This window comes from Acidovorax sp. Leaf73 (assembly GCF_916855635.1).
Taxonomy (GTDB): domain Bacteria; phylum Pseudomonadota; class Gammaproteobacteria; order Burkholderiales; family Burkholderiaceae_C; genus Acidovorax; species Acidovorax facilis.
This window is the reverse complement of sequence record NZ_CAKASI010000003.1, coordinates 114,803-340,619: the sequence shown is the minus strand read 5'-3', so window position 1 is coordinate 340,619 and position 225,817 is coordinate 114,803. Positions and strand designations below refer to the sequence as shown.

204 protein-coding genes, 2 pseudogenes and 1 riboswitch (1 of these 207 only partly in view) are annotated in these 225,817 nt (G+C 65.8%); of the genes and pseudogenes, 107 read left to right on the top strand and 99 right to left on the bottom strand.

Features of this window, described 5'->3' with window-relative positions:
• Positions 1-494, top strand: partial view of a 3-deoxy-7-phosphoheptulonate synthase gene (locus tag LPA35_RS11360; RefSeq protein ID WP_228897058.1) — the final stretch only. Its footprint begins 607 nt before the window's first position; only the last 494 of its 1,101 coding nucleotides appear in the window; its start codon lies off the left edge, out of view; it ends in the stop codon at positions 492-494.
• Between the two features lie 29 nt (positions 495-523).
• On the opposite strand, the gene LPA35_RS11355 is transcribed toward LPA35_RS11360, so the two are convergent.
• Both LPA35_RS11355 and LPA35_RS11350 read right to left on the bottom strand, forming a co-directional pair.
• A complete protein-coding gene (locus LPA35_RS11355) occupies positions 524-982 on the bottom strand; it encodes a PaaI family thioesterase (RefSeq protein WP_176887660.1) in 459 nt (152 codons plus the stop codon).
• A complete protein-coding gene (locus tag LPA35_RS11350) occupies positions 979-1,422 on the bottom strand; it encodes a MerR family DNA-binding transcriptional regulator (protein WP_121421742.1) in 444 nt (147 codons plus the stop codon). Before LPA35_RS11350 ends, LPA35_RS11355 begins: the two co-directional genes overlap by 4 nt.
• Before the next feature lie 333 nt (positions 1,423-1,755).
• Here LPA35_RS11350 and LPA35_RS11345 point away from each other — a divergent pair, with 333 nt between their 5' ends.
• Positions 1,756-6,642: an EAL domain-containing protein gene (locus tag LPA35_RS11345; protein WP_228897057.1), complete on the top strand. Its 4,887-nt coding sequence runs from the start codon at positions 1,756-1,758 to the stop codon at positions 6,640-6,642.
• A 1,011-nt stretch (positions 6,643-7,653) separates the two neighbouring features.
• Here the strand turns inward: LPA35_RS11345 and LPA35_RS11340 are convergent.
• Positions 7,654-8,250 (bottom strand): Spy/CpxP family protein refolding chaperone, encoded by a 597-nt coding sequence (locus LPA35_RS11340; RefSeq protein WP_228897056.1) that lies wholly within the window; start codon positions 8,248-8,250, stop codon positions 7,654-7,656.
• A 416-nt stretch (positions 8,251-8,666) separates the two neighbouring features.
• Between LPA35_RS11340 and LPA35_RS11335 the strand changes: the two genes are divergently transcribed.
• The 3 genes from LPA35_RS11335 (at position 8,667) to LPA35_RS11325 (ending at position 12,829) form a co-directional block, all read left to right on the top strand.
• Positions 8,667-9,731, top strand: coding sequence for a recombination-associated protein RdgC (locus LPA35_RS11335; protein ID WP_228897055.1), 1,065 nt, complete (start codon positions 8,667-8,669; stop codon positions 9,729-9,731).
• 159 nt (positions 9,732-9,890) lie between these two features.
• The gene (locus LPA35_RS11330) at positions 9,891-10,880 is read left to right on the top strand and encodes an acyltransferase (protein WP_228897054.1); all 990 of its coding nucleotides are present in this window, start codon (positions 9,891-9,893) and stop codon (positions 10,878-10,880) included.
• A gap of 17 nt (positions 10,881-10,897) precedes the next feature.
• A complete protein-coding gene (locus LPA35_RS11325; protein ID WP_228897053.1) occupies positions 10,898-12,829 on the top strand; it encodes an acyltransferase family protein in 1,932 nt (643 codons plus the stop codon).
• A 43-nt stretch (positions 12,830-12,872) separates the two neighbouring features.
• On the opposite strand, the gene LPA35_RS11320 is transcribed toward LPA35_RS11325, so the two are convergent.
• The 9 genes from LPA35_RS11320 to LPA35_RS11280 all read right to left on the bottom strand — a co-directional run bounded on the left by LPA35_RS11320 (position 12,873) and on the right by LPA35_RS11280 (position 23,337).
• On the bottom strand, positions 12,873-14,735 hold the full coding sequence (locus LPA35_RS11320) for a beta-galactosidase (protein WP_228897052.1): 1,863 nt from the start codon (positions 14,733-14,735) through the stop codon (positions 12,873-12,875).
• A gap of 200 nt (positions 14,736-14,935) precedes the next feature.
• On the bottom strand, positions 14,936-15,670 hold the full coding sequence (locus LPA35_RS11315; RefSeq protein WP_228897051.1) for a gamma-glutamylcyclotransferase: 735 nt from the start codon (positions 15,668-15,670) through the stop codon (positions 14,936-14,938).
• A gap of 174 nt (positions 15,671-15,844) precedes the next feature.
• On the bottom strand, positions 15,845-16,642 hold the full coding sequence (locus LPA35_RS11310) for an enoyl-CoA hydratase/isomerase family protein (RefSeq protein ID WP_228897050.1): 798 nt from the start codon (positions 16,640-16,642) through the stop codon (positions 15,845-15,847).
• Positions 16,643-16,728: 86 nt separating this feature from the next.
• Positions 16,729-18,531, bottom strand: coding sequence for a long-chain fatty acid--CoA ligase (locus LPA35_RS11305; protein WP_228897049.1), 1,803 nt, complete (start codon positions 18,529-18,531; stop codon positions 16,729-16,731).
• Positions 18,528-19,346, bottom strand: a complete 819-nt coding sequence (locus tag LPA35_RS11300) for an ABC transporter ATP-binding protein (protein WP_228897048.1) — start codon at positions 19,344-19,346, stop codon at positions 18,528-18,530. The genes LPA35_RS11305 and LPA35_RS11300 overlap by 4 nt, the downstream gene beginning before the upstream one ends.
• 13 nt (positions 19,347-19,359) lie before the next feature.
• On the bottom strand, positions 19,360-20,541 hold the full coding sequence (locus tag LPA35_RS11295) for an ABC transporter substrate-binding protein (protein ID WP_228897047.1): 1,182 nt from the start codon (positions 20,539-20,541) through the stop codon (positions 19,360-19,362).
• Positions 20,542-20,558: 17 nt separating this feature from the next.
• Positions 20,559-21,596: a branched-chain amino acid ABC transporter permease gene (locus LPA35_RS11290; protein ID WP_228897046.1), complete on the bottom strand. Its 1,038-nt coding sequence runs from the start codon at positions 21,594-21,596 to the stop codon at positions 20,559-20,561.
• Positions 21,596-22,477: a branched-chain amino acid ABC transporter permease gene (locus tag LPA35_RS11285; protein ID WP_228897045.1), complete on the bottom strand. Its 882-nt coding sequence runs from the start codon at positions 22,475-22,477 to the stop codon at positions 21,596-21,598. The genes LPA35_RS11290 and LPA35_RS11285 overlap by 1 nt, the downstream gene beginning before the upstream one ends.
• Positions 22,474-23,337: an ABC transporter ATP-binding protein gene (locus LPA35_RS11280; protein ID WP_228897044.1), complete on the bottom strand. Its 864-nt coding sequence runs from the start codon at positions 23,335-23,337 to the stop codon at positions 22,474-22,476. Before LPA35_RS11280 ends, LPA35_RS11285 begins: the two co-directional genes overlap by 4 nt.
• 156 nt (positions 23,338-23,493) lie before the next feature.
• Between LPA35_RS11280 and LPA35_RS11275 the strand changes: the two genes are divergently transcribed.
• A complete protein-coding gene (locus LPA35_RS11275; protein WP_228897043.1) occupies positions 23,494-24,333 on the top strand; it encodes a TetR/AcrR family transcriptional regulator in 840 nt (279 codons plus the stop codon).
• Positions 24,334-24,399: 66 nt separating this feature from the next.
• On the opposite strand, the gene cueR is transcribed toward LPA35_RS11275, so the two are convergent.
• Together cueR and LPA35_RS11265 are read right to left on the bottom strand one after the other, a co-directional pair.
• Positions 24,400-24,918, bottom strand: coding sequence for a Cu(I)-responsive transcriptional regulator (cueR, locus tag LPA35_RS11270; RefSeq protein ID WP_228897042.1), 519 nt, complete (start codon positions 24,916-24,918; stop codon positions 24,400-24,402).
• 36 nt (positions 24,919-24,954) lie between these two features.
• A complete protein-coding gene (locus LPA35_RS11265; RefSeq protein ID WP_228897041.1) occupies positions 24,955-25,158 on the bottom strand; it encodes a heavy-metal-associated domain-containing protein in 204 nt (67 codons plus the stop codon).
• Between the two features lie 167 nt (positions 25,159-25,325).
• Between LPA35_RS11265 and LPA35_RS11260 the strand changes: the two genes are divergently transcribed.
• From LPA35_RS11260 to LPA35_RS11245, 4 genes and pseudogenes are all read left to right on the top strand, one after another.
• Positions 25,326-27,587: a cation-translocating P-type ATPase gene (locus LPA35_RS11260; RefSeq protein WP_228897040.1), complete on the top strand. Its 2,262-nt coding sequence runs from the start codon at positions 25,326-25,328 to the stop codon at positions 27,585-27,587.
• A gap of 120 nt (positions 27,588-27,707) precedes the next feature.
• Positions 27,708-29,270, top strand: a pseudogene (locus tag LPA35_RS11255) (methyl-accepting chemotaxis protein); the annotation flags it as partial.
• Between the two features lie 54 nt (positions 29,271-29,324).
• Positions 29,325-29,702 carry a CZB domain-containing protein gene (locus tag LPA35_RS11250; RefSeq protein ID WP_228897296.1) on the top strand — a complete coding sequence of 126 codons (378 nt, stop codon included), beginning with the start codon at positions 29,325-29,327 and terminating at the stop codon, positions 29,700-29,702.
• A 170-nt stretch (positions 29,703-29,872) separates the two neighbouring features.
• Entirely contained in the window at positions 29,873-30,460 is a 588-nt protein-coding gene (locus LPA35_RS11245) for a hemerythrin domain-containing protein (RefSeq protein WP_121421759.1), read from the top strand.
• Between the two features lie 135 nt (positions 30,461-30,595).
• Here LPA35_RS11245 and LPA35_RS11240 read toward each other — a convergent pair whose 3' ends face one another.
• Entirely contained in the window at positions 30,596-31,702 is a 1,107-nt protein-coding gene (locus LPA35_RS11240) for an alkene reductase (RefSeq protein WP_228897039.1), read from the bottom strand.
• A gap of 170 nt (positions 31,703-31,872) precedes the next feature.
• On the opposite strand from LPA35_RS11240, the gene LPA35_RS11235 reads away from it, so the two are divergent.
• On the top strand, positions 31,873-33,099 hold the full coding sequence (locus LPA35_RS11235; RefSeq protein WP_228897038.1) for a YbfB/YjiJ family MFS transporter: 1,227 nt from the start codon (positions 31,873-31,875) through the stop codon (positions 33,097-33,099).
• Positions 33,100-33,263: 164 nt separating this feature from the next.
• Here the strand turns inward: LPA35_RS11235 and gstA are convergent, their stop codons facing one another.
• On the bottom strand, positions 33,264-33,872 hold the full coding sequence (gene gstA, locus LPA35_RS11230; protein WP_121421762.1) for a glutathione transferase GstA: 609 nt from the start codon (positions 33,870-33,872) through the stop codon (positions 33,264-33,266).
• Between the two features lie 355 nt (positions 33,873-34,227).
• Here gstA and LPA35_RS11225 point away from each other — a divergent pair, with 355 nt between their 5' ends.
• Both LPA35_RS11225 and LPA35_RS11220 read left to right on the top strand, forming a co-directional pair.
• Positions 34,228-37,125 (top strand): hypothetical protein, encoded by a 2,898-nt coding sequence (locus LPA35_RS11225; protein WP_228897037.1) that lies wholly within the window; start codon positions 34,228-34,230, stop codon positions 37,123-37,125.
• Positions 37,126-37,129: 4 nt separating this feature from the next.
• Entirely contained in the window at positions 37,130-37,558 is a 429-nt protein-coding gene (locus LPA35_RS11220; RefSeq protein WP_147433278.1) for a hypothetical protein, read from the top strand.
• 422 nt (positions 37,559-37,980) lie between these two features.
• Here the strand turns inward: LPA35_RS11220 and LPA35_RS11215 are convergent, their stop codons facing one another.
• The 6 genes from LPA35_RS11215 to LPA35_RS11190 form a co-directional block, all read right to left on the bottom strand.
• Positions 37,981-38,754 carry a class II aldolase/adducin family protein gene (locus LPA35_RS11215; protein WP_228897036.1) on the bottom strand — a complete coding sequence of 258 codons (774 nt, stop codon included), beginning with the start codon at positions 38,752-38,754 and terminating at the stop codon, positions 37,981-37,983.
• A gap of 189 nt (positions 38,755-38,943) precedes the next feature.
• Positions 38,944-39,669 carry an Ig domain-containing protein gene (locus LPA35_RS11210; RefSeq protein WP_228897035.1) on the bottom strand — a complete coding sequence of 242 codons (726 nt, stop codon included), beginning with the start codon at positions 39,667-39,669 and terminating at the stop codon, positions 38,944-38,946.
• Positions 39,666-41,366 (bottom strand): tail fiber domain-containing protein, encoded by a 1,701-nt coding sequence (locus LPA35_RS11205; protein WP_228897034.1) that lies wholly within the window; start codon positions 41,364-41,366, stop codon positions 39,666-39,668. The genes LPA35_RS11210 and LPA35_RS11205 overlap by 4 nt, the downstream gene beginning before the upstream one ends.
• Before the next feature lie 29 nt (positions 41,367-41,395).
• Complete coding sequence (locus tag LPA35_RS11200) at positions 41,396-43,015, bottom strand: tail fiber domain-containing protein (RefSeq protein WP_228897033.1); 1,620 nt, start codon at positions 43,013-43,015, stop codon at positions 41,396-41,398.
• Between the two features lie 181 nt (positions 43,016-43,196).
• The gene (locus LPA35_RS11195; protein WP_228897032.1) at positions 43,197-43,661 is read right to left on the bottom strand and encodes a carboxymuconolactone decarboxylase family protein; all 465 of its coding nucleotides are present in this window, start codon (positions 43,659-43,661) and stop codon (positions 43,197-43,199) included.
• A gap of 147 nt (positions 43,662-43,808) precedes the next feature.
• Positions 43,809-44,735, bottom strand: a complete 927-nt coding sequence (locus LPA35_RS11190) for an RNA polymerase sigma-70 factor (protein WP_228897031.1) — start codon at positions 44,733-44,735, stop codon at positions 43,809-43,811.
• 155 nt (positions 44,736-44,890) lie between these two features.
• Here LPA35_RS11190 and LPA35_RS11185 point away from each other — a divergent pair, with 155 nt between their 5' ends.
• Positions 44,891-45,349, top strand: coding sequence for a DUF4087 domain-containing protein (locus tag LPA35_RS11185; protein WP_228897030.1), 459 nt, complete (start codon positions 44,891-44,893; stop codon positions 45,347-45,349).
• A 106-nt stretch (positions 45,350-45,455) separates the two neighbouring features.
• Entirely contained in the window at positions 45,456-45,824 is a 369-nt protein-coding gene (locus tag LPA35_RS11180) for a VOC family protein (RefSeq protein WP_228897029.1), read from the top strand.
• 31 nt (positions 45,825-45,855) lie between these two features.
• On the opposite strand, the gene LPA35_RS11175 is transcribed toward LPA35_RS11180, so the two are convergent.
• The 4 genes from LPA35_RS11175 to LPA35_RS11160 all read right to left on the bottom strand — a co-directional run bounded on the left by LPA35_RS11175 (position 45,856) and on the right by LPA35_RS11160 (position 48,116).
• On the bottom strand, positions 45,856-46,134 hold the full coding sequence (locus LPA35_RS11175) for a YkgJ family cysteine cluster protein (RefSeq protein WP_121421772.1): 279 nt from the start codon (positions 46,132-46,134) through the stop codon (positions 45,856-45,858).
• Positions 46,135-46,213: 79 nt separating this feature from the next.
• On the bottom strand, positions 46,214-46,825 hold the full coding sequence (locus LPA35_RS11170) for an NADPH-dependent FMN reductase (RefSeq protein WP_228897028.1): 612 nt from the start codon (positions 46,823-46,825) through the stop codon (positions 46,214-46,216).
• Between the two features lie 110 nt (positions 46,826-46,935).
• Entirely contained in the window at positions 46,936-47,463 is a 528-nt protein-coding gene (locus LPA35_RS11165; protein ID WP_228897027.1) for a DUF1772 domain-containing protein, read from the bottom strand.
• Between the two features lie 53 nt (positions 47,464-47,516).
• Positions 47,517-48,116 (bottom strand): Crp/Fnr family transcriptional regulator, encoded by a 600-nt coding sequence (locus tag LPA35_RS11160; protein ID WP_228897026.1) that lies wholly within the window; start codon positions 48,114-48,116, stop codon positions 47,517-47,519.
• A 150-nt stretch (positions 48,117-48,266) separates the two neighbouring features.
• Here LPA35_RS11160 and mnmG point away from each other — a divergent pair, with 150 nt between their 5' ends.
• The 14 genes from mnmG (at position 48,267) to LPA35_RS11090 (ending at position 61,989) form a co-directional block, all read left to right on the top strand.
• Positions 48,267-50,246, top strand: coding sequence for a tRNA uridine-5-carboxymethylaminomethyl(34) synthesis enzyme MnmG (gene mnmG / locus LPA35_RS11155; RefSeq protein ID WP_228897025.1), 1,980 nt, complete (start codon positions 48,267-48,269; stop codon positions 50,244-50,246).
• Entirely contained in the window at positions 50,243-50,920 is a 678-nt protein-coding gene (rsmG, locus tag LPA35_RS11150) for a 16S rRNA (guanine(527)-N(7))-methyltransferase RsmG (RefSeq protein ID WP_228897024.1), read from the top strand. Before mnmG ends, rsmG begins: the two co-directional genes overlap by 4 nt.
• 108 nt (positions 50,921-51,028) lie before the next feature.
• Entirely contained in the window at positions 51,029-51,643 is a 615-nt protein-coding gene (locus LPA35_RS11145; protein ID WP_228897023.1) for a LysE family transporter, read from the top strand.
• Between the two features lie 36 nt (positions 51,644-51,679).
• Positions 51,680-52,492 carry a ParA family protein gene (locus LPA35_RS11140; protein ID WP_121421778.1) on the top strand — a complete coding sequence of 271 codons (813 nt, stop codon included), beginning with the start codon at positions 51,680-51,682 and terminating at the stop codon, positions 52,490-52,492.
• Between the two features lie 34 nt (positions 52,493-52,526).
• Positions 52,527-53,069 carry an alpha/beta hydrolase gene (locus tag LPA35_RS11135; RefSeq protein ID WP_228897022.1) on the top strand — a complete coding sequence of 181 codons (543 nt, stop codon included), beginning with the start codon at positions 52,527-52,529 and terminating at the stop codon, positions 53,067-53,069.
• Between the two features lie 70 nt (positions 53,070-53,139).
• Positions 53,140-53,436 carry a cupin domain-containing protein gene (locus LPA35_RS11130; RefSeq protein WP_228897021.1) on the top strand — a complete coding sequence of 99 codons (297 nt, stop codon included), beginning with the start codon at positions 53,140-53,142 and terminating at the stop codon, positions 53,434-53,436.
• Between the two features lie 39 nt (positions 53,437-53,475).
• Positions 53,476-54,393, top strand: a complete 918-nt coding sequence (locus LPA35_RS11125; RefSeq protein ID WP_055402181.1) for a ParB/RepB/Spo0J family partition protein — start codon at positions 53,476-53,478, stop codon at positions 54,391-54,393.
• A 237-nt stretch (positions 54,394-54,630) separates the two neighbouring features.
• Entirely contained in the window at positions 54,631-55,986 is a 1,356-nt protein-coding gene (locus LPA35_RS11120) for a hypothetical protein (protein ID WP_228897020.1), read from the top strand.
• 6 nt (positions 55,987-55,992) lie between these two features.
• On the top strand, positions 55,993-56,736 hold the full coding sequence (locus LPA35_RS11115; protein ID WP_055395759.1) for a hypothetical protein: 744 nt from the start codon (positions 55,993-55,995) through the stop codon (positions 56,734-56,736).
• A gap of 327 nt (positions 56,737-57,063) precedes the next feature.
• Positions 57,064-58,590 carry a COG3014 family protein gene (locus LPA35_RS11110; protein ID WP_228897019.1) on the top strand — a complete coding sequence of 509 codons (1,527 nt, stop codon included), beginning with the start codon at positions 57,064-57,066 and terminating at the stop codon, positions 58,588-58,590.
• A 35-nt stretch (positions 58,591-58,625) separates the two neighbouring features.
• A complete protein-coding gene (locus LPA35_RS11105; protein ID WP_055395763.1) occupies positions 58,626-59,039 on the top strand; it encodes a YcfL family protein in 414 nt (137 codons plus the stop codon).
• A gap of 42 nt (positions 59,040-59,081) precedes the next feature.
• Positions 59,082-59,699, top strand: a complete 618-nt coding sequence (gene lpoB, locus LPA35_RS11100) for a penicillin-binding protein activator LpoB (RefSeq protein WP_218135467.1) — start codon at positions 59,082-59,084, stop codon at positions 59,697-59,699.
• Positions 59,700-59,719: 20 nt separating this feature from the next.
• Positions 59,720-60,682, top strand: a complete 963-nt coding sequence (locus LPA35_RS11095) for a hypothetical protein (RefSeq protein WP_228897018.1) — start codon at positions 59,720-59,722, stop codon at positions 60,680-60,682.
• Positions 60,683-60,864: 182 nt separating this feature from the next.
• A complete protein-coding gene (locus LPA35_RS11090) occupies positions 60,865-61,989 on the top strand; it encodes an alpha/beta hydrolase (protein ID WP_228897017.1) in 1,125 nt (374 codons plus the stop codon).
• A 56-nt stretch (positions 61,990-62,045) separates the two neighbouring features.
• Here LPA35_RS11090 and LPA35_RS11085 read toward each other — a convergent pair whose 3' ends face one another.
• Positions 62,046-62,987, bottom strand: coding sequence for a LysR substrate-binding domain-containing protein (locus tag LPA35_RS11085; protein ID WP_228897016.1), 942 nt, complete (start codon positions 62,985-62,987; stop codon positions 62,046-62,048).
• Between the two features lie 167 nt (positions 62,988-63,154).
• On the opposite strand from LPA35_RS11085, the gene LPA35_RS11080 reads away from it, so the two are divergent.
• Complete coding sequence (locus LPA35_RS11080) at positions 63,155-63,559, top strand: tautomerase family protein (RefSeq protein WP_228897015.1); 405 nt, start codon at positions 63,155-63,157, stop codon at positions 63,557-63,559.
• Between the two features lie 13 nt (positions 63,560-63,572).
• Here LPA35_RS11080 and LPA35_RS11075 read toward each other — a convergent pair whose 3' ends face one another.
• From LPA35_RS11075 to LPA35_RS11065, 3 genes are all read right to left on the bottom strand, one after another.
• Positions 63,573-64,211: a flavin reductase family protein gene (locus tag LPA35_RS11075; RefSeq protein ID WP_228897014.1), complete on the bottom strand. Its 639-nt coding sequence runs from the start codon at positions 64,209-64,211 to the stop codon at positions 63,573-63,575.
• A gap of 368 nt (positions 64,212-64,579) precedes the next feature.
• Entirely contained in the window at positions 64,580-65,899 is a 1,320-nt protein-coding gene (locus LPA35_RS11070; RefSeq protein ID WP_228897013.1) for a hypothetical protein, read from the bottom strand.
• A 171-nt stretch (positions 65,900-66,070) separates the two neighbouring features.
• Positions 66,071-67,060 (bottom strand): helix-turn-helix domain-containing protein, encoded by a 990-nt coding sequence (locus LPA35_RS11065; protein ID WP_228897012.1) that lies wholly within the window; start codon positions 67,058-67,060, stop codon positions 66,071-66,073.
• Between the two features lie 65 nt (positions 67,061-67,125).
• Here LPA35_RS11065 and LPA35_RS11060 point away from each other — a divergent pair, with 65 nt between their 5' ends.
• The 4 genes from LPA35_RS11060 (at position 67,126) to LPA35_RS11045 (ending at position 69,947) form a co-directional block, all read left to right on the top strand.
• Positions 67,126-68,394, top strand: a complete 1,269-nt coding sequence (locus tag LPA35_RS11060; protein ID WP_228897011.1) for an MFS transporter — start codon at positions 67,126-67,128, stop codon at positions 68,392-68,394.
• A gap of 183 nt (positions 68,395-68,577) precedes the next feature.
• Complete coding sequence (locus tag LPA35_RS11055; RefSeq protein WP_228897010.1) at positions 68,578-69,021, top strand: hypothetical protein; 444 nt, start codon at positions 68,578-68,580, stop codon at positions 69,019-69,021.
• A 72-nt stretch (positions 69,022-69,093) separates the two neighbouring features.
• A complete protein-coding gene (locus LPA35_RS11050; RefSeq protein WP_055395781.1) occupies positions 69,094-69,333 on the top strand; it encodes a hypothetical protein in 240 nt (79 codons plus the stop codon).
• Positions 69,334-69,434: 101 nt separating this feature from the next.
• The gene (locus LPA35_RS11045) at positions 69,435-69,947 is read left to right on the top strand and encodes a DUF1993 family protein (RefSeq protein WP_055395783.1); all 513 of its coding nucleotides are present in this window, start codon (positions 69,435-69,437) and stop codon (positions 69,945-69,947) included.
• A 36-nt stretch (positions 69,948-69,983) separates the two neighbouring features.
• Here LPA35_RS11045 and LPA35_RS11040 read toward each other — a convergent pair whose 3' ends face one another.
• Positions 69,984-70,445: an Lrp/AsnC family transcriptional regulator gene (locus LPA35_RS11040; RefSeq protein ID WP_055395804.1), complete on the bottom strand. Its 462-nt coding sequence runs from the start codon at positions 70,443-70,445 to the stop codon at positions 69,984-69,986.
• A 235-nt stretch (positions 70,446-70,680) separates the two neighbouring features.
• Between LPA35_RS11040 and ggt the strand changes: the two genes are divergently transcribed.
• Entirely contained in the window at positions 70,681-72,558 is a 1,878-nt protein-coding gene (ggt, locus tag LPA35_RS11035) for a gamma-glutamyltransferase (protein WP_228897009.1), read from the top strand.
• 71 nt (positions 72,559-72,629) lie between these two features.
• On the opposite strand, the gene LPA35_RS11030 is transcribed toward ggt, so the two are convergent.
• The gene (locus LPA35_RS11030) at positions 72,630-73,589 is read right to left on the bottom strand and encodes a LysR family transcriptional regulator (RefSeq protein ID WP_228897008.1); all 960 of its coding nucleotides are present in this window, start codon (positions 73,587-73,589) and stop codon (positions 72,630-72,632) included.
• Positions 73,590-73,743: 154 nt separating this feature from the next.
• Here LPA35_RS11030 and LPA35_RS11025 point away from each other — a divergent pair, with 154 nt between their 5' ends.
• A complete protein-coding gene (locus tag LPA35_RS11025) occupies positions 73,744-75,138 on the top strand; it encodes a hypothetical protein (RefSeq protein ID WP_370641410.1) in 1,395 nt (464 codons plus the stop codon).
• 192 nt (positions 75,139-75,330) lie between these two features.
• On the opposite strand, the gene LPA35_RS11020 is transcribed toward LPA35_RS11025, so the two are convergent.
• From LPA35_RS11020 to LPA35_RS11000, 5 genes are all read right to left on the bottom strand, one after another.
• Positions 75,331-77,565, bottom strand: a complete 2,235-nt coding sequence (locus tag LPA35_RS11020; protein ID WP_228897007.1) for an NADP-dependent isocitrate dehydrogenase — start codon at positions 77,563-77,565, stop codon at positions 75,331-75,333.
• A gap of 241 nt (positions 77,566-77,806) precedes the next feature.
• Positions 77,807-78,514, bottom strand: a complete 708-nt coding sequence (gene pdeM / locus LPA35_RS11015; RefSeq protein ID WP_228897006.1) for a ligase-associated DNA damage response endonuclease PdeM — start codon at positions 78,512-78,514, stop codon at positions 77,807-77,809.
• A gap of 5 nt (positions 78,515-78,519) precedes the next feature.
• Positions 78,520-81,243: a ligase-associated DNA damage response DEXH box helicase gene (locus LPA35_RS11010; RefSeq protein WP_228897005.1), complete on the bottom strand. Its 2,724-nt coding sequence runs from the start codon at positions 81,241-81,243 to the stop codon at positions 78,520-78,522.
• Entirely contained in the window at positions 81,240-82,937 is a 1,698-nt protein-coding gene (locus tag LPA35_RS11005) for an ATP-dependent DNA ligase (protein WP_228897004.1), read from the bottom strand. Before LPA35_RS11005 ends, LPA35_RS11010 begins: the two co-directional genes overlap by 4 nt.
• A complete protein-coding gene (locus tag LPA35_RS11000; protein WP_228897003.1) occupies positions 82,934-83,998 on the bottom strand; it encodes a ligase-associated DNA damage response exonuclease in 1,065 nt (354 codons plus the stop codon). The genes LPA35_RS11005 and LPA35_RS11000 overlap by 4 nt, the downstream gene beginning before the upstream one ends.
• Positions 83,999-84,234: 236 nt before the next feature.
• Between LPA35_RS11000 and LPA35_RS10995 the strand changes: the two genes are divergently transcribed.
• From LPA35_RS10995 to LPA35_RS10985, 3 genes are all read left to right on the top strand, one after another.
• Positions 84,235-84,717 carry a GNAT family N-acetyltransferase gene (locus LPA35_RS10995; protein WP_176887722.1) on the top strand — a complete coding sequence of 161 codons (483 nt, stop codon included), beginning with the start codon at positions 84,235-84,237 and terminating at the stop codon, positions 84,715-84,717.
• 34 nt (positions 84,718-84,751) lie between these two features.
• Positions 84,752-85,282 (top strand): BON domain-containing protein, encoded by a 531-nt coding sequence (locus LPA35_RS10990; protein WP_370641409.1) that lies wholly within the window; start codon positions 84,752-84,754, stop codon positions 85,280-85,282.
• A gap of 168 nt (positions 85,283-85,450) precedes the next feature.
• Positions 85,451-87,037 (top strand): ABC transporter substrate-binding protein, encoded by a 1,587-nt coding sequence (locus tag LPA35_RS10985; protein ID WP_228897002.1) that lies wholly within the window; start codon positions 85,451-85,453, stop codon positions 87,035-87,037.
• 52 nt (positions 87,038-87,089) lie between these two features.
• Here LPA35_RS10985 and LPA35_RS10980 read toward each other — a convergent pair whose 3' ends face one another.
• From LPA35_RS10980 to LPA35_RS10970, 3 genes are all read right to left on the bottom strand, one after another.
• Complete coding sequence (locus LPA35_RS10980) at positions 87,090-88,973, bottom strand: hypothetical protein (protein ID WP_228897001.1); 1,884 nt, start codon at positions 88,971-88,973, stop codon at positions 87,090-87,092.
• Positions 88,974-89,333: 360 nt separating this feature from the next.
• Positions 89,334-89,657 carry a YnfA family protein gene (locus tag LPA35_RS10975; RefSeq protein ID WP_228897000.1) on the bottom strand — a complete coding sequence of 108 codons (324 nt, stop codon included), beginning with the start codon at positions 89,655-89,657 and terminating at the stop codon, positions 89,334-89,336.
• Complete coding sequence (locus tag LPA35_RS10970; protein WP_228896999.1) at positions 89,657-90,382, bottom strand: helix-turn-helix transcriptional regulator; 726 nt, start codon at positions 90,380-90,382, stop codon at positions 89,657-89,659. Before LPA35_RS10970 ends, LPA35_RS10975 begins: the two co-directional genes overlap by 1 nt.
• Before the next feature lie 78 nt (positions 90,383-90,460).
• On the opposite strand from LPA35_RS10970, the gene LPA35_RS10965 reads away from it, so the two are divergent.
• Entirely contained in the window at positions 90,461-90,805 is a 345-nt protein-coding gene (locus tag LPA35_RS10965; protein WP_228896998.1) for an NIPSNAP family protein, read from the top strand.
• A complete protein-coding gene (locus LPA35_RS10960; RefSeq protein WP_055396150.1) occupies positions 90,802-91,146 on the top strand; it encodes an antibiotic biosynthesis monooxygenase in 345 nt (114 codons plus the stop codon). The genes LPA35_RS10965 and LPA35_RS10960 overlap by 4 nt, the downstream gene beginning before the upstream one ends.
• Before the next feature lie 185 nt (positions 91,147-91,331).
• Here the strand turns inward: LPA35_RS10960 and LPA35_RS10955 are convergent, their stop codons facing one another.
• From LPA35_RS10955 to LPA35_RS10940, 4 genes are all read right to left on the bottom strand, one after another.
• Positions 91,332-92,081 (bottom strand): hypothetical protein, encoded by a 750-nt coding sequence (locus tag LPA35_RS10955; RefSeq protein ID WP_228896997.1) that lies wholly within the window; start codon positions 92,079-92,081, stop codon positions 91,332-91,334.
• 28 nt (positions 92,082-92,109) lie between these two features.
• A complete protein-coding gene (locus tag LPA35_RS10950; protein WP_228896996.1) occupies positions 92,110-92,667 on the bottom strand; it encodes a GNAT family N-acetyltransferase in 558 nt (185 codons plus the stop codon).
• Positions 92,668-92,851: 184 nt separating this feature from the next.
• On the bottom strand, positions 92,852-93,511 hold the full coding sequence (locus tag LPA35_RS10945; RefSeq protein WP_228896995.1) for a class I SAM-dependent methyltransferase: 660 nt from the start codon (positions 93,509-93,511) through the stop codon (positions 92,852-92,854).
• Positions 93,512-94,253: 742 nt separating this feature from the next.
• The gene (locus LPA35_RS10940) at positions 94,254-95,678 is read right to left on the bottom strand and encodes an FAD-binding oxidoreductase (RefSeq protein WP_228896994.1); all 1,425 of its coding nucleotides are present in this window, start codon (positions 95,676-95,678) and stop codon (positions 94,254-94,256) included.
• A gap of 170 nt (positions 95,679-95,848) precedes the next feature.
• Between LPA35_RS10940 and LPA35_RS10935 the strand changes: the two genes are divergently transcribed.
• From LPA35_RS10935 to LPA35_RS10890, 10 genes are all read left to right on the top strand, one after another.
• On the top strand, positions 95,849-96,535 hold the full coding sequence (locus tag LPA35_RS10935) for a TetR/AcrR family transcriptional regulator (protein WP_228896993.1): 687 nt from the start codon (positions 95,849-95,851) through the stop codon (positions 96,533-96,535).
• 67 nt (positions 96,536-96,602) lie between these two features.
• The gene (locus tag LPA35_RS10930; RefSeq protein ID WP_228896992.1) at positions 96,603-97,601 is read left to right on the top strand and encodes a tripartite tricarboxylate transporter substrate binding protein; all 999 of its coding nucleotides are present in this window, start codon (positions 96,603-96,605) and stop codon (positions 97,599-97,601) included.
• Positions 97,598-99,127 carry a carboxylesterase/lipase family protein gene (locus LPA35_RS10925; RefSeq protein ID WP_228896991.1) on the top strand — a complete coding sequence of 510 codons (1,530 nt, stop codon included), beginning with the start codon at positions 97,598-97,600 and terminating at the stop codon, positions 99,125-99,127. Before LPA35_RS10930 ends, LPA35_RS10925 begins: the two co-directional genes overlap by 4 nt.
• A 100-nt stretch (positions 99,128-99,227) precedes the next feature.
• Entirely contained in the window at positions 99,228-99,800 is a 573-nt protein-coding gene (locus tag LPA35_RS10920; RefSeq protein ID WP_228896990.1) for a hypothetical protein, read from the top strand.
• 22 nt (positions 99,801-99,822) lie between these two features.
• Positions 99,823-100,236: a DUF2752 domain-containing protein gene (locus tag LPA35_RS10915; protein ID WP_228896989.1), complete on the top strand. Its 414-nt coding sequence runs from the start codon at positions 99,823-99,825 to the stop codon at positions 100,234-100,236.
• Between the two features lie 215 nt (positions 100,237-100,451).
• On the top strand, positions 100,452-101,249 hold the full coding sequence (locus LPA35_RS10910; protein WP_228896988.1) for a GntR family transcriptional regulator: 798 nt from the start codon (positions 100,452-100,454) through the stop codon (positions 101,247-101,249).
• Positions 101,246-102,067 carry a transporter substrate-binding domain-containing protein gene (locus tag LPA35_RS10905; protein WP_055396171.1) on the top strand — a complete coding sequence of 274 codons (822 nt, stop codon included), beginning with the start codon at positions 101,246-101,248 and terminating at the stop codon, positions 102,065-102,067. The genes LPA35_RS10910 and LPA35_RS10905 overlap by 4 nt, the downstream gene beginning before the upstream one ends.
• 72 nt (positions 102,068-102,139) lie before the next feature.
• Complete coding sequence (locus LPA35_RS10900) at positions 102,140-102,814, top strand: amino acid ABC transporter permease (protein WP_228896987.1); 675 nt, start codon at positions 102,140-102,142, stop codon at positions 102,812-102,814.
• A gap of 3 nt (positions 102,815-102,817) precedes the next feature.
• Positions 102,818-103,471 (top strand): amino acid ABC transporter permease, encoded by a 654-nt coding sequence (locus LPA35_RS10895; RefSeq protein WP_228896986.1) that lies wholly within the window; start codon positions 102,818-102,820, stop codon positions 103,469-103,471.
• A complete protein-coding gene (locus tag LPA35_RS10890; RefSeq protein WP_055396176.1) occupies positions 103,455-104,258 on the top strand; it encodes an amino acid ABC transporter ATP-binding protein in 804 nt (267 codons plus the stop codon). Before LPA35_RS10895 ends, LPA35_RS10890 begins: the two co-directional genes overlap by 17 nt.
• A gap of 133 nt (positions 104,259-104,391) precedes the next feature.
• On the opposite strand, the gene LPA35_RS10885 is transcribed toward LPA35_RS10890, so the two are convergent.
• Positions 104,392-104,754, bottom strand: coding sequence for a calcium-binding protein (locus tag LPA35_RS10885; protein ID WP_055396178.1), 363 nt, complete (start codon positions 104,752-104,754; stop codon positions 104,392-104,394).
• A gap of 347 nt (positions 104,755-105,101) precedes the next feature.
• Between LPA35_RS10885 and LPA35_RS10880 the strand changes: the two genes are divergently transcribed.
• Complete coding sequence (locus LPA35_RS10880) at positions 105,102-105,542, top strand: hypothetical protein (RefSeq protein ID WP_121421820.1); 441 nt, start codon at positions 105,102-105,104, stop codon at positions 105,540-105,542.
• Positions 105,543-105,780: 238 nt separating this feature from the next.
• Positions 105,781-106,350 (top strand): cob(I)yrinic acid a,c-diamide adenosyltransferase, encoded by a 570-nt coding sequence (locus LPA35_RS10875; RefSeq protein WP_121421821.1) that lies wholly within the window; start codon positions 105,781-105,783, stop codon positions 106,348-106,350.
• Positions 106,351-106,547: 197 nt separating this feature from the next.
• Here the strand turns inward: LPA35_RS10875 and LPA35_RS10870 are convergent, their stop codons facing one another.
• From LPA35_RS10870 to LPA35_RS10850, 5 genes are all read right to left on the bottom strand, one after another.
• Complete coding sequence (locus LPA35_RS10870) at positions 106,548-106,970, bottom strand: hotdog fold thioesterase (protein ID WP_218301357.1); 423 nt, start codon at positions 106,968-106,970, stop codon at positions 106,548-106,550.
• A gap of 139 nt (positions 106,971-107,109) precedes the next feature.
• On the bottom strand, positions 107,110-108,018 hold the full coding sequence (locus tag LPA35_RS10865) for a hypothetical protein (protein WP_228896985.1): 909 nt from the start codon (positions 108,016-108,018) through the stop codon (positions 107,110-107,112).
• Between the two features lie 102 nt (positions 108,019-108,120).
• Positions 108,121-109,272 (bottom strand): ABC transporter substrate-binding protein, encoded by a 1,152-nt coding sequence (locus tag LPA35_RS10860; RefSeq protein ID WP_228896984.1) that lies wholly within the window; start codon positions 109,270-109,272, stop codon positions 108,121-108,123.
• A gap of 158 nt (positions 109,273-109,430) precedes the next feature.
• Positions 109,431-110,972 (bottom strand): acetyl-CoA hydrolase/transferase family protein, encoded by a 1,542-nt coding sequence (locus tag LPA35_RS10855; protein ID WP_228896983.1) that lies wholly within the window; start codon positions 110,970-110,972, stop codon positions 109,431-109,433.
• Positions 110,973-111,114: 142 nt separating this feature from the next.
• On the bottom strand, positions 111,115-112,404 hold the full coding sequence (locus tag LPA35_RS10850; protein ID WP_228896982.1) for a solute carrier family 23 protein: 1,290 nt from the start codon (positions 112,402-112,404) through the stop codon (positions 111,115-111,117).
• Positions 112,405-112,550: 146 nt separating this feature from the next.
• On the opposite strand from LPA35_RS10850, the gene LPA35_RS10845 reads away from it, so the two are divergent.
• Positions 112,551-113,306 (top strand): zf-TFIIB domain-containing protein, encoded by a 756-nt coding sequence (locus tag LPA35_RS10845; RefSeq protein WP_255669610.1) that lies wholly within the window; start codon positions 112,551-112,553, stop codon positions 113,304-113,306.
• Here LPA35_RS10845 and LPA35_RS10840 read toward each other — a convergent pair.
• On the bottom strand, positions 113,300-113,635 hold the full coding sequence (locus tag LPA35_RS10840) for a multidrug efflux SMR transporter (RefSeq protein WP_228896981.1): 336 nt from the start codon (positions 113,633-113,635) through the stop codon (positions 113,300-113,302). The genes LPA35_RS10845 and LPA35_RS10840 overlap by 7 nt on opposite strands.
• 346 nt (positions 113,636-113,981) lie before the next feature.
• On the opposite strand from LPA35_RS10840, the gene LPA35_RS10835 reads away from it, so the two are divergent.
• Positions 113,982-114,947 (top strand): class I SAM-dependent methyltransferase, encoded by a 966-nt coding sequence (locus tag LPA35_RS10835; RefSeq protein WP_228896980.1) that lies wholly within the window; start codon positions 113,982-113,984, stop codon positions 114,945-114,947.
• A gap of 48 nt (positions 114,948-114,995) precedes the next feature.
• Here the strand turns inward: LPA35_RS10835 and ubiM are convergent, their stop codons facing one another.
• The 3 genes from ubiM to LPA35_RS10820 form a co-directional block, all read right to left on the bottom strand.
• Positions 114,996-116,279 carry a 5-demethoxyubiquinol-8 5-hydroxylase UbiM gene (gene ubiM, locus LPA35_RS10830; protein WP_228896979.1) on the bottom strand — a complete coding sequence of 428 codons (1,284 nt, stop codon included), beginning with the start codon at positions 116,277-116,279 and terminating at the stop codon, positions 114,996-114,998.
• A gap of 192 nt (positions 116,280-116,471) precedes the next feature.
• Positions 116,472-116,888 carry a hypothetical protein gene (locus tag LPA35_RS10825; RefSeq protein ID WP_082437353.1) on the bottom strand — a complete coding sequence of 139 codons (417 nt, stop codon included), beginning with the start codon at positions 116,886-116,888 and terminating at the stop codon, positions 116,472-116,474.
• Positions 116,889-117,022: 134 nt separating this feature from the next.
• Complete coding sequence (locus LPA35_RS10820) at positions 117,023-117,826, bottom strand: helix-turn-helix transcriptional regulator (RefSeq protein WP_228896978.1); 804 nt, start codon at positions 117,824-117,826, stop codon at positions 117,023-117,025.
• Positions 117,827-117,886: 60 nt separating this feature from the next.
• Between LPA35_RS10820 and metC the strand changes: the two genes are divergently transcribed.
• The gene (gene metC / locus LPA35_RS10815) at positions 117,887-119,041 is read left to right on the top strand and encodes a cystathionine beta-lyase (RefSeq protein ID WP_228896977.1); all 1,155 of its coding nucleotides are present in this window, start codon (positions 117,887-117,889) and stop codon (positions 119,039-119,041) included.
• Positions 119,042-119,210: 169 nt separating this feature from the next.
• Here the strand turns inward: metC and LPA35_RS10810 are convergent, their stop codons facing one another.
• The 3 genes from LPA35_RS10810 to LPA35_RS10800 all read right to left on the bottom strand — a co-directional run bounded on the left by LPA35_RS10810 (position 119,211) and on the right by LPA35_RS10800 (position 123,481).
• Positions 119,211-120,110, bottom strand: a complete 900-nt coding sequence (locus LPA35_RS10810; protein WP_228896976.1) for an alpha/beta fold hydrolase — start codon at positions 120,108-120,110, stop codon at positions 119,211-119,213.
• A gap of 236 nt (positions 120,111-120,346) precedes the next feature.
• Positions 120,347-120,958: a TetR/AcrR family transcriptional regulator gene (locus LPA35_RS10805; protein WP_228896975.1), complete on the bottom strand. Its 612-nt coding sequence runs from the start codon at positions 120,956-120,958 to the stop codon at positions 120,347-120,349.
• Between the two features lie 111 nt (positions 120,959-121,069).
• Positions 121,070-123,481: a LamG-like jellyroll fold domain-containing protein gene (locus tag LPA35_RS10800; RefSeq protein WP_228896974.1), complete on the bottom strand. Its 2,412-nt coding sequence runs from the start codon at positions 123,479-123,481 to the stop codon at positions 121,070-121,072.
• Between the two features lie 314 nt (positions 123,482-123,795).
• On the opposite strand from LPA35_RS10800, the gene LPA35_RS10795 reads away from it, so the two are divergent.
• Positions 123,796-125,871 carry an acetoacetate--CoA ligase gene (locus LPA35_RS10795; protein ID WP_228896973.1) on the top strand — a complete coding sequence of 692 codons (2,076 nt, stop codon included), beginning with the start codon at positions 123,796-123,798 and terminating at the stop codon, positions 125,869-125,871.
• 212 nt (positions 125,872-126,083) lie between these two features.
• On the opposite strand, the gene LPA35_RS10790 is transcribed toward LPA35_RS10795, so the two are convergent.
• Both LPA35_RS10790 and LPA35_RS10785 read right to left on the bottom strand, forming a co-directional pair.
• Complete coding sequence (locus LPA35_RS10790) at positions 126,084-127,079, bottom strand: tripartite tricarboxylate transporter substrate binding protein (RefSeq protein WP_108498225.1); 996 nt, start codon at positions 127,077-127,079, stop codon at positions 126,084-126,086.
• Between the two features lie 90 nt (positions 127,080-127,169).
• Entirely contained in the window at positions 127,170-129,125 is a 1,956-nt protein-coding gene (locus LPA35_RS10785; RefSeq protein ID WP_228896972.1) for an acyl-CoA synthetase, read from the bottom strand.
• A 256-nt stretch (positions 129,126-129,381) separates the two neighbouring features.
• Here LPA35_RS10785 and pssA point away from each other — a divergent pair, with 256 nt between their 5' ends.
• Both pssA and LPA35_RS10775 read left to right on the top strand, forming a co-directional pair.
• On the top strand, positions 129,382-130,008 hold the full coding sequence (gene pssA / locus LPA35_RS10780; protein WP_218301346.1) for a CDP-diacylglycerol--serine O-phosphatidyltransferase: 627 nt from the start codon (positions 129,382-129,384) through the stop codon (positions 130,006-130,008).
• 57 nt (positions 130,009-130,065) lie between these two features.
• A complete protein-coding gene (locus LPA35_RS10775; RefSeq protein ID WP_228896971.1) occupies positions 130,066-130,908 on the top strand; it encodes a PhzF family phenazine biosynthesis protein in 843 nt (280 codons plus the stop codon).
• Positions 130,909-130,956: 48 nt separating this feature from the next.
• On the opposite strand, the gene LPA35_RS10770 is transcribed toward LPA35_RS10775, so the two are convergent.
• The gene (locus LPA35_RS10770) at positions 130,957-131,904 is read right to left on the bottom strand and encodes a LysR substrate-binding domain-containing protein (RefSeq protein ID WP_228897291.1); all 948 of its coding nucleotides are present in this window, start codon (positions 131,902-131,904) and stop codon (positions 130,957-130,959) included.
• Between the two features lie 66 nt (positions 131,905-131,970).
• On the opposite strand from LPA35_RS10770, the gene LPA35_RS10765 reads away from it, so the two are divergent.
• Entirely contained in the window at positions 131,971-133,116 is a 1,146-nt protein-coding gene (locus tag LPA35_RS10765) for an MFS transporter (RefSeq protein ID WP_370641408.1), read from the top strand.
• A 55-nt stretch (positions 133,117-133,171) separates the two neighbouring features.
• Positions 133,172-133,684, top strand: a complete 513-nt coding sequence (locus LPA35_RS10760; RefSeq protein WP_228896969.1) for a hypothetical protein — start codon at positions 133,172-133,174, stop codon at positions 133,682-133,684.
• Positions 133,685-133,784: 100 nt separating this feature from the next.
• Here LPA35_RS10760 and LPA35_RS10755 read toward each other — a convergent pair whose 3' ends face one another.
• The 3 genes and pseudogenes from LPA35_RS10755 to LPA35_RS10745 all read right to left on the bottom strand — a co-directional run.
• The gene (locus LPA35_RS10755; protein ID WP_228896968.1) at positions 133,785-134,708 is read right to left on the bottom strand and encodes a DMT family transporter; all 924 of its coding nucleotides are present in this window, start codon (positions 134,706-134,708) and stop codon (positions 133,785-133,787) included.
• A gap of 26 nt (positions 134,709-134,734) precedes the next feature.
• Positions 134,735-136,213 (bottom strand): hypothetical protein, encoded by a 1,479-nt coding sequence (locus LPA35_RS10750; RefSeq protein WP_228896967.1) that lies wholly within the window; start codon positions 136,211-136,213, stop codon positions 134,735-134,737.
• Positions 136,214-136,514: 301 nt separating this feature from the next.
• Positions 136,515-136,688, bottom strand: a pseudogene (locus LPA35_RS10745) (EamA/RhaT family transporter); the annotation flags it as partial.
• A 242-nt stretch (positions 136,689-136,930) separates the two neighbouring features.
• On the opposite strand from LPA35_RS10745, the gene LPA35_RS10740 reads away from it, so the two are divergent.
• From LPA35_RS10740 to minE, 5 genes are all read left to right on the top strand, one after another.
• A complete protein-coding gene (locus tag LPA35_RS10740) occupies positions 136,931-137,764 on the top strand; it encodes a hypothetical protein (protein WP_228896966.1) in 834 nt (277 codons plus the stop codon).
• Between the two features lie 207 nt (positions 137,765-137,971).
• The gene (locus LPA35_RS10735) at positions 137,972-138,274 is read left to right on the top strand and encodes a hypothetical protein (protein WP_055397269.1); all 303 of its coding nucleotides are present in this window, start codon (positions 137,972-137,974) and stop codon (positions 138,272-138,274) included.
• Between the two features lie 164 nt (positions 138,275-138,438).
• Positions 138,439-139,200 (top strand): septum site-determining protein MinC, encoded by a 762-nt coding sequence (gene minC, locus LPA35_RS10730; RefSeq protein WP_121421839.1) that lies wholly within the window; start codon positions 138,439-138,441, stop codon positions 139,198-139,200.
• A gap of 44 nt (positions 139,201-139,244) precedes the next feature.
• Positions 139,245-140,063: a septum site-determining protein MinD gene (gene minD, locus LPA35_RS10725; RefSeq protein WP_055397265.1), complete on the top strand. Its 819-nt coding sequence runs from the start codon at positions 139,245-139,247 to the stop codon at positions 140,061-140,063.
• Between the two features lie 3 nt (positions 140,064-140,066).
• Positions 140,067-140,333, top strand: a complete 267-nt coding sequence (minE, locus tag LPA35_RS10720) for a cell division topological specificity factor MinE (RefSeq protein ID WP_010465263.1) — start codon at positions 140,067-140,069, stop codon at positions 140,331-140,333.
• An 87-nt stretch (positions 140,334-140,420) separates the two neighbouring features.
• Here minE and LPA35_RS10715 read toward each other — a convergent pair whose 3' ends face one another.
• Together LPA35_RS10715 and LPA35_RS10710 are read right to left on the bottom strand one after the other, a co-directional pair.
• Positions 140,421-141,011 (bottom strand): MOSC domain-containing protein, encoded by a 591-nt coding sequence (locus LPA35_RS10715; protein WP_055397263.1) that lies wholly within the window; start codon positions 141,009-141,011, stop codon positions 140,421-140,423.
• Positions 141,008-141,529 carry a flavin reductase family protein gene (locus tag LPA35_RS10710; protein WP_055397294.1) on the bottom strand — a complete coding sequence of 174 codons (522 nt, stop codon included), beginning with the start codon at positions 141,527-141,529 and terminating at the stop codon, positions 141,008-141,010. The genes LPA35_RS10715 and LPA35_RS10710 overlap by 4 nt, the downstream gene beginning before the upstream one ends.
• A 95-nt stretch (positions 141,530-141,624) precedes the next feature.
• Here LPA35_RS10710 and LPA35_RS10705 point away from each other — a divergent pair, with 95 nt between their 5' ends.
• Together LPA35_RS10705 and LPA35_RS10700 are read left to right on the top strand one after the other, a co-directional pair.
• Positions 141,625-142,413, top strand: a complete 789-nt coding sequence (locus LPA35_RS10705) for an alpha/beta fold hydrolase (protein WP_228896965.1) — start codon at positions 141,625-141,627, stop codon at positions 142,411-142,413.
• Positions 142,414-142,472: 59 nt separating this feature from the next.
• On the top strand, positions 142,473-143,285 hold the full coding sequence (locus LPA35_RS10700; protein WP_228896964.1) for a YdcF family protein: 813 nt from the start codon (positions 142,473-142,475) through the stop codon (positions 143,283-143,285).
• 1 nt (position 143,286) lies between these two features.
• Here the strand turns inward: LPA35_RS10700 and LPA35_RS10695 are convergent, their stop codons facing one another.
• A complete protein-coding gene (locus LPA35_RS10695; RefSeq protein ID WP_228896963.1) occupies positions 143,287-143,862 on the bottom strand; it encodes a flavodoxin family protein in 576 nt (191 codons plus the stop codon).
• A complete protein-coding gene (locus LPA35_RS10690; RefSeq protein WP_228896962.1) occupies positions 143,859-144,518 on the bottom strand; it encodes a TetR/AcrR family transcriptional regulator in 660 nt (219 codons plus the stop codon). Before LPA35_RS10690 ends, LPA35_RS10695 begins: the two co-directional genes overlap by 4 nt.
• 88 nt (positions 144,519-144,606) lie before the next feature.
• Between LPA35_RS10690 and LPA35_RS10685 the strand changes: the two genes are divergently transcribed.
• Both LPA35_RS10685 and LPA35_RS10680 read left to right on the top strand, forming a co-directional pair.
• A complete protein-coding gene (locus LPA35_RS10685; RefSeq protein ID WP_228896961.1) occupies positions 144,607-144,789 on the top strand; it encodes a hypothetical protein in 183 nt (60 codons plus the stop codon).
• A gap of 3 nt (positions 144,790-144,792) precedes the next feature.
• Complete coding sequence (locus LPA35_RS10680) at positions 144,793-145,299, top strand: hypothetical protein (RefSeq protein ID WP_228896960.1); 507 nt, start codon at positions 144,793-144,795, stop codon at positions 145,297-145,299.
• Positions 145,300-145,339: 40 nt separating this feature from the next.
• Here the strand turns inward: LPA35_RS10680 and LPA35_RS10675 are convergent, their stop codons facing one another.
• The gene (locus tag LPA35_RS10675; protein WP_228896959.1) at positions 145,340-146,239 is read right to left on the bottom strand and encodes a LysR substrate-binding domain-containing protein; all 900 of its coding nucleotides are present in this window, start codon (positions 146,237-146,239) and stop codon (positions 145,340-145,342) included.
• Positions 146,240-146,352: 113 nt separating this feature from the next.
• On the opposite strand from LPA35_RS10675, the gene LPA35_RS10670 reads away from it, so the two are divergent.
• Positions 146,353-147,057 (top strand): SDR family oxidoreductase, encoded by a 705-nt coding sequence (locus LPA35_RS10670; RefSeq protein ID WP_228896958.1) that lies wholly within the window; start codon positions 146,353-146,355, stop codon positions 147,055-147,057.
• A 66-nt stretch (positions 147,058-147,123) separates the two neighbouring features.
• Here LPA35_RS10670 and LPA35_RS10665 read toward each other — a convergent pair whose 3' ends face one another.
• Positions 147,124-148,467 (bottom strand): D-amino acid dehydrogenase, encoded by a 1,344-nt coding sequence (locus LPA35_RS10665; protein ID WP_228896957.1) that lies wholly within the window; start codon positions 148,465-148,467, stop codon positions 147,124-147,126.
• 176 nt (positions 148,468-148,643) lie between these two features.
• Here LPA35_RS10665 and LPA35_RS10660 point away from each other — a divergent pair, with 176 nt between their 5' ends.
• Together LPA35_RS10660 and LPA35_RS10655 are read left to right on the top strand one after the other, a co-directional pair.
• Positions 148,644-149,564 carry a LysR family transcriptional regulator ArgP gene (locus tag LPA35_RS10660; RefSeq protein WP_055397292.1) on the top strand — a complete coding sequence of 307 codons (921 nt, stop codon included), beginning with the start codon at positions 148,644-148,646 and terminating at the stop codon, positions 149,562-149,564.
• Between the two features lie 84 nt (positions 149,565-149,648).
• Entirely contained in the window at positions 149,649-150,263 is a 615-nt protein-coding gene (locus LPA35_RS10655) for a TetR/AcrR family transcriptional regulator (protein WP_055397245.1), read from the top strand.
• A gap of 97 nt (positions 150,264-150,360) precedes the next feature.
• Here the strand turns inward: LPA35_RS10655 and LPA35_RS10650 are convergent, their stop codons facing one another.
• From LPA35_RS10650 to LPA35_RS10630, 5 genes are all read right to left on the bottom strand, one after another.
• Positions 150,361-151,299 (bottom strand): fasciclin domain-containing protein, encoded by a 939-nt coding sequence (locus tag LPA35_RS10650; protein ID WP_228896956.1) that lies wholly within the window; start codon positions 151,297-151,299, stop codon positions 150,361-150,363.
• 57 nt (positions 151,300-151,356) lie between these two features.
• Positions 151,357-151,812: a fasciclin domain-containing protein gene (locus tag LPA35_RS10645; protein ID WP_121421847.1), complete on the bottom strand. Its 456-nt coding sequence runs from the start codon at positions 151,810-151,812 to the stop codon at positions 151,357-151,359.
• Positions 151,813-151,991: 179 nt separating this feature from the next.
• Positions 151,992-152,414 (bottom strand): universal stress protein, encoded by a 423-nt coding sequence (locus LPA35_RS10640; RefSeq protein WP_055397239.1) that lies wholly within the window; start codon positions 152,412-152,414, stop codon positions 151,992-151,994.
• Between the two features lie 111 nt (positions 152,415-152,525).
• Positions 152,526-153,371: a metallophosphoesterase gene (locus tag LPA35_RS10635; RefSeq protein WP_121507952.1), complete on the bottom strand. Its 846-nt coding sequence runs from the start codon at positions 153,369-153,371 to the stop codon at positions 152,526-152,528.
• A gap of 34 nt (positions 153,372-153,405) precedes the next feature.
• Positions 153,406-154,365 carry a LysR family transcriptional regulator gene (locus LPA35_RS10630; RefSeq protein ID WP_228896955.1) on the bottom strand — a complete coding sequence of 320 codons (960 nt, stop codon included), beginning with the start codon at positions 154,363-154,365 and terminating at the stop codon, positions 153,406-153,408.
• A 126-nt stretch (positions 154,366-154,491) separates the two neighbouring features.
• On the opposite strand from LPA35_RS10630, the gene LPA35_RS10625 reads away from it, so the two are divergent.
• The gene (locus LPA35_RS10625; protein WP_228896954.1) at positions 154,492-154,932 is read left to right on the top strand and encodes a hypothetical protein; all 441 of its coding nucleotides are present in this window, start codon (positions 154,492-154,494) and stop codon (positions 154,930-154,932) included.
• A 183-nt stretch (positions 154,933-155,115) separates the two neighbouring features.
• Here LPA35_RS10625 and LPA35_RS10620 read toward each other — a convergent pair whose 3' ends face one another.
• The 5 genes from LPA35_RS10620 to norR all read right to left on the bottom strand — a co-directional run bounded on the left by LPA35_RS10620 (position 155,116) and on the right by norR (position 161,299).
• Entirely contained in the window at positions 155,116-156,987 is a 1,872-nt protein-coding gene (locus LPA35_RS10620; RefSeq protein WP_228896953.1) for a phosphoenolpyruvate carboxykinase (GTP), read from the bottom strand.
• A gap of 293 nt (positions 156,988-157,280) precedes the next feature.
• Positions 157,281-157,991, bottom strand: coding sequence for a 7-cyano-7-deazaguanine synthase QueC (gene queC / locus LPA35_RS10615; protein WP_228896952.1), 711 nt, complete (start codon positions 157,989-157,991; stop codon positions 157,281-157,283).
• Positions 157,992-158,082: 91 nt separating this feature from the next.
• A complete protein-coding gene (locus LPA35_RS10610; RefSeq protein WP_199727054.1) occupies positions 158,083-158,229 on the bottom strand; it encodes a hypothetical protein in 147 nt (48 codons plus the stop codon).
• A gap of 76 nt (positions 158,230-158,305) precedes the next feature.
• A complete protein-coding gene (locus LPA35_RS10605; protein ID WP_228896951.1) occupies positions 158,306-159,505 on the bottom strand; it encodes a threonine ammonia-lyase in 1,200 nt (399 codons plus the stop codon).
• 228 nt (positions 159,506-159,733) lie between these two features.
• Positions 159,734-161,299 (bottom strand): nitric oxide reductase transcriptional regulator NorR, encoded by a 1,566-nt coding sequence (gene norR / locus LPA35_RS10600; RefSeq protein WP_228896950.1) that lies wholly within the window; start codon positions 161,297-161,299, stop codon positions 159,734-159,736.
• Between the two features lie 238 nt (positions 161,300-161,537).
• On the opposite strand from norR, the gene LPA35_RS10595 reads away from it, so the two are divergent.
• The 6 genes from LPA35_RS10595 to ipdC all read left to right on the top strand — a co-directional run bounded on the left by LPA35_RS10595 (position 161,538) and on the right by ipdC (position 169,383).
• The gene (locus tag LPA35_RS10595; RefSeq protein ID WP_228896949.1) at positions 161,538-163,820 is read left to right on the top strand and encodes a nitric-oxide reductase large subunit; all 2,283 of its coding nucleotides are present in this window, start codon (positions 161,538-161,540) and stop codon (positions 163,818-163,820) included.
• Between the two features lie 71 nt (positions 163,821-163,891).
• Positions 163,892-164,320 carry a hemerythrin domain-containing protein gene (locus tag LPA35_RS10590; protein ID WP_055402463.1) on the top strand — a complete coding sequence of 143 codons (429 nt, stop codon included), beginning with the start codon at positions 163,892-163,894 and terminating at the stop codon, positions 164,318-164,320.
• Positions 164,321-164,538: 218 nt separating this feature from the next.
• Positions 164,539-166,557: a ribonucleoside triphosphate reductase gene (locus tag LPA35_RS10585; RefSeq protein WP_228896948.1), complete on the top strand. Its 2,019-nt coding sequence runs from the start codon at positions 164,539-164,541 to the stop codon at positions 166,555-166,557.
• 99 nt (positions 166,558-166,656) lie between these two features.
• Positions 166,657-166,866: an anaerobic ribonucleoside-triphosphate reductase gene (nrdD, locus tag LPA35_RS10580; protein WP_218301327.1), complete on the top strand. Its 210-nt coding sequence runs from the start codon at positions 166,657-166,659 to the stop codon at positions 166,864-166,866.
• Between the two features lie 34 nt (positions 166,867-166,900).
• On the top strand, positions 166,901-167,548 hold the full coding sequence (locus LPA35_RS10575) for an anaerobic ribonucleoside-triphosphate reductase activating protein (RefSeq protein ID WP_228897290.1): 648 nt from the start codon (positions 166,901-166,903) through the stop codon (positions 167,546-167,548).
• A 188-nt stretch (positions 167,549-167,736) separates the two neighbouring features.
• Positions 167,737-169,383, top strand: coding sequence for an indolepyruvate/phenylpyruvate decarboxylase (ipdC, locus tag LPA35_RS10570; protein ID WP_228896947.1), 1,647 nt, complete (start codon positions 167,737-167,739; stop codon positions 169,381-169,383).
• Between the two features lie 68 nt (positions 169,384-169,451).
• Here ipdC and recQ read toward each other — a convergent pair whose 3' ends face one another.
• Both recQ and LPA35_RS10560 read right to left on the bottom strand, forming a co-directional pair.
• Positions 169,452-171,323: a DNA helicase RecQ gene (recQ, locus tag LPA35_RS10565; RefSeq protein WP_228897289.1), complete on the bottom strand. Its 1,872-nt coding sequence runs from the start codon at positions 171,321-171,323 to the stop codon at positions 169,452-169,454.
• 173 nt (positions 171,324-171,496) lie between these two features.
• Positions 171,497-172,927: a PLP-dependent aminotransferase family protein gene (locus LPA35_RS10560; protein WP_228896946.1), complete on the bottom strand. Its 1,431-nt coding sequence runs from the start codon at positions 172,925-172,927 to the stop codon at positions 171,497-171,499.
• Between the two features lie 108 nt (positions 172,928-173,035).
• Here LPA35_RS10560 and LPA35_RS10555 point away from each other — a divergent pair, with 108 nt between their 5' ends.
• From LPA35_RS10555 to yegQ, 5 genes are all read left to right on the top strand, one after another.
• Positions 173,036-173,509 (top strand): rhodanese-like domain-containing protein, encoded by a 474-nt coding sequence (locus LPA35_RS10555; RefSeq protein ID WP_121421860.1) that lies wholly within the window; start codon positions 173,036-173,038, stop codon positions 173,507-173,509.
• The gene (locus LPA35_RS10550) at positions 173,503-173,973 is read left to right on the top strand and encodes a GNAT family N-acetyltransferase (RefSeq protein WP_228896945.1); all 471 of its coding nucleotides are present in this window, start codon (positions 173,503-173,505) and stop codon (positions 173,971-173,973) included. The genes LPA35_RS10555 and LPA35_RS10550 overlap by 7 nt, the downstream gene beginning before the upstream one ends.
• Before the next feature lie 50 nt (positions 173,974-174,023).
• On the top strand, positions 174,024-175,088 hold the full coding sequence (locus LPA35_RS10545) for a homocysteine S-methyltransferase family protein (RefSeq protein WP_228896944.1): 1,065 nt from the start codon (positions 174,024-174,026) through the stop codon (positions 175,086-175,088).
• A 213-nt stretch (positions 175,089-175,301) separates the two neighbouring features.
• A complete protein-coding gene (ttcA, locus tag LPA35_RS10540) occupies positions 175,302-176,213 on the top strand; it encodes a tRNA 2-thiocytidine(32) synthetase TtcA (protein WP_228897288.1) in 912 nt (303 codons plus the stop codon).
• Positions 176,214-176,249: 36 nt separating this feature from the next.
• Entirely contained in the window at positions 176,250-177,689 is a 1,440-nt protein-coding gene (gene yegQ / locus LPA35_RS10535) for a tRNA 5-hydroxyuridine modification protein YegQ (RefSeq protein WP_228896943.1), read from the top strand.
• 65 nt (positions 177,690-177,754) lie between these two features.
• Here yegQ and LPA35_RS10530 read toward each other — a convergent pair whose 3' ends face one another.
• The gene (locus LPA35_RS10530) at positions 177,755-178,066 is read right to left on the bottom strand and encodes a hypothetical protein (RefSeq protein WP_147433285.1); all 312 of its coding nucleotides are present in this window, start codon (positions 178,064-178,066) and stop codon (positions 177,755-177,757) included.
• Between the two features lie 138 nt (positions 178,067-178,204).
• Positions 178,205-179,197 (bottom strand): LysR family transcriptional regulator, encoded by a 993-nt coding sequence (locus tag LPA35_RS10525; RefSeq protein ID WP_228896942.1) that lies wholly within the window; start codon positions 179,195-179,197, stop codon positions 178,205-178,207.
• A gap of 174 nt (positions 179,198-179,371) precedes the next feature.
• Between LPA35_RS10525 and LPA35_RS10520 the strand changes: the two genes are divergently transcribed.
• Positions 179,372-181,009 carry an argininosuccinate lyase gene (locus LPA35_RS10520; protein ID WP_228896941.1) on the top strand — a complete coding sequence of 546 codons (1,638 nt, stop codon included), beginning with the start codon at positions 179,372-179,374 and terminating at the stop codon, positions 181,007-181,009.
• 105 nt (positions 181,010-181,114) lie between these two features.
• The gene (locus LPA35_RS10515; RefSeq protein ID WP_228896940.1) at positions 181,115-182,509 is read left to right on the top strand and encodes an SH3 domain-containing protein; all 1,395 of its coding nucleotides are present in this window, start codon (positions 181,115-181,117) and stop codon (positions 182,507-182,509) included.
• Between the two features lie 30 nt (positions 182,510-182,539).
• Here the strand turns inward: LPA35_RS10515 and LPA35_RS10510 are convergent, their stop codons facing one another.
• A complete protein-coding gene (locus LPA35_RS10510) occupies positions 182,540-183,109 on the bottom strand; it encodes a hypothetical protein (RefSeq protein ID WP_228896939.1) in 570 nt (189 codons plus the stop codon).
• 11 nt (positions 183,110-183,120) lie between these two features.
• The gene (locus LPA35_RS10505) at positions 183,121-183,798 is read right to left on the bottom strand and encodes a hypothetical protein (protein WP_228896938.1); all 678 of its coding nucleotides are present in this window, start codon (positions 183,796-183,798) and stop codon (positions 183,121-183,123) included.
• Positions 183,799-184,006: 208 nt separating this feature from the next.
• Between LPA35_RS10505 and LPA35_RS10500 the strand changes: the two genes are divergently transcribed.
• Both LPA35_RS10500 and LPA35_RS10495 read left to right on the top strand, forming a co-directional pair.
• Positions 184,007-185,149, top strand: a complete 1,143-nt coding sequence (locus tag LPA35_RS10500; RefSeq protein WP_228896937.1) for a hypothetical protein — start codon at positions 184,007-184,009, stop codon at positions 185,147-185,149.
• Positions 185,150-185,267: 118 nt separating this feature from the next.
• Positions 185,268-186,092, top strand: a complete 825-nt coding sequence (locus tag LPA35_RS10495) for an EAL domain-containing protein (RefSeq protein WP_228896936.1) — start codon at positions 185,268-185,270, stop codon at positions 186,090-186,092.
• Positions 186,093-186,107: 15 nt separating this feature from the next.
• Here the strand turns inward: LPA35_RS10495 and LPA35_RS10490 are convergent, their stop codons facing one another.
• A complete protein-coding gene (locus tag LPA35_RS10490; protein ID WP_228896935.1) occupies positions 186,108-187,196 on the bottom strand; it encodes a sensor domain-containing diguanylate cyclase in 1,089 nt (362 codons plus the stop codon).
• A gap of 223 nt (positions 187,197-187,419) precedes the next feature.
• On the opposite strand from LPA35_RS10490, the gene LPA35_RS10485 reads away from it, so the two are divergent.
• Entirely contained in the window at positions 187,420-187,839 is a 420-nt protein-coding gene (locus LPA35_RS10485) for a BLUF domain-containing protein (protein ID WP_055398776.1), read from the top strand.
• Positions 187,840-187,893: 54 nt separating this feature from the next.
• Here the strand turns inward: LPA35_RS10485 and LPA35_RS10480 are convergent, their stop codons facing one another.
• From LPA35_RS10480 to LPA35_RS10455, 6 genes are all read right to left on the bottom strand, one after another.
• Positions 187,894-189,270 carry an MFS transporter gene (locus LPA35_RS10480; RefSeq protein ID WP_228896934.1) on the bottom strand — a complete coding sequence of 459 codons (1,377 nt, stop codon included), beginning with the start codon at positions 189,268-189,270 and terminating at the stop codon, positions 187,894-187,896.
• Positions 189,267-190,922 carry a class I adenylate-forming enzyme family protein gene (locus LPA35_RS10475; protein WP_228896933.1) on the bottom strand — a complete coding sequence of 552 codons (1,656 nt, stop codon included), beginning with the start codon at positions 190,920-190,922 and terminating at the stop codon, positions 189,267-189,269. Before LPA35_RS10475 ends, LPA35_RS10480 begins: the two co-directional genes overlap by 4 nt.
• A 377-nt stretch (positions 190,923-191,299) precedes the next feature.
• Positions 191,300-192,607: a Glu/Leu/Phe/Val dehydrogenase gene (locus LPA35_RS10470; protein ID WP_055398770.1), complete on the bottom strand. Its 1,308-nt coding sequence runs from the start codon at positions 192,605-192,607 to the stop codon at positions 191,300-191,302.
• 194 nt (positions 192,608-192,801) lie between these two features.
• Positions 192,802-193,689, bottom strand: coding sequence for a PPK2 family polyphosphate kinase (locus LPA35_RS10465; RefSeq protein WP_228896932.1), 888 nt, complete (start codon positions 193,687-193,689; stop codon positions 192,802-192,804).
• 53 nt (positions 193,690-193,742) lie between these two features.
• A complete protein-coding gene (locus LPA35_RS10460) occupies positions 193,743-194,147 on the bottom strand; it encodes a GFA family protein (protein WP_228896931.1) in 405 nt (134 codons plus the stop codon).
• A gap of 127 nt (positions 194,148-194,274) precedes the next feature.
• A complete protein-coding gene (locus LPA35_RS10455; protein WP_228896930.1) occupies positions 194,275-195,264 on the bottom strand; it encodes a GlxA family transcriptional regulator in 990 nt (329 codons plus the stop codon).
• 114 nt (positions 195,265-195,378) lie between these two features.
• Here LPA35_RS10455 and LPA35_RS10450 point away from each other — a divergent pair, with 114 nt between their 5' ends.
• The gene (locus LPA35_RS10450; protein ID WP_228896929.1) at positions 195,379-196,191 is read left to right on the top strand and encodes an MBL fold metallo-hydrolase; all 813 of its coding nucleotides are present in this window, start codon (positions 195,379-195,381) and stop codon (positions 196,189-196,191) included.
• Positions 196,192-196,240: 49 nt separating this feature from the next.
• Here LPA35_RS10450 and LPA35_RS10445 read toward each other — a convergent pair whose 3' ends face one another.
• On the bottom strand, positions 196,241-198,403 hold the full coding sequence (locus LPA35_RS10445; RefSeq protein ID WP_228896928.1) for a TonB-dependent siderophore receptor: 2,163 nt from the start codon (positions 198,401-198,403) through the stop codon (positions 196,241-196,243).
• A gap of 219 nt (positions 198,404-198,622) precedes the next feature.
• On the bottom strand, positions 198,623-199,558 hold the full coding sequence (locus LPA35_RS10440; protein WP_228896927.1) for a LysR family transcriptional regulator: 936 nt from the start codon (positions 199,556-199,558) through the stop codon (positions 198,623-198,625).
• A gap of 72 nt (positions 199,559-199,630) precedes the next feature.
• Here LPA35_RS10440 and LPA35_RS10435 point away from each other — a divergent pair, with 72 nt between their 5' ends.
• Entirely contained in the window at positions 199,631-200,092 is a 462-nt protein-coding gene (locus tag LPA35_RS10435) for a PACE efflux transporter (protein ID WP_199727052.1), read from the top strand.
• 209 nt (positions 200,093-200,301) lie between these two features.
• Here the strand turns inward: LPA35_RS10435 and LPA35_RS10430 are convergent, their stop codons facing one another.
• Both LPA35_RS10430 and LPA35_RS10425 read right to left on the bottom strand, forming a co-directional pair.
• The gene (locus LPA35_RS10430; protein ID WP_228896926.1) at positions 200,302-201,213 is read right to left on the bottom strand and encodes a response regulator; all 912 of its coding nucleotides are present in this window, start codon (positions 201,211-201,213) and stop codon (positions 200,302-200,304) included.
• Positions 201,210-204,650, bottom strand: a complete 3,441-nt coding sequence (locus LPA35_RS10425) for an ATP-binding protein (RefSeq protein WP_228896925.1) — start codon at positions 204,648-204,650, stop codon at positions 201,210-201,212. Before LPA35_RS10425 ends, LPA35_RS10430 begins: the two co-directional genes overlap by 4 nt.
• Positions 204,651-204,894: 244 nt before the next feature.
• On the opposite strand from LPA35_RS10425, the gene urtA reads away from it, so the two are divergent.
• The 13 genes from urtA to LPA35_RS10360 all read left to right on the top strand — a co-directional run bounded on the left by urtA (position 204,895) and on the right by LPA35_RS10360 (position 220,480).
• Positions 204,895-206,160 (top strand): urea ABC transporter substrate-binding protein, encoded by a 1,266-nt coding sequence (gene urtA, locus LPA35_RS10420; RefSeq protein WP_228896924.1) that lies wholly within the window; start codon positions 204,895-204,897, stop codon positions 206,158-206,160.
• Between the two features lie 159 nt (positions 206,161-206,319).
• Positions 206,320-207,234, top strand: a complete 915-nt coding sequence (gene urtB / locus LPA35_RS10415) for an urea ABC transporter permease subunit UrtB (RefSeq protein ID WP_121421886.1) — start codon at positions 206,320-206,322, stop codon at positions 207,232-207,234.
• Between the two features lie 46 nt (positions 207,235-207,280).
• Positions 207,281-208,492 carry an urea ABC transporter permease subunit UrtC gene (gene urtC, locus LPA35_RS10410; RefSeq protein WP_218301303.1) on the top strand — a complete coding sequence of 404 codons (1,212 nt, stop codon included), beginning with the start codon at positions 207,281-207,283 and terminating at the stop codon, positions 208,490-208,492.
• Between the two features lie 19 nt (positions 208,493-208,511).
• Positions 208,512-209,255 carry an urea ABC transporter ATP-binding protein UrtD gene (gene urtD / locus LPA35_RS10405; protein ID WP_228896923.1) on the top strand — a complete coding sequence of 248 codons (744 nt, stop codon included), beginning with the start codon at positions 208,512-208,514 and terminating at the stop codon, positions 209,253-209,255.
• Positions 209,256-209,283: 28 nt separating this feature from the next.
• On the top strand, positions 209,284-209,973 hold the full coding sequence (urtE, locus tag LPA35_RS10400; RefSeq protein ID WP_057228091.1) for an urea ABC transporter ATP-binding subunit UrtE: 690 nt from the start codon (positions 209,284-209,286) through the stop codon (positions 209,971-209,973).
• 183 nt (positions 209,974-210,156) lie between these two features.
• A complete protein-coding gene (fmdA, locus tag LPA35_RS10395) occupies positions 210,157-211,383 on the top strand; it encodes a formamidase (protein WP_228896922.1) in 1,227 nt (408 codons plus the stop codon).
• Positions 211,384-211,416: 33 nt separating this feature from the next.
• Positions 211,417-211,761, top strand: a complete 345-nt coding sequence (locus LPA35_RS10390) for a zinc ribbon domain-containing protein (protein WP_057228095.1) — start codon at positions 211,417-211,419, stop codon at positions 211,759-211,761.
• Positions 211,762-211,776: 15 nt separating this feature from the next.
• The gene (locus LPA35_RS10385) at positions 211,777-212,817 is read left to right on the top strand and encodes an aliphatic amidase (RefSeq protein ID WP_228896921.1); all 1,041 of its coding nucleotides are present in this window, start codon (positions 211,777-211,779) and stop codon (positions 212,815-212,817) included.
• Between the two features lie 89 nt (positions 212,818-212,906).
• Positions 212,907-213,650: a hypothetical protein gene (locus LPA35_RS10380; RefSeq protein WP_228896920.1), complete on the top strand. Its 744-nt coding sequence runs from the start codon at positions 212,907-212,909 to the stop codon at positions 213,648-213,650.
• 123 nt (positions 213,651-213,773) lie between these two features.
• Positions 213,774-215,480 (top strand): IPTL-CTERM sorting domain-containing protein, encoded by a 1,707-nt coding sequence (locus LPA35_RS10375; RefSeq protein ID WP_228896919.1) that lies wholly within the window; start codon positions 213,774-213,776, stop codon positions 215,478-215,480.
• Between the two features lie 29 nt (positions 215,481-215,509).
• Positions 215,510-215,618: riboswitch (S-adenosyl-L-homocysteine riboswitch) on the top strand.
• Positions 215,619-215,651: 33 nt separating this feature from the next.
• A complete protein-coding gene (metH, locus tag LPA35_RS10370) occupies positions 215,652-218,390 on the top strand; it encodes a methionine synthase (RefSeq protein ID WP_228896918.1) in 2,739 nt (912 codons plus the stop codon).
• Positions 218,391-218,894: 504 nt separating this feature from the next.
• Positions 218,895-219,962, top strand: a complete 1,068-nt coding sequence (locus tag LPA35_RS10365) for a hypothetical protein (RefSeq protein ID WP_228896917.1) — start codon at positions 218,895-218,897, stop codon at positions 219,960-219,962.
• 17 nt (positions 219,963-219,979) lie between these two features.
• Positions 219,980-220,480 (top strand): hypothetical protein, encoded by a 501-nt coding sequence (locus LPA35_RS10360; protein ID WP_228896916.1) that lies wholly within the window; start codon positions 219,980-219,982, stop codon positions 220,478-220,480.
• A 91-nt stretch (positions 220,481-220,571) separates the two neighbouring features.
• Here LPA35_RS10360 and LPA35_RS10355 read toward each other — a convergent pair whose 3' ends face one another.
• Together LPA35_RS10355 and LPA35_RS10350 are read right to left on the bottom strand one after the other, a co-directional pair.
• The gene (locus tag LPA35_RS10355) at positions 220,572-221,168 is read right to left on the bottom strand and encodes a shikimate kinase (protein WP_121507910.1); all 597 of its coding nucleotides are present in this window, start codon (positions 221,166-221,168) and stop codon (positions 220,572-220,574) included.
• 167 nt (positions 221,169-221,335) lie between these two features.
• Complete coding sequence (locus LPA35_RS10350; protein WP_218301294.1) at positions 221,336-222,481, bottom strand: serine hydrolase; 1,146 nt, start codon at positions 222,479-222,481, stop codon at positions 221,336-221,338.
• 191 nt (positions 222,482-222,672) lie between these two features.
• Between LPA35_RS10350 and LPA35_RS10345 the strand changes: the two genes are divergently transcribed.
• On the top strand, positions 222,673-223,599 hold the full coding sequence (locus tag LPA35_RS10345) for a YihY/virulence factor BrkB family protein (protein ID WP_121421897.1): 927 nt from the start codon (positions 222,673-222,675) through the stop codon (positions 223,597-223,599).
• Positions 223,600-223,716: 117 nt separating this feature from the next.
• On the top strand, positions 223,717-224,529 hold the full coding sequence (locus LPA35_RS10340) for a glycine zipper 2TM domain-containing protein (protein ID WP_228896915.1): 813 nt from the start codon (positions 223,717-223,719) through the stop codon (positions 224,527-224,529).
• Between the two features lie 65 nt (positions 224,530-224,594).
• Here the strand turns inward: LPA35_RS10340 and LPA35_RS10335 are convergent, their stop codons facing one another.
• A complete protein-coding gene (locus LPA35_RS10335) occupies positions 224,595-225,782 on the bottom strand; it encodes an amidohydrolase family protein (protein WP_228896914.1) in 1,188 nt (395 codons plus the stop codon).
• Between the last annotated feature and the right edge of the window lie 35 nt (positions 225,783-225,817).

The window sequence follows — 225,817 nt, the reverse complement described above, 5'->3', positions numbered from 1 at the left end:
CGGATGGCGGCGTGAAGGTGGCCAGCGACGCCATCCAGGCCGCGCAGGCATCGCACGCGTTCATGGGCATGACCAAGATGGGCCAGGCCGCCATTTTTGAGACGCGCGGCAACCAGGACTGCCATGTGATCCTGCGCGGCGGCAAGCAGCCTAACTACAGCGCTGCCGATGTGGATGCTGCCTGCGCCATGCTCAAGGCGGCGGGCCTGCGCGAGCAGGTGATGATCGACGTGAGCCATGCCAACAGCAGCAAGCAGCACCAGCGTCAGATCACGGTGGCGGCAGAAGTGGCCGAGCAGATTGCAACCGGTGATGCGCGCATCACCGGCCTGATGATCGAAAGCCATCTGAACGAAGGCCGACAGGACATCGTGCCCGGCCAGCCGCTGCAACACGGCGTGTCGGTGACTGACGCCTGCATCAGCCTGGCGCAAACCGTGCCGGTGCTTGAAGGGTTGGCGGCCGCCGTGCGGGCGCGGCGCTCGCGGGCGTAATCCCACCGCAGAACGGGACGGCCCGCCACCTACCGCGCAGCGGCGGGATCGATATTGCGCGCCGTGGCCAGAAGCGTGGCGCACAGGGTTTCCTGGCCGTTCCCGTCCACCGCAAAAACGTCGGACGCGCAGACGGTGAGTAACCGCCCCGCATCCACCACACGCCCGCGCGCACGCAGGCAAACGCCCCGGGCAGGCGCCACGAGTTTCACGGTCGCATCCACCGTGGCATTGGTCCACCCCGGCGGCAACACGCTGCCTGCTGCCGCCACCGCCGCAAAGTCGGCCACGGCAAACACAGCCGTGGCCTGCAACTGGCCGGGGCGAAAACTGAAGGCCTCACTCACCGGAATCTCCATCTCAACCCGGCCCGGTTCGGCGTGGACGAAGCGCAGCCCGAGCGTGCGGGCCATGGGCATGGCCAGCACAAAGGCCTGCAATGCGGCGATGGAGGCCGTGGGCAAAGGGGATGGCGAAGACAAAGTCATGGCGTTTTCCTGGAGGTTGGGGTTTGGGAGGGGGACTTGGTGGATGTGCTGGGCCGCACGCGCGGCCAGGCGCGGGGTGTCTCTCGCTTGCGTGTCTGTTGCGCCTGCAGCCACGCCTGGTGGTCGAGCACCACCTGCTTTTGGGCCTGCAACTGGCCGATCTGCTGCTCCAGCATGGCCACGCGTTCCTGCAGGGCCAGCACCATGTCGTCGATACCCAGCGTACCGGCGCGGTAGTCGTCAAGCCGCCGGGCAATCTGCGGCAGCGCAAAGCCCAGCTGGCGGGACATGGCGATGAACACCACCTCGCGCTTGATGCTGGCGGGATAGTCCCGGTATCCGTTGGCCCGGCGGTGCGGGCGAATCAGCCCCAGCCGTTCATAGTGGCGCAGGGCGTGGACGGACACCGAGGCCTGGCGGGCAAGTTCGGAGATCTGCATGGCACACAGGCTAGCAAGCCTGATGCTGCGCGAAGGTTGCCTTGGCGACTGTTTCCGCGCTGCCCGTGGTCGCTGGGCCGGTTTCCCCTTTGGGGCAAACCCGCATGCTGCGGTGCGTCAACATGGGTCTGTGCGGTGTAGCATTGCTGCTTTATTACAAGTTGTGGCCCCGGCGTTTGCGACTTCCTGCAGCGGCTGGGCCGTCCGGCATGTGCCGCCTTACCGCTCCACTTCCTTGTTGACGCAACTCCGGCCCTCCTACAACCCTCCCCAGGCAGCAAGGCGCCTGGAGGTCGGATGCGTGCCCCTGGGCCTGGCCCCAGCGTAACCACCATGCCGCCTGCGCACGCACCCCAAGAGGCCGCGCGGCTCCACGCACTGCAGTCCTACGCCATCCTGGATACCCCCCCGGAAGACGCGTTTGACCAGTTGGCCACACTGGCCGCGCGCGTCTGCGGCTGCCCCATGGCCGTGGTCAACTTTGTAGACAGCGAGCGCCAGTGGTTCAAGGCAGCTGTGGGCGTGCCTTTCGCGCAGACCGACCGTGCCATTGCCTTTTGCGTCCATGCGCTGGATGGCAACCGCGATGCCGTGGTGGTGCCGGACGCCCGCCAGCACCCCGCATTTGCGAGCAATCCGCTGGTGGTGGGCGAACCCCGTGTTCGTTTTTACGCCTGCGTGCCCCTTGTTACGCCGGAGGGCTTTGCACTGGGAACGCTGGCGGTGCTGGACACCGTGCCCCGCACGCTGGGGGACGAGCAGCTCGACGGTCTGAAGATCCTGGCAGGCCAGGCCATGGTGCAGCTGGAGCTGCGCCGCCAGAAGCGCCTGCTGGCCCAGCTGGTGCAAGAGCGCGACCAGATGCATGCGGAGATGCTGGCCCAGAGCGATGCGCTGCGTGTGGCAGGACAGATTGCGCGCATAGGAGGATGGACGGTAGAGCTCCCCAGCCTCCAACTAACTTGGTCACAGGAGATCGCTGCCGCCTACGGGCTCACCCACCGCGTAGGCAGCCTGGCCCAGGTGCTGCAGCTGTACACCCCGCCCTACCGGGTGCACCTGCAAAAGGCCTTTGATGAATGCATGCACCATGGCACCCCCTTCGACGTCGAGGCTGAGGTGGCCATGCCTGGTGGCGGGCGATTCTGGGTGCGCACAGCAGGACAGGCGGCGCGCGATGCCCATGGCCAGATCATCCGCATCCAGGGCGCCTTCCAGGACATCTCGGTCCAGCACCAGGCGCGGCAGGCACGCCGCGAGAGCGAAGAACGCTTTCACCTGGTCTCGCGTGCCACGGCCGATGCTGTGTGGGACTGGAACCTGCACACCGATGCCATGTGGTGGAACGAGGGCATGCAGAACCTGTTCGGCGTACCGCTGGACGAGCTGCCCCCCGACAGCACTTCCTGGACCCTGCGGCTGCACCCCGACGACAGCCAGGAAATCCTCCACAGCATCCACGCAGCCATTGATGGCACCGACAACCACTGGTCGGCCGAGTACCGCTTTCTTCGGAAGGACGGCACGTATGCCTGGGTGCTGGACCGGGGCTTCCTGATCCGCGACTCCTCCGGCAAGGCCGTGCGCATGGTGGGCGGCATGACCGACATCAGCGTACAGAAGCTGACCGAGCTCGACGCGCAGCGTGATGCGCAGAACCATGCCGAGCTGCTGCATGTGCAGCAGCGCATCTCGTCGCTGGACATGCCCCTGCCCGACGTGCTGCAACTGGTGGCCGACACGGTGCTGCGCCAGACGCTGGCCCGGGGCGCGCTGGTGGAGCTGTTGCAGGGCCACCAGCTGGTGGCGCAGGCCTCGGCAGGCGACCATGTGCGGCCCGTGGGGCACCTGCTGGCCGTGGACCAGAGCCTGCTCTGGCCCGCACTGCGCGAAGGGCGCACCGTGGTGTGCAACGACACCGAGGCCGAGGGCTGGGACATGGCTTCGCTGCCCCACCGCCATGGCGTGCGCTCCGTGATGGCGGTGCCGCTGCGCACGGCGCAGGGGGTGGTGGGCTCGCTCAAGGTGACGTCTGACAAGCCCAACGCGTTCTCGCGGCGCGACGTGGCGCACCTGGAGATCCTTACCGAATCCCTGGGAGCCATGGTGCAGCTGCGGCATGTGGCCGGGCAGCTCCGGGCGTCGGAGCAGCAGTACCGCATGCTGTTCAACGAGCATCCCCATCCCATGTGGGTGTACGACAAGGAAACGCTGCGCCTGCAGGCTGTGAACCAGTCGATGGAAACCCACTACGGCTACACCGAGGCCGAGCTGCTGGCCATGAACATGACCGACCTGTGGCCCGCCGAGCGGCACGCAACCATCCGGGAGGCCCTGCATGCGATTGCGATCGACCAGCGCAACAAGCCAGTGATCAGCCGCCACGTCAAGAAGGACGGCAGCTTCATGGATGTGGAGATCACGGCTGGCAGCATCAGCTTCAATGGCCGCCCGGCACGCCAGGTGCTGGCCACCGACGTGACCGAACGCCTGCGCACCGAGCGCGAACTGGCCCGCATGGGCCGTGCGCAGCGCCTTCTGAGCGCCTGCAACGAAACCCTGGTGCGCGCCACCTCCGAAACCGCGCTGCTGCAGGCCATCTGCCAGATTGCCGTGGACATTGGCGGTTACCGCATGGGCTGGGTGGGGTTTGCGCTGGACGACGAACGCAAGTCCATCCAGCCTGTAGCCCACGCGGGCTACAACCAGAACTACCTCGAAAACCTGCAGCTTTCCTGGTCGGCCGATGACCCCTACGGCCGGGGGCCGGCGGGCATGGCGGTGCGTTCGGGCAAGCCCGTGATCGTGCAGGACATCCGCACCGAAGGCGACTTTGCCGACTGGACCGAGCGCATGCTGGACCACGGCTTCCACGGTGTGATCTGCCTGCCTTTGCAAGACCGTGATCGCAACCGCGACCGTACCTTTGGCCTGCTGTACCTCTACGCGCCGGACATTCTGCAGATCAGCCCTGAAGAGGCAGCCCTGCTGCAGGAACTCTCCAACGACCTGGCCTTTGGCATCACCAGCCTGCGCGCGCACAAGGCGCAGCAGCGGTTGCAGGCCTCGGTGCTCAAGGTGGCGGCGGCCGTGTCGGCCAGCACCGGCACCGAGTTTTTTGTGCAGCTGGTGCGCAACATGGCCGATGCCCTGGGGGCCCAGGGCGGCTGCGTGGTGCGGTTGCTGCCCCAAGCGCAAGGGCAACCACCCCGGGTGGTCACGCTGGCGGCGGTGCTGGACGGCCAGATGCTGCCCAACGACGAATACAGCCTGGAGGGCACGCCCAGCCTCATGCTGCTGACGCAGCGCGAGTACGTGGTGACCGACAAGGTGCAGCAGCGCTACCCGGATGCGCCCGTGCTCCGTTACGTGGGCGCGCAGGCCTACGCAGGACAACAGCTGTGCAATGCCGACGGCGAAGTGGTGGGCATTGTGTTCGTGCTGTTCCGCCAGGCCATTGCTGAGACGGATTTCATCGCCTCCACGCTGCAGATCTTTGCCGCGCGCGCTTCGTCCGAGATCGACCGACAACTGGCCGACGCCCGCATCCGCCACCAGGCCTCGCTGCTGGACAAGGCGCAGGATGCCATCCTGGTGCGCGACCTGGAACACCGCATCATCTTCTGGAACAAAAGCGCCGAGCGCCTGTACGGCTGGTCGCAGCTGCAGGCGCTGGGCCAGTCCATCGAGACCCTGCTTTACGACGACCCCGCCCACTTTCGCCATGCCACCCAGTCGGTGCTGGAGCAAGGCGAGTGGACTGGTGAGATCGTGCAGCGCCACCGCGATGGCAGCACCATCGAGGTCGAGGGCCGCTGGACCCTGGTGCGCGGTGATGACGGCCAGCCGCAATCCATCCTCGCCATCAACACCGACATCCGCCAGCGCAAGGCCAGCGAGCGTGAAATCCAGCGCCTGGCGTTCTACGACGCGCTCACCGGCCTGCCCAACCGCATGCTGCTCATGGACCGCATGGCCCATGCGCTGGCCAATGCCCAGCGGCGCCAGCAGGGCGGGGCGCTGCTGTTCATCGACCTCGACAACTTCAAGACCCTGAACGACACCCTGGGCCACGACCAGGGTGACCTGCTGCTGCAGCAGGTGGCGCAGCGCCTGAACACCTGCGTGCGCAGCGTGGACACGGTGGCCCGGCTGGGCGGCGACGAGTTTGTGGTGATGCTGGAAGAGCTGAGCCCCAAATCCCACGAACTGGCCCTGCACGCGCGGGGGGTGGGCGAGAAGATCCTGGCCATGCTGGCCGTGCCCTATGCGCTGGCAGGCTACCAGTACCGCAGCACACCGAGCATCGGCATCGCGCCCTTCACCGGCGAGTTGACCAGCGTGGGCGAGCTGCTCAAGCAGGCCGACCTGGCCATGTACCAGGCCAAGACGGCAGGGCGCAACACCCTGCGCTTTTTCGACCCCGACATGCAGGCCGTGGTGACGGCCCGCGCCGGGCTGGAAACCGACCTGCGTGCCGCACTGGCGCAGGAGGAATTTTTGCTGCACTTCCAGCCGCAGATGCACCAGTCGGGCCGCTGTGTGGGCGTAGAGGCCCTGGTGCGCTGGGCCCACCCGCAGCGCGGCATGGTGCCCCCTGCCGTATTCATACCGCTGGCCGAGGAAACCGGGCTCATCCTGCCACTGGGCCGCTGGGTGCTGCACACGGCGTGCAAGCTCCTGGCCACCTGGCAGGCCGACCCGCAGCTGGCCCACCTGACCATGGCGGTGAACGTGAGTTCGCGCCAGTTCCGCCACGCCAGTTTTGTGGACGACGTGGCCCGGGTGCTGGCCATCACCGGGGCACCGGCCCACCTGCTCAAGCTGGAGCTGACCGAAAGCCTGCTGGTGGAAGACATGGAGACCACCATCGCCACCATGGCCGCGCTGCGTTCGCACGGCGTGGGCTTCTCGCTGGACGACTTCGGCACCGGGTACTCGTCGCTGAGCTACTTGAAGCGCATGCCGCTCGATCAGCTCAAGATCGACCAGAGCTTTGTGCGCGACCTGCTGACCGACCCCAACGACGCCGCCATTGTGGACACCATCATTGGCCTGTCGCGCAGCCTGGGCCTGGAAGTCATCGCCGAAGGCGTGGAAACCCCCGAGCAACGCGAGCTGCTGGCCCGCGCGGGCTGCCAGCTCTACCAGGGCTACCTCTTCAGCCGCCCCCTGTCTGCGGACCTCCTGGGGGCCTTCCTGCGCCCTGCGGCTGCGTAGACGGCCTGCACAGCCCCGCGTTTTCCCCGATCGCCTTGCCACAACCGGCCCCGTGCACGGTGGTCGGCTGCGGTTTTCTCCCTGGGGTTGTGTCCCGTGCGCCCCCAAACATCGCCCCGTCCAGATGACAACCCCTGCCCTCGGGTGTGCCCCAAGTTGTCCCTCTGTCTTCTTCTTATGTTGTCTATAAATACATAGTCATAGTAGTAGAAGGCGGCACGGAATGTGGACAACCGCTTTTTTCCCAACCGCAGCGCGCACTTGCAGGTGCGCCAACCCTGTGCACCGATCCCTCTTGCCGTTGTCACGGGAACGGGGACAAAACACAGCGCCTGTCTTTTTCTGTGGATAACCACGTGGTTGTGCCAGAACTATCCCCAGTCTTGCGCACCGGCCCTGGTTCGTCATGAATTTGTGCGAAAAATTGGCTCTATCGCTTACTGCATAAGCGATATTAGCTACTTTATTGATAGCAAACAGGAATTGCAGGAGCCGTGCAGCAAGTGCCGCTCCATCTCCACCTCAACAAAGCGGTGCCCAAAAACAGAGGTCCGCATCCAGGTCTTGTTCATGCCCCCCTTTCTGGGGCAGCCCACCAGAACGCGTGTGCGCTGCGGAATGGTGTTTCGAGGGGTTCTGGTTATTCTTCTATAGTTCTATATATAAATAGCAGTAGTAGTAGAGCAAGCCACTTTCTGTGGACAAGGCCAATTTGTTCAATGCTGGCGCGGGGTTGCGCAGCTGCAAAGTCTGTGTGGCGGTCTGCACAAAGAGCGGGGCTCGCAGACAACAACTTCGCGCCATCGCCGTTTTGTGTGGATAACTGTCCAGTTGTGCCAGAACTGTTCCCAGTGTTATCCACAACGGGTGCCCGTCGGCAACCTTTTCCATCCCACAAAGCACAAAGCCCGGGGTCCGTGGAGGACTCCGGGCTTTGTCAGGCAAGAAGAGAGGGAACCGCCGCCCACCTCTGAGCCGCCCCCTGCGTCAGGGCGGTCCCAGGAGGGGGATTTACTTCGCGGGTGCTGCCTGCGGTTGCTGATGGCGGCCTTCGCCACCCCGCATGCCGTGGTGCCCGTGTCGGCCTTCGCCGTCGCCCTTCATGCCTGCCATGCCTCCCATACGGTGGCCGTGGTGGGCCTGGGCGTCAAAGGTTTTTTGCTGCTCGGGCGTCAGTGCCACGTAGAAGGCCTTGGTGGCCTCGCCACGGCGGTCGGCCTCGGCGGCGTGCTGGGCGCGCATGGCCCGCATGCGGTCGATGCGCTCGGGGGTGGTCAGTTTGTCCATGTTCTGGCGGTCCAGACGGGCAGGGCGTTCGCCCGGTTGCATGGCCGCAGTGAACGTTGTCCACGCGGGTTCTTGCGCGGCGGTCAGCTTGAGTTGGCCCTTGAGGGCGGCCAGGCGTTTGGCATGGTGTTCGGCACGTTTTTCTGCACGGTCGCCATGGTGGCGTTCGTGCCGTTCCCCGGCCTTGTAGCGCGGGGCGGCTTCGGTTGTGGAGGCGCCAGCAGCGGGTGGGGTGGCCGGGGCAGGCTGGGCCAGAACAGGCAGGGCCAGCGCGGCCAGAACAGCGGTGGCGGCAAGGCGGTGTTGGAAGCGGAAAGCCATGGTGTGGGTCCTTTTACGGGGGTGGCTCGCTGGAACGACCGTTCCGGCGATTGAGAGTCAGTGTCCGCCCCACATGTATCGCGGCCGTGCGCGTTGGATGACGCTGTGTAAAGTTGTGCCAAGAAGCTGCAGGCCTGCGCGATCAAGGTTTTGATAAAAAATGGCCGCTAGCGCTTATCCATAAAGCGCTAGCAGCTATTATATTTATAGCTAATTCAGGCGACCATCGTTGCTTGTGCACTCCGGCCGAAGGCTGCGTGCCGACGACCACCGACAATGGCATGTTCCGTGTCGGGCGGGCTGTTTTGCTCACGGGTTCGATCGCTCGATCATCCGTTGGCAACAGCTTCACCGATAGAGAAAGTGCTCTCGCTGAAAGCGCTTCACCACCAACGCTCCCGAACAAAAGGTTATCTGTGTTCAAGAACATGATCGTGTACCGCATTGCCCCGCAATGGCAGGTTGAATTGACGCAAGTAGAAGAAGCCCTGGCCAAGGCGCCCTTCATGGAATGTGGTGCCACCCAGGAAAAGTCCCTGGGCTGGGTGCCCCCGCGCGGTGATGCACACGGCCCGCTGGCCGAGTCGGTCGGGGGCCAGTGGATCCTGCGCTTCATGGTCGAATCCAAAGTGCTGCCCGGCAGCGTGCTGGCCCGCCGCGTGAAAGAAAAGGCCGAGCGCATCGAGCAGGAAACCGGCCGCAAGCCCGGCAAGAAGGAAAGCAAGGAGCTGAAAGACGAGGCCAAGCTCGACCTGCTGCCCATGGCCTTCACCAAGCAGGGCTCGATGTGGGTGTGGATCGACACCACCTCGCGCCTGCTGGTGCTGGACACCTCCAGCCAGGGCCGCGCGGACGAAGTGGTCACCCTGCTGGTCGAGGCGCTGCCCGGCCTGTCGGTGTCGCTGCTGAACACCCAGACCAGCCCGCAGGCCGCCATGGCCCACTGGCTCAAGGAACAGGAGCCGCCCGTGGGCTTCACGGTGGACCGCGAGTGCGAACTCAAAAGCGCCAACGAGGAAAAAGCCGTGGTGCGCTACGCCCGCCACCCGCTGGATATCGAGGAGGTGCAGGCCCACATCGACGCCGGCAAGCTGCCCACCAAGCTGGCACTGACCTGGGACGACCGCGTGAGCTTCATGCTGACCGAAGGCCTGCAGATCAAAAAAGTGTCGTTCCTGGACACCGTGTTCGAGGGCACCAAGGCCGATGACGGTGGTTTTGATACCGATGTGGCGATTGCCACCGGCGAGCTGGTCAAGCTGATCCCGGACTTGATCGAGGCGCTGGGCGGAGAGGCGGAGAGTGGCGTGGCCAGTGCGGCAGCTGCGGTGGCTTCAGAGGGGGCCAGCATGCCAGCTCCTTCTGTGGAATCACGCGCCCCCACGAATTCAGCGCCTGCGCGAAAGAGTGGCGCTGGTGGCGTGGTGACGGGCCCTGCGCAAGTCCCGGTGGATACGGATCCGGAGTCGGCGCCGTTTTGAGCGGAGAGTGTGAGAGAGCTGAGAAGGTGCTTTCTCCTGAATGCCGAGGTGTCTGGCCTAACAGATGCCGGTTGTTTTGCCCGTGGTTTGGCCGGCATGCGACACCTACCTACCAATTCTGGTAGTTAATATTTAATTGTCTCGCTATAAAATATTTGGATGAGTATTATTTCTTCAAAAAATCACTCCATTGAAACCTTGAGAGCACTGGCCGTGCTCCTTGTTTTTGCGAATCATCTCCATACCTTGAAGGTTGTTTCTATTCCATATTTTGGAATTGTAGGGGGATGGATTGGGGTACAGATTTTTTTTGTTATCAGCGGATATTTGATTATTCAAAGCGCAATTAGATACTCTGCGATTGAATATATTAAACATCGATTTTTTAGAATATATCCGGCATACCTGTTCTGGTTTGTTTTATTTTCTCTGGTTTTTGGTCATTTTCAATTGGAATCAATGGACTTTGGAAGTCTATTGATTCATTTGTTTTTTCTTCAGCATTTTTTTCCAGAAGCTTATTTAAAATATAATGCCTTGAGCGTGAGCTGGACATTGACCATCGAAGTGGTATGGTATGTGATTGCATTTCTCATCGCCGCCAAGTTTTTTAAAAGCCCAACCAAAATTACAGCGATTTTTGTAGTCGCTGCATGCGTTTGGGTGTTTGGTGGTACCAAATGGCATCCGTTGGTAAAAAGCATGGAAGGAATATATGTGTATTTCTTTATTCAAAATAATGCGATTTCCCAGATGCCATTTTTTCTTTTTGGTGCGTGGATTGCGGTCAAAAATCCAAGGTATGACAAAGCAGCATTGTTAGCCGTATTTGTATCGACCGTGGTTCTTTTTAAATCATGGGAGCCAATATTTCCGTCACCGATATTCCTCACAGGTCTTGGAGTGGCGGCATTATTTCTTATTTTGAAAAATTCTGAGTATGAAAATCCGAAATCGGTGAAATTGATGTCGGATATTTCTTATTCATTCTATTTGATTCACTATCCAGTCATTGTTTTGACAACTTCTGTTGTTCAAAACAAGTACCATCAAATGTTTTTGTCTTTCTTTGCAACGGTTGCAATTTCTTATTTGAGCTATAAGCTGATTGAAAAGCCGTTCATGAACATGGCTAGACAAAAATCATAATTAATTTTGGCGGCTCAGTGAATACAGATAAAAAAATTGAATATCGTCCTGATATCGATGGATTGCGCGCCATTGCCGTATTGATGGTCCTTGCGGTTCACGCATCGCCTGCCAGCCTTCCCAATGGGTATGTTGGAGTGGACCTATTTTTTGTGATTTCGGGTTACCTCATTACATCCATTCTGTGCAGAGAGTTGGCTCAGGGGGATTTTTCCATTCGGGATTTTTACGTTCGCCGGATCAACCGTATCTTCCCCGCTCTGATCCTGGTGCTTCTGGGCTGCCTGCTTCTGGGCCCTGCGCTGATGTATCCAGGCGAATATGCCCAAATGGGCAAGTCGGCGCTGTTCAGTGCATTGTTTTCAGCCAATATTCATTTTTATCTGGAGTCTGGCTACTGGGATGTGGCCAGCAAGCTAAAACCGTTGCTGCATCTTTGGTCGCTTGGGGTGGAAGAGCAGTTTTACCTGTTGTGGCCATTGATTCTGTTATGGGCGCATCGTACGAAGCGTTCCATGGTGACGGTCTCTCTTGCCGTGGTTTTTGGCTCGATGGCGGTGAATCTGATCCTCACCAACAAAAGCCAGGCTGCGGGTTTCTACCTGCCGTTCGGGCGTCTTTGGGAGTTGGCCTGCGGCGGAGTGATGGCCTGTATTCAATGGCAAGCTGGAAGCAGGGTGTCCGCAAGTGCTTCTAGTGAAAAGCTGCGGCAGGATGTCTTGAATGTTGCAGGATGGTCCGGCATTGCTTTACTGGTCACTACCCAGGTTGTATTCATGGATGCCAACGCGTTTCCAGGCTTCTACACCCTGGCAGTGGTAATGGCCACCGCAATGCTGGTGCAAGCTGGGCCTGGCGCCTGGTTCAATCGCAAGGTGCTTTCGCACCCCGCATTGGTCTATGTGGGCAAACTGAGCTACCCGCTGTACCTGTGGCATTGGCCGCTGTTGGTTTTTGTACGCCTGCTGGGGGATGGGCGTTGGTCGTCATCCCATCGAAATCTGGCGGTTCTGGCTTCGATCCTTCTGGCCGTGCTTACCTACCACGGCATTGAAAGACCGTTGGCCAGACATGTGAAAAACAAGAGGCTTCTTGCGGTCCTGCTCTTGGCACTGATGGTGGTGGCAGGGGGGATCGCTTGGCTTGGGCTTGCAGGCAAGGTTCCGTTGACAGGCGTGCCCTACCCCAATGCGGCACTGACTGCCTACGACAAGCCAGAGATAAAAAGCCAGGGGAAGATAGCCTTGGTGGGTGACAGCAATGCAGGGCACTTGTTCTACGGCCTTTCGCTGCTGTATGGGAATCGGCTGGAGGTCGCGTCCACGCCGGGTTGGCCTTATCTTGATGGTGTCAGATACCGGCCGGGCTATATGCCGCATCCAGAACATGTGGGTACCCCGGAGATGACGGAACAGGTATTGCGCCGCCTGGAGTCAGATTCAGACGTCCGCTTGGTTGTCCTGTCCAATGTGTACTTGATTTACTTCACGGGCAATAGCCTGCGCAGTATCCGGGGTGCTGGGCCCGACGAGACATCGACCCAGGCGTATGAGCGCGGCCTGCGGCGCACCCTGGAGCGGCTGGTGGCCAAACAGAAGAAAGTGGTGTTGGTGAAGTCCATTCCTATTCATTCGGTGTTGCTGAATGTGACAGGCTGCGCTGGTGATGTCCGGCCCGCCTTGCGCCGCGAGCCCGCTGAATGTTTGCGGGCCAGGGATGCTGTCGATGCGGAAAGACGGGAATACGACGCCATGGTGGAACGGGTGATTGGCGGGCTGCAAGGCGTGCATGTGTTGAACACGCTGGATGAGCTTTGCGATGCTCAGTACTGCTATATCAACCACAAGGGGGTACAGATGTACATCGACCCAGGCCATTTCACTACGGCTGGGAGCCAGCTCATGGCGGCCGCTCTTGCTCGGAAGATTGAAGACGCGCTGGCGCCATGAAGCCTGTGGTCCCAGGGCCTCCGGGCCCTAGTCTGGCGGGTTTTCAGTTTTGCAATGCAGGCCGTTTGGTGGCCACTTTTGCAATCTCGCGCACAAACAGTTTCTTCCACGCATCCTGGGTTGAATCGGCGACCAGTTGCGGCATGAACCCGAATGCCAAAGTGCGTTCGCCTTTCACCAAGATGCCTTGTTCCCGTTGAAGCAGTTCTGTGGCCAGCACCTGGTACCCGGTGCGGGGCGTGATCGACGCGTAGCCCGCGTACAAGTGTTTTGAAGGCTTGAGCCGGTAGACCTTGCCGTCGATCAGGAAGATGCCGCCATTCTTCTTCCACTCGACATTGGCTATGCCGAATACCTCGTGCATCCAGTCAAAGGTGGGTTTGCCGTTTTCGTCGAATTCACCCAGGCGCATGTCTTGAATGAGCGCGCCGCCGTTTTTCCAGTAGGCGGTCAACTTGGTCTTGATGCCTTGCGGCATGGCCACTTGGTGGGGCACCAGGATGGCATCCAGCTGCCCGATGATGGGGTCGTCCGCGAGAAGGTTCTTTTCGCCGATGACGTGGACCTGCATGCCGGGCTCGCTGCTCAGGATCTTGTAAGACGCGAACAGCGCATCGCGGTGGGTGTTTCTGCCCGCGCTTTTCTCACCGTGCCACACGTGGAAGTTGGTGGTGGAGCCCAGGATGCCAATTCTGACCCTGCGTTCCGTGCCCGCTGTGACGGCGGGGCCCGGCTTGGCAATGCGGGCGTGAAGCTTGTTCAGCTGCAGGCCAGCCAGCGGCCCCCCACCTGCCTGGTGGTGGAAGCCTCCGATCTCGTAGCCCATCACATGGGGCTGGGCCAGCGACTGGGCCACCGCCTGCTGGATGACGGGGATCAGCTCTGGCGTCTTCTTGGCTGCTTCCCACCGCTCACCATATGCGCCCACCATGACTTTCTTGTAGCCCAGTGAACCCATGTAGTTGGCCAGCGTGGGCAACACATCGGGGTCTGCCACCAGCCCATAGCCATCGTAGAAATTGAAGTCGATGACTGCGATGTCAATGCACGGGGCCAGCTTTTCGACGACACCCGTGGCGTAGATGGCGTCGTGGGAGGTAAAGGTTTCTGCAAAGTAGCCAATCGCCTCTGCCCCCTTGCTCCGGATCACATTGGCGTAGGCACAGGTGGCTTCCTGGAGCCGGGTTTCCCGGAATTCCTTGTGGGCGTGCAGCAGGGGCTCTGCTTTAGGAACACCTGCTGCGATGTGGTTGTTGTAGTTGATGATGGGCTGTTTGGCGTTGTACTTTTTGGCAAACGCATCCTGGGTGGACTCCTTGTAGTCCCGCCACTGGTAGCCCATCTGCCCGTACTTGATTTCGTGCTCTTCCTGCAGGCCAATGGCGTAGCCCAGGACCTTGCCGGGGTAGCGCTTGGAGAAGTGATCGACCGTCTGTGCAATGAATGGGTCTGCATACTTCCTGATCGACGCATCGGTGAAGTCGGGCTGCCAGCTGGGGTCGCCCGAGAAATTGCGCATCGCCATGTCTGGATGCGCCGTGGTGATCCATTGCGGCACGGTGGACATGTTGGGCACGAGCTGGCCCGTCTCGTCCTTGTAGGGGCGTCCACCCATGTCAATGACCAGCAGCAGCGACAGGCCGCCGTTGACGATGGCATCCAGATGGCGGTGGTACTGGGCAAATTCGTACTGGCCCTTGCGACTTTCGATATCGGACCAGTTGAGATAGACGGTGGCGTGGCTGAAGCCCTGGGCCTTGAGTTCGCGGGGCAGGTTCTGGTTCTGATTCAGATCCCAGGGCATGACGATGATGCTGGAGACGGGAGCGGGTGGAGGTGGGGCTGCTTGGCTGGCCAGCGCAACCAGCGAAACAAGAACGGCGGCAATGCGGAGTATTTTTTTCATGAAAGCGCTGGAAGAAAGATTCCGTAGGAGGCGTTGGGCGGCCTGGATTCACAAAATGCGCCCCTCGCTGGGCGGTCAAAGCGCTGGCAACAAGAGGGATTTCCATTCCATTGTTCCATGAACAACAGGGGTACCTTGATCATGTGCTGCGCTACACCGGCACGGGTAGGTATTGCGCCACCACCCGCTCGGAAGCCCGTTCAGCAGGCCGTCTGCACCATCTCCGCCAGCGCATGCACATACGGGTCTTTGATGCCCAGCACGCCGAATTGCGCGACCAGCTGATCGAGGTATTCGCGGTTGCTGCCGATGCGGCCACAGGCGCTGGCTATGGTGGCGGCGGTGGCCTGCATGGACAGGTCGCCCCGGTAGTGTGGATGGGCTGTATTGGCCGTCAGCACCAGCGCCTGGTTGACAGCACCCTGTGGCGTCTGCAATGGCAGCAGGGCGGGGCAGTAGGCGCCGGTGATCATCTCGCGGCGCCAGAGCAGGCGCGACTCCTCTTCAACCGCACAGGCCGGAATGCGGAACACCAGCCCGTCGCAAGACTGCGCTGCGTCGCGCTGCAGCGTGAGCACAAGGCCGGGGCAATCCGGTGTGCCCCGGCCGATGGTGGTGCTCAGCGCAAAGCGCCGGGCGAATCCCGGCAGGTGCGCCCTGCGGACTTCGGCAAACTCCAGGCCGGGGTTCCACATCAGCGATCCATACGCAAACACCCACAGGTCGTCCCGGCGTTCGGACACGCCCGCCAGCACCTGGCGGCGCGAGCGTTCGACGTCGCCGTCGGGCAGGCGCCAATCGATGGGCAGGCCCTGGCTGCGCGCCTGCGCGTCCCATTCCGCCAGGACCTCGTCGGTCAACCGCAGTCCGCAGGCGTGGGCGGGGATGAGCCGTCCTTGAAGTTCGGGAAGGTGCACAAAGGCAGGGGGCGTCATGTGCTGGGACTGCAGGAGATCGTGGGGCAAGCTCTACTGTAGTGGTCCGAGAACGGTTGGATCAATGGGCCGACTGACAACTCAGTGTTCCAGCCATGGTGTTGATGGCGGCGCGCGGTGACGTGTTACGGCAGAGGCCATGAAAGAAGGGGGCGCCGCCGTAGCGATGGCCCGTCAGCGGCCCACAAATTGCGCGCTTTGGCGTTGGTGAAAGGCCTCCACCCCCGCACGGAAGTCCTCGGTGCCCGCGCAGTGCACAAAGGCGTCTTTTTCGGCCGCCAGTTGTTCGGGCAGAGTGCGGTCCATCGATGCGCGCATGAGGCGCTTCATCGCGCCGTAGGCCACGGTAGGTCCGGCGGCCAGGCGCTGGGCCAGGGTGGTGGTGGCACTGTCCAGTTCGGCGGCAGGCACGATGCGGTTAATGAGGCCCAGGCGCAGCGCGTCGTCGGCGGTGAAGGCTTCGCCCAGCAGCGCGATCTCCAGCGCCTTGCGCAGGCCCACAATGCGTGGGAGCGCCCACGAGGCGCCCACGTCGCAGCTGGTGCCCAGGTTGATGTAGGCCAGGTTCAGGCGTGTGCCTTCGGCGGCGATCACGTAGTCGGCCATGAGCAGCAGGCTCAGGCCCGCGCCGGCGGCCACACCGTGCACTTGCGCAATGACGGGCGCGTTCATCTGCGCCAGCAGGAGCAGTGCTGCGTTGAGCGGCGTGAGAATGTCGATGGCACCCTGCACCGGGTCGGCGCGCAGCGTGGCCAGGTCGCCACCGGCCATGAAACCCCGGCCGTTGCCACACAGCACCACGGCGCGCACGCCAGGGTCGGCGGCAATGGTCTGCACGGCGGCGAGGACGGCGTTGGCCATGGGCACGTCGATGGCGTTGAGCGCATCGGGCCGGTTGAAACGCAGCGTGGCGATGGCGCCGTTTCGTTCCAGCAGCAGGGGGGCGGTCGGGTCGGCGGCGGCGGTTTTCATGTCAAATTGGCCTCTAGCGCTTGATGGATAAGCGCTGAAAGCTCCTGTTTTGATAGTAATTTAGGCAGCAAGCGGTGAGCCCCGGGCTAGTGGTACAGCGCCTCGATCTCGGCCGCGTAGGTCTTGTAGATGCTTGCGCGGCGCACCTTCATCGTTGCGGTCACTTCGCCATCGTCGTGGTCCAGTTCCTTGGTGAACAGGTGGAACTTGCGGATCTGCGAGACCTGCGCCAAGCGCTGGTTGCCCCGGTTGATTTCGGCATCGATGAGGCCGCGCACCTCCGGGTGTTCCACCAGCGAGCGGTAGTGCGTGAACGGAATGCGCCGCGCCTCGGCCCACTTGCCCACGGTCTCGTAGTCGATCATCACCAGCGCGCCGACGAACTTGCGCGCCTCGGCCACGATGATGCATTCCTTGATGAAGGGGCTGCCCTTCATCGTGTTCTCGATCTCGGACGGCGTGAGGTTCTTGCCGCCGGCCGTGATCATGATGTCCTTGAGGCGGTCCACGATCTTGATCTGGCCTTGCTCTTCGCGCACCACATCGCCGGTGTGCAGCCAGCCGTCGATGATGCTGCTGGCCGTGGCCTCGGGGTTCTTGTAGTAGCCCGCAAACACCATCTCGCCTTTGAGCTGCAATTCGCCGTTGTCGGCAATGCGGTGTTCCACACCCAGAGTGGGCACGCCCACGGTGCCCACCACCACACGGTCCAACCGGTGGCCCGTGACCATGCCGGTGGATTCGGTCAGGCCATACACCTCGATGAGCGGCACGCCGAGCACGCGGAAGAAACGCACCACATCGGGCGGAATGGGCGCGGCGCCCGTGAGCGCCACATGGGCATTGCGCAGGCCGATGAAGTTCTGCAGCGCGCGGAACACCAACCAGTAGCTGGCGGCAAAGGTCAGCTTGTCGGCAGCGCTCCAGGCACTGCGCGGCTTCTCGGCCAGCGGTTTGCAGGCGTTGTAGGCCTTGTGGAACAGCGCGCGGCGCAGGCCACCCGTTTCCTGCAGCTTGATGTGGATGGCCGCGTGCAGCTTCTCCCAGATGCGGGGCACGCCCAGGAACATGGTGGGAGCGACCTCGCGCAGGTCTTCCTGCACGGTGCGGATGGACTCGCCAAAGTTCACCTGCGAGCCGATGTACACGGGCACAAAGCTGGTCAGCATCTGCTCGGCCACATGGCACAGCGGCAGGTACGACAGGTGGGTGGTCTCGCGCGACAGCTCCAGCCGGTCCACGATGCCGGGCACCACGCCCCGGATGTTGCGGTACGAAATCATCGCGCCCTTGGGCTTGCCGGTGGAGCCCGAGGTGTAGATCATCAGGCCCACATCCTCGAGCCGCTGGCGTGCGAGGGCTTCGTCGATGATGGCTTGTTGGCCCGACGCTGCGCCCAGCTGTTCCACCTCGTCAAACGTGGTGATGAACTGCCGCACCTCGGGCGCAAAGCTGCGCAGGCCCTTGGTCTCCATGACCACGATCTTTTTCAGGCGCGGCAGCTCGGGCAGTGCAGCCAGCAGCTTGTCGGTCTGCTCCTGGTCTTCGCAGACCATGATCTCGATGTCGGCATGGCCCACCACATAGGCCACCTCGTTGGTGGGGCTGGTGGGGTACACACCCACGGTCACGGCACCCACCAGGCCCGCGCCCATCTGGGCCAGCACCCATTCGATGCGGTTCTCGGAGATCACGCCCACATGCCCGCCCGGAGGCAGGCCAAGAGCGCGCAGCCCCAGGCCGAAGTGGCTGGCACGCTGGTGGTACTGCGCCCAGGTGAAGGGCTTCCAGATACCGAAGTCCTTTTGCCGGATGGCGATGCGCTGCGCGTCGGTGCGTGCGCGCTCGCGCAGCATCTGGGGCAGAGTGAGGTCGGGGAGTGTGCTCATGACAGCCAGCGTTTGCGACGCTTGTAGTGCTTGATGTCCTTGAAGCTTTTCGCCTCGCCACCACCGCCCATGCCAAGGTAGAACTCGCGCACGTCCGGGTCGTTGGCCAGGCGCTCGGCCGTGCCGTCGATCACGATCTTGCCGTTCTCCATGATGTAGCCCCGGTGTGCCACGGCCAGGGCCACGGTGGCGTTCTGCTCCACCAGCAGCATGCTGGTGCCCCGCTCGGCGTTGATGCGCGCGATGATGGTGAAGATGTCCTCCACCAGCTTCGGGGATAGGCCCAGCGAGGGCTCGTCGAGCAGGATGAGCTGGGGCTGCGCAATCAGCGCGCGGCCAATGGCCAGCATCTGCTGCTCGCCACCCGACAGATAACCGGCCAGGCCCTTGCGCCGCTCATGCAGACGTGGAAAGTAGCTGTAGACCAGGTCGAAATCCGGTGTTGCGCCTTTCCTCCCCGTGAGCGCATAGGTCGCGGCCACCAGGTTTTCTTCGACCGTGAGGTCTTCAAACACGCGGCGGCCTTCCATCACATGGCTCAGGCCGTTGCGCACCAGCTGCTGCGGGGCCACGGCGGCCGTGGGCTGGCCATTGAAGTGGATGCTGCCGCTTTCGACCACACCATCCTCCAGCGCCAGCAGGCCCGAGATGGCCTTGAGCGTGGTGCTTTTGCCCGCGCCGTTGCTGCCCAGCAGCGCCACGATCTGCCCGCGCGGCACAGCCAGCGACAGGCCGCGCAGGGCCTGCACCACCTTGTTGTAGATGACCTCGATGTTGTTGACTTCGAGGACGTGGGCCGGGGTTGGCTGGGTCATGGCGCAGGCAGTGTCAGAGTTTGATCCAGTCCGATGCTGCGACCATTTTTTGCGCCTTCATATCGGCGCGGTACACACGGCCCACGGGGATCGAATTGCCGCTGATGGTGATCGGCACGCCGATCAGCCCGCCGGTGTCGAAGTCCTTGATGGAGTTGAGCGCGGCCTTCAGGTTGGGGCCTGTGAGGGGCTTGCCAGCGTCCAGCGTGCGCTTTGCTGCCTCGGTGAACAGCATCGCGGCCAGAAAACCCTGGATGTAGGCCGTGCTCTGGTACTCGGGCCGCAGCGCGCGGATCTTCTCCAGCATCGGCGCCTTCTCGGTGTCGTAGTAGTAGCGGTAGGGCATCACACCCATGAAGCCGTCGGCGGCGTCGCCCATCTTCATGACGGTGGAGCTGTCCATGGTCCAGAAGGTGCCCATCCACTTGCTGGTCATGCCCTGCTGCTTGCCCTGGGTGATGAACTCGGGGATGGGCGCGAGGATGTAGCCGTGAAAGATGGTGTAGTCGGGAGCCGCGCGGCGCAGTTTGATGACTTCGGTGGACACATCCACGCTGCCGGCGGGCGTCATGATCTTGATGGGCACCGACAGGCCCAGCTGCTTAGCCATGGCTTCGCTGGACTCGATGGGGTCGCGGCCGAATTCCGAATCGGAGTACACGAAGGCCACCTTTGCACCAGGCTTTTCCTTGGCGATGTGCTTGAGCAGGATGCCGAACATCTCGGTGTAGTCGGGGCCCACGAGGAACTGGTTGGGGTACTTCTTGGGGTCGTTGAGTTCGGTGGCAAACGACGCGCCGGCCATCAGGATGTTGCCGTTGCGGTCCAGCTCGGGGTTGATGGTTTTGGAGAAGCCCGTGGAGTCGCCGTAGTACAGGTTGACCTTGTTCTGGCTGGTGATCTTCTTGAACGCAGCCACTGACACATCGACTTTGTAGCCCGTGTCCTCGGGCACATACTTGACCTTGCGGCCCTTGATGCCGCCCGCGTCGTTGAGCATCTTCACGTAGTCGCCAATGCCGGCGTTGATGCCCACACCAGCAAACGCGAACACACCCGTGAGCGGGATAGAGCCGCCAATCACGATGTCTTCGTTCGACTGCGCCAGCACCGACAGCGGGCTGGTGAGCGCGGCGGCGCCAGCGGCACCGAGCAGCAGGTGGCGGCGCTGGAGGGAAGTGTGTGGTGTGTCCATGTTGTCTCCTGAATGGTTTAGTTGCGGAAAGGCCAGAGATGGAAAAAACGGCGGATGCGCCGCCACACTTCGGCCAGGCCATGGGGCTCGAAGACGAGAAAACCAATGATGAGCAGGCCAAAGATGACCGTGCGGACGGGCGAGAGGAACACGGTGAGTTCGCTGCCGCCGGGCAGCAGGCCCACCACGAGCTTGAGCAGCTCGGGCACCATGGTCATGAACACCGCGCCCAGGATGCCGCCCAGGATGGAGCCCATGCCGCCGACGATGATGGCCGCGAGGAAGAAGATAGACATGAGCAGCGGAAAACTCTCGGGCGTGACCACGCGAAAGAAATACGCCCACAGCCCGCCTGCCACGCCCGCATAGAACGACGAGAGCCCGAACGACAGTAGCTTGTAGCGCAGCAGCGGTATGCCCAGCACCTCGGCCGAGATGTCGCGGTCGCGAATCGCGATGAACGCACGGCCCACGCGCGTGCGAAACAGGTTGGCCGCGCCCAGCAGCATGAGGAGGGTGACCGGCACGATGAGCCAGTACAGCCGGAACGAGGTGTCGAGCGCCATGCCAAACAGCTTGGCGGGCGGCACGCTCAAGCCACCTGTGCCGCCAGTGAACTTCCAGTTGGCAAAGATGAAGTGCGCAATGAACGATGCGGCAATGGTGGCAATCGCCAGGTACAGCCCTTTGACGCGCAGCGATGGGATGCCCACCACGATGCCACCCAGCATCGCCACAAAGCCGCCTGCCAGCAGGTTCAGGATGAACGGCGTGCCCACCTTGGTTTCCAGCACGGCCACGGTGTAGGCGCCCAGGCCCATGAAGGCCGCCTGCCCCAGGCTGACCAGCCCTGTATAGCCCGTGAGGATGTTGAGGCCCGTGGCGCTGGCCACATTGATGCTGACCAGGCAGGCCAGGTACAGCCAGTAGTCGCTGGCCATGAACGGGAACAGCACCAGCAGCGCGGCGCCCACGGCAAGCCACACTTTTTGCGTGCGCGAGTCGAACAGCGCCGCGTCGGCGATGTAGGTTTCCTTGAGGGTCCCGATGCGCATCAGAGTCTCTCTATCTCGTGGGTGCCGAACAGGCCATAGGGCCGCACCAGCAACACGGCGACCAGCACGATGAAGGTGGCCAGCAGCTTGTATTCGCCGCCCAGGTAGGCGCCGGCCAGCGCTTCGATCAAACCGATGAGCACGCCACCAATGAGCGCACCCAGCACGCTGTCGAGCCCGCCCACGATGACGACCACCAGCACCGACAGGCCGAACACGCCCATGCTGGACGAGATGCCACCAATCGAGCCGACGATGATCCCGGAGATGGCGGCGAGCATGGCCGACGCGACCCAGGCCAGGGAGAACACGCGCGGCACATTGATACCTACCGAGTACGCAGCCGCCTGGTCACTCGCCGTGGCGCGCAGGGCCACGCCACCGCGCCAGAAGCGGAACACCACCAGCACCGCCGCGATGAACACGATGGCAATCACCGCGCCCCAGAACACCTTGGGTGCGAGGAACGCGTCGCCGACCATGATGGGCTGGCTGGGCATGAACTCGGGCAGGCGGCGCTGGTCGGCCGTCCAGATCATCTCGACCAGGCCGACCAGCACGGAAGCCAGGCCCACGGTGACCATGAACACCGAGATGGGAGGTTCGCCCAGCAGCGGGCGGATCATGGTGCGCTCGATCACCGCGCCTAGCAGGCCTGTGCCCAGCACGGCAGCCGGAATGGCAAGCCACAGCGGCAGCGCAAACGTGGCGGCGAAGGTGAAGAACAGGTAGGCGCCGACCATGAGCAACTCGCCAATGGCGATGTTCACTACGCGCGTGGCCTTGTAAACCATCACGAAGGCCAGCGCGGCCAGCGCGTAGAGACCGCCGCCCGCAATGCCCGTGAGGCTGATTTCAAACAGGTAGGCCCAGTCCATCATGTGGCTCCCTGCAGGGTGGGGGACCGGCTGCTGGCCTGCAGTTTGGCGCGCAGGTCGCCCACATCGCCCGCGCCCAGGTAGGCTCGGATGACCTCAGGGTTGGCCTGCACGGTGGCAGGTGTGCCCTGGGCGATGACCTGGCCGAAGTTGAGCACCACCACGTGGTCGGACAGGTCCATCACCATGCCCATGTCGTGCTCCACCATCAGCACCGTCACGCCCCACTCTTCGCGCACGTCGAGGATGAAGCGCGCCATGTCTTCGGTCTCTTCGCGGTTCATGCCGGCCACGGGCTCGTCCAGCATCAGGATCTGCGGCTGCATGGCGAGGGCCCGTGCCATTTCCACGCGCTTTTGCAGGCCGTAGGGAAGGGCCGACACGGGCGCGTGGCGGATGTGGTCGATTTCGAGGAAGTCGATGATGCGCTCCTCGATGTCGCGGCGCAGCTCGGCCTCTTCGCGGCGCGCGCGGCCCAGGTAGAACAGCGCTTGGAGCACGTTGGTTTTGAGATGCGCGTGGCGGCCCAGCTTGATGTTGTCGAGCACCGTCATGCCGCGAAACAGCGCAATGTTCTGAAAGCTGCGGCCCAGGCCCAGCTTGGCGCGCTGCGGTGCGGGCACGCGGGTGATGTCCTGCCCCTGAAAGCGGATGGACCCCTGGCTGGGCCGGTAGAAGCCCGAGATGGTGTTGAACAGGGAGGTTTTGCCCGCACCGTTGGGGCCGATGACGGCGGTGATGGAGCCGGGCAACACATCGAACCCTACGCCGGTCAGCGCCTTCACGCCACCAAACGCCAGGGTCACCCCCTGCACCTGGAGCAGGGGCGTAGCAGCAGCGGGGCCGGAAGGGGTTGTCTCCATTGGCTTTCTAATACGGGTTGTTCGCAGCTTCTGAACAGAAATTTCTTGCAGACCCTGCAGAAATTTCCTACTTGTGCGTAAACTGTTTACTCGTGAGTAGATTCTGGAAGCCGCCACCCCATTCAGCATCCGTACTTTCCCGAGGAATCGCCCCCCATGCCCCAGGCCAAAGCGGCATCGACCCGACGCAGCAGCAAAAGCAGCACGAGCAGCGGCAGCAGCCCCCAGCGCGCGGCCCCCAAGCCCTCATCCGCAGCCCCGGCCCCCGGGCCCGAAGACGCGCCCGACGCCGCTTCGCCCTGGGCTCCTGTCTCGCACCGCGAACGACAGCGTGAGGCCAAGCGCAACGCCGTGCTGCAGGCGGCGGCCCAGCTGTTCAATGAACGCGGCTTTCACGCCACCTCGCTCGACGACATCGCCGCGCGCCTGAACGTGACCAAGCCCACGCTGTACTACTACGTGAAGAACAAGGACGAGATCCTGTTGCAGTGCGTGGGCAAGGGGCTGGCGATGATGCTCGAAGGCATCGACGCATCCCGCGCCGCAGGCGGCAAGGCCATCGACCAGCTCATGACCTGCATGCAGGTGTATGCGCGCATCGTCACCATGGACTTCGGCATGTGCCTGATCCGCGTGGGCGACGAGCAGGTGCCCCCCGAAAGCCGCAAGGAGCTGCGCCGCCTCAAGTCCGCCATCGACCAGGAGTTCCGCCGCCTAGTGGCTGAGGGCGTGGCCGAGGGCTCGATCCAGCCCTGCGACCCCAAGATCACGGCCTTTGTGATTGCAGGTGCGCTCAGCTGGATCGGCCGCTGGTACCAGCCCGGCGGCGAGTACACGGCCGAGCAGGTGGCACAGCAGTGCATTGCGACGCTGTGTGACGGGGTGTTGCGGCGGCCAGCTGACAGCACTGCGCTGAACACCGCCGCCGTGCCCACCCCCAAACGCAGGGCGGCGAGCAGCAAAGCCAATACCGCTGTTCGGCCCAGCGGGGGCTGATGTGCCTCGGTGGGTCGGATTTTAAGCAAAACTGGCCTCTAGCGCTTTATGGATAAGCGCTAAATGCTATTGATTTGGTAGCGTTTTGCGCTGTGCCCTGGGGGGGTTGTGTTCCGCCTGCCCTGCCGCCAGGTCATCCAATATTGGACAGTCCGGCCGGTCGTTGCCCTTGCAGCACGACACCAGCGTTTGCAGGCTACGCTGCATGGCCTGCATCTGGGCGATGCGTTCGCTCAGGTCGTCGATGTGTTGCTGGGCGATGCGCTTGACCTGGCTGCTGGCGCGGCTGCGGTCGTGCCACAGGCCCAGCAGCTCGGCGATTTCTTCCATCGAAAAGCCGAGGTCGCGGCTGCGGCGGATGAAGTGCAGGGCGTGCACGTCGGCCTCGGTGTACTGGCGGTAGCCGCTGTCGGTGCGCGCGACGCCGTTGATGAGGCCCAGCGATTCGTAGTGCCGCACCATGCGCGCCGAGATGCCTGCGCGCTTGGCAGCGACGCCGATGGGCACGGGCCAGGCGATGGGGCGGGGCGCTGTGGCCCGGGTGCGCGGGGCCTGTGCTGTATCAGGGGAATGGGGCGTGGTCATGGTGTGGCCCTCGCTGGGTGCGTGGTGGCGCGGCGCTCAGGCCGCGACGGTGTAGCCTTCTTCGGCAATGGCGGCGGCCAGGGCTTCGCGTGGGGCGCTGCTGTCCACGTCCACCTTGCCGCTGGCGCGGTCGATGCGGACCTGGGCGTCGGGGTCTACCTGCTGCACGGCCTGGGTGACGGCGCGTTCGCAGTGGCCACAGGTCATGCCTTGAACTTGGAAAGTAGTGGTGGTTGTCATGGGGTGTCCTCGGGTTGGTTTTCAAGAGGGCCGTTGAAGCGACCCAAGTGAATGTTGAAGCTTGACATCGTGGCAGAGTCAAACACCGCTCAAGACACTCATGGTGTGAGGGTTGATCAAGATCAATGCTTGACCTTGCCATCACGTCAAGGATCAGCATCCCGGCCATGAACACCATCACCACCCCCCCCAACACCGCGCCCGGGTCTGTGCACTCGCTGGACCTGGGCATTTCTGGCATGACCTGCGCAAGCTGCGTGGGCCGTGTGGAGCGTGCACTGCGCAAGGTGCCGGGCGTGCAGGAGGCCTCGGTCAACCTGGCGACCGAGTCTGCGCGCATTGCCTTTGTCACGCAGGTGGGCGCCGACGCCGCTGCCATGGAGGCGGTCCTGCGCCGCGCGGTGCGCAATGCGGGCTACGAGCCGCGTGCGGCGGGGCAGGAGGATGCTCCGGAGGACTTGTCGCCCTGGGCCGGCTTTTTACCCGTGGGCATTGGCCTGCTGCTGTCGGCGCCGCTGGTGCTGCCCATGATCGGTGACCTGTTCGGCCAGCACTGGATGCTGCCCGCCTGGGTGCAGTTTGTGCTGGCCACGCCGGTGCAGTTCATCCTGGGGGCGCGGTTTTACAAGGCGGGCTGGCATGCGGCCAAGGCGCTCAGCGGCAACATGGATTTGCTGGTGGCGCTGGGCACCAGCGCGGGCTGGGGCCTGTCGATGTGGCTGTGGCTCACGGCCCCCACGGACCACCCGGGGCATGTGCCGCATCTGTACTTCGAGGCCTCGGCCGTGGTGGTCACGCTGGTGCTGCTGGGCAAGTGGCTGGAGGCGCGCGCCAAGCGCCAGACCACGGCGGCCATCCGTGCGCTGCATGCGTTGCGGCCGGATGTAGTGCATTTGCTGACCCAGCAGGGCGAGGTGGATGTGCCAGTGTCCGAGGTGCTGGTGGGCGACCAGCTGGTGGTGCGGCCGGGGGAGCGCATCCCCGTGGATGGCACGGTGCACGAGGGCCACACGCAGGTGGACGAATCCATGCTGACGGGCGAGCCCTTGCCCGTGGCGCGTGATGTGGGCGCGGCGCTGACGGGGGGCTCGATCAACGGCGATGGCCGCATCGTGATGGCGGTGACGGCCGTGGGCGCCGAGACGGTGCTGGCCCAGATCATCCGGCTGGTGGAAGACGCGCAGGCGGCCAAGGCGCCGATTCAGAGGCTGGTGGACCAGGTGTCGGCCGTGTTTGTGCCCGTGGTGCTGGTGGTGGCGGTGGTCACGCTGCTGGGCTGGCTGTGGATGGGCGTGGGCATGGAGGCCGCGCTGATCCACGCCGTGGCCGTGATGGTGATTGCCTGCCCCTGTGCGCTGGGATTGGCCACGCCGGCGGCCATCATGGCGGGCACGGGCGTGGCGGCCAAACACGGCATTTTGATCAAGGATGTGCAGGCGCTGGAGCTGGCGCACAAGGTGGATGTGGTGGCTTTTGACAAGACCGGCACGCTGACCGTGGGCCAGCCTCGGCTAACGGCGTTTGAGGTGGTGCCAGGCTTCGACGATGCGGCCGTGATGGCGGCGGTGGCTGCGGTGCAAAGCGGCAGCGAACACCCGCTGGCGCGTGCAGTGGTGGCGGCTGCGGGCGAGCGGCAGATCCGCGTGGCCACCGCGCAGGACGTGCGCGCCGTGCCTGGGCGCGGCACTGAGGGTGAGGTGGAAGGCCAGAGCTACCTGGTGGGCAGCCTCCGCTGGATGCAGGAGCTGGGGGTGGACCTGGGTGCGCTCGCGGTGCGGGCACAGCAGCTGCAGAACGAGGGGGCCACCGTATCAGCTGTGGCCCAGCGCGTGACGGAAGGGTTAGCGCTTCGGGCCCTGATGGCTTTTGGTGATGAACCCAAGCCCGGTGCGCGCGAGGCGCTGGCGGCACTGAAGGCGCGTGGCATCCGCACCGTGATGATTTCGGGTGACAACCGCGGCGCGGCCGAGGCCATGGCCCGGCGCCTGGGGCTGGACCCCGACGCGGGCGAGGTGATGGCCGAGGTGCTGCCGGGTGACAAGGCCGCGAAGGTGGTTGCATTGCAACAAGGGCCTGATGGCAAGCGCCATCAAGTGGCGATGGTGGGCGACGGCGTTAACGATGCCCCAGCCCTCGCGGCTGCGGATGTGGGCATGGCCATGGGCAATGGGACCGACGTGGCCATGCACGCGGCGGGCATCACGCTGATGCGCGGCGACCCGATGCTGGTGGCAGCGGCGCTCGATATCTCGCACCGCACGGTGATGAAGATCCGGCAGAACCTGTTCTGGGCGTTTGCATACAACGTGGCGGGCATCCCGCTGGCGGCCCTGGGCTTTCTGAGCCCGGTGGTGGCGGGGGCTGCGATGGCGCTGAGTTCGGTGAGCGTGATGGCGAATGCCCTCTTACTCAAGCGGTGGCGCATGTGATAAATACGTACAACACGGTCATCGATGTCTGGCAAACTGCAACGATTTGTTGCGAATCCGTGGCCTCGGGGGAGGTGCGACGGGCGCACAGGCATACCAATATATGAAGGACGACAGATCATGAATCTCTTCTCGCTCATGCGGCAGTTCACCATACGTTTGCGCATGCTGGGGGCCATTGGCGTGGTGCTGGGGCTGCTGGGGCTGCTGGGGGGCGCGGGCATGCTGGGCATGTTCCGCATCCACAACATGAGTCAGGACTTCATGGACCACTCGTTTGCCGAGGTGGGCTACATGGCCGAGCTGCGGGGCGAGATGGGGGCCATTCGCCAGTTCGAGAAGGACATGATCATTGGCTATGAAAAGCCCGAGGCGGTGAAAGCGGCGCACGCCAAATGGCTGGAAAGTCAGGACAAGGCCAAGAAGATTGCCAACAAGTTCCTGGAAGGCGAGGAAGACTCTGACAACCCCGTGGTGCGCAACATTGTCAAGCGCCTGGACAGCTACCGCGAGCTGTTCGCGCACGTGGCGCGCCAGCTGGAGGCCAGCGGCTATGACACGGCCACGATTGCCAACCGCATGAGCGGCAAGGCCGTGGCCGAGTTTGCCGAGGCCGACAAGTTGATGGCCGAGCTTGATTCCGTACTGCGCGCCGAGGTGGCCAAGTCGGTGGAGCAGCAGGGCGAGGTGTCTGACCAGACCAAGTGGCTGTTTGTGCTGGCCGTGCTGATCACCGTGGTGGTGGTGGTGCCCACCACGCTGATGAACATGAACTCCATCTGCCGCCCGTTGGAAGACGCCCGCAGGATGGCGCAGGCGATTGCGGGGGGCGACCTCTCGCAGCACATTGCGGCCGAGGGCAAGGACGAAGTGGCCGACCTGCAGCGCGCTCTGCGCGACATGCAGCAGGGCTTGGGCGCGCTGGTGGCGCAGGTGCGCGATGCCAGCGGCAACATCGCCACAGCCAGCCAGGAGATTGCCACGGGCAACCAGGACCTGTCCCAGCGCACCGAGCAAACGGCCAGCAACGCCCAGGAGGCCGTGTCTTCGCTGTCGCAGCTGACCGCCACGGTGCAGCAGACGGCGTCGTCGTCGCAGATGGCGAACCAGTTGGCGGCCTCGGCCTCGCAGATGGCCACGCACGGCGGTGGCGTGGTGCAGCAGGCCGTTGCCAGCATGCACGAGATCTCCACCTCCAGCCGCAAGATCGGCGACATCATCGGCCTGATCGACTCGATTGCGTTCCAGACCAACATCCTCGCGCTGAACGCTGCCGTTGAGGCCGCCCGCGCGGGGGAACAGGGCCGGGGCTTTGCGGTGGTGGCCAGCGAAGTGCGCAGCCTGGCGCAGCGCTCTGCCGCAGCAGCCAGCGACATCAAGGGGTTGATCCAGAACAGCGTGACGGCCGTGGACGGTGGCGTGCGCCACGTGGAAGAAGCGGGCACGGCCATGAAGGACATCGTGAGCAGTGTGCAGCGCGTGGGCGACATCATTGGCGAGATCACGGCAGCGGCGTCCGAGCAGTCGGCCGGCATCGGCCAGGTGAATGGCTCGGTGGGCGAGATCGACCGCATGACGCAGCAGAACGCGGCGTTGGTGGAAGAGTCCGCTGCTGCCGCCGAATCACTTCGCGAGCAGGCCGCGCGGCTATCGCAGGTGGTGCAGCAGTTCCATCTGGCCGACGACCAGCACTCCGTCGGCGTGCGGCAGACCGTCGCCCTACAGCACGGTACATCCATGGCGCTGGCGGCTCCATCCGTCCAGGGTGTTGACCTTGATTCGGCCATCAAGGCCCATGCGCAGTGGCGCACCAAGTTGCGCGATGCCGCCAAGAAGCATCAGCAGCTTGATGCCGACACGATCAGGCGCGATGACTGCTGCGAGCTGGGTCGTTGGCTGCATGGCAAAGGACAGGGGTCTTATGGCGCCTTGCCTGCCTTCCAGTCATTGGTGGACAAGCACCGCGACTTCCATGAAGTGGCAGGCGCCATTGCCCAAACCATCAACCGGGGCAACTACGCGGACGCCGAGCAGGCATTGGCGGGCAATACCCCGTTCTCGCAGGCCTCCAGCGCGGTCGGTGCCGCCATCATCCAGTTGCGCAACAGCCTTTGAGGATCGGGTATCAGGGCCGCAGCTGACGGACCGGATGATCCTGGCCTCGGATGGGTGAGGCGTCTTGGGGCCCCCGGCGTGGCAGCCCCGGTATCTCTTGATCTGCGTCAGGCGGTGTAGGCGCGCATCGTGGCAATCTTGAAACCCCGTATCACCCTGGGGAGTGCACCATGCCGTCGATCAGCCTGCGGACCATTCGCGAAGAGCATGCGTCGCTTGCGGCTGTGCTCCATTCCTTGCGCCTGATGCTGGACCAGGGCCCGGGCGATGCGCCTGCCGCGTTCTTTGACGTGATGCGGGCCATGCTGTTCTACATCGACGAGTTTCCCGAAAGGCAGCACCACCCCAAAGAGTCGCAGTGGCTTTTCCCCAAAGTGGCCGAGCGCGCGCCCCAGGCCGCTGAGGCCATTGCGCAGCTGGAGCGCGACCACGAAGGTGGCGAGGCAGCGGTGCGGGAGCTGCAGCACCTGCTGCTGGGCTGGGAGCTGATGGGTGATGGCCGCCGCGAGGCCTTCGCCGACGCGCTGCAGCGCTATGTGCGCTTTTACCTGGAGCACATGCGCACCGAGGAAACCGTGGTCCTGCCGGCGGCGCAGGAGTGCCTGCAGCCCGGTGATTGGGTGGCCATTGATGCGGCCTTTGCCAGCAACACCAACCCGCTGGCCCCGGGCAAGCCGCGCGATGCGGCGTATGACCGGTTGTTCACCCGGATCGTGATGCGGGCGCCCAGCCCGATAGGGCTTGGAAGCCCCCCCTGAGTCGCCTGCGGCGCCTTCCCCCTCAAGGGGGACGCCGCCAGCGTGGCGGGGCGGCCCTTGCGCGGCGGCCCTGGCTTGGGGCGCGCCGGTATCCACCGTTGTGTGGCGAGACTGCCGCTTGGTGGACAGGGCTGTTCAGCCCGCTGCCAAGGCTGGATAGTCGGTGTACCCCTCAGCACCGCCTCCGTACAGCGTCGCGCGGTTGATTTCGTTCAGCGGGGCGTTGCTCTCCAGGCGCGCCACCAGGTCGGGGTTGGCGATGAAGGGGCGGCCAAAGGCCACGATGTCGGCACCGTGGGCCAGGGCGGTATCGGCCAGCTCGCGGGTGTAGGCGTTGTTGACCATCCAGGCGCCCTTGCCACCGGCTGCGCGGTAGGCTGCCTTGAGGGCGGCGTAGTCGAAGGGGCGGCCTTCCACCTCGCGCGGGCCGCCGGTGGCGCCTTCGATGACGTGGATGTAGGCCAGGCCCAGTGGGCCAAGGTGGCGCACCACGTGGTCGAACAGGGGCTGGGGGTCGGCGTCGACGATGTCGTTGGCGGGGGTGACGGGCGACAGGCGGATGCCGGTGCGGCCACCGCCGATTTCCTCGACGATGGCGCGGGTCACTTCCAGCAGCAGACGGGCGCGGTTGGCAATGCTGCCGCCGTAGTCGTCGGTGCGCTGGTTGGCACCGGTCTTGAGGAACTGGTCGATCAGGTAGCCGTTGGCCGCGTGGATCTCCACACCGTCAAAGCCCGACGCAATGGCGTTGCGTGCGGCGTGGCGGTAGTCCTGCACGATGCTGGGGATCTCTTCGGCATCGAGCGCGCGGGGCATGGAGGTCGGCGTGAAGGTGGGCACGCCGTCCTTGATGAGCACGGTCTTGGTGTTGGCCTGCACGGCCGAGGGCGCCACGGGTGCTGCGTTGCCGGGTTGCAGGTCGGTGTGCGACACACGGCCCACGTGCCACAGCTGCACAACGATCTTGCCGCCGGCGTCATGCACGGCGCGGGTCACCTTCTTCCAGCCATCCAGCTGCTCGGTGCCGTACAGACCGGGCACATCGGCATAGCCCTGGGCTTGCGGGCTGATGGCCGTGGCCTCGGAAATGATGAGGCCGGCACTGGCGCGCTGCGCGTAGTAGGTGGCAACCAGGTCGGTGGGGATGGCCTCGGGCGAGCGGTTGCGCGTCAGGGGCGCCATGGCAATGCGGTTGGCCAGCTGAAGGTCGCCCGCGCGGGTGGGTTCAAACAAAGAGGTCATGGTGAGGGTGTCCTGAGGGGCTGTGTGCAAGAAAAGCAGCCTTTCAGCTTAATGCTGCAGCGCAAAACGTGCAGCACACTTGCGTCAACAAGGGCACAGGTTTTGTGTTAGCCCGGTCCGCTGACTGTCGTGCCAGCGGCGCGGGGGCTGTTGCACGAGAATGGACCGCCATGCCCTTGCCACCGCCTTCCGCACCGTTGTTCGTCTCCCCGTTGCGCAGCCTGTGGCTGGCCGTGGCCTTGTCGATGGGCGCCGCTATCTCGCTGGGCATCACGCGGTTTGCCTATGCCTTGTTGTTGCCGCCCATGCGGGAGGACCTGGGCTGGTCGTACACGCTGGCGGGCGGCATGAACACGGTGAACGCGCTGGGCTATCTGCTGGGGGCTCTTGCCACGCCGCTGCTGTTGCGGCGCGTGGCCCCGGGGACGGTGCTGGTGGCAGGTGCGGTGATGGCCACGGTGTTCATGGGCCTGAGCGGATTTTTCACGCAGGCAGCGCCCCTGCTGGTGCAGCGCCTGCTGGCCGGTGGTGCCAGTGCGCTGGTGTTCATTGCGGGGGGCCTGCTGGCGGCACGCCTGGGCGCCCAGGTGCCGGGGCGCAGCGGTTTGCTGCTGGGCCTGTACTACGGCGGCACGGGCTGGGGCATCAGCCTGTCGGCCTTGCTGGTGCCTGCGGTGCTGGGCGTGGCGCCTGCGCCGCACAGCTGGACCTGGGCGTGGTGGGTGCTGGCGCTGGCCTGCATGGCGGCCACGGCGGTGCTGCTGTGGCCTGCGCGTGCGTTGAACGGGCTGGCTGCACCCGTGGCCGCCGCGCCCGGGACCACACCGGAGGCTGCAGTGCCCGACCGCGTGCGCTGGCGGGCGCTGGCCCCTGCGCTGTTGGGTTATGGCCTGTTTGGCGTGGGCTACATCGGCTATATGACGTTTGTGGTGGCGCTGCTGCGCGAGCAGGGCCGGGGTGCGGGCGAGGTGACGCTGTTCTACGCCCTGCTGGGTCTGGCGGTGGTGTTGTCGTCACGTATCTGGGCTGGGTTGCTGGACCGCAGCCGGGGCGGGGAGGCACTGGCGCGGCTCAATGCGCTGCTGGGCGTGGCCACCATCCTGCCCGCCATCACGGGCGCGTGGCCGGTGGTGCTGGCCTCGGGGCTGCTGTTTGGCGGGGTGTTCCTGTCGGTGGTGGCATCGACCACGGCGCTGGTGCGGCACAACCTGCCGCAGGCGCTGTGGGCCAGCGGCATCAGCGCGTTCACCATCGTGTTTGCGGCGGGGCAGATCGTGGGGCCCACGGTGGTGGGCTGGATTGCCGATGGCCCTGGAGGCCTGGCGCGCGGGCTGGTCTTCTCGGCCTGCGCGTTGTGGGTGGGGGCGCTGGTGGCGTGGCGGCAGAAGCCGCTGTAGCGCAACTGGGGTTTTGGCCGCGCGTCGAGCTACGTGCTCCCAATCGATACTGGCGGGGCCTAGGCCAGGAACGCCGAGCAAGGGCCGTCCCGCAGCGAGGGCGTTGTCCCGCTGCCCGCGTAGCGAGAGCGGGGGGAAGGCGCGCAGCGCCTCAGGGGGTATCCCTATTTCAGCAGGCCTTCTGCCTTCATGGCCGCCTGCACCGCAGGCCGTGCACCCACACGCTCGCGGTAGGCCGCCAGATTCGCCAGGCCGGAGATGTCGAGCTTGGTGGGTTGGGTCCAGTTGGTCACGGTGAACAGGTAACCGTCGGCCACGGTGAACTGGTCGCCCATCAGGTATTGCTTGCCCGCCAGCTGGCCATCTACCCACTGCAGGCGTTGCAGCAGCCGCTCGCGCACCATGGGTTTGTAGTCCTCGGGAGTGGCGGGGTTGAACAGGGGGCTGAAGCCCTTATGCAGCTCGGTGCCGATGAAGGTCAGCCACTCCTGCAGGCGGTAGCGCGCCAGGGTGCCGTTGGCGGGGGCCAGTTGCTTGTCGGGCACTTGGTCGGCGATGTATTGCACGATGGCCGGGCCTTCGCGCAGGCGCTCGCCGTTGTCCAGCTCCAGCACGGGCACGTAACCCAGCGCATTGATGGTGTAGTAGTCGGTACCATCCTGCAGCTTGTGGCTCTTGGTGCTGGCCAGCACGGGGGTGTAGGCCAGGCCGGCCTCTTGCAGGGCGATGTGGGGAGACAGGGAGCAGGCGCCGGGGGAGTAGTAGAGCTTCATGGATCGGTCCTTGAATTCGTGAAAGAGTGACAAACGGTGAAGCTGTCGATGCTATGCGCTTCGCTGTTTTTATGTCGGCCGACAGTGCGTGGTGGCCTCGGTCATTCCTCTGCAGCCCTCACCCTGGTAAAAGTCTGTAACCCGCGCAGCCCACCTCCTGCATTCCCCGCGTGCAGACCGCTCCTGATTCCATAGCTGCTTGCGCGCTCTCCACGGCCCCTGCGGCCATATTTCTTTCATTCCCCACGGCTCCCACCGGCCTGTCCCATGTAGGGGTCATTCCTAGCTAGGAACACTCCTAGCTAGGAGCCTTCCCAGTTTCGCGCGCTGATGCCTGTAGGCACAGTCGCGCGCCATGCAAGTCGCCCCCTCAGCCTCCACCTACGCTCCCGCCCCTGGCGACCTGACCAGCCTGCCCGCTCCTGGCAGCGCACGGCTTTTCCCGGACCAGCCCCAGGACAACGCCAGCGCCTTCACCGACAGCGGCCCAGGCGGCTATGGCCAGCCCGATCCCCAGAACCCCCAGGCTGACCCCGCCCTGGCCAGCACCTTCCTCTTCGCCCCCACCGACCACACCCCCAGCACCACACTGGCCCTGATGGTGCAGGCACAGACCAAGCCTCTGCTGGTCACCCCTGAGAACGCAGCAGGCCTGGGCATCGACTTTGCGCACACCAAGCCCCTTACGGTCACCCCGGAGAACGCAGCAGGTCTCGGTATCGACCTGGTGCAGACCAAACCCCTGCAGATCACTCCCGAGAACCCAGCCACTGGCACTGCCGGCGCCCAGGCAGCAGCCCCCAACGCCAGCCCCACCGAGATCGCTGCCCTGGAACTGCTGCTGGCCGAGCCCGCCAACCAGGAGATGGTGGCCCAGTTCGGCCCGCCCCTGCGCCCGCTGAACACCGACACCAACGTCGGCCAAGGCATCCTCGCGCGCTTTGGCCCCGACCTGGGCGCGCGCCTGACCCAGCTGCAAGAAGCCCAGGATGGCGTGCGCAACGAATACCTGCACGCACTCGACCAAGCCACCCAGAGCCCCGGCCCCGACACCCCGGGCAGTCAATGGGTCCCTGGCACCGGGCAAGGCGAGACCGCCGAGCCTGGGCGCTGGACACTGGACCCCGCAGCGTTCTCGCGCCACTACGCCCAAGGCGACAGCCTGGCCCAACGCGCCTTTGCCGACATGCACGGCCAAGACCCCCTGGTGTTCCATGAGGGCAGGGAAGGTGACGCCCACAGCGAACCCAGCTACCACACACTAGGCCCCTTCAGGCTCGCCCAGGGCCAGCCCTACGGCAGCGACCCCAGCCTGCCCGACGCCTGCCTGCTGCGGGACTACACCCAACTCAGCCCAGAACACAGCGCAGACCTTATCAACAAGGAATACCTGTGGTTTGACCCCGTCAACGGCTGGAGCACCAGCGCGGACAACATCCAGGCCCCGACGGGCTTTCTGGACAAAGCCCTGCCCGTCGCATTCAGCGCACTGATGTGCATGGTGGCCTTGCCGCCTGTGGGCACCCTGCTGTCACAGGCAGGGGCTGGCACCTTCGTTCAAGGCGCTGCCATGGGGGCCATGGGCAGCGCGATCTCCCAGACGGTGATGACCGGCGGAATCGACTTCGGCAACCTGCTGCGATCGGCCCTGACGGGAGGCATTGCAGGCAGCGTCATGCAATACACAGGCCTGAAGGACATGCTGGGCAGCGCCGACCTGGCCAAGAGCAGCCTGGCACACCTGGGCAAGGCGGGCCTCACAGGCCTACTGCAAGAAGCCACGGGCGGCAAATTCAAAGACGGCTTCATGAACAGCGCCCTGGCCAGCATCGCGCAAGGGGTGGGAGACCATCTGAATCAGCAGATCGGCGAGCTCAAGGACATCAGCCCCGAGCAGGCCAGCGTGCTCAAGCTCCTGAGCAAAGCTGCCAGCAGCGCATTGAAGATTGCGGGCACCAACGACCCGGCGGCGGGGTTTGCGGGCGAGTTTCTGAGCGGAGTGCTGGGCGACGGGCTCCAGGGGGCGCAAGGAAAGGGGCAAGGAGCAGTGCAGGGGCAAGGTCAAAGCCAGGTGGGGAATGAGGGACAAGCGCAAGACAAGCCCTCCAGCGACTGGGTGAAGAACTTGGGGGCCAGTGAGGTGGATGCGCAGACGGCGCAGTGGGTTGAGGCATTTGCCAACCCCGCCACATTGCCATCGTCGCAAGGCATCCAGGTCGCGTCCGCCCCCATCGGAACAGTGGGTGATGCGGGTTACTTTGATGACAGTGGCGCTTACATAGAGCCCGCCCAACTGATCTGGCCTAACGGCACCACCAGCACGCTGGCACAAAGCAGCGACGGCGAGCCCATGCTGTCAGAGACCGAGGTGCGGGAGACTGCGCAGCCGATGCTGCCAGAGGACTTTCGCAGACAAGAGATCGAGTATCGCAACAGCACAGAGGTACAACCACCACAGTACAGCTTCACGGAACTGGTGGAGATGTCTCACAGCCCCGTCGACAGCTACAGTGCCCAGGAGTACCGGGACGCCGCCGCGCAGTACCGAGCGAGCATGGGAGAGGACTTCCGGCGGGACAGCATCTACAACGGCCTGTGGACCCGAGCCGCAGCGTTGGACGCTGCTGCAGGCGGGGGGTGGGGGCAAGAGGTGATGAATGACATCACCGGCTTTGCAACGGAAGAAGGGCTGCATGCACAGACGGGGGTGGCGATAGGTGGTGTGCTGGGTCGAGGTATCGGCAATGGGCTTGGCAACAGAGTTGACAATGCGCTGGGGGCCGTGGACAAGACGCCGGATGGAGGGCCTCAGGCGGGGTCGGGTATTGGCGGTGTTGTGGCCGAAGGCGCAGGGGATGCTGCCGCAAGAGGAGCTAGTAGGTCGCTGTCAGAGTTGATCTTAGAACGTCCATCGAGCAACCAATGGGGGACTCTTGAAAATGGCACTAACCAGGGCGTAAAGCATTTTGCTGGCTATTGGGAAAAATTTCCTGAACGTATTCCATCGCTTGAGACCCGACTTGGATTGGAAGCCGGGACTTTTGGTAAGTCTCAAGAAGGATTTGATGCATTCACCAATGCCGCCGAATCAGTGGTTAAAAATGGTGAAGCAAGACACTTAGATAATGGGAAATCCATTTATTTCGTTAAAGGTGTCGATAATTTAAATAAAGGTGTTCTTGTTATCGTGAAAGATGGGAAATTTCAGACAATCATGCCAAGCGATCCAAAGACCTTTATGAAAATGGAGTGATGTCATGAAAATTAGTGGAAAAATTAAGAGCATTGACGTCGACGGATATGAGCGACTCTTATCAATTCAGACGGACGATCGATTGGTTTGGTGCAATCTTGTCCAACCAAATGAATATTTAGAGCCAGGGCAGTCGTCCATTTATTTAAAGATGGATGAGCCTGTTCAATTGAAAGTTGGATTATTTTTTATCGCCGATCATAGGGTGCTTGAAGGCAGGGCTGATAACGCGATGAGCCAAGACGCTTATGGGTCGCCTCATGCGATTGTGATCGGTGAAGTTATCGGGAAGATATCCTCGGATACCTATTTAATTGAAATTGAAAAAAATGATCAAATTGAAGCTCAGTTTGAGTCTAATTTGGAACTGAATATTGGAGACTACATTCGCGTAGCAGGAGAGCTAGCTGTCCAGGACGGTGTCTCTCTGTAAATGAGTGCGGAGTGCTGGAGGGCGGTTTCAAATCTGAAGTGCAACACCCTCACCGAGGGTAATGTACGCAAATGGGAACGAGATACGAACACTTGCAGGCAGAAGAGAGAGCGGGCGCCGGGGTCAAGTCTTGCATCTTGCCCCCTGGCATTCATGCACTTCAAGCCAAATCAGGCTACAGCGATTAATCATCAAGCGCAAGAAGCTATCAATTAGATAGCGTTTCTCAGCTAGGTGTCGCATCCCGGACGATCATACGGGCGCTCCTGCTCAACGGCCTATCTGGCAAAGGGTGGCCCATCTTTCCAGGCACCCTCCCGCTCAACTCGCACAACCAGATCGGCCTTGTGGTCACCCTCGGCATCAGCGTTGACACCGTTAAGGCTTTCTGGTGCGCCCGCTGTCGGGGGCTGTAGGACGTCTCAGGTATTCCAGCCTGGCAGGTCGCGCTGCACCTTGCGCAGCAGTGCAGGCCAGGCAAAGGCGCCGCCCAGGCCGCCCGTCTGCACGCGCATGGCCTGGGCCACGCCGCTCACGATCTGGGGGTTTACGGCGATCAACTCGCCACCTGCCTGCGCGTCGATCTGAATGCGGCAGGTGTTCTCGAAGGTGTACATCGACAGGAACGCGTCGGCAATCGTCTTGCCCACGGTGAGCAGGCCGTGGTTGCGCAGCATGAGGAAGTTGGCCTCGCCCAGGTCGGCCTGCAGGCGTGGCTTTTCTTCGTCGCGGAAGGCCACGCCCTCGTACGCGTGGTACGCCAGCGAGCCCAGCACGAAGGTACTTTGCTGGCTGATGGGCAGCACGCCGCCCTTCTGGGCGCTGACGGCCACACCGGCACGCGTGTGGGTGTGCAGCACGCAGCCGGCTTCGGGCCGGACCTCGTGCACGGCGCTGTGGATCACAAAACCGGCCGGGTTCACGGGGAAGGGCGAGTCGTGCAGCTTGTTGCATTGCATGTCCACCTTGATCAGGCTCGATGCCGTGATCTCGTCGAACATGAGGCCGTAGGGGTTGATGAGGAACTGGTGCTCGCCCGGACCCGACACCGATTCGGGCAGTTTGGCGCTGATGTGGGTGAAGACCAGGTCGCTCCAGCCGTACAGCGCAACGAGCCGGTAGCACGCGGCCAGGTCGCAGCGCAGCTGCCATTCTTCGGGGCTGACGCTTTCTTGCAGCGAAGGGATGTTAAGCATGGGGTGTCTCCGATGGTGGGGGTAGGAGACCCCACTGTAGGGCGGGAGGGCGGGCGGGTCTGTCAGGCAGGCTACAGGTGTTGCGCTTTTTGTGAATGCTATGGAAATAATAGCTTTCTAAGTCCATCCATCAAGCGCCAGGGCCGAATTTTTTTCAAATTCCTGTGCCCTGGGGCCCTGCCCGGTCTATCAGCGCCCGCGTCCTTGCTGCTGCCGTATCTGGCGCCGCCCCAGCCAGCCCAGTCCTAGCGCCGCCAGCACCAGCATCCATGGATCGTTCACCGGAATCCCCGTGGAGAGGGCCATCACTTGGAGGTTCAGTGTGATGGTGGAGGACAGGCCGTTGGCGTCCGTGACCTGGATGACCAGGACATAGAGCCCCGGTGTGGTCGGTGTTCCGCTCAGCAGGCCGTTGGGCCCCAAGGTCATGCCCGGGGGCAGGGGGCCGGAGTTCACGGTGAAGGTGTAGGGGCCGGTGCCGCCGGTGACCTGGATCTGTCCGCTGTATGCGGTGTTCGCGACCAGCACGGGCGGAGGGGTGATGGTCAGCGCACCTGTCACGGTGCCTGCACCCAGCAGGTCCAGCTCGCGCCCCAGGGCGTCGGACACTGTGATGGTGAAGCTGTAGGGCGCCGAGCTGGTGGGCGTGCCCGTGAGATCGCCCGTGCCCGACAGGCTCAGGCCCGCCGGAAGAAGCCCTGCGCTGACGAGGAACTGGTAGGGCGCCACACCATCGCTGGCGACAAAGGTCACGCTGTAGGGCACACCCAGCGCCGGTGTGGGAATGCTGGACGGGGTGACGGTGATGTCCTGCGCGGCGGCGCTGGCAGCCCACAGCACCAGGCTGGCAACGCCGATCCATGTGGTGAAACGGCGCACGCCGGTGCGCAGTGCCTGCACCGCGCGGGCCGTCATCGCGCGCCCCCGTTCTTGCGCGCGAGCTGCTGCTCCAGGGCCGAAAGGCGTTCGGCCAGGGCCATGAGTTCTGCATCCTTGGCGGCCAGCTTCTGGTGGAGGGCCTGGACCGTGGCGGCCGCAAGGCCGGCGACATCGCTGGGCGCAAGCGTCCGGGGGCTGGCGCCCACCTGAAAGCGCTGGTGTACATCCTCGGCCATGGGCCCCAGGTGCAGGCTGGCGTTGAGATCGCTCAGGTAGCGCCAGGCATACAGCGGCAGGTTCAACACTTCGCCAAGGACTGCATGGACCGGGGCCGGGCTGATGTCGTGTTTGAGCGTGCGGCTGGAGCCCTGGCTGAGCGTGCCGGCCACCACCAGGCCGCCGCCTGTCTGCATCGACAGCGCATTGCTGCCACTGCCGCTGGGCGCCAGGCTGAAGGCCGAAGCCGTAGCGTGTTGCGTCCAGTACGCGGTGCCTGCGCCATGTGCAAGCCGCGCAGCGATGGCGCCGTTGTTCTCCAGCTCCATCTGCACGCGGGGCAGGGCGGTGGCGCTGGTGTTGTCCACCAGCAGGGCTCCGCTGCCGTCCGCGCGCCGCAGGTGCAACGGGGCAGCAGGGCGCGGCGTGCCCAGGCCCACGCTGCCGTTGCCCGCAATATCAACGCTGGCATGTGGCGCCCCCGGCCGGATGCGCAGGGGAAGGAGGGAGCCGCCGGTGACATCGCGCACGAAGAAATTGGCTTCGTTGCCCGCCACATCCCAGGTCTGGGCTGTGTAGCCGCCGGTGTTGTTCTGCTCTTGCCGCAGCGCCGGGGTGTTGGAGGACAGCACATGCAGATCAAGCACGGGTACGCCGGTGCCCACCCCCACGCGCCCTTGCGGGTCCACAACCAGGCTGTTGGCGGGCGCTCCGGCCAGCCAGCGCACGGGGGTCAAGCTGCCTGTGACATCGTCGATGCCGAGGTAGCTGGCCCCGCCGCTGGCGCTGTCGTTGGCGATGATCTGCCAGTCGTTGCCGGGAAACGCGCCCGCACTGGTGTCTTCAAACTTGATGCGCAGGTTGTTTTCCTTCAGGCGCAGGGTGTCGAAGCCAAAGCTCTCGTTGTTGACGCAGTCAAACCCCATGCAGATGCTGCCTTGCACGATCTGGTCGTCGGCGACCAACTGGTCTTTGGTGGCAAGGCGGAGGGTGCGGGCGGCCTTTGAAGATGGGGCGGACTGCGCGGCGGGGCCGTCGGCTGTATCCCCTTCGCCCGGGGGCAAAAGTGCGGGTGGCAGCACAAACGCACCGCCCGCCACCGACACGTTGCCGGCCAGCATGGCGCCCCTGGGCCCGGCAGCGCTGGAGGCACCCACGGGGTTGGCCGCCACGGGGGTTGCATCGTCGGGCCGCACGGCAGCGGTGGTGGGGGCCAGCGTCAACTCGTAGGTGTAGCGTCCGTCGGGCAAGGGATGGTCTTGCAGCGACAACACCAACGGGCCGGACAGCACCAGGTCCTGGGGCGCATCGCCCTCGCGGGCGATGCGCAGCACGGCGCGGCCATGGGGTGCGGTGGGGGTCCACTCCAGCCGGGTGGCCTGAAGCCGTGCCGCAATGGCGGGGGGCTGCACTTCGCTGCCGGTTTGTGCGTGCACGAGGGGTGGGCTCAGCAGGGATGCCAGGGTGGCGGCAACCAGGGCGGCAGCGCGCGGCCGCAGCCTGGTCAGGAGGGGCAAGCAATGGTGGATTGGCATATTGGCAATCCCTAGCGTGCTGCGGGCGTGGCGGTCTTGGTGGGCACGCCCGAAGCGCCCGGAGCGCCCGTTGGGGCCATCTGCGCTTCGAGCAGGGAGATGCGGGCCCGGATCGCGGCGATGTCTGCCTCGCGCTCGTTCACCTTGCGGGCCAGCGCCTGCACGGCGCCCAGGGTCACGCCGGCCAGATCGCCGGGGGCCAGGCTTTTGTCGTCCTGCCCCAGCTGGAAGATCTTGCGGAAGTCCTCGGCCATGGGGCCAACGTGGCGCTCTTGTGTGGGGCTGGATTTGTAGCGCCAGTGGTAGAGCGGCAGGGCCAGCACTTTCTCCAGCAGGGCGGTGCCATTGACCGGCTCGATGCCGGTCTTGAGCGTACGGCTGGAGCCTGTGCTCAGGGTGCCGGTGATTGCCAGGTTGCCGTTGGCCGCCAGTGTGAACTGGGGGGTGCCAGCGCCCTGGGTCGCCAGCGTGAGCGCGGTGCCTGATGTCATGTCCCAGCCCGTGGCCGGTGCCGTGGTAAAGCGCAGCACGGCTGGCCCGTTGTTGGCCAGATTCAGCAGTGTGCGCGGGGCCGTTGTGCCGCTGGTTTCCTGCACCAGCACCTGGGCCGTGCCATCGGTGCGCCGGACGTGCAGCGCCGCGCCGGGCGAAGCGGTGCCTATGCCCACTGCGCCGGAGGCCGCAATGTCCAGGCTGCTGGTGGGCGCGCCGGGGCGAATGCGCAAGGGCAGGCGCGAGCCGTTGGTGACGTCGCGCACGAAGAAGTTGGCCTCGTTGGCGCCTATGTCCCAGGTCTGCGCCGTGAAGCCGCCTGCCGACGACTGCTCCAGCCGAATGGCGGGGGTGTTGCCGGTCAGTGTGTGCACGTCCAGCACCGGCGTGGCAGTGCGCAGGCCCAGGCGGCCCGTCGAGCTGACGTACAGGCTGTTGCTGGGGGCGCCAGCACTGACGGTGAAGACCTGGCGGTTGGCCGTGGCATCCTCGACCGTGAAATACGATGCCCCGCCCGAGGCGGTGTCGTTGACCCGAATCCGCCAGTCGTTGGCCGGAAAGGTGCCAACGCTGGTGTCGTCGAAATGAATGCCGAGGTTGTTCTCCTTGAGCCGGAGCGTGTCAAAGCCAAAGGATTCGTTGTTGACGCAATCAAAGCCCGCGCACAGGCTGCCCTGCACGATCAGGTCGTCGGCCACCACCTGGTCCTTGGTGGTGAAGGTGCTGCCGGTCTCGGTGGGCAGCACAGGGGCGCCTGGCTCGGCCGCATCCACCACCAACTGGCCCTGAATGACCATGAACGAGCCCGCCGTGATGCGCTGCTGCATCGTGGCCTGGGCCTGGGCGGGGTCCATGGCCGCAGGGGGCTCCAGGCTCAATTCATAAAAATAGCGGCCATCGGCCAGCCCTGCACGCTGGGGCTCCAGCACCACGGGGCCGCGCGCAAACGGCAGGTCGCTGACCGTGCCATCCGGGCGGGCCAGCCGCAGCTTGGCAGCGCCGTGGGGGGCCGCAGCCGTCCAGGTGATGCGGTCAGCCTGGCGCGTGGTGGAGATGGCCTGGGCCGGGGATTGGGCCGCACAGGTGGCAGCCGCGAGGGTTGCCATCAGGGCGATGGTGGCTCGGTGCAGGGGTTTCATGGGGCTTTCTCGAAGGTGGGCATGGGCTGCCCAGGGCGCCAATATGGCCATTGCTGCATCGCGGCATTGCCGCCCGCAGAACCAGCGGCCCATCAATGGCGACGAGTCTGGCCGAGCGATGCCAGATCGTCAATCGAGTAATTGCCAGGGGTTGCGCTGCGCAAAAGCCCTGCGCCTGTGCTCAGCCCGCTTGCGGAATCGGCGCCCGCATGCCCGCGTTGATCAGGTTCCACGCATTGATCACGCCAATGGCAAAGCCCAGTTCGGAGATTTCCGCTTCGTTGAACACCGTCTGCAGCTTGGCGTATTCCTCGTCGCTCGCATCGCTGTGGGGCGTGGCGGTGATGATCTCGGCCCAGCGGAACGCGGCGCGTTCACGTTCGCCGAAGAACGGCGCCTCGCGCCACCCTGCCACGGCGTTCAGGTGGCGCGGGTCCATGCCGTCCTTGACCAGGTAGGTCCAGTGCATGTCCATGCAGTATGCGCAGCCGTTGATCTGCGACACGCGCAGAAACACCAGCTCGGCCAGGCGCGCGCCCAGCGGGCCCTTCTTGATGGTTTCGGAAAGGCTCACCAAGCCCATGAAGGCTTTGGAAGACAGCTTGTGATAGGGCAGGCGGGCGGTGTGTTGGGTGGTCGATGACATGGCGGTTCCTTGGATGTAGGTGGCAATGGTCCGGGGTAGATAAACCTTGGGCATGAAGGCGGCGGTGGTGTTGCTGCCTTTCATACTGGTTAGACGTTGCCAGGTCTGACGCTGTGACACGGGGCGCCAAAAATCTCCAAAGAGATTTCACCCCAGCGTGGCCGGAATGCCCGCCAGCTTGTCCGGATTGCGCACGGCGTAGATGGCCACTATCTGCTCCCCGTCCGTCACAAATGCCTGCGCCGATTCAAGGTGGCCATCCACATAGCGCAGCAGCCCCGGCTCGCCATTGATGAGCGCCATGCGGTACGCCACCTGCGCACCCAGGCGGCGGAACAGCGCCCAGTACAGGTTGGCAATGCGAAACGGCCCCACCAGCGGCTTGGGGAAGGACGGTACCTTGCCGCCGCCGTCGCCAATCAGCTGCGCGTCTTCGCTCAGCAGCGCCTCGATGGCGTTGCGGTCGCCACTTTTGGCGGCCAGCATGAAACGCTGCAGCAACTGGTGGTGCACGGCGTGGGGCACCTCAAAGCGTGTGCGCGCCTGCTGCACACGTTCGCTGGCGCGGTGCACCATCTGGCGGCAGCTGGCCTCGGTTTTCCCCAGCTGTGCGGCGATCTCGGGGTAGTCGTAGTCAAACACCTGGCGCAGCAAGAATGCAGCGCGCTCCTCGGGCCCCAGGCGCTCCAGCACGTACATAAACGCCACCGACAGCTCGCCCGCCAGCTCGGCGGCTGCCTCCGGTGTGTTGTGGTGTTGCGCGTCGCCGGTGGTGTGGTCGCGCAGCTCCACCAGCGGCTCGGGCAGCCACCAGCCCACATAGGCCTCGCGCTCGGCCTTCAGTGCCCGCAGCCGGTCGATGGACAGCCGCGTGACCACCGTCACCAGCCAGGCCTCGGCCGACTGCAGCGCGGTGGGGTCCTGGCGGCTCCAGCGCAGCCAGGCGTCCTGCAGCACATCCTCGGCATCGGCGCGCACGCCCAGCATGCGGTAGGCAATGCCGAAAAGGCGGGGGCGCAGGGTGGTGAAGGGGTCGGTGGCGGGTGGGGCGGCGGATGTGGGCTGTGTGGTCATAGTGGTGTGCGTGAGAGACCTGCGGGTCTTTTACAGACGTTGGAGGTCGCTGTCTTGTGACAAGGTCTCCGCAGTCGCTTTTGTTTTGATAGCTGCCAGCGCTTGCTGTATAAGCGCTAGAAGCACTTTTGATCTGAAATGGAAAGGATGCAGAGATGGCCGCTTTGTACGCAACCCAGCGCGCGCAAGCAACCCCGCGCGTGGGCCGGATGGGGAACGGCGCGAAGGCGGCGGTGGCAATGCTCTTGTTCGCGCTGGTGCCGTGGGCGACCCCAGTCCAGGCCCAAACGCAAACACCGCTATCCGCCGCTGGTGTTGCCCAGCCGCTGGAAAACCGCTGCGGCTGGTTTCACAACCCCACCCCCAACAACGCCACCCTGACCGACCGTGATGGCGAGTGGGTGGTCTCCACCCAGGGTGGAGACAGTGCCGAAGGCGACTGGCCCGTGTTCACCGACGCGCAGTGGAAGAAAACCAATGGCCACTATGGCTACGGGTGTGCGTGCATGAAGGTGGTGGTGGACCGCAGCGACGGGCGGGTGCTGCGCATTGCATCAGCCACGGCAAAGCCTTTGAAGGCGTGTCGGCAAGATAGGGCTTTGCCGAAGCCTTGAGGCAGTCGGTAAGCGGATGCCCCCAAAAAATATGCTTGTGGTGCTGCGCCACTCTGCGCAAATATCCGACTGCGGTTCCCAATTTCACCCACCCAAGGAGAGCACCATGTCCCACGCATTGAATTGGTTTGAGATCCCTGTGACCGACTTCACCCGCGCCAAGACTTTCTACGAGACGGTGTTGGGCATCACCATTGCGCCGATGGAAATGGGCACGACCAAAATGGGCATGTTGTCGACCGACCCTACCGCCATCGGTGGCGCCCTCGTGCAGGGCGAGGGCAGCGTGCCGTCGCAAAACGGGACGATGGTGTACCTGAACGGCGGTGATGACCTGGCCCCGATGCTGGCGCGCGTAGCGCAGGCGGGTGGGGCGGTGGTGGTGCCCAAGACGGAGATTGGCAACGACTTTGACTTTTTTGCCCATTTTGTGGACACCGAGGGCAACAAGGTTGGGCTGCACTCGATGAAGTAGTGGGTACCCCGCCCGATGGAAACAGGACCGCCTACGCCACCCGTTCGCCAACACTTCCCGGCTGCGTGAGGCGCTCCAGCCGCGTTAGATACGCCAGCGCCTGCCCATTGCTGGTTCCGCACATTTCCACCGACGGCATCAACCCGCCGCACACCGCCGGTCGCTCAGGCTGCCCAAAAATGCGGCAGCGCGCATCGTCCCCCAGTTGAACGCACCGCACCCCCGCAGGTTTGCCCTGCGGCATGCCCGGGATGGGCGAGCTGATGGAGGGGGCGGTGCAGCAGGCGCCGCAGCCAGGGCGGCAGTTCATGGGTGGTTGCTATTGTTTGCGTAGCTGCTAGCGCTTGTCGGGCAAGCGCTAGAGGCCAATTTGACTCAAATTTTGGCGTTCACTGGCCAGCGGCAGCATCGCCGTGCAGGCGGCTGGATGCCCACAGCACCTGGTCGACCACGGCGCGCACGCGGTCGCGGTGGGCTTGCTGGATGAGGGCGCCGCTGTCGTCAAACGCGCTGCCCGCCGAGCCCAGTGCAAACGCCTTGGGCGCCAGCCAGCATTCGGCGTTGATGAGCAAGGGGGCCAGATGGCTTTGCGAGCGCAGGCCGCCCAGTGCCCCCGGCGACGCGCTGAGCATGCCCACCACCTTGCCGCGAAAGCTCTTGCCGCCGTCCTGCCAGTCAGGGTTGCCTTTGACGGGGCTGGAGGCCCAGTCGATGGTGTTCTTGAGCAGGGCGGTGTAGCTGCCGTTGTACTCGGGCGAGCAGATGACCCAGGCGGGGTGCTGCCACAGAATTTCTTTGAGCCGGATCACGTCGGCGGGCGTGCCCTGGGCTTCGAGGTCGGCGTTGTACAGCGGGATGTCGAAATCCGACAGCTCCAGCAGCGTGACGGTGGCGCCCGCGTCGCGTGCGATGGCGGCGGTGGCGTGGGCCAGTTTGCGGTTGAAGGATTGCTGGCGCGTGCTGCCGGCAAAGATGAGGAGGGAGGGAGTGGTGTGTGGCATGGTGCCTGCGATTGAATCACAGGCGTGCGGCAGGAATCCTGCAAGCGAGGCAGGCCGGGCAGGGTTATTCCGTGGTGTGGCTGCACGGTGTTCGGGGCGGATGTAGCGATCTACGTGCCGCGACCGGCAAGCCGCCCCACCAGCGTCCCCAGCGCTGTGGCAAAGCAACCCAGGCTGAGCAGCGCACGCCACAGGTTGGCGGCATTCCACCGGTCGCGCACTTTGGCCCAGTCGGCGGGCAGGGCCTTGGGGTTCCAGGCTTCTGTTGTGTAGTTCAGGGGCAGGTTGACCTGCTGGGTGAAGAACACGATGCCCAGCAGGTAGGCCACGCCGACCAGGGCCAGCAGGCGCCACCACAGCGCGCGGTGTTCACGCCAGGCCGTGGCCAGGGCCAGCGCGCACCACAGCGGGGGGCCAAAGAACAGCGCAAAGAACAGGGCGTGCCGGACGTTGCGGTTGAAGGCGGACTGCACGGTGGCGTAGGTGGCGCCGTCCATCTGCAACATGGCCAGGTTGACGTTGGCGCTGTAGGTGCCGAAGAACCCCGCCATGAGGCCGAGCCACAACACGGCGAGGGCGTGCGGGATGAGGACGAGCAGGGCAGGCGGCGGGTTGTGGGGGCGTGGGATGGTGGTCATGGCGGGCATGTAGAACGATGCCCGCAGTCTGCCGATGCCCCGCACCCCGCGCCTTATCCTTTGATAAGCCCCATCTCGCTGCGCAGGCGCGACAGAGAGACATCGGTCACGCCCAGGTAGGACGCGAGGTGTTTGAGGGCGATGCGATCCGCCCACTCCGGGTGCTGCTCCAGCAAACTGGCGTAGCGCTGGCGGGCGCTGAGTTGCAAGAACTCCTGCTCGCGCTGCATCTTGCCGTCGAGCAGCGCGCAGAGCACCCGGTGCTCCAGCGCGGCCCAGGGTGCCCAGCCCGCGCTGGGCAGCGGCTCACCTGGATCGATGGGCAAGGGCAGCGCCCACACCACGCTGTCTTCCAGTGGTTCCACGTGAAACATCACCGGCTGATGGCGCAGCGTGGGAGTGATGGGCCAGCACAGGGCGCCGTCCAGAAAGAAGTTCTTGTTGGACTCTGCGCCGTCGCGGTCCAGGTAGTACAGCCGCAGCGCGCCGCGCTCCACCCACCACAGGTGCCGCCAGTGTTCGCCCGCCCGCAGCAGGGGCTGGCCACGCTCCAGCAAGCGCCGTTCGGCGCGTACCCACCAGGTCTCCACGGCCGGAGGCGGGACGCCAAGCAACTCGGTCAGGAAGAAGGTGAGGGGGCTGGAAGCAGACACGGCCTGCGCAAAGTGGGAAAATCGCGGGTTGCCTGCTGGGGCGCCAAGTGCGCCCACCACCAGCAGGGCCGGTGTGCGGCGCCTTTGACAGGGCACCCTAGCGCACCGGGTGTTTTGATTATCGGGCCCGCCAGGCCCCGGAGTGTTCCCATGTTGTACCCCCAGGAATTTGATGTGATCGTTGTCGGCGGTGGCCATGCAGGCACCGAGGCCGCGCTGGCCGCTGCGCGCATGGGCAGCAAAACCCTGCTGCTGACCCACAACATCGAGACGCTGGGCCAGATGAGCTGCAACCCCAGCATTGGCGGCATCGGCAAGGGCCACCTGGTGAAAGAGGTGGATGCGCTGGGCGGTGCCATGGCCTTGGCCACGGACGAGGGTGGCATTCAGTTCCGCATTCTCAACAGCTCCAAAGGCCCAGCGGTGCGGGCCACGCGGGCGCAGGCCGACCGCATTCTGTACAAGGCGGCCATTCGCCGCATGCTGGAGAACCAGCCCAACCTGTGGCTGTTCCAGCAGGCGGTGGACGACTTGATGGTGGAGGGCGACCGCGTGGTGGGCGCCGTCACGCAGGTGGGTATCCGGTTCCGCTCGCGCACGGTGGTGCTCACCGCCGGGACGTTCCTGGACGGCAAGATCCACGTGGGGCTGAACAACTACGCGGCGGGCAGGGCGGGTGACCCGCCTGCCGTGTCGCTGTCGGCACGCCTCAAGGAGCTGAAGCTGCCCCAGGGTCGCCTGAAGACCGGCACGCCGCCCCGGCTGGATGGGCGCAGCATCGACTTCTCGAAGTGCACCGAGCAGCCCGGCGACGGCATGCCCGGTGGTGTGAACGAGGGCACGGTGCCCGTGTTCAGCTTCATGGGCAACGCAGAAATGCACCCGCGCCAGATGCCTTGCTGGGTGACGCACACCAACGAACGCACGCACGAGATCATCCGCAGCGGATTTGACCGCAGCCCCATGTTCACCGGCAAGATCGAGGGCGTGGGCCCGCGCTACTGCCCGAGCGTGGAAGACAAGATCAACCGCTTTGCCGACAAGGACAGCCACCAGATCTTCCTGGAGCCCGAGGGGCTGACCACGCACGAGTTCTACCCCAACGGCATCAGCACCAGCCTGCCATTCGACATCCAGTACGAGCTGGTGCGCAGCATGGAGGGGCTGGAGAACGCGCACATCCTGCGCCCCGGCTACGCCATTGAGTACGACTACTTCGACCCCCGCTCGCTCAAGAGCAGCTTCGAGACGCGGCAGATCCAGGGCCTGTTCTTTGCCGGGCAGATCAACGGCACCACCGGTTATGAAGAGGCGGCGGCCCAGGGCCTGTTCGCAGGCATCAACGCCGCACTGCAGTGCCGGGGCGACGCGCCTTGGCTGCCTGGCCGCGACGAGGCCTACCTGGGCGTGCTGGTGGACGACCTGATCACCAAGGGCGTGACAGAGCCCTACCGCATGTTCACCAGCCGGGCCGAGTTCCGCCTGCAGCTGCGCGAGGACAACGCGGACATGCGCCTGACGGAAGCAGGGCGCCGCATGGGCTTGGTGGACGACGCGCGCTGGGATGCGTTCAGCCGCAAGCGGGACGCTGTTTCACGTGAAACAGAACGCCTGAAAGCCACCTGGGTGAACCCGCGCAGCCTGCCTGCGGCAGAGTCTGAACGGGTGCTCGGCAAGAGCATTGAGCATGAATACAACCTGTTCGAACTGCTGCGCCGCCCAGATGTGAACTACACCGACCTGATGTCCATGGATGGTGGCAAATACGCGACCAACGATGTTTCACGTGAAACGCTGGGCGATTTGAGCGAACCCGTGGTGGAGCAGGTAGAGATTGCCGCCAAGTATTCGGGCTACATCGACCGGCAGCGAGATGAGGTGGGGCGCGCCGCGCACTTTGAAAAGCTGCGCCTGCCTGCCGAGCTGGACTACATGCAAGTCACCGCCCTGAGCATCGAAGCCCGCCAGGTGCTCAGCCGCCACCGGCCCGAAACCCTGGGCCACGCCTCGCGCATCACGGGCATCACGCCGGCGGCGATCTCGCTGCTGATGGTGCATCTCAAGAAGGGCGGGTTCAAGGAGTTTGCGGTGGCTGCGGCTGCCAAGGCAGAAGGGGAAGTGGCGGCATGACGATGGCAGTGACAAACGACAGCTTGCGCCAACAGCTGCAGGCAGGGGCCGATGCCTTGGCCCTGGGTCTGACCGACGCCCAGATTACCCTGTTGATGGATTTTCTGGCCCTGCTGCAGAAGTGGAACAAGGTCTACAACCTGACCGCTGTGCGCGATCCGCAGGAGATGATGACGCACCATCTGCTGGACAGCTTGGCCGCTGTGCCGCCGCTGCGCCGCCATGTTGCTGTGCTTGCAGGGGAGGGCCACCACGCTGTGCGCTTGCTCGACGTCGGCTCGGGCGGAGGTTTGCCCGGTGTGGTGTTTGCCATCTGCTGCCCGGATGTGGATGTGAGCTGCGTAGACACCGTGGGCAAAAAGGCTGCGTTCATCCAGCAGGCGGCGGTGGCCCTCAAGCTGCGCAACCTGTATGGCGTGCACGCACGGGTCGAGACGCTGACGACCCCCTTTGACATCATCAGCTGCCGCGCCTTTGCCTCGCTACCCGATTTTGTGACCTGGTCGCGGGCTGCATTGGTAGCGCCGCACGGGGTCTGGCTGGCCATGAAGGGCAAGCACCCCGAGGATGAAATTACGGCCCTGCCCACCGATGTGTCGGTGTTTCACGTGGAACAGCTCACCGTCCCAGGCCTCGACGCCGAGCGCTGCATCATCTGGATGAAGCCGGTCTGACCGTCGGCCGCTAGCTTGTCAGCGGCCGGGGCGGGGTGGTCGCGTAAACTCGGCACCTCACTTCGGGTGCATCCATCTGCGCACCCGTCCAGCACACCGGGAGAGATCATGTTCGGCATCGCAGACTACGGCGCCTTTGTCGCCGCCATTGTGTTGTTCCTGCTCATTCCGGGCCCCGGCAATCTGGCGCTCATCACCTCCACCAGCAAGGGCGGCGTGCGGGGCGGCCTGGCGGCCACGATGGGGGTGATCGCGGGTGACCAGGTGTTGATGTGGGCCGCGGTGGCCGGTGTGGCGGCGCTGCTGGCCACGTACCCCACAGCGTTCAATGCAGTGCAGTGGTTGGGCGCGGCCTACTTGGCTTGGCTGGGCTTCAAGATGCTGACGGCCAAGCCCGGCGCGCAACCCATCCTCAACATCCAGCCGCGCCACTACTTCAAACAGGCTGGCCTGATCACCTTGCTCAACCCCAAGGCCATCGTGTTTTACATGGCGTTCTTCCCTCTGTTTGTGGACCCGGCCCGGCACCAGGGCTTGCTGACCTTTGGCGTGATGGCGGCGACGGTGGCGGTGCTGACGTTTATCTACGGGTTGGTCGCCGTGCTGCTCACGCACCACCTGGCCGAGCGCATGCGTGCCAACCCGCGCATCGGCCGCGTGCTGGAGAAGGTGGCGGGCGTCTTTCTGATCGGCTTTGGCATCAGGCTCGCCATTTCCAAATAAAACAACGACAACAACAACACGGACTGCAACACCCACATGGCCAAAATTTTCTGCGTTGCCAACCAAAAGGGTGGCGTTGGCAAGACCACCACCACCGTCAACCTTGCTGCGGGCCTGGCCAAGATCGGCCAGCGCGTGTTGATGGTGGACCTGGACCCGCAGGGCAACGCCACCATGGGCTCGGGCGTGGACAAGCGCAGCCTCGACCTCACGGTGTATGACGTGCTGCTCGAATCCGCCTCGGTCAAAGAGGCTGCCGTGTTGTCGGAAAAATGTGGCTACTGGGTGCTGGGCGCCAACCGCGAACTGGCGGGTGCCGAGGTGGAGCTGGTGGCGCTGGAGCACCGCGAAAAGCGCCTCAAGGCCGCGCTGGCCGAGGCCGATACTGACTTCGATTTCGTGCTCATCGACTGCCCGCCGTCGCTCTCCATGCTCACGCTCAACGGCCTGTGCAGCGCCCATGGCGTGATCGTGCCCATGCAGTGCGAGTACTTCGCGCTCGAAGGGCTGACCGATCTGGTCAACACCATTAAGCAGGTGCACGCCAACCTCAATGCCGACCTGCAGATCATCGGCCTGCTGCGCGTGATGTTCGACCCGCGCATCACCTTGCAGCAGCAGGTCAGCGACCAGCTCAAGGGGCACTTTGGCGAGAAGGTGTTCAACAGCGTGATCCCGCGCAACGTGCGCCTGGCCGAAGCGCCCAGCTACGGCTTGCCCGGCGTGGTGTTTGACCCGGCGGCCAAGGGCAGCCAGGCCTTCGTCGAGTTTGCGCAAGAGATGGTGGACCGCGTGAAAAACATGCCTGCTGCTGCATCTTCCATGGCAAAAATGGCACCTGGCGCTTGATAGACAAGCGCTAACTGCTATTAAATTGATAGTAATGAAGGCATCCAACATCCTGTTGCTGCCCGGCTGGCAGAACTCTGGCCCCGACCACTGGCAAAGCCGCTGGGAGGCTGTGCACGGCTACCAGCGCGTGGAGCAGCACGACTGGATGCGCCCGCTGCGCGGTGACTGGTCGGCGCGCCTGGAAGAGACCGTGGTCGATGCCGACGGCCCCGTGGTGCTGGTGGCGCACAGCCTGGGCTGCGTTCTAACCGCGTGGTGGGCTGCGCATTCGGCCAACGCGCACCGCGTGTTGGGTGCGTTGCTGGTGGCACCGGGCGATGTGGAGCGGCCCGATCTGGCCGCGCAGATCCACGGCTGGGCGCCCATTGCACGCAAGCCGCTACCGTTCCCGGCGCTGCTGGTGGGCAGCCGCAATGATCCGTATTGCAGCCTGGAGCGCGCTGAGGGTTTGGCGCAGGCTTGGGGCGCTCGCTTCATCGACTACGGCGTGCGCGGCCACATCAATGCCGAATCGGGCCTGGGCGATTGGGACGAGGGGCACGGCTGGCTGATGCAGCTGGCCAACCCGGCATGAGCCGCTGGGCCTTGTGGCGCGTGGTGCGCCGTGTAGCCGTCAGCTACCGAATTTCTCAGTGAACCGATCCATGACCAAAATCAACCTGTCCGCCATCGCCGACCAACTGCCCCGCGCCTGGAGCTCCACCATCGTGGGCCAGGCCGCAGACGCCAACGTCAAGGTGCTGCGCATGGACGATGCGGCCTACCCCGACGAGTCGCACGACTTTGACGAGGCGCTGCTGGTGCTCGACGGCTGCATGCGCCTCGCCCTGCAAGGGCAGGTCACCGAGGTGAATGCGGGCGAGGTGTTCATCGTGCCCGCGGGTGTGCCCCACGCCGTCGCGCCCGGCAGCCATGGCACGCTGGTCATCATCGACCGCTGATTCTTCCCATTCCTTTTTCCCTTTCGCGAGACGCATTTCATGGTCACCAAAAAACCCAAGGGCCTCGGCCGAGGCCTGGAAGCCCTGCTGGGCCCCAAGGTCGAAGAAAAAGTGGAGCAGGCCCAGGCGGCCGAAGCCGGGCTGCCCAGCAGCCTGCCGCTCTCCGAACTGGTGCCCGGCGTGTACCAGCCCCGCACGCGCATGGACGAGGGTGCGCTGTACGAGCTGGCCGAGTCCATCAAGGCCCAGGGCATCATGCAGCCCATCCTGGTGCGGCGCTTGACGGGTGGGGACAACGCGGGCAAGTACGAAATCATCGCGGGCGAGCGGCGGTTCCGCGCCTCGCGCCTGGCGGGCCTGGCCGAGGTGCCGGTACTGGTGCGCGACGTGCCCGACGAGTCGGCGGCGGCCATGGCGCTCATCGAGAACATCCAGCGCGAAGACCTCAACCCGCTGGAAGAAGCCCATGGCCTGCAGCGCCTGGTCAAGGAGTTTGGCCTGACCCACGAACTGGCCGCGCAGGCCGTGGGCCGCTCGCGCAGCGCCGCCAGCAACCTGTTGCGCCTGCTCAACCTCGCCGAGCCCGTGCAGACCATGCTGATGGCGGGCGACATCGACATGGGCCATGCGCGCGCGCTGCTGTCGCTGGACCGCGCGGCCCAGATCACCGCGGGCAACCAGATCGCGGCCAAGAAGCTGTCCGTGCGCGAGGCCGAAGCGCTGGTCAAGAAGATCGGTGCCGAGTTCAGCCTGGTGCCGCAAAAGCCCCAGAAGGAAAAGTCGCGCGACATGAAGCGCGTGGAAGAAGAACTCTCGGACCTGCTCATGGCCGAGGTCGAGGTGCGCGTGAAAAAGCGCGTCAAGCGCCACGGCCGGGTGGAGGACATGGGCGAGCTGGCGATTCAGTTCGGCTCGCTCGAAGCTTTGAATGGCTTGATCGACCGCCTGCGCGGCTGATCGACCGTTGGTTCGGGGCGCGGCGCTGTCGCCGCGCAAACATGCGTGAAATAGCGCACACAAACGGTTTCCACAGGTAACTTGCGCAGGCAAAATGCGTCTGTGCGGGGCCTACACTGCGCTGCGTTCAACACACCCGGGTTGACCGCAAGGCCTCTTCACAGGGCGGCGAAGGTGCCGCCCTGTGGCCCACGATGGTTTGCCGGGTGATCCATGTATCTCCTGGAGCAGACCCCCATGACCTCTTTGCGCTTCGTCCTGACCCCCGCCTGCCTGGCCATTGGCCTGTGCATCGCCAGCTTGGGCGCCCAGGCCCAAACCACCAAAGCCCCCAAAGTCCAGCTGTGGATGGATGTCTCCACCGGCACCATGGCGGGCATGCCTGAGATGGACAGCCTGCCCGGTGGCGGCGGCATGCTCGGCGGCCTGATGGGGGGGATGGGCGGTGGCGCGCAGGGCAGGGCGGGTGGTGGTAACACGTCCTATGGCCACGCCCGCGCCATGTCCATCATGCCGCCGCGTGTCATCGACATCGCCTTGCACAACACCCTGCGCCCCGGCGTCGAAGCCAGCCAGGCCATACCGCCTGGCATGCGCATGGGCGAATCCCTTCCGCTGATCCCACCCCGTGCCCAGCCCACCCAGACCGAGCCGGGCGAGGTGCCGCAGGAATACCAGCAGCACCAGCCCAAGGGCCGCATCCTGCTGTACTGGGGCTGCGGCGCCTCGGTGCGTGCGGGCCAGCCGCGCGTCATCGATCTGGCGCGCGCCAAGCCGACCGACTACGCACAGGCGTTTGCCGGCCGCGCCGTGCCCGACCGGGGGCCGCGCGTGGGCCCGGCCTATGCGCTGTACCCCAACGAACGCAACCAGGTGAGCCTGTCACGGGACAGCTCGCTGGCGGGCGAACACCAGGTGCGCGGCGACGGCGTGCCTGCCTCCATGAAGTTCACGCTGGGTGCGGCACAAGACCTCATGCCCGCCATCGACCTGCGCACCACCGGCAAGCCGCAGGACAGCATGGGCACCAGCTGGCAGCCCGTGCGCAATGCGCGCGCCTACTACCTGCACGCCATGTCGCAGAGCGGGGACGACCTCATCATGTGGTCCAGCGCCGAGACGCCCGACACGGGCATGGGCCTGTTCGACTACCTGTCGCCCGCCACCATCGACCGCTGGCTCAAGGAGCGCGTGCTGCTGCAGCCCGAGACCACGCAGTGCGCCATTCCGCAGGGCATTTTTGCAGGCGGCGGGCGCGACGCCACGCCCATGCTGCGCATGATGGCCTACGGCGGCGAAAGCCACATCGTGCACCCCCCGCGCCCGGCGGACCCCAAGGCCGCGTGGGAGCCCGAGTGGGCCGTGCGCGTGCGTGTGAAATCACACACCATGGCCATGCTGGGCGAAGAGATGCAGGGGCGGCGCGGGGGCATGGGGGCTGCTCCGCCGGCCGCTTCGGGCGGTGCCTATTCGAGCGGCATGGGCGGTGCGCCGACCGGCCAGCAGCCCGCTGGCGACGGCGGTGCGGAATCCGGCAACGCGGGCAACGTGGTCAACCCCGTCAACCTGCTGCGCGGCATTTTGGGCCGTTAAGAATCCATGTTGGCCCTGCGCATGCCCTGGCCCCTGCCCGCGCTGGTCGCGTGGGCGTGCGCGTGGCTGATTTTTGTGGCGCTCCAGCGCGCGGTTCCCCCCGTGGCTGCCTTGCTGGTCGCCTGCCTGCTGGGGACGGCGGCCAGTGTCCTGGGCGACAGCTGGTGGCGACGCGGGCTGATTGCGGCGGGCTTTCCGTTGTCGCTGGCGCTGCTGGGCGCGGCCAGCCTGCCCACCTGGGCCTGGCTGGTGCCGCTGGCGCTGCTGCTGCTGGTCTACCCCCTGAACGCCTGGCGCGATGCGCCGCTGTTTCCCACGCCCCACCATGCGCTGCAGTCGCTGGCCTCGCAGGCTCCGCTGCCGCTGGGTGCCCGCGTGCTGGATGCGGGCAGCGGCGTGGGCGATGGCCTCAAGGCGCTGCGCCACGCCTACCCGGCCGCACAGCTGGAGGGCATCGAATGGAGCTGGCCCCTGCGCCTGCTGTGCGCCCTGCGGTGCCCCTGGGCCCAGGTGCGGCGCGCCGACATGTGGGCCGAGGACTGGAGCCCCTACCGCATGGTCTATCTGTTCCAACGGCCCGAAAGCATGGCCCGCGCCGCCGCCAAGGCCCAGGCCGAGCTCGCAACCGGGGCATGGCTGGTGAGCCTGGAATTTGCGGTACCCGGGGTTCTGCCCTGTGCACAGCTGCGTGCGCCCGGTGGCCGCGTGGTGTGGCTGTACCGCATGCCCCTGAACCGCGTCGAGGCATGAAATGGCACTGTTGGATTGCGATTTGAGCCGTTCGCCACGGTTACAGAAAAGATACAAGCTTTTGCTACATTGCGTCCCTGGCTACAACCCCATACAAAACTACCAAGAAACTCACAGCCAGAGGGGGCTGCCAGCAGCACGTGAACGCGCCGGGAGGGGGCGCACCGGCCGCCAGCACCTTCCTTGTCCGGACCTCCCATCCTGCAGGCCCCACCAGCCTCTACGGCGCACCACTCTGACGGGTGTGCCTGTAGTGCGGTGCCGTCTTGCGCGTGGACATGGCCGGGGTTTTCTGGTGCACCACCGACCGATCTGCAAGGAGCATTCATGACCGCCCATCCATCCCGTTTCCGCCCGCGCCTTCTGTGGGTGCTGGCCCTGAGCGCCGCCCTCACGGGCTGCGCCACCATGCAGAGCCATGACAAGCTGGCGACCGACATGCAGAACGCCGGCCGCAGCGGCGGCATTCCCGCAGCCATCGCCCAGCTCGAAAGCACGGCCAAGACCGAAGAAGAAAAAACCGCGCTGCTCTACAACATGGAACGCGGCGAGCTGCTGCGCATGGACCGCCGCTACCCCGACAGCACCAACGCCTTCCTGCTGGCCGACAACAAGGTCAAGGAATGGGAAGAAACCGCCAAGACCAACCCCAGCAAACTCATGGGCACCGTGGGTGCTGCGCTGATCAGCGAACGCCTGAAGGTCTACGAGGGCCAGGACTATGAAAAGGTGTGGGTGACCACGCGCCTGGCGCTCAACCGCATGGCCGTGGGCGACTTTGAAAACGCCCGTGTGGACATCAAGCGCACCCACGAGCGCGAAGCCATCATTGCCGAGTTCCGCGCCAAGGAAACCCTGGCCGCTGAAGAAGAGGCCAAGTCCAAGGGCGCCACCTCTGGCGGCAAGGAACTCAACGGCTACCCCGTCGAGACGCTGAACGATCCCGAAGTGCTGGCGCTCAAGAACGGCTACCAGAACGCGCTTTCGCACTACCTGGCCGGTTTTCTGTACGAAATGCTCAATGAGCCCGGCCTGGCCGCGCCCGGCTACCGTAAGGCCATCGAGCTCAAGCCCGAAACCGGCGTGCTCGAAGAAGGCCTGCGCGGCCTGGACACGCGCACGGGCTTCACCTGGAAGCGCCGCCAGCGCATGACCGATGTGCTCTTCATCGTCGAAGCCGGTGACGCCCCGGCGCGCAAGCCCAAGGCCTTCACCATTCCCGTGCCCACGGGCCGTGGTTTGGTCACGGCCAGCATCTCCTACCCCGTGATCGAGCCGTCTTCCGATCCACTGCTGACCACCATCTCCGCTGCTGGCACCGACCTCAAGCTGGAAAAAGTGGTGGACGTGAACGTGATGGCGCGCCGCGCGCTCAAGGACGAAATGCCCGGCATGGTGCTGCGTGGCTTCACCCGCGCCGTGGCCAAGGGCGTGCTGCAGAACGAACTGCAAAAGCGCGGCGGCCTCATCGGCGGCATCATCGGCGCGGCCGCCTCGGTGGCCACCGAGCAGGCCGACGACCGCATGTGGCGCATGCTGCCCGGCCGCGTGTATGTGGCCCGTGGCTACCTGCCGCCCGGCGAGCATGTGGTGAGCGTGAATGGCCGCCAGCTGCCCCAGCCCATCAAGATCGACGGCCAGTACGCCCTGGTGCCCTTGCGCATGTATGAAAACAGCGTGCTGACCGGCGACGTGGCCACGCTGGGCCAGCTGCCCACCGTGGCGGCGGCACCGCAGCCCGCCGCAGAGCCTGCCACCACCGTGCGCACGACGACGACCACCACCACCCGCACGCGCTCGGTGCCCAAGTCGGCGGTCAAGTCCACCTCGGCCACGCCTGCCGCCAAGAACTGAAACCGAACATGTCCCATTTTCAAGGAGCCTCTGGCATGAGAACCCGTTTTGCCCTTGCCGCCGCCGCACCCGCCGTTGCGTGCGCGGTCCTCGCGATGACCCTGGCCACCGCTGCCCGCGCCCAGCTGCACGACCCGGCCACCCCGCTGGCCGTGGCGTCCAAGGTCGCCCTGCGTGGCGAAGCCAACAGCATCGCCGTGCGCGAGATGCGCATCGTGCGCAAGAACGACATCCTGGTCGTGCAGGCCGACATGGCCAACATGGGCCGCACCGACCGCACCGTGTTCTACCGCTTCAAGTGGCTGGACAACGTGGGCAACCAGGTGGGCGATGGCGAATCCTGGAAGCAGATGAGCGTGCTCGGCCTGGGCCAGCAGACCGTCAAGAGCGTGGCGCCCACCTCTGCGGCTGTCGATCTGCGCCTGGAAATGAATGTGGAGCCGCGCTGATCGCGCCGCGCCAATCCCTGTTTGAGTGAGGAGTAAACCAACATGAACACCAAGAACCGCATCCAGCGCAGCGCGCTGGTCCTGGCCTTTGCGGCCAGCACCCTGGCCCTGTCGGCCTGCCAGAACCTGTCCTCGCCCACCGTGCGTTTTGACCGCCAGGTCAACTACGGCGATGCCAAGGCCGTCGAGCTGGTGACCAACGAATTCGGCTCCACCGACCTGCAGATGATTGCCGAGAAGATGACCGGCGGTTTGCTCGAAACCGGCATCTTCCAGGGCCGCCCCACGGTGACGATCTCCACCGTGAAGAACAAGACCAGCGAATACATCGACACCACCAACGTGATGAACTCGATCCAGACCTCGCTGGTCAAGTCGGGCAAGGTGCGTTTCGTGCGCTCCATCAACGAGATGCAGGCCGGTGTGGACGAGCTGCAGCGCCAGAACCAGAGCGGCCTGTACAAGCAAGGCACCACCGCCAAGGTCGGCCAGATGACAGCCGCCAAGTACAGCATGGAAGGCGAGCTGACCAGCATCGTCAAGCAGAACAACGCGACCAAGGACGTGTACTACAAGTTCACGCTCAAGCTGTTTGATGTGCAGGAAGGCACGATCGAGTGGCAGGACGAGAAAGAAATCAGAAAGACCAGCAAGCGCTGATCTGCCCCAAGGAGCACACCATGCAACGCAGAACCACTCTCCACACGGCCCTGGCCGTGATCGCGGCCACCACGCTGGCCTGGGGCACGGGCGCGCAGGCGCAGCAGCCGGGCGCAGCGCCCAAGATCGCCGTGACCGACCTGGCCTATGCCCAGCGCGTGTCCGAATACTTTGTGGCCGGCACCTACCAGCGCAGCAGCCAGATGAGCGCAGGCGGCAGCCACAGCGGTGGTTACAGCCACGGCCCCTATGGCGGTGGCGGCTCGCACTCGGGCAGCCACTCGATGCAGGCGTCCGAGCAGGCCAGCGGCACCTACGTGGCCGGGCGCTACAGCTACATCGAGCAGCGCGAGCTGGGCGGCTACACCAACGACATCAAGGGCGCCATCCTGCAGGGCACGTACTTCCGCCTGATCCAGGGCAAGGGCTTCGACGCTGGCAAGCCCCAGCCGAGCAAGGCCGAGCAGGTGCTCAACCAGGTGCAGGGCGGCAAGATGGCCACGCCGCAGGTTCAGCCCCAGGTCAACGACGTGATCAGCCGCATCAAGAAGGGCGAGTTCAACGGCGCCGACTACGTGCTGTTCGGCGTGGTCTCCAGCATCGACTTCACCGACGCGCTCTCGCCCCTGCAAGGCACCACCAGTGCCACGCGCCAGTACGGCCTGCAGCTTCTGGCCGACTTCTCGCTCATCAACACCAAGACCTACGAGATCAAGGCCGCGTTCTCCGCCCAGGGCGAAGGCAACGACACCAAGATTTTGTCGATCCGTGGCGACATCGCCCCTCCCAACCGCGCCAAGGTGATGCGCGAAACCTCGCTGTCGCTGGCGCAGGACGTGTACCAGCAGCTCGCCATGCAGCTGGGCTACACCGACGCCAACCTGTCGCGCGGCGTGCGCCCGCCCGTGGTCTACCAACAGGGCGGCCAGCCCATGCCCATGCCGCAGCCCCAGCAGCCTGAGCAGGTCATCATCTTGAAGTAGCAGGGGTGGCAACCCCGTGAGGCGCTGCCACTCGGTGCCGACCGCCGGGGGCTGCAGCCCCTTGCTCGGCATCTCGCGCGGGGCGGAGCACCCGTAGCAGGTGCAGCGCCCGGGGTGGTCGCAGTCATGCCAGACTGTGGCCTGTGCTCAACGTAAAACACCTTTCTGCTTCTACTGCACCTTTGCGGCCCCTGGCCAACCCGGTGCTGGCGTTTTTCGTCGCCACGGCCATTGCCGTGGTGCTGGGTGGCTGCGCCTCGCCCCCGCCGTTCTATGCGGCGGCAGCGTCTGAATCGCTGGTGAATGTGTACGGGCCAGAGGCTTCCACAGAGACGCCCACGGCGCCTGCACAGGCCAATGCACAGGAGGTTCCTGCGGTCACCCAGACGCCACCCCCTGCGGAGCGCTTTGCACTGCGGCCCTTGCCAGGCGCTGATGGCGCCACGCTCCTGGCCCTCACGCGCAGCGAGCGCACCGCCTCGCTGCGCTATCGCGTGATCGTCATACCCGGCTCCGGCTGCGCGGGCATGGGGCCGATTGCGGACCGCTACTTTGCCGGCCTGCTGCATGCCCAGGTGCTGGTGTTGCACAAGCCCGGCGTGGACCCGCAGGCGCGCACGGCGCCCGCAGACTGCGCACGCGATTTCGTGCAGCAAGACCGCCTCTCCAGCTGGCTGGCCCACGCCCGTGCGGCGTTGGTGGCAGATGCGCAGCAACGCGCACGCGAAGGCGCACCCGCGCTGCCGCAACTGCTGGTGGGCATCTCCGAAGGCGCCGAACTGCTGCCCGCCCTGGCACCCGAGGTTCCGCAACTCGCGGGCCTGGTGGTGCTGGCGTCCAGTGGCCTTGATCCGCAGGAGGCGGGAGCCCTGCAAGCCCAGCGCCTGGGGGCGCAAGCCGACTGGGAGGAACTGGGCCGCATGGTGGCTGGACGCCGCCCCGACAGTGCCGTAGCGCAGGGCCGCAGCCTGGGCTACTGGCGCGACCTGTGGAACTGGTCCTTGACCCTGCCGCTGGTGCGAAGCCCCTGGCCGTTGCTGCAGGTGTGGGGTGGCGACGATGCGCTGGTGCCCCTTGCGGCCTATGAGCGTTTTGCAGAGCTGGCCTCCTTGCGCACCGTGCCCTATTGCGCGCGCCGCCTGGACGGCGCCAACCACGGCTTGCAGCGCGGTGCGGGGCCGCTCACAGACGGCGTGCAGCTGGTCTGGGCCTGGATCGAGCAATGGGCGCGCAACCCGGCCTCAGGGCTGTGCGCGCCGCTGCTGGACCGGCCCCTGATGCTGTTGCCATCAGTGGGCGTTCCCTGAGCCAGGATCGCACCGCAGCCAGCTCCGCTGCTGCCGATGCGGTAAAAAAAGGACCCTCAGCCCGACGGTGGCCCTTGCGGCCCGGGAGGGACGGGATTGGCAAGGGCCTGCGCCTGCAGCCAGGCACAGAACACATCCAGCCGGGGCAGGGGGCCGCTGGTGCGGCGGCGCACCACGTAGTCATAGCCGGAGGCCACAAAACCCAGCGGGGCCACCAGCCGCCCCGCCAACACGTCGTCCATCACCAGATGCCAGGGGGCCACGGCAATGCCCAGCCCGCGCACGGCGGCCTCCAGCGTGAAGTAGTAGTGCTCGAACTCGGGCCCCGCCTGTGAAGACGTGGGCAGCGGCACGGTAGCGCCCACCGCTGCCCCCCACATGGCCCAGGCATTGCGCCGCGTGCGGGTGTGCAGGCGCAGGGGCGCCAGGGCAAGGTCCGCCAGGTCGGTGGGTTGCTGCAGCGCCACCCGCTGCGCCAGTTCGGGGCTCAGCACCGGGCCCAGGTGTTCGGGGAACAACCGTTGTTCCTTGCTGGTATCCCACGCCCCGGTGGCCTCTTCGGCAGTGATGGTCAGGTCGCCGTGCATGCGGCCCTCGCCGGTGCCAGCGTCGGTGGTGCGCAGGCGCACCTCGATGCCCGGGTGCCGGGCCTGGAAGTCGAACAGCCGGGGGATCAGCCACTTCACGGTGAAGGTGCTGAAGCAGGCCACGTCCAGCGGCCCCCGGCGGGTGTCGCTGACCTCGCGCACCGCATCGGCGATGTGGGCAAAGGCGGTGGTCAGCACCGGCTGCAGCACATGCGCTGCCGGGGTGAGGGTAGGGCGGGCCTTGGTGCCGTCAAACAGGGCCACGCCCAGGTGCTGCTCCAGCTGGCGCACCTGGCGGCTGATGGCGCCGGGCGTGACTGCCAACTCGTCCGCCGCCGCCGTCATGCGGCCGAGGCGGGCGGCGGCCTCGAACGCGCGCAGGGCACTCAGTGGGGGCAGGCGATGGCTCATATATGTGATTTTAGAGCACATAAATCCAGCCAAATCATCGCTTTTCAATCCAAAAATTGATAGCAAAAATGGATGAAATTTCAAGCGCTAGACCCTTGAATTGCTTGCAAATTGGCAAGCGCTGGTTTGAATGTCTTTATTTGATTTGAATGAACATAGGAAAACCGATGCCCTTTATCCGCACCAACGTCCCGCAGGACACCCCAGCCGCGATGCGCAATGCCATCGTTCAAGGCATCCACCAAGCGCTGGTAGACGCCATCGGCATGCCGCCGGACGAGCTGTTCAACCTGGTGGCTGGCTACGCCCCCGGCGAATTTGCCTGCAGCCCCACCTTCAACGGCGTGGCGCGCTCTGACCGCGTGGTGGTGGTCGAGATCACGCTGCGGCGCGGGCGCAGCGACGCGATGAAGCGTGCCCTCTATGCCGCCATCGCGCGCAACCTGCAGGCCACGGCGGGCGTGGCCCCGGCCGACGTGTTCATCTTCATGCACGAGAACGACTATTCGGACTGGTCCGTGGGCCATGGCCGGTTTGCAATGGACCTGGTGCAGAACAAGGCCGCAGCCTGAGCTGTGGCACCCGCTACCGGGGCCGGAACATCCTGAACAACTGCTCCGGCCCCACGGTGAAGTAATCGGCCGGGCCCCCGCCGCGCAGGATGTGGCCTGCGTTCGCCGTGTCGTACACCCCGTCCTTGAGCAGCGCCTTGTCGATGTGCACGGCCACCACCTCGCCCAGCACCAGCCAGGTGTCCACCGGGACGCCGTCCACGCCCTGCAGCTGCAGGATCTGCGTGCTGCGGCATTCAAAGGTGACCGGACTTTCGGCCACGCGCGGCGGTGCGACCAAAGTGGAGGGCAGGGGGGTGAGGCCCGTCAGCGCGAACTCGCTGACCTCGGGCGGCACAGCGGCGCAGCTTTGGTTCATCACGTCGGCCAAATCGCGCGTGGCCAGGTTCCACACGAATTCGCCCGTCTCCTGCACGTTGCGCACCGTGTCTTTGAAGCCGATGCTGGCAAAGCCCACGATGGGCGGCACGTAGTTGAAGGCGTTGAAAAAACTGTAGGGCGCCAGGTTTGTGGCGCCCTGCGCGTTCTGCGTGGAGATCCAGCCAATGGGGCGCGGTCCCACGATGGCGTTGAACGGGTCGTGCGGCAGGCCGTGGCCCAGGCGGGGCTCGTAGCTGTGGATGTCATCGCGGCGGGGTGGGGCGGTGGTCATGGGGGTGCAGTGAGGTGGATGGGGATGTGCACGCTGCAGCGGGTGTTCCTTTCACCGCGCAGTCTCCGGGTCGTACATTACCTCCGGCTTCTGCGGGAGGCAGTCACCGGGATTTCAAAGATGCTACTGAAGTAATAGCTAAAAGCGCCTTATGGTCAAGCGCTAGGGGGCTATTTCTATCAAAAGGGGTGGCGCCCACTGGCGCAGTGGCTTTGGCGGTGATCAACACGTAAGACCGAAGGCCAGGGCTATCAGCCGCCCCCATGCCCGGGTGGCAGGCCGCAAAGGCTCCGCCCAAAAAAATGGACCCGCGAGGGGTCCATGGGTAGTCGGCGATTTCGCGTCACCGCCGAGGTGCCGGCAGCGCCTTATTTCTGGAACAGCACCAGCTGAGTCTCTGTCGGGGCCATGCCGCCCCTTTCGGCGTTCATTGTTACTTCGTAGCGTGTGCCGGGTAGCGGTATTTGCGATGTGAAGCTGAACGAGAAGTCACCGTTGCCATCTGCCTGCACACGCTGCGACAGCAATTCCTGGTTCAGGCCAAACGCGCCGACGAGCGTGCCGACCGCATTCACCTTGACATCCACCACCGCGCCAGGCACGGTGCGGCCGCGCACGACCACGGCGCCTCTGTCCACTGTGGCATGGTTGGCGTGGCTGGTCACCTGCAGCTGCACCGTGGTGGGCGCGGCATTCACTTGCGAAGCGATGTTGAAGGTCCAGTTCTGGCGCATGCCGTTGCCTACCAGGTCCCGGGCGGTCACTTCGACCGGATACCGGCCTGTGGGCAGGTCAGCGCGGTAGGTGAAAAACTGCGGCGTGACCTGCGAGGCGGACGTGACATCGCGACCCGCGATCACGATGCGAACGCTTTTGGGGTCTACACCCACACCACCGACGTCATCAAACGTGCCGGACACCGACGTGGCCGCACTGCGCGGGACCGTTTCCCCGTCGCGCGGCGACACGTGGCGAATCACCGGCGGCTTGGCATCGGCGATCAAAGGCTGGGTCAGGGTTGACGAAACCGTGCGGTCCCCGACACGCAAGGTGGCGACCGTGGGCCGCGATGGCGCCAAGTTGTCCATGCGGCGGATGGTGTACGCGCCCTCATACACGCCGGGCGATACCTCGCGCATCGGCACGTTGTCGATGACACCGGGAATGTCGAAATCCGCCCGGCCTCCGGGCGCGCCGTTCAGCGTAAAGCGCAATTCCGCGCCGGGCTCCATCTTGTCAATGGGGGCGACCGAGAAACGGTCGATCTTCAGTCCGGGTGGCGGTGCGGCCACCACGTTGCGGTCACCAATGTTGGCCGGAAGCGTGTAGTTGCTGGTGATGGTGCGGTTGCGCACCTTCAGCGTGGCGCGCACGGAACTGCCTTCATTGAGCCGGTCCTGGCGGCGGACTGTGTAGCTGCCCGTGTACACGCCCCGTTCTGTTTCCTGCAGCACGATGGCGCGGGGCACGCCAGCCACACGGAGCTGAACCTTGCCCCGCGGTGTGCCTTCTACCGTGAACTGCAGGTCGGCGCCGGCCCGCAGACCGTCGTCTGTCGCTACCTGCAGTGATCGCAATTCAGGGGCGGCGGGCTGCGCCATGACCGTACCTGGAACGACCATCAGGGCGCTGGCGACGGGAAGAAGCAGGAAAAGGGCTGCCACATGGTGGCGAATCTGTTTTGTCATGGGGTTCAAACCTGGTGCTAGGGATGAACTCACTGTGGGCGCAACACATGTTTCCAAACGTAGGCGGGCAGCGACAAGTTCGAAGGACAAGACGCCGTTGGCGCGTCAGGAGCGCGCCGTTTTGAGCCCTTTCACGCGTGCGTAGGCCGGTGGTGCAGCCTTGTACAGCCTCTATTGCACAGGCGCCGGGTGTTGCTGCCCCAGAAACCGCCCCGGTGGCTGCCCCACCGACTTGCGCACCATCGCGCTGAACGCACTGGGGCTGTAGCCCAGCTCGGCGGCGATCTGGCCCATGGGCATGCGCCCGGCAGCCAGCGACACGGCCTTGGCCAGGATGACCTGCTGGCGCCACTGGGTGAAGGTGCTGCCCAGTTCGGAACGGAACAGCCGCGCCACGGTGCGGGGGCTGGCGCCGGTGTCCTGCGCCCAGTCGGCCAGGGTTTCATGGCGCGTGGGGTCGGCCAGCACGGCCTCGCACAGGTGGCGCAGACGCTTGTCCTGGGGCAGGTCTACGCCCAGCTTCACGGCGGCGGCGCGGGCCAGTTCATCGCGGATGAGGGCGCTCAGGTGCTGCTCGCGCAGCCGCTGGGCGGGCGTGAGAGCGGGGCCGCCGTCGGGCGTGGTGGGCATCTCGCGCACCAGCGAGCGCAGCAGGTCGGACACCTCCAGTACGCGGCACTGGCGCCAGGCGGCTGAATCGTCTTCGCCGCGATGACTGGGGCCGGCGCCATCGCCGCCGAGGGCGCCCGGGCCGCACCGGCCGCGCGGCTGGTGGAAGTACAGCGTGCGCAGGTCGGCGTCTTCCACCATGGTCACGGCATGTTCCACGCCGGGTGGAATCCAGAGCGCGCGCGACGGCGGAACGATGTAGGTGCCGTGGTTCACCGTGAGCCGGATCACGCCCGTGGTGGAGATCGCCACCTGCGCCCAGGGGTGGCTGTGGGGCATCACCTGGGTGTCGGCGGCCAGCCAGCGCAGCTTGGCGCGCACCGGGCGGGCGGGGGTAGGCACAAACAGCTCGGGCGTGAGCGAGCCCACGTACGACATCCCGCGCCCCGCTCCGCGCGAGCTCCCGCTTTTTGGACGGGGCACAACCTGGGCGGCAAAGTGCTCCACCACCGGCTCGGGGGATGGGGCGGGTGCGGCGGCGGGGTTTGGCATGTTTGCGATAGAAGTTGGCCGCCTATCGTAAACCTGCCGAAGCCTGCGTGCCTAAGATCAAGCCCATGACCGCTTCATCCTCTGGCGCCACCGCCAACCCTGTGCCCTTGCGGCAGGACGCCCGCACCATCGGCCTCGTTGGCCTGGCCCATGGCAGCTCGCATTTCTTCCACATGCTGCTGCCGCCGCTGTTCCCGTGGCTGATCGGCGAGTTTGGCTTCAGCTATTCCGAGCTCGGCCTGCTGGTGTCGGTGTTTTTTGTGATCTCGGGCGTGGGCCAGGCGCTGTCGGGCTTCATCGTGGACCGCGTGGGCGCGCGGCCGGTGATGTTTTTTGCGCTGTCGAGTTTTGCAGCAGCGGGCCTGGCGGCGGGCACCGCGCAGGGCTACTGGGGCCTGTTGCTGGCGGCCGCGCTGGCCGGTCTGGGCAATGCGCCGTTCCACCCGGTGGACTTCACGATCCTGAACAAACGCGTGTCGCCGCAGCGTCTGGGGCACGGCTTTTCGGTGCACGGCATCAGCGGCAACCTGGGCTGGGCCACGGCGCCGGTGTTCATGGCGGGCATTGCCACGGCCACGGGCTCGTGGCGCACGGCCTGCCTGTGCGGTGGGCTGTTCGCCCTGGTGGTGCTGGCCATCATGGTCTGGAACCGCGATGCGCTGGACGACCGCCAGGGCGCCTGGGCGCACCAGACCAAGGGCGGGGCCGGGGCGGCGAAGCCCGAGCACCCCATGGCCTTCCTCAAGCTGCCCTCGGTGTGGCTGTGTTTCTCGTTCTTCTTCTGGAGCACCTGTGCCCTGAGTGCCATCCAGAGCTTTGCCAGCCCCGCGCTGCAGTCCATGTACGGCCTGCCGCTCAGCATCACGGCCATGGTGGTCACGGGCTACATGCTGTGCGGCGCGGTGGGCATGTTGATCGGCGGCTTCCTGGTGGGGCGTGTGCAGCGGCTGGAGAAGATCATCTCGGTGTGCCTGCTCGGCTCGGCCGCGCTGCTGGTGGTGGTGGGCCTGGGCTTTTTGCCCGGTATGGCGGCGGTGGTGGTGGCTTCGGTGGCCGGGCTGGGCACAGGCCTGGCCGGCCCTTCGCGCGACATGCTGATCAAGCGCGCTGCGCCCCCGGGCGCCACGGGCCGTGTGTACGGTACCGTGTATTCGGGTCTGGACCTGGGCTTTTGCCTGGCCTCCCCGGTGTTTGGCGCCATGCTGGACCACGGCATGACCTCAGGCATCTTCTACGGCTCGGCCTTTACGCTGGCGCTGAGTGTGGTGTCGGCGGCGCTGGTGGGGGTGGGGGTTGCGGCACGGGCTGTCAGGCCCCTGGCGACGGCGGTCTGAAGGACGCTGGGGCAGCTACGGGCACTCCCGCCGCGCTGGCGAGGCTGTCGAGAGACAGGTCGAACGCGTTCTAATGCCAGGCTGAACGCGCGCCCCGCGCCGGTAGCCCCAGCCGGGGCTTGGCCGCAACGGAGCTTGCTGCTTTTGGTCACCAACCCTTCATTGCCCTGTTCGTACACACCCATGCGCAAGATTGCTTTGGAATCCATCGCGGCGGGCACCTTCGCTGCGCTGGCCATGATGCCGGCGGGCTGGCTCTTTCGGCTGCTGGAGATGCGCGTCGGGCACTACGGCCCCAAGTTTGCGGCCCTGTACCTTGCGCAGCCCGGGCCCGTCGCGCTATTCGTTCAACACCTGGTTCTAGGCTGGGTGTCTGCCCTTCCCCTGGTGCTGTTGCCACTGCACCGTATGGCCACAGGCGGGGCGCTGGGTGTGGGTGCTGTCTACGGTGCACTTTATTACGCAACCGTCAACTCGCTGGCGCTCCCGATCTACTTTGGTGACCGATTGCCCTGGAGCCTGGGGCTGGCCGTGGTGCTGCCGAGCCTGGTGGTGCACGTGGTTTTTGGTGTGGCGGTGGCTTTCGGAGTGCTGGCGATGAGGCGCAGGGGCGGGGGTGGACGTTAAAAATCGTCGCGGTCGATTTGCAGCCGACGATCTCTCAGTCCGACAGCTCTTAGGCTCCCGCATACTCCTGCCATGCCATTTCCCCTTGAAGAACGCCGCGCCTTGCTCAACGTGAAGGGCGTGGGGCCGACCGTCGTCGCCCGGCTTGAACAGATGGGCTTTGAGTCGCTGGCGCATCTGGGCAAGGCCAATGCCCTGGACATTGTTTCCACGGCCTCGGCCATGGTGGGCTCCACCTGCTGGAAGAACAGCCCCCAGGCCCGCGCAGCGATCCAGGCGGCCATTGCACTGGCCCAGTCGCGGCCTGCTTGACCTTTCAGCTGCAAGCCTGGGTGGGGTGTGTTGCAATGCGGCCCGGCGATGGGGCAACAAGTGGCCCCTGCTGCTGCCTCACACCATTTCCAGGACACCCCATGACCCACCCCATCTACAACGCCAGCATCCCCGTCTTTCGCCAGATGCTGGGCTCCCTGAAAGACGTGCTGGCCAAGACCGAGGCCCATGCCACGGCGCGCAAGATCGAGCCGGATGCCCTGCTGCAGGCCCGGCTGTTCCCCGACATGTTCCCCATGGCGCGCCAGGTGCTGATTGCCTGCGACTTTGCCAAGGGCGTGGCGGCGCGTCTGGCCGGGGTGGAGGTGCCGTCCTTCCCCGACGCCGAGCGTCCCGGTTTCGCCGATCTGAATGAACGCATCGACACCGTGCTCACGTTTGTCGAAGGCCTGCCAGAGGCTGCGTTTGCCGATGCCGCCACGCGCCAGATCACCATCCAGCCCGGCACGCCGCGCGAAAAACAGTTCGTCGGCGAGCACTACCTGCTGCACTACGGTCTGCCGCAGTTCTTCTTCCACGTGAACGCGACCTATGCCATTGCGCGGCACAACGGCGTGGAGCTGGGCAAACGCGACTACATGGGCAAGTACTGATCAGTGCCTGTGCGCAGACGGTCACCTCGGTGGCCGCTACTGCGCATAGTTCAGCGGCAGCGCCGTGGTGAACTTGATTTCTTCCATCGCAAAGCTCGAACTCACGTCTGACAGCGCCACGGCCTGCGTGAGCCGCTTGTAGACCGAATCGTAGGCGCGGATGTCGGGCACCACCACGCGCAACAGGTAATCCACATCCCCGCTCATGCGGTAGAACTCGACGATCTCGGGGATGCCCATCACGGCATCCCGCAGGGTGTCAAACCATTGCTGGTGGTGCTGGTTGGTCTTCACGGCCACGAACACCGTCACACCCACATTCACCTTGCGCGGGTCCACCAGGGCGACATGGCGGGTGATGTAGCCCTTCTCACGCAGCCACTGGATGCGCCGCCAGCAGGGCGTGTTGGACAGGTGCACGGCCTCGGCCAGCTCGGCCAGCGGCGTCTCGGCGTTGTGTTGCAGCATCGCCAGCAGCTGGCGGTCAATGGAATCCAGATTCTGTTTCAAGGGATATGTGAGAAATCGTTTCCCTTATTGGGCGTTAATCAGGGCATAAAAGCAAAGTTTTTTCAGGGCTGTCGTTACATACTGTCAAGGCATCGTTGGCACGGAATCTGCGTCAAGTCCCCGCAATTTCGCACCGTGCATCCACCCGGTGCGTGGTGCGCTGTCTCCCCATGGCACGCCGTTCCTGGCCCCTCCCGTCGCCCTTTTTTCAAGGATTTCATCCATGTCGCTTTCTGTTTTTCGACGCAACCCCTACGCCCTGGGACTGAGCATTGCCGCATTGGCCGTGCTGGCCGCCTGTGGCGGCAGTGACGGCCCCACCACCCCGGTGGCCACGCCTGAGCCCGCCGAGCAGTACGTGCCGCCCGAGCCGCCCTCGGGCTACACGCCCAAAACCATCAGCTATGCCAACAAGGACATGGTGGCGGCGGCCAACCCGCTGGCGGTAAAGGCAGGTGTCGACATCCTGGCCAAGGGCGGCACGGCCACAGATGCCGCCATTGCGGTGCAGATGGTGCTGAACTTAGTGGAACCGCAGTCGTCGGGCATTGGTGGCGGCGCCTTCATGCTGCACTACGACAAGGGCGCCAACAAGCTGCTGGCCTACGACGGCCGCGAGACCGCGCCCAAGGCCGCCACGCCCAACCTCTTCATCGGCGCCGATGGCAAGCCGCTGGCGTTTCTGGCGGCGGTGGACGGCGGCCTGTCGGTGGGCACGCCGGGCGTGCTGCGCATGCTCGAAGCCGCGCACAAGGCCCACGGCAAGCTGCCCTGGAAGGACCTGTTCGAGCCCGCCATCAAGCTCAGCGAAGACGGCTTTGCGATCTCGCAGCGCATGAGTGTGTCCATTGCCGGGTCGGCCGCGCGCATCAAGGCCCAGGGCGAGCCCGGATCCAGCTATTTCCTCAACGCCGACGGCACCGCCAAGGCGGCGGGCACGCTGCTCAAGAACCCTGAATTTGCAGCCACGCTCAAGGCCATTGCAGCGGGCGGTGCCGATGCGTTCTACAAGGGGGACATCGCCAAGGACATCGTGGCCAAGGTGGTCAGCCATCCCACCAACCCCGGCAAGCTCGCGCTCGATGACCTGAGCGATTACACCCACAAGGTGCGTGAGCCCGTGTGCGGCGTCTACCGTGTGCAGTACCGCGTGTGTGGCATGCCCGCGCCCAGCTCCGGCGGCATCGCGGTGCTGCAGACGCTGGGCATGCTGCAGGGCTTTGACCTGGCGGCCATGAAGCCCAACACGCTGGACTCGGTGCACCTGGTGTCCGAAGCCTATCGCCTGGCCTATGCCGACCGCGCGCTGTATGTGGCCGACCCTGACTTCGTCAACGTGCCCCAGGCCGGGCTGATCAATGCCGACTACCTCAAGGAGCGCGCCAAGCTCATCAGCCTGCAAAAGAGCATGGGCGTGCCGGTGGCCGGCATCCCGCCGGGTGTCACGGGCGCCACGGGCAAGGACAGCTCACTGGCTCTGCCATCGACCACGCACATGTCCATCATCGACAACGCAGGCAACGCCGTGTCGATGACGACCACCATCGAGAACGGCTTCGGCAGCCTGCAGATGGTGCGCGGCTTCTTGCTGAACAACCAGCTCACCGACTTCTCGTTCACGGCCACCGACGCGGCAGGCAACCCCATTGCTAACAGCGTGCAGGCTGGTAAGCGCCCCCGCAGTTCCATGGCACCCACCATCATCTTCAACGCCACCACGGGCGACCTCGAAGGTGTGGTCGGCTCGCCAGGAGGCAGTGCCATCATCCAGTACACCGCCAAGACCATCCTGGGCATGACGGACTGGGGCCTGAACGTCCAGCAGGCCATCAACCTGCCGAACTTCGGTGCGCAGACCAACGCCACCACGTCCATCGAAAAGGGCTCGCTCATCGACACCGCTGCCATCCGCGACGGACTCAAGGCACGCGGCCACACCGTGGCGCAGACCGACTCCTTCACCAGCGGCCTGCATGGAGCGGTGTTCAACGGTGTGCGGTCCAACGGCAATGCGGGCCTGCTGTCGCGCAACCCAGGTGCGGGCACCTATGCCGGCGGCGCCGATCCCCGCCGGGAGGGGATTGCGCTGGGCAACAACTGAGCTGCGCAATGTGATCGGTGGCGGCTCCAGAGCAGGGGCTGCGCTGATACTGATGAAGGCTGCCGGGTGGACTACCGGGCAGCCTTTTTTTGGGGGTGCTCCGTGGTGGCCGCCGGATGCTTTTCGCCCGCCAGCGTCTGGAGCAAGCGGGTGAAGGTCGCTGTCGGGCCCACGTTGTCCTCGGCGCGATAGACCAGCGTCAGGGGCACATTCAGCCGCCCGCCATCCACCAACGGCCGGTAGGCAATGGCGTGGCGGTGCACGCCCAGCATCGATGAAGGCACCACGGAAATGCCCGTGCCCGCAGCCACCAGGTTGAGGTTGGTCAGCATGCGCGCCACCTCGGCCACCACACGGGGGCGCACGCCCTGCTCGGCACACAGCGCCAGCAGGTTGGCATACAGGCCGGGCGCGCCCGGGCGGCGCACCAGGATCATGGGCTCACCCTCCAGGTCGGCAATCTGGATGGGCAGCGGCTTGCCGCGCCGCTGGCGTTGTGCCAGTGGGTGGTCGATGGGCAGGGCCACCATGGCGGGCTCGTGCTGCAGCGTATCGAACACCAGGCCAGCAGGCCTCGCCACGGGTACGCGCAGCAGGCCGCAGTGCAGGCGGCCATCGGCCACGGCCTCGGTGATCTCGGCGGCGTTGTTCTCGCCAATCTCCAGCACCAGACCGGGGTGGCGGGCGCGGCACTCCCGCAAGGCAAACGGGGTGAATTCATGGGCGGCGGCCGAGCTGGTGAAGGCAATCACGAGCCGGCCGGTCTTGCCCTCGGCCAGCAGCTGCATGCGGCTTTGCAGTGCGTCGAAGTCATGCACCAGGCGGGCGGCATCGGCCTGCAGTGTCTGCCCCGCCTCGGTCAGCGTGACGCCCTTGGAATGGCGCTTGAACAGCACCATGCCCACCGTGTTTTCCAGGGCCTTGATCTGCTGGCTGAGCGGTGGCTGGGCCATGCCCAGCAGCCCTGCCGCGCGGGTCATGTGCCCGGCTTCGGCCACGGCGAGAAAGTAGCGCAACTGGCGGATGTCCATGTCAGAGGTCGGGTGCAGATGGCAGGATGTTCATATGCAAATCGTATCGCCCAGGGCATTTTTGCCTATTTGACGTATTGAAAGCCGGTTTCTACGATGCAGCGGCATCCGGTTTGAAACGGCCCATAAGAATCCTCAAGGAGACACATCCACCATGACTGCCCCGCAACCCCATTTGCCTCTGCCCCGCCTGGCCCTGCTGGGCCTGGCGTGCCTTGCGGTGGCCGCCTGTGCGCCCATGGCACCCAGCAGTGCACCAGCGGCCAGCGCGGTCTCTGCCAAGGCCGAGGCCGCCCCCGTGGCTGCGGCCTGCCCCAAGGACTTGGCACCCATCGCCCGCTGCCTGTCGGGCCAGGATTCGGCGGGTGCGTATTACCTGATCGCCATGCCGCAGCAATGGAACGGCCACCTCGTGCTGCATGCCCACGGGGGCCCCGCGCTGGGTGCGCCCAGGATGGAGCGGTCGGTCGAAGACCTCACGCGCTGGTCCATCATGGTCCGTGCGGGCTACGCCTGGGCGGGCAGCACCTTCCGCCAGGGCGGCGTGGAGGTGCGCGCAGCGGCCGAGGACACCGAGCGCCTGCGGCAGATCTTTGTGCAGCACGTAGCGCAGCCGCAGCGCACGGTGCTGCACGGCCAGTCCTGGGGCGCCAGCGTGGCGGCCAAGGGGGCCGAGATGTTCCAGACCACGGCCGATGGCAAGCGCCCTTACGACGCCGTGCTGCTCACCAGCGGCGTGCTGGCAGGCGGCACGCGGTCCTACGACTTCCGCACCGACCTGCGCGTGGTCTACCAGTACCTGTGCAACAACCACCCCCGGCCCACCGAACCGCAGTACGCGCTGAATATCGGCCTGCCTGCCGACGCTGCGATGACGCAGGCGGACCTGTCAGCGCGCCTGAACGAATGCCTGGCCCTGAACAAGCCCGCTGCCGAGCGCACGCCCGAGCAGCAGCGCAAGGTGCAGACCATCGTGGATGTGATACGCATCCCTGCGAATTCCATCCAGGGCCATATGAACTGGGCCACGTTCCACTTCCGTGACGTGGTGCAGCACCGCACGGGCGGCGCGAGTCCGTTTGGCAACCAGGGGGTGTTGTACCGGGGCTCGCCCGACGATGCCGCCCTGAACGCGGCCGTGCTGCGCTACCGCGCCGACCCTGCGGCCGTGGCCCGCTTCGCGCAGGACACGGACCTGACCGGCCGCATTCCCGTGCCTGTGCTCACCGTGAAAGGCGTGGACGACCCCACCGCCTTCGTCGAGCTGGATGCAGCCTTCAAGGCCACCATGGCGCAGGGCGGCAGCGCGGCGCGCCTGGTGCAGACCTTCACCCAGCACAACACCCACAGCTACCTGAGCGACCCGACCTACCCCACGCTTTTGGCGGCGCTGCTGCGCTGGGTGGACACGGGCGACAAGCCCACGCCCGAGGGCATTGCGCGGCAGTGCGCAGGCATGGAGCCCCCATTTGGCAAGGGCTGCGCCTTCCTGCCCGGCTATGTGCCTGCGCCGCTGGCCAGCCGGGTGGCTGAGCGCGAGAGGCCGTAAACCGGCCGCCAGCGCAAAAAACAAAGGCCCCGCTGGAACAGCGGGGCCTTGTGTCAAGGTGCTACAAAATTCATAGCTGATCGCGCTTGCTAGATAAGCGCCAGGTGCCAATATCTCCAAAAAATCACAGTCAGAGCACCTGTCTTCTCACACCGGGTGCAGCCCCGGCCGGGGCCGCCCCGCCGCCTCTGCTTACTTGACGGAGGCAAGCGCCTTGTTCAGCGTGGCGCTCGGGCGCATCACGGCGTCCAGCTTGGCTACGTCGGGCAGGTAGTAGCCGCCGATGTCGGCAGGTGCGCCCTGCACGGCCGCCAGCTCGGCCACGATGGTCTGCTCGTTGTCGGTCAACTGCTTGGCCAGGGGCGCAAACTTGGCGGCCAGCTCGGCGTCTTCGGTCTGTGCGGCCAGTTCCTGCGCCCAGTACAGCGCCAGGTAGAACTGGCTGCCGCGGTTGTCCAGCTGGCCGGTCTTGGGGCTGGGGTTCTTGTTGTTGTCCAGCAGCTTGCCCGTGGCGGCGTCCAGCGTCTGGGCCAGGATCTTGGCCTTGGCGTTGCCTGTCTTCAGGCCCAGGTCTTCCAGCGACACGGCCAGCGCCAGGAACTCACCCAGCGAATCCCAGCGCAGGTGGTTTTCTTCCACCAGCTGCTGCACGTGCTTGGGGGCAGAGCCGCCCGCGCCCGTTTCGTACATGCCGCCACCGGCCATCAGCGGCACGATGGACAGCATCTTGGCCGAGGTGCCCAGTTCCATGATGGGGAACAGGTCGGTGAGGTAGTCGCGCAGGATGTTGCCGGTGGCGCTGATGGTGTCCAGGCCACGGATCACGCGCTCCAGCGTGTAGCGCATCGCACGCACCTGGCTCATGATCTGGATATCGAGGCCGACGGTGTTGTGCTCGTGCAGGTACATCTTCACCTTGGTGATGAGTTCCTTTTCGTGCGGGCGGTACGAGTCGAGCCAGAACACCACGGGCATGCCGGAGTTGCGGGCGCGGTTGACGGCCAGCTTCACCCAGTCGCGGATCGCGGCGTCCTTGACCTGGCACATGCGCCAGATGTCGCCAGCTTCCACGTTCTGGCTCAGCAGCACTTCGCCCGTGGCCAGGTCGGTGATGTTGGCCACGCCGTCTTCAGCGATCTCGAAGGTCTTGTCGTGGCTGCCGTATTCCTCGGCCTGCTGGGCCATCAGGCCCACGTTGGGCACCGTGCCCATGGTCTTGGGGTCGAACGCGCCGTGCCACTTGCAGAAGTTGATGATCTCCTGGTAGATGCGGGCGAAGGTCGATTCAGGCATCACGGCCTTCACATCCTTCAGGCGGCCGTTGGCGTCCCACATCTTGCCGCCGTTGCGGATCATCGCGGGCATGGAGGCGTCCACGATGATGTCGTTGGGCGAGTGGAAGTTGGTGATGCCCTTGGCCGAATCCACCATGGCCAGCTCGGGGCGGTGCTCGTGGCAGGCGTGCAGGTCGCGCTTGATCTCGTCGCGCTGGCTTTGTGGCAGCGTCTCGATCTTGCTGTACAGATCGACCATGCCGTTGTTCACGTTCACGCCCAGCTCTTCAAAGGTCTTGGCGTGTTTCTCGAACGCGTCCTTGTAGAAGATGCGCACGCAGTGGCCGAACACGATGGGGTGCGAAACCTTCATCATCGTGGCCTTCACGTGCAGCGAGAACATCACGCCGGTCTTGCGTGCGTCTTCGATTTCCTTCTCGTAGAACTCCAGCAGCGCCTTCTTGCTCATGAACATGCTGTCGATCACTTCGCGATCAAGCAGGCTGACCTTGGGCTTGAGGATGATGGTCTTGCCGCTCTTGGTGATCAGCTCCATCTTCACGTCGCGGGCGCGGTCCAGCGTCATGGACTTTTCACCGTGGTAGAAGTCGCCAGCATGCATGTGCGAGACATGCGAACGCGAGGCCTGGCTCCACTCGGCCATGCTGTGCGGGTTCTTGCGTGCGTATTCCTTCACGGCCTTGGGCGCGCGGCGGTCAGAGTTGCCTTCGCGCAGCACGGGGTTCACGGCGGAGCCGATGCACTTGCCGTAGCGGGCCTTGATCTCTTTTTCCTTGTCGTCCTTGGGCTGGTCGGGGTAGTCGGGCAGGGCGTAGCCCTTGGACTGCAGCTCGGCGATAGCTGCCTTGAGCTGCGAGACAGATGCGCTGATGTTGGGCAGCTTGATGATGTTGGCATCGGGCTGCAGCGTCTTCTTGCCCAGCTCGGCCAGGGTGTTGGGGGCGCGCTGCTCTTCCTTCAGGAACTCGGGGAACTCACCCAGCACACGGGCGGCCACCGAGATGTCGGACTCCACCACGTTGATGCCCGCAGGCGCGGCGAACGTGCGGATCAGGGGCAGGAAGGAAGCCGTGGCCAGACGGGGGGCTTCGTCGGTCAGGGTGTAGATGATGGTGGGTTGCTGGGTCGTCATGGCTTGTCTCACGAAACAGAGTATGTAAATGCCCCCGGCTGGGTCACAGCGGGGCCAAACGCGGATGCTCTCTGATTCTCCTTGCTCGGGGCTGTCTGGAACCCCTGTTTTTGCAATCGAATCTCACAATGCAAAATTATCATAAGCCCGGGGCACTTTTTTTCACCAAATAGGTGGTAATCACCCTGCGGCGCTCTGCAGTTTGACCGCGTTCGCGGCAGCGCGCCACCCCCTGTACACCCTATGAAAGGCCCCCTGGAACAGCCACCACGCGGCCAGGCAGGACGGCAAACCGCGCCCAGCGCGTGGGCAGCGTATCGGGCGCCGTGCCGGTGAAGGCCCCGAAGGCGGGCAGGACCAACTGCCCATCTCCCCAGCCAAAGCAGGGCGCCTGCAGCGCATCCCGCGCCGGGCCGCGCAGCCGCAGCGTGGGGTGCAGGTGCCCGGCGATCACCGTGTGTCCTGCCACCGCCTGCGGGTGGTGGCAGGCCAGCACCGGCACATCGGCGCGAGGCAACCAGGGCTCGTTGACCAGCGCCAGAGCCAGCGTGGCCGGTGGGTCGCCCGCATGCAGGTCGTGGTTGCCGCGCACCAGGGTCATCGCCACACGGGCATGGCGCTGGCGCCAGGGCAGCAACTGCTGCCACAGCGAATCGGCCGCGCCACTGCGTGCGTGCAGAAAGTCGCCCAGAAACACCAGGTGGTCGGCGCCGGTGGCAGCGAGCACCGCATCCAGCCGCGCCAGGTTGTCGGCCGTGGTGCCATGCGGTACCGGCTGGCCCGCGCGGCGGAAGGTGGCTGCCTTGCCGAAATGCACATCCGCCACCAGCACCATGCGGGCAGCGGGCCACCACAGGGCGCGCTGGGGCAGCAGCTGCAGCGCGGTGCCGCAGGGCAGGGTGATGGCGTGCGCACTGATGGTGGGCGTGGGGGTGGCCAGCGAGGTCATGGTGCTCAGAATCCGCGGCGTCTGCGGGCGCGGCGAGGGCTGTCCCCGGCCGGGTCTCGGCGCGTGCGCCGTGCCGAGGTCGCGGAGCCTTCAGGGAGGTCCCACGCCATGTCCGTGGATTGCACAGGGTGCTGCGCCAGGTGGGTGCCCGTGGTGGCGTCGGCCGCCTGCTCCAGCGCTTGCACCATGCGCGCCAGCCGGTCGGCCAGGGTCTCGGTGCTCAGGCGCTCGCGAAAGCGCTCCACCATCAGCGGCAGGGCAAACGGGGTGGGGCGCGTGAGGGCATGGATGGACAGGGTTTGCGCCTGCATGCCGCGCAGCGTGCGGGCCAGTCGCTCCATGTCCAGCTCGTTTGCCAGCAGCTCGGCACGGGCCTGGGCCAGCAGCAGGTTGTCGGGGTCGTACTGCGCAAACACGTCGTAATAGAGCGACGACGAGGCCTGCAGCTGGCGGCTGCTGCGCTGCTCGCCGGGGTGGCTCTGGAAGATCAGGCCCGCAATGCGCGCGATCTCGCGAAAGCGCCTGCGCGCCATTTCGGTGGCGTTCAGGCTGGCCAGCACTTCATCTTCGAGCCCGCTACCGATGGTGGTGTGCGTGCCTTCGCCGATCAGGCGCGGCAGTAGCGCGGGCCAGTCCACGGGCTTGGCCGACAGCAGCTCCAGCCCGTAGTCATTGACCGCGATGGAGAAGGTGTTGGGCACCTGCTGCGACGCGCGCCAGCCCAGCAGCCCGGCCAGGCCCAGGTGCACCAGGCGGCCTGCCAGTGGGTACAGGTACAGGTGCCAGCCCTCGCGCGTGTGCAGGGTCTCGGCCACCAGGCGACTGGGTGTGGGCAGGGCCGACCAGGCCTGCTGCAGCTCCAGCAGTGGCTGGGCGCAGCGCATCTCGGGCGTGGTGAACTGGCCGCGCTCCGCCTGCGCCAGCTGTTCCAGCATCGCATCGGCCAGCGTGTTCGACAGCGGCATGCGTCCTCCGCTCCAGCGCGGTAGCGCAGCGCTGCCCTTGGGGGCGATGCGCACATAGGCCGTCATCTGCTGAGTGCGCACCAGCTCCAGCAGGCGGCCCGCGAACATGAACACATCGCCCTTGCGCAACCGGGCGATGAAGCTCTCTTCCACCGACCCCAGGCGCCCGCCGCTCACAAACTGCACCTGCATGCTGGCATCACTCACGATGGTGCCGATGTTGCTGCGGTGGCGGCGCGCCAGGCGGGCATCGGGCACGCGCCACACACCTTCGTCGTCGGGCACCACGCGGTGAAAGTCCGGGTAGGTGGCCAGCGATGCGCCGCCCTGGCGCACGAACTGCAGCGCCCACTGCCAGTCGTTGTCGGCCAAGGCAGCATAGGCCGGTGCGCGCCGCACTTCGGCCAGCAGCGCATCGGGCACAAAGCCGCCGCCGAGCGCCACGGTGACCAAGTGCTGCACCAGCACGTCAAGCGGCGCACGCGGCGTGTGCCGGTCTTCAATGCGGCCCTGCGCCAGTGCGTGGCGCGCAGCGGCTGCCTCCACCAGCTCCAGGCTGTGCGTGGGCACCAGCGTGATGCTGGAGCTGCGCCCCGGCGCATGGCCCGAGCGGCCTGCACGCTGCACCAGCCGCGCCACGCCCTTGGCCGAACCGATTTGCAGCACCTGCTCCACCGGCAAAAAGTCCACGCCCAGGTCCAGGCTCGATGTGCACACCACGGCCTTGAGCTGCCCGGCCTTCAGGCCTCGCTCCACCCAGTCGCGCACCTCATGCCCCAGAGACCCATGGTGCAGTGCGATGGTGCCGGCCCAGTCGGGCCGTGCCTCCAGCAGCGCCTGGTACCAGCGCTCCGCCTGAGACCGGGTGTTGGTGAACACCAAGGTGGACGCTGCCGCTTCGATCGACCGCACCACCTGCGGCAGCAGGCTCAGCCCCATGTGGCCCGCCCACGCAAAGCGGTCGGCACGCGGGGGCAGCATCACCTGCACCTCCAGCCGCTTGTCGATACGGCCCTGCACCAGCACGGCGGGCGGTGGCTGTGGCGTGTCCGGCACGGGCTGCGGCAGCAAGGTGTGCAGGGCCTCCTCCAGGTTGCCCAGCGTGGCCGACATACCCCACACCTGCAGCGCCGGGTTCCAGCCCGACAGGCGCGCCAGCGCCAGTTGCACCTGCACGCCGCGCTTGTTGCCCACCAGTTCGTGCCATTCGTCCACCACCACCAGGCGCACGCTGGCCAGGCGCTCACGCGCATCGGCGCGGGCCATCAGCAGCGACACGCTTTCGGGTGTGGTCACCAGCAGCGTGGGCAGGCGGCGGACTTGCGCGGCGCGTTCGCCGCTGGCGGTGTCGCCGGTGCGCAGGCCGCTGGTCCAGGTGGGGGCCAGTTCGGGCAGCGGTGTCTGCAGCGCGCGCAGCGAATCGGCAGCGAGTGCACGCATGGGCGTGATCCACAGCACGGTGAGGGGCGGTGCCGCAGCGCGGCGCGTGCGCAGGGCGGTGCGGGGGTTGGGGACTTTGGGGGCTTCTTCGGGTGGTGGTGCAGCATCTGCCTGCGCCAGATGCTGCAGCGCGCCCAGCCACACCGCATAGGTCTTGCCCGCGCCCGTGGTGGCGTGCAGCAGGCCCGAGCGGCCCTCGCCCATCGCGCGCCACACGTCTTGCTGGAAGCCGAAGGGCTGCCACCCGCGCGCCGCCATCCAGGCGGCTGCGGCACTCGGTGCCACCGGGGGCAGGGGCTTGCGCGGGCGGCGCGTCGTGCTCATGCGGCCGCGTCCTGCCCAGGCAGCAGTGCCATCAGCGTTTGCAAAGTATCGGCCTCGGCCACGGGTTTGTCTTGCCGCCAGCGCAGCATGCGCGGAAAGCGCACCGCAATGCCGCTCTTGTGGCGCGGGCTGCGCGCAATGCCTTCGAAGCCCAGCTCAAACACCAGCGTCGCGTCCACGCTGCGCACGGGCCCAAAGCTCTCGCGCGTGGTCTTGCGGATGATGGCATCCACCTGCGCAATCTCGGCATCCGTCAGGCCCGAATAGGCCTTGGCAAAAGGCACCAGTTGCCGGTCCGGGTCGTCCTGCGGCCCGGTCCACACGGCAAAGGTGTAGTCGGTGTAGAGGCTTGCGCGGCGGCCGTGGCCGCGCTGGGCGTAGATGAGTACCGCGTCCACACTCATCGGGTCGATCTTCCACTTCCACCACACGCCCACATCCTTGGTGCGGCCCACGCCATAGTGGGCGCTGCGGTGCTTGAGCATGAAGCCCTCGGTGCCCATGCTGCGCGCGGCCTCGCGCTGGCGCGCGAGGTCGGCCCAGTCGGAGCCGTGCAGCAGCGCGCTCAGGCGCAGGGCCTTGTGGGGCGGGGGGGCGATGGCGGTGTCATTGGGCGGCTGCAGCGTGGCCTCCAGCAGCGTGCGGCGGGCCTGTTGCGGCTCTTGGCGCAGGTCCTGCCCAGCGTGCTCCAGCAGGTCGTAGGTGACCAGCACCACGGGCAGTTCGCGCAGCAGCTTCGGGCCCAGGGTCTTGCGGCCCAGGCGCTTTTGCAGGTCGGCAAAGGGGCGGGGCTGGGGCTCATCGGGCAGCCACACCAGGATCTCGCCATCGGCCACCGTGCCATCGGGCAGCTGCGCCATCGCGGCCTCGGCCAGTTCGGGGAAGCGGTCGGTCACCAGCTCCTCCCCGCGCGACCAGATCCACACCACGCCCGCACGCCGCACGATCTGCGCACGGATGCCGTCCCACTTCCATTCCACCAGCCAGTCGCCGGGCGTGCCCAGCAGTGCGGGCATGTCGGCCACGAGCTGGTTGAACGGGTGGGCCAAAAAGAAGGGGTAGGGCTGGCCTGCATCGGCGGCATCCTGCGTATTGGCATCGTCGTCCACCGGCGCGATCAGCGCCTGGTAGTCGCTGGCCTGGGGCTGCCGGCCGATCTGCGTGTAGCCCATCAGCCGGTGCGCAATGCGCTTGGGGTCCAGCGCGCTCACCGTGGCCAGCGCTTGCGTCACCTGCAGGCGCGACACGCCCACGCGGAAGTTGCCGGTGATGAGCTTGAAGTACACAAAGCGCTGCTCGGGCGCCAGCATGTCCCATTGCGTGCGCAGACGGGTATCGGCGTCACCCTGCGGCAGGGCGCGCAGGGGCAGCAGCTGGGCCATCCATTCGGCCAGTGTCAGTTCGGTGGGCTGGGTGGGCAGCGGCAGCAGCAGCGCCAGCGTTTCGGCCAGGTCGCCCACGGCCTGGTAGCTTTCTTCAAACAGCCACTCGGGCAGGCCTGCGGCCTCTTGTGCCAGCACCTTGAGGCGCTTGGTCGGCACCATCTGGCGGGGTTTGCCGCCTGCGAGAAAGTAGGTGGCCCAGGCCGCATCGGCGGGCGGCGCCACGCGCAGGTAAGCCACCAGCGCCGCGAGTTTGGCCGACTGCGCGGTGGTGGCGTCGAGCGCCTGGAACAGCTGGGCAAAGGCCTTCATGCGGCTGCCTCAGGTGTGGGTGTGCTACCTGTCACCTCAAGCGCCGCCCCTGCATCGTCCTCGTTGTCATCGGCGCCGTATTCGGTGGCGAACACCTGGGCGTCCAGCCCTTGCTCGCACAGCCAGCGCACCATCACGGCCGTGCTGCCGTGCGTCACGATGACGCGCTCCGCGCCCGTGGCGCCAATGGCTTTTTGCAAGCTGGGCCAGTCGGCGTGGTCGCTCATCACAAAGCCCCGGTCCACGCCCCGGCGTCGGCGTGCGCCGCGCACCAGCATCCAGCCGCTGGCAAACGCGTCAGAAAACTCCCCAAAGCGCTTGAGCCAGGGGGTGCCGGCGGCCGAGGGCGGCGCCAGCACCAGCGCGCGTTTCAGGTCGGCCTTGGTCAGGCCCGGGTCCGTCACACGCAGCGTGGGTGGCAGGTCTACACCGGCCGCTCGGTACACGGCGTTGAGCGGCTCCACCGCGCCATGCACCACGATGGGCCCGATGCTGGCGTCCACCCCATGCAGCAGCCGCTGCGCTTTGCCGAAGGCATAGGCATACAGCACGCTGGCCTTGCTCGCCGCTGCGTTCGCCGCCCACCAGGCATTGATGTCGGCAAACAGCGTGGGCTGCGAGGGCCAGCGGTAGATCGGCAGGCCAAAGGTCGATTCGGTGATGAAGGTGTGGCAGCGCACGGGTTCGAACGGCGTGCAGGTGCCGTCGTCTTCGAGCTTGTAGTCGCCCGAGGCCACCCACACCTGGCCGCCGTGCTCGATGCGCACTTGGGCCGACCCCAGCACGTGGCCCGCCGGGTGCAGCGACACCTTCACACCCTGGTGGTCAATGGCCTCGCCATAGGCCAGCGTCTGCAGCGCGATGTCTGCCCCCAGCCGGTTGCGCAGCGTGCCCGCGCTGTCGTGGTGCGCCAGGTAGTGGGCCGAGCCCATGCGTGCGTGGTCTGAATGGGCATGCGTGATCACGGCCCGCTCCACCGGCCGCCAGGGGTCGATGTAGAAATTGCCCTGCGGGCAATACAGGCCTTCGGAGCGGTGGACGATCAGGTCGCTTGCGTGCATGGTCAGGACATCGTAGGCGGCGGGCCAAAGCCGGGGCGCGGGCTGGGGATTGCGTGACGACGCTTCATGACTAAAATTTGAATAAAAATGGCTGCTAGCGCTTATATGATGAGTGCTGGCAGCTATAAATATGTGAGCAATTGCGCTGGGCGTGATTCATTCCGTCAGCGCTGTCAACGCCTCGTCCCATCATCTTGTGCAGCTTCACCCTGTCTGCAGGCCAACACCGCTTTTGTATGCGCACCGAAATCGCCCGCCCGTCAGACGCCGTTGCCATTGCTGCCGTGTTGCGCGAGGCCGCGCAGTGGTTGGTCGATCAAAAAATTCCGCTCTGGCTCGTGTCTGATTTCACAGATGACAGCGTGCAGCGTGATGTGGATGGCGGGTTGTATGTGGTCGCCAAAGCGAGCGAAGCGGTAGTGGGTGTGGTGCGCTTCCAGCGCGAAGACCCAGTCTTCTGGCCGGACGCTGAACCGGGCACCTCCGCGTTCTTGCACAAGCTGGCCGTGCGGCGTGCTTGGGCGGGGCAGGGGGTATCTACGGCACTGCTGGCATTTGGGTGCCAGCACGCAGGCAGCCTGGGCCTGCGCTATCTGCGGCTGGACTGCGTGGCCGACCGGCAACCGCTGCGAAGGCTGTATGAGGGCTTTGGTTTTACCCTGAACGACTGTGTGCGCAAAGGCAGCAGAGAGTTTGCGCGGTACCAGATCGTGCTGTAGCCGCGCTGTGACCATCTTCAGGAAGGAACGATTCATGCGCCGTGTTTGTGTGTTCCGCCGGTTCGTCATGGCGTTGTTGGTGGCCGTCGCCATGGCCCCATTCCTGACCACTGCCCAGGTGGCTGGCAACCCCGCCCCGCGCACCAATGCCTTCAACGACCCCTTTGTGCAGGTCACCAGCGCCATCCCGGCTTGCCCCGTGCCCGAAGGCCCGCTCTACACCGAGGCCGAGGTCCGCGAGCTGGCCCATGTGCGCTCGCAGCACGGCGGTAGTTGCCACCGTGTGGGGCGCTGCCGGTTGCCCAACTCCTACCTGTACGACGCCGAGATCATTCCGCGCGTGCAGCGCTACATCCAGCAGGATGGGCGTTTTGACGACACCAGTGTGTGGGTTCTGGGCGAGCGGCGGCTGGTGACACTGATGGGTTGTGTGCAGTCGCAGGCGCAGGCCGAGGCGCTGGAGAAAGCCGTGTGGCTGGTGGACGACGTGATGGGGGTGATCAACCTGCTGCAGGTGGGCGTTGAGCGCGATGGCGTGCGCTACCCGGTGCGGTCAGTGCCGTAGCCGGTGCACCGGCCTGCCACGGCCCTTTTATCCCAGCCGCACCCGGCGCGCAATCGGTCCCGACACGGGGCTTGCATCGCCGGTGCCACACATGGCGCGTGGGGGCTTGGGCTGGCCTGTTTCCTGCTGCATATTGCCCTTCTCCTATTTCATCAAGGAAATTTCGCCATGCAATTCAAGCGTTCCCTGCTTGCGGCCGCTACCCTGGCCCTGGCAACCGTTGCTCCCACCGCGTCGGCAAAACCGTTCAAGTGGGCAGGCTCCAGCGACATCCAGACCATGGACATCCATTCGCAAAACAGCGCCCTGGGCAATGGCATCCATGCGGCTGTGTATGAGTCGCTGGTGATGTTCAACAGCCGCACGCTCAAGGTCGAGCCGCTGCTGGCCACCTCGTGGCAGCAGGTCAGCCCCACGCAGCTGCGCGTGAAGCTGCGACAGGGGGTGAAGTTCAGCGACGGCTCGGCCATGACGGCCGATGACGTGGTTTATTCGCTGCAGCGCGCGATGAGCAAGACCTCCACGTACTCCATCTACACCCAGGGCATGGACCGCATCGCCAAGGTAGACGGCGAGACCATTGACATCTTCCTGAAGAACCCCAACCCGGTGATCCTGAACCAGCTCACCGAGCTGCGCGTGATGAGCAAGGCCTGGGCCGAGAAGAACAACTCGGTCGAGCCCAAGGACATCAAGGCCAAGGACGAAACCTATTCGCACCGCAATGCCATGGGCACAGGGCCCTTCGTGCTCAAGGAATGGGTGCCCGACCAGAAGATCGTGTTCACGGCCAACCCCCACTGGTGGAATGCAGGCAAGGCCGAAGGCAACGTCACGGAGATCACCTACACCCCCATCAAGTCCGAAGCCACGCGCATCGCCGCACTGCTGTCGGGCGAAGTGGACATGGTGCGCGACACCAGCATCCAGGACCTGGCCCGCATCAAGGCCAACCCCGCCCTCAAGGTCATGGAGATGGTGGAGAACCGCACCGTGTACCTCGCCATGGACCAGTTCCGCGAAGAGCTGGTGGGCAGCAACATCAAGGGCAAGAACCCGCTCAAGGACCTGCGCGTGCGCAAGGCGCTCTACCAGGCTATCGACAGCGCCACGCTGCAGCGCGTGACCATGCGCGGCATGTCCAAACCCACCGGAGCCATCGTGTCGCCGCTGGTCAATGGCTGGACGGAAGCCGTGGACAAGCGCCTGCCCTTTGACGCCAATGCCGCGAAGGCCTCGCTGGCCGAGGCAGGCTACAAAGACGGCTTCGAGGTGGACTTTGCCTGCAGCAACAACGCCATCGTGCAGGACGAAGAGCTGTGCCAGGCGATCACCTCCATGTGGTCGCGCATCGGCGTTAAGGCCAAGCTGCGCACGCTGCCAGCGGTCACCTATTACCCCATGGCACAGCGGCACGAGGCCAGCATTGCGCTGCTCAGTTGGGGCGTGCCCACCTTCGATGCGCTGTACACCCTGCAATCACTCGTCCGCACCAAGACCACGGGCGGCGACGGCAACTACAACCTGGGCCGCTACACCAATGAACGCATGGACTACATCGTCGACCGTGTGAAGACCGAAACCGACCTGCCCGTGCGAAACCGCTTGCTCACCGAAGGCCTGCAGCTGCAGAACGACACCGTGGCACACATCCCCCTGCACAACCAGATGCTGGCCTGGGCGATGAAGAAAAACGTGGAGCTGGTGCAGCGGCCGGACAACCGGATTGACTGGCGGCTGATCAAGGTGAATTGACGGGCAGGGGGGCGAAAGGCTGGCCGCTGACGGACGGCCTTTCGCGGCGCTCTTACGCTGGCAGATTCAGCCGCAACACGCTGTTTTCACTGCCGACGTACAGGCTGTTGGCATCCGGGCCTGGGCTGATGAACTTCACCAGGTTCAGGCTGGCGGGCAAGGAGCCCAGGCGCACGCCGACCGGCGTGGGCTGGTTTTGCCCTGCCAGCAATTCCAGGCCTTTGGCCACGGTAAAGCGGTAGACGCCGCATGCGCTGGACAGGAAGACCTCGCCAGGGCGGCTGGGCAGGGTGCACAGTTGGTGGTAGTGCCCGGAGATGAAGCTCTGTACGTTGAATGAGGGGAGGGCGAACGACTGCCGGTTGTTGCCTTCGAGTCGTACCAGCTCTGGCACAGAGCCGACGAGGCGCGTGCGCTCCTCCGACAGCACGGGCCGGTTGCACAGCACCCACCAGACGGGCGAACTACCCCCTTCGAACGCGATGTCTGTCACATCCATGTACCAAGGGCGCTGGTCCAGCGGCGGGTAGCTGGCAGCCGTGTGGATGAGTTGCGGGTCGCCAACGACCACCTGCACCTGTCCGCTGGCGCTGACAGTGCCGATCAGTGAGGTGCCGGATCCGTAGGGCCGCGAATCCAACACGAAAGGCAATGTGCGGGTGGCAAACCACAGCAGGCCTGTGGAGTCGGTCCGCAGAACCTTCAACCCTGAGACACCCGCAAAAAGCGGGCTTGTCACCCAGCTTTCCCAGGCCGAGTTGCCTGCGCTCTTGGAGGCGCGCAGCAGCGTGTTGTTGGCTGGGTTGTGGGTGACCAGGTAGCCGTACGCGCTGGCCAGGTGTTGGTAGCCGGACGAGAACGTGCTCGACAGGGACGTCACCTGGCCTGCGGGCGTAATAACCCGCAGAGGCGTGGGCGTGGTCCGGTTTGGCGGAGTGCCTTGCAGTGGGATTTCCGCCAGCGTAGCTACATAAATGGGGCCCGATGCATCGGAGGTGGCGTACGCACCTCTTACAAAGTCAAAGCGGGCTGCGCCCCCTGTGCCATCGACATACCCGCGTTGCTCGGACAGGCCGACCCAGGGTCGGGCTACCGCATTGGCCCCTTTCATGCGGTCCAGCACGAAGAGCACGCCAGGGCTCTCGGTGGTTTGCGCGCCCTCTGGCTCAGCTGAGCCGCTCGCTACCAAGTTGCCATTGGTGGGGTTGGAGACGGCTGTACTTACCCATCCCGGCATTGGCCAGATGTCTGAGCGCGTTCCGTCCAATGCGTAGTGGGCCAGGGTGTTGGAGGCGGAGTCGAATGCCCAATACGTGTCCACCGCACCTTTGACGGGGGCGAATGGCTCGGGATGCCCCACCCCTTGCCAACTGTGCGACAGAACAGTCCAGGAATATCCGCCCAAGGGGGACAGCGTCAGTTCAGCCCATTCCACACGGCTGTTCTGGACATCGTCGGTGAACCGGCGCACCGCACCTGTGGCGGAGGCCACCAAGCGGCTGTTGTCGGGCACTGGCAGCACCGAGGTCACGGTGCCATCTTGACTCACGGCGCGTAGCGTATAGCCCAAAGCATTGGACGGGCGGTCTAGAAAGTACACCAAGCCGTCGCTGGCCAGCAGCGGGCTTTCAAAGCTGCGGATCCGGGCCGTAGGGCCTTTGCCGTCCTGCAGCGGGCCTTCAATCGACTGGCCTGCCAAGGTGACCAGTCCTTCGTTGCTGAACAGCGAAACCAGTACGCCTGTGGTGTTGTGCACGGTATGGGCGATCAGATAACGGTCCTGTGCATCGACCACCCCAGATATGTCGCCCTTCTGTGGGCTGAGGGCGAAGTACGACAGCGTGCCGTCGGCAGAAACCCTTCCGACCCTCTGTTCGGAGGAGTTCCAGCCGACAAACCAGAGGTTTCCCTTGCTGTCGAAGGCGTGTCCAGTCATTGACACCGGCAGCCGGGCGTCGGTCGAGGTGCCTGCAAGGAAACCCGCCCCCCCCAGTGCGCCGACCGACAGGCTCAGCGAGGCCGACCCAGGTGCCGGAGGCGGTGCGGGCGTAGGGGCCGGTGACGAGGAACCATCTCCTCCTCCGCAAGCAGAAAGAGAAAGCCCTGAGACTGTCATCCACAAAGCAAAGTGGCGGCGCGTAAGGGCAGAAGAAACTGTCTCATTTGAAGTGCGCATGAACAATCTTTTGAAGATAAGAAGGCCCTGCTTATAAAGCACGACGTTGCAAATGAGCAGGTTGTTACAAGGGGTTGCAGTGGCGCGCGCGGCCCGTGGGGGTGGGCACGCAGAGGCTCCCTAGCGCGCAGGCTGCAGCATGATGATCGCCATGCCCGCCAGCGCGACCAGTACGCCCGCCGTATCCCAGACGGTGGGCCGAATGCCATCGACTATCCACAGCCAGGCCAGCGCTGCGCCGATATAGACCCCGCCATAGGCCGCATACACGCGCCCCGCGCCTGTGGTGTCATGCAGCGTGAGCAGCCACGCGAACAGGGCGAGGCTCAGCGCTGCAGGGAGCAGCAGCCACATCGGCTTGCCCTGTTTGAGCCACAGCCAGGGCAGGTAGCAACCCACGATTTCAGCCAGGGCGGTGGCGATGAAGAGCAGCAAGGTCTTCATCATTGTTCGGGGCCGCGAAGGGCGGTGGATGGTGGTGCTTCTGGGCTGGTTGCCAGCCACTGGCGCAGCGCCAGTTCGCCCTTGGCGGTGAAGTGCACGACGCGCGAGCCCTGTGCCCGGTGCGCCCATCCGCCGTCGAACAGGCGTTGCAGCAACGCAGCGCCCAGCGCGCCGCCCAGATGGTGGCGGCGCTCGCTCCAGTCCAGGCAAGGGCGGCACAGCATGCGCCGCTGTTGCGCCAGTGCCGTGGTGTCAATGTCCACCTGGGCAAACCACTGCGCGCCTGCGGGCGTCACCGCTGCACCCTGGGGCGTGGCGTGCAGCAGCCCCTGGCGCACCAGGGCTTCGTAGAACTGCACGCCCACTTCGCCGGCCAGGTGGTCGTAGCACATGCGCGCGCGGCGCAACGCGGGCTCCCGGGGGCTTGCGCGCAGGCGCACGGCACCGGCGCGGAAGGCCACGTTCATGAGCGATTCCAGCAGGTGCGCCACATCGCGATCGGCCAGCCGGAAGTAGCGGTGGCGGCCCTGGTGCTCGACGGTCAGCAGGCCCGCATCGAGCAGCTTGGCCAGGTGGGCACTGATGGTCTGCTTGGTCACGCCTGCCACGGCTGCCAGTTCGGTGGCCGTGAGTGCGCGGTCGGCCATCAGGGCCGTGAGGACTTCGGCGCGCGCGCTGTCGCCAATGAGCGCGGCAATGCGCGCGATGTGGGGGCCATCTTTCATGGTTCGATCTTGGGCGAACCATCGAAGGACGTCAACCGCCTATCGTGAAGCCCTGTCCACCAACGACTTCTGAACACTATGATCACCTGCTTTATCCGCTACGACATCGACCCCTTCCAGCGCGAGCTGTTTGCCGAATACGCGCGCCGCTGGGGCCAGATCATCCCGCGCTGCGGGGGCCACCTGATCGGCTATTTTCTGCCGCACGAGGGCCGCAACTACGAGGCCTGGGGGCTCATCGGCTTTGAGTCGCTGGCTGCCTATGAGGCCTACCGCGCCCGCCTGCGCTCCGACCCCGAAGGCCGTGCCAACTTCGCCATGGCGCAGGAAAAGCGCTTCATCCTGCGCGAGGAGCGCACGTTCACGCAGGGCGTGGAAGGCACGCTGGACCTGCCCGCACACCCACTGGAGATCAGTGCATGATGGCCGTCATTTTCGAGGTACAGCCCGCTCCGGGCCAGCAGGACGCTTATCTGGGCGCTGCCGCTGCGTTGCGGCCTTTGCTGGAGCAGATCGACGGGTTTATCTCCATCGAACGGTTCGAGAGCCTCAGTGCTCCCGGCAAACTGCTGTCGCTTTCGTTCTGGCGTGACGAGGAAGCGGTGGCGCAATGGCGCCAGATGGAAGCCCACCGCGCCACGCAGAAAGCAGGCCGCGAGCGGATCTTCGACAACTACCGCCTGCGCGTTGCCGCGGTGGTGCGCGACTACGGCATGCACGACCGCAATCAGGCTCCCGCAGATTCACGATCAGTGCACACCTGACGGGAGCCTGCGCTCCCGGCTACGACGGCCGTGCTGCCGGGCAAGCCTCGTCATGGCCGCGTTTCGAACTGTGGTGGTCTGCGCAAGCGCAGGAGAAAGGGGGCTGCCACCCAGATGTGTTGCTGGGTCAGCGCCCACCGGCGGCGGATGCGGAGACGGGAGAGATCCGCAGGAGGGGCAGGCCTTCAGCAAGGGGACACAGCGCCGCTCATGCTGCCCTGGCACAGAAGCAGGCTGATCCGCGCCCGGTTCAATAGCAGATCGCACAGCCACGCGTACACCAGCGCGATGTATGCCAGCTGCGCCCAGCCCACGTAGCTGCCGAACACGACGGTGTGCAGCCAGTTCTGGCCCCAAAGGTAGATGGCGCTGCTTGCCAGTGTGGCCAGAAGGAGGGTGGCGGTGGCCGGCACCAGCGATACCCCACCGGCACCGTGGGGTCGCCGGCATGCGGCTAGGCCCAGCAGGGCGAATGCCAGGGCATTGGCACCGCTGAAGATGCGTAATTCGCGCAACAGCTTTTCGGCCGTGTCCATGTAGGCGCTGCGGATCAGCGCATCGAGCTGGGCCTGCATCTGCTGTGCGGTGCCAATCTGCAGTTCCAGCCGTTGTTGCCGCCGTTTGCGGCACTCGCACGCCGGAATCCCCATCTCGGCCGCAATGGCCGCGACCCGGGCGGGCAGGCCCGCAGACAGCGCCTTGCGCGCGGCGTCGATCTCCTGCTCCTTGCCGCGCAAGAAGACCCGCGCCTGGGCGCTCAGAAAGCGTTCGTCCAGGGCACGGAGCCTTTCGCCCGTCTTGTGCTCGATCTGCTGGCGGATCAGCTCGCGCGCACCGTGTTCAATCCAGGTAGGTTGCAGCAGCGATACCAGCAGCAACCCGCCGAAGGCGGCGCTGCCCAGCAGGGACAGCAGGAGTACGAAAGAGCGAAACAAGGTGGAGATCTCCGATGTTCAGTGCAGCTTAGCTCTGCGCAGACCGCACGTCGGCACATCCACTTTCGAGTACCAGCCGGCCCAGTGCGGGCTCCGTGAGCCGGTAGCTCAGCCGTTCGGCCACGCGCTCGGCACCCAGGCTTTCGTAGAACTGGATTCCCCGGGCGTTTGAAGCCTTCACAGGCCAGTCGATGCGGCGGCAGCCGTGTTCCATGGCATATCGGGCGAGCCCGTGCATGAGCGCCCGGCCCGCACCCTGGCTTCTTGCGGCCGAACTTACATACAACTCTTTGAGCTGGCAGTGTCTGCGCTGGTCCTCTGCAAATTCGACCAACGAATACACCAGCGAGAAGGCCGCCAGGCCCACCACAACGCCATCGCTGCGCGAAGCCACCAGCAAACGCTGGGCGGAGCCGGGCGCCAAGAGGTTCTGGCGAAGATGCTCCATCACCACCTGCCGAGGGGGTGTGGCGCCTTGGTTGTAGAAGGCGTGCAGTTCGCACAGCAGGTCGACCAGTGATGCATGCTGGTGTTCGGCGACCAGCTCAATACGAAAGCGGTGTTTTGTGGGATGGGGGGCCTGCATATGGTTTTCTCACCAGGAAGCGTCTGCAACAGGACGAGCCGCGCATTCTGGCCCCTCCTGCGTGTCCAATGGCCATCGCATCACAGTCGGTACACGCCCTGCGGCGTGCTTCGCGCAGGGGTAAGTTGGTCAGGACTTCCGTGGGCCATGCCGACCGTGGGCGCGCGTTGTGTGTACCGCCTGCCTAGGCTTTCACCGCAATCACTTCCATACAGACGCGGTACCGCTGGCTGATGCCATAGCGCACGGGCTTGAAGCCACATTCGGCCAGCAATGCATACAGGCGGTCGCGGTCGAAGTTGTGATAGTGCTCGATTTCACCCCAGTACGGGTTTGCATTGCCGGCATCCAGTGCCTTCCAGACCATGGAGCCGGAGTTGGGCATGGAGATCAGCAGCACGCCACCCGGTTGCAACAGTCGGTGGGCGGCATGCAGGCCCACCTTGGGATACGGCATGTGCTCCAGCACATCTGCCATGCTGATCACACAGGCGGGGCGCGACAGCTCGAACCCTTTGACATCCTCGCAATGGGCTGCCACGCCCCATCGGCGCAACTCTTCCACCGATTGCGGACGCAGATCCAGGCCCACAGGCTCGAAGCCGTACTCGTGCGCCGTGAACAGAAGCGATGCATTGCCAAACCCCACGTCCAGCCACGTGCCGCCGGTCTGGTAGGGCAGCACTTTCTCAATCATCTGCGCAGACACATAACGCTGCCGCTCCAGGTCATAGCCCACCACCTGGGATTCGTTGGTGCCACGGAAAACGATATTCAGCGCTGCTTCGGTGTAGTAGCCGCTGCGAAAAACATGCTGGCACGCCGCGCATTGGCTCCAATGCATGGTGCGAGAGAGTTCTTGGCTGTAGCGAGGGTGGTGGGAACAGTCCGCACTGCGCAGCGGACGAAAGGCTTTGCTCTCGCACAACGGGCATGCCTGGTAGTCGATCAACTCATTGGCCAGGACTGCGGGGGTGTTTGCTGGAGGCCTGTAAGTCACCGGCGCAGCTGGGAAGGAGTACTTGATCATTGCCTCATTCTAGGAGCCTGTGATCTGAGCATGAGGAAAGCCCTGGCGTCACGCCGAAGTGCAAACGCCGCAAGCGCAAAGAGCGCGGCCCACGAGACGAAAGCTCCGGTCAGTACGTGCAGGAGGTAGGCCGAGGCCCCGCCCCCGGGCACGAGCCAGTACACCACCGCAGTGGGAGTGATGTGGACAAGGAGTGCAGCCGTTTGGATGCCGGGCCACAGGTAGGTGGTCGAAGCCCATCCAGGCGGCAGGACCCCCCAGTGCCAACGCGCCGACAGCCGCCGAGAAACCGATACCGACCAGCACGACCGGCACAGAGGCGCGCAAGCTCTTCATGCGGCCAACCAACGCTGCACGGTTCCAGCGTGCCGCTTCCAGCAACCGATGGGAGCGGGGCGGAGCGCTGGGACAGCTCGAGCGGCGTGAAAGCGAGCCACGCACCCACAATTGCTATAAAAATAATAGCTTTTCGCGCTTGTCAGACAAGCGCCAGGTGCCTAAAAAACCTCTAACTTGAGCCGCGCCAACCAGCGAGCCCGTTCACGCGGCGGCCCACTCACAGCGCAAAAATTTTCCCCGGATTCAGGATGTTCTTCGGGTCCAGTGCCCGCTTGATGGCGCGCATCATGTCCACTGCGCCGGTGCCGGTTTCGTCCAGCAAAAAGCCCATTTTGTGGATGCCCACGCCGTGCTCACCGGTGCAGGTGCCGCCCATGCTGAGGGCCCGGGCCACCAGGGTGTGGTTCATGGCTTCGGCCTTGGTGCGTTCTTCGGCGCAGTTCGGGTCGATGAGGTAGCCGAAGTGGAAGTTGCCGTCGCCCACGTGGCCGACGAGGAAGTAGGGGATGCCGCTGGCTTCGACCTCGTCCACCGATTCGAGCAGGCAGTCGGCCAGGCGGCTGATGGGCACGCAGGTGTCGGTGCTGATGGCGCGGCAGCCGGGGCGGCTTTGCACGGCCGCGAAGTAGGCGTTGTGCCGGGCGGTCCACAGGCGGGTGCGTTCTTCGGGCGTGCTGGCCCATTCGAAGGCCTGGCCGCCGAATTCGCTGGCGATGTCCTGCACCATCTCGGCCTGTTCTTTCACGCTGGCGGGCGAGCCGTGGAACTCCATGAGCAGCATGGGTTCTTCGCGCAGATTGAGCTTGCTGTGCGCGTTCACCATGCGCACCGTGTGGTGGTCGATCAGTTCCACGCGGGCGATGGGCACACCCAGCTGGATGGTCTGGATGGTGGTGCGCACGGCAGCCTCGATGCTCGGGAACGAGCAGATGGCCGCGCTCACGGCCTCGGGCAGGGGGTACAGGCGCACGGTGATCTGCGTCATGATGCCCAGCGTGCCTTCGCTGCCCACCAGCAGGCGCGTGAGGTCGTAGCCCGCGCTGCTCTTTTTGGCGCGGGTGCCGGTGTGGATGACCTCGCCGCTGGCGGTCACCACCTCCAGCGCCAGCACGTTCTCGCGCATGGTGCCGTAGCGCACGGCGTTGGTGCCGCTGGCGCGGGTGGCGGCCATGCCGCCAATGCTGGCGTCGGCGCCGGGGTCGATGGGGAAAAACAGGCCGGTGTCCTTGATCGCATCGTTCAGCGCTTTGCGCGTGATGCCGGGCTGCACGGTCACCGTGAGGTCTTCGGCATTGATGCTCAGCACCTGGTTCATGCGGCTCACGTCGATGCTGATGCCGCCCTGCACGGCCAGCAGGTGGCCTTCAAGCGACGAGCCTGCGCCGTAGGGGATGACGGGCACTTCGTACTGGCTGGCCAGCCTCACGGCATCGGCCACGTCTTGCGTGCTTTCGGCAAATACCACGGCGCTGGGCGGCGGGGCCTGCAGCGACCCTTCGTCGCGTCCATGCTGCTCGCGCACGGCCTGGGCCAGCGAGCACTGCGTGCCAAAGCGGGCCTGGAGTGCGTCGATGAGGGCCTGGGGCACGTCGCGCAGCTTGATTTCGGGCAGCAGGTGGGCGGCAGCGGTGGGGGCGTTCATGGTGTGTGTCTCCGGTGGGTGCGGTCAGTGAGAAGCATTCTAGGTTCGGCCCCGTGGCCAGGTTCTGGGTGATCCAACTTGGGCCTGTGCGGGGATGCGGGTATTCACGGGCTTGTGGGTCGGCGCTTGCATAAATACATTACGTTCGAAATGTATATTGTGAAAGCGCCATGAACCACCGTGTTTCCCCCAAGGCCGGGGCGCGCCGCACCCATGCCGAACGCAGCGCCGCCACCCGCCAGCACCTGATCGCCACGGCCATCGACGTGATCCAGCACCGCAGCCTGGAGGAGATGTCCATCCACGAGCTGGCCAAGTCGGCGGGCATGACATCGGGCGCGGTGCAGCACCACTTCGAGTCGAAGGCGGTGCTGATGATGAATGTGCTGAGCGAGCTGATCGAGTCCACCGTGCGCTCGGGCGAACTCTGGCCCAGCCCCGCGCTGCCCGCGCGCGAACGGGCCGCGAAGTTTGTACAGGCGGTGTGGAGCCTGGTCTATGCGCAGCCGCGCTTCATCGTGGCCTGGAATATCTACCTGGGCTGCCGCAACCAGCCCGAGGTGCTGGGCCACATTGCCGAGCTGCGCCAGAGTGTGCAGGCGCGCATGCACGAAGGTTTCTTCACGGCCTTCCCCGAGCTGGCGGCAGAGCCCGACCGCGATGGCCTGCTGGGCCTGGTGCTGTCGTCGTTGCGCGGGCTGGGGATGCTGCAGCTGTTTGCGCCAGCACAGCCATCAGCGCCCGATGCCGTCCATCAGGCGCAGCTGGCCTGCCTGGCCGACTGGATCGCCACCCGGTGCGAGGCCGCGGCAGCCTCTGCGGCCACGCCCGCGAAGGTGCGCACGCGCCGCCGCTGACCTGTCTTTGCCTGCACGCCGCGCCGATCAGGCATCCCTCGCTTAAAACATCACCAGGAGACACACCATGACTTCGGCTTCCACGCGCGCTCCGCGCCTCCTCGCGCTCGCCGCACTCGCTTGCCTGGCCGGTGGCGCCCTGGCGCAGCAGCCGGGCGGCTACCCAGCCAAGCCCATCCAGCTCATCGCCCAGCAACCGCCCGGCAGCGGCTCGGACGCGATGACGCGCGTGTGGGCCGACTGCGCCGCGCGCGAGTTGGGCCAGGCCGTGGTGGTGCAGAACAAGCCTGGGGCCAATGGCATCCTGGCCGTCAACTACCTCAAGTCCCAGCCCGCCGACGGCTACAGCCTGCTGAGCATCGGCATGTCGCAGATGACGATCACGCCCTATGTCTACAAGCAGCCGCCGTATGACCCGCAACACGACTTTGACGGTGTGGCCGTGCTGGGCACGTCGCCCCTGGTGTTGGCCGTGCCGCCTGGCATGGGGGTCGCCAGCCTGGCTGATTTGCAGAAGCTGGCGCGGTCCACGCCCGGTGGGATCAACTTTGGCTCACCGGGCAAAGGCAGCCCTGCGCACCTGCTCACCTCGGCGCTGGTGGACAAGCTGGGCGTGCCCGGCACCCATGTGCCCTTTGTGGGTGAGGGCGCGGGCCTGACTGCGCTCATGGGCCAGCAGATCCACGCGATGACGTTGGTGATTGGCACGGCGGCGGCGCAGGTCAAGGCGGGCAAGCTGGTGCCGCTGGCGCTGTTCGGTGCCCAGCGCTCGGCGCTGCTGCCCGATGTGCCCACCATCGCCGAGGCCCTGCCCGCCGCCAGCGACTTGGCGCGGCCTGCGTGGATTGCGGTGGTGGCCAAGGCAGGCACCTCGCCCGAGCTGCTGAACCGGCTCAATGCCGTCACCGAAAAATGCCGTGGTGGTGATGCGCAGTACAAGTCCCGCCTGGAAGCCATGAACGTCACACTGACCACTTCCACACCCGGCGATGCCCGCACCTGGGCGGCCCGCGATGCGGCCGTGTGGCGCCCGCTGATCGACAAGCTGGGCCTGGCCACGGAATGACGGCGGGCACAGCGGCGCCGCTGGTCACGCTGCCCCACGGCGGGCAGCTGCGCGGCCTGTGGGAGCAGGGCGTGCGCGTGTTCCGGGGTGTGCGGTATGCCCAGGCGCCGCGCGGCACTTTGCGCTTTGCGGCGCCGGTGCCAGCGCTACCGTGGCCTGGCGTGCGCGATGCCACCGGGTTTGCGCCGATGGCACCGCAGCTGCCCCGCACGGCGCGTGCGGATGCACCCATGCTGGGGGGCGAAGACTGCCTGGCCGTCAACGTGTGGGCCCCGCCTGCCGAGCCCGGCGCCCGCCTGCCCGTGATGGTGTGGGTGCATGGCGGCGGGTTCTTTCGCGGGTCGGCCAGCGAGCCGTTGTACGACGGGGCGTCGTTTGCGCGCCAGGGCGTGGTGTTTGTGTCGCTGCAGTACCGTTTGGGCATCGATGGATTTCTGCATTTCGAGGACGAGGGTGAGGCTGGTTCACGGGGCGGGGCAGCGCCCGCCAATCGCGGCCTGCTGGACTTGTTGGCCGCGCAGCAATGGGTGCGCGAGCACATCTCCGCCTGGGGCGGCGACCCAGCGCAGGTCACGGCGTTCGGCCAGTCGGCCGGTGCGGGCGCACTGGCCTGTGTGCTGGGCATGCCCGCATCGCGTGGGCTGTTGCAGCGCGCCATCTTGCAGAGCCCGAGCGTGGCCTGCCAGACGCTGCAAGAGGCCGCCGCTGCACGCCGCGCCGTGGCTGCGCTGGCGGGGGTGGCGCCCTCCCTGGCTGCGCTGGGTGTGGCAGCCCGGCCTGCCGTGCTGCACGCGGTGCACCGCCTCGCGGCAGACCCGGCCCTGCGGCAGCAACACGGCCTGGGCATCCGCAACTTCTTTCCCCTGCGGCCCGTGGTGGACGGGCAGGTGCTTGTTGCGCCGCCGCTGCAGGCGCTGGCGCAGCAGTGGGCGGCGCACCCGCCAGACTTGCAGGTGCTGGTGGGTTGCAATGCCGAGGAGATGCGCCTGTACCACGTGCCGGGCGGCGCGATGGACCGCGTGACCGAGGCGCAGGTGCTGGCTTTTGCGCAGGAGGTGGGTTTGGGCGCGGACGCGGTGCAGGCCCTGCGCGCCACATTGCCGCCCACACACCAAACGCCCGGCGAGCTGCTGTGTGCCCTGCAGTCCGACTTTTACTACCGCGTGCCCGCCCAGCGCATTGCAGCGCTGGCCAGCCGCTGGGCCCGCAGTGCCCATGCCTATGAATTCGCCTGGCCTTCGCCGCAGTGGCGGGGGCGCCTGGGGGCGGCGCATGGGGTAGAGCTGCCGTTTGTTTTCGGCAACCTCCACACCACCACGGGGCAGGAACTGACAGGGCCCAGGCCACCCACCGCGCTGGCTGCGACCATGCACCAGGGCTGGGTGGCGTTTGCACAAAGGGGCGACCCCGGATGGGCGCCGTACGCGGGCGTGCAACCGCTGGTTCAGCGGTTCGGTGTGGCGTCGCCTGCGTATGCGCCCCACCCGGAGCCTGTGCGGCTCTCGCTGTGGGATGGTCTTCTCTGACAAAGTAGCCGCCGAGGTGGCTGCAGAGGTAGATGCCGGAGCGGTGGCTCGCTACACTGGTCCGGCGTCTTGTTGACGACTTCAAACAGAGGGGGTTGCCATGGCTTCAGCCAATGTGGGGGATTGCCTGTCGGGTGCCTGGGGCATCTTCAAGAACAACGCCATCACCCATGTGGTGTGCACCTTGCTGGTGATGGTGGTGGCCAGCATCAGCGCGGGCCTGCTGGCCGGGCCCATGGTGGTGGGCTATATGCGCATGATCGAGCGCGAGACGCGCGGTGAGGCGGTGCAGATCGGCGACATCTTCCGGGGTTTTGACGATTTTGTGCCCGCGTTCGTGGCCGGGCTCATCAGCTCGCTGGTGGTGTCGCTGGGCTTCATGCTGTGTTTCATCCCCGGCCTGCTGGTCATGGCGCTGCCCCCGGTGGCGCTGTTCCTCGTGGCGCGCGGCGAGCGCGATGGTGTGGCCGCCTTCAACCAGGCCTGGAGCATCGTGACGAAGAACCTGGGCTCGGCGTTTTTCTGTTCGCTGGTGCTGGGCATCGTGGGTTCGCTGGGCTTTTTGCTCTGCGGCGTGGGCGCGCTGCTGACGCTGCCGCTGTCCACCATCGGCTCCTACTACATGGCGCGCCAGCTGGTGGGCGATGAACCGGTGGCGCTCCCTCCTCTCTGACCCCGGCCCTGTAGTGGTGCCGGTGACCAGATCGCCCGCCTGGCAGCCGCTGGACGGGAACGCTCGGCGGCTGCGGCTGGCGTTCGGCCTGGGCTGGCCGCTGGCCATGGCCGCCACGCCCTGGTGGCTGGGGCAGGGCGGGCTGGGCCTGGGCTGCGGGTTTCGCGCGCTGACGGGCATGCCCTGCCCGCTGTGTGGCGGCACACATGCGTGTGCGGCGCTGGTGCAGGGCGATTGGGCGGCCGCCTGGGCCGCCAACCCGGGCGCGGTGCTGTTGCTGGTGTGGCTGGTGCTGCTGGCGGGCCAGGCGGTGGTGGAAGGCACGCTGGGCCACCACCGCACGGTGCGCTGGCCGTGGTGCCATCCGGCAGTGCTGGTGGCGGTGGGCGGCGGATTGCTGCTGCCCTGGCTGCTGCGCCTCGCGGGGCTCGCGTAGCCGGGTGCCCAGCCTTCTTTCTCGTTCTTCTTTCTCTATTCCTTTCCAACTTTTCGGGCACGCGCGTGCACCGCTTGTGATGTGCGCGCACCACTTGCATGCAAAGCATGCGTGTCCGTGGTGCCAGGGAACCGCCCGGTGCACAGCCTCCGTGCGCCAGACTGGTGCATTCGGCTTGTATACCAGTTGGCACGGAACCTGCGTAACCGCAGGCAATGACCACCGCCACCGAGATCAGCAACCGCATCATCGAAGCCGTGATGGCGCAAAAACTCGCGCCCGGCTCCCGCCTGGGCGAGCAGCAACTGGCCATGCTGTTCGACTGCAGCCGCACCATCGTGCGCGAGGCGCTCACGCGGCTGGCCACGCGGGGCATCGTCACCGTCAGCGCCCGGCGCGGCTGGTATGTGATCGAGCCATCGCAAGACGAAGCGCGCGAGGCCTTCGAGGCGCGCCGCGTGATCGAGCTGGGCCTGCTGCACCAGCTCAAGGTGGTGGACAAGGCCGCGTTGCGCCAGCTCAAAAGCCATCTGCAGCGCGAAAAGGCCGCGCTGGCGGGCACTGATGTGGGCATGCGCAGTTTTCTATTGGGCGACTTCCACGTGTGCCTGGCCGAGTGCCTGGGCAACAGCCTGCTGGCCGACACGCTGCGCGACTTCACGGCGCGCACCACGCTCATCGCCATGCTCTACCAATCGTCGCACGATGCGGCGCAGAGCTGCGCCGACCACGTGCGCATCGTCGAGGCGCTGGAGGCAGGCGACATTGCCCGCGCCGAAGCGCTGATGTCCGAGCACATCGGCACGGTGCAGTCGGCCCTGCGCCTGCAGGCCAGCAGCGACCCGCTGGCGGGGCTGCGCGACGCACTGGCGCCGGTGCGCAAGAGCCCTGCACAAGCCACCCCACCAGCCCGCGCGCGCAAGCCCCGCGCTGCCCCCAAGAGTTCCACCCCCCCAGCGTCTGACCCAGACGCCCCTGTCGACGCATCCACCTACCTAGGAGCCCTGCTATGACCACCGTCCGCACCGTCACCTCGTCCACCCGCCGCCTGACCCTGGGCGTGTTCGCCGCCGCAGGCCTGTCTGCCGCCCTGATGGCGCCTGCCGCCCACGCGCAGAACGCGCTGGACAACATCCTCAAGGCCAAGGAAATCAAGATTGCCATTCCCACCGACTACCCGCCCTACGGCTTTGTCGGCACGGACCTCAAGCCCCAGGGCCTGGATGTCGAGATGGCCAATTACATCGCCACCAAGCTGGGCGTGAAGGTCGAGCTGATCCCCGTGACCAGCGCCAACCGTATCCCCTACCTGCAGACGCAGAAGGCCGACCTCGTCATCTCCACGCTGGGCAAGAACCCCGAGCGCGAAAAGGTGATCGACTTCACTGCGGCCTATGCCCCGTTCTTCCAGGCCGTGTTTGCCAGCAAGAGCCTGAACATCAAGAGTTTTGCCGACCTCACGGGCAAGAGCGTGGCCGTGACGCGTGGCGCCATGGAAGACCAGGAACTGGCCAAGGTCGCGCCCCCCGGTGTGGACGTGAAGCGTTTTGAAGACCACGCGGCCAGCATCTCGGCCTTCGTGTCGGGCCAGACGCAGGCCATTGCCACCAGCGCATCGACGGCCGGGACCATCATGGTCAAGAACCCCAACTTGCAGACCGAATACAAGCTGCTGCTCAAGGACAGCCCCAACTTCATTGGCGTGGCCAAGGGCGAGGACAAGCTGCGCCTGCGTGTGAACGAAATCATTGCCGAGGCGCGCAAATCCGGCGACATCGACAAGATGTCCAGCAAGTGGCTGGGCCGCCCTGCGGGCGATCTGCCCCTGTAATCGCTGTTGTCGCCCCTGCTGAAAGAACCGAACAGGACCGTGGCGTGACAAGCGCCACAGGGCATTCGCACCATGCTGATTGCGCTTGACTTTTCTGCCGTGCTGTCCTCGTGGCCGTTGCTGGTGCGCGGCGTGCTCTGGACCATTGGCCTGACCATCGTGGGCACCGTGCTGGGCCTGCTGCTGGGCACCGCCTGTGCCTGGGCACGCGCCCGCAACCTCGGGCCGCGTGCACTGCCACTGCGCTGGGCGGTGGCCAGCTATGTGGAGCTGGTGCGCAACACGCCCTTCATCGTGCAGCTGTTTTTCCTGTTCTTCGGGCTGCCCGCGCTGGGGCTCAAGCTCTCGCCCGAGTTCGCCTCCGTGCTGGCCATGGTGATCAACCTGGGTGCGTACTCGGCCGAGATCATCCGCGCGGGCATCGAGGACACGCCACGCGGCCAGATCGAAGCCGCGCACAGTCTGGCGCTGACGCCGGGCCAGACCTTCCGGCGCGTGGTGCTGCCGCCCGCGCTGCAAAAGGTGTGGCCTGCCATGGTCAGTCAGATCATCATCGTGATGCTGGGATCGGCCGTGTGCGGGCAGATCTCCACGCCCGAACTGAGCTATGCCGCCAACCTGATCTCCAGCAACACCTTCCGCGCGTTCGAGGCCTTCATCCTGGCCACTGCCGTGTACCTGTTGCTGTCCATGGCCACGCGCCGATTGCTGACGTGGATCGGCGCACGTTTTCTGGTGGGGAGATAAGCCATGGTGGACTTTTCCTTGTGGGACATCCTGCGCAACCTGCTGCTGGCAGCGCGCTGGACGGTATCCCTGTCCCTCATCGCCTTCATCGGTGGCGGCCTGGTAGGCCTGCTGCTGCTGGTGCTGCGCTTGTCCAAGGTGCGTGGCACCGAGCGTTTGATCGGTGCCTATGTGCAGGTGTTCCAGGGCACGCCGCTGCTCATGCAGCTGTTCCTGGCGTATTTCGGTATTGCGCTTTTTGGCATCAAGACCTCACCATGGACGGCCGCGGCAGTGGCGCTGACTCTCTACACCAGCGCGTACCTCACCGAGATCTGGCGCGGCTGTGTGGCCTCCATCCCCAAGGGCCAGTGGGAGGCCGCACAGAGCCTGGCACTCAACTTTGGCGAGCAGCTGCGCCATGTGGTGCTGCCCCAGGCGCTGCGCATTGCGGTGCCGCCCACGGTGGGTTTTCTGGTGCAGGTGATCAAGGGTACGGCGCTGGCTTCGGTGATTGGTTTTGTCGAGCTGACCAAGGCGGGCAGCATGATCTCCAACGCCACCTACCAGCCCTTCCTCGTCTACGCCTGTGTCGCCCTGCTGTATTTTGTTTTGTGCTTTCCGGTAAGCCTGGTGGCGCAATCGCTTGAAAGGAAACTCCATGGCAACCGCCGCTGAAGCCACCACGGCTACCCCCACTCCCGCCCACGATGGCATCGTGGTGAGCGATCCACCCATCGTGGACATCACGGCCCTGCGCAAGTCTTACGGCACCAACGAAGTGCTCAAGGGCATCGACCTCAAAGTGCAAAAGGGCGAGGTGATTGCCATCATCGGAAAAAGCGGCTCGGGCAAGAGCACGCTGCTGCGCTGCGTGAACGGGCTGGAGGTTTTTCAGGAAGGCGCTCTGAGCGTCAACGGCAAGAAACTCATGCACGACAGCCCCGCTGCCATGCGGGAGTTGCGCCAGCAGGTGGGCATGATCTTTCAGAGCTTCAACCTGTTTCCACACCTGAGCGTGGGCCGCAACATCATGCTGGCGCCCACGCTGGTGAAGGCGCGTGATGCCAAGACGGCAGAAGCGCAGGCGCGCAAGCTGCTCGAACGTGTGGGTCTGGCCGAAAAGTTTGACGCCATGCCCGATCAGCTCTCGGGCGGGCAGCAGCAGCGCGTGGCCATTGCGCGCGCGCTGGCCATGGAGCCGCAGGTGCTGCTGTGCGACGAAATCACCTCGGCGTTGGACCCGGAACTCGTGGGCGAGGTGCTGCGCGTGGTGGAGTCGCTGGCACTTGAAGGCATGACGCTGATGATGGTCACGCACGAGATGGCGTTTGCCCGCAAGGTGAGTGACCGCGTGATCTTCATGCACCAGGGCCGTGTGCATGAAGCAGGTGCGCCCGCCGAGCTGTTTGGCAACCCGCAGACGCCGGAGCTGCAGCAGTTCCTGTCGTCGCTGCACGACTGACCCAAAACAAAGCCCGCCTGCGGTCTGGAGAGTTCCAGGGCAGGCGGGCCCGCAGGCCCCAATGGCCCGCTACATCCCAGAGGCCACCCGGAGGCTGGTACCCATGCCAGGCCCAGGCGCCTCACGAAAAAACTCAGGACAGAAGGCCCTTCTCGAATTCTGAGGGTGACAGTGCGCCGCTCTGGTCCTTGTCCAGTTCCTTGAAGCGCTGGCTGATGGCCGGCAGCTGTGTCGCTTCCTTCTCGGTCAGCTGGCCATCCTTGTCGAGGTCTGCGCGGTTGAATGCCGTGGTGGCCGCCCTCGATGGGTTGCCGGTGCCGGGACCATACGAATATTTGGAGTCCGCCTGGGGTGCCGTTTTACTGGCTGGGGCGGGCTGGGGCGATGCCGAAGTGGTCTGTGCTTGCAATGCGCCTGCACCGCCCAGGGAGATGGCGGCGAAAAGCATCACGCTGCGCGTGTCGAACGAATAGGTGCGTCGTTGCAGTGCTTTCATGGAAGCTAAGCTCCTTCGAAGTTGAACAGGGTTGCATTGCACCGCAGCACGGTGGTGAAGGCCAGCACTCTTGCCTGCTGTTGCCCAGGTCAACATTTCCCAGTGTGGTGTAACCCGGCAGTACCGGCACATGTAGTTTTTGCGGATGGATGTAGCCAGAAGTAGCTCGCAGGTTGCCTGCAGCCCTGGCATCGGAGAGAGAGGCTTGGGGCGGCATGCCCCACGGCGGCGCTTATGCGCAGGATGACCGGCAGGCCCGTGTACGTCCTACAAGCGACGGGCGTGCGCGCCAAAACAATGAATCCAAGCAATTCGCTTGTTCTGGTGTTTTATCGAAGGAGCCTTTCATGCAAAAGCAAACCATCCTCGCCGCCCTGGCCACACTGGCGTGCACCGCCGCCTTGGCACAAGCCCCCGCCAATGTCACCGCGCGTCCGCCTGCAGAAGTCAACCCCACCGCATCGGGCGGCGCTGCGGCTGCCAATGCCCAGAACAAGGTGGACATGCGCAGCAGCCAGAGCAGCGCAGCACCCGCCAACCCCACCGCGGGTGACGGCCGTGCCGCCCCTGTGGCCGAGATCAACCCCAGTGCAGCAGGCGGCAAGGCCGCAGCCACCGCACAGACGCGTGTCAATGCACGCTTGATGGACAGCAATGGCGACGGGATGGTGTCGCGCAAGGAGTGGGACACCTACCATGCGAACGCCTGGAACACCCTGCAGCCCACGAACACGGGCGTATCCACCGCCGACATTGACAAGCTCAACCGCACCCCCATGACCCACTGATCGGGCCGTGCGTAGCCAACGGGTTCGAACCAACGCCCCTGCATGTGATGGCAGGGGCGTTGGTCTGTCTGGGCAGCGCGTGGCACGGTGAAGCCATATCGCAATGTGGCTTCTTGTGCGGAGAGCAGGGTGATAGGCCCCCTCCCACCCCAGTAGGCCTGGGTGGCGGAGAATCTGCGAATTCTTCCACCGCATGCGGCGCCCCTGCCACCTGCGCTCCACCTTACCGAGGCACCCCATGGGCAACCGACTCACACAGATCGCCACGCGCACCGGCGACGCCGGTACCACCGGACTGGGCAACAACCAACGCGTTTCCAAAAACAGCCTGCGCATCCATGCTCTGGGCGACGTGGACGAACTCAACTCCCACATCGGCCTGCTGCTTTGCGAGCGCGTTCCCGCCGATGTGCGCGAGCTGCTTGTCGAGGTGCAGCACCAGCTGTTCAACCTAGGGGGCGAGTTGTCGATTCCCGGCTACGAACTGCTGAAGGCCGAGGCGGTACTGGCGCTCGATGAGGCGCTGGCCCACCACAACGCGGCGCTGCCCCGGCTGCAGGAGTTCATCCTTCCCGCAGGCACCCGCGCCGCCGCGCAAGCCCACGTCTGCCGCACCGTGGCGCGCCGCGCAGAGCGTGTGGTGGTGGCGCTGGGCAACGAAGAGGCCATCAACGACGCACCCCGGCAGTACCTCAACCGCCTGTCCGACCTGATGTTCGTGCTCGCCCGCGTGCTCAACCGCATGGACGGTGGCGATGACGTGTACTGGAAAAGCGAGCGTCTGGCGCAGCAGAATGCTACTGAATAGATAGCTGCTTGCGCTTGATGGTCGTGCGGTAGCGGCCAATTTTCCTCATATTTTCACTGCCTTTTGCAACTGGCGCGCACCAGGCCAGGGCAGCCGAGCAAGGGCCGCCCCGCAGCGAGGGCTGCGTCCCCCTTCCCGAATCGCGCCTGCGATTCGAGAGAAGGGGGAAGGCACGCAGTGCCTCAGGGGGATGTACCTTATCTCGGTGCCAGGATCGCCATCGTCAGCCGCGACACGCAGGTCAGCTCACCCGCTTCGTTGTGCATATCGATGTGCCACACATGTGTGGTGCGGCCAATGTGCACGGGCCGTGCCGTCCCGGTCACCCAGCCGCTGGTGGCAGAGCGCAGGTGGTTGGCGTTGATGTCCAGGCCCACGGCGCGGTAACCGTCGGGCAGGGTGTAGTAGGCGCCGGTGGAGCCCAGCGACTCCGCCAGCACCACGCTGACCCCGCCGTGCAGCAGGCGAAAGGGTTGCACGGTGCGGTGGTCCACGGGCACCCGTGCACGCAGAAAATCGTCACCCACCTCGACAAATTCAATGCCCAGGTGCTCTACGGCGGTGTTGCGGTTGGCGGCCTCCAGCAGAGCCAGGTCGATGGGTTTTTTCCAGATGGGCATGGTGTTCAACGGGCGTCAGAGCCGGGTCAGTACGAGCCGCGATTGTGCCTATGGCCCGCGGTGAGCAGGTGGAGCTTCCTATGTACGCTCTCAGCTTTGCTGTATGCCCTCTGTCAGTGCGCTCACTACGCAAGCGGCGTTACCAGGGGCGGCCGATGACAAAACGCACGGGTTGGCGCACGGTCTCCATGTCTTCGTACAGCTCGGCCTGCAGTTCGCCGCGGGTAAAGGCTGTGTCGATATTCCACGTTTGCTGGTGTTCGTTGTTCATACGCGCCCATGCGCCGCGCTCGGCTCGCACCACTTGGCCGGAGGAGAGCTTGAAGGACAGTGTCTTGATGCGCAGCAGCGTGTCATTGCCCTGGAACTGGACGCTCTTTCCCTCCACCTTGAACTGCTTGATGTCTACCCCGCCCAGCTTGATGGGGCCTGGGCGGTCCGGGTCGAAAGCCTGGGCCGTTTTTGTGGTCCGCTTGGCCACGCTGAGGGGGACCGTCCCTTCGAAGATCAGTCCGGTCACCGCCTTGTCGGGCAGCCGGTTGAGGGTCAGTGCGAAGCTGCGTGAGCGAGCGTCGGTTGAAAATTTCGGAAAGCTGGCGATGTCCGCCTGACCCAGGCTCTGGGTGGTTTTGTCGGGGAACACCGCCGTCACTCGCACGTCGCCTTTGTCAAAGAACGAGTTCGTCCACTGGGTGAAAAGACCGGAGCGCGTGGTGGCAATAGCGTTGACCTCCACCTTTTCCATGTCGCCGGTGGCAGCAAACGGAACCAGATTTTTGTCTCTGCCAGGAGGGGCCTCGATAAAAGTCACGCCCAGGATTTTTACGTCAATGGGAGTCTGCGCATACGCCTGAAAGCTGCACGCCACCAGGGCGGCCCCAATCATCCGAGGCAAGGTCAACAATGCGAGATTTTTCATGCAATCGATCACTGAAGATGGTCGTGGCCTCGGCGGTGACACACCACAGAGGCTTGTGTGGAGCCGAAGTTTCTCCCTCTCTTCGGCCGGGGCATTGTGCAGTATGCGCAGCGGATAGATGCTGTGCATGCAGAAGCAATTGCCAGACAACAACCCTCTATAGTCGGTCCAAGGAAAGGGCGTTACAGACGCCTAGCACAGCTGACACGGCATGGTTCGGACGATCAATCCTCAGCCCACAAACTTGCCGTTGGCGCCCATCACCCCCAGGTCCAGAAAGCGCGAGCCCACATACGGCGCGCCGCCGGCGTAGTCGATGGACAGGCCACCCAGGTCGCTGCTGCGGATACCGGCCAGTGCGCTGCGCAACTTGGCGCGGGTGAGCTCACGTCCGGCGCGTTCCAGGCCTTCGGTGAGCACGCGGGCATTCACATAGCCTTCAAAGCTGCGGGCCGAAAACTCCTGGTAGCCCAGCGCGCGCATGGCTTTCTGGTAGTCGCGCACCACGGCCACGCTGGTGCGGGCCGCGTCGGGCAGCACCATCGACAGTGCAATGCCCGAGGCCTTGCCGCCCAGCTGGCGCAGGTTGTCGCCCGACAGCGCTACGCTGGTGGCGGCCAGCGGCGTGCTGGACGACACTTTCTTGAACTCGTTGACCAGTGTGGCGGTAACGTCACCTGCGGTTCCGAGAAGCACAGCGGCGGCCTTGGCGGCCACGGCCTTGCCCACCACATCGGGCACCTGCGCGCCCTGTGCATCCAGCTTGAAAGCCTTGGGCGCGGGCTGCTTGGCGGCTGCCATGGCCTTGTTCACGTCCGCCAGAAACTCGCGGCCAAACGCCGTGTCTTGGTACACGATGGCCAGGTCGTTCATGCCCATGGACACCAGCTTTTGCGTCAGGCGCTGGGCTTCGTCGGCGTAGCTGGCGCGCACGTGGAACACCGAGCGGTACTCGGCCTTGCGCAGCGACGTGGCACCGCTCTGTGGGGCCACATAGGGGATCTGCGCCTCGTCCACCAGCGGCAGGATGCGCTGGTTGTTGGCCGTGCCCATGCAGGAGATCAGCGAGACCACGTTGGCGTCGGCAATCAGCTTGCGCACGTTGTCTTCGGAGCGCGCGGCGTCGTAGCCGTCGTCCAGTGCCAGCAGCTTGATCTCGCGGCCATGGATGCCCTTGGCGTTGGCCTGTGCAATGCCCGCATCCAGCCCTTGCTTCAATTCCTTGCCCAGGCTGGCCAGTGCGCCGGTCATGCCGATGGAGCAGCCAATGGTCACGCTCTTGGCGTCCATGGGGTCCTGCACGCCCACGGCGCGCGAAGAGGTGGCAAGCAGCAGGCCGGTGCTTGCGGCCACAAGGGATTGGGTGAACTGACGGCGTTGCATGGTCAAAAAAACTCGCAGGCAAAAAAGCCACCAGCCCCGGATAGGGGCTGGTGGAGGGTGGACTGGGGGAGGTCGATAGACCTAGGGTTAACCCTGATTTTATCTGCCCAGGCTGGCAATTGGCTGTCAAAGGCCTGGCAGGCCTGGGGGTGTCCTCTTTACACCGTGCTGCCAGGGCCCGCTGGCGCGCGCATGCTGCCCGTCTCCACATACCGCTGGTGCCACGTCAGCGCCTCGTTCAGCAGGTGCGGTGTGTGCTGGCCCACGGCGCCCCGCTTGGCGCGGGCCACGTAGTCGTGCAGCGCAGGGCGGAAGTCGGGGTGCGCGCAGCGGTCGATGATGATCTGCGCCCGTTGCGAGGGCGAGTGCCCACGCAGGTCGGCCAAACCCTGCTCGGTCACAAGGATCTGCACATCGTGCTCGGTGTGGTCCACATGCGAGGCCATGGGCACGATGCAGGAGATGCTGCCGTTCTTGGCCAGCGACGGCGTCATGAAGATCGACAGGTAGGCATTGCGCGCAAAGTCGCCCGAGCCGCCGATGCCGTTCATGATGGCGGAGCCCATGATGTGGGTCGAGTTCACGTTGCCGTAGATGTCGGCCTCGATCATGCCGTTCATCGCAATCAGGCCCATGCGGCGGATCAGCTCGGGGTGGTTGCTGATCTCCTGCGGGCGCAGCACGATGCGCTGCTTGTAATAGTCGATGCGCTCGTTGAAGTCCTGCATGGCCGCAGGGCTCAGCGACAGCGCCGTGGCCGATGCGCTGGCCAGCGTGCCCGAGCGCAGCATGTCCAGCATGCCGTCCTGCAGCACCTCGGTGTAGGCGGTGAGGTTCTCGAACGGCCCGTTGTTCAGCCCCGCCAGCACCGCGTTGGCGATGTTGCCCACGCCCGACTGCAGCGGCAGCAGGTCTTTGGGCAGGCGGCCCTTTTTCACCTCGTGCTGCAAAAACTCAATGATGTGGCCTGCGATGCGGTTGGAGGTGTCGTCCGGCGCGGCATACACACTGTTGCGATCGGGCTGGTTGGTCATCACCACGGCGATGACCTTGCTCGGGTCGCAGCGCAGGTAGGGCTCGCCAATGCGCTCATCAGGCCGTGTCATCGGGATCGGCTTGCGGTGCGGCGGCACATCGGTGCCGTAGTAGATGTCGTGCATGCCCTCCAGCTGCGGGTTGTGCCAGGCATTCACCTCCAGGATGATTTTGTCGGCCTGGTCCAGCCAGGTCTTGTTGTTGCCCACCGAGGACGAGGGGATCAGCCGCCCGTCGGGCAACACGCCCGCCACCTCGACCACGGCCACGTCGAGCTTGCCCAGAAAGCCAAACCACACAAACTGCGCCACGTGCGACAGGTGGATGTCCACATACTGCATTTGCCCCGCATTGATCTGGCGGCGCACCGTCGGGTCGGACTGGTAGGGCAGGCGCATCTCGATGCCGTCCACCTGGGCCAGTGCGCCGTCCAGCTCAGGCGCGGTGCTGGCCCCCGTCCACAGACCGATCTTGAAGCCATGGCCCTGCGCGTTCAGGCTTTCGATGCGGCGGGCCAGCGCGCCCGGCACAGCCTTGGGGTAGCCCGCGCCGGTGAATCCGCTCATGCCCACATGGGCGCCGGCAGGGATCAGGGCGGCCGCTTCATCGGCGGACATGGTGCGGGAGAGAAAGTCGGGGTATAGCACCCGATCGGCCAGGGACATGAACAAACTCCGCAAAAAGAAAAAGGCCACCCGCCCGGTGAGCGGATGGCCCTGTGGACAAAACCCAGGATGCTAGCCTTCGTTCCTTACAAATTAAGGGTTAACCCTTACAAATGCGGTCCGGCGTCCCCATACCCGCAGATTACGCCGCTTTGCGGTTGAGCAGCGCGTACAGCAGGATCGCCCCGAACGTGGCGGTGCCGATGCCGCCCAGCGCAAACTGGCCGAACTTGAGCGTGAAGTCGCCCGTGCCCAGGATGAGGGTGATGGCCGCCACGATGAGGTTCTTGTTCTGCGAGAAGTCCACCTTGTTGTCCACCCAGATCTTGGCGCCCGCCACCGCAATCAGGCCAAACACCACGATGGACACTCCGCCCATCACCGGCAGCGGAATGGTCTGGATCAGCGCGCCGAACTTGGGGGAAAAGCCCAGCACCAGCGCAAACACACCCGCCAGCAGGAACACGGCGGTGGAGTAGATCTTGGTCGCCGCCATCACGCCGATGTTTTCGGCATAGGTGGTCACGCCTGTGCCGCCTGCAGCGCCGCTCACCATGGTGGCCACGCCGTCGCCCATGAACGCGCGGCCCATGTAGCGGTCCAGGTCTTGGCCCGTCATGGCTGTCACGGCCTTGATGTGGCCCAGGTTCTCGGCCACCAGGATGATGGCCACGGGCGCGATCAGCAGCATGGCATTGGCTTCGAACACCGGCGCAGCAAAGTTGGGCAAACCAAACCATGCGGCGTTGGCCAGTGCGGACAGGTCCATGGGCTTGCCCAGCCCCAGGCCGTTGGTCAGCACCGCGTAGATGATGCTCGCCACGATCAAGCCCACCAGAATCAGCAGGCGCTGCACCATGCCGCGCGTGAGCACGGCCACCAGGCCCACGCTCACAAAGGTCACCACCTGCATCCAGCTGTCAAAGTTGCTGGCCGCCATGTTCTTGATGGGAATACCGGCCAGGTTCAGCCCGATCACCGCTACCACCGAGCCCGTCACCACGGGCGGCATGAAGCGCTCGATCCAGCCCGTGCCAATGGCCTGCACCAGCGCGCCGATGAGCGTGTAGACCAGGCCACACGCAATGATGCCGCCCAGCGCCACGGCAATGTTGGCGTTGGCACCTTTGCCCGCGTAGCCCGTGGCCGCAATCACCACGCCAATGAACGCAAAGCTCGACCCCAGGTAGCTGGGCACTTTGCCGCCCGTGACCAGGAAGAAGATCAGCGTGCCCACGCCGCTCATCAAAATCGCCACGTTCGGGTCAAAGCCCATCAGGATGGGCGCCAGCACCGTGGCCCCAAACATCGCAATCACGTGCTGCACCCCCATCACCGCCGTCTGCGGCCAGGGCAGCCGCTCATCGGGCCCAATCACCCCACCTTGTTGCAGCACCTCAGCGCTTTTTGTGCGCCAGTTCATGAATCCCATCTTGTCGGTTCCTTGTTGTTGAGGCGCGAATGCTAGTGGATGGGTGAGGCAATGCCGCGAAGCTGCGACTCTTTCGCCGGGCGTCCGCCGTGCCCCGGGTTAGCATTTGGGCCTACCCCGCTCTGCCCCTTGTGGGCACCGCCGCCATGCACTCTCAGCCGTCCTGCCCCAACTGCCGCCAGCCCATGCAGGCCCACCGGTTCACCAGCAACCAGGGGCACTCGCTGGAGCTGGACATCTGTTTTGCCTGCCAGGGACTGTGGTTTGACAGGCACGAAAACCTCAAGCTCGCGCCCCAGTCGGTGGTCGAGCTGTTCCGCCTGCTGCACGAACACCGCACCGACCAGCACCAGCCCCTGGCAGAACGCATGGCCTGCCCGCGCTGCAACACCAGCCTGGCCAAAGGTTTTGACGTGGTGCGCAGCGGCCGCTACATGATCTACCGCTGCGCCCGCCTGCATGGCCGCTTCAGCACCTTCTCGTCCTTCATGGTCGAAAAAGGCTTTGTGCGCCACATGACGCGCCCCGAGATCGACGACCTGGCCAAACGCGTGGGCGCCATCTACTGCACCAGCTGCGGCGCCCCCGTGGACATCCGCAAGGACCACGCCTGCCCCTACTGCCGCGCCGCGTTCTCCCTCATCGACCCCGACGCCGTGGTGCGCGCCATGGAGGGCTACGCCAAGGCCAGCACCGAGCGCACCACCCTCGCCACCCCCTCGGTGGACATCGGCGACGCCCTGGTGGCCCTGGAGCGCGACCGCAGCCGCGCCGAACGCGAGCGGCAAAAGCGCGCGTTCACCAGCACCAGTGATGCGAGCGACAGCTCATTCACGGGCGATCTGCTGACGGCCGGGGTGGAATTGGTGTGGGCCTTGATCAACACCAGAAGCCATCACTGAGAGCTTCCGAGGTGGAGCATGACAACGCCTCCCACCACGCACACCAGACCCACTACTTTGATGACACCCACTGGCTCGCCAAACAGCGCCATCCCCACCACGGCTGCGGCCGCCGTGCCGCTGGCCGCCCAGACTGCATAGGTGAGGCCCATGTCGAGCTGGCGCATGGCCACGGCCATGAGCCAGATGGCGAGTGCGTAGCACGCAGCTGCCATGCCGGACGGGAGGAGTCTGGAGAAGCCATCGGAGTACTTGAGCGCGACGGTTCCGGCAACTTCTGCAATGACGCTGGCTGCGACGAGCAGCCAGGCCGATAGGTTTGGATTCATGGGGCACCTTGGCCGAACATGCCCGTTTGTCACTTGTACCGAGTGACACGGGCAGTACGATGAAGCGGTACCCAGATGGTGAAGGGCCGCAGTGTAGCCACGCCCTTGCGATCCATCAAGAACACCCCACGCAGGCTCTGGCGGCCACTTGCGTTTGCGCGGATCATGGAGCGTTGACACAGCGGCAGCGCCGGATGGAGGGCGTGATGGTGTCCCTTCACGCACCCAGCCCATCCCCCGCACCACACTCCAACCCGTTCACAATGGCGCAGGCCTGTGTTCTGGTGGGCCCCGTCGCAAACAACCAACCAGCCGTGGCACCCGGTGGCCACAGGAGGAGAGGACCTTGCAGCCGCATCCGCCCCCAACCCGACGCCGTGCCCGCACCACCGCCGCCCCGGCGCAGCGCAACCCTGAGAACGCGGGGGATGGCGCCGCCGCCTCCGACTCCGCTACCCCCTGCCTGCTGCAGCGCGCCCACCTGCGGGCCGTGCCCAGCACCCTCCTGATCCCGCTGGCCGCGCGCGCGCGCGGGAGCCGTTACTTTCCTTGGCTGGCCTGCAACGACGTGGTGGCCACCAGCCTGGTGGAGCGCCTGGGTGCCGATGTGGAACCGTGCCTGGACGACTTGCCCACGGTGCTCAACGTACTGTGGCGCACGCGCGCCATCAAGGATGCGGGCCGCAGTTTCTTCCTTGCGCACCCGAAGGCTGGCGGCGTGAGCCTGGGCTGTGGCCTGTCGCACCACTTTCAGTGGCTCGATACGGGCGCCAACCAGTGGCTCGATGCTGATCTGCCCGAGGTCATGGACCTGCGCCGCGAGCTGCTGCCGGTGCGCTGCCCGCGCACGCGCCATGCCACGGTGGACATCACGCAGCCTGGCTGGTGGCAGCGGCTGGGGCTGCCAAAGGAGGAAGGGGAGGGCGATGGCGCGGGCGTGCAGCCGGTGTTCATCGTCTGCGAAGGAGTGCTCATGTACCTGCAGCCCGCGCAGGTGCAGGCCGTGCTGCGCGAGTTTGCGCAGTGCGCGCCGGAAGGCTCGCGCCTGGTGATTGATGTCATGACGCACCGTGCCGTGGGCCGCGCGGCGCAGCACGCCAGCGTGGGACCCACGGGGGCGGAGTTCCACTGGGGCGTGGGCAGCATGGACGAGCTGACTGCCGCACACCCGCGCCTGGCGCTGCTGCGCCAGCAGAGCGTGTCGGAGTGTTATGGCTGGCCGGGTGTGGTGCTGGAAACGATGTGGTGGCCGTGGCTGGGGGCGCCGCTGTATGGCATGGCGACCCTCGGCGTGGGAGACGGCTCCCCCTGAGCCGCTTCGCGTCTTCCTCCGGAGGGGGTGGCGGTTGCAAAGCTTGTGCTAATGCCTGGGCGCCAGTGCTCGCATCCATCGTGGCGCCTGGCCAGTGAGCTGCCCCACGATGGCCGCCTGCAGCGGCGGCAGCCGCCGCGCGCCCTGCAGCACCAGCTGCCGCAGCAGGCGTGGCACCGGACGGGTGTCGGTGTACAGCCGCACGATGGCATTGGTGCCCTCGTACATCGGCCATGCGTGGCGGTGGTGCGCCCGCGCATAGGTGGCCAGGGCTTCGCCATTGCCGATGTCGTGGCCCTGGCTGCGGGCTGCCACCACGGCGGCCGTCAGGCGCTCCACACCGGCCAGCCCCAGGTTGTAGCCATGCGCCGTCACGGGGTGCATGCCCACGGCGGCATCGCCCAGCAACGCGCAGCGGTGGTCTGCAAAACGCTGTGCATACACGGCCACCAGCGGGTAGGCGTGGCGTTCGCCCTCCAGCTGCAAAGGCCCCAGGCGGTCGCCCAGCTGGGCCTGCACCGTAGCGGCGAAGGCCTGCGGGTTCTGGGCCATCAGCGCACCTGCGTCGGCAGTGCCCGCCGTGACCACCACCGAGCACAGCGCATGCCCCTCTTGGGGGTCATTGGGCAAGGGCAGCACCGCCAGCGTGCGTTCATAGCCAAAACACTCGTGCGCCACGCCGCCATGGGGTTGGGCATGGCGCATGCGGCAAACGATCACGGTGCGGCCAAAGTCCGTCATGCGTGCGCCAATGCCCAGCTGCCGCCGCGTGGCCGAGAAGCGACTGTCCGCCGCCACCAGCAGCGGGGCCTGCAGACGTTGTGGCGATGGCGCGGGGCCATCGCTGGGGGCACCGGCGGGAGTCTGGGGAAGGTACTCCAGCTCGGCATGGGTGGACTGCGTGGCCACGCGCACCACCTGGGCGCCGGTCACGATGCGGACACCCGGTGTGCGTGCCGCCACGGCATAGGCCGTGCGGCGCAGTGCGTGGTTGGGCACGATGAAGCCCAGAGCCTCCAGCCCCGTACCCTGGGTGCCCAGCTGCAGGGCGCTGCGCAGGCCCAGCGGGCCGTCGTGCACCTGCGCTTCGCGGATGGTGCCCACCTCGTGGGGCGCCAGGCCGGCCCAGGTGCCTAGCCGCTGTAGCGTGGCCACGCTGGGGTGGGTGAGCGCGATCTCGCGGCCATCGGGCGCGGGGTGGGCCAACGTGGCCTCAGACTGCTGTTCGACCACGGTGGTGGTGAACCCGGCCTGCGCCAGGGAAATGGCCAGCGACAGGCCCGCAGGGCCCGCGCCGACGATGAGAACGTCGCTGTGTGAGGAGGAGGTCATGGCAAGAAGACCGGGCGAAGCAGCCCGGCATCCACCCTGCAACCGTGGGGTGGGGCTTGCCATTGTGGGCGGGCACTCCGCGCGGCGGTTTGCCCTGCATCAAGGCAGGGTGCCTGAATGCTATAAATTAAATAGCTAAAAAATGATACAGGATAAGCGCTAGGGCCTTAAAACATCAAAAATTATGGTGCGTTACGAGCGTGCCGGTTTGCGCGCGCCCTTGGCGGGCTTCTTGCGGGCGCCACCCGCTGGCTTGCCGCGCAGGTGCAGCCCCCAGGTGACCAGCACCCACAGGTACGCCGCCAGCACGCTGTAGGCCGCCATGGCGGCCAGCGACAGCGGTGGTGCGGCGATGGAGCGCGGGCTGGCCATGGTCTCCAGCAGCTGGCGTGTGCCCGTGCCCAGCACTGGCATGGCCGCGCTGCCCGAACGTGCCATGCGTGCCGCCATGAAGATGAAGAACTCCATCAGCAACGCACCGATGACCCAGCAGGCCAGCAGGGCCAGCAGCTGCGCAAACGCCCTGCGGTCGCCCTTGGCCAGGAAGTAGATGGCCGACACCAGCACCAGGGCGGGCAGCAGCAGGGCCAGGGCAGGCCAGGCGGACATGAGGAGATGCATCGGAAGAATGTGGGGGCGGATCGGAGAGTGTGTCGGGCAGCGTCAGGGCTCCGGACTGCGAATGATAGAGGAGGCTCCCGGCACCCAGCGCGGCCCCAGGGCAGGGTCTGCCCGTACGGTGGCTATGCGTGCGTGTCGCCGTGCTGCCCCTGGCGGAAGGTGTTCGGTGTGCAGCCCAGCAGCGTGCGGAACGAGGCGATGTACGCGGCGGGGCTCTCGAACTGCAGGGCGTGTGCGATGCCCTTGACCGGGCGGCCCGAGGCCAGCAGATCGAGAGAGGCAATGATGCGCGCACGCTGGCGCCAGGCGCGAAAGCTCAGACCCGCTTCCGCCGTGAAGCGCCGGGTGAAGGTGCGGTCGGACATCGCGGCCTCGGCCGCGAGTTCGTGCAGCGAGAGCTGCCACTGGTGGGCCTGCAGCAACAGCGCGAGCGCGCGCCGCAGCCCTTCGCTGGCAGGCATCGGCAGGTGGGTGGGCAGGCAGGGCGTGTGCTGCAGCGTATGCAGCAGCAGGGACACCATCAACTGCCGCGTGGGGTGGTCGAACCCGCCGTTGAAGAGCCCCAGCACCAGCTGCTGGATCAGCGGCGACGCGACCACCGCGTGCACCTCGTCCCGGCGCGCAAACGATGCGCACTGCGCCACCAGCGCCGGCTGGCAGTACACCGTGCGCAGGTCGGTGGCGGAGAGGATTTCGATCGCATGGGCGTGGTGCGGGGGCACCCACAGCGCCCGCTGCGGCGGCACGGTCCAGCGCGCGTGGGGTGTCTCCACCAGCATCACGCCCCGCGTGGCAAACACCAGCTGGCCGCTGCGGTGCTGGTGCGCTGGCAAAAGTGTGCCGGCCGCGTGCGTTTTTGCGAGCGTGGCCCACAGGCCGGCGTCTTGGCGCCCTGGCGATGTTTGTTGGCGTTCTGGTGCTGACATGCCGTCCTATTATGAAACCACCTCCTCCCCCACTCCTTCCCCGAAACCCGCCCCCAGCCCATGTACACCACCACCTTCCTTGTCCATTCGGGTCGCCAGACGGCCCGCGCCGCCCAGGCCATCAACCCGCCGCTGGTGCGGGCCTCGACCGTCGTGTTCGACACCCTGGCTGCCTACAAACACGCGCACCACCAGACCGTGTTCGACTCGCCGCGCTACGGCCGCTCGGGCACCTCCACCACGTTTGAGCTGCAGCGCTGCATGGCCGCGTTGTCGGGCGCAGAAACCTGCCTGGCCACAGCCAGCGGACTGGCGGCCATCGTGGCCGTGCTCAGTGCCCATGCGGGCCCGGGGCGCCACCTGCTGCTGAACCAGTGTGTGTACGGGCCCACGCGCATCTTCTGCGACCAGGAACTGGTGCCGCAGGGCACCACCGTCGAGTACTTTCCGGAAGGCGCCGACATCGCGCCCTACCTGCGGGACAACACCAGCCTGGTCTACATCGAGACCCCCGCGTCGCTGACCATGGAGATGCTGGACGTGCGCGCCGTGTGCGCGGCGGCACGCCAGCGCCACATCCCGGTGGCGGTGGATGCCACCTGGGGCACGCCGGTGTTCCTGGATGCCCACGCCCTGGGCGTGCACATCGCCATCCATTCGGCCACCAAATACATCAACGGGCATTCCGACCTCATGCTGGGGCTCATCACGGGGTCGCACGCAGACCTGGCCAGCACCCGGCGCTTTTGCGACCGCAGCGGCGCACATGCGGCGCCCGATGTGTGCTGGCTGGCGCTGCGCGGCCTGCGCACCCTGGCAGTGCGGCTCGAACGGCACCAGCAGACCGCCTTGGCGACGGCCCAATGGCTGCAACAGCAGCCACAGGTCCGGCGCGTGCTGTTCCCGGCACTCCCCTCCGACCCGGGCCACGCGCTTTGGCGCGCGCAGTTTTCGGGCGCTGCGGGGCCGTTCACCTTCGAGCTGGCGCCGTGCAGCGAAACCGCATTTGCGGCGTTCATCGACGCGCTTGCGCTCTTTAGCCTGGGCACCAGCTGGGGCGGGTACGAAAGCCTGGTGCTGCCCGCCGTGCCCTATGACCAGCGCCACCTGGCAACGCTGCCGGATGAGGGTCGCCTTGTCCGCCTGCATGTGGGGCTGGAAGACGCCCGCGACCTGCGCGCGGACCTGGCACAGGCGCTCAGCAGTCTGGGCTGACCGGCACCAAGTGTCCCGAGTTGGAAGTTCGTTGATGAAATAAAGATGTCGAAATCGTCGTCAGGCAAGGCGCAAACCACAGCGATAGCCGGTGCTATCGCGAGGATTTGCAACGCAGCATGGCGGCGATTCTCGACGTCTTTATGAAACGAATTTCCAATTCGGGACACTAGCTCGCCACGAAGTCCACCACCGACTGCAGCACCTCTACCTGCTGCAGGATCTTGCGGTGCCCCAGCCCCTCGGTGGCCAGCAGCGTGGCGCCCGGGATGTGGTCGCGGTAGGCCTCGCCATCGGCAAAGCGGTTGATGCGGTCGCCGCGGTCGTGCACCACCAGCGTGGGCAGCGCGATGCGTGGGCCCACAGCCGGGGGCTCGAACTGGCGCATCAGGATGCCTTCTCGGGCTTCGATGCGCCGCTGCAGGGTGGCACGCGTGCGCTCCGAAAGGCCGAACACCTGGGCGAACAGGCGCGTGTATTCGTGCGGCGACGCGGGCGGTGCCAGCAGCACCAGCCGCTGGGTGGCCAGGCCCCGGCTGGCCGCGTGCGCCGCTGCGTTGGCGGCCAGCGAATGGGCCACCACGGCATGGGGCGCCGAGTCCTGCGCGTGCAGGCGGGCGGTGGCGTATTCGATGGCGCGGGCGAACTGGGGCAGGTTGCTCACGCGGCCCCGGCTGCCACCGTGCGCAGGCAGGTCCACCAGCACCGGGCGCAGGCCGCGCGCTGCCAGGGCATCGGCCAGCGGCAGCATCTGGCGTGCATGCCCGCCCCAGCCGTGCAGCAGGAGCACCGTGGGGCCGTGCGGCTGGGCCTGGGGCAGGTACAGCGTGATCTCGGCGTCTTCAAACGGCCAGCGCTCTGTGCGCCAGTGGCCTGGCGGCACGGCTTGGCGGCCGGGTTTGCGCAGTGGTAAGGGCGTGCCAAACAGGCGCGCAGCCACGCGCACGGCCAGTGCGGGCCACAGTCGCTCGGTGGCGCCCAGGGTCAGGCGCACAAGGCGCATGGCGGGGTGCTCGCCGTAGAAGCTGGACGTGGCCCGCAGGGCGGTGGATGAAGAGGAGGTGTTCATGGTGGGGTTCCTGAAGGGATGGAGTGGGGCGCGCGGCGCGCACCTCAGAAAAAGACCCAGTCCCGGTTGCTGCGCGGGAGGCTGGTGAGGGTGCTGCGCAGCGACCGGATGGCGCCCACTGCGGCCGCAATGGCGGCAATGCCCAGGATGATCAACATGGTGTTTCCTTTCTTCGCACGGTTGTGCGAAATTTGGGCATAAAAAAACAAGAGGTCTCCCTGGCACACCACCGCGTCTCAGGCGGGGGAAGGGAGGTAGCTCTTGACGAGGCGCGCCCAGGACGCCTCGGTGCGTGACACTGCCTGCGGATCGCGCAGGAAGCGGACGTCGTGCAACAAGCCCATGATCATGGAATAGATCTCGCCCACCAGCTGGTCGGGCGGGGTGTCGGCGGGCAGGTGCCCGGCCTCGATGGACTGGATCACCGTGCGGCGCAGTGCCGCGCGCCAGCGTGTGATCTCTGAATGCAGCAGGTCGCGCAGCTCGCCTTCGCGGTCGTCCAGCTCGAAGGCCCCTGCGGTGTAGATGCAGCCGGTGAAAGCCTCCACATCGCGCGTGCGGGCAATCCAGCGGCGCACGATCTCGTTGAGGCGCGGCAGGCCCTTGGGGTGCTGCATGGCGGGCACAAACACATCGGCCAGGAACCGGCGGCCAAACTCCTCGATCACCGCCTTCTGCAGCGCCTCGCGCGAGCCGGCGCGCGAGAACACGCCGCTCTTGGACAGACCCACGCGGTCGGCCACGGCCTGCAGCGTGATCGACTCCAGCCCTTCGGCCGCAGCCAGATCCAGCGCTGCGCCCACAATGGCCGCGCGGGTGAGTTCTGATTTCTGGGTCTTGGCATCCATGGGGCGAAATTTAGCACAACTGTGCGAAATAAATCTACCCGTGTTGCCAGCAGTGTTTTGAAAGCCGATATCGAGCACAGCCCCGGTGTGCCGCCGGGGCTGTGCAGCGCGTCACTGGGCCAGGGCCGTGATCTGCACGGAAGTCAGCGCCCCACTGTAGAGGCGGAAATCCTGCATGCGGCCCGCAAAGTACGGGTCGGCCCCGTACTGCGCGCGGCCCAGCCAGTTCTGCGTGGTGGCGCCCAGCTGGTGGGGCGCAAAGGGCGCGTCGGCCAAGGTGCCGGTGGCCTGCCCGTCCACAAACAGGGTCACGGTGTTGCCCCGGCGGGTCACCGCCAGGTGCACCCACCGGCCTGTGCCCAGCGCCACCGAGGACGTGACGTTTTCCTCGCCGAAATAGGTGGTGCCGGTGGAGGCAAAGCGCAGCGTGCTGGTGTTGCCGAGCAGGGCCAGATAGGCGATGTCGCTGGAGCCGATGTCAAACACGCGGGCGTTCCCGGCGCTGGCGCTTTGCCGGTAGACCCAGACTGCGATCGTGAAGTCGGCCAAGTCTTTCATGATGCCCGTGGGCAGGGCCACGTGGCCGCTGGCGCCGTCGAGTGCTACGGCGCTGCTGCCCGCCGTGCGGCCAGCGCCCCAGGACGTGCCGCCCACCAGTCGGCCATGCAGCGCGTTGCCGCTCTGGTCGGTGGCCGACGTTCCGCTGCCCTCGTTCAAGGGCAGATGCAGCATCAGCTGCGGCGTGGTGGCAACACTGCGGACCTCGGCGCCCGTGAGCCGGCCCGTTGGGGTGACTGCCACGATGCGGTAGTGCCAGGTGCCCGTGCCGGGTGTGTCGGTATGGGTGCGTTCCTCGCCCACGGTGGTGAGTGTGGTGAACGGGCCCGACGCTGCGGGTGCGCGCTGCACCTCATAGGCCGTGGCGTAGGCGCTGCCCCACCACGACAGCAGCACCTGGCCGTTGACGAGGTAGGCCGTGAGGCCGCTGGGCGCGGCCCCGGCTGCAATCGGCTCGCGCGAGAAGGTCAAGGTGCCCATGCCGGGGTCGTCCCCGGTGCCGCGCTGCTCGGGCCGCAGTTTGGCCGCCATGGCCGTTGTGTAGGGCGCAGAGAGCCCCTTGCGGTTGACGTAGTGGTTGTACAGCAGCTCCCAGCACTGGCGCAGGTGTGGCCGCCCCGCAGGAGAGACGCCGGTGAAGATGCCCTGGCGGTTGGCATAGCGTGAGAACGGCAGCGCCGGATACGCGCCACCCGCATCGGCCAGGTTGCTGGCCGCCACGTATTCGGCGGCTGAGAGAAGCCGGTTGTTCCAGTAGCCGTACAGATCGTCGCCCTGCGACCAGGCCATTTCGCACAGCGCGCCGCACAGCGACATGCCCAGCGTGGCATGCCCCTGGTCGCGCCCGCTCTCCTGCCATTGCCCCAGGTGCCCGGGGTGGATGGCGTAGACGTTGTGCGCGGCTGCGCCGTTGCCCCGGCCGTTCTTGTAATAACTGATCGCCTCGTTGTACAGGTCGCGCCGGTCACAGCAGATGCCGATGGCCATGATGGCGTTGATGTTGCACAGGTCCCAGTTGGCCCAGTAGTTGGTGATGTTGGCGCCGTTGTGTTCCTCTAGAAAGCGGTGGCTCAGCGGGTAAAACACTTCCAGCAGCAGTTTCTGGAACCGGGCCACGCCCTCGGGCGACCAGCCGGGGTAGCTGCGCAGGAGTTCCACCGTATTGGCCCACTGGTAGCCGTAGATGCCAGCAGCAAGGTAGCGGTCCGCATTGCCGGTGAGCGTGGTCATGGTGCTCGACCACGCATCCAGGAACGCCACGGCACGGTCGGCATAGGCGTTGTCCTGGGACACCTTCCAGCGCAGCGCCAGCTGGTAGGCCCGCTGCATGTCCTTGATCATGGTGCCGAAGTTCTGCCCATCGCCGCCACGGATCACCACGGTGAGCGCGTGGGGCCACATATCGCTGTTCAGTGAGGAATGTCCCGAAAACTGAAGCGCGTTCCAGCCAATCACCCAAGGCGATGCGTTCTCGGCAATCTTGGTACGCATGCGCGCAAAGTCAGCGTCCGTGTGCAGCCCGCCAGGGTGCACAAAGGCGCTGGGGGCCGGTGGTGGAGGAGGAGGAGGAGGAGGGGGGGGTGGTGGTGGTGGTGGTGGTGGTGGTGGTGGTGGTGGTGGTGGTGGTGGCGCTGCGGGGGGAGGCGGTGGCGCTGCAGGGGGTGGGGGGGCCGAAGGCGGAGGCGGGGTGCCAGGCGGTGTGGAGGGAGGCGTCGCGGGGGAAGGCGGCACGGTGGGGGGCACTGCCGGCGCCGGTGGTGCTGTGGGGGGCGTGGTACCTGGCGTTGGCGCGGGAGGCGGGGTGTCCCCGCCAATGGGCGCGGAGGTGGTGGGCGGTGTGTTGGTGGCGTCGGCCGGGTTGCCACCACAGGCCACCAGCGTGCCGGCCAGCGGCATGGCGGCCATTCCCTTGAGTACCCGGCGCCGGGCCGTGAAATTCGTGCCGTTGTTCAGTTCTTGGTCCATTACTTTGGGGGATTGGGGTGGGCGGAGTGCCGTGCCTTTTGGTCGTTCCATCGGCGATTCCAGGCAATCGTTGTGCCAGGCAGGGCGCCCTGCGAAAAATGGGCGGTGTGCCGGGTTTTATGCCCAGCGCTCACAGGCAAGAACGGGAAAATGAACAATTTGGTTAGTCCAATATTGTCATTAAAGTAATTAATAGCGCGCAGCTTGCTTGCCATGGGCTGGGATCGAACGCCTTTGCGCCGTTGACTGCAAGTGTCAAGCCGGGGACGGATATGGCTGGTCCGCGCCCGGATGCGCTGCTACGCTGCGTCGCCATGGAGACAAATACCAAATCCCCGCCTTACGTTCCCCAGATCCGCCTGTTCCAGAACTGGCTGCGCGACCAGCGCGGCCTGCAGTTCGACAGCTACGACGCGCTGTGGCGCTGGTCCACCACCGAGCTGGATGCGTTCTGGCAAAGCGTGTGGGACTATTTCCGGATCGAATCGCCCACCCCCCACACCGCCGTGCTGGGCAAAAACACCATGCCCGGCGCTCAGTGGTTTCCTGGCGCTCAGGTCAACTACGCGCGCCAGGCGCTGCGCCATGTCGATGCGGCGCACGCAGCGGGTCTGCCTGCCATCATCAGCCGCAACGAAAAAGGCCAGCACCGCGAGCTGAGCTGGCCCGAGCTGCGCCGCCAGGTCGCGTCGCTGGCGCTGCACCTCAAGGCCCAGGGCATCCAGCCCGGCGACCGCGTGGCCGCCTACCTGCCCAACGTGCCCGAGGCCATGGTCGCCTTCCTGGCCACGGTCAGCATCGGCGGGGTGTGGAGCATCTGCGCGCCCGACATGGGCACGCACGCAGTGCTCGACCGCTTCCGCCAGATCGAGCCCAAGGTGCTGATCGCCGTGGACGGCGTGACCTACGGCGGGCGCGACCACGACCGCACTGGCGTGCTGGCTGAGCTGCGCGCCGACCTGCCCAGCGTGCAGCATGCGGTGCTGCTGGGCAATCTGGATGCTTATGTTTCGATAGCTGGTTGCGCAAGCTGGACAAGCGCTACGGCACAAAATGATGCGGAAACCGCAGCGTTTGAACCGATGTGGCTGCCGTTTGACCACCCGCTATGGATCGTCTATTCCAGCGGCACCACGGGGCTCCCGAAGCCCATCGTGCACGGCCATGGCGGCACGGTGCTGGTGGCGCTGCAGCTCAAGGTGTTGCACAACGACATCGGCTGCAGCTACGAACCCAACAGTTTGGGCGAGCGCTACCACTGGTACAGCTCCACCGGCTGGGTGATGTGGAACGCGCAGCTCAGCGGCCTGCTCTCGGGCACCACCTGCGTGATCTACGACGGCAACCCCGGCGGCAGCAAGGACCACCCCGATTGGGGCGTGCTGTGGCGCTTTGCGGCTGAAACGGGCGTGACCTTTTTCGGCGCGGGTGCGGCGTTTTTTGCCAACTGCATGAAGGCGGGCATCACGCTGGCGGACTATGGCGACTTGACGCGCATCCGCGCGCTGGGCACCACGGGTTCGCCGCTGTCGCCTGAGGTGCAGGAGTGGGGCACGGCGCAGTTCGAGGCGCTGGGCACGCACGACATCTGGTGGAACAACATCTCCGGCGGCACCGACTTCTGTGGCGCCTTCATCGGCGGCAACCGCGAGATGCCACAAGTCGCTGGCGAGATGCAGTGCCGCATGCTGGGCGCGGCTGTGGAGTCGTGGGACGCCGAGGGCCGTCCCGTGCAGGACGCGGTGGGCGAGCTGGTCTGCGCGCAGCCGATTCCGTCGATGCCCCTCTACCTGTGGGGCGACAAGGATGGTTCGCGTTACCTGTCGAGCTACTTCGACATGTACCCCGCAGGCCACGGCCGCCGGCCCGGCGGTGGCGACGGCCTCGCGAGCATGGGCGCGGTGTGGCGACATGGCGACTGGCTCAAGATCGGCGCCAACGGCGGCTGCGTGATCTACGGCCGCAGCGACGCCACCATCAACCGCCACGGCCTGCGCATGGGCACGAGCGAGATCTACAGCGCGGTGGAATCGCTGCCCGAAGTGCTCGACAGCCTGGTGGTGGATCTGGAATACCTAGGCCGCGAGAGCTACATGCCGCTGTTTGTGGTGCTGCGCCCGGGCTACGCGCTGGACGATGCCCTGCGCGCGCGCATCAACGGTGCCGTGCGCACCGCTTTAAGCCCGCGTTTTGTGCCCGACGACATCTTTGCCGTGGCCGAGGTGCCGCGCACGCTGAGCGGCAAGAAGCAGGAGCTGCCCATCAAGAAGCTGCTGCTGGGCCAGCCGATCGAAAAGGTGGTGAACAAGGATGCGATGGCGAATCCTGGGTGCCTGGACTGGTATGTGGCGTTTGCGGCGCAGCGGGCGAAGTCGATGCAAAAAACATAGCTACCTGCGCTTTGGGGAAAAGCGCAGGAGCCTGTTTTTATTTGAAATTGTCCTATCCGTGGGGTGCCTGGCCGTCCTTGGTTCCAGCCGCCCTGTTTCTCCTGACTGCTCGCCTCAGCGCGTGACGCCATGCCAGTGCCGCCGCGCAAGGGCCGCCCCGCCGCGCTGGCGGCGTCCCCCTTCAGGGGGAAGGCGCGCAGCGCCTCAGGGGGTTAGTCAAGTTTCGCGCCGGACGCCTTGATCAAGCGCTCCCACACCGGCCGTTCCTTCGCAATCGCGGCGGAAAACAGCGCGGGCGAGCTGTTCTGCACATCAAAGCCCATGGCCGCAATGCGCTGCGCCACGTCGGGCAGCTGCGTGGCCTTGCGCACCTCGTCGGCAATGCGCTCCAAGATGGCGGGCGGCGTGCCTGCGGGGGCACCAAACGCCAGCCAGCCCGCCACGCGGTAGGCCTCGTCGTTCAGGCCCTGTTCGGCCAGGCTGGGCACATTGGGCAGGGTGCCCATGCGGCGCTCGCCGCTCACGCCAATGGCTTTGAGCTTGCCCGCCTCGATGTGGGGCTTGACCTGCAGCGCGCTCGCAAACGCGATCTGGATCTGGCCGCCGAGCAGGTCCTGCACCATGGGCGCCTCGCCCCGGTAGGCCACGTGGCTCATGTCGGCGTTTTGCGTGAGGCTCATGTAGGCCCCGGCCAGGTGCGGATACGCGCCCGTGCCGTACGAGCCATAGGCCACCTTGCCCTTGTTGGCCACCACGTATTTGAGCAGTTCGGGCCCCGTGGATGCGGTCACGCTCGGGTGCGCCACCAGCACCAGCGGCGCGATGGCGATCTGGTAAATGGGCGCGATGTCCTTTTCGGGGCTGTAGGGCAGCTTGGTATAGAGGAACTGGTTGGTGAGCATGGAGTTGCTCAGGCCCAGCAGCAGCGTGTAGCCATCGGGCGCCGCCTTGGCCACCGCGTCGGTCCCGATGATGCCGGCCGCACCGGGTTTGTTGTCGATGACCATGGGCTGGCCCAGGCCCACGGCCATCTTTTCGGCCAGCACACGCGCCAGCACGTCGGTGGCGCCGCCTGCGGCAAAGGGCACCACGATCTTGATGGGCTTGTTGGGGTAGGCCTGCGCGAAGGCGGTCGTGCCAGTGCAGGCGGCGGCCAGCGCAGCGGCACCGAGCCAGGTGCGGCGGGACATCAGGGGGTGGAAGGGCATGGGTTTGTCTCCTGTCATGGTTATAAAAATTCACTCAGCGGGCTCCGCGTGCATGGTGGCGGGCCGGGGCCTGGCTGTCACGCCATGGGCTTATGGGGTCTGGGGGCTCCCTGCGGCGGGGGCGGTGGTGATGCGCACGGTGATTGGCAGGGGCGCGAGCACCTCGCGCAGGCGGGCGGCCAGTGCGTCTGCCTGTGCGCAGGGGGCCACAGCCACACGCACCGCGTTGTCGCCTTCGGGCTGCACCTGAGGGCGGGGCTGGCCTGGCGCTTCGGCGGCGCACACACCATCCACCAGCGCCTGCACCGTGTGGCAGGCGGCGCGCTGACGCAGCTCGGGCTTGTAGATCTTGCCCACATTCGTCACGGGCATGGTCTCGATCACCTGCACCCAGCGCGGGCGGGCTACGGCCTCGTCCACGCGTTCGGCGGTGAAGGCCAGCAGTTCGGCCTCGGTCACGGCCTGTGCACCGGGCACCAACGTGGCGTAGACCACGGGCAGCTCGCCCGCATAGGCGTCGGGCGCACCCACGGCGGCGCACAGCTGCACGGCGGGGTGGGCGCCCAGCGCGTCTTCGATCACCTTGGGGTCGATGTTGTGGCCGCTGCGGATGATGAGGTCCTTGGAACGACCGCTCAGGTGCAGGCGACCCTGGTCGTCCACAAAGCCGAGGTCGCCGGTGGCCAGCCAGCCATCGTGGGTAAACGCCTTGGCCGTGTCGGCCGCGTCGAGAAAACCCGAGAACAGGTTGGGCGACTGGAAAAGCACCATGCCCGGCTGGCCGGGTGGCAGGTTCTGGTCCGACGCATTGCCCTGCGCATCCAGCGCCACCACGCGCAGCTGCGTGTAGGGCAACCGCCAGCCCACGCAGCCTGCGGGCGCGCGCACGCCCGGCGGGGTGATGGTGGAGATGCCCGCCATCTCCGTCATGCCCAGACTTTCGTGGATGTGCAGGCCAAACAGGCGCTCAAACCGCGCCGCCAGCTCGGGCGCCAGGATGGCAGCACCCGTGCGGCAGTAGCGCAGCGTGGAGATATCGGCGCCGCCCAGCGGCACATTGGCCAGTGCCGCCAGCACCGTGGGCACGGCGGACAGGTAGGTGCAGCGGTAGCGCTCCACCAGCCGCCAGTAGTTGGCGATCACCTCGCGGTTGCGGAACAGGCCGGTGGTGGGGATGATGGTCTCCACCCCCGCAGACAGCGCCGCGAGCGAGCCCGGCAACACCCCCGCCACATGGAACAGTGGGTAGCCGTTGATGCCCACGTCCTCGGGCCGTATGCCCTGCATCTGCACGCTGCCCCAGGCGGTGAAAACCTGCGCGCCGTGGCTGTGGCGCGCCAGCTTGGGCGCGCCGGTGGTGCCACCGGTGTGAAAGTAGGCGGCGATGTCGCTGGCTGCGATACGGCGCCCGCTCACCAGGTGGTCGCCGGGGTGCTGGTGGCGTTCGGCCAGGTCCACCACACCAGCAGGCAGCGGGCCCGCCGCGCCGGGGGCTTCCGTGTGGGGGGCCACGCGCAGCACGGTGGTCAGCGTGGGCACCATGCCCATCAGGCGCTGGGCCTTGCTCCAGTAGCCCACATCGCCTTCGGCGCCGTAGGCAATCAGCACCTTGGCACGTGCCAAGGTCATCATGGCCGCGATCTTCTCGTCGGTGAGCATGGGGTTGAGCGGCTGCACGATGCCCGCCGCCTCGCCGCCCCACAGGGCCAGGTGGTATTCCAGGCAGCCAGGCAGCAGCACGGCCACGGCATCCTCGGGGCCCACCCCCAGGTGGTGCAGCAGGTTGGCCGTCTGGTGGATGCCGGCAAGCAGCTGCGCATACGACCAGCGGATGGGCTCGGCGGCCGGGTCGGCCGTGGGCAAAAAAGTCAGCGCCGTCTTGTCGCCAAACGCCGCCGCCGAATTCACAAAGATTTCGTAGGTGCTTTGCACTGGCAGCGCTTCGGCCAGGGGGCGGGCTTCATGCCGTTCTACATCCTGCAGGCTGCGCACCGGGGCACCGGGGGAGAAAGGCGTGTGGAGCGGGGGCATCTGTGGGAGGCGCATGGCGGGTCTCGGGTCTTATGGGCTGCGGGTCGGTCACCGGCGGGGGGCGGATGCGGCATCGTCCTACCCGCCTGCGCCCGCCGCGTGGCCACAGTCTGTCTGTGTGCCGGCGCAAAAGCAGTCACGCAGATGTCAGAGAGGGTTCAGGACCCCCTGCGAGACCGTCCGCAAGCTCTCAGCGCCGGGTGGTGCTGCGGCACACCCATAATGGACCTTGTTGATTGCCACTGCGCGCCCCGCCGCGCGCCTTCCCTCCATGAACACTCCGCAGCCGCCCAAACGTTTTTCGATGATCCGTGAGTTCCACCTCGCCGACTGGTTCACGCTGGGCAATGCGGTCTGCGGCGTGGGCGCGCTGTTCTCGGTCATGTCGTACCTGGAAACGAACGACGTGCTGCATGTGTACTTTGCGTGCGCCCTGGTGCTGGCCGCGCTGATCTTTGATGTGCTGGACGGCCGCATCGCGCGCTGGCGACAGAAGAGTTCAGCCATGGGCCGCGAGCTGGATTCGTTGGCCGACGTGATCTCCTTCGGCGTAGCGCCCGCCATCATTGCCTACGGCTGCGGCATGCAGGGCCTGTATGACCGCATCGTGCTGGCCTACTTCGTGGCCTGTGGCGTGTCGCGCCTGGCGCGCTACAACGTGACGGCCGAAACCCTGTCGGGCGACGACGGCAAGGTCAAATACTTTGAAGGCACGCCGATTCCCACCTCGATCATGCTGGTGGCGTTGATGGCCCTGGCCGCCTGGCTGGGCGCTGTGCGCGAGAGCCTGTGGTTTGGCAAGGTACTCATTGGCGGCTTTACGCTGCACCCGCTGGTGCTGCTGTTTGCGGTGTCGGGCTCGTTGATGATCAGCCGGATTCGCATTCCCAAGCTCTGAGCCACTGGCTGCCCTGCCATCTCCTGTCCTGTCCTGTCGTTCTGGATGTTGAACACCATGGCACTTCAAAAAATCGCAGCTTTCTCCGATGGCCCTGTGGGCGGCAACCCCGCCGGTGTGTGGATCGGTGACGAGTTGCCCGCCCCCGCCGAGATGCAGCGCATCGCTGCCGGGGTCGGCTTTTCTGAAACCGCGTTTGCCGCCCCACTGGGCGATGGCAACTGGAAGGTGCGCTACTTTTCGCCCGAGAGCGAGGTGCCCTTTTGTGGCCACGCCACCATTGCCTTGGGCGCCGCGCTGGCGCAGCGCGAGGGCGACGGCGTGTTTGCGCTGTCGCTGAGCCAGGCCGAGATCACGGTCGAAGGCCGCCGCCAGGGCGATCTGGTGCAGGCGGCGCTGCAGTCGCCCCCCACGCGCAGCGGGCCTGTGCCTGCTGGGCTGCTGGCCGATGCGCTGGCCCTTTTTGGCCTCAGCGCGGCCGATCTGGACCCGCGCATCCCGCCCGCGCTCATCCACGGCGGTGCGGACCACCTGGTGCTGGCCCTGCGCAGCCGTGCGGCGCTGGCGGCCATGCACTACGCGCTGGACGCCGGCCGCACGCTGATGGTGAACGCCAAGCTGGTGACCATCGTGCTGGTGTGGGTGGAGTCGGACCGGCTGCTGCACACCCGCAATGCCTTTGCCTCGGGCGGCGTGCTGGAAGACCCGGCCACGGGCGCCGCCACGGCCGCACTGGCGGGCTACCTGCGCGACCTGGGCTGGCCGCATGGCGGCGCCATCGATGTGGTACAGGGCGAGGACATGGGCATGCGCTCGCGCCTGCGCGCCGAGATCGGGCCGGTGGCGGGCAGCTCCATCCGCGTGTCGGGCACGGCACGGTGGATGAGCGACGGCGAATAACGTTTCTTGCTACAAATAATATAGCTTTTAGCGCTTGATGGTAAAGCGCTAGGGCTTGTTTTGACTTGAATGTTGCGCTGTGCGCCCCGGCCCTGACGGCGGCAGCGCACCTGGCAGCGCGTCCATCTCTTGCCGAAGCCATTGCACCAGACACAGCGTCTCCGGCGACGGGTCTGGGGCCGTGCCGAAGTAGTGCCGCGTCAGCGGCAGCCGCAAGGTCGGCAAGGGCGACACCAGCCGCCCCGAGGCCAGGTCGTGGGCAATCAGCGACACCGGGGCCATCGCAAAGCCCAGCCCATCCACGGCGGCCTGCAGCACAAAGTGCAGATGGTCAAACTGCAGGCAGCTGGCGGGCTGGAGTGTTGGCAGGTTCACCTGCTTCTTCCAGCTTTCCCAGTCCTTGCTGCGCGACTTGGACAGCAGCAGCACGTGGGACGACAACGCCTCGGGCCGCGTGACCGGGCGCTGGGCGAACAGCGTCGGCGACCCCACCACCAGCGCCTCGTCTTCCAGAAACGGGTGGACCTGCATGCCCGGCGGCCACCCGCGCGGGCCGCGCCGCAGGGCCAGGTCGAAGGCCTCGGCCGCGTGGTCGGGTGCCAGCGTGCTGGTGATGACCTGGGGCTCGATGTCCGGGTGCTGGGCCACAAAACCCGGCAGCCTGGGGATCAGCCAGCGCACCGCAAAGCTGGGCCGCACGTTGATCTTGACGCTGCGCAGCCCGGCATCGCCCCGCAGCGACTGGGCGGCGGCGCCGATCTGCGCGAGTGCAGGCCCGACCTGCGCGTGAAACTGATGCCCTGCCGCCGTGAGCAGCACCTGCCGCGTCTTGCGCTCGAACAGCTCCACACCCAGGTGCTCCTCCAGCGCCTTGATCTGGCGGCTGATGGCGCTGTGGGTGACGTGCAGCTCCAGCGCGGCGCGGGTAAAGCTCTGGTGGCGCGCCGCCGCTGCAAAGGCGCGGACGGCATTCAGCGGGGGCAGGCGGGGTGACATGCGTGCAATTTTGTCACGCATGGCGCGCAGCAATATCGTTTGTCGCGCCGGGCACCGCCGCGCACCATGCGGGCCATGCCACAGCCTTCAGACAACACCTTGGCCTCAGACCTCCACTCGCGCCGCGCCGCCTTGGCGCTGGGCCTGTCACTCCCCGGGGACACGGTGCTCTACTTGCTGCTGCCGATGTTTGCCCCGGCGTTTGGCGTCACCCTGTTTGAAGCGGGCATTCTGCTGGCCGCAAATCGCCTCGTGCGCATTGCGGGCTACGGGGCGGTGGCGCGGTTCTATGCCCGCCATGGCGAGCGCCTCACCTGCTCGCTGGCCGTGCTGGCCGCCGCCGCGTGTGCGCTGGGGTACGCCACCCTCAGCGGCTTCATCGCCTTGTTGGGCCTGCGGCTGCTGTGGGGCCTGGCGTTTGCGGCGCTGAACCTCGCCACGCAGGCGCTGGCCACGGCCGAGCCTCTGGGCGCAGCGCGCCGCGCCGGGCAGTCGCGCGCCTTTGCAGCGCTGGGGCCCATGCTGGCCCTGCCCGCTGGCGGTGTCTGCGCGCTCTGGTGGGAGCCCCGGGCCATCTTCTTTGCGTTTGCGGCAGTTGCGTTGTGCGCCTTGCTGGCCACGCGGCACTTGCCCGCCCAGCCGCATGCCCTGCCGCCACCGCCCAAGCGCTGGGGCAGGTTGCCGGGCCGCCTGGACCGCTTTTCCTTCGTCGAGGGGCTGGTGCTGGACGGCCTGTTCATCATCGGCCTGTCCTACCTGGGCCGCGATGTGCTGCCAGGCCATCCGGTGGTTGTGGCGGGGATGCTGCTGTCGGTCCGCTATCTGGCCGAGATCGCGCTGAGTGTGGTTGGTGGCGACCTGGCCGAGCGCTATGGCGCCGAAGTGCTGCTCGTGGGTTTTGCGGTGCTCACGTCGCTGGCCCTGGTGGGTTTTGGCCTGGGGTGGCTGTGGACCAGCGCACTGGCCATCGTGATTTTGCGAGCCCTGCTGCTACCGCTGTTGCCGCCGCTGGTCGCGCGCCGCACACCGGGGCCGGGGCGCATCCAGGCGCTGGCGACGCGGTCGGTCTGGCGGGACCTGGGCGCCGGTGCGGGCCCGGTGCTGGCGGGGGTGCTCCTGCCCATTGCGCCGTCCGCCTGGGTGTATGGCGTCGCAGCCTTGCTGCTGTCGGCCACGGCCATCGCCTGCTGGGCGCCTCGCGGCGATGGATAAGGCACGCAGCGGCCACCGCCCCCTTTTCACAAACCTCTGCTTTGGAGAATTGCCCTTGAACATTCACACCACCCTGATCCGCTGTGCCGGTGGCACGGTCGACCTGCCCGCGCGGCCCATGAACCACCGCAGCGATGGCGGGCATGTGCTGGTCCACCCGCCGCGCCCCGTCTGGGAACGCAGCGAGCTGACGCCCGAAGAGCTGGCGCATTGGTCGTGCCTGGTGGCCGCAACGGGCAGGGCCATGCTCGACACCTTGCCGCGGCTTGCCGGTGGCTGCCTGAACTACTGGGAGGCGGGCAACAACGCGCTGAACCCACTGGCCCATCCCCAGGGGCCGAAAACCCCCGCGCTGCACCGCAAGATGCACCTGCATGTGTTTGGACGAAGCCCCCGGGCCACGCACCCGGACTGGCTGTGGGGCGAACCACCCCGGTTCCCGAATTTTGCGCAGTCTGAGGCTTGGACCCAGCAGTTCACGCGGCTGGAGGACGATGAAGGCGCCGCGCTGGGTGCGCGCATTCAGGTGTTGCTGGATACGCGGTATGCCCTGAGTCTGGTGGGCTGACGACACCTAAATGCAAAGATTTGCTATTAACAATATAGCTATAAACGCTTTATGGTAAAGCGCTAGGCCGTATTTTATGCAAACTCTTTTGCCAGGGGTACTACGCCCCCACAGGCCGCCGGTTCACCAGCACGATGCCTGCCGCCACCAGCACCAGTGCCGCTACCAGCCCGGGGGTGATGGGCTCGCCCAGCCACCAGGCGCCAAACAGCAGCGCAAACACCGGCGTGAGGAACACAAACACCGAAATCTTCGTGGCCGGGTAGTGCGCCAGCATCCACATCCAGGCCAGGTAGCTCACAAACGCCCCCACCAGCGCCTGCACCAGCAGCGAGCCCCAGGCAAACGCGCTGAACTGCCAGACCCAGGCCTCGCCCAGGCCCAGCGACAGCACTGGCAGCACCGCCGTGCTCACGCTCACCTGGTAGAACAGTTGCTTGGCCGGGGCCACGCGCGCTAGGGGCGTGGTGCGGATGACCACTGTGGTCAGCGCCCACATCAGCCCGGCCGCCAGCCCGAGCAGATCGCCCAGCCATGCCTGGGGCAGGGCGGCATTGGCAGGGCCCAGCAACCCGTCCCCCAGCGCCAGCCCCACGCCCACAAACGCGGCAGCCAGGCCCAGCCACTGCCAGCCCTGCAGCCGCTCGCCGGGGATGAAGCGCGGTAGCAGCAGCGCCACCCAGAACGGCGAGGCATACAAAAACACCGTGAGCCGCGAGGCGGTGGTGTACTGCAGGCCCAGGTAGATACACGCGAACTCGCCTGCAAACAGCGCTCCCGCCAGCAGCCCGGCGCGGGCCGCCCCGGCGGGCTCGGCCGCTGCCGACAGCCGCACGCCGCGCCACAGGCACCAGGCCGCCACCGCCACCATGGCCAGCGCAAAGCGCACAAAGGCCTGGAACACGGGCGCCACCTCAGCCACCGTGGCTTTCACCAGCACCTGCTGGAAGCCCCAGAACATGCAGCACGCGAGCAGCAGGGAGATGGCGAGGGAGTCGAGGTGGGGCTTGCGAGAGAGGGCCATGGCGCGGTGGGTCGTTGGGGTCGCGGTCAGGGGCAGGGCCAGGCGCCGCCGCTGCGCGTGAACATCGCGCCCCCTAAGAAAAGCGCATTGCCGTCGCTGGCCAGGGCCCAGGGCGTCCAGGGCAGTGCGCGGGGCATGACCGCCTGCCCTTGGAGTTGCCATGTGCCGCCTGCGCGCGACAGCAGCGCAATGCGCTGGGTTTCGGTGCTGCCCGGCCCTGCGGCGCCGCACACCCCCTGCCCCGCCACGTTGGCGGTGTTGACGGCGAGGGTGCTGCCGTCGCTGGACAGCGCCATGGCCCCGTACTCGGGTCCTCCCGAGATGGGCGGCGAGTAGATGGACAGGGTGGCTGGAATGCGCCCCTGCTGGGTCCAGGCGCCACCGCCATTTTGCGAAAACACCAGCACCAGGGGCGTGGCGGAAGTCCGCAGCAAATCGCGGTCGGTCACGGCCAGGGTGCTGCCGTCTCCCGACAGGGCCAGCGACGCAATAAAGGTGCCTTCCGCATTCAGGGCGGCCTGTGGCGCCCAGGTGGTCCCGGTGCGGGCGTAGGTGAACACGGCGCTGGACGCAGAGGCACCACCGCCGCTGCCTGCGGCGGGGATGACCGCCGAGACGGCCAGCAGGTTGCCATCGGTCGACAGCGCCATGTGATCGGCGATTTCGGCCTGGCAGGGTTGCGGGCAGCCCGCCGGCGCACTGGCCGCGTCCAGGCGGGCTTGCTGGCTCCAGGCACCCGCGCTGCGCTGGTAGACGTAGACCGCATCGGCGACGACGCGGGAGCCCAGCTCGCCCCAGACCTGCTTCATGGACCGAACCGCCAGAGTGCCGCCGTCAGCCGACAGCAGCATCTGATCGACGAAATAGTTGCCGGACTGCAACGACGCCTGCTGCTGCCAGGGTTGGCTGGTGCTGCTGCGTGCGAAGACAAGCGTGGTGGTGGTCGCGCCCAAACTCGCGCCGCGCAGCGCCAGGGTGAGCCCATCCCTGGACACCATCGCGTAGCGTCCGTAGGCGCTGACCGAGGTGAGGAGCGGTGCGCGCCCCGAGGGGAATTCGTAGCTGATGCCCTTGGCGATGTCAAAGGGCGTGGCATCCGTGAACCCACCGCATCCGCCTGCATTGCACGCGCGCAGGCGGTAGATGGCGTTGAGGCGCGCCGATACGGGGGTGGGGGTGTTTGCCAGAGCACCGACGAAATTTTGTGATGTGTCTTGCTGGTAACGGAAGCCGGCCCGGGACGTCTCGTTGTAATCGTCCACCTTCGCTTCGGGCAGGGGGCCTTGTCCGTCCGGGTCTTCATGCAGTTCGTAGCGGGTCGCCCCCGGCGTGGGGCTCCAGCGGAACTGGGGGCTGCCATATTCCACCGTGATCGCGAAGTTCGCGGGCGCTGCCATGGGGGCGGAGGGAGGAGGGGGCGGTGTGGTGTCGTCGGAGCCTCCGCCGCAGCCAACCAGGGCCATCGTGGCGCAGCCCAGTAACCAAGCGGTTTGCAGAGGATTCATGGCGTGGAATAGTCCAGGAAAGTTCCTGGAGGCTGGGGACGTATCAAACATTCGGCTCTCCATTTCAAACGAGGGCGCGCGCGATGTGACGGGCTGGGCTGGAGATCGTCGACAGGCTCTTACAGCGCTGCGATTACACCATCCAGTTGCGGATCTGATGTGTCATCGTTGTCCTACAACAGCCAGGGTGGGGCGGCTGGCGGCGTCCGGGCGCCATGCAACGCCCTTTAGAGCACTGCCGCGCTGGGGTTGCTGATGGTGTGGCCGCCGCCGACAGCCGCACTCCGCGCCACAGGCATCAGACCGCCACGGCAACGGTGGCCAGCGCAAAGCGCACAAAGGCCTGCAACACGGGCGCCACCTCGGCCACTGTGGCCTTGACCAGCACCTGCTGGAAGCCCCAGAACATGCAGCACGCGAGCAGCAGCGAGATGGCGAGGGCGTCGATATGGGTTTTGCGGGCAGACAGGGACATCGGTCGATTCTGAAAGGCAAGCCTTGCGCTTCAGATCGCCTGTGTGCCGTGACCTTCTGGCCCTGCGCAGCGCCGCGGCGACGACGGGCAACGCTAAGCGTGGGTAGTTGGTCCTACAGCGGTTGCGCGTTTGGCGGACGCTGCCAGGCGGGTGATCTGGTTAGTGTGTGGCTTTCGGGTACGCACCAACTCTGCACCACCTTGCGGCGAAAGCCCTTGCCTTTGCCCTTCCAAGATCCAACATGAACGTATCCCACACAGACCCGGACCGCGCCACGCCAAGGAGCGAAGGGCAAAGGCATGGACGGCGCAAGGACCGGCTGCTGTTCGGCGCTGCACTGCTGGTTTTGGTCGTCCTGCTGCTGGGGTTTATGGGGCTGTGGCCAGCGATGCAGCAGCCATCGCAGACCACAGGAGCGCTGTTCTTGGGCGCCGACTTGGCGAACCCTGTAGACACATCACCCGCGAAGGTCGCGTCGCCAGCGCCGCAGCCAACCCAGGTACCGCGCAGGGCGCAGTTCGGTAAGGAGCCCGCCTCGGCCGAAGCCCGCCAGATCGCGGCGTGGGCCTTGCACTCGGGTGACAACCAGAACCGCGCGGTCGTGGTGGTCGACAAAATGCACGCAAAGGTCTATGTGTTTGACCGCGACGGTGCCCTCCAGGGCGCGGCCCCCGCGCTGATGGGGTCGGCCATCGGCGACCACACCGTTCCCGGCGTGGGGGACAAGCCCGTCGGCCAGGTACTGCCCGAAGAACGCACCACCCCCGCAGGCCGGTTCGTTGCCGAAACCGGTTTGAACGCCAATGGCGAAGACGTGGTTTGGGTGGACTACGACGCGGCGGTCTCCATGCACCGAGTGCGGGCTAACGTCAAAGCCGAGCGTCGGTTGGAGCGGCTGGCCTCCAGCACCGCCGCAGACAACCGTATCTCCTTCGGTTGCATCAACCTTCCCGTCTCTTTCTACGAAAAAGTGCTGAGCCCCCTGGTGCGTGGCACGGGCGCTGTGGTGTACGTGCTGCCCGAGACACAACCGGCCGCCGCACTTTTTGGCGCCTATGACCTGCCTGCGCAGTGATGCCCATTGACCCACGGTGTGTGCGGGCTTGTAGAACAGGGTGTTTTCGGAGTGCGATGGCAAGACCCACACCGTGCAGGCCCGTCCCTGTCCGACACGCGCTCCGGTCTCCAGCTGACGTGGCGCCAGCCGCAAACAACTAGCCTGGGTACAGCTGGCGATGTTGCTGGCGATTTCCAAATTCACCACACACCAAGGAGTCTCCACATGACTGCATCGAACACGCTCAAGACATTGCTCGCGGGCCTGGCTACCGTCGCCGTTGTTGGCACCGCTATGGCGCAGGGCACGCCACCCACCACCGCAAGCCCCAACGCTGCCACGGGCGCCGGCCAGCAAAGCTCGCAAGGCACGCCGATGGGCACCACGGGCGTTGGCGGTGGGGGCGCCGCGACGGCGACCACGCAAGCCGCTCCAGCACCTGCCGCTGCAGCCCCCGTAACCACAGACAGGACCATGTCGGGCTCCGGCGGTGCGACAACCCGCCCCATGCGCGCTGACCGCAACTAAGCCGGGGAACACTGGCAATAGCAAGAATGCCGGGTACGCCCGGCTTTTTTGTGGGTGAGGGCGCGCGAACAGTGCAAACACGCCGTGAACAAGCGCTTACGTGGCCCCACGGTACACTTTGCGCCTTCTGAAACGGTTCCCGCGCTCCTTTCCACACCCCATTCATGGCCCTTACGACGGCGGCGCAGTCCCGCACCAGCTTTGACCTCAAGAGCGCCTCGCTGCCCGTGGTGGCCGTGGTGCTCAAGACCACCGACGCCGCGCAGTTCGCCGCCGACCTGGCCGAGCGCGTGGCCGACGCCCCGGGCTTTTTTGACAACGACCCCGTGCTGATCGACCTGGCCGCCGTGCGCGAGGCCGAGGCACCCATCGACTTTGCTGCCATCGTGGCCGAGCTGCGTAGCCGCAGCACCCTGCCCGTGGCCGTGCGCGGCGGCAACCCCGCCCAGATGGACGCTGCGCGCGCCGCAGGGCTGGCGGTAGCGCCCGATGCACCGCCTGCCCGTGCGGAGCCCCCCGCCCCCGAGGTGCGCGAGGTCATCCGCGAAGTCGTGCGCGAGGTGGAGGTCGTTCGCGAAGTGCCCATGCCAGGCCCCGGCACCGTGGTGGTGGACAAGCCCCTGCGCTCCGGCCAGCAGGTGTATGCGCGCGGCGCCGACCTGGTGGTGATGGCCGTGGTGAGTTTTGGCGCCGAGGTGATTGCCGACGGCAACATCCACGTCTATGCCCCGCTGCGCGGCCGTGCGATTGCCGGCGCGCGGGGCAACACCGAAGCACGTATTTTTTCGACCTGCCTGGAGCCGCAGCTGGTCTCCATCGCGGGCATCTACCGCACCACCGAGACCGAGTTGCCCGCCGATGTGCGTGGCAAGCCCGCCCAGGTGCGGCTCGACGGCGAGAAGCTCATCATCGAGCCGCTTGCCTGAGTTCCCATTTCATTCGTACCAACCCCACAGAGAATCTGCAACACATGGCCAAAATCGTCGTCGTGACCTCCGGCAAGGGTGGCGTGGGCAAGACCACCACCAGTGCCAGCTTTGCCACCGGCCTCGCCCTGCGCGGCCACAAGACTGCCGTGATCGACTTTGACGTCGGCCTGCGCAACCTCGATCTCATCATGGGCTGCGAACGCCGCGTGGTGTACGACCTCATCAACGTGATCCACGGCGAGGCCAACCTGAACCAGGCGCTCATCAAGGACAAGCAGTGCGACAACCTGTTCGTGCTGGCCGCCAGCCAGACGCGCGACAAGGATGCGCTCACGCAAGACGGCGTGGAAAAGGTGCTCAAGGACCTGGCCGAGATGGGCTTTGAGTACATCGTCTGCGATTCGCCTGCCGGCATCGAAAGCGGCGCGCTCATGGCCATGCACTTTGCCGATGAGGCGCTGCTGGTGACCAACCCCGAAGTCTCGTCGGTGCGCGACTCCGACCGCATCCTGGGCATGCTGGGCAGCAAGACCAAGCGTGCGATTGAAGGCGGTGAGCCCATCAAGGAGCACCTGCTCATCACGCGCTACAACCCCAGCCGCGTGCAGGACGGCCAGATGCTGAGCCTGGAAGACATCCAGGACATCCTGCGCATCAAGCTGATCGGCGTGATCCCCGAGTCGGAAGTGGTGCTGCAGTCGTCCAACCAGGGCACGCCCGCCATCCATGCCCAGGGCACTGATGTGTCCGAGGCCTACAAGGATGTGATCGACCGCTTCCTGGGTGCCACCGACAAGCCGCTGCGTTTCATCGATGCGGAAAAGCCAGGCTTCTTCAAACGCCTGTTCGGGAGCAAATAAGCCATGGCTTCTTTCCTGTCCTTCCTGCTCGGCGAGAAGAAGAAAACCGCCAGCGTCGCCAAAGAGCGCCTGCAGATCATCCTGGCGCACGAGCGCAACGGCCGCAACGCCGCCGAGCCCGACTACCTGCCTGCGCTGCAGCGCGAGCTGGTGGCCGTGATCTCCAAGTACGTCAAGATCAACCCCGAAGACCTCAAGGTGCACCTGGAGCGCCAGGACAACCTGGAAGTCCTGGAAGTCAAGATCGAGCTGCCCGATACGGTGCGTTGAAGGCTCGGTTTCGAGCCAAATTGGGCTCTGGCGCTTATCTGGTAAGCGCCAGTAGCTATCAAAATTGATGAATCCAGTGGGGCCTGGCTAGCGCGCGTGTTTTGCCCACTTGCCCGCCAGCGCCTGGGCGATGCTCAGCCCGCGCTGCCCGGGCACCAGCGTGGCGGTCTCTCCGGCGGCGATGGTGCCGGGCTGGTCCACCGCAAGGTAGTAGCCGCAGCATCCGGCCAGGGCCATGGTGCGGCCCGCCTGCGCAAAACCCATGACGGCGTTGAACTTGAAGCATGGCTCGCGCGGTGCACTCACCCGCAGCACGCAGTGGGGGAAATGCCATTCATCGCCCACAAACACATCCGCTTCCAGCGGCCCGTCGATCGTGAGGTTCTCGCCCATGAAACCCGGCGGCAGCGTTTCATCGAACAGGCTCACGCCCCGTTCGCGGCGTTGGGCCTGCCAGAACGCGTAGTGGGCGGCGGGGTAGGCGTATACGGCCTTGCCCAGGCCGCCATGCACGCTCGGGTCGGCCTGCTCGTCGCCTGCCAGCCCTAGCGGGCCCACAGCCACGGGGCCGGTGACGGGGGCCTTGCCGATGGCAGTGAGCACCGAGCGCTCGCCCACCTTCAGGCGCCGGGCCAGGCCGATGTTCACGTGGCGCACGACCACGGTGGGGGTCGTCACAGCGGGTGCTCGGTGTAGAACTTGCCGCCGTGGTACAGCAGGGGCGAGATGCCTTCGCGATGCTCGCAGCGCTCGACCTCGCCCACAAAGATGGTGTGGTCGCCCTCCTTGTACTGGCTGCGGTTGAAGCACTCGAACGTGGCGGCTGCCCCGGCCAGCAGCGGGGCGCCGCTGATGCCGGGCCGGTGTTCCAGGCCTGCCCAGCGGTCGATGCCGCGCGTTGCAAAACGCTCGGCCAGCGCCTTCTGGTCTGCGGCCAGCACGTGGATGGCGTAGTGCGAGCCATCGGCAAAGGTGGGCAAGGTGCTGGCGCCGTGCGACAGGCTCCACAGCACCAGCGGGGGTGCCAGCGACACCGAATTGAAGGAACTGGCCGTGAGCCCCACCAGGTCGCCCGCAGCCGTGCGGGCCGTGACGATGGTCACGCCCGTGGCAAACATGCCCAGCGCATCGCGAAACTCGCGCGTGGAGAAGCTCGGTGGCAGGGCGAGGGTGGGGCGGGGGAGCGAAGGGTTCACAAAAGCGGTGCCAGCGGTGGCAGCATGGGGGAGCAACTATTATCAGGCGCCACCCACCACCGCGCTGTTGCGGGGTTTACTGGTTTTTCCACCGCATGGCCGTCCTACCTACCTTCACCACCCTGGGCTCCGGCCCCACCGTGCTCCTGCTGCACGACGCCGATGGCGACCACCTCACCTTTGCCCCCCAGGTGGAAACGCTGGCCACGGCCGGTTACCGCGCCGTGGCCTGGAACATGCCGGGCTATGGCCGCAGCGCGCCCGTGGAGCCGTACACCTTCAAGGCGCTGGCGCAGAGCTGCCTGGCCTTGATCGATGCCCTGCAGGGAGGCCCCGTGACCCTGGTGGGGCATGGCATGGGCGCCATGGTGGCGCTGGAGGCCGCCGTGCGCAGCCCGTCGCAGGTGCGCCGCCTGCTGCTCTGCGCAGGTGGGCCAGCGCTGGATGCGCAGGCCATGGACGACTGGGTGGCGCCCCGCTTGGGTGCCCTGAAGGCGCTGGACGCCGGTGGCAGCATGGAGCAGCTGGCGCAGACGCTGGTGCCCCAGTTCATCGGCACCGGTGCGTTGCCCGAAGGCGTGCGGCTGGCCAGCCACGCGCTGGGCCAGGTGTATCCAGGGGCCTACCGGCGCGCGCTGGAGGCCTTGTCCACGTTTGATCGCGGAGCCTCTGCCTTGGCGCAGCTGGCCATACCCGCGCTGCTGGTGGGGGGCGAGCTCGACCGCTGCACACCGCCGGCTGCCATGGAGGCCCTGGCCCAGGTGATGCCCGATGCGCAGACGGTGTTGTTGCCCCACATCGGGCACTGGCCGCAACTGGAGGACCCGGAGGGTTTCGATGCCGCGCTGCTGGACTTTCTGGCGCAGCGGCGGGTGCTGCACTGAGTTTGCCCCACCCGGCGTGGCCGATTTTTCGGCCCTTCAAACGATTCTTTTTCCCTGCCATGCCCTGGCGCCACCGGGCGGGTTCGCGCGGGTCTGATTGCTCCTCTTGTTTTATGTGGTTTGCCCTGAAAAAAATACTGTCTGCGCTGCTGCTGCCCCCGGTGTCCAGCATCCTGCTGGCGATGGTGGGGCTGTGGATCGCGCGCTACCACCGCCGCACGGGCATCACGGTGGTGGTGCTGTCACTGCTGTCGGTGCTGGTGCTGTCCTGGCCGCCGGTGTCGGACGCGCTGGTGCGCAGCCTTGAGCGCTATCCGGCGGTCGTCCCCAAGGACTTGCCTTCGTCAAAGGTGCAGGCCATCGTCGTGCTGGGCGGCGGCGCCGACACGGTGGCGCCTGAATACGGCGTGGACGTGCTCAGCCGGGGCGCGCGTGAGCGGGTGCGCTACGCCGTGTACCTGCAGCAGCAGACCGGGCTTCCCATCCTGGCCACGGGGGGCTCCACCGGCGGCACGCGGGCCGAAGCGCTGGTGATGAAAGATGTGGTGGAGCGTGAGTTCAGGGGCCGGGTGCGGTGGACCGAGGTGGAATCCCTTGACACCCGCAGCAATGCCGAAAGATCTGCCGTGTTGCTCAAGGCCGCTGGCATCGAGCGCATTGCGCTCGTCACCCACGGCTGGCACATGGTGCGCGCGGCCAAGACCTTCGAGCGCGCCGGTCTGCAGGTGCTGCCCGCGCCCATGGGTTTCAAGGGCGGCCAGGCGCGCAAGCTGTACCGGGTGTTGCCGCGCGCCTCCGCGCTGGCCGACAGCAGCCTGGCGCTGCACGAATGGCTGGGCATCCTGGCCCAGCACGGGTCGCTGGACCGCTGAATCAAGCTGCAGCCGGGGCCAGCAGAAAGCGGCTGGCCGTCTCCACCGCCGGGGTATCGGCTTGCACCGCTCCGGGCGGCCCGCCTTTGCCCCACAGGGCACCGCCCCAGGTCATCGACAGGAACTGCGCGCACAGCGCCACCGAGTCGATCATCGGCTGGGCCTTGGTGCGGTCGCCGCTGGTGGTGACAAGCGCCAGCGTCTTGGAGGCCATCGGCTCCTTGAAGGCCAGGCCGGGGACGCGCATCCACGCGCTCCAGTGGTCCAGGTAGGTCTTGAGCGGCGAGGGAATGCTGTACCAGTAAACCGGCGCCACAAAGACGATGTGCGTGGCTGCCAGCGTGGCGTCGAGCAAGGTCTTCATGTCGCCTTCGGGCGGTGCATAGGTACCCGAGGTGTGGCGCTGGTCCACGAAGGGCGGCAGGTTCATGCGGGCCAGGTGGTGCCAGGTTTGCGCAGTACCGGCAGGGAGTGCGGCGGCGGCCTGGCGCGCCAGCCATTCGGTATTGCCGGTGTGGCCTGGTTCGCGGGTGGAGGTGGTGAGGAAGAGGTAGTGCGGTGCGGTGGGCGTGGTCATGGTGCCATCGTAGCGTCGCCCCCCAGAGCCGCGCCGGGTGCCAGGGTTGCGATGCACAGCTCCACCAGCGCCTGCTCGAATTCGGGGCTGTCCAGCAGGGGCGACTGTTCCAGCGATGCCGCCCGCACCGCGCCCATGAAGGCGCGGGTGAGCACAAACAGCTGGGTTGCCGAGGGTGCGGGCATCTGCTGCTCTTGCGCCATGCGCTGCAGGTGCAGGGCCAGCCGCTCGCTGGCGCCGCGCACCGAGATCAGCACGGACGCGCGGTAGTCGAGCTTCCACGACAGGCGGGCAAGTGCGCGCCCTTCCTGGGGGCCGCCGCCAAAGGCCTGCAGGTAGTGGCGCACATACCCGCGCACCTGCTGCTCGGGCGTCCAGCCTTCGGTGCGGGCCTGGGCGAGCAGGGCGTCCAGCTCCAGCATCACCCGGTCGCAGTGCTGGTCGAGCATGGCCAGGAGGATGGCTTCCTTGCTGGGAAAGTACTGGTAGAGCGAGCCCACGGAAACACCCGCAACCTCGGCGATGCGGTTGGTGGTGAGCGCGTCCTCGCCCTGGGTGGCCACGATGCGTGCGACGGCTCCGAAGATGGCATCGACCGTGAACTGCGAGCGTTCCTGGCGGGGCGAACGGCGGGGGGCGGAGGAGGCAGGGGGCATGGAAAACCTGAGCGCAATGCGAGTAGGCGGAGACGGCGCCGCTGCCTATTCTGCCGCCAGTCCCTTGCAACATCCGGAGAAAACCTTCATGCACGAAACCAGCCAACTCGCCCTGGGAGCCGCCGCCGTCGGCCTGGCTGGCACCTGGGCATGGCGCCAGCGCCTTGCACTGCGGCCCGTGCACCGCGCCAGTGCAGTCGCGCTGGCATCGTTCCTGGCGGCCCACTTGCTGGGCCACCTGGCGGGGCTGGCCGGAGCGGCAGCGCACTAATCCGTGCTGGAAGCCCTGCGCCTGGTCTATCGCCAGCCGTTGGTCGAAGGCGTGCTGCTTGGCTGTCTGCTGTTCCAGATGGGCAGCGGCCTCACCTTGCTGTGGCGCGGGCGGGGCCGGCGCCGTGGGGGCGTGGCGTGGATGCAGGCCATCTCGGGGGGCTATCTGGCGCTGTTCCTGTTGATCCATGTGACGGCCGTCTTGGCGGGCCGGTTTCAGGGCGTGGACACGAACCTGCAGTTTGCAGCGGCGGGCATGCACACACCGCCCTGGCAGTGGTTCTTTGGCCCGTACTACTTTTTCGCCGTGTTCGCGCTGGGCACGCACGTGGGCTGCGCTTTGTACTGGAACCTGCCAGAGCCTCTGCGGGCGCGAGCATTGGTGGGGGCCATGCTGGCGGGCTGGATGCTGGCTGTTTGTTTGGTGGTGCTGCTGGCGGGCGGATTCCATGCGCTGGAGATTCCGGCTCGTTACCTGGCCCCCCTGGCCGGGCTCGCAGGTCGGGGTTGAAGGGGGCCAGAGCATCCGCGCTGTGTGCGGTCTTTGCGGTTTATGCGCCGGCCTGGCTTCGCAGCCAAGCTCTCACGCCCGCGACGACCTCTGGTGCGCGTTGCTTGCGCGGAGCCACCAGGTAGTAGCCGGCGCCCGTGTGTGCTTCTTCCTCAAACACCTTGGCCAGCCGACCGGTGGACAGGTCCTGCGCCACAAAATCTTTCTGCACCAGCGCGAGTCCCTGGCCGGTCAGGGCCGCGTCGATCGCGAGTGTCGTCTGGTTGAACCAGATGGCCTGCGGTGTGGGATCTGAAGCCCCGGGAGCGGGCGGCGTGTGCTGCGCAAGGTAGTCGGCCCATGGAGACTGGGAGTCGTGCAGCAGCACGTAGCGGCCGATGTCACCCGCGGTGCCGGGTGGCCCCGAGCGGCGCAGCAACAGCGGGCTGCCCACCGCCACCAGGCACTCTTCGAACAGGAGATCGGCCGTGAGCCCCGGGCCGAATGGGGGGCGGCCGTAGCGCACCGCCAGGTCCACGGCCTCGGTCTGAAAGTGCGAAAGGTGCTCGGTCGCCAGGATCCGCAGATCAACCCCAGGGTGAAGGCGCGTGTAGTCCGCCAGCCGTGGGATGAGCCACTTGGTGGCGAAGGTCGGGGTGACGCTGACCGTCACATGCAGGGGCTCGGGCCGCAGGCCCTGTGTGGCATCGGCGAGCATCTCGAACGCGCGCCGCACGCTGGTGGCATAGCGCTGGCCGTTGTGGGTCAACACGAGGGTGCGCGGGTGCCGCTCGAACAGCTTGAGGCCCAGCTCCGCCTCCAGCGCACGAATCTGCTGCGCCACGGCGCCCTGGGTCACGCCGAGCTCCAGCCCGGCCAGCCGAAAGTTGAGATGGCGGCTGGCGGCCTCGAACGCTCGCAGCGCATTGAGAGAGGGCGTAGGCCCCAACGGGGAGGTCATGGGTGTAGATTTTCTACTGGATTGAAGCACGGCGGCTGCTCCGTCCGGTCGTCCAACACGCAAAGGATACGGAACAATTGCCAGATGCCGGTGTGCGGCATCCAAGGACGATCATGGCAGTAGAAAAAGTAGCGCTCATCTCCGCGGGCGGCACCGGCGTTGCCGCTGCCACCGCCCGTCGGTTGGCAGAGGATGGTTTTCAGGTCGGCATTCTTTCGTCGTCGGGCAAAGGCGAGGCCTTGGCCCAGGAACTCGGAGGCGTTGGCGTCACGGGGTCCAGCCAGTGCCTGGCGGATCTGGGCCGCCTGGTGGATCTGGCGCAAGCCCGCTGGGGCCGAGTCGATGTGCTCATCAACAGCACCGGCCATGAGCCGCGCGCGCCTTTGTTGTCTCTGGCGGATGAGCGGTGGCTGCAGGGGACGGACACCTATCTGCAGAGCGTGATCCGACCCACGCGGCTGGTGGCCCCCTTGATGCAAGCGCAGCGTGGTGGCGTGATCGTGAATCTGTCGTCAGCCTGGGCGGTGGACCCGAGCGCGCTGTTTCCGACATCGGCGCTGGTTCGCGCCGGGCTGGCTTCATTCACACGGATCTTTATCGACAGCTATTCGCGGCACAACATCCGCATGAACAACGTGCTGCCGGGCTGGATCGACACCTTGCCCGTGTGGGAAGAGCGCCGCACCGCCGTGCCCCTGCAGCGGTATGGGCAGGCCGCCGAAGTGGCCGCGACCATCGCGTTCCTGGCCTCGGAAGGGGCGGGCTATATCAACGGGCAGAACCTGCGGGTGGACGGCGGACTCGCGCTGGCCACCTGAGTGCCCGCGCAACGAGCGGGTTGGTGTGATGGATCCACCCAACCCTGGCAGGCTGTGTGGGTGCTCTCAGGCGGCCAGCGCCGTGGCCGATGCGCGCCGTGCAGATCCTTGGTGGCCCAGGAAGCCGAAGTTCATCGCGGGCTGTTCGCCGCTGATCAGCTCGGCCAGCGCCTTGCCCGAACCTGCACCGTGTGTCCAGCCCAGCGTGCCGTGGCCCGCGTTCACCCAGAGCTTGCCCACGCGGGTCTGCCCGATGAACGGGATGTTGGTGGGGGTGGCCGGGCGCAGGCCGGTCCAGTACTGCGGGTCGCCGCCTTGTTCGGGCGTGCGGGTGTCGCACACGCCGGGCAGGATGGCCTCGATGCGGCGCGAGAGCATGTGGCAGCGTGCGCGCGCCAGGGAGCTGTCGAGCGTCAGGTCCCAGCCATTGAGTTCGATGGTGCCCGCCACGCGCAGGTAGTTGCCCAGGCGGCTCATGGCGATCTTCTTGCCGTCGTCGATGGTGGAGACCATGGGCGCGCCCTCGGGCTTGAGCAGCGGGAACGTGGCGCTGTAGCCCTTGCCAGGGTAGATCGGCAGGTCCACGCCCACGCTGCGCAGCAACGGTGCGCTGTACGAGCCGCAGGCGACGACGACGGCGTCGGCCTTCAATATGAAGTCTTTTTTGCCGCCAGCGCTTGTCTGTTTTGGCATGACAGCTACTGAATCAATAGCATTGCCGATTTTGTTCAGGCGCAGCACATCGTGCCCGTAGAGGAACTGCGCCCCGCGTGCCATGCAGCGGCGGGCCAGCTCCTGGGTGAACACGCGGGCGTCGCCGCTTTCGTCGGTGCTCGTGTAGGTGCCGCCGGTGATCTTGTCGCCGTAGGCCTTGAAAGCGGGCTCGATCTGCAGCAGTTCGTCGCGGCTGACCAGGCGGCGCTGCACGCCGTGCTTGCGCATGAGCTCCACCGCGTGGCCGGCGGCGTCAAAGGATTTCTGGTCGGTGTAGAAGTGGGCAATGCCGCGTTCGAGCCGGTTGTATTCGATGCCCGTGGTGCTGACCAGGTCCTTGAGCGCGGCATGGCTGTAGGCGCCCAGCGCCACGATCTGCTGCACATTGCGCTCGAACGCGGCGTCGTTGCACTGCGCCAGGAACTGCAGGCCCCAGCGCCACTGCTGCCAGTCCATCTGCGGGCGAAACAGCAGCGGGGCTTCCTTGTCGAACATCCACTTGAGCGCCTTGAGCGGCGCCTCGCGGTTGGCCCAGGGCTCGCAGTAGCTCACCGAGATCTGTGCTGCATTGGCAAAACTGGTTTCGAGCGCAGCATCGGGCTGGCGGTCGACCACGATGACCTCGTGACCGCGTTCCAGCAGGTGCCACGCCGTGCTGATGCCGATGATGCCGGCGCCGAGAACAATGGTTTTCATATGCGGAATGCCTTGTGAGCCTTTGCGTGCCACCCGCCCCAGTGCGGGACACGATGGGGCGCAGTGTGCGCGACATTGCATTCAACTAAAAGCAAAATTAAACTTACTCCAAAAACATCAGCGCACCTAATAAACGGTGCGGTAGAGACAACCCTCTTTTGTTCGAGCCCGAGACCATGAGCACCTACGATCCCGCCGCCCTGGAATGCCTTGCCGCCATCGTTGAAGAGGGCGGCTTCGAGCGCGCTGCGCAGCGCCTGAACGTCACACAGTCGGCCGTCTCACAGCGCCTGCGCGCCCTGGAGGCGCAGGTGGGCTCGGTGCTCATCGTGCGCAGCCGACCCCTGCGGCCCACGTCGGCCGGGCAGTTGCTGCTCAAGCACACCAAGCAGATGCGCCTGCTGCGCGCAGACCTGGAGCGCGACCTGCACGAGCTGGCGCCCAGCGCCCCGGGCGGCACGCGCGAGGATGAGCGCATCTCGATTGCCATCAACGCCGACAGCATCGCCACCTGGGCGATGGGCGCGCTGCACGAGCTGGTGCGCCAGCGCCTGCCGCTGGAAATCATCGTGGACGACCAGGATTTCACGCAGGAATGGCTGCGCTCTGGCCAGGTGCTGGGCTGCGTGACCACGCTCAAGCAGGCACTGCGTGGGTGCAAGATGGTGCCGCTGGGCGCCATGCACTATGTGGCCGTAGCGTCGGCCAGCTATGCGGAGCAGTACCTGCCCCAGGGGCTCACGCCGCACAACTTTCGCGAGGTGTCGTTCCTGTCGTTCAACCGCAAGGACGACATGGCTGCCGAGTTTGTGGCGCGTGCATTCGGGCTCAAGCGCGTGGCGCTCAATCACCTGTTCGTGCCGGGTTCCGAGGCGCAGATGCGCGCCGTGGCCGCAGGCTGGGCAGTGGGTGTGATGCCCGAGCTGATGGCGCGCGAGGCGCTGGCGGACGGCAGCATGGTGAATCTGGCACCGGGCCGCTCCCTGCCCATCCAGCTGTACTGGCACTGCTGGAACCTGGAATCGGCCGTGCTGGACGCCCTGACTGCAGCCCTGACCGCCACCGCAGCACGGACGCTGGAGGCGCCTGCGGCATGATTCCTGCAGGGTAAAACGTGAACGACGTAGTTGTATTGCAACTTAGTCATTTATTTTTTTACTGCAATGTATAAAATACAAGCCATGCAAACGCCGCAACCCAAAGTTTCGTTCAAAGAGCAGATGCACCAGGCGCGCGAGGATGCCATCCTCCAGTCCACCTGCCAGCTCCTGGGCGAAAAGGCCTTCGATGCCATGACCATGGACGACGTGGCCAATGCCGTGGGCATTGCCAAAGCCAGTCTGTACAAGCACTTCTGCAGCAAGGAAGAGTTGTGCAGCGCCGCCATGGTGCAGATTCTGGGCCGTGTGCAGGCCTACCTGGCAGATCTGCCCACTGAAATGCCTCCGCTTGAAAAGCTCCATGCGCTGGTGCGCTGGTCGCTGGAGCGGCTGCTGAGCAACGAAATGCCGCTGCTGCCCAGCCGCAATTCCACACTGCGCGCGGTGCTGATGGCCAACAAGGACTACCTCAACGGCCTCGTGGCCGTGAGCGACCAGATTGGTGAATGGATCACCCAGGCCCAGGCACAGGGCGTGATCAGCCCCACCTTGCCGCCGCTGGTGGTGCTCTACACGTTGTATGCGCGCGCCTGCGACCCGGTGGTGAGTTTTCTCAAGGAAGGCGGCCAGTATTCTGATGCGGAAATCGTGGATCTGGTGGTGCGCACCTGTTTCGACGGGCTGGCAGCGCGGTAGTCGCGTCTCCTTTCCAGCGTTTCGTACGCACCCAAAAAATAAAGCCCGGCATGCCGGGCTTTCTTGCGTGGGGCTCACGGGGCTCACAGCCACCGGCTTACTTGGGCAGGATCACCTTGTCCACGACATGGATCACACCGTTGCTGGTGAACACGTCGGCCATGGTGATGTTGCTGGTGCGCAGGTTCTGGTCTGTGATCACGAGGCTTGCGTTCACCGTGAAGGTTTGTCCCTGGACGGTGGCAATGGCGGTATTGATAGGGACCTCGGCCTTGAGCACGCGCGCGGGTACTACGTGGTAGGTAAGCACCGTGGTCAGCAGCGCAGTGTCCGCCAGCAGGGCTTCCTTGGTCACCCCCAGCTCGGCCAGCAGCGCTGCAAACGCGGCGTTGGTCGGCGCAAACACCGTGAACGGGCCGGCTCCCTGCAAGGTGGTGGCCAAGCCGGCCGCCACCACGGCTTCCACCAGGATGCTGAAGTCCGGCAGCGCCGAGGCGGTGGCGACGATGTCCTTGTTGGCTGGCAGCAGCACGCGGTCCACCAGATGCACCACGCCGTTGCTGGCCTGGATGTCCGTGGCCGTGATGGTGGAAACGCGGTTGCGACCATCGGTGATCTTCAGGCCGTTGGCCGACTCGATCTTGAAGAAGCCGCCTGACACGGGCGTGATGGCCTTGCCCAGGGGGACGTCTGCACGCGGGACCCTGCTGCCGAGCACGTGGTAGGTCAGTACCGCTGTCAGCAGGGGCTTGTCGGCCAGCAGGGCCTCCTTGGTCACGCCCAGCTCGCTGAGCAACGCTGCAAAGGCGGCGTTGGTCGGGGCGAAAACCGTGAGCATGCCGGTGCTCAGAGTGGGCGCCAGACCGGCGGCGACCACTGCTTCGACGAGGATACTGAGGTCAGGATTGTTCTGGGCGACTTCGACGATGTTGCGCTGGGGCTCATCGTCGCCGCCGCCACAGGCCTGCAACAACGTGGCGCCGGCGCCCACGGCGGCGGCCAGCAAGACGGTACGGCGGTTGAATGCGGTGTTCATGGGGCTTCTCCTCGCTAGTGGATGGTGGTGGAAGGGACGAGCGGTTAGTCCGCGGGCTTACTTGGGCATCAGAACGGTGTCGATGGCGTGGATCACGCCATTGCTGGCAGCCACATCGGTCGCGATGACCTTGGACTGGTCCACCATCACGCCCATGCTGGTGGACACGGTGATCTCCTGGCCCTGCACGGTCTTGACCTTTCCGGCCTTGACGTCCTTGGCCATCACCTTGCCGGGGACCACGTGGTAGGTCAGCACCTTGGTCAGTGCGGCCTTGTCAGCCAGCAGGCCGTCCAGGGTGGCCTTGGGGATCTTGGCGAAAGCCTCGTCGGTGGGCGCAAACACCGTGAAGGGGCCTGGGCCCTTGAGGGTGTCCACCAGGCCCGCAGCCTGCACGGCCGCCACCAGGGTCTTGAAATTACCCGCCTTCACGGCGGTATCGACAATGTCCTGGGCCATCACGGTGAAGGTGGCGCCTGCGGTCAGGGCCAATGCGATCAGGGTTTTTTTCATGGGTCGTTCCTCGGTTTCGATGGAAATGACACGCCAGGATGGGCGCAGCGAGAATGTATAACCAATTGGTCGTTAAGTAAACCAACAAGTTATGTTGTAACCGATTGGTTTCATTTGGGCAAAAAAAAGCCCTGCCGGAGCAGGGCTTTGGTGGTGGGCCGGGCTGTTTGTGGTGCGGCTTAGCGAACGATCAGCAATGGCACCTTGCAATGGGCCAACACCTGTGTGGTGACCGAGCCCATGACCAGGGTGGCCAAGGCTCCATGGCCGTGGGAGCCCATCACCAGCAGGTCGAACTTGCCGCTGTCAGCCACCTTGGCGATGTTCTCACCCACGGCGCCCACCTTGACGACACGCTTGGCGTCCACACCATGGCGCGCCAGGAATTTGCAAACGGGCGACAGGATTTTTTCTGCCTCTTCGGCGTGGTAGCTGTCCACCACTTCCTTGCCCAGAGCGGCGCGCGCGCGTGTCGGCAGCGGGGCCTGCACGGTGAGCGCGGTGTACTGGTGGTTGCCACCGAGCAGCTCCTCGTGGGTAGCTAGGTAGGCCAGCATTTTTTTGGTGTAGGCGCTGCCATCGACAGCAAGCAGGATGTTCATGGTGTTCTCCAGAATAGGGTTGGGTCAGACTACCGTGCGCGGACTTCTGTTGTCTTGACCTGGGTCATGTTTTTCTTCTGCGCTGCGGGGCGGCAGAGCCCCGTCTCTTGATCATACGGGGATGCAGCATTGCGCCTTGAAAGCCGCCTGTTCGCCTTTGCGCGCATAGCCCAGGGGGTTGGCCACCACGCGGCACTGCCAGGGGGTGCCGTCGCCGTGAAAACCTTGCACCGTGTAGTCGCTCGGGGCGTGCAGATGGCCGTGCAGCCACAGCTGCGCGTGGGGCAACAAGCTGTCCAGGGCGTTGCAGAACCCCGCAGTGCCGGGCACCAGTCCGTAGCGTGGATCGGCACTGCGCAGGCTGGGTGCAAAGTGGGTTACGGCCACCGTGGGGCCCTCAAAAGGCACCGCAAGTGCTTGCACCAGCCACTGCTGGCAGACCAGTGCGTGGTCGCGCATGGCTTCGGCCAGAAAGGGCTCTGCGTGGCGGGTGCCGCCCGTCTTGCGCAGGTAGAAGTTCGCTGCGCGAAAGGCCTTGTCGCGCAGTTTCAGCCGCCTGCCAAGGTCGGTGCTGCCTTCATGGTCTGCGAGTGCATCGAAATCGCTCCAGAGTGTGGTGCCCACGAAGCGCACACCTTGAAGCTCGACGGTCTCGCGCTCCAGCCAGGTGATTCCCAGGCGGTCACAGGTGCGGCGCAGCCGCTCGTGGGCAGCGTCGAAATCCTGTGCATCGTATTCGTGGTTGCCGGGCACAAAAAGCACGGGGGTGGGCCAGCCTGCGCCCCCGGGCAATGGTGAAAACCGGGCCAGGCCAAAGTCTTCGTCGCCCAGCTGCGAGCCTTCCTGGTAGGAGCCCACGTCGCCAGCAAGCACCAGCACATCGGCGCCGGGAGCCGGTTCGGGGACGAAGTGGGGATGCGCCTCAAGGTGCAGATCGGACAAAAGCTGGATGTTCATGCTGGGCGCAGTCTACGGGTTCAGGCTGGGCGCCTCACTCCTTGGGGAAAGTCCGGCGCGCCGAGCGCGCCAGGGCGTGCAGCAGCCAGGTCATCGCGGCCTGCTGAGGCCCACGCCGGCGCCAGAGTGCGTCCACATGCACGGGCGGGACGTCCAGCGGCAGGGCCCGCTGCACCAGCGCGTCGGCAATGCCGGTCACGGGAACAAAGTGGCGGGGCAGCACCGTCAACAGGTCCGAGCCCGAGACTACCCGGCCGGCGGTGAAGAACTGGTTGACCGTGATCACCACCTTGCGCTCGCGGCCCAGGGATGCCAGGGCCTCGTCGATGAAGCCAAAGGGGCGCCCTGAGAAGCTCACGAGCATGTGGCGTGCGGCGCAATAGGTGTCCAGCGTCAGGGGCGCATCGGCCAGAGGGTGGCCTTGCCGCATCACGCACACGTATTCGCCGTCGTACAGGCGGCGGCTTTCAAAGGCCACTGCGCCCCCGGATTGCGCGCGGGCGGTCAGGTCTGCCAGCACCGCTGGGAAATAGCCCACCGCCATGTCGGCCGCCTCTTCGTCCAGCAGGCGGCGGGGGTCGCGCGTGGTCAGGGGCAATACCCGGATCGAAATACCGGGCGCCTCCCGCTCGATGATTTCGACCAAGGCCGGTACCAGGGTGGCGGCCGTGGCATCGGCCATGGCGAGCACAAAGGTGGATTCGGCCGTGGCGGGCTCAAAGTGTCCCGGCGCCAGGGATTCTTGCAGGTGGGCCAGGGCCTCGCGCACAGGGGGCCACAGGGCCAGCGCACGCGCAGTGGGCTCCACGCCCTGGCCGCTGCGCACCACCAACTCATCCCCCAGCACATCGCGCAGGCGCCGCATGGCGTTGCTCACGGCAGGCTGGGTGACGGACAGCTTGTGCGCTGCGCGTGTGAGGCTGCGCTCGGCCATGACCTCGTCAAAAACACGCAGCAGGTTCAGGTCCAAGGAGCGGAAGTTCAAGGGCGTCATGGTCAATTCATCATCAATATGAATATCAATGATTCAAAATATAAACTTGAAAATGCAAAGGGTAAACCCTAATATCACCCCATCGCCCGGCAATCTCGCCACAAGCGTTAGAAAAGGGAAACCGAAATGACCAGCTTTGCACACGTTGAGTACCCCACCGAACACCCCGGCGTTGTCCGCGCCGAAAACGCCGCTGCCGCCCTCAAGAGCGTAGCCGCCAACTTTGATGGCGCCCGTGGCGCTGCCACCCTTCTGCTCGCGGCCGTGGTATCGGCCTTGCTGGTAGTGGCCAACCAGGTCATCGACACCTGGAGCGAAGGCCACCTGCTCGCGGCTTGGATGGTGCTGTGGCTGGTCGCGTTTGCGGCCCTGGCTTTGCTGACCGCCCCCGCACGCCGTGCCGGTGCTGCCCTGCGTGCGGCCGCCCTCGGCTGGGCCGAAGCCCGCCGCCGCGCTGCGGATGACGAGCGTACCTGGCAAGTGGCTGTGAAGGACCCCCGCATCATGGCCGAACTGAACCACGCCATGGGCATTGCCACCGTGGAAGACATCCGCAAGTACTACTGAGAAGATGATGCACGGTTCGCCGTGCAGTGATCGGATTTTTTGAAGCCGTGGCGAGTGTTCGCCACGGCTTTTTTCATGGGCGCGGGACAGATCGCGCTGATCCAGTATCCGCATCCACAAGCGCAAAAAAACCGCCCCTCCTTTTCAGAAGGGGCGGTTGTCAGGACTGAGAAGATCCGGGAATCAGCTTGCCAGGCGCTTTTCGAGCGCAGCCTTGGTGGCGAGCAAAGCCGGGGGCAGGTGGTAAGCCAGCTGCTCAAAGTGGGCATCGTGCAGCTTGAACTCATCGGCCCAGGCTGCCTTGTCGATGCTGGTCACGGCAGCAAACTGCTGGGTATTGAAATCCAGCCCCGTCCAGTTGATTTCGGCGTACTGCGGAGCCACACCAAACATGGTTTCCTGGCCTTGGGCCTGGCCTTCAATGCGGTCGATCATCCACTTGAGCACGCGCATGTTGTCGCCATAACCCGGCCAGACGAACTTGCCGGCTTCGTCCTTGCGGAACCAGTTCACGCAGAACACCTTGGGCAGCGCCTTGCCGGTGGCGGCGATTTGGCCTTCCATGTTCAGCCAGTGCTGGAAGTAGTCGCTCATGTTGTAGCCGCAGAACGGCAGCATGGCGAAGGGGTCGCGGCGCACCACGCCTTGGGCGCCAAAGGCTGCAGCGGTGGTTTCAGAGCCCATGGTGGCAGCCATGTACACGCCTTCCGTCCAGGTGCGGGCTTCGGTCACCAGCGGCACGGTGGTGGAGCGGCGGCCGCCGAAGATGAAGGCATCAATCGCCACGCCATTGGCATCGTCCCACTGGGGGTCGAGCGCAGGGTTGTTGGTGGCAGCCACCGTGAAGCGCGAGTTGGGGTGGGCAGCCTTGGCGCCGGTTTCCTTGGCGATCTGGGGCGTCCAGTCCTTGCCTTGCCAATCGATCAGATGGTCGGGCAGCTTGCCGGTGTCTTTTTCCATGCCTTCCCACCACACGTCGCCGTCGTCCGTCAGGGCCACGTTGGTGAAGATCACGTCCTTGTCCAAGCTGCGCATGCAGTTGGGGTTGGTGTGCATGTTGGTGCCGGGGGCCACGCCAAAGTAGCCCGCTTCTGGGTTGATGGCGTACATCTTGCCGTCGGCATGGGGCTTGATCCAGGCGATGTCGTCACCGATGGTGGTGACCTTCCAGCCGGCAAAGCCCGCCTCGGGCGGCACCAGCATCGAGAAGTTGGTCTTGCCGCAGGCGCTGGGGAAGGCCGCTGCCACGTGGTACTTCTTGCCTTGGGGGTTGGTCACGCCCAGGATGAGCATGTGCTCGGCCAGCCAACCCTGGTCGCGGCCCATGGTGGACGCGATGCGCAGGGCCAGGCACTTCTTGCCCAGCAGCGCGTTGCCGCCGTAGCCCGAGCCGTACGACCAGATCTCGCGCGTTTCGGGGTAGTGGACGATGTACTTGACCTTGGGGTTGCAAGGCCAGCTCGTCGTGTCCTTCTCGCCTTCGGCCAGGGGTGCGCCCACGGTGTGCATGCAGGGCACGAATTCGCCTTCCACGCCCAGTACGTCGTACACGGCCTTGCCCATGCGGGTCATCAGGCGCTGGTTCACGGCCACGTAGGCGCTGTCGGTCAGCTCCACGCCGATGTGGGCGATGTGGCTGCCCAGCGGACCCATGCTGAAGGGCACCACGTACATGGTGCGGCCCTTCATGCAGCCGTCAAACAGGGGCTGCAGCGTGGCGCGCATTTCGGCGGGAGCCATCCAGTTGTTGGTGGGGCCAGCGTCTTCCTTGGCGGCCGAGCAGATGTAGGTGCGATCTTCCACACGGGCCACGTCCGATGGATCGGACCAAGCCAAGAAGCTGCCGGGGCGCTTGGCGGGGTTGAGCTTCTTGAAGGTGCCGGCATCGACCAGCTGCTGGCACAGGCGGTCGTACTCTTCCTTGGAGCCATCGCACCAGTAAATGGTGTCGGGTTTGCACAGGGCGGCCATGTCGGCCACCCAGGCAAGCAGCCGGGCGTTTTTGACGTAAGCGGGGGCGTTGAGGTTCAGGCCCTGCATCGTGGGTGCGTTCATCGGGGAGCTTCCTAAGTTGAAAAACGTTTTTTCAAAGGAAGCGGACCGGGCGGGTCACGGCGAGGCCTGGCGCAGTTGCGGTGCTGAGCGCTGCCTTTGAAAAAACGGCTTTCGTGCTCAGTCGGCGGGCGGGAGCGTGTGTCAGCCCCACGGGTGGAGGCTAGTTCCACGGATTCCGCGGGTCGGCTGGGATGTCAATTTTATGAACCTGCCGCCCTTTTGTCTGTCAGACAGGGGTCAAAACCATGCAAAAAAAACATGAGGTTATGCATGACTATGTCCGCTCCCTCGCCTCAAACGCTGGCCGAACCGCCCTTCCACCGTTCGTAGCCACTCCTGCGCAGCGCGCAGGCCGGGCACGTGCCACAGCCGTATCCCCAGGCATGCAGCGTGTCGCGCACACCGTGGTAGCAGGTGTGCGAGTCGTTCACGATCAGATCGACCAGCGCTTGTCCGCCCAGGGACCGGGCCAGTTCCCAGGTCTCGGCCTTGTCCAGCCACATCAGCGGGGTGTCGAAGGTGAAACGCTGGCCCATGCCCAGGGACACGGCCACCTGAAGGGCCTTGAGCGTGTCGTCACGGCAGTCGGGGTAGCCCGAAAAATCGGTCTCGCACATGCCGCCCACCAGGGTGTGCAGGCCCCGGCGGTAGCCCACGGCAGCCGCCAGCTGGAAGAACAGCAGGTTGCGCCCCGGCACAAAGGTGTTGGGTAGGCCTGCGGCGGTCATCTGGATTTCGGTGTCGCTGGTCAGCGCCGTGTCACTGATGTGGCCCAGCACCGCCAGGTCGAGCATGTGGTCTTCCCCCAGCTTGGCCGCCCAGTGCGGGAACTCCGCACGCAACGATGACAGCACCGTCTGCCGTGCCTGCAGCTCGATGTGGTGGCGCTGGCCGTAGTCAAAGCCGATGGTTTCCACGTGGGCAAAGTTTTCCAGCGCCCAGGCCAGGCAGGTCGTGGAGTCCTGACCGCCGGAAAATAAAACGAGTGCGTGTCCGGGTCTCATGGGGTTCTCCAGGTCAGACGGGATGAGGGGGTGGTGCGGGACGAAAAAAAGCCCCGCGCTGCGGGGCTGTGGGTGACGGCCGCAGAAGCGTTCAGGCCATCGTCACGGCAATAAAGGCCAGCAGGAACATCATGATGCCACCCACCACAGGCAGCACCACGGGGACCAGGTGAACCACGTTTTCCACGGGGTCGTTCGATGGTGTTGCGGGGGCGTGCGAGGTGTTGTGGTCGGACATGGTGGGCTCCAGATGCTTAAAACTTGCGCAATTCTAGCTGCGACTGTCCCTTCAGGGCGCAAAACCCTGCTGTCGCTCAGATCAGATCGGCCTGCATGCCCGCCGTGCGCAACTGCCCCAGCACCTCATCCACATGGGTCTTGCCCCGGGTTTGCAGCACCAGTTCGATCTCCACGTTCTGCGCGGCCAGCATGGTGAAGGCGCGCTGGTGGTGCACCTCCTCGATGTTGGCACCCGCGTCGGCCACGGTGGCGGTGATGCGCGCCAGCACGCCGGGCACATCGCGCGCGCTGACCTTGATGCGCGCCAGGCGCCCCGAGCGCACCATGCCGCGTTCGATGATCGCCGCCAGCAGCAGCGGGTCGATGTTGCCGCCGCACAGCACCAGGCCTACGCGCTTGCCCTTGAAGCGCTCGGGGTAGCGCACCAGCGCAGCCAGGCCCGCAGCACCAGCGCCCTCGACCAGGGTCTTTTCGATCTCCAGCAGCATCAGCACTGCCTGCTCGATGTCGCCCTCGTCCACCAGCACCAGGTCGTCCACCAGGCGCTTCACGATCTCCTGCGTGATCTTGCCTGGCGTGCCCACGGCAATGCCTTCGGCGATGGTGGATGTGCCCTGTGGATGGCTTGTTCCTTTGACGGCGTTCACCATGGCGGGGAACCGCATGGTCTGCACGCCGATGATCTCGATGCCGGGCTTGAGGGCCTTGGCCGCCGTGGCCACGCCCGAGATCAGCCCGCCGCCGCCCACGGCGATCACCAGGGTGTCCAGGTCGGGCACGGCCTGCAGCATCTCCAGGCCCAGCGTGCCCTGGCCGGCGGCCACGCCTTCGTCGTCATACGGGTGCACAAAGGTCAAGCCCTGCGCATCGGCCAGCGCGTAGGCGTGGGCGCGTGCCTCTTCCAGGGTATCGCCATGCAGCACCACCTCGGCGCCAAAACCGCGCGTGCGCTCCACTTTCACGCCGGGGGTAAAACGCGGCATCACGATCACGGCGCGCAGGCCCAGTCGCTGCGCGTGGTAGGCCACGCCCTGCGCATGGTTGCCCGCGCTCATGGCCACCACGCCGCGTGCACGCTCAGCGTCCGTCAGCAGCGTGAGCCGGTTGCAGGCGCCGCGTTCCTTGAACGAGGCGGTGAATTGCAGGTTCTCGAACTTGAGAAACACCTGCGCGCCCACGATTTGCGAAAGCGTTTTGGATTCAACGCACGGAGTGTCCAGCACGTGGCCTTGTAGGCGGGTGGCGGCATCACGGATGTCTTGAAGGGTCAGCATGGGCCGATTGTGGCGCAGCGGCGTTCGCAGGGGCCTGATGATGTGTGATTTGGCATCAAATAGGCCGCTAGCGCTTATCTGGAAAGCGCTAGGCGCTATCATTTTTGAATTCGCTTGGGGCGGCTCACAAAACTGAGCGCAGCGGCCCTGGCCAGGCCTTCCGTCGCAGGCAGCATCAGCGGTTCGACAAGACGGAACAACGACGCCAGGGGAGTTTGTGAATCGCTCTTATTTGATGCACAGCCTGCGCGCCAGCTTGTGCAGGTTGCTCGCGTCCACCTCCAGCGCACGCGCGGCCTGGGCCCAGTTGCCCTGGTGGCGTGCCAGGGCCTGCTTGATGGCGAGCCGCTGGCAGGTATCCACGGCGTCGCGCAGCGGGCCTTCGGCGGTGGTGGGGGTGGGCTGCGTGGTGGCCACAGCGGGGGCACCGGCATCCAGGGGGGCGGGGGCCACGCTGGCGGCGTCGGCGTCCAGGTCGAGCAGCGCGGGCTCCAGCGTTACGATGTCGGCGCGGCTCACGCCCCGGCTCAGGGCCTTGAGCGCCGCGCGGCTGACCACATGCTCCAGCTCGCGGATGTTGCCGGGCCAGGGGTAGCGGCGCAGTGCGTCCTGCGCGCTGGCAGACAGCCGCAGGCTGCGCAGGCCCAGGCGGGCACGGTTCAGTTCCAGAAAGCGGCCTGCCAGCAGCAGCACATCGTTGCCCCGTTCGCGCAGCGGCGGGATGGGCACGGGGTACACCGACAGCCGGTGGTACAGGTCGGCGCGGAACGCGCCATCGCGCACCTGCTCGCGCAGGTTGCGGTTGGTGGCGGCGATCACGCGCACGTCCACGCGGCGCGGTCGGTCGGCGCCCAGGCGCTGGATCTCGCCGTTCTGCAGCGTGCGCAGCAGCTTGGCCTGCACGGCCAGTGGCAGCTCGCCCACCTCGTCGAGGAACAGCGTGCCGCCCTCGGCCGCCTCGAAGCGCCCTGGCCGGTCGGCCACCGCGCCCGAGAACGCGCCGCGCACATGGCCAAACAGCTCGCTCTCGGCCAGCGACTCCGGCAGCGCCGCGCAGTTCACGTGCACCAGCGGGCGGGTAGCGCGCGTGGACTGGCGGTGCAGCAGGCGTGCAAACAGCTCCTTGCCCACACCAGTTTCGCCCAGCAACAACACGGGCAGGTCCGAGCCCGCTACCACCTCCAGCTCGTGCACCAGGAGCAGCAGGGGCTCGCTCTGGCCGACGATCTCCATGTCGCCATCGCCCGCGCGGGTGGTGCGCTCGTCGTCGGCGCTGCGGGTGTGGGGGGCGCTGCGCAGCGCCTGCACCTCGCGCTCCAGCCGCGAGATGCGCAAGGCCGCCTCCACCAGCACCTTGCAGTCGGCCAGCGCGGCGCGTGCGGCCTCGCCGAAGGTGCCGGTTTGCAGCGCGTCGAGCGTCAGCACGCCCCAGGCCTTGCCGTCCACCCACAGGCTCACGCCCATGCAGTCGTGAACGGGCAGGGGCTCGCCCACCAGGGTGTCGAGCAGGCCGTCGTAGGGGTCGGGCAGGGTGCTGTCGTGGTCGAAGCAGGTCACCTCGCGCCGCGCCAGGATGGCCGCGAGCCGGGGGTGCTGGCTGACCACAAAGCGCCGGCCCAGCGCCTCGCGCACCAGTCCCTCCACGGCCACGGGGCGCAGGTGGTCTTCTTCCAGCTGCAGCAGGGCCACGGCGCCGCAGTGAAAGCGGGTGCGCAGGTGGTCCACCAGCCGCTGCAGGCGCACAGCCTGGGGCAGGTCGGTGGCCAGGTCGGCCAGCAGGGGGCTATGGTCCATGGTGATATTTACCTTCAATGGGTGAATTAAACCCCATTTGAGAAGGGTCAAAAAAACCATGACCGGTGTAAGTGGTTGATTTGATGGGCCTGCAGCCCTGGCCCGGCGCTTGCGATGTGGTCAGTGACACCGATTCACTCGTTCCAAAAAGCCATGACCACAAGACCCCGACCCCACGCCGCCAGCGCACGCTGGCGCTGCCCCTTCGTTGTTGTTCTGTTGAAGCAGGAGGCCCGCCATGGGTAACTACCGCAAGCTCTGGTTCACGCTGATCGGCGTGCTCATCGTCACCTTCAGCCTGCTGGGCTACTACGGCGCCGAGGTCTACCGCACCGCGCCGCCCATCCCCGCGAAGATCGCCACTGCAGGGGGCGAAGTTCTCTACACCCACGACAGCATCCTCGACGGACAGACCGCCTGGCAGTCGGTGGGCGGCATGCAGCTGGGTTCCATCTGGGGCCACGGCGCCTACCAGGCGCCCGACTGGACGGCCGACTGGCTGCACCGCGAGCTGCTCAACTGGCTTGACGTCGCCGCCGAGCGTGCGCATGGCAAGCCCTTTGCCGAGCTCGACGCCGCCGCCCAGGCCGTGCTGCGCGACCGCATGAAGACCGAGTACCGCACCAACACCTACAACCCCGAGACGGGCGTGGCCACGGTGTCCTCGGTACGGGCCGACGCGATCGCGATGACCGCGCTGTACTACGACCAGCTTTTCAGCGACGTGCCCGCGCTGCACAAGACCCGCGAGCACTTCGCCATGAAGGAGAACACCCTGCCCAGCGCCGAGCGGCGCGCGCAGATGACGGGTTTCTTCTTCTGGACGGCCTGGGCCGCCGCCACCGAGCGCCCTGGCACCACGGCGACGTACACCAACAACTGGCCCCACGAGCCGCTGATCGGCAACAAGCCCACGGCCGAGAACATGGTCTGGTCGGTGATGAGCGTGGTCGTGATGATGGCGGGCGTGGGCTTCCTCGTGTGGGGCTGGTCCTTCCTGCGCAAGCACGACGAGGTGGAACCCACGCCACCCCAGCACGACCCACTCTCGCGCGTGCCGCTCACGCCGTCGCAGCGCGGGCTGGGCAAGTATTTGTTCCTCATCGTGGCGCTGTTCAGCTTCCAGGTGCTGCTGGGTGGCTTCACGGCCCACTACACGGTGGAAGGCCAGCAGTTCTACGGCATCAACGTGTCGCAGTGGTTCCCCTATTCGCTGGTGCGCACCTGGCACATCCAGAGCGCGCTGTTCTGGATCGCCACGGGCTTCCTGGCGGCGGGCCTGTTCCTCGCGCCGCTCATCAACGGCGGCAAGGACCCGGCCTGGCAGAAGCTCGGTGTGGACATCCTGTTCTGGGCGCTGGTCGTGGTGGTGGTGGGCTCGTTCGTCGGCAACTACCTGGCCATCGCGCAGATCATGCCGCCCGAGTGGAACTTCTGGCTGGGCCACCAGGGCTATGAATACGTGGACCTGGGCCGCCTGTGGCAGATCGGCAAGTTCACCGGCATCGCCTTCTGGCTGGTGCTCATGCTGCGCGGCATCGTGCCGGCGCTGCGCACCCCCGGCGGCGACAAGAACCTGCTGGCGCTGCTGACAGCGTCGGTGGTGGCCATCGGCCTGTTCTACGGTGCGGGCTTCTTCTACGGCGAGCGTACCCACCTATCGGTGATGGAGTACTGGCGCTGGTGGGTGGTGCACCTGTGGGTCGAGGGCTTCTTTGAAGTGTTCGCCACCACGGCGCTGGCCTTCATCTTCTCGACGCTCGGCCTCGTGTCGCCACGCATGGCCACGGCCGCCAGCCTGGCCTCGGCCTCGCTCTTCATGCTGGGCGGCGTGCCCGGCACTTTCCACCACCTGTACTTCAGCGGCACCACCACGCCGGTGATGGCCGTGGGCGCATCGTTCAGCGCGCTGGAAGTGGTGCCCCTGGTGGTGCTGGGCCATGAGGCCTGGGAACACTGGCGCCTGCAGCACCGCGCGAAGTGGATGGCCAACCTCAAGTGGCCCCTCATGTGCTTCGTGGCCGTGGCCTTCTGGAACATGCTGGGCGCGGGCGTCTTCGGCTTCATGATCAACCCGCCGATTGCGCTGTATTACCTGCAGGGACTCAACACCACGCCGGTGCATGCCCACGCTGCGCTGTTCGGTGTGTATGGCTTCCTGGCGCTGGGTTTCACGCTGCTGGTGCTGCGCTACATCCGCCCGCAATTGGTGTTCAGCGAGCTGCTCATGAAGACGGGCTTCTGGTGGCTCAACGCGGGCCTGGTGCTGATGATTGCCACCAGCCTGCTGCCCATCGGACTGTTCCAGTTCCACGCCAGCGTGAGCGAAGGCCTGTGGTACGCCCGGGGCGAAGCCTTCATGCAGCAGCCCTTCATGCAGACCCTGCGCTGGGTGCGCACCTTTGGCGACGTGGTCTTCATTGTCGGCGCGCTGGCCATGGCCTGGCAGGTGGTGAGCGGGCTGTTCGGCTCGCGCGCCCCGGCGCAAGCGGGCCCCTACCTGGCACAGGCCCGTCGCTGAAATGCACTGTGCGCGGCGGCTGCCACAAGCGGCCACCGCGCTCACACACCATTTGCCCACAAGGACTGACCATGAACCTCGACAAATTCAAACACCAGCACACTGACATTCTGCGCAGCATCGCCACCTTGCGCGCCCTGGCCCAGGCGGGCGTGGAGGCCAATGCCAGCGCCATCGCGCAGGGCATCGTGGCCATGAGCGGCACCATCAAGCTGCACCTGGCCGTGGAAGACCAGGTGCTGTACCCCGCACTGCAGCGCGGCGGCAACGCCGAACTGGCGCGCCTGGGCCGCCAGTACCAAAGCGAGATGGCATCGATTGCCAGCGCCTACGACGCGTTTGCGCGCCGCTGGAACACCGCCGAGGGCGTGCGCCGCGATGCCCAGGGCTTTCGCAACGAGGCCAACGTGGTGCTGCGCCGTGTGTTCGAGCGCATGCAGCGCGAGGACCATGACTTCTATCCGCGCATCGAGGAGGAAGAAGCCACCGCCTGCCATTGAGCAGCACCCTCCTGCACCCCACTGCATGCCTGCGCATGCACCTCTGATCCATCGGTAGGGCCTGACGGCACCTTCCTTTCCGCCGGCCCCTGTGCCGGCATTTTTTTACCCCTGCTTACAGCCCCGATTGTGTTGAATCAAACTACCTATAGTGTTTGATGGGTATCGTGGACACCATAGGTAGTGTTTTTAACCCGTTCCACAGATTGGTCGAACCCATGGCGTCCACCCTTGCCACCTTGCCCCGCGAAGTCGTTTTGCGCAGCGGCCAGCGCGTTCCGTTTGATGCCGAACGCATCCGCGCCGCGCTGGCCAGCGCCGGGCAGGCCTCGGGTGAATACGGCGCCGCCGAAGCAGCGTTGCTCACCGCCCAGGTCACCAAGGTGCTTATCCACCGCTTCCAGGGCGAGGCCCCCACCATCGAGCAGATCCAGGACGTGGCCGAGCAGACGCTGATCGCCGCCAACCACCTGGCCACGGCGCGTGCCTACATCGTCTACCGTGAGCAGCACGCCACGCTGCGCGCCGACCGGCAGACGCTGGTGGATGTGGAAAGCTCCATCAACGAATACCTCACGCGCGCCGACTGGCGCGTGAACGCCAACGCCAACCAGGGCTATTCGCTGGGCGGGTTGATCCTGAACGTGGCGGGCAAGGTCACGGCCAACTACTGGTTGTCGCACGTCTACACGCCCGAGATCGGCGAGGCGCACAGGAGCGGCGACCTGCACATCCACGACCTCGACATGCTCAGCGGCTACTGCGCGGGCTGGTCGCTGCGCACGCTGCTGCACGAGGGGCTCAACGGCGTGCCGGGCAAGGTGGAGGCGGGGCCGCCCAAGCACATGAGTTCGGCCGTGGGGCAGATCGTGAACTTCCTGGGCACGCTGCAGAACGAGTGGGCGGGCGCGCAGGCGTTCTCGTCATTCGACACCTACATGGCGCCTTTCGTGCGCATCGATGCCATGGATTACGCCGCTGTGCGCCAGTGCATCCAGGAGCTGGTCTACAACCTCAACGTGCCCTCGCGCTGGGGCACGCAGACGCCGTTCACCAACCTAACGTTTGACTGGACCTGCCCCGAAGACCTGCGCGAGCAGGTGCCCGTGATCGCTGGCAAAGAGATGCACTTTGCGTACGGCGACCTGCAGGCCGAGATGGACCTCATCAACCGCGCCTATATCGATGTGATGACCACGGGCGACGCCAAGGGCCGGGTGTTCACCTTCCCCATCCCCACCTACAACATCACCAAGGACTTCCCCTGGGAGAGCGAGAACGCAGAGCGGCTGTTCGATATGACAGCCAAGTACGGTCTGCCGTACTTCCAGAACTTCATCAACTCCGAGCTGGAGCCGAACATGGTGCGCTCCATGTGCTGCCGCCTGCAGCTGGATTTGCGTGAATTGCTCAAGCGTGGCAACGGCCTGTTCGGCAGCGCCGAGCAGACCGGCAGCCTGGGCGTGGTGACGATCAACTGCGCGCGGCTGGGCTACCTGCATGCGGGTGATGAAGCGGGCCTGCTAGCCGCGCTCGACCGCCTCCTGGAGCTGGGCAAACAAAGCCTGGAGACCAAGCGCAAGCTGATTCAGCGGCTGATGGACCAGGGTCTGTTCCCCTACACCAAGCGCTACCTGGGCACTTTGCGCAACCACTTTTCCACGCTGGGCGTGAACGGCATCAACGAGATGGTGCGCAACTTCACGGCGGACCAGCACGACATCACCAGCGAATGGGGCCATGCATTTGCCGTGCGCCTGCTCGACCACGTGCGCGAGCGCATGACCGCCTTCCAGGAAGAAACCGGCCATCTCTACAACCTGGAGGCCACGCCCGCCGAAGGCACCACCTACCGCTTCGCCAAGGAAGACAAGAAGCGCTGGCCCGCCATCCTGCAGGCGGGCACATCCGAGCAGCCTTACTACACCAACTCGTCGCAGCTGCCCGTGGGCTTCACCGACGACCCGTTCGAGGCGCTGATGCGGCAGGAGGCACTGCAGGGCAAATACACCGGCGGCACCGTGCTGCACCTGTACATGGGCGAGCGCGTTTCCAGCGGCGTGGCCTGCCGCGAGCTGGTGCGGCGCGCGCTGACGAACTTCCGCCTGCCCTACATCACCGTCACGCCCACGTTCTCCATCTGCCCCACGCACGGCTACCTGGCGGGCGAACACCCGTTCTGCCCGCGCTGCGACGAAGAGCGGCTGGACGCCAAGCGGCGGCGTCTGGCCGCCTAGATTTCGAGCGAAAAGTGGCCCTGGCGCTTGATAGTCAAGCGCAAGTAGCTATCAAAAAAGAAGCAAACCATTTCCTCCACCCCCCGAAAGGACCTCGGCATGAGCCATTTCTCCGCTACCGAACACACCGCCATCTCCAGCGCCGCCGCCGTGCAGCTCACCGACGACGAGCGCCAGCCCTGCGAGGTCTGGACCCGCGTGATGGGCTACCACCGCCCCGTGGCCAGCTTCAACACGGGCAAGCAGGGCGAGCACGCCGAGCGCCGTTTCTTTTCAGAGCAGACGCGTGGTGGAAGCAACGCCTGCTGAGGCGCCGCCAGCCCCGGCGCTGCGGCTGGGCGGCATGACACCGCTCACCACCATCGATTTCCCCGGCCGCCTCGCGGCCGTTTTGTATTGCCAGGGCTGCCCCTGGCGCTGCGGCTATTGCCACAACCCCGAGCTGCTGGACGCCACTGCTGCGGGGGCGCTGCCCTGGGCGCAGGCGCTGGCGTTTCTGGAAAGCCGACGTGGCCTGCTGGACGGCGTGGTTTTCTCGGGCGGCGAGCCCACGCTGCAGGCGGGCCTGGGCGCGGCGCTGAACGCAGTGCGCAGCCTGGGCCTGCAGACCGCCCTGCACACCGGCGGCATGTACCCCGAGCGGCTGGCGGCACTGCTGCCGCAACTCGATTGGGTGGGTCTGGACATCAAGGCCCTGCCGCAGCGCTACAACGCCATCACCGACACGCCCGGCAGCGGTGCGCGCGCCTGGGCCGGGCTGGAGGTGCTTCTGGCTCATGGCACCGACCACGAATGCCGCACCACCTGGCACGCGGGCCTGTTTGGTGTGGATGAGTTGCTGGACCTGGCCCAGGCCCTGGCCGCGCGCGGCGTGCGCCGCTGGGCGCTGCAGGAATGCCGCGCACCTGGCGCACCGGCCTGGGCGCTGACCACGGCGCACCAGCAGCAACTGGCCGCGTGGTTCCCCTCCTTCACGCTGCGCCGGGCCTGAGCGGGCGGGGCTCCGGGTTTGGTCGGTGCTTCGCGCAGATTTGTTGCGCTTCTAGGTCGAAAACAGAACGAATCTGCGAACTCGCGCTAGGAGTCGCTGGGTTTGATGCGCATCAGAGCCGCCTTGCACACCCCGCGTGGATCATCCGCCACCGCCGCACAACGGCACCACCTGCAAGGAACACGTCCATGACCCCCCTCGGCCTTCAACTACTGCACGCGCTCAAGCACCACGGCGCGCGCGAAATCTTCGGCATCCCCGGCGACTTCATCCTCCCCCTGTTCAAGCAGATCGAGGAGAGCGGCATCCTGCCCCTGGTCACGCTCAGCCACCAGCCCTCGCTGGGCTTTGCCGCCGATGCCGCCGCGCGCATGCACTGCGGCCTGGGCGTGGTGGCTGTCACCTACGGCGCGGGCGCGCTCAACGTGGTCAACGCGGTGGCGGGGGCCTATGCCGAGCGCTCGCCGCTGGTGGTGCTGGCCGGCTGCCCCGGCGAGGTCGAGGCGCACTCGGGCCTGGTGCTGCACCACCAGGTGCGCCATGTCGATTCGCAATGGCGCATCTTCCGCGAGATCACCTGCGACCAGGTGCGCCTGTCCGACCCCGCCACCGCGCCCGCCGAGCTGGCCCGCGTCCTGCGCAGCTGCCGCGAGTACTCGCAGCCCGTGCTCATCGAGGTGCCGCGCGACATGACGCTGCACCCCATGGCCGAGGTGCCCCTGCTGCCGCCCAGCCCCTTCAATGAAGCCGCCGTGGCCGAGTGCGCCGACGAATGGATGGCCCGCATCCAGGCAGCCCAGCGCCCCGTGCTGGTGGTGGACGTGGAGGTGCGCCGCTTTGGCCTGGAAGCCCGCGTGGCCGAGCTGGCGCGCCGTCTGCAACTGCCCGTGCTCACCACCTTCATGGGCCGGGGCCTGCTGGCCGATGAGGGCGTGCCCTTCCACGGCACCTACCTGGGCGTGGCGGGCGCGCCCGAGACCAGTGCGCTGCTGGACGACTCCGATCTGCCCGTGATGCTGGGCGCCATCCTGTCGGACAGCAACTTTGGCGTGAGCGCCCAGCGCATGGACTTCCGCCGCGCGCTCATCGCCGCGCACCGCGAGGCGCGCGTGGGCCACCACCTGTACCCGAACATCCCCCTGGCCGCGCTGGTGGAAGCGCTGCTGGCCCGCGCCCCGGCCGCAGGCGCCAAGCCGCCGCGCGCCCTGCCGCCCCCGCCCGGTTGGCCCGAAGGCCTGGTGGCCGACGATGCGCCCGTGTGTGCGGCCGACCTCTCACGCGCGCTCAACGACCGCATCCGCGCGCACGGCCCCATGAACATCGTCGCGGACATTGGCGACTGCCTGTTTGCTGCGATGGAGCTGCTGCCCACCCCGCTGGTGGCGCCGGGCTACTACGCTTCCATGGGCTTCGGCGTGCCGGCCGGCATCGGGGCGCAGGTGGCCACGGGCCAGCGCAGCCTGATCCTGGTGGGCGACGGCGCCTTTCAAATGACGGGCTGGGAGCTGGGCAACTGCCCGCGCCTGGGGCTGGACCCCATCGCCATCGTGCTCAACAACCAGACCTGGGAAATGATCCGCGCCTTCCAGACCGAATCGCGCTGCGCCGCCCTGGGCGACTGGCACCTGGCCCAGGCCGCCGATGCGCTGGGCGGGCGCGGCCACCGGGTGCACACGCGGGCGCAGTTCAAGGCGGCGCTCGATGCCGCGTTTGCCGAGCGCGGTCGCTTTCAGCTCATCGAGCTGATGGTGCCACCGGGCGACAGCACGCCCACGCTGCGGCGTTTTTCGGAAGGCATCCGGGCGCTGCGGGCGCGGGCAGCGTCGGCCGCCTGAGCGCGAAGGATCTGTTCACGTAGGCCCGCACACATCGCATCGCGGGGCAGCAAAGCGCGGCAGCGGGGCTACCCCGCGCGTACCACGCGCAGGACGTCCGCCCCGTACGCCTCCAGCTTTTTCGCCCCCATCCCGCTGATGCCCTGCAGGTCGTCGAGCGTGCCGGGGTTGCGCTCGGCAATCGCGGCCAAAGTGGCATCGTGAAAGATCACATACGCAGGCAGGTTGTGCTCGCGTGCCACCTCGGCGCGCCAGGCCTTGAGGTTGATGAAACGCACCTGCGCATCGGGGCCAAGATTGGCGGCCGCGGCGGGCGGCGCGCTGCCCGTGCCCTTGCGGGTGCGCGTGCGTTTGGCCGGTGCGGACGACACCGACTCGCGCAGCTGCACCGGCACCTCGCCCTTGAGCACCGCGCGCGAGCCTTCGGTGAGGCACAGCGTGTCAAAGCTGTGGCCGCTGTCCAGCATCACCTTCTGCAGGCCTAACGCGCCGGTGGCGATCAGCTGGCGCAGCACGCCGCGCAGCTGGGGCTCGGTCAGGTCCGCGCCGATGCCGAAGGTAGAGATTTTTTCGTGCCCGAACTGCGCGACCTTCTCGGTCTTCTTGCCGCGCAGGATGTCCATGATGTGCCCCGTGCCAAAGCTGATGCCGCTGGCCTGGTTCACGCGGTAGATGGTGGAGAGCAGCTTGCGTGCCGCATCCGTGGCGTCCCACACCGCCGGTGGGTTCAGGCAGTTGTCGCAGTTGCCGCAGGGTGTGGACTGCTCCCCAAAGTACGCCAGCAGCCGCACGCGGCGGCAGTCGGTGGCCTCGGCCAGGGCCAGCAGTGCATCGAGCTTGCCACGCAGCGCCTGCTTGAACTCCTCGCCCGCCGGGCTTTCGTCGATCATGCGGCGCTGGTTGACCACGTCGTTCAGGCCATACGCCATCCAGGCATCGGCGTTCAGCCCGTCGCGACCCGCGCGGCCCGTTTCCTGGTAGTAGCCTTCGATGTTCTTGGGCATGTCCACATGGGCCACAAAACGCACATCAGGCTTGTCGATGCCCATGCCGAACGCGATGGTGGCCACCATCACGATGCCTTCCTCGCGCAGGAAGCGATCCTGGTTCTTCTGACGCACTTTCGTGTCCAGACCCGCGTGGTAGGGCAGGGCAGTGATGCCCGCGTCGCTCAGCGTGGCGGCCAGCTCTTCCACGCGCTTGCGCGACTGGCAATACACCACGCCCGCCTCGCCCGCATGCTCGCGCTCGATGAAGCGCAGCAGCTGCGTGGTGGCGTCCTTTTTCTCTTCGATGCGGTAGCGGATGTTGGGCCGGTCAAAGCTGCTGATGAACAGCCGCGCATCCTCCAGCTGCAGCCGCTCGACGATGTCCTCGCGCGTGAGCGCATCGGCCGTGGCGGTGAGCGCAATGCGCGGTACTTGCGGGTAACGCTCGTGCAGCAGCGTGAGCGCGCGGTATTCGGGGCGGAAATCGTGGCCCCACTGGCTGACGCAGTGTGCTTCGTCGATGGCGAACAGGCTCAGGTGGCCGCCGCTGTACAGGCTGTCGAGCAGGCCCAGGAAACGGGGCGTGTTCAGCCGCTCGGGCGCGGCATACAGCAGCGTGAGGTCGCCGGTCTGCAGGCGCAGCTCCACGTCCTGGGTCTCGTCGTAGCTCAGCGTCGAGTTCAGGAACGCCGCATCCACCCCCGCCTCGTGCAGCGCGCCCACCTGGTCGTGCATCAGCGCGATCAGCGGCGAAATCACGATGGTCACCCCGCGCCCCTGCTGCTGGCGCACGATGGCCGGCACCTGGTAGCACAGCGACTTGCCTCCGCCCGTGGGCATCAGCACCAGCGCGTCGCCGCCGCCAATCACATGCTCGACGATGGCTTGCTGCGGGCCGCGGAACTGTTCGTAGCCGAAGACATCCTGCAAGACAGACTGGGCAGGGGACAACACGGAAGACGGGCGAGACACCAAGCGAATACTCTGAAAATGAGAGCGCCCCACGCTGGACCCACCTGCGCTGGACGCCAATAAAGCCAAAAATTTGTGTACGGGCCCGTGCTACGAACCGTGCGATGCAAGGCCCGTATTGTGCGCTGCGGGCCTGCGCCGCTGGTTGGGGGTCAGCGCAGCGCGCGGACAGCGCTTTCGATCACCTCAGGCGGGATGGCGGCAAAGCCCAGCCGCCATCCCGCGATGGGAGGCGCTGCATGGTAGAGCTCGCTGAGGCTGGGGGTTGCAATGCCGCGCGCCAGCGCGCGGCGCGTTTGCTGCTGCTCGCTGCCCTCGGTCAGCCGCACGGCCATCTGCAGCCCGCCCCGGCTGTCCAGGGGCGCGGCCCAGGGCAGGTGGGTGTGCAGCGCCTGCAGCAGGGCGTCGCGCCGGCTGCGGTACAGCTGGCGCATCAGCCGCAGGTGGGCCGCGAAGTGGCCCTGGTCCATGAAGTCGGCCGCCACGGCCTGCATGGGCTGCGAGGGGTGGCCGTCGTAGATGGTGCGGGCGGTCACCAGGGGCTTTACCAGTGGTTCGGGCAGCACCATGTAGGCCAGCCGCACCGAAGGAAACAAGGACTTCGAGAACGTGCCGATGTAGAGCACGCGGCCGTGCGCGTCGAGGCCCTGCAAGGCGGGCGTGGGCTGGTGGTCGTAGAGGAATTCGCTGTCGTAGTCGTCCTCGATCAGCCAGGCCCCTGTGGCCTGTGCGTGGTCGATGAAGGCCAGGCGGCGCTGCAGGGACATGGCGCGCCCGGTGGGGAACTGGTGCGATGGCGTGAGGTAGATCAGGCGTGGCGGCGTCTGGGCGGGCACCAGCTGGGCGCCTTCGCCGTCCAGCGGCATGTCCACCACCTGGGCCCCGCTGGCGTGGAACGCGGTGCGCGCGCCTGCGTAGCCCGGGTCCTCCATCCAGACGGTATCGCCTTCGTCCAGCAGCGTCGCGGCCAGCAGCTGCAGGGCCTGTTGCGAGCTGGTCAGCACCAGCACCTGGCCCGCATGGCAACGCACGCCGCGCGACTGCGCGAGGTAGCGCGCAATGGCCTCGCGCAGTGCGGGCAGGCCTTGGGGGTCGCCGTAGAACAGCAGGGGCCCGGCGTCCTGGCGCAGGCGGCGCTGCATCAGCTGGCGCCACAGGTCCACCGGAAACGCTCGCAGGTCTGGGCTGCCCGCCACGAACGCGCGGGCGCGGTCGGGCTCGGCGCAACCGCCGGTATCGACCATGCGCTGCCCGCGCCGCGACAGCGCGGGCAGTGCCGCCGCCGGGGCCATCCGGCCCGCCCGGGACCGCGCCGCCCCGGCACGCTGCATGTCGATGGCCACGAAGCTGCCCTGGCCGACATGCCGGTGCAGGTAGCCCTCGGTTTCCAGCTGGGCGTAGGCCGCCTCCACCGTGACCCGTGAAAGACCCAGGTCGCGCGCCAGATCGCGGGTGGAGGGCAGGCGTTCGCCCAGCACGGCCTGGCCGGTGCGCACGGCCTCGCGCAGCGCCGCGCACAGGCGTTCGCGGCGGCCGCCTCCGTGGGCGTCCTCCAGCAGCGTGAGCAACAGCCGTGGTTTCATCGGTAGTTGGTCTTATTTGTGACGAAGTATTGGCATTATCAATCAGGCCAAATCGTCGGAAACTTCCTCACATCGCAACACCACACAGCCACACGAGAGGACTTTTCCATGACCCACGCAGCCCCCGCCTCCGCCCCCGCCTCCGCCGTCCTGGCGTTCCCCGCGCCCAGCCCCGAGCAGTCGCGGGACTTCATGGCCGCCAAGCTCAGCTACCACGCCGATGCCTGGGACGTGGCCGAAGACCTGCGCAACGGCATCGACGCCATCGTGGTGGTCGACACCCGCTCCACGGCGCATTACGAACAGGGCCATGTGCCGGGCGCCATCAGCTTTCCCCACCGCACCATGGACGAGCAGAGCACGGCGCACCTCGACCGCAGCAAGGTCTACGTCACGTATTGCGACGGCATCGGCTGCAATGGCTCGACCCGGGGCGCGTACAAGCTGGCGCGGCTGGGCTTCACGGTCAAGGAGATGCTGGGCGGGCTGGACTTCTGGATCCGCGACGGCCAGCCTGTGGCCACCGGCCCGGAGCGCGGCGCCATGCCGTCGGCCCGCCCCGCCATCGAGTGCGCATGCTGAGCCATCCGCCGCATCGCACCGGCTGGACCCTGCGCGCCGCAGGCGCCGCTGACGCGCCCGCGCTGGCCGACCTGTGCGCCGCCCACGCGGCGTACGAGCGCATCCCGTACAGCGCCGACGGCCATGCCCACCGGCTGGCCCAGGGGCTGGAGGCGGGGCGGTTGTTCGCCTGGCTGGGCTATTGGGGTGAGCAGGCAGTGGGATATGCCAGCGCCACGCTGGACTATTCGACTCTCGCCGCGCGCTCTTACCTGCATCTGGACTGCCTGTACCTGGAGCCTGAAGCGCGTGGCTGCGGCCGGGGCGCCGAGATGATGGCCGCTGTGCAGCACCGCGCCCAAATGCTGGGCTGCGAGGCGATGCAGTGGCAGACGCCCGTGTGGAACGAGGGCGCCATCCGTTTCTATGACCGCCTGGGCGCCACGCGGCTGGCCAAGCAACGCTACACGCTCGTGTGTGGGTGAGAAAGCCCCTGGGCCACCGGCAGCCCCGGGGGGCTTTCTACAATCGGGGGATGAAAACGCTTGCCTACACGCGCGCCGCGCAACTGCCCGACATCCTCGCCCAACGCATCGTCATCCTGGACGGCGCCATGGGCACCATGATCCAGCGCTTCAAGCTGGGCGAGGCGCAGTACCGGGGCGAAGGCTACAACGGCCCGGATGGGGCAGGTGACCGGTTCAAGGACTTCCCGCGTGACGTGAAGGGCAACAACGAGCTGCTCAGCATCACCCGGCCCGATGTGATCCGCGACATCCACGAGCGCTACCTGGCCGCAGGCGCCGACCTGATCGAGACCAACACCTTCGGCGCCACCACCGTGGCGCAGGAGGACTACAAGATGGCCGATCTGGCGCGCGAGATGAATCTCAAGTCGGCCCAGCTGGCCCGCGCCGCCTGTGACAAATACAGCACGCCCGACAAGCCCCGCTTTGTCGCCGGCGCCCTCGGCCCCACGCCCAAGACGGCCAGCATCAGCCCCGACGTGAACGACCCCGGCGCGCGCAATGTGGACTTCGAGCAGCTGCGCGCCGCTTACTACGAGCAGGTGGAAGCGCTGGTCGAGGGCGGCTCCGACGTGCTGCTGGTCGAGACCATCTTCGACACGCTCAATGCCAAGGCAGCGCTGTTTGCCATCGACGAGTTCTTTGAAAACAGCGGCGAGCGCTTGCCGCTCATCATCAGCGGCACCGTCACCGATGCCTCGGGCCGCATCCTCTCGGGCCAGACGGTCACGGCCTTCTGGCACAGCGTGCGCCACTCGCGCCCGCTGGCCATTGGCCTCAACTGCGCCCTGGGCGCCACGCTGATGCGCCCCTACATCCAGGAGCTGAACCGCGTGGCCGAAGACACCTTTATCAGCTGCTACCCCAACGCCGGCCTGCCCAACCCCATGAGCGACACCGGCTTTGACGAAACGCCTGAAATCACCAGCCGCCTGGTGCATGAGTTCGCGGCCGAGGGGCTGGTCAACATTCTGGGTGGCTGCTGCGGCACCACGCCGGACCACATCGGCGCCATCGCCAAGGCGGTGGAAAGCGTTCCTACGCGCAAGATGTTCTACCCTGCCGAAGCCTGAAATATCAGTCAAATTGGCCTCTGGCGCTTTTCTAATAAGCGCTAGCAGCTATAAAAAGTATAGTAAATGCCACGCTAGCGCAGTGCGGCAGCCCATTGCAGGGCAGTGCCTGGTGCGGCACCCTTGCAATCCCCAGTCATCGCGCCTCCCCGTTCCGCCCTCTGGTCTGCCCACCCCATGCTTGATACCGCCACCCCGCCCGCTCAATCCTCCATGGAAGGCGACGACGCAGCCGCAGTGGCCGCCAAGGCGGCCGCCCACGCCGCGCTCAAGATCGAAAAGCGTCTGGTGCGCCAGGTGGCCCAGGCCATCACCGACTTTGGCCTCATTGAAGACGGCGACAAGGTCATGGTGTGCGTGTCGGGCGGCAAAGACAGCTACGGCATGCTCGACGTGCTGCGCATGCTGCAGCAGCGCAACGGCAACAAGTTTGAGCTGATCGCCGTCAACCTCGACCAGAAGCAACCCGGCTTTCCGGCCCATGTGCTGCCCGAGTATTTGACCCAGGTGGGTGTGCCCTTTCACATCGAAACGCAGGACACCTACAGCGTCGTCAAAGAGCACATCCCCGAAGGCAAGACCATGTGCAGCCTGTGCAGCCGCCTGCGCCGGGGCATTCTGTACCGCGTGGCCGACGAGCTGGGCTGCACCAAAATCGCTTTGGGCCACCACCGTGACGACATGCTGCAGACCTTCTTTCTGAACATGTTCTTCGGCGGCAAGCTCAAGGGCATGCCGCCCAAGGTGCAAAGCGACCGGGGCGACCACCTCATCATCCGCCCCCTGGCCTATGTGGCCGAAGACGACCTGACCCGCTGGGCCGACATCCGCGCCTTCCCCATCATCCCGTGCACGCTGTGTGGCAGCCAAGAAAACCTGCAGCGCAAGCAGATCGGCCAGATGCTGCGCGACTGGCAGCAGCTCTACCCCGGCCGCATCGAGAACATGGCCGTGGCGCTTCGCAACCTGGTGCCATCGCACTTCATGGACCCGCGCCAGTTCGACTTCAAGGGCCTGGTGCCCAACGGCGTGGCCGACGCTGATGGTGACAAGGCCTTTGACGCCGAAGAACTGCCTGCGCAGGCCGTGGGCATGCTCGCGGGCCTGCCCCTGATGCCCCGCTGAACCCGACCCCCGACGATTTTTAGATTGGGCCACCCCATGACCACCCTCAAAGCCCCCGAACTGCTCCTGCCCGCCGGCTCACTCGACAAGATGCGCGCCGCCTACGACTTTGGCGCCGACGCCGTGTACGCAGGCCAGCCGCGCTACAGCCTGCGCGCGCGCAACAACGAGTTCCGCCTGGAGCAGATCAAGCAAGGCATTGACGAGGCCCACGCACGCGGCAAGAAGTTCTTTGTGACCAGCAACCTGATTGCGCACAACGACAAGATCCGTACCTACCTGCGCGACATCGAGCCCGTGATCGACTGCCAGCCCGATGCCCTCATCATGGCCGACGCGGGCCTGATCATGATGGTCAAGGAAAAGTGGCCCGAGCAGGTGGTGCACCTCTCGGTGCAGGCCAACACCACCAACTGGGCGGCCGTGAAGTTCTGGCAAAAGATGGGCGTAGAGCGTGTGATCCTGTCGCGCGAACTCAGCCTGGACGAGATCGAAAAAATCCGCCAAGAATGCCCTGACATGGAGCTCGAAGTGTTCGTGCACGGCGCGCTGTGCATTGCGTATTCGGGCCGCTGCCTGCTCAGCGGCTACTTCAACCACCGCGACCCCAACCAGGGCACCTGCACCAACGCCTGCCGCTGGAACTACGCCACGCACGACGCCGACATCGACCCCACCACGGGCGAAGCCATTGCGCAGAAGATGGAAGGCGACTTCAACTTCGAGGCCGCGCAGCAAAAGGCCGAGCAGTCGTTCTCCACCACCGGCAACGGCCAGCGCCACCCCAAGGCCGACAAGGTCTACCTGATCGAAGAGGCTGGCCGCCCCGGGCAGATGATGCCCATCATGGAAGACGAGCACGGCACGTACATCATGAACAGCAAGGACCTGCGCGCGGTGGAGCACGTGGCGCGCCTGGCGCAGATCGGCGTGGACTCGCTCAAGATCGAAGGCCGCACCAAGAGCCTGTACTACGTGGCCCGCACTGCCCAGGTCTACCGCCGCGCCATTGACGACGCCGTGGCGGGCCGCCCCTTCAACCCCGAGCTGCTGATCGAGCTGGAAGGCCTGTCCAACCGCGGCTACACCGGCGGCCTGCTGGAGCGCCGCCCCAGCAACGATTACCAGAACTACATCAACGGCCACTCGGCCACGCAGCGCAGCCAGTATGTGGGTGAGGTGTTGGGTGCTGAGGGGCAGGCCGATGTGGGCTTGCAAGGGGACTGGGTGCAGGTGGAGACGAAGAACCACTTTGCGGTGGGAGACCTGATTGAGGTGGTCCACCCGAGTGGGAATATCACCTTACGGCTGCAGGAGATGCGCAATGTCGAAGGCCAGCCGGTCAACGTAGCCCAGGGCAGCCCCGTGCGTGTGTGGATTGCGCTGCCTGCGCACTACAGCGGGGCCTTGCTGGCGCGCGTGATCGAAGCGCAACCGCTTGCACCAGCGGCTGCCGAGCCTGCCCTGGCTGCATAGCCTGCCAGGGCGCTGCCTGTTTGCTGTCCGTTGGCTGCTGCCGTTGTGTGAGCAGATTGGACGGCCTACCAGGCGGCTATCACATGCACCGTGGCCCAGGCCATGACACCGTAGGCGCCCATTGCCGCCAGGGTGGTGGCCTTGGATGCTTGGCGGTCTCGCAGCAAGACCCAGAGCGCAAGGAATGACATCGCATACATCACCGCAGACAGGATGTAGGCCTCGGGCGCCGGTACGAAGGTGGACGGCCCGCCGCGCCGTGGTGATGTCGCAAAGCCTGCGTGGGCCACGATCAGCGATCCGCCCAGCAGACCCAGCACCGCGAGCGCGGCGATCGAAATCTTGGCGGGTAGGTTCAACGGGGTAGACGATGGCATGGTGAGGGCGCCACAAGGTGGCGCGGTGGTGGGGTCGGGCTTCTGGGGTGGTGAATTGCCTTCTATCGCTTTGTTATATTGGATTTTTTGCTATCAAAATAAAAGTGAGTGCCCTGGCGTGCAATAGCCTGCCCGTGTTCAACCGGGGCACATCGCGCCAGGCTCGGGCTCTTTGCCGATGGTCAACACGTCAAGCACACCGAGCACATGCTCGATGAAAGCACGACAGGGATGTGAGCTATCCGCCCACACCGCCGCTTTCACCAACACACCCAGAGGGCCCACGTCCTGGGGTTTCCACGACAAGACGGCCAGATTTTTGCGCCGCACCAAGGGCCGCACAAGGCTCGCTGGCACGCAGACGAGCATGTCGCTGTCCGCCAGCATGGCGTAGATGATTTCCGTCGAGCGGCTCGACACGCGACACAGTTCCGGCACCCCGCCTAAATCGTCGAACAGGCTATCCACCTGTTGTGGGCCCAGCCCTGTGAGTGGCGGGCTCAGCCAGCGTTGTGACAGCAGCTCGGCGGCCGTGACGGTTGTCTGTTGAGCCAGCGGGTGGCCTGGACGGCAGGCAATGACGAATTCATCCGGCAGCGCGGCATGAAACTCGAACCCTTGCGGCAGTGGGATCGGTTCGCGGCAGATCGCCAGGTCCAGGCTTCCTTCCTGGATGCTCTCCAGCAGGTTGTCGATGGTGACTTCGTGCACATCGATGGCGGCGCTGGGGTGCAGGGCGCAATAGGCCGGGATGGCGGCCGTCAGCAACCCGTTGATGCCCGCCGCGATGCTGCCGATGCGGATCAGCGCGGACGCTGCCCCTTGCTGCATCAGCGCCGCGTTGCCAGCAGCCGCTTGCAGGGGCACCAGCGAAGCGCGCAGCAGTGGCAGAACCGCCTCACCCAGGCGGGTCAAGCGCATGCCCTTGGCGTGCCTTTCAAAGAGGGCGCCGCCCATAGAACTCTCCAGCTCCGCCAGCGCATGCGTCGCTGCGGGCTGGCTCAGGCCAATGGCAGAGGCCGCGCGGTGCAGGCTTTGCAGGTCGGCAATCGCAATCGCCAACTGCAGGTGCTTAAGGCGCACACGGCCCAGGATGCGATTGAACAGGACGGAGGGCGTCAGGTCTGGCATGGGGTATTCAAAATTTGAATCTTGTTGAAAAAGAAGCATTGGCCCTGTGGTGACTGCTGTGCAACGATCGCGTGCCTTCGGGTGGACGCAAGCCTGCCCGGGGTTCATTCAACTAACGAATCTTATTCCCGCAGATGCGCAAGCTAGTGCGCAGGAACTCAGGAGACAAAACCCATGCCGTCATTGCAGCGCCCCACCTTGGGCGAGATCACCTCGCGCCCGTCCCGTTTCCTCATCGCCCCGGTGGCCGCCATCTTCGCCATGGGCCAGGCCAACGCCGCCGATACCCTCGACACCGCCTGCAAGACCACGGCCGAGTGCCAGGCGCAGGTGGCCAAGATCCAGGGGGTGGTCAAAGGGGACGCCACCAGCGCGCTGTCCAAGTCGCAAGACACGTTCTACTGGTTCGGTCGCATCAACATGGCATCGACGGTGGTGAATGCCGAGCAGGGCATCATCCCCAAGGCCCAGGCGGGTCGCATCGCGCGCGGTGTTGAGCTGTCGATCACCCAGGCCACCACACCCGGTGGCAAGCGCCCCACCGACGTGCTGCAGGTCGAAAAAATTATCACGGATGCAGTGGGCCCGGAGGCAACGCTGATCCACACCGGGCGCAGCCGCCAGGACATCCATTCCACCTTGAATGCCGCGCAGTTGCGTCTGGAGATGCTGGACTTTGCCGATGCGCTGGACCAGGTGCGCGCACGGCTCATCACCACGGCGCAGGCCCACACCGCCACCTATGTGCCCGCCTACACCAATGGCGTGCAGGCCATGCCCATCAGCTACGGGCACTACCTCATGGCCTGGGCCGATTCGTTCGCGCGCGACTCGGTGCGCATTCGCGAGGCCTATGCCCGCATCAACCTCAGCCCCATGGGCACGGCGGTGCTGTCCAACTCCAGCTGGGGCATCAACCGCGAGCGCCTGGCGCAGTTGCTGGGGTTCGATGGGCTCATCGTGAATTCGCTGGATGCAGGGCAGATCAGCACCTACGACATTCCCATCGAGGCCACGTCCATCGCCAGCTCCACCGCCATCCGTGTGGGGGCCTTCATGCAGGATGTGCACACCCAGTACCACCAGACGCGGCCCTGGCTGCTGCTGGCCAGCGGCAAGACCTACACCAGCAGCGCCATGCCGCAAAAGGCCAACCCCGGCATCATCCAGAACACGCGGGCCAAGGCCAGCGATGTGGTGGCCTCGGCGCAGGCGTCGTTGTGGCGGGCGCATAACGTCACGCCCGGCATGATCGACTACAAGAACACCTGGAGCCCGGCCAGCGCCAAGACCTTTGTGCAGGGCGTGGAGATGCTCCAGCAGTTTGCCGATGTGCTGGACTCGCTGCGCATCGACCCCGCACGCGCGTTGGACGAACTCGAATCCGAATGGACCACCTCGATGGAATTGGCCGAGGCGCTGCAGCGCAGCCATGGCGTGCCGTTCCGCGTGGGTCACCACTTTGCGTCGGATGTGGTGGTGTATGCCAAGGAGCGCAACATCCGGCCGAAAGACTTTCCGTACGCCGAAGCCGTGCGCATCTACCGCGAAGCGGGCAAGAAATACGACCTCAAGGACCAGCGCCTGCCGCTGGGTGAAGCCGCGTTCCGCCGCGCTTTGTCGCCCGCAGACATGGTGACCACACGCACCGGCACAGGCGGGCCGCAGCCGCAGGAGGTCACGCGCATGGCGACCGTTGCCAAGGACACCCTGGCCAAAGACCGCGTGTGGTCGGGCGAAGCGCGGCAGCGGCTGCTGGCGGCTGAGGCTGCCTTGAATGCGGCTTTTGAGGGTGTGAAGTCGTTGCCTTGAGTGTGGGCTCGCGGGCTGTGTGCTTCAGACAGGCCGAAGGGCCCGACCGGAGTGGGTCTCCCGGGCGGGCGATACTCACGCCCATCGCGAAGGGAGTCAACACACATGAGCACGACATCGAAAGCCCAGCAACGCTTCCGAGTTCCCGCCGCGTTAGCGGTCGCCATGGCGGCTGCGGCGGTTGCCGCGCTGACGGGCGCCAGCGCGTGGGCCCAGGCCCCGGCTGTAGCACCCGCCAAGCAGCGCTATGTGCAAGGCTCGTGGGTCAACCTGCGCGAGTCGGCTCAATCCCAGGCCCGCATCGTCGCCCAAGTACCCGCCAACACCGTGCTGCAACAGCTCACCGAGCGCGATGGCTGGTGCGCCGTGCTCTATGCGGGCGATGCCCGCCTGGGTCCCCCGCTGGCAGAGCCGCTCCAGGCTCACATCGCCTGCAATTTGCTGGCCGACCAGCCCCTCACCCTGGCCCAGGCGGGCAAGGACGCGGCCCGCGCCTTTTGGGTTGCGCCGTCACCCAACCGCCTGCGCGCTTACGGCAACGCTCTGCCGCGTCCGCCAGCCCTGCAGCTGCCCGCGCTGGTCAAGAGCCACGCACATGAAATGCCGGTGCAGTACCCCACCCGAGCTGAGTGGGAAGCTGCCAAGAAGCTCATGCGCGCTGGCGTGGTGCTGCGGCCCGAGCAGGAGATCGACCGGGACCGCCCCGTCAACCCGCTGGACGACCTGAAGCTGGCCACCCGTGCCGTGGACCACATTCCCGCCGTGACCCCTTTGGCCGCCAAGCCGACCTTGCCGACGATTGCCCCGTCGTACTTTCGCAGCCACACCAGCGTGGCCCTGCTGCATGAGACCGATGCCGACGGCCTGGCTGCCGTGGCGGGCGCCCGCATCAGCGTCATTCCTACCGGGGCGCCCGTGGGCCGGTTCAACCGCCACAATGGGCCTGAAATCGAATACATCACCGGCTTCTGGGACGTGGGCTCTGCCGACCAGGCCTTTGCCCCTGCGCTGACCCTCTATGCCATCACCCACCAGGGCCTGGTGGGGGCCCACACCGTGCGCCAGCGCTATTGGGACATCAGCAACGAAGACCATTACTGCGGCGGCCACTACCCCGGCCGTGGGTTCAACGACCCTGGCGAAGAAGCCCAGCCCGTGCGCGGCTATGCCAAGCTGTCTGACAGTGCCGAGGTGCTGACCCGCCTGGTGCTGCCCGGAAAGCTGCCGCCTGATGCGGTGAAGGTGAAGACCCGGCGATACGCCACGAGCTGGATGCAGCCCGCCGACCCGCCCACCCGGGACAAGCCCCAGCGCAAGAACACTGCCGTGCTGGTGCACGAGATCGACCTGGACCGCGATGGCATCGCAGACATCCTGCGCATCGACACCCCTTCGCCCGGCGGCATGAGCTTCGAGCCGATCTTTGAATGGCGCTGGTACCTCAATATCGGTGGCCAGTGGTTCCGGGCGGGGCACTGGGTGGATGAGGAGTGCACTTGATGGCTGAGCGAGGTGTGTGGGTGCCTCGACTCATTTTTGCGCTCCCTCGAAAGTCCTGCGATATCTGACTTCGCGGCCAACGATGTTGTCGTTCACCACGAACTCCGATGTTTCCGCAGAGACGAGCGTAAAAGTGGCGTACCGCATTCGTCCGCCAGAAAATTGACGTCCGTTCTCCTGCAGAAATCGGCGTTTGAGGCTTTTCCCGTCATAAGACCATTCGCCAGAAAGCTCAGTGCGCTCTATGCGGCCCTCTGAATTTGACATTGAAATGCTGTCGACGAATTTGCCATCGGCGCCTAGATAGAGCAACCGGAGCGACTTTTCCCCGTCCGTACCATCGTCCCTCAGCCAAGTACCGACTAATTTGCTTCGTGTTTCCTCAATGCGCAAACTATCAGCGTTTTCGCACCCTGCTACGAGAAATAAAGCAGCGATAGATAGGAAAAGAGCACGTGCCATCGACGTTCCTGTGTTGAAAATAATCGTACGCAATGCAGCTATGTGCGGCCGACAACGTGGCAGAGCGACCTTTGCCTTGGCACGAACCGCTCGCATGCAAAGTATCCGATGCGCGTACGGGAAGGTGGAAATTCGCATACAGATTCCGGTTAGACAGCTGCCGTCGTTTGGCTTGTCCTGGTGACCGCCGGTTGCCGCAACAACGCTCCCAGCACCAGTGCCTCCGCCATCACCTCCAACGCTTCTTCCAGCGTAGCCAGCAACTCCGGAACCTCTGGTAACCAGGGCCAATACGGCCGCACCTCGGGCCATTGGTCCACCGCAATGGCCACTAGCCCCACGGCAAACCCTGCCCACAGCAGGCAGCGGGTGCTGCGGTGGCTCAGTGCCCGGTGCAGCCGGGCCAGCGTGACCAACCCCACCAAGGGCACCGCCAGCATCGGCACCTCGCGCACGGCGCTCCAGCGGCATGCATCCATCCATTCGTGGCAGCGGAACTTCCACAGCTCGTGCAGCATGAACTGTTCGTCCAGCGCCAGCGCGCCGAAGGCCAGCACCAGCCACACACCCAGCCGCAAGGGCAGACAGCGTTCGGCCGTGAGGCGCAGCGCGGTGACGCACAGCGTGAGCAGCAGCGCGCTCGATAGCCACGATGCGGGCGAGTTGTCGGAGCGGAATGCGCGCTCCCAGCCCGGTGAAAAGATCCACGCGCTGAACAGCAGAAATCCCGCCACTGTGCCCAGCAGGGTGGGTGCGACCCAGCGGTGAGGCGCTGGTCTGGGGCCTGGCGTGTTGTCGGACAACGGGAGGGAGGGGTGCTGGGGCATGGCGGGGTTTGGAACCACGGGGTGCTGGCGTCGGGCAGGCAGGCGGGGCGATAAGATTTTGAATCAAATAGGCCGCTGGCGCTTTACTGTATTGTATTTTATGCTATGTATTTAATAGCGCATTGGTGAGCTGCCGCGCTGTGGGCAGCGCGCCCTGTTCACACTGGCGGAATCGCTACAGAATCGGGCATCCCTTTGCACGTACGGTATGTCCCTCCCCATCGACCCCTCCCGCAACGCGCTTCCGCCCGTGGCCCAGTTTCTGGCCGAGGCGGCGCTGCAGCGGCAGAGCGCACTGCTGGGGCTGGACAAACCCACGCCTGCGCCCGCACCGCTGCCCACGGCCGACCCGAGCGCGCCGCCGCCCACAACCACCTCGCCCAGCCCCCCCGCTGGGCCTTTGCCCGCACCGGCCGACAAGGCCAGCATTTCAGCCCAGGCGCGCGAGCAGCTGGGCGCGGGTTTTGACCCACGGCGCGAAGTAGCGGGTCATGCTGCCGCTTCAGGGGTGAAGGCGGGACCTGCGCCGCGTGGGCCGTTAACGCCGCTGGCGTCGCCCCCACTTCCCGCGGGGGCGCCAACGTCGGCATCCGCCGTGTCCACCCCTTCGGCGGCATCGTTGTCAGGCGTTGACTGGCCTGCCACGGGGTTGGGTGCGCCGCTGCTGCGTTTGGTGAGCGCGCTCGTGGCGCAGGTCACGGCCCAGGCCGGGGTGCCGCAGCGCGTAGTGGCCGCGCAGCCCTGGCCCATCGGCATGGCGCAGGCGCTGGAGAGTGGGGCGCTGGATGCCGACCAGCCGCCGCTGCAGACCTGGCTGGTACGTCAGGGCGTGGTGTTGACACCCGAGGGGCCGCGCGGGCTGGCGCTGACCTTGCGTGCACCGGTGCCATGGCTGGCGACGCAGGCGTCGCCAGCGACCGGTGCAGCCGCAGCACAGGCCAGCGCAAACGCCAGTGCTGCAGGCGCCGCGCTGCAGGTGCCGTTTGCCGGGGGCGGCCAGCCGCTGCAGTCGGGCGTGATGGCTTTGGTGTTGCAGGGCATGGACGCCGCCGCACCGCGCACCAGTGCGCTGCTGGTGCTGGACTTGCAGCCGCAGTTGGCCGCCACGGTGTACGGCCGCGACATGCTCCAGCAGGCCACGGGCCGTCTGGACCCGTGGACGCAGATGGCCGTGCTGCAGGCCAGCGGCCAGGTGCCGCGTGAGGATGAGCGTGCGCGCAATGGCGCATCCGGCCTGTGCGAAACGGCGGGCTGCCCCTATGCCGCGCGGGCTGAATGTGTGCAGCCGTTTTGCCTGGCAATGCGCGGCGTGCTGCCGCCCGAACCGGTGGGCCCGGCGTCCAGCGCTTGATGGCAATCCGGGTGCCAATCAAGCTCTTTGCACACCGGTCATTTGCAAGCAGTGGCCTGTGTGAGGTCAAATCCAGCCCAACCCCCTTGTTTGGTGAATTGAACGGAGAATCCTGGCCATGCGCGTGCTTCCCCTCTCCCCGTCCAATGCCTCTTTCCCCGTCGGTTTCGTCCCGTTGGGCGGCACTCCGAAGGACTGCGAGGATTGCGGCAAGGCCGTGGGGCTGGGGTTTCAGTTTGACTACGCGTACCAGCCCATCGTGGACGTGGAGCGCCGTGTGGTCTTTGCGCACGAAGCACTGGTGAGGGGGCCGGGTGGCGAGGGCGCGATGACCGTGTTGGCGCAGGTCAACGACCACAACCGCTACCGCTTTGACCAGGCCTGCCGGGTCAAAGCCATCAAGGGCGCAGCAGAGCTGGGGATGGCGCAGCCGGTGTCGATCAATTTTCTGCCCAATGCGATCTACAAACCTGAGGTGTGCATCCGCACGACCCTGGAGGCTGCCAGGGCGAACGGCTTTCCGCTCTCTCAGATCATCTTTGAGGTGACCGAGGGCGAGCGCATTGAGGACGGCCCCTGGTTTGCCCAGATCCTGCGCGAGTACAAGCGCTGCGGTTTCCAGACCGCCATTGACGACTTCGGTGCAGGCTATGCGGGCATGAAGCTGCTGTCGGATTTTCAGCCCGACATCATCAAGATCGACATGGACCTGATCCGCAACGTGGATGCCAACCGCGCCCGCCAGGCCATCGTGCGCAGTCTGGTGCGGCTGTGCGAGGAAATGGACATCAAGGTCGTCGCCGAAGGCATCGAGACACCGGCCGAGCGTGACTTTCTGTTCGATGTGGGGATACACCTGATGCAGGGCTATCTGTTTGCCAAGCCGGCTTTTCGTTCGGTGGCCACGGTGGACGCTTCGGCGTACGGCAGCGCATCGCGCTGAACGCCCTCAGGCGGTTCACGCCGTCACCACGCGGTTTCGCCCAGATTTCTTGGCGGCGTACAGCGCTGCGTCCGCCCGTGCAAAGAGGCTGCACGCGCTCTCTGCATCCCGCAAGCTGGCCGCACCAATGCTGATGGTGGTGGGCTGGCTCAGCCAGCCGGCCTGGGCCACCGCAACACGCATGCGCTGGGCGACTTCGTGGGCGCCCTGTGCATCCGTGTGGGGCAGGATCACGGCAAACTCCTCGCCGCCCACCCGGGCCACGATGTCGATGATCCTGACGCAGCCGCTGAGCACCTGCGCGATGGACCGCAGCACCTTGTCGCCAGCCTCATGGCCGAAGTTGTCGTTGATCTGCTTGAAATGGTCCACGTCCAGCATGAGCAGGCTCAGGGGCGACTGCGTGCGCTCCACCACGGCCAGTTCCAGCTCCAGGCTGTCGTCAAATGCGCGCCGGTTGCGCAGGCCGGTGAGCGGGTCGGTCCGGGCCAGCTCGTTGAGCGCCAGGTTCAGTGCGTCCACCTTCTGGATTTGCTCGACCAGCTGCTGGTTGAGCACCTCGGCGTCGCGCAATGCCCGGCGCAGCCGGATCTCGCGCATCGTGGAGTGGGCCAGTTCGACCAGGATTTCGATGTCCTTTTTCGTCCACTGCTTGGCCTTGAAATCCACTGCACAAAAGCTGCCCAGAACCTCGCCCGCTTCGGTTTTCAGGGGGATGCCTGCGTAGGCGCGCACCCCGAGCGATGCCACGGTGGGCACGTCGCGGAACACGGGCAACTGCGTGGCATCTTCCAGCACCAGGGGCCCGTCAGACACCATGGAGTAGTGGCAAAACGTCCGCCCGGTGAGCTGTCGCAGTGTGCTCAACGGCTCGCCCATGCCAAATGTGCTTTTGTAGAAGTCGCGGTGCGCGTCGAGCAACGAGATGAAGGTGACTGGAGCGCCAGTGATCGTGGAGGCCAGCCGGGTCAATCGGTCAAAGCTCTCTTCGGCGATGCTGTCGAGCAAGCCGGTTTCGCGCACCGCAGCCAACCGCAGCGTGTCGGTGAGCGCCGCCTGTATCCGGGCGTCGTCGGCAGGCAGGGGAGGCGGCAATTCCGTCATGGGTGTCGTACCGGGTACCGAGTTGAGCTACCGAAAGTTACACGATCCCCTCTGGCTGCGGTGCTCTTGCGCGCAAAGACCCTCCACCCATGCCCCATCCGGGGTATTCGAAGTCCGTTTGAAGTCCCTTCGGGCGGATTCGGCGATGGGTTTTGAGGGGTTTTTTCCGTGCGGGCCACCGGGCAAGGCCAGCGCTGACACACTCGGCGTTTTGGAGACACACATGTTGATACAACTGATCTACGCGAGCCGTTCTTCGCGTGTGCTGGGGCCTGCAGACGTGAAGGACATTTTGGGGGCCTCGCAGCGCAACAACACCCGCGCCGGGATCACGGGCGCCCTGTGCCTGAACAACGGCATCTTTCTGCAACTGCTCGAAGGTGACCGGGCTGCCGTCAACGCGCTGTACCACCGCTTGCTGAAAGACGGCCGCCACCGCGACACGGCGGTCCTGGACATGAGCGAAATTCCTTGCCGGCGCTTCACCGGCTGGTCGATGGGGCTGATTGCGTCACTCGAATCCAATCGCCAGCTGTTCCTGAAATACTCGGGGACTGCAGATTTCGATCCCTACAGCATGTCTGCAGTCACCTTGCGCAGTTTCTTCGACGAGATTCTGCAGAACGTACGCTGGCTGGAATGACCTGGCGACCCACGGCCCGCAACAGGCCGTGTAGGGCGGGGCGATTGCCGGGGCTCAGTGCCTGCCACTGCGCTCCAGTATGTCTGCGTGGCGTGAACGGGTGATCGGATAGGCCACCAGCAGCGGAATGGCCAGCACCAGGCACACCGCCGGCAGGATGCCCGTCATCAGCGTGATGCCCTGCAGCGCCGTGGCGGACTGCGCCACGTTGGGCACATAGCCCGTCACGTCCAGCATGCCAGCCACCAGCACGGTGGCCAGCGTGCGTGCCAGCTTGTCCATCAGGCCGTACAGGCCGTAGTACATGCCGGTCTTGCGTTCGCCCGTTTGCATGTGGCCGTGATCGATGGTGTCGGGCACCATGGCAAAAGGCACGATCCAGTGGGCTCCCATGCCGATACCGACCACCACCAAAATGGCGGTGACCAAGCGCTGGTCACCCGGGCCCACCCAGTACAGCGCCACCAGCCCGGCCGCGCAGAACACCAGGCCCAGGATGTAGGCCAGGTTCTTTTCCCAGCGGTCCACCACGCGCTTCCACATGAACAACGAGAGGCCCACCACGCCCAGCAGGGTGCCCATGAAGCGCGGCAGGTCGCCCTTGTCGCCCTGCAGCTGGTAGATCACGAAATACGCGAGCGAGGCCTGCACGAGCGTGAGGCCCAGGCGCACCAGCGTTGCAGCGCCCATCAGCATCAGGAAGGGGCGGTTGTGCAGCGTGGTCCGCAAGGTCTCGCGCACCGACTCCCACATTGCGGGGGTATCGGCATCCACAGGCCGCACCGCCTGTTCCGCCACACTTTCTGCCGGTTCGCGCACGCGCCAGGCCACCACGGCGATGGCTACGCCCGCGACCAGCCCGAAACACGAGCCCGCCAGCGCATAGCCCGTGCGGGCGTCCGGGGCTGCGCGCACCAGCACGGGCATGAAAACGCTGCCCGCAAAAAAGCCCAGCAGGGCGCCCATCGATGCATAGGCCGTGAGGCTGGTGCGCTCGTCGTAGTCGCGGGTCATGTTGGCAGCCATGGCCTGGTAGGGCAGCTGCACCAGGGTCATGAGCGTGTCGAACACGGTGTAGGTCAGGGCGATCCACAGGAACGCGGCCCACGGGCTGAGGCCCGGGGGCACCATCCACACCGCTGCTGCAGCGATGGCGAGCGGAGCCGCGCCATAGATCAGATAGACCCGGTGGCGGCCAAGGCGCGAGCGGGTGCGGTCGGTCATCCAGCCAAACAGCGGGTCGTTGATGGTGTCCCACACCTTGCCCACCAGCAGCGCCGCGCCGGCCACGGCAGGGGCCACCAGGGCCACGTCGGTGTAGAAGATCATGAGCATGAAGTTCATGGCGGCAATCTGCATCTGCAGGCCGACATTGCCGGTGGCATAGCCCAGCTTGGTGCCCAGCGAGAGCCGGGTGGCGGGGCCCGTCATGGATGCGCAGCCGAAAGAGACGCCGTCGGGCTCCCCGTGGTGGGAGCATGGGCCACGCGGGGCGGGGCGGCCTCCAGCATCAGGCGCACCTCGCGGCGCAGCATCTTGTTGAGGAAGCTGCGCGGGACCTCTTCGACGATGCGTACATCGTCCGGCTGGTGGTCGGCGGGCAGCTTGTGTGCCAGATACTGGGCAATGTCGTGCTCCAGCGCTTGCCAGTCATGCCCGGTGCGCCAGCTCTGGCGCAGGCTCAGCACCAGCACAGCACGGGCACCGTGCTGTACCAGGCAGGCCTCCTTGACGGCGGGGTGGGTGTGCGCCACCTCTTCCACCTCGCGGGGGTTGAGCCACTGCCCGTGGCGCAATACGCGGTCGGCGCTGCGGCCCAGCACATGCAGGTAGCCAGCCGCATCGAAATAGCCCACATCGCCCATCACCACCCAGCCGTCGCGCAGCGTCTCCTGGGTTTTTTCGGGGTCGAGCCAATAGCCGTCAAAACGCACCGGCGTCAACACGGTGATGAGGCCCATCTGGCCCAACGGCAGGGGCGCAAACTGTTCGTCGCGGATGACCACCTGCACCCCGGGCATCACCCGGCCCACGGTGGAGAGGATGTCATTGCCCAGTGGCTGGCCCTGCGCGTCCACATGCTGGTGAGGCAGCAGCCAGGTGATGGGCGGCAGCGCCTCCAGGCAGCCATAACCTTGCTGGAAGATCGGCCCGAAACGGCGGATGGCCTCGGCAATCTTGGGCGCCGGCATCATCTCGGAGCCATAGGGCACATGCGTAAGGGACGAGAGGTCGTACTGGCCCAGCATGGGCTCGTCGAGCAGGTCGATGATAGCCGAGGGCGACAGAAAGGCGCGCGAGACGCGGTGCTTCTGGATCAACGCGGCCAGCGTGGCGGCGCTGAAGTCTTCGGGCATCACGAGCGTGGCGCCCGCCAGCAGGGTGGGCAGCACCAGGCCCGAGCCAGGGCCGGTGAGGGGCAGGCCCAGCATGTTCACATCCTGGCGGCTGGCGGGGGGGCGGAAATCGATGGACTTGGAGATCAGCCGCACGCTGTCGAGGTACTTGCGGTTGCTGTAGCCGATGGACTTGGGCAGCCCCGTGGTGCCCGAGGTCATGTGCAGCGCAAAGATATCGTCTTCGTGCAGCGTGGCCTTGCCGGGGGCAGGCGCATGCTGCGCCAGTGCCTGCTCGTAGTCATCGCCCAGCGCCAGCAGGCGTATCCCGGGCAACTGCTCGCGCACGGCCCGCAGGATGGGCGCGCTCAGCAGCGGGTCGTGGATGAGCACCGCCGGCCGGACGCGGACCATGGTGGCCAGCGCCGCATCGGCCGGCAGGTGTTTGTGAAAGCTCGCGAAGATGGTGCCGTTCTCGAACGTGGCGAGCCGGGCTTCGTACTGTTCACCGGTCTCGGGCAGCAGGGTGAACACAACGTCGCCCTTCTTCACGCCCTGCGCCTGCATCCAGGCCTGCAGCCGCTGCACGCGCTCTTGCAGCTGTGCGTAGGTGAGGGTGCCACGCCGGTCGATGAGCGCGGGTTTGTGGGCATGGCGTCGGTACGCCAGGCGCGCCACCGACCGCGCCGTGCGCAGGCGGCTGAGCAGAAAGCGCACCACCAGGCTGCGCAGGGATGGAAAGGCCACGGAAGTCTCCGACAGAAGGCATGGCCAGCCAGTTTTTCATGTGCGCAGGTTGCAAGCCGCCACAATTTGTATGTACACGTATCTTGTTGTTGCTGGCGCGGCTGTGCGGTCGGTTTGGACCAGCTAACGGCACACGGCATCCCGGCACCGTCGCTGCGGCGCCACAGCGCCACAGCGCATGTGTGCCAACACGGAGAAAAGCAAAAACCGCCAGGACCGGATCGCGGTGCTGGCGGTTTTGAAAGGGACTCGCCGCCTGGATGGGCGTGGCCTTTGCGGGGCGCGCAGCCCTCACACCAGTGCACCCGTGGAACTGGCTCCGCCAGGCCACCGGGTGCGTCCCCCTCGGGGGAAGCGGCGCAGCCGCTCAGGGGGGCTTACGGATACAGCCCGCGCATTTCGCGCGCATGGAGAATGCGCTGGCAGGCCACGATGAAGGTGGCGGTGCGCAGGCTCACCTTGTGCTCTTGCGCCACTTGCCAGATGCCCGCAAAGGCCTCCTGCATGATGCGCACCAGGCGGGCGTTGATCTCGTCCTCGCTCCAGAAGAAGCTGGAAAAATCCTGCACCCATTCAAAGTAGCTCACCGTCACACCGCCCGCGTTGGCGATCACGTCGGGCAGCACCAGCACGCCCTTGTCGTGCAGGATGTCATCGGCCTCGGTGGTCGTGGGGCCGTTGGCGCCCTCGATCACGAGCTTGGCCTTGATCTGGCCTGCGTTGTCCTTGGTGATCTGGCCTTCCAGCGCAGCAGGGATCAGGATCTCGCAATCCACGCCCCAGAACTCCTCGGCCTTCATCACATCGGCGCCGGCAAAGCCGCCCACGCCGCCACGGGTCTTCACATGCGCCAGCAGCGCGGGCACATCGAGGCCCTTGCTGTTGAAGATGGTGCCGGTGTGATCTTGCACAGCCACCACCTTGGCGCCTGCTTCGGCGAACAGCTTGGCCGCAATGCCGCCCACGTTGCCAAAGCCTTGGACTGCGATGCGGGCACCTTCCAGCGCCAGGCCGGTCAGCTTGGCGGCTTCCACGCCCACTGTGTACACGCCGCGGCCGGTGGCCTCGACGCGGCCCAGCGAGCCGCCCAGGTCCACGGGCTTGCCGGTCACCACGCCGGTGGCGGTGGCGCCGGTGTTCATCGAATACGTGTCCATCATCCAGGCCATGATCTGGCCGTTGGTGTTCACATCAGGCGCAGGGATGTCCTTGGACGGGCCGATCAGCAGGCCGATCTCGCTGGTGTAGCGGCGCGTCAGGCGCTCCAGCTCACCCATCGAGAGCTTCTTGGGGTCCACGCGGATACCGCCCTTGGCGCCGCCGTAGGGCACGTTCACCGCAGCGTTCTTCACCGACATCCAGGCCGACAGGGCCATCACTTCTGACAGCGTCACGTCCTGGTGAAAACGCACGCCGCCCTTGCCGGGGCCCCGGCTCAGGTTGTGCTGCACGCGGTAGCCTTCGTAGTGGGCGATGGTGCCGTTGTCCAGCTCGATCGGCACGTCCACGATCAGGATGCGCTTGGGACGCTTGAGGGTTTCCACCCAACGCGCCAGGCTGCCCAGGTAGGGGGTGACGCGGTCTACCTGCTGCAGGTAGTTGCCCCAGGGGCCGAGGTGGTCGGCCTGCAGGTACGAGGGCAGGGGGTGGGATTGTGCGGCAGGGGCGCCGACGGGTTGCGACATGGTGAATTCCTTGTGGGATCAGTTCAGGCTGCGAAGCTTATGCCTGCCGCTGCACGCTGTCTAAGGCCGTAGTGTTTTGGTGCTATGCAATTAATGCATAACCACGGGAAAACACCGCCCAATGCGGCACTGCAACAAAAATGTGGCCAGTGAAAACGCCGAGAAGGCAGCGTGCTGCACCGCCGCACGAGCGGTCATTTCACCGTGAAGCCGGCCAGCGCGGGGTCGCCAGCTGGGTAGCGCAGGTCCAGCTTCTGCAGCACCTCGCGCAGCACCGTGGCGATCATCAGGTTGCGGTGCGTCTTGGAGTTGGCGGGCACGATGGTCCAGGGCGCCCAGGGCGTGTGGGTGGCAGCGAGCAGGGTGCCATAGGCATCTTGGTACTGCGCCCACTGCTTGCGCACTTCAATGTCGCCCATGCTGAACTTCCAGTGTTTAGCCGGGTCATCCAGGCGCTCTTGCAGCCGCTCGCGCTGCTCATCAAACCCGATGTGCAGCAGAAACTTGAGCACGATGGTGCCCGTCTCGCTGAGCATGCGTTCAAAGTCGTTGATGTGCGCCAGACGCTGCTGGTGCTGCTCCGGCGTGATCCAACCGTTGACCAGGGGCACCAGCACGTCCTCGTAGTGGCTGCGGTTGAACACGGTGATGTCGCCCGCCTGCGGCACCTGCTGGTGGATGCGCCAGAGGTAGTCGTGTGCGCGCTCGGTTTCGGTGGGGGCCTTCCAGCCCACAGCGTGTACGCCCAGGGCGCTCATGCGGCCAAACACGCCACGGATGGTACCGTCCTTGCCCGAGGTGTCGGTACCTTGCAGCACCACGAGCAGCTTGTAGCGCTTGTCGGCGTAGAACAGGTTCTGCAGTCCGTCCAGTTCCACCGCCAGGTCTTCGACGGCTGCCTTGTCCTGGGCCTTGTCGCCCAGCGAGAAGGGTTTGGCGCCGGGATCGAAGTCTTCCAGTGACACGGTGTGCCGTGGGGGCTCGCGGCGCCGTTCTTCGGTCGCAGGCTTTGCAGGCGCAGGCTGCCAGGGCAGCAGGCGCTGCATCAAAGAGGACTTGCTCGGATCAAACGGAAAAGGCATGGAGACTCCAGGCAGGGCAGCGGCAGTGGCGCTATTGGAACACTGCGGGGCCCTCAAAGATATCCGCTGTGCGCAGGTGCCTGCTGCCACCGGTCGTGCAGCCCGTCCACCCGCACGATGGCCAGGCGCGCAAGGTCTTCGTCGGTCAGGCCATTGATACATCCCACCTTCACGCCGTGCATTTCGCCCATCGGTGTGTCGGTGCCGTGGCCGAACACGCGCACGCCGCAGTGGCGGCAGAAGTAGTGGTGGTTCTTGTGGGTGCCGAAGGTGTATCGCGTGAGGTCGCCTTCGCCCTGGGTGATGCGAAAGCCCCCGGGCAGTGCCACGGAAGGCCAGAAGCGCGTGCGGCGGCAGATGCTGCAGTTGCAGCGGTAGGTGGGCTGGGCCAGGTCCAGCGTGGCCTCGACTTCGACGGCGCCGCAGTGGCAGGTAGCGGTGTAGGTGGAAGCAGGCATGGGTGTTCGTCCTGTCGTGGTGCTAAGAGTTGATGCAGAGGGAGCGGGGGCATGATCGCAAACTTTGCGCTCGGCGGCATCCTCCTTGTGAACGATCCCGTGCGCTGGCTGCCCCCCCCCTGCGCCTTCACCCGTGCGCCATGCGGTAGGCCAGCGGCGTCTGCCCCGTGGCCTGCTGAAAAGCGCGGTGCAGGCCCGCCTCGCTGGCAAAGCCCAGGTCCTCGGCAATGCGCTTGAGCGGCAGGGGTGTGTCGCACAGGGCCTCGCTCACCTGCCGCAGCTTGATGCGCCGCATCCAGTGCGCGGCAGAAAGCCCCGTGTGCGCCTGCACCCGCCGCGCCAGCGTGCGGGGCGACAGGCCCAGCGCCTCGGCCAGCGCGGGCAGGCGCAGTGCGGTGGCGGGGCAACGCTGCACCCAGAGCATCGCGCGCCGCAGTTCGGCGTCGGTCACTGCCATGAGGTCGTGCCCCGCAAACGCCGGGTGGGTGGTGCGCGGGCGGGGCAGCATCAGCAGCGACTGCAGATCTGCCAGGGCTTCAGCGTCCAGCCGCGTTGCCAGCGCGTGCAGCATCAGCGGCAGGTAGCCGTTGGCGCCTGCCGCGGTGGTGATGGGGCCGTCTTCCACCAAAGGTTCGTCAAAGCGCCAGTGCACCGCGCCAAACTGCTGTTGCAGCGGGGCCCGCAGCCACCAGGTGGCCGTGGCGCCGCGCCCGCGCATCCGGCCGCTGGCCGCAGCCAGCGCTACGCCCGCGCAATAGCTCCACACCTGGGTGCGGCGGGGCAGGGCGCGCAGTGCCGCGATGGCGGGTGCGATGTGCTGTTGCTGCTGCGCCGCCTGCAGTCCGTCGGGCGAAGACAGCCACAGGCCTGGCACCAGCACCGCGTCCACCTCGGCCTGCGCCAGACTGACGCTGGGCGTGAGGGCGGGGCCTTGCCAGGTGGGCACAGGCTGCAGGTCTGCGCCGGCCCAGCAGGTGGTGATCACCGGGCGCTGCGCACGCAAGTTGGCGGCGCGGGCCAGGTCGGCGGTGGCGAAGAGGCCTGCGGGCATGCAACCGGGGTACAGCAGCAGTGCCAGACGCAGGGGTGGTGCGGGTGGGGTGGCGGTACGGCGCATGGTGGCGAGGTGTTGTGGCCTGAAATGGATAGAAATTGTCAAACCAGGCCATTTTCGCCAGGCACCGGATTTTCAACAATCCACTGCATACCCCACTGGCTTTGGAGCCCCACCATGCAGATCACCCAATTGCGCAACGCCACCCTGCTTCTTGAATTCCAATCCCAGGGCCGCCCCGTGGGCCTGCTGGTAGACCCCATGCTCGCCCCCCGGGGCAGCCTGCCCGCGTTGCGCTACCTGGGCACGGGGCGCCAGCGCAATCCCATTGTGGATCTGCCCGAGGGCAGCGATGCGCTGCTGCAGCGTGTGACCCACGCCCTCATCACGCACTGCCAACGCGGCCACTTCGACCACCTGGACCGTGCGGGCAAGCGCTTTCTGCGCGAGCGGCAGATTCCGGTGATCTGCATGCCACGCGATGCCGACTACCTGGCGCAGCGCGGCCTGCTGGTGTGGCCGCTGGCGGGAACAGGGCGCCAGCCGTTGGCGCTGGGCGGCCATGTCACGCCGATCCCGTGTGTGCACGGCCACGGATGGGTGGGCCGGTTTATGGAGCACGGCCACGGCTACCTGCTGGAGCTGCCGGGCGAGCCCAGCGTTTACCTGGCGGGCGACACCATGCTCACGCCCAAGGTGCGCGACTGCCTGGCGCGCTTGCAGCCCGAGGTGTCGGTGTTGCCTGCGGGCGGCGCCCGGTTTGATGTGGGGGCAGAAATCCTCATGGACGCCGCCGACATGGCCGAAGCCGCGCAGCTGGCCCACGGCACGCTGGTGGTGAACCACCTGCAGGCGCTGGACCACTGCCCCACCACGCGCGCTGCGGTGCGCCAGCTGGCGGTGGACGGCGGCTGGGCAGACCGCCTCTGGGTGCCGGAGGACGGTGAAAGCAGAGACTTCGCTTGTGCTGCAGCAGTTGATTGCTACTAAATACATAGCTACTGGCGCTTGATGGATAAGCGCTAGAGCCCTATTTGACTCAAAAAGCCACCTGCACCCCCGCCACCACCTGCCGCACCAAGCCCGGCACCACGGTGAGCGCACCCCACGACGCTGTGTAGTACGCCTTGTCGAACAGGTTGTGCACATCCAGCGTCAGGCGGGTGCGCTTGTCGATCTGCCAGTAGCCGGTGATGCGCGCCGTGGTGTAGGCGGGCAGGCGGTAGGTGTCGGTGGCGGTGCCCGTGCGCTCGCCCACATGCACCAGGCCGCCGCCCACGCCGTAGCGGCCGCCCCAGGGTGCCTGGTCTTCGCGGATGGCAAACAGCCCGGCGCTCACGCGCGGCACGTTCAGCAGGCGCTTGCCCAGCAGGGCGGTGTTGTTGTCGCGGGTCACCTCGGTGTCGGTGTAGGCCATGTTGGCCGTCATGCGCCAGTGGGTGTCTATCTGCCCGGCCACATCCAGCTCCAGGCCCCGGCTTTGCACCTCGCCCGCCGCAATGCTGAAGTTGGCGTTGGTGGGGCTGCGCGTGAGCACATTGGTCTTGCGGATATCGAACAGCGCCACGCTCGCGTTCAGGCGCTGGTCGGCCGACTGCCACTTGGCGCCCAGTTCCAGGGCCTGGCCGTTTTGCGGGTCGAACGCCTTGCCGCTTTCATCGGTGCCTGCGTTGGGGCGGAACGAGCGCCCGGCCGAGGCGTACACCGAAGTGTTGGGGTTGACCAGATAGGTGAGCCCGATGCGCGGCGTGGTGGCCGAATGCGCCTGCTCCTGGCGGGTGGCGGCCAAGCGGTTTTCGCTGTCCTGGTGAAAGCGGTCAAAGCGCACACCGGCCAGCAGCTTCCATTTTTCGGTCAGGTCGATCTGGTCCTGCACAAATACGCCCGTGGCGCGGGTGCGGTCCACCAGGTCAAAACCCGGCGTGAGGTTGCCCACGGGCTGGTTGTAGACCGGGTTGTAGATGTCGATGGCAAACGGCTGGCTGGCCAGGCTGGAGTAGCGGATGTCCTGCGCCGCAGTGAGCCGCCAGGTCTCCACACCTGCCAGCACGGTGTGGCTGAAGCCGCCCGCTTGCAGCTTGCCTTCGACTTCGCCCTGCAGCGATGCATCGCGCGCTGGCAGGCTGCGCCAGCTGTCGCGGCGGGTCAGGGTGCGGCCGTCGGCAGCCAGCGCGCCCGTGAGGTCGATGGCTGGGCCATACAGGTCCGTCTCGCGGTACGACGCGCCCAGGCGCGTGCGCCAGCCCTGGCCCAGGTCGTGGTCCAGCGTCAGCTGGTGCGTGTCGCCGTTGACATGCAGGTTCTCGCGGCTGGGGTCGCCCAGGTAGCGGTCGGACGGCAGCGCGCCCACGTTGCCCCGCACCTGCACGATGCCCCGGTCCAGCGGGGTGCGGATGCGGATGAACTCCGCCTCGTAGTTCAGCACCGTGTTGGCGCCCAGGTTCCAGGTGAGGGACGGGGCCACCACCATCTTGCGGTTGTCCACCAGCGCGGTACGGCTCGCGCCGTCCTCGGCCGCCACGTTCAGGCGGTAGGCAACGTCCGTGCCCAGCGGGCCGGTGGTGTCGAGCGTGGCACGGCGGTAGCCATGCCCGCCCACGTGCACACCCGCCTTGTGCGCGGGAGTGAACTGCGGCTTTTTGGTGACGATGTTAAGCGTGCCGCCCGGCTCGCTGCTGCCATACAACGCTGCCGCCGGGCCTTTGAGAAATTCAATGCGCTCGACCGAGCTCACGTCGCGCTGCGGGCCATAGCCCCGGTTGGAGGCAAAGCCGTTGAGCAGCTGGCCGCCGTCGGTGTTGCTGAAGCCACGGATCGCATAGTTGTCCCAGGTGCCGCCAAAGTCGTTCAGGCGGGTGATGCCGCTCACATAGTCCACGGTGTCGGCCAGGCGCGTGGCGCCCAGGTCTTCCATCAGCTGCTGGGGCACCACGCGCACGGACTGCGGGGTTTCGATCAGCGGCGTGTCGGTGCGTGTGGCTGCGGTGTTGCGCTGCACGCCCTGGTAGCCGGTGGTGGCGCTGCTGTCACGCACCTGCACTTCCGACAGGGCGGGGCTGGTGGGGACGGCGTCGGTCGGTAGAGCCGATGAAACAGGGGGTGCCGTCTGGGCCATGGCGGCGCTGGCGGTAAAGGCGCACAGCGCCAGGGTGGCGCGGGCCGTAGCAGTCGGCCGGGCGGGCCGGGGAATCGAGGGATGCATGGTGCAGATCGGTAGAGAGAAAACGGCGGGGCTAGCTCCCGCGCGCCGTGCAAACCGCCGCACGGGAGAGACGTCGCGTTGAACGGGGCACGGGCGGGTGCAAATGAAAGGCCGCCATTATCCATGCAAATGCAAACAATTCGCATTTGCTTTTGCGGCAACGCTCCCTTGCCTTCTGGGTGCGCATGGGGGCGGGCAGCGCCTGCCTTGCAGGAGCGCTCAGCGGGGTGCTGCCTTGGCCGCCGTGGCCATCAGCGCCACAAACCGCGCCGCGCCCAGGCCCAGCGGCCGCTCCTTCGACCACACCACATCCACCCACAGGGCGGTGCCGTTGCTCAGGTTCTCAAACGGCATCTCCACCAGCCGCCCCGCCTCGATGCGCGGCTGCACCAGCGCCCGGGGCTGCCAGCCCCAGCCCAGGCCTGCTTCGATCATGCCCAGCGCGGCCAGGTGGTTGTCGGTGCGCCAGTGGTGGCGGGCAAATACAAAACGGGGGTCGGTTTGCCCCAGGTCACGGCTGGCCACCACGATCTGGCGCGTGGTGGTCAGGTGTTCTTCGCGCAGCATGGCGCGCTCGTGCGGCTCGCCCCGGGCCAGGGCCGAGGCGCGCGCGCCTTGCAATACCGCATGGTCCGGCGCCATCACCGCCACCAGGGTTTCGGTGCCCACCTCCTGAAAACCCTCGCGCCCGTCGATGCTGGGCCGCTCGAACACCAGCGCCAGCTGTGCGCGGCCGCTGTGCAGCAGCGCCAGCGCATCCACCTGCGGGGCGGTCAGCACCTCCACCTGCAGCAGCGGGTATTCAGATGCCAGCGTGGCCAGGGGGCCTGTCCAGCGGGCGGCCAGCAGCTCGGGCGCGATGGCCAGCGTCAGCCGCTCTTCCAGCCCCTGCGTCAGCGCCAGCGCCTGGGCGTTGAGCTGCTGCAGCTGCCCGGCGAGCAACCGGGCCTGCGGTTCCAGCGCGCGTGCGGCGGCGGTGGGCCTGGGCTCGCGACCGCTGCGGTCAAACAGCTGCACATCCAGCTCGGCTTCCAGGTGGGCAATGGTCATGCTCACGGCCGACGGCACCCGCGACAGCGCCCGCGCCGCCGCCGAAAAAGAGCCGTGGTCCAGCGCTGCCAGGAACACCTGCACGCTGTCTGAAGAGAAGGCCATGGGTGTGGTCTATCAAATAAACTGAAACAAGCTGACTTTATATATCAGCTACAGGCACATAAAGTCACCGCCATGGACAAGCAACCCACCCTTTTCGGCCTGCAGGGCCTCAAGCGCCGACTGATCTATGTGAGCCTGTACGAGCTGATCGCCATCGCGGCGGCCACGGCCGGGCTGGCCTTGCTCTCGGGCCAGGGTGCGGGCCATTCGAGCGTGGTGGCCGTGGCAGCCTCGGTGATTGCCATCGTCTGGAACATCGTCTTCAACTGGGCGTTTGAGCGCTGGGAAGCTCGCCAGCCCGTGCGCGGTCGCAGCGTTGCGCGGCGCGTGGCGCATGCCATCGGTTTTGAAGGCGGGCTGGTCTTCACCCTCGTGCCGCTGTTTGCCTGGTGGTTCGACATCACCCTGTGGCACGCGTTTGTGATGGACCTGGGGCTGATCGTGTTCTTCCTTTGCTACACCTTTGTTTTCAACTGGGTGTTCGACCACCTGTTCGGCCTGCCGGCGTCGGCCATGGAGCCGGTGTCTGTTTGAGGTTGCAAGATGTTTTGCTATTGAGTTAATAGCTATACATTCCCGTCAGACAAGCGCCAGATGCCAATTTGACCCATAAACCACCTGATGTGGCGCTGGCTCAGGAATATCGGACGAATCGTTCGCCCTGAGCCCGTCGAAGGGCCCTGGCTTTGGCAGGCTCAGCTCGCAGGGACGGGGCAGGTGTGGCCCATCCGGAAAATCCGAACTCATGCCTGCAGTAGCTGCCCCGCAATGGCCGCAGCGGCGGTGCGTGTCTCCACCCCCAGCTTTTCAAAAATGTGCTCCAGGTGTTTGTTCACCGTGCGCGGGCTCATGCCCAGGATGTCGGCGATGTCGCGGTTGGTCTTGCCCTTGCTCAGCCAGGACAGCACCTCGGTCTCGCGCGGCGTAAGGGCCACCTGCTGCAGGTGGCGCGGGGCGGTGGCCTCGGGCGTGGTGCGGCTGAGCAGCAGCATCGACTCCGCCAGGCCGCTCGCGCCCAGGTGGCGGGCCAGCAACTGGCGGCCGTCGGCCAGCGCCAGGGTCTGGTCGCCGGTGGCTTGCGCGCGCACCAGCCAGGCAGCGGCGGCATCTGCGGGGGCGGGGTCGGCGGCAAAGGCGGCTTCCAGCCAGCGCAATGCCTGGGGTGAGCGCCAGGCCACGCGGCCCTGGCCGTCCAGCACCACCACCCCCAGCCCGGCCACGTCGACCGCCTCGCGCGCCAGCCGCGTGGCCTGGGCGTTGCGCACATGGGTGGCGAGCCGGGCCAGCACCTCGGGGATGCGCAGGGGCTTGACCACGTAGTCCACCCCGCCACTGGCAAAGCCCCGCAGGATCTGCTCGGTGTCCGACAAGCCCGTCATGAACACCACCGGCACGTGCGACCAGGGCGGCGTGGCTTTCAACCGGCGGCACAGCGCAAAGCCGTCCATGCCGGGCATCACGGCGTCGAGCAGCACGCCGTCGGGCACGGTCAGGTCAAAGCGCTGCAGGGCTTCTTCGGCGTCGCGCGCGGCCAGCACGGCGTAGCCCTCGGCGGCCAGGGCGTCGCACAGCATGCGCAGGGTGTCGAGTGCGTCGTCCACCACCAGAATCACGCGCTGGCTGACCTGCTGGTCTGGATGGGATTCGTCGTTCATAGGGTTCCCTCTTCGGGCTCGCGCAGGTGGTGGGCCAGGGTCTCAAAGTCGAAGCGGTCGGCACTGGCCTGCAGCAGCGCCAGCGTGGCGGCATGGCCGGGCAGGTCGCCGCGTGCGCGCCGCAGCCGCTCGCGCAGCGCGGCGGCCTGGCCAGACCGCGCCAGGCGGGTCAGGTCTTCGCGCAGTTCGTCGGGCAGCGTGGCCGGGGTGTCGTTCGGGTTGGAGGGGCCCGCGGCGGGCTCGGGGCTGGGCGCAAGCGGCGTGTTGTCGCGCACCCATTCCAGCTGCAGCGCGTGCTCCAGCGCCTGGAGCAGTTCGGATTCGATCACCGGCTTGCCCACAAAAGCCTGGCACTGCTGCGCCGCCAATCGTGAGGCCTCGTGCTCGAACAGATTGGCCGACACGAACACGATGGGCAGCTCGGATGCAGGCCGCAACTCGCGCAGCAGGGTGGCGGTCTGCCAGCCGTCCAGGTCATCCATGGTGATATCGAGCAGCACCAAGTCGGGCGGTGTCTGGCGCACGATCTCGATGCATTCGCGCCCGCTGGCGGCCTCGCGCACCTCAAAACCCAGGGGCACCAGCAGGCCGGCCAGCAGCTGGCGCTGCAGGGGCTGGTCGTCCACCACCAGCAACGTGCGCCGGGGCGCCAGGTACCCGATGACGGGGCGCAGTGTTGCGCGGCTGGGCGTGGTCCAGGCCGGGTCTACCGCAATGCTGGGCAGGTACAGCCGCACGGTAAAAGTGCTGCCCTGGCCGGGGGTGCTGGTTAGCGTGAGCTGGCCACCCATCAGTTCGGCAAGCAGGTGCGTGATGGTCAGGCCCAGGCCCGTGCCCGCCTCGCTGGCGCGGCGCCCGGCGCTGCCGCGCTCAAACGGCACAAAGATGCGCTCCAGGTCTTGCGGTTCGATGCCGATGCCGGTGTCGATCACCTCGATGCGCGAGACGTGTTGGCGAAAGTCCATGCGCAGCCGCACCTCGCCGCGCTCGGTAAACCGCACGGCGTTGGACAGCAGGTTGATCAGAATCTGCCGCAGCCGCTTGGCGTCGGCCCGTATCCAGCCTGGCATGGTGCCCAGTGTCTCCACCACAAAGTGCAGGCCCTTGGCCTCGGCCTGCGGGCGCAGCATGGCTTCGATGTTCTCGATCAGCTCGGGCAGCGGCAGCGGGGCCATGTCCAGCCGCAAGCGCCCCGCCTCGATGCGCGCCAGCTCCAGCGAGCCGTCGATGAGCGCATGCATGTGCTGGCCGCTGTGCTGCATGGTCGACAACGTCTCGCGCATCCAGCCCTCGGTGTGCGGGTTCTTGAGCAGGATCTGCGTGTAGCCCAGGATGCTGTTGAGCGGCGAACGCAGCTCGTGCGTCATGCCTGCCACGTAGCGCGTCTTGGCCTGGTTGGCGGACTCGGCCTGGTCCTTGGCCGCCTGCAGCTCGGCGTCGGTGCGCTTGTGGGCCTCGATCTCCTGCAGCAGCAGCTGCGTCTGCCGCTCCGATTCATCCTGCGCCATGCGCCGGCTGTCGGTGCTCAGCACCACCCACCACGCGCACACGGCGGCCAGCAGCGCCAGCAGCGCAAACACCTTGAGAAACGGCATCTGCAGCATTTGCCCGGGCACCGGGGTCTGCAGGCTTTCCTGCACATACACAACGCCCACCAGAAACGCCATCACAGCGCACAGCGACACCATCACCATCAAGTACTGCCCCAGGCGAAAGTTCACCTTGATGGCCCAGCGCTGCGGCAGCAAGGCTTCCACCACGTTGCGCAGCTGGTCGGCCGCGCGCGAGCCGGTCTTGCAGCGGTCGTGGCAGCGCGATTCGAGCGAGCAGCACAGCGAGCAGATGGGCGCGGCATAGGCCGGACAGCGCGCCATGTCTTCGGACTCGAACTGGTTCTCGCACACGGCGCAGCGCACGATCTCGCCGGGCCGCCACTCGTTGCCCGGCGCGCGCGCCAGGTAGTAGCGGCCCTGCGTCAGCCAGGCCAGCAGCGGCGCCAGCGCCATCGACAGCACCAGCGCAATGAAGGGCGAAAACGCGGCCGCCTCTTCGCCCAGCAGCCCTGCATAGGCACAGCAGGCCACCGTGGCCGCCAGCACCATGGCGCCCAGGCCCACGGGGTTGAAGTCATACAGGTGCGCGCGCCGAAACTCGATGCCTTTGGGCGACAGGCCCAGTGGTTTGTTGATGACGAGGTCGGCCACCAGCGCACCCACCCAGGCAATGGCCACGTTGCTGTACACGGCCAGCACTTTCTCCAGCGCGCCAAACACACCCAGCGTCATCAGCAAGGTTGCGATCAACACGTTGAACACCAGCCACACCACGCGCCCCGGGTGGCTGCGGGTGACGCGCGCAAAAAAGTTGGACCACGCCAGCGAGCCCGCGTAGGCGTTGGTGAGGTTGATCTTGATCTGCGACACCACCACAAACACCACCGTCACGGCCACCGCCAGGCCCGGCAGGCCCAGCGCCTGCATGACCTGGTGAAAGCCTGCGAGGAACATCTGCGTGGGCTCGGCCGCGCGCTGGGCGCCCACCTCGAACTGCAGCGCGGCAAACGCCAGAAAGGCCCCGCCCGCCATCTTGAGCATGCCCATGACGATCCACCCGGGGCCGGCCACCAGCACGGCGCCCCACCAGCGCAGGCGGTTGGCGGCAGTGCGCTCGGGCAGAAAGCGCAAAAAGTCCACTTGCTCGCCAATCTGCACCACCAGCGAAAAGATCACCGCCGCGGCTGCACCAAACATGAGCGGGTCAAACTGGCTGCTGCCGCTCTTGAGGCCTGACAGCCCCGCAAAGTCGCGGTACAGCTGCGGCTGGGCCAGCGCAATCCACACAAAGGGCAGCAGCAGCAAGAACAGCCACAGCGGCTGCGTCCAGGCCTGCAGGCGCGATATGAGTGTGATGCCGCGCATGGCCAGCGGCAGGATCACCAGCGACGACGCGATGTAGCACCACTCCAGCGGCCAGTCCACCACCATCTGCAGCGCCAGCGCCATGATGGCCGCCTCCAGCGCAAAGAAGATGAAGGTGAACACCGCATAGATCAGCGAGGTGATGGTGGAGCCCAGGTAGCCAAAGCCCGCCCCGCGCGTGAGCAAATCCATGTCCAGCCCATAGCGCGCCGCGTAGTAGGCAATGGGCAGCCCCGTCAGAAAAATCAGCAGGCCCACGGTCAGGATGGCCCACATGGCATTGCTGAAGCCGTAGTTCAGCGCAATCGCGCCACCAATGGCCTCCAGCGCCAGGAACGACAGCGAACCGAACGCCGTGTTGGCCACGCGGAATTCGCTCCAGCGCCGAAAGCTCTTGGGCGTGTAGCGCAGTGCGTAGTCCTCCATGGTCTCGTCGGCCACCCAGGCGTTGTACTCGCGCCGGAAACGAAAAATCGTCTGTGTTGCGCTCTGGGCATCGGGTGCTTGTGGTGAGGCCATGCCCAGCACAAAGCAAGAAGCGTTCTAGGCGCGCACCGCGTTGGGGCGTTGCACGGGCACGCATTCCATGGGCAGGTCCATGTGCAGGTGTATTTGCAGTGCATGCACCGGGGTGCGTACGCAGCCCTACGTTAATTGACGTATGGGCGCATTCAAGGGTTGTCCCTAACCTTCATTCCACAGCGCACACAACCCGCTTTGGTCCCGTCCCTTCATTCACACCGATCCTGCAAGGAGCGTCTTCATGAGCCACCCGTCCGCCCCCCGCTTTAGTGACTCCGCCCAGGCCGAACCCGGCCGCCGTCGCATCCTGCAGGCGCTGGGCGCCGCATCCGTGGCGGGCCTGCCTGCCTGGTCTTTTGGCCAGCCCACGGCGCAGGTCAACACCACCAAGCTCGCCATCACCGACACCGAAGTCACCGTGGGCCAGCTGCACTCGGCCACCGGCACCATGGCGATTTCAGAAACGGGCTCCATCCAGGCCGAGCAGCTGGCCATTGACCAGATCAATGCCATGGGCGGTGTGCTGGGCCGCAAGATCAAGGTCATCAAGGAAGACGGAGCCTCCGACTGGCCCACGTTTGCCGAGAAGTCCAAGAAGCTGCTCATCAACGACCGCTGTGCCGCCGTGTTTGGCTGCTGGACCAGCGCCTCGCGCAAGGCAGTGCTGCCGGTGTTCGAGAAAGAAAACGGCCTGCTCTACTACCCCACGTTCTATGAAGGCCTGGAGCAATCCAAGAACGTGATCTACACCGGCCAGGAAGCCACCCAGCAGATTCTGTACAGCCTGGAATGGGCCAAGACCGAGAAGAAGGCCAAGACCTTCTTCCTCATCGGCTCCGACTACATCTGGCCCCGCACCTCGATGAAGATTGCGCGCAAGCACATCGAGAACTTCCAGAAGGGCAAGGTCGTCGGCGAGGAGTACTACCCGCTGGGCAGCACCAACTTCGGCTCGCTGATGAACAAGATCAAGGTGCAAAAGCCCGACTGCCTGTTTGTGGCGGTGGTGGGCGGCTCCAACGTAGCGTTCTACAAGGCGCTCAAGGCCGCGGGCATCACGGGCGACAAGCAACTGCTGGTCACGCTGTCGGTCACCGAAGACGAGATGACCGGCGTGGGTGGCGAGAACTTCAACGGTTTCTACTCGTCGATGAAGTACTTCCAGTCCCTCGACAACGAGAACAACAAGAAGTTTGTGGCCGCCTTCAAGGCCAAGTACGGCAAGGACGCCGTGATCGGCGACGTGACGCAGGCGGGCTACCTGGGCCCCTGGCTGTGGAAGGCGGCGGTCGAAAAAGCCAAGAGCTTTGACGTGGACAAGGTGGTGGCCGCATCGCCCGGCATCGAGCTGACCACCGCACCCGAGGGCTATGTGAAGGTGGACGCCAACCACCACCTGTGGAGCAAGTCGCGCATCGCCATGGGCATGCCGGATGCTTCGTTCAAGGTGGTGTCCGAGTCGCCTGCGCTGATCAAGCCGGATCCATTTCCCAAAGGTTATCAATAAACACCCCCTGAGGCGCTTCGCGTCCTCCCCCCTCTCTCGCTGCGCGGGAGGGGGACGACACCCTCGGTGCGGGGCGGCCCTTCCTCGGTGTCCCTCGCAAGAGGCCGCCCCATGGCACCGCTGTTCGTTTTCCAACGCTGCCCACGCAGGAGCTGCAACATGACCTTTTCCGAAATGATGAACATCGGCCTGATGCAGGGCTTTGCGGGCCTGAGTCTGTTTGCCGTGCTGCTGCTCATGGGGCTGGGCCTGGCCATCATCTTTGGGCAGATGGGCGTGATCAACATGGCCCATGGCGAGTTCATGACCATTGGCGCCTATACGATCTACCTGGGCTCCACCCTCGCGGCCAACCATGCGCCGCAAATGATTCCGTATTACTTTCCGCTGGCCATCGTGGCGGCGTTTGGGTTTGCGTTTGTAGCGGGCTGGCTGGTGGAATGGGGGCTGATCCGCCACCTGTACAAACGCCCGCTGGACACGCTGCTGGCCACCTGGGGCATCAGCCTGGCCCTGCAGCAATGCTTTCGCACTTTCATCGGCCCCAAGGAGGTCAGCCCGACCTTGCCCGACTGGCTGCTGGGTTCGTGGGCGCCAGCCGAGGGGTTGGACATCCCGATCAATGGCCTGTTTGTGCTGGCGTTGACGGCGGTGGTCACGGGGGGCGTGCTGCTGGCCCTGCACAAGAGCCGCTGGGGCCTGCGGGTGCGCGCCACGGTGAGCAACCGAGTCATGGCCAACGCCATTGGCATCGACACCCAGAAGACCGACCGCCTGACCTTCGCCATTGGCTGCGGCATTGCCGGCGTGGCGGGCGCGGCGTTTACCACCATCGGCTCCACCGGCCCCACATCGGGATCGCTCTACATCGTGGACGCCTTCCTGGTGGTGACCTTTGGCGGCGCGGCCAGCCTTCTGGGCACCGTGGTGTCTGCCTTCGGCATTGCGCAGACGCAGTCCATCACCGAGTTCTTCATGGCGGGCTCCATGGCCAAGATGATCACGCTGTCGCTGATCGTGCTGATCCTGATGGTGCGGCCGCAGGGCCTGTTTGCGTCAAAAGTTCGTCGATGAAATTCGCTCATCTGTCCATTTCCTTCGAGCCCACCGGAGTCTCCGCATGAACGCCCTCAAAGCCTGGATCCTGCGCTACCAGCTCGCCAGCCTGGTACTGCTCACCGTGCTGCTGGCCGTGGTGCTGCCGCTGGCACTCGACATCTTTCGACTGAACCTGGTGGGCAAGTACCTCACCTATGCATTCGTCGCTATCGGCCTCGTGATGGTGTGGGGCTACGGCGGCGTGCTCAGCCTTGGGCAGGGCGTGTTCTTTGGCCTGGGGGGCTATGCCATGGCCATGTTCCTCAAGCTCGAAGCGTCTGACCCCATCAGCACCAAGATCCAGTCCACGCCCGGCATCCCCGACTTCATGGACTGGAACCAGATCACCGAGCTGCCCAGCTTCTGGATTCCGTTCAAGAGCCTGCCGTTTGCGCTGGCAGCGGTCATCGTTGTGCCCACGCTGCTGGCCTGGATCATCAGCTTTGCGATGTTCAAGCGTCGCGTGGGCGGTGTGTATTTCGCCATCATCACGCAGGCCGTGGCGCTGATTCTGACGGTGCTCATCATCGGCCAGCAGGGCTACACCGGTGGCGTGAACGGCATGACGGATCTGAAGACGCTGTGGGGCTGGGACACGCGCACCGACAGCGCCAAGTACATCCTGTATTACGTGTGCGTGGCGCTGCTCATAGGCTCGATCATCCTGTGCCGCTGGATACAGACCGGCAAGGTGGGCACGCTGCTGCTGGCCATGCGCGACAAGGAAGACCGCGTGCGCTTTTCGGGGTACGACGTGGCCAATTTCAAGGTCTTCACCTTCTGCCTGGCCGCCGCGCTGTCGGGCATCGGGGGCGCCATGTTCTCGCTGCAGGTGGGCTTCATGTCGCCCAGTTTTGTGGGCATCGTGCCGTCCATCGAGATGGTGATCTACGCCGCCGTGGGCGGGCGCATGAGCCTGGTGGGTGCCGTGTATGGCACCTTGCTGGTGAACGCGGGCAAGACGTATTTCTCGGAGAGCTTTCCCGAGCTGTGGCTGTTCCTCATGGCCGGGCTTTTCATCGGCGTGACCATGGCTTTCCCCATGGGCCTGGCGGGCCTGTGGGAGAGCCATGTGGTGCCCTGGTGGAAGGGCCGCCGCGAAGCGCTGCGCCAGGCATCGGAGCAAGGCCGACCACCCGCAGCGCGTCTGCCTGTGGATGCAAGCACCGCTGCGGCAGCGTCGCCAGCACCCGCTGCCACGCTGCCTGACGGCGTGAGCCGCCAGGGCGTCTGAACCCACCGGAGCACTCCTCATGAGCAACACCGACTTCGCGCTGGCCATTGAAGACCTGACCGTTTCGTTCGACGGCTTTAAGGCCATCGACGACCTCACGCTGTACATCGACAAGAACGAGCTGCGCGTGATCATCGGCCCCAACGGCGCGGGCAAGACCACGCTGCTGGATCTGATCTGCGGCAAGACCCGCGCCACGGGCGGCAGCATCAAGTTCAAGAACGAAGAACTCACCCGCATGGCCGAGCACAAGCGTGTGCGGCTGGGCATCGGGCGCAAGTTCCAGACGCCCTCCATCTACGAGAACCTGTCGGTCTTCCAGAACCTGGAGGTGTCTTACCCCGCAGGCCGCTCGGTGCTGGGCGCGCTGGCGTTCAAGTGCACCGATGAGGTCAAGGCGCGTGTGCAGGTGGTGGCCGAAGACATTGGCCTGGGCGACAAGCTCGATACCGAGGCCGGCTTGCTGAGCCACGGGCAAAAACAGTGGCTGGAGATCGGCATGCTGCTGATGCAGGAGCCCGAGCTGCTGATGCTGGACGAGCCGATTGCCGGCATGAGCGCGCGCGAGCGTGAGCTGACGGCCGAGCTGCTGCAGCGCATCTGCAAGAACCGCGCGGTGATCGTCATTGAGCACGACATGGATTTCGTCAAGCGCATTGCCCACAAGGTCACGGTGATGCACCAGGGAAAGATCCTGGCCGAAGGCCCCATGGAGAAGGTGCAGGCGGACCCCAAGGTCATCGACGTGTACCTGGGCCACTGAGCAACCCATTCCTTCACAGGAGCATCGCATGCTGGAAGTCAAAGATCTGTTTGTGGCCTACGGCCAGAGCGAGGCGCTGCACGGCATCTCGTTTGACGGCCGTGCCAACGAGACCGTGGCCATCATGGGCCGCAATGGCATGGGCAAAACCACGCTGTTCAAAAGCCTCATGGGCGTGATGCCCGTCAAGAGCGGCCAGATCACCGTGGCAGGCCAGGACGTGACGAAGGACGAGAGCTTTCGCCGCGTGGCCAAGGGCATCGCCTATGTGCCGCAAGGCCGCATGATCTTCCCGACCCTCACGGTCGAAGAGAACATCGAGACCGGGCTGGAAAACTCCAAGACGCGACAGATTCCCGAAGATATCTACGCACTGTTTCCCGTGCTGTGGGACATGCGTCGGCGCAAGGGAGGCAACCTCTCGGGCGGGCAGCAGCAGCAACTGGCCATTGCGCGAGCGCTCGTCACCGACCCCAAGGTGCTGCTGCTCGACGAGCCCACCGAGGGCATCCAGCCTTCCATCATCAAGGACATCGCCAAGGCGCTCAACGAGATTCGCAAGCTGCGCCAGATCACCATCGTGGTGAGCGAGCAGGTGCTCTCGTTCGCCATGGACGTGGCCGACCGACTGTTCGTCATCGAAGGCGGCCGCCTGGTGCACGAGACCGCCCGCGCCGACACCGACCAGCAGCGCATCAAAGCCTATCTGTCGGTATGAAACACCCCCTGAGTCGCCTTCGGCGCCTTCCCCCTCAAGGGGGACGACGCCCTCGCTGCGGGGCGGCCCTTGCTTGGCGTCCCTGGCCTCGGCCGTGGCGGTCTCGGCGGCAATGCGCCATGTAAGGCCGGGATTTTTTCTCGCTTTTTCCTTCTTCCACCCAACCCTTCCAAGGAGCACGCCATGGCTGAAACCCTGATCAAGGTCGATCTGAGCAAGTCGCCCACCGAGAACGAGAACATCCACAACCGCTGGCACCCAGACATTCCCATGGCCTGCTGGGTCAACCCTGGCGATGAGTTTGTGCTGGAGACCTTTGACTGGACGGGTGGTTTCATCCAGAACAACGACAGTGCCGACGACGTGCGCGACATCGACCTGACCACGGTGCACTACCTCAGCGGCCCCGTGGGCGTGAAGGGCGCCGAGCCCGGCGACCTGCTGGTGGTGGACCTGCTGGACATTGGTGCCAAGCAGGACAGCCTGTGGGGTTTCAACGGCTTTTTCAGCAAGAACAACGGCGGCGGTTTTTTGACCGAGCATTTCCCGCAGGCGCAAAAATCCATCTGGGACTTTCATGGCATGTTCACCAGCTCGCGCCATGTGCCGGGCGTGAAGTACGCTGGGCTCATCCACCCTGGCCTGATTGGCTGCCTGCCCGACCGCAAGATGCTGGAGCAGTGGAATGCGCGCGAGCAGGCGCTCATCGACTCAGACCCCACGGCCGGGCTGGCCAACCCACCCTCGGCGGGCACGGCCCACATGGGCCGCCTCACGGGCGATGCCAAGGCCCAAGCGGCTGCCGAAGGCGCCCGCACGGTGCCCCCGCGCGAGCATGGTGGCAACTGCGACATCAAGGATTTGTCGCGCGGCGCCAAGGTGTTCTTCCCGGTGTATGTGGACGGCGCCGGCCTGTCGGTGGGCGACCTGCATTTCAGCCAGGGCGACGGCGAGATCACCTTTTGCGGCGCCATCGAGATGGCGGGCTGGGTGCACATGAAGGTCACGCTCATCAAGGGCGGGATGGCCAAGTACGGCATCAAGAACCCCATCTTCAAGCCCAGCCCCATCACGCCCACCTACAACGACTACCTGATCTTCGAGGGCATCAGCGTGGATGAGAGTGGCAAGCAGTACTACCTGGACGTGAACGTGGCCTACCGCCAGGCCTGCCTGAACGCCATCGAGTACCTCAAGAAGTTTGGCTATTCGGGCGCGCAGGCGTATTCCATCCTGGGCACAGCCCCGGTGCAGGGCCACATCAGCGGCGTGGTGGATGTGCCCAACGCCTGCGCCACGCTGTGGCTGCCCACGCAGATCTTTGACTTTGACATCAACCCGAGTGCGGCGGGGCCGATCAAGCACCTGGATGGCTCGGTGGCCATGCCGCTGTCGCCCGATCTGGTCTGACAGTCAAACACCATTGCTGCAGAAGGACCCGCCATGCCCACCTACGACTACGCCTGTGCCCAGTGTGGCGGCTTTGATGCCTTTCGCCTGCTGGCCGACCGCAACGAACCCGCTGCCTGCCCAGACTGCGGCGCAGCATCGCCGCGCGTGTTTGCCACCGCGCCGCGCCTGGCACTCATGAGCGCGTCCGCGCGCAGCGCCATCGCCACCAACGAGCGAGCGCGGCACGAGCCGCAGCGCTCGGGCGACTACGCCCGCCTCAAACACCCTGCAGGCTGTGGCTGCTGTTCGTCATCGCAAAGCCGCAAGGCCACGGTGACGGCGCCCAGCGGCGCCAAGGCGTTTCCGAGCAAACGGCCCTGGATGATTTCTCATTGATAGGGATGCTTCACCATGATTCACGGCGATATTTCAAGCAGCAAGGACACCGTCGGCGTGGCGGTGGTCAACTACAAGATGCCGCGCCTGCATACCAAGGCCGAGGTGCTGGACAACGCGCGCAAGATCGCAGACATGCTGGTGGGCATGAAGACCGGCCTGCCCGGCATGGACCTGGTGATCTTTCCGGAGTACAGCACCCACGGCATCATGTACGACGCCCAGGAGATGATGGACACGGCGGCCACCGTACCGGGTGAAGAGACCGAAATCTTCGCCGCCGCCTGCCGAAAGGCCAAGGTGTGGGGCGTCTTCTCGCTCACCGGCGAGCGCCATGAAGAGCACCCGCACAAGGTGCCCTACAACACCCTGATCCTCATGAACGACCAGGGCGAGATCGTGCAGAAGTACCGCAAGATCATGCCCTGGACCCCCATCGAAGGCTGGTACCCCGGGGACACCACCTACGTCAGCGAAGGCCCCAAGGGCCTGAAGATCAGCCTCATCATCTGCGACGATGGCAACTACCCCGAGATCTGGCGCGACTGCGCCATGAAGGGTGCCGAGTTGATCGTGCGGTGCCAGGGCTACATGTACCCCGCCAAGGAGCAGCAGATTCTGATGAGCAAGGCCATGGCCTTTGCCAACAACACGTATGTGGCCGTGGCCAATGCCGCCGGGTTTGACGGCGTATACAGCTACTTCGGCCACAGCGCCCTGATTGGCTTTGATGGCCGAACGCTCGGTGAATGCGGCGAGGAGGAATACGGCGTGCAGTACGCCGCGTTGTCGAAGAGCCTGATCCGCGACTTCCGCAAGAACGGGCAGTCCGAGAACCACCTCTTCAAGCTGCTGCACCGGGGCTACACCGGGCTGATCAACTCCGGCGGTGGGGACCAGGGTGTGGCCGCCTGCCCGTATGACTTTTACACCCGCTGGGTGACTGACCCCGAAGGTACGCGCAAGGCCGTGGAGGCCATCACGCGGCCCATGGTGGGCACCGAGGAGTGCCCGATCAAGGGTATCCCCAACCCCGACAGCGCAGACCGCTGCTGAGGCAATGGGATTCAGGGCCGTGGCCTGAGATCTTCAAACAGTGTTAACCGGCTGTGAGGCGCCCACACTGCGCCCGATAATCGGCCCCCATGCGTGGGCCGTTCCTTTCTATCCTGTGGATGTCATCGTGTGCACTGCTGTGCACCGTGCTCGCAGGCTGCGCGGCGAATGCGCCCACGCCACGCGGCGAGGTCAAGGGTGCCGCCACAACGCCCGCCGAGCTGGCCCAGTCCGACATGAACCGCGTGGCCACGCTGGCCATGCACGAGAACCTGGAGGGCTTGTTCCGCCTCATGGACAAGCTCTACCGCCGCAACCCCGCCGAATGGCGCAAAACCAGCGCCACCAGCCGCGAGCACGCGGCCGAGCAGGTGCGCACAGCCATCCTGCAGCGCCAGCCCTGGGCACCACTGCAGGGGCGGCGCGACATTGCCGCGATGGGCTTTGCGTTCGCGCCGGAGTTCACCGGGGACCGCGTGGCAGCCTTCATCCATGCCACGGCCGACATGATCATCACGGCCCATGGCGGAAAGATCGAATTCTTCTTGCTCGACGGTGTGGATGCACAGCACCTCTACAACGCCGCCCGCAATGTGGAAAGCGCCGTGTGGCTGCTGGCCCAGCGCCGCAATGCCCAGGGCCAGCCGCTGCTGCTGGCGGACGAGATCGGCCCCCAAGGCCGCAACCTGAGCTTTGAGCGCGAGTTTGGCAAGATCATCGCGCGCCTCGACCTGCTGGCTGCCCTGACCACCGAAAAGTACCGCCGCGCCGCCATCAGCTATGTGCAGGGCATTGTGGGCGGCACGTTCCTGCAGTTCCTGCCGGTGCGTTGAGAGCTATTCAACCGCTTCAAGCGCGGGACGCGCGGTCAGCGCGTGCCGCCATGCACGAAGATTCCGGGCGGAAACGTGGCGTTACACTTTGGTCACCCCTCTACTTCGAATCGGGACTTCGCCATGCTCCAACGTGTTTTTCTGTGGCTCACAGCGCTCTTGTTGGCCATGGTGGCTGCGACCGCGGCGCATGCCCAAGACGCTGACCTGTCCATCACGAAGACCGATGGTGTGGCCACGGCCGTCCCGGGCGGGTCGGTGACCTACACCATCACCGCCAGCAACGCAGGGCCGGACCCCGTCGTCGGCGCCACGATTGCGGACACCTTTCCCGCCGTGCTCACCGGCACCTGGACCTGTGTGGGCGCAGGCGGCGGTACCTGCACCGCCGCAGGCAGTGGCAACATCAACGACAGCGTCAACCTGCCAGCGGGGGGATCGGTCACCTACACGGTGAGCGCCACGATCAACGCTTCTGCGACCGGAACGCTGACCAACACCGCGACAGTGACGTCCGCCGTGAACGACCCGGTTCCCGCCAACAACAGTGCCACCGACTCCGACACGCTCACGCCACAGGCCGATCTGGCCATCACCAAGACCGATGGCGTGACCACGGCCACGCCGGGCGGATCGGTCACCTACACCATCACCGCCAGCAACGCGGGGCCATCCAATGCGCCGGGGGCCACGGTGGCGGACACCTTCCCCGCATCACTCACCGGCACCTGGACCTGCGTGGGCGCGGGTGGCGGCACCTGCACGGCAGCAGGCAGCGGCAACATCAACGACACCGTCAATCTGCCCGCCGGAGGATCGGTTACCTACACCGTCAGCGCCACGGTGAGTGCAGCGGCCACAGGGACGCTGGCCAATACCGCGACGGTGACAGCGCCGGGCGGAGTGACCGATCCCGTCCCGGGCAACAACAGTGCCACGGACTCCGACACCATCACGCCGCAGGCCGATCTGTCCATTACCAAAACGGACGGCGTGACCACGGCCATACCTGGCGGTTCAGTCACCTACACCATCACCGCCAGCAACGCGGGGCCGTCCAATGCGTCGGGGGCCACGGTGGCGGATACCTTCCCCGCAGCGCTCACCGGCACCTGGACCTGCGTGGGCGCGGGTGGCGGCACCTGCACGGCAGCGGGCAGCGGCAACATCAACGATAGCGTCAACCTGCCCGCCGGTGGATCGGTGACCTACACGGTGAGCGCAACAGTGAGTGCTGCGGCCAGCGGAACGCTGGTGAACACCGCGACGGTGACAGCGCCGGGCGGGGTGACCGACCCCAATCCGGGCAACAACAGCGCCACGGATTCCGACACCATCGCATCGCAAGCCGACCTGACCATCACCAAGACCGATGGCGTGACCACGGCCAACGCTGGCGGCTCGGTGACCTACACCATCACCGCCAGCAATGCCGGACCGTCCAACGCCCCTGGCGCGACGGTGGCAGACACCCTGCCCGCCGTGCTGACCGGCACCTGGACCTGCGTGGGCTCCGGCGGCGGCACCTGCACGGCGGCGGGCAGCGGCAGCATCAACGACGTGGTCAATCTGCCTGCGGGCGGATCGGTGACCTACACCGTCACCGCCACGGTGAGCGCGTCGGCCACAGGGACGCTGGTCAACACCGCGACGGTCGCGGCCCCGGGTGGCGTGACCGACCCTAACCCCGGCAACAACAGCGCCACCGATACCGACACCATCACGGCAGTGGCCGCGAGCGCGATTCCGTCGTTGTCCGAGTGGGCTTTGTGGCTGATGGCGGGCTTGATGCTGCTGGCCGCACTCCGGGGCCGCCGCCCAGTGCGCTGATCCCGGGCGGGCAACTTACAATCGCCCCTCGGCCCAAGGAGCGTTGCAGCGACTTGCCATGCCCGGCTTGGTGCATGGCGATTCGTCAGGCTTGGGCCCCGCGCACCCCACCGTACACCGCAACGACGCTCACCTGTTTTTCTGCTGCCCCTGCACAGGTGAGTGAGTCCTATGTCTGCTGTATCCCTGCCCCCCATGAAGCTGTCCGGTCTGGAGCCCGTCTCCATTGGCGAGGGCACCTTGTTCGTCAACATCGGCGAGCGCACCAACGTCACCGGCTCCAAGGCGTTCGCGCGCATGATCCTGAATGGCCAGTACGAAGAGGCCCTGGCCGTGGCGCGCCAGCAGGTGGAGAACGGCGCCCAGGTCATCGACATCAACATGGACGAGGCCATGCTCGACAGCAAGGCCGCCATGGTGCGCTTTCTGCAGCTCATCGCGTCCGAGCCCGACATCGCCCGCGTGCCCATCATGGTGGACAGTTCCAAGTGGGAGGTGATCGAGGCCGGTCTGCGCTGCGTGCAGGGCAAGGGCATCGTCAACTCCATCTCCATGAAGGAGGGCGTGGACAAGTTCAAGCACGAGGCGCGCCTGGTGCGCCGCTACGGCGCCGCTGCCGTGGTCATGGCGTTTGACGAAAAAGGCCAGGCCGACACCTACGAGCGCAAGATCGAAATCTGCGAACGCGCCTACCGCATCCTGGTCGATGAAGTGGGCTTCCCGCCCGAGGACATCATCTTCGACCCCAACATCTTTGCCGTAGCCACCGGCATTGAAGAGCACAACAACTACGCCGTCGATTTCATCGAGGCCACGCGCTGGATCAAGCAGAACCTGCCCGGCGCCAAGGTGTCGGGTGGGGTATCGAACGTGTCGTTCAGCTTCCGCGGCAACGACCCGGTGCGCGAAGCCATCCACACCGTGTTTCTGTACCACGCCATCAAGGCCGGCATGGACATGGGCATCGTCAACGCGGGCATGGTGGGCGTGTACGACGACCTGGAGCCCGTGCTGCGCGAGCGCGTGGAAGACGTGGTGCTCAACCGCCGCCCGGATGCTGGTGAGCGCCTGGTCGAGATCGCCGAAACCGCCAAGAGCGGCGCCAAGGACGAAAGCAAGAAGCTCGAATGGCGCGGAACGCCCGAGCACCCCAAGACCGTGGGCGAACGCCTGTCGCACGCGCTGGTGCATGGCATCACCGACTTCATCACCGAAGACACCGAAGAGGCATACCGCGAGATCCTGGCCAAGGGCGGCCGCCCGCTGCACGTGATCGAAGGCCCGCTCATGGACGGCATGAACGTGGTGGGCGATCTGTTTGGTGCGGGCAAGATGTTTTTGCCCCAGGTGGTGAAAAGCGCACGCGTGATGAAGCAGGCCGTGGCCCATCTCATCCCCTACATCGAGGAAGAAAAGCGCCAGGACGAACTGGCCGGGCGCGACGTGCGCAGCAAGGGCAAGATCGTCATCGCCACCGTGAAGGGCGACGTGCACGACATCGGCAAGAACATCGTCACCGTGGTGCTTCAGTGCAACAACTTCGAGGTGGTGAACATGGGCGTGATGGTGCCCTGCCACGAGATTTTGGCGCGCGCCAAGGTGGAGGGCGCCGACATCGTGGGCCTGTCGGGCCTGATCACCCCCAGCCTCGAAGAAATGCAGTACGTGGCGGGCGAGATGCAGAAGGACGAGCACTTCCGCATCAAGAAGATCCCGCTGCTGATCGGCGGCGCCACCACCAGCCGCGTACACACGGCCGTCAAGATCGCGCCGCACTACGAAGGTCCCGTGGTCTATGTGCCCGACGCCTCGCGCAGCGTGAGCGTGGCGCAGAGCCTGCTGGGCGACGGCGTGCAGAACTACGTGGACGAGCTCAACGCGGACTACGACAAGGTCCGCACCCAGCACGCCAACAAAAAGGCCACGCCCCTGTGGCCCCTGGCCAAGATCCGCGCCAACAAGACCCCGGTGGACTGGTCTGCCTACCAGCCCACCGTGCCGCGCGCGCTGGGCCGCCGCGTGTTCAAGAACTTCGACCTGGGCGAGCTGGCCAAGTACATCGACTGGGGCCCGTTCTTCCAGACCTGGGACCTGGCCGGCCCGTACCCCGCCATCCTCACCGACGAGATCGTGGGCGGGGAAGCCACGCGTGTGTTTGCCGATGGGCAGGCCATGCTCAAGAAGATCATCGAAGGCCGGTGGCTCACGGCCAGCGGCGTGATGGCCCTGCTGCCCGCCAACAGCGTGAACGACGACGACATCGAGTTCTACACCGACGACACCCGCACCGAAGTGGCCATGACCTGGTACGGCCTGCGCCAGCAGGCCGAAAAACACACCATCGACGGCGTGACCCGCCCCAGCCGCTGCCTGGCCGACTTTGTAGCGCCCAAGGAAAGCGGCATTGCCGACTACGCCGGCATGTTCGCCGTGACGGCGGGCCTCGGGATCGAGAAGAAGGAAAAGGCCTTCATCGACGCGCTGGACGACTACTCAGCCATCATGTTCAAGAGCCTGGCCGACCGCCTGGCCGAGGCGTTCGCCGAGGCCCTGCACCACCGCGTGCGTACCGATCTGTGGGGCTATGCAGCGGGTGAGCAGCTGAGCAACGACGACATGATTGCCGAGAAGTACCGCGGCATCCGCCCCGCGCCCGGCTACCCCGCCTGCCCGGACCACAGCGCCAAGACCGATCTGTTCCGCGTGCTGCAGGCTGGCGAGATCGGCATGTCGCTCACCGAAAGCCTGGCCATGATGCCCGCCGCCAGCGTGAGCGGCTTCTACATCGGCCACCCTGATGCCGTGTACTTCAACGTCGGCAAGATCGGCGAAGACCAGCTGCACGACATGGCCCAGCGCCGGGGCATGGATGAGAAGGTGTTGGAGCGGTTGCTGGCGCCTAATCTGTGATGCCGTTGGATGCATTTTGCTATTAATTGTGTAGCAATTTACGCTTGCAGATAAAGCGCTGGAGGCTGATTCGGCTTGATTTTGAGGACCTTGTGACAACATGTCGCACCCGTTGCCCTCGTCCTTTGTCCTGCCCGTTTCCCCTCGCCCGTTCCGGCTGGCCCTGTCCAAGCCAGGGCGTCTCCGCTGAACAGCCCCTCGACAGGCAGGGCGAAAGCTCGGGCTGCCCGATCAAGACTCCTGGCCAGACTTTCCGCTAGATCGAACGCAGGGCTCCGTCCCGAGCCCTTGGTGTGGCCGGGAGGTTCTTCTCTCTGTGGGTAGGTGTTCTTCCCAGCTAGGGAGATTCCTAGCTAGGAATCGCCTGTATAGCTATACGAAGGTAAAACCGGTTCAATCACGTTCATCCCTTATGGCTGCATCAAGTGGCAGATGCCCCAGGGGATGGCCTGAGGCCCAGTGCCCATGTGCCCAGGGATGGATCAATACCGACAGCTCTTCACCATGCAAATCACTACCAACACCAGTACTTGGGCACTGTCCGGCAGTGGCGCTGCTGCAGCGCCTACGGACCCCAGTTTGTCTCAGGAGATGGGCTTTGCCAACGAAAGCACCGCGACGTCTTTGCAATCCGGCTTGATGCTGGCGCAGGCCGATACCCTCAACCCCACCGCCAGCAGCAACACCGCGCAAAGCGCCAACTCCACGCCGTTCTGGGGGGCTGGCACCGTGCCTGCGCCCAATGCCTTGACCGCGTTGCGGAATGCCGAGCGCGACCGGACCGATCCATTGCGCCTGGGCGTGAACGAGATTTACCGCGACGCCATTACCCTGGCTGCGGATCGCACGGGCTACCCACGCGCCACGATTGCGGCCGTGATATCTGCAGAAGCGGGCCCGCTGCGCGGCAAGCGTCTGGACGATGCCACCAACCAGCGCTTTTTTGGCGAGCTGCATCCGCAGCTGGACCCCAAAGCCAAGCTGGACAAGGCAGGGGCCGCCGAGTGGAAGGCCCTGCGCCGTGAACTCTCAGCCACCTGGGACCCGCAGAGCTACAACACCACCAGCAAGGCTGGGGGCTTGACGCAATTTCTGGAAAGCACCTGGATCGAATCGGCCACCAAGCCGGGCAGCTACGTCAATGAACAGGCCAAGTCCCTGGGGCAGGTGAACGATGCCAACCAGGTGGTGGACCGGGCTGCGCTGCTGAACTTGCGCTTTGACGCCACCACCTCCATCGTGGCTGCGGCTGAGCTGGACAAGGGTTACTTCACCCAACTGAGCGCCCGCACCAACGACGATGGCACCCCTCTGGTGCCTGCCGATCTGTCCGCAGACAAGAAAGCGCAGTACATCTATCTGGTCCACCACGAGGGGGCGAATGGTGCCGCGCAAATCCTCAAAGGCACGCTGACCGATGCGCGCGCTGAAGGCCTGCTGAAAAACCACGTGGCTGATGCCGACAAGCGCCAGGCGATGATCGACGCCCACGACGGCAGTGCAGCCAAGGCTTACACGGCTTACCTGTGGCAGTACATTGAGCAGCGCATAGTGCCCGCCAACTTCCGTTGAAACGCCCGACTTCTGCCATGACTTGTTCCTTGTCCGCTCGACTTCGCTCCCTTGTACGTTTTGGTGCCGTGGCGCGCAGCGTGGCGTGTGCTGGAGCGCGAAAAGCGCTGTGGGCCGCGCTGGCACTGGCCCAGCCCGTCTGCTGGGCCCAGGCCCAGGCGCCTGCTCTTGCCGCCAGTTCGACCTTGCCAGCCAGCCGCCTGGCGGCGCAGTGGGAAGGCCCGGCCTTGGTGGGGCAGTTGCAGTTGCGACTCATCGTGTTGGATGCTGAACGCGGCGCGGTGGCGGCAGCGCTCACGGTTGGATCGCCGCAGTGCAGCGGCGGTCTGGACAGCCTGGGGCAGTGGCAACGAGGCACCTTGGTGCTCAAGCCCTACCGGCCCGAACCCGACGCTGCCGCTTGCGAGGTCCAGGTGCGGGTGGATGCCGACGGGCGCCGGGCCTGGGTGTCCGAGACGGGTTGCGGTGCCTATCGGGGCGCTGCCTGTGTGTTTGAGGGGCAGTTGCAGGCGCGGTAGGGGGGGCTGCTCGCTGCTGCAGGAGCCATGAAAATGGCGGCTAGCGCTTGCCGGTAAAGCGCAAAAAGCTATTGATTTAATAGCAATTGATTCAAGGGCGGTCGGCGTGCGGCGTGCCCGCAGAGGTTGGGGCATCGGACGCGCCGTGCGGCACTTGCTCCCCCTGTGCCCCCGCCGCCATCTCCAGCTGCATCATGATCATGTTGACCAGCGTGTGCACAGTGGGGCGGCCGGTTTCGATGACGTAGTGGGCGGTTTCGCGGTACAGGCCATCGCGCTGGGCGTACAGGTCGCGCAGCTTGTCCATGGGGTTGCCGCCTTGCAGCAGGGGGCGGGTCCGGTCGTGTTTGACGCGCCGGTAGATTTCTTCGGGCGAGGCGCGCAGGTACAGCACGTTGCCAAACTGGCGCAGGGTTTCGCGGTTCTCGGGGCGCAGCACGGCGCCGCCGCCGGTGGACAGGACCATGCCACCAGCTTGCCCGGCCACGTCGGCCAGGGCCTGCGACTCCAGGTCGCGAAAGCGGGCTTCGCCCTCGGCCTCGAAGAAGCTGCGGATGGTGGTGCCGATGGTCTGTTCCAGCCGGTGGTCCAGGTCGATAAAGGGCACCCCCGCCCGGTGGGCCAGCTGGCGGCCGATGGTGGATTTGCCGGAGCCGGGCATGCCGACCAGTGCGCAGCGGATCTGCATAGGTTCAAAAAAGAGGTCTGGGAGACGGGTATGCGTGCTGCGGGTGGAGCTGCGTCGCGTGCCGTGATTGGGCGTTGAGTGTAAGCCGGGGCCTCCGTTGCCATGCGCAGCGGTTGCAGCTGGCGCTGCCCCGGCCTGGGACGCAGCTCCTCAAGGAGGTGTGCTCATCAAAGCGCCGCGTACACCAGCGCCGGATACAGCTCGCACAGGGTGCGCAGTTGGCCCGGCGCCTGGGTGAGCAGGATGGCGAACAGGTCTTCGGCGGGGTCTACCAAAAAGAAGGTGCCGCCCAGTCCGCTCCAGCTGTAGGTGCCTGCCGAACCGGGGCTGGATGCCAGGCCGGTGGCCTTGCGCACGGCCACGCCCAGGCCAAAGCCGTAGCCTGCGGGCAGGATGTCGCCCGCTGTGGGGATACTGCCCAGGTGGTCGGCGGTCATGAAACCGACGGTGGCGCGGCTGGCCAGGCGAATGGTGTGGCCGTCCGGGCCTTGTACGGTGCCCCGGCCCAGCATCAGCTGCAAAAAGCGTGCGTAGTCGCTGGCGGTGGACACCAGCCCGCCGCCAGCGGATTCAAACGCGGGCGGGGCCGAGACATCGATCAACGCCACCTCGGCCCCGGTCTGCGGGTCGCGCGCGAACGGCTCGGCCAGGTCGGCCAAGCGGTGGGGCAGTACCGAAAACCCGGTGTCGTGCATGCCCAGGGGTTCCAGAATACGGCGTTTCAGAAGGGTGCCCAGGCTCTCGCCTTCGACCACCTCCAGTACCGCACCCAGCACATCGGTGGCGCGGCTGTATTCCCAGCAGCTGCCAGGCTGGTGCACCAGCGGCAGCGGGCCGAGCGCGGCCACCAGCTCGGCATTGCTGTGGCGCCGCGAGCCGACGCGGGCCGCCCGGTATTGGTCGGGCACCGTGCCGGCCTCCCACGCATAGCTCAGCCCGGCGGTGTGGCGCAGCAGGTCGTGCACCGTGGCTTCGCGCTGCACGGGGGCGGTGGTGCCGGTGGCTTCGTCGTACACCCGCTGGCCCGCAAACGCCGGCAGGTAGTGCGAGACAGGGTGCGACAGCAGCAGGCGGCCTTCTTCCATGAGCATCAGCGCCGCCAGCGAGGCGATGGGTTTGGTCATGGAATAGATGCGGAATACGGTGTCGGGCGCCATGGCGGGCGCGCCTGCCCCGGGCCGCTGGGCGCCCACGGCTTCGTGCAGCACCGTGCGCCCTTGGTGGTGCACCAGGGCCACTGCGCCGGGCAGCAGACCCTGGTCGACGTGGGTCTGGAGTGCGGCGCGCAGGTGGGCAAAGGCGTGGGGGTGCATGGGGCGGTGTCTCCGGGTGGATGGGTGTCGGCCCTGAGAATATCCGCGCGCGTGGGGGTTGGCGGGTCACCTGGGCAACAGGCAGGGCCACTGTTGCAGGGGGCTATGGGATCGATGTGGGATCGGGCCTACCGCAGTTGCAGCGAAACGCGGGTGGACGCGCGGGGGCTGCCGCCGTAGGCTAGCCGCATATGGCAGCACCCTCCCTGAAGCGCCGCGCACTGCGCCTTGTCAAACCCGTGTGGACCCTGCTCCAGCCTTTCTGGCGCGCCACCACGCTCTGGCTGGACGCCGACGGGCTGCGCATGAGCGCCGCCATGTCGTTCTACGGCATGCTCAGCCTGGCGCCCCTGTTGCTGTTGCTGGTGGGGGTGCTGGGCTGGTGGATGGACCGCAGCTATCTGGAAAGCAATCTCATCGCACAGGTGCAGGCTGTGATGGGGCAGCAGGTGGCCGACGTGGTGCGGCAGGCGATGGCCAGTGCGCAGGCCCCGGCCGAGGGGCGGCTGGCGTCGCTGGTGGGGTTTGTGGTGCTGGTCTCAGGCGCCACCGGGGTGTTTGTCGAGTTGCAGTCGGCGCTGGAGCACCTTTGGCGCGGCGAAGGCCCTGTGCCGCAGCGGGCCGCCTGGTGGCGCATGGCGTCGCTGCGCCTGCGGGGGCTGGCCTACGTGCTGGCGCTGGGTTTTTTGCTGCTGGTGTCGCTGGCGCTGTCCACGCTGATCCACCTGCTGGCGGGCTGGGCGGGCTCGCGCCTGGCGCTGGCGCCGCTGGCACCGGCCATGCAGCTGGTCAATGAAGTGGTGGCCTTTGGCTTTGCCGTGGCACTGTTTGTGGGCCTGATGCGCATTGGCGCCGGGGCCAAGCCGCCGCCGCGCTGCATCATGGCTGGGGCCGTGGTGGGCGCCACGCTGTTCACGGTGGGCAAGCAGCTGCTGGCCTGGTACCTGGCCACGGCGGCTGTGGTGTCGGCCTATGGCGCAGCCGGGTCGCTGGTGGTACTGCTGATGTGGATCTATTTCTCGTCGGCGGTGCTGTTGTTTTCAGCCAGCTGCGCCCGGGCTTTCCAGGAGCTGGGTGCGCTACCTGCAGCGCGGGGGCGTCTGCATGTGCCGCAATAGGCTGGTTCTTAAACAGGTTCTTACGTCCTTTACAGACGCTACGCCCGGATTTCCGGGCTGGCTGGTTACGCTGGCGGCCATTCATCCAGAGCTTTCTGGATCTTTCGGAGAAAAATCATGAGTCTTATCGTTTCGCCTTCCACCCACACTTCCGCCGTTCCTGTGGCACAGGCTGGCGCCCTTGGCGGCGCGGCCAGCCCTTCCCTCAAGTGGCTGTGGGTCGCTATCGGCGTGCTGGGCGTGAGTGTGGTGGCGCTGGGCACGACCCTGGTGGTGCAGAACGCGGGCAAGTCCGCCGCCGCCGACGCGCAACCCTTGGCCATGACGGCGCAGCCTGCGCCAGGAGCGCCAAGAGCTGAGAATTTGCAACAAAAACCGGCGCCAGCGCTTGTTGATAATAGAAATATTGCTACTAATAGAGTAGCTAATCAACCGCCCGCAGCTTCGCAAGGTTATGCCGGGCATCCCCCGCAGCAATACCAGCCACAGCAGCAGCCACCGCTGCGCACTGCCGCACAGGCCCCCCTGTGTGCTACCTGCGGCCGCGTCGAGTCGGTGCAAGCCGTGCAGCAGGCGGCCCCGGCCACAGGCGTGGGGGCGGTGGCGGGCGGTGTGTTGGGGGCCGTGGTGGGCAACCAGGTGGGCAAGGGCTCGGGCCGTACGGCCGCCACTGTGCTGGGCGCCGTGGGTGGCGGCTACGTGGGCCACAAGGTGGAAGAGCGTACGCGCACGCAGACGGTCTACCAGATCGCGGTGCGCATGGAAGACGGCTCGGTGCGCCGCTTCACCCGCGCACAGCCCACCGCCGTGGGCACGCCCGTCGTGCTGCAGGGCAAGGGCTTCCGCGTGGACGATGGCGCCGCCATGCGCGCTGAAGAACCTTACCCGCGTGCACAGCCCGGCGCGGTGCGAGTGGCGGACACGTATTGATTCGACCGCACCTCTCCCAACAGAAAGCCCGCTGATTGCGGGCTTTTTTGTGGGATAAGCGTGGGCTACAGCACCACCGGGATCTCGGTCGCGGGTGGTGTATTGCGGCTGCGCCCGCAGCGCACCAGGCCGTCGATCATCACCATGCCGATGCCCGGGATGTCGCCCAGCTGTACGCTTTCCAGCAGCGTGGCGCCAGCCGTGTGCTGGGCGCGGTCCATGAAGACGAAGTCGGCCGCGCGGCCTACCTCGATGAGGCCGCAGTTCAGGTTGCGGATGCGCGCCGTGTTGCCCGTGGCAAAGCAGAACACCAGTTCGGCGGGGATGTCGGCAAAGCTCGATATCAGCGCAATCATGCGCAGCATGCCCAGGGGCTGCACGCCCGAGCCCGCCGGGCCGTCGGTGCCCAGGATCACGCGGTGGGGACACTTGAGTTCGATGGCCGCGCGCGCGGCCTGGATGGCGATCTTCTCGTTGCCGTTGTGCACCAGTTCGATCGCGCGGGACGACTTTTCGCACAGCTCGCACACGTGCTTCCAGGGCAGGGAAGTGTGGCCGCCGTTGATGTGGCCGATCACGTCGGCATCGGCCTCCAGCACCACGTCCTTGTCGATCAGGCCCGAGCCTGGGATGGACGGCCCGCCCGTGTGGATGGTGCTTTGGATGCCGTGCTTGCGTGCCCACGCCACCATCTGCTTGGCCTCGTAGCCCGCCTTGACGGAGCCCAGGCCCACCTCGCCCAGCAGCGTCACGCCGGCATCGGCCAGGTCCTTGAAGTCCTGTTCGGTCATGCCTTTCTCGATGATCGGGGCGCCTGCAATCACCTTCACGCCCCCGGGGCGGAAGTTGTCGAACGAGCGCTGCGCGGTGATGGCCAGGGCCTTCAGGCCCACGATGTCCTTGGGGCGGCCGGGCAGGTGCACTTCACCGGCCGACACCATGGTGGTCACGCCGCCGTTCATGGTCGAGTCGATCCAACCGATCTGGTTCTGGCGCGGCGTCCAGTCTCCGAACACGGGGTGTACATGGCTGTCGATCAGGCCCGGCGCCACGCAGGTCTGGCGTGCGTCGATCACGGTGTTGGCGTGGTCGGTGTCGCAGTCCTTGTAGCGGCCCACGGCCACGATAAGGCCATCATTCACCACGATGGTGTCGGCGTCGAGGATGGGCCGGTCCAGGTCGCCCGACAACAAAAGACCGATGTTCTGGATGACGACCTTGCCCGATTTGCCGCCTGCTGCTGGTTCTGCCATGGATTCTCCTCGTGGGGTGGTGGGCGGGGCACCAC

Excerpts from the sequence above, each read along its gene's own strand:
- LPA35_RS11175 (WP_121421772.1), bottom strand. The coding sequence starts at position 46,134 with ATGAACTGCCGCCCTGGCTGCGGCGCCTGCTGCACCGCCCCCTCCATC.
- mnmG (WP_228897025.1), top strand. The coding sequence starts at position 48,267 with ATGTTGTACCCCCAGGAATTTGATGTGATCGTTGTCGGCGGTGGCCAT.
- LPA35_RS10645 (WP_121421847.1), bottom strand. The coding sequence starts at position 151,812 with ATGAAAAAAACCCTGATCGCATTGGCCCTGACCGCAGGCGCCACCTTC.
- LPA35_RS11260 (WP_228897040.1), top strand. The coding sequence starts at position 25,326 with ATGAACACCATCACCACCCCCCCCAACACCGCGCCCGGGTCTGTGCAC.
- LPA35_RS10905 (WP_055396171.1), top strand. The coding sequence starts at position 101,246 with ATGACCACCGTCCGCACCGTCACCTCGTCCACCCGCCGCCTGACCCTG.
- LPA35_RS11240 (WP_228897039.1), bottom strand. The coding sequence starts at position 31,702 with ATGACCTCTTTGTTTGAACCCACCCGCGCGGGCGACCTTCAGCTGGCC.
- LPA35_RS10700 (WP_228896964.1), top strand. The coding sequence starts at position 142,473 with ATGCCCTGGCGCCACCGGGCGGGTTCGCGCGGGTCTGATTGCTCCTCT.
- LPA35_RS10455 (WP_228896930.1), bottom strand. The coding sequence starts at position 195,264 with ATGCGCCGTACCGCCACCCCACCCGCACCACCCCTGCGTCTGGCACTG.
- LPA35_RS11050 (WP_055395781.1), top strand. The coding sequence starts at position 69,094 with ATGCCATTTCCCCTTGAAGAACGCCGCGCCTTGCTCAACGTGAAGGGC.
- LPA35_RS10820 (WP_228896978.1), bottom strand. The coding sequence starts at position 117,826 with ATGTCAGCACCAGAACGCCAACAAACATCGCCAGGGCGCCAAGACGCC.
- LPA35_RS10785 (WP_228896972.1), bottom strand. The coding sequence starts at position 129,125 with ATGCGCCTCCCACAGATGCCCCCGCTCCACACGCCTTTCTCCCCCGGT.
- LPA35_RS10790 (WP_108498225.1), bottom strand. The coding sequence starts at position 127,079 with ATGCCCTTCCACCCCCTGATGTCCCGCCGCACCTGGCTCGGTGCCGCT.
- yegQ (WP_228896943.1), top strand. The coding sequence starts at position 176,250 with ATGACCACCCTCAAAGCCCCCGAACTGCTCCTGCCCGCCGGCTCACTC.
- LPA35_RS10625 (WP_228896954.1), top strand. The coding sequence starts at position 154,492 with ATGACCAGCTTTGCACACGTTGAGTACCCCACCGAACACCCCGGCGTT.
- LPA35_RS10470 (WP_055398770.1), bottom strand. The coding sequence starts at position 192,607 with ATGTCGCAACCCGTCGGCGCCCCTGCCGCACAATCCCACCCCCTGCCC.
- LPA35_RS10390 (WP_057228095.1), top strand. The coding sequence starts at position 211,417 with ATGCCCACCTACGACTACGCCTGTGCCCAGTGTGGCGGCTTTGATGCC.
- LPA35_RS10685 (WP_228896961.1), top strand. The coding sequence starts at position 144,607 with ATGCACGAAACCAGCCAACTCGCCCTGGGAGCCGCCGCCGTCGGCCTG.
- gstA (WP_121421762.1), bottom strand. The coding sequence starts at position 33,872 with ATGAAGCTCTACTACTCCCCCGGCGCCTGCTCCCTGTCTCCCCACATC.
- LPA35_RS11210 (WP_228897035.1), bottom strand. The coding sequence starts at position 39,669 with ATGACGGCCCGCGCGGTGCAGGCACTGCGCACCGGCGTGCGCCGTTTC.
- LPA35_RS11000 (WP_228897003.1), bottom strand. The coding sequence starts at position 83,998 with ATGCACGCAAGCGACCTGATCGTCCACCGCTCCGAAGGCCTGTATTGC.
- ttcA (WP_228897288.1), top strand. The coding sequence starts at position 175,302 with ATGGAAGGCGACGACGCAGCCGCAGTGGCCGCCAAGGCGGCCGCCCAC.
- LPA35_RS11115 (WP_055395759.1), top strand. The coding sequence starts at position 55,993 with ATGTTGGCCCTGCGCATGCCCTGGCCCCTGCCCGCGCTGGTCGCGTGG.
- LPA35_RS11285 (WP_228897045.1), bottom strand. The coding sequence starts at position 22,477 with ATGATGGACTGGGCCTACCTGTTTGAAATCAGCCTCACGGGCATTGCG.
- urtB (WP_121421886.1), top strand. The coding sequence starts at position 206,320 with ATGACCTTTTCCGAAATGATGAACATCGGCCTGATGCAGGGCTTTGCG.
- LPA35_RS10805 (WP_228896975.1), bottom strand. The coding sequence starts at position 120,958 with ATGGATGCCAAGACCCAGAAATCAGAACTCACCCGCGCGGCCATTGTG.
- LPA35_RS11225 (WP_228897037.1), top strand. The coding sequence starts at position 34,228 with ATGCAAGTCGCCCCCTCAGCCTCCACCTACGCTCCCGCCCCTGGCGAC.
- LPA35_RS10795 (WP_228896973.1), top strand. The coding sequence starts at position 123,796 with ATGGAGACAAATACCAAATCCCCGCCTTACGTTCCCCAGATCCGCCTG.
- LPA35_RS10740 (WP_228896966.1), top strand. The coding sequence starts at position 136,931 with ATGAACGTATCCCACACAGACCCGGACCGCGCCACGCCAAGGAGCGAA.
- LPA35_RS11315 (WP_228897051.1), bottom strand. The coding sequence starts at position 15,670 with ATGACGCCCCCTGCCTTTGTGCACCTTCCCGAACTTCAAGGACGGCTC.
- LPA35_RS11295 (WP_228897047.1), bottom strand. The coding sequence starts at position 20,541 with ATGGACACACCACACACTTCCCTCCAGCGCCGCCACCTGCTGCTCGGT.
- LPA35_RS11185 (WP_228897030.1), top strand. The coding sequence starts at position 44,891 with ATGGCCGCTTTGTACGCAACCCAGCGCGCGCAAGCAACCCCGCGCGTG.
- LPA35_RS10525 (WP_228896942.1), bottom strand. The coding sequence starts at position 179,197 with ATGCCAGACCTGACGCCCTCCGTCCTGTTCAATCGCATCCTGGGCCGT.
- LPA35_RS10345 (WP_121421897.1), top strand. The coding sequence starts at position 222,673 with ATGGCAGCACCCTCCCTGAAGCGCCGCGCACTGCGCCTTGTCAAACCC.
- LPA35_RS11065 (WP_228897012.1), bottom strand. The coding sequence starts at position 67,060 with ATGCCAAACCCCGCCGCCGCACCCGCCCCATCCCCCGAGCCGGTGGTG.
- LPA35_RS10590 (WP_055402463.1), top strand. The coding sequence starts at position 163,892 with ATGAACCTCGACAAATTCAAACACCAGCACACTGACATTCTGCGCAGC.
- LPA35_RS10855 (WP_228896983.1), bottom strand. The coding sequence starts at position 110,972 with ATGTCCCTGGCCGATCGGGTGCTATACCCCGACTTTCTCTCCCGCACC.
- LPA35_RS10690 (WP_228896962.1), bottom strand. The coding sequence starts at position 144,518 with ATGCCCCCTGCCTCCTCCGCCCCCCGCCGTTCGCCCCGCCAGGAACGC.
- urtC (WP_218301303.1), top strand. The coding sequence starts at position 207,281 with ATGAACGCCCTCAAAGCCTGGATCCTGCGCTACCAGCTCGCCAGCCTG.
- LPA35_RS11245 (WP_121421759.1), top strand. The coding sequence starts at position 29,873 with ATGCCGTCGATCAGCCTGCGGACCATTCGCGAAGAGCATGCGTCGCTT.
- LPA35_RS10910 (WP_228896988.1), top strand. The coding sequence starts at position 100,452 with ATGACCACCGCCACCGAGATCAGCAACCGCATCATCGAAGCCGTGATG.
- LPA35_RS10925 (WP_228896991.1), top strand. The coding sequence starts at position 97,598 with ATGACGGCGGGCACAGCGGCGCCGCTGGTCACGCTGCCCCACGGCGGG.
- LPA35_RS10515 (WP_228896940.1), top strand. The coding sequence starts at position 181,115 with ATGAGCACGACATCGAAAGCCCAGCAACGCTTCCGAGTTCCCGCCGCG.
- LPA35_RS10965 (WP_228896998.1), top strand. The coding sequence starts at position 90,461 with ATGATCACCTGCTTTATCCGCTACGACATCGACCCCTTCCAGCGCGAG.
- minD (WP_055397265.1), top strand. The coding sequence starts at position 139,245 with ATGGCCAAAATCGTCGTCGTGACCTCCGGCAAGGGTGGCGTGGGCAAG.
- LPA35_RS10465 (WP_228896932.1), bottom strand. The coding sequence starts at position 193,689 with ATGCCTTTTCCGTTTGATCCGAGCAAGTCCTCTTTGATGCAGCGCCTG.
- LPA35_RS10355 (WP_121507910.1), bottom strand. The coding sequence starts at position 221,168 with ATGCAGATCCGCTGCGCACTGGTCGGCATGCCCGGCTCCGGCAAATCC.
- LPA35_RS11055 (WP_228897010.1), top strand. The coding sequence starts at position 68,578 with ATGCGCAAGATTGCTTTGGAATCCATCGCGGCGGGCACCTTCGCTGCG.
- LPA35_RS10860 (WP_228896984.1), bottom strand. The coding sequence starts at position 109,272 with ATGCAACGCCGTCAGTTCACCCAATCCCTTGTGGCCGCAAGCACCGGC.
- LPA35_RS10775 (WP_228896971.1), top strand. The coding sequence starts at position 130,066 with ATGGCACTTCAAAAAATCGCAGCTTTCTCCGATGGCCCTGTGGGCGGC.
- LPA35_RS11060 (WP_228897011.1), top strand. The coding sequence starts at position 67,126 with ATGACCGCTTCATCCTCTGGCGCCACCGCCAACCCTGTGCCCTTGCGG.
- LPA35_RS11010 (WP_228897005.1), bottom strand. The coding sequence starts at position 81,243 with ATGAGCACGACGCGCCGCCCGCGCAAGCCCCTGCCCCCGGTGGCACCG.
- LPA35_RS10630 (WP_228896955.1), bottom strand. The coding sequence starts at position 154,365 with ATGACGCCCTTGAACTTCCGCTCCTTGGACCTGAACCTGCTGCGTGTT.
- LPA35_RS11180 (WP_228897029.1), top strand. The coding sequence starts at position 45,456 with ATGTCCCACGCATTGAATTGGTTTGAGATCCCTGTGACCGACTTCACC.
- LPA35_RS10810 (WP_228896976.1), bottom strand. The coding sequence starts at position 120,110 with ATGAACACCTCCTCTTCATCCACCGCCCTGCGGGCCACGTCCAGCTTC.
- LPA35_RS10460 (WP_228896931.1), bottom strand. The coding sequence starts at position 194,147 with ATGCCTGCTTCCACCTACACCGCTACCTGCCACTGCGGCGCCGTCGAA.
- LPA35_RS10375 (WP_228896919.1), top strand. The coding sequence starts at position 213,774 with ATGCTCCAACGTGTTTTTCTGTGGCTCACAGCGCTCTTGTTGGCCATG.
- LPA35_RS10610 (WP_199727054.1), bottom strand. The coding sequence starts at position 158,229 with ATGTCCGACCACAACACCTCGCACGCCCCCGCAACACCATCGAACGAC.
- LPA35_RS10335 (WP_228896914.1), bottom strand. The coding sequence starts at position 225,782 with ATGGCAGAACCAGCAGCAGGCGGCAAATCGGGCAAGGTCGTCATCCAG.
- LPA35_RS10480 (WP_228896934.1), bottom strand. The coding sequence starts at position 189,270 with ATGACGGGCCCCGCCACCCGGCTCTCGCTGGGCACCAAGCTGGGCTAT.
- LPA35_RS10940 (WP_228896994.1), bottom strand. The coding sequence starts at position 95,678 with ATGAACGCCCCCACCGCTGCCGCCCACCTGCTGCCCGAAATCAAGCTG.
- LPA35_RS11105 (WP_055395763.1), top strand. The coding sequence starts at position 58,626 with ATGAGAACCCGTTTTGCCCTTGCCGCCGCCGCACCCGCCGTTGCGTGC.
- LPA35_RS10870 (WP_218301357.1), bottom strand. The coding sequence starts at position 106,970 with ATGCCCATCTGGAAAAAACCCATCGACCTGGCTCTGCTGGAGGCCGCC.
- LPA35_RS10560 (WP_228896946.1), bottom strand. The coding sequence starts at position 172,927 with ATGAAACCACGGCTGTTGCTCACGCTGCTGGAGGACGCCCACGGAGGC.
- minC (WP_121421839.1), top strand. The coding sequence starts at position 138,439 with ATGGCCCTTACGACGGCGGCGCAGTCCCGCACCAGCTTTGACCTCAAG.
- LPA35_RS11355 (WP_176887660.1), bottom strand. The coding sequence starts at position 982 with ATGACTTTGTCTTCGCCATCCCCTTTGCCCACGGCCTCCATCGCCGCA.
- LPA35_RS10990 (WP_370641409.1), top strand. The coding sequence starts at position 84,752 with ATGCGCCGTGTTTGTGTGTTCCGCCGGTTCGTCATGGCGTTGTTGGTG.
- LPA35_RS10595 (WP_228896949.1), top strand. The coding sequence starts at position 161,538 with ATGGGTAACTACCGCAAGCTCTGGTTCACGCTGATCGGCGTGCTCATC.
- LPA35_RS11350 (WP_121421742.1), bottom strand. The coding sequence starts at position 1,422 with ATGCAGATCTCCGAACTTGCCCGCCAGGCCTCGGTGTCCGTCCACGCC.
- LPA35_RS11310 (WP_228897050.1), bottom strand. The coding sequence starts at position 16,642 with ATGAAAACCGCCGCCGCCGACCCGACCGCCCCCCTGCTGCTGGAACGA.
- LPA35_RS11085 (WP_228897016.1), bottom strand. The coding sequence starts at position 62,987 with ATGAGCCATCGCCTGCCCCCACTGAGTGCCCTGCGCGCGTTCGAGGCC.
- LPA35_RS10885 (WP_055396178.1), bottom strand. The coding sequence starts at position 104,754 with ATGAAAGCACTGCAACGACGCACCTATTCGTTCGACACGCGCAGCGTG.
- LPA35_RS11345 (WP_228897057.1), top strand. The coding sequence starts at position 1,756 with ATGCCGCCTGCGCACGCACCCCAAGAGGCCGCGCGGCTCCACGCACTG.
- LPA35_RS10635 (WP_121507952.1), bottom strand. The coding sequence starts at position 153,371 with ATGAACATCCAGCTTTTGTCCGATCTGCACCTTGAGGCGCATCCCCAC.
- LPA35_RS10755 (WP_228896968.1), bottom strand. The coding sequence starts at position 134,708 with ATGGCCCTCTCTCGCAAGCCCCACCTCGACTCCCTCGCCATCTCCCTG.
- LPA35_RS10350 (WP_218301294.1), bottom strand. The coding sequence starts at position 222,481 with ATGCACCCCCACGCCTTTGCCCACCTGCGCGCCGCACTCCAGACCCAC.
- cueR (WP_228897042.1), bottom strand. The coding sequence starts at position 24,918 with ATGACCACGCCCCATTCCCCTGATACAGCACAGGCCCCGCGCACCCGG.
- LPA35_RS10980 (WP_228897001.1), bottom strand. The coding sequence starts at position 88,973 with ATGACTGGACACGCCTTCGACAGCAAGGGAAACCTCTGGTTTGTCGGC.
- LPA35_RS10850 (WP_228896982.1), bottom strand. The coding sequence starts at position 112,404 with ATGGGATTCATGAACTGGCGCACAAAAAGCGCTGAGGTGCTGCAACAA.
- LPA35_RS10450 (WP_228896929.1), top strand. The coding sequence starts at position 195,379 with ATGCAGATCACCCAATTGCGCAACGCCACCCTGCTTCTTGAATTCCAA.
- LPA35_RS10945 (WP_228896995.1), bottom strand. The coding sequence starts at position 93,511 with ATGCATTGGAGCCAATGCGCGGCGTGCCAGCATGTTTTTCGCAGCGGC.
- LPA35_RS10695 (WP_228896963.1), bottom strand. The coding sequence starts at position 143,862 with ATGACCACGCCCACCGCACCGCACTACCTCTTCCTCACCACCTCCACC.
- LPA35_RS10705 (WP_228896965.1), top strand. The coding sequence starts at position 141,625 with ATGGCCGTCCTACCTACCTTCACCACCCTGGGCTCCGGCCCCACCGTG.
- LPA35_RS11145 (WP_228897023.1), top strand. The coding sequence starts at position 51,029 with ATGTTCGGCATCGCAGACTACGGCGCCTTTGTCGCCGCCATTGTGTTG.
- LPA35_RS10360 (WP_228896916.1), top strand. The coding sequence starts at position 219,980 with ATGACTTGTTCCTTGTCCGCTCGACTTCGCTCCCTTGTACGTTTTGGT.
- LPA35_RS11235 (WP_228897038.1), top strand. The coding sequence starts at position 31,873 with ATGCCCTTGCCACCGCCTTCCGCACCGTTGTTCGTCTCCCCGTTGCGC.
- lpoB (WP_218135467.1), top strand. The coding sequence starts at position 59,082 with ATGAACACCAAGAACCGCATCCAGCGCAGCGCGCTGGTCCTGGCCTTT.
- LPA35_RS10950 (WP_228896996.1), bottom strand. The coding sequence starts at position 92,667 with ATGCAGGCCCCCCATCCCACAAAACACCGCTTTCGTATTGAGCTGGTC.
- rsmG (WP_228897024.1), top strand. The coding sequence starts at position 50,243 with ATGACGATGGCAGTGACAAACGACAGCTTGCGCCAACAGCTGCAGGCA.
- LPA35_RS10505 (WP_228896938.1), bottom strand. The coding sequence starts at position 183,798 with ATGCCCCAGCACCCCTCCCTCCCGTTGTCCGACAACACGCCAGGCCCC.
- LPA35_RS10485 (WP_055398776.1), top strand. The coding sequence starts at position 187,420 with ATGTTGATACAACTGATCTACGCGAGCCGTTCTTCGCGTGTGCTGGGG.
- pssA (WP_218301346.1), top strand. The coding sequence starts at position 129,382 with ATGAACACTCCGCAGCCGCCCAAACGTTTTTCGATGATCCGTGAGTTC.
- LPA35_RS10875 (WP_121421821.1), top strand. The coding sequence starts at position 105,781 with ATGGGCAACCGACTCACACAGATCGCCACGCGCACCGGCGACGCCGGT.
- LPA35_RS10825 (WP_082437353.1), bottom strand. The coding sequence starts at position 116,888 with ATGTCCGCCTGGCCTGCCCTGGCCCTGCTGCTGCCCGCCCTGGTGCTG.
- LPA35_RS11300 (WP_228897048.1), bottom strand. The coding sequence starts at position 19,346 with ATGACCCAGCCAACCCCGGCCCACGTCCTCGAAGTCAACAACATCGAG.
- LPA35_RS10490 (WP_228896935.1), bottom strand. The coding sequence starts at position 187,196 with ATGACGGAATTGCCGCCTCCCCTGCCTGCCGACGACGCCCGGATACAG.
- LPA35_RS11340 (WP_228897056.1), bottom strand. The coding sequence starts at position 8,250 with ATGGCTTTCCGCTTCCAACACCGCCTTGCCGCCACCGCTGTTCTGGCC.
- LPA35_RS10555 (WP_121421860.1), top strand. The coding sequence starts at position 173,036 with ATGACCCACGCAGCCCCCGCCTCCGCCCCCGCCTCCGCCGTCCTGGCG.
- LPA35_RS10605 (WP_228896951.1), bottom strand. The coding sequence starts at position 159,505 with ATGCTGACCCTTCAAGACATCCGTGATGCCGCCACCCGCCTACAAGGC.
- LPA35_RS10650 (WP_228896956.1), bottom strand. The coding sequence starts at position 151,299 with ATGAACACCGCATTCAACCGCCGTACCGTCTTGCTGGCCGCCGCCGTG.
- LPA35_RS11330 (WP_228897054.1), top strand. The coding sequence starts at position 9,891 with ATGAGTATTATTTCTTCAAAAAATCACTCCATTGAAACCTTGAGAGCA.
- LPA35_RS10765 (WP_370641408.1), top strand. The coding sequence starts at position 131,971 with ATGCGGGCCATGCCACAGCCTTCAGACAACACCTTGGCCTCAGACCTC.
- LPA35_RS11220 (WP_147433278.1), top strand. The coding sequence starts at position 37,130 with ATGAAAATTAGTGGAAAAATTAAGAGCATTGACGTCGACGGATATGAG.
- LPA35_RS10890 (WP_055396176.1), top strand. The coding sequence starts at position 103,455 with ATGGCAACCGCCGCTGAAGCCACCACGGCTACCCCCACTCCCGCCCAC.
- LPA35_RS10880 (WP_121421820.1), top strand. The coding sequence starts at position 105,102 with ATGCAAAAGCAAACCATCCTCGCCGCCCTGGCCACACTGGCGTGCACC.
- LPA35_RS10445 (WP_228896928.1), bottom strand. The coding sequence starts at position 198,403 with ATGCATCCCTCGATTCCCCGGCCCGCCCGGCCGACTGCTACGGCCCGC.
- LPA35_RS10970 (WP_228896999.1), bottom strand. The coding sequence starts at position 90,382 with ATGAAAGATGGCCCCCACATCGCGCGCATTGCCGCGCTCATTGGCGAC.
- ubiM (WP_228896979.1), bottom strand. The coding sequence starts at position 116,279 with ATGACCTCCTCCTCACACAGCGACGTTCTCATCGTCGGCGCGGGCCCT.
- LPA35_RS10735 (WP_055397269.1), top strand. The coding sequence starts at position 137,972 with ATGACTGCATCGAACACGCTCAAGACATTGCTCGCGGGCCTGGCTACC.
- LPA35_RS11170 (WP_228897028.1), bottom strand. The coding sequence starts at position 46,825 with ATGCCACACACCACTCCCTCCCTCCTCATCTTTGCCGGCAGCACGCGC.
- LPA35_RS10770 (WP_228897291.1), bottom strand. The coding sequence starts at position 131,904 with ATGTCACCCCGCCTGCCCCCGCTGAATGCCGTCCGCGCCTTTGCAGCG.
- LPA35_RS10585 (WP_228896948.1), top strand. The coding sequence starts at position 164,539 with ATGGCGTCCACCCTTGCCACCTTGCCCCGCGAAGTCGTTTTGCGCAGC.
- LPA35_RS11290 (WP_228897046.1), bottom strand. The coding sequence starts at position 21,596 with ATGCGCATCGGGACCCTCAAGGAAACCTACATCGCCGACGCGGCGCTG.
- LPA35_RS10365 (WP_228896917.1), top strand. The coding sequence starts at position 218,895 with ATGCAAATCACTACCAACACCAGTACTTGGGCACTGTCCGGCAGTGGC.
- LPA35_RS10750 (WP_228896967.1), bottom strand. The coding sequence starts at position 136,213 with ATGAATCCTCTGCAAACCGCTTGGTTACTGGGCTGCGCCACGATGGCC.
- LPA35_RS11195 (WP_228897032.1), bottom strand. The coding sequence starts at position 43,661 with ATGTCATCGACCACCCAACACACCGCCCGCCTGCCCTATCACAAGCTG.
- LPA35_RS10895 (WP_228896986.1), top strand. The coding sequence starts at position 102,818 with ATGGTGGACTTTTCCTTGTGGGACATCCTGCGCAACCTGCTGCTGGCA.
- LPA35_RS10670 (WP_228896958.1), top strand. The coding sequence starts at position 146,353 with ATGGCAGTAGAAAAAGTAGCGCTCATCTCCGCGGGCGGCACCGGCGTT.
- LPA35_RS10620 (WP_228896953.1), bottom strand. The coding sequence starts at position 156,987 with ATGAACGCACCCACGATGCAGGGCCTGAACCTCAACGCCCCCGCTTAC.
- LPA35_RS10440 (WP_228896927.1), bottom strand. The coding sequence starts at position 199,558 with ATGGCCTTCTCTTCAGACAGCGTGCAGGTGTTCCTGGCAGCGCTGGAC.
- urtA (WP_228896924.1), top strand. The coding sequence starts at position 204,895 with ATGAGCCACCCGTCCGCCCCCCGCTTTAGTGACTCCGCCCAGGCCGAA.
- LPA35_RS11030 (WP_228897008.1), bottom strand. The coding sequence starts at position 73,589 with ATGGACATCCGCCAGTTGCGCTACTTTCTCGCCGTGGCCGAAGCCGGG.
- LPA35_RS10640 (WP_055397239.1), bottom strand. The coding sequence starts at position 152,414 with ATGAACATCCTGCTTGCTGTCGATGGCAGCGCCTACACCAAAAAAATG.
- LPA35_RS11190 (WP_228897031.1), bottom strand. The coding sequence starts at position 44,735 with ATGACCACACAGCCCACATCCGCCGCCCCACCCGCCACCGACCCCTTC.
- LPA35_RS11215 (WP_228897036.1), bottom strand. The coding sequence starts at position 38,754 with ATGCTTAACATCCCTTCGCTGCAAGAAAGCGTCAGCCCCGAAGAATGG.
- LPA35_RS10435 (WP_199727052.1), top strand. The coding sequence starts at position 199,631 with ATGGACAAGCAACCCACCCTTTTCGGCCTGCAGGGCCTCAAGCGCCGA.
- LPA35_RS11275 (WP_228897043.1), top strand. The coding sequence starts at position 23,494 with ATGCCCCAGGCCAAAGCGGCATCGACCCGACGCAGCAGCAAAAGCAGC.
- ggt (WP_228897009.1), top strand. The coding sequence starts at position 70,681 with ATGTCGCTTTCTGTTTTTCGACGCAACCCCTACGCCCTGGGACTGAGC.
- LPA35_RS10510 (WP_228896939.1), bottom strand. The coding sequence starts at position 183,109 with ATGCGAATTTCCACCTTCCCGTACGCGCATCGGATACTTTGCATGCGA.
- LPA35_RS11120 (WP_228897020.1), top strand. The coding sequence starts at position 54,631 with ATGACCTCTTTGCGCTTCGTCCTGACCCCCGCCTGCCTGGCCATTGGC.
- queC (WP_228896952.1), bottom strand. The coding sequence starts at position 157,991 with ATGAGACCCGGACACGCACTCGTTTTATTTTCCGGCGGTCAGGACTCC.
- LPA35_RS10840 (WP_228896981.1), bottom strand. The coding sequence starts at position 113,635 with ATGAATCCAAACCTATCGGCCTGGCTGCTCGTCGCAGCCAGCGTCATT.
- LPA35_RS11280 (WP_228897044.1), bottom strand. The coding sequence starts at position 23,337 with ATGGAGACAACCCCTTCCGGCCCCGCTGCTGCTACGCCCCTGCTCCAG.
- LPA35_RS11265 (WP_228897041.1), bottom strand. The coding sequence starts at position 25,158 with ATGACAACCACCACTACTTTCCAAGTTCAAGGCATGACCTGTGGCCAC.
- LPA35_RS10500 (WP_228896937.1), top strand. The coding sequence starts at position 184,007 with ATGTCCCTCCCCATCGACCCCTCCCGCAACGCGCTTCCGCCCGTGGCC.
- LPA35_RS11080 (WP_228897015.1), top strand. The coding sequence starts at position 63,155 with ATGCCCTTTATCCGCACCAACGTCCCGCAGGACACCCCAGCCGCGATG.
- norR (WP_228896950.1), bottom strand. The coding sequence starts at position 161,299 with ATGGACCATAGCCCCCTGCTGGCCGACCTGGCCACCGACCTGCCCCAG.
- LPA35_RS11110 (WP_228897019.1), top strand. The coding sequence starts at position 57,064 with ATGACCGCCCATCCATCCCGTTTCCGCCCGCGCCTTCTGTGGGTGCTG.
- LPA35_RS10380 (WP_228896920.1), top strand. The coding sequence starts at position 212,907 with ATGCGTGGGCCGTTCCTTTCTATCCTGTGGATGTCATCGTGTGCACTG.
- LPA35_RS11305 (WP_228897049.1), bottom strand. The coding sequence starts at position 18,531 with ATGAGCACACTCCCCGACCTCACTCTGCCCCAGATGCTGCGCGAGCGC.
- urtE (WP_057228091.1), top strand. The coding sequence starts at position 209,284 with ATGCTGGAAGTCAAAGATCTGTTTGTGGCCTACGGCCAGAGCGAGGCG.
- LPA35_RS11250 (WP_228897296.1), top strand. The coding sequence starts at position 29,325 with ATGGCGCTGGCGGCTCCATCCGTCCAGGGTGTTGACCTTGATTCGGCC.
- LPA35_RS10845 (WP_255669610.1), top strand. The coding sequence starts at position 112,551 with ATGCACTCTCAGCCGTCCTGCCCCAACTGCCGCCAGCCCATGCAGGCC.
- LPA35_RS10340 (WP_228896915.1), top strand. The coding sequence starts at position 223,717 with ATGAGTCTTATCGTTTCGCCTTCCACCCACACTTCCGCCGTTCCTGTG.
- ipdC (WP_228896947.1), top strand. The coding sequence starts at position 167,737 with ATGACCCCCCTCGGCCTTCAACTACTGCACGCGCTCAAGCACCACGGC.
- metH (WP_228896918.1), top strand. The coding sequence starts at position 215,652 with ATGTCTGCTGTATCCCTGCCCCCCATGAAGCTGTCCGGTCTGGAGCCC.
- LPA35_RS10430 (WP_228896926.1), bottom strand. The coding sequence starts at position 201,213 with ATGAACGACGAATCCCATCCAGACCAGCAGGTCAGCCAGCGCGTGATT.
- LPA35_RS11135 (WP_228897022.1), top strand. The coding sequence starts at position 52,527 with ATGAAGGCATCCAACATCCTGTTGCTGCCCGGCTGGCAGAACTCTGGC.
- LPA35_RS10385 (WP_228896921.1), top strand. The coding sequence starts at position 211,777 with ATGATTCACGGCGATATTTCAAGCAGCAAGGACACCGTCGGCGTGGCG.
- LPA35_RS10660 (WP_055397292.1), top strand. The coding sequence starts at position 148,644 with ATGAGCACCTACGATCCCGCCGCCCTGGAATGCCTTGCCGCCATCGTT.
- LPA35_RS10675 (WP_228896959.1), bottom strand. The coding sequence starts at position 146,239 with ATGACCTCCCCGTTGGGGCCTACGCCCTCTCTCAATGCGCTGCGAGCG.
- LPA35_RS11025 (WP_370641410.1), top strand. The coding sequence starts at position 73,744 with ATGACTGCCCCGCAACCCCATTTGCCTCTGCCCCGCCTGGCCCTGCTG.
- LPA35_RS10520 (WP_228896941.1), top strand. The coding sequence starts at position 179,372 with ATGCCGTCATTGCAGCGCCCCACCTTGGGCGAGATCACCTCGCGCCCG.
- LPA35_RS10960 (WP_055396150.1), top strand. The coding sequence starts at position 90,802 with ATGATGGCCGTCATTTTCGAGGTACAGCCCGCTCCGGGCCAGCAGGAC.
- LPA35_RS10800 (WP_228896974.1), bottom strand. The coding sequence starts at position 123,481 with ATGGACCAAGAACTGAACAACGGCACGAATTTCACGGCCCGGCGCCGG.
- LPA35_RS10550 (WP_228896945.1), top strand. The coding sequence starts at position 173,503 with ATGCTGAGCCATCCGCCGCATCGCACCGGCTGGACCCTGCGCGCCGCA.
- LPA35_RS11200 (WP_228897033.1), bottom strand. The coding sequence starts at position 43,015 with ATGAAACCCCTGCACCGAGCCACCATCGCCCTGATGGCAACCCTCGCG.
- LPA35_RS11020 (WP_228897007.1), bottom strand. The coding sequence starts at position 77,565 with ATGACGACCCAGCAACCCACCATCATCTACACCCTGACCGACGAAGCC.
- LPA35_RS10665 (WP_228896957.1), bottom strand. The coding sequence starts at position 148,467 with ATGAAAACCATTGTTCTCGGCGCCGGCATCATCGGCATCAGCACGGCG.
- LPA35_RS10985 (WP_228897002.1), top strand. The coding sequence starts at position 85,451 with ATGCAATTCAAGCGTTCCCTGCTTGCGGCCGCTACCCTGGCCCTGGCA.
- LPA35_RS10930 (WP_228896992.1), top strand. The coding sequence starts at position 96,603 with ATGACTTCGGCTTCCACGCGCGCTCCGCGCCTCCTCGCGCTCGCCGCA.
- LPA35_RS11095 (WP_228897018.1), top strand. The coding sequence starts at position 59,720 with ATGCAACGCAGAACCACTCTCCACACGGCCCTGGCCGTGATCGCGGCC.
- LPA35_RS10530 (WP_147433285.1), bottom strand. The coding sequence starts at position 178,066 with ATGCCATCGTCTACCCCGTTGAACCTACCCGCCAAGATTTCGATCGCC.
- LPA35_RS10865 (WP_228896985.1), bottom strand. The coding sequence starts at position 108,018 with ATGCACAGCATCTATCCGCTGCGCATACTGCACAATGCCCCGGCCGAA.
- LPA35_RS11140 (WP_121421778.1), top strand. The coding sequence starts at position 51,680 with ATGGCCAAAATTTTCTGCGTTGCCAACCAAAAGGGTGGCGTTGGCAAG.
- LPA35_RS11130 (WP_228897021.1), top strand. The coding sequence starts at position 53,140 with ATGACCAAAATCAACCTGTCCGCCATCGCCGACCAACTGCCCCGCGCC.
- LPA35_RS10920 (WP_228896990.1), top strand. The coding sequence starts at position 99,228 with ATGGCTTCAGCCAATGTGGGGGATTGCCTGTCGGGTGCCTGGGGCATC.
- LPA35_RS10995 (WP_176887722.1), top strand. The coding sequence starts at position 84,235 with ATGCGCACCGAAATCGCCCGCCCGTCAGACGCCGTTGCCATTGCTGCC.
- LPA35_RS10575 (WP_228897290.1), top strand. The coding sequence starts at position 166,901 with ATGACACCGCTCACCACCATCGATTTCCCCGGCCGCCTCGCGGCCGTT.
- minE (WP_010465263.1), top strand. The coding sequence starts at position 140,067 with ATGGCTTCTTTCCTGTCCTTCCTGCTCGGCGAGAAGAAGAAAACCGCC.
- LPA35_RS10975 (WP_228897000.1), bottom strand. The coding sequence starts at position 89,657 with ATGAAGACCTTGCTGCTCTTCATCGCCACCGCCCTGGCTGAAATCGTG.
- LPA35_RS11005 (WP_228897004.1), bottom strand. The coding sequence starts at position 82,937 with ATGAAGGCCTTTGCCCAGCTGTTCCAGGCGCTCGACGCCACCACCGCG.
- LPA35_RS11045 (WP_055395783.1), top strand. The coding sequence starts at position 69,435 with ATGACCCACCCCATCTACAACGCCAGCATCCCCGTCTTTCGCCAGATG.
- pdeM (WP_228897006.1), bottom strand. The coding sequence starts at position 78,514 with ATGACCTCGCTGGCCACCCCCACGCCCACCATCAGTGCGCACGCCATC.
- LPA35_RS10935 (WP_228896993.1), top strand. The coding sequence starts at position 95,849 with ATGAACCACCGTGTTTCCCCCAAGGCCGGGGCGCGCCGCACCCATGCC.
- LPA35_RS11320 (WP_228897052.1), bottom strand. The coding sequence starts at position 14,735 with ATGAAAAAAATACTCCGCATTGCCGCCGTTCTTGTTTCGCTGGTTGCG.
- LPA35_RS11070 (WP_228897013.1), bottom strand. The coding sequence starts at position 65,899 with ATGACAAAACAGATTCGCCACCATGTGGCAGCCCTTTTCCTGCTTCTT.
- LPA35_RS10655 (WP_055397245.1), top strand. The coding sequence starts at position 149,649 with ATGCAAACGCCGCAACCCAAAGTTTCGTTCAAAGAGCAGATGCACCAG.
- nrdD (WP_218301327.1), top strand. The coding sequence starts at position 166,657 with ATGAGCCATTTCTCCGCTACCGAACACACCGCCATCTCCAGCGCCGCC.
- fmdA (WP_228896922.1), top strand. The coding sequence starts at position 210,157 with ATGGCTGAAACCCTGATCAAGGTCGATCTGAGCAAGTCGCCCACCGAG.
- LPA35_RS11125 (WP_055402181.1), top strand. The coding sequence starts at position 53,476 with ATGGTCACCAAAAAACCCAAGGGCCTCGGCCGAGGCCTGGAAGCCCTG.
- urtD (WP_228896923.1), top strand. The coding sequence starts at position 208,512 with ATGAGCAACACCGACTTCGCGCTGGCCATTGAAGACCTGACCGTTTCG.
- LPA35_RS11075 (WP_228897014.1), bottom strand. The coding sequence starts at position 64,211 with ATGACCACCGCCCCACCCCGCCGCGATGACATCCACAGCTACGAGCCC.
- LPA35_RS10425 (WP_228896925.1), bottom strand. The coding sequence starts at position 204,650 with ATGGCCTCACCACAAGCACCCGATGCCCAGAGCGCAACACAGACGATT.
- LPA35_RS10545 (WP_228896944.1), top strand. The coding sequence starts at position 174,024 with ATGAAAACGCTTGCCTACACGCGCGCCGCGCAACTGCCCGACATCCTC.
- metC (WP_228896977.1), top strand. The coding sequence starts at position 117,887 with ATGTACACCACCACCTTCCTTGTCCATTCGGGTCGCCAGACGGCCCGC.
- LPA35_RS11165 (WP_228897027.1), bottom strand. The coding sequence starts at position 47,463 with ATGACCACCATCCCACGCCCCCACAACCCGCCGCCTGCCCTGCTCGTC.
- LPA35_RS10495 (WP_228896936.1), top strand. The coding sequence starts at position 185,268 with ATGCGCGTGCTTCCCCTCTCCCCGTCCAATGCCTCTTTCCCCGTCGGT.
- LPA35_RS10900 (WP_228896987.1), top strand. The coding sequence starts at position 102,140 with ATGCTGATTGCGCTTGACTTTTCTGCCGTGCTGTCCTCGTGGCCGTTG.